Below are 230686 nucleotides of genomic sequence, written 5' to 3' on the forward strand. Positions count from 1 at the left end.
CTACATCAATCATTAGCTTTGGTGGAGTAATGAGCATCGTATCTTCCTCTTTAAACGTACCATCAAAGCTTGGTAACTGTATAGCTTCTGTCATATCTTCTAAATCAAAGTCCCTTGTACGCTGATCTTTTCTAGATAAACAAAAAACCTCCAACTGTAAAAGTTAGAGGTTTTTAAAATAGCGAACGCTTACTTCGCTTTTTCTGCAACACCCAATACATCATTCTCTTCAAGGAACTTCGTATTGAATTGCGCTGATTTGAACACGTCATTGTTCATGAGTGCTTGGTGGAATGGAATGGTTGTATTGATTCCAGGACCAGATACTTCAAATTCACTTAGCGCGCGATTCATTTTCGCAATCGCCTCTTCACGTGTATTAGCATGAACAATCAGTTTTGCCACCATTGAATCATAGTATGGTGGAATTGTATAACCCGCATAGACAGCAGAATCAATACGTACACCATAGCCACCTGGCGTTACATACGTATCAACAGTTCCTGCTGAAGGCATGAAGTTTTTATAGGCATTTTCTGCATTAATACGGCATTCAATAGCCCAACCATTTAATTGAATATCATCTTGAGTGAAAGGTAGTTTTTCACCAGATGCAATTTTTAATTGTTGTTGTACAAGATCTACACCAGAAATCATTTCTGTTACTGGGTGCTCTACTTGAATACGAGTATTCATTTCCATAAAGTAGAACTTGTCCTCTTGATAGTCATAAATGAACTCAATTGTTCCAGCACCTTCATAGTCACAGGCTTGGGCTGCTTTTACGGCAGCTGCACCCATTTCAGCACGGCGTTCAGAAGAAAGAGCTGGAGATGGAGCTTCCTCTACTAACTTCTGCATACGACGTTGAACAGTACAGTCACGCTCGCCTAAATGCACGACGTTACCATAGCCATCCGCTAAAATTTGGATTTCACAGTGACGGAAGTACTCGATGAATTTCTCTAAATACACGCCAGGGTTACCGAATGCAGCAGCAGCCTCTTTTTGCGTAATATCAATACCTTTGACAAGATCTTCTTCTGTACGTGCTACACGAATGCCTTTACCGCCACCACCAGCAGTTGCTTTGATGATCACAGGATAGCCAATTTTAGCAGCCCATTCTTTACCTGTTTCGATATCTGGCACAATACCAGTACCAGGAACAAGCGGAACTCCTGCTGCTTCCATTGTTGTACGTGCTACGTCCTTGATACCCATAATTTTAATGGAATCAGATGATGGACCGATAAATTTAATGCCAGCGTTTTCACAAGCTTCTGCAAAATCAGCGTTTTCCGACACAAAGCCATAGCCTGGGTGAATACCGTCAGCACCTGTTTTTTCAGCTACACTAAGTAGAGCTGGGAAGCTAAGATAAGAATCTTTCGATAGCTTCGGTCCAATACAGTAGGCTTCGTCTGCTAATTTCACATGTAATGCGTCTGCATCTGCTTCAGAGTACACAGCAACTGACTGTATGCCTAACTCTTTACAAGCACGAATGATACGCACAGCGATTTCGCCGCGGTTTGCAATTAAAACTTTTTTCATGGATTTGCACTCCTTACTCAGCTTTTACAAGGAATAATGGTTGGCCGTATTCTACTAATTCGCCATCTTTCACAAGTACTTCAACGATTTCCCCTTGCACTTCTGCTTCAATTTCGTTGAATAATTTCATTGCTTCTACGATACATACAATTGTTTCGTTCCCTACTTTGTCGCCTGCTTTTACGTAAGCTGGTGAATCTGGGTTTGGTGATTGATAGAAAGTACCGACCATTGGAGATACAATTTTATGTAGCGATGGGTCGTTAATCGCTGGTGCCGCTGTAGCTGGTGCTTCTTCCACTTTAGCTGACGCTGCTACTGGAGCTTCTGCTGGTGCAGATTGTTGTACAACAGGTGCTACTACTTCTTTTTTAGGTGCTACAGTTTCTGTAACAACAATATTATTCTTTTTTAACTTAACTTTTGCGCCATCTACCTCATACACAAACTCGTCAATTGAAGAAGAATCTACTAATTTAATAATTTCGCGAATTTCTTGAATTTTGAACATTTCTAACTCTCCTTATGAAATAAAATCTACTACAATAACTATTTTATATTTTTTCGAATCAATTTGAAACAGTTAAATGAAAATTAAGTAAATATGAACAAAATAAAAGGCTTTCCTTTACTAAGCGAAAGCCTTTTCATAACGCTGATATATAACAACGCTCTATAAATAAACTAAAAATTTATTATTTTCTATACTTTTAATAATTATTCGCGCTGAACTTTACTTGTACATCATTTGCGCCTTCCATCTCTGTTCTTACTAAGTATATAATTTCATTTGCTTGGGACTTTGATAATTCTTCAGCCATGACTGTAACAGACACTTTTTCTCCTTCAGCACGAACAAATGCATCAGAATAACCTAATGATTTAATGAGCATTTCAAGCATCGCTTCTGCTGATTCTCGTTTAATAAGACCATCCATTTCATTGAATGCCTCATTTTTTTCGTCAGCGGAAGATTCTTCTGAAGCAATTTTTTGTGTTAACTGCTCACGAAGTTGACTTCTCTCATCACTAACTTGCATACGCATTTCTTCAAATAAATGACTCGGTGAAGAAACTTCTTGTGTCACATCATTCGTTGCTTTTTGATCTGTAACACCACTTACAGCTGTTTGTTGTAATGTATCATCTGTAAAAATAGTAAGTCCATTGAACTGTTTTGCTGGATCAACCAAATAATACACTGAAATGACTGCTACTAAACTTAATAATGTCATAAACCAAACTGTTCTTCTACGTACGCGCATTTACTTTTCCTCCTTATTTTCCATTGGAACAATAATAATTCGATGAATCGGCAACTGCATCACTTGACTGACGACTGCACGAATTTCATTTTTCACAAAGATATCGGATGCACCTTCTGAAACAACTAGCATTCCTGTTACGTTTTTCGCGCCTTGCTCAGTCCCTCGAAAATATTGGCTGAATAGTTTATTGGCATCTTGATCATCTGTCATCTCTCCATAATAAAAATAGACTTTAACCTCCCCAACACCTTGCATTGCTTTCAGTGTTTGCTCAAGTTTTTCTTCATTAGTGAGCGGTGAACCTTTGTCGTTCGGTGAATTCGTTTGATACATAGGCAAAATGATGAAAATACCAACGGAGGCAGCTACCAGTATTAAAACCATTAATGACGTTGTTTTTTTTCGTGTCTTTTCCACATCACTTGTACATTGCCTCCTTTCATCTTCTCTTTTTCAAGTGTATGTACGCTTGTTTCTTCCTATGAATTGATAAATGGAATCTTTAATAGCAATTGCAAAAATACTAACGTGATGACCAATTTTGTAAGTGAAATTATTTCCTTATCATCCGTTAGAAACACAAATATCTGACAAACAAAGAGCAATGCCAATAAAAGAATCAATCTATCTCCCCCCTGCCATAACTTGTACGAACACAATGAGGAAAAAACAAGAGAACATAAATGAAAAGGCAATCAAAAATGATACAGCACATAAGGTAAATAGGGATTTACTTATTTGATCTAGTAGTCTACAAATATCATCAAAGGCAATTGGTTCTAAAATAGCAGCAAGCATTTTTAAAGAATAGGCACTGACAACAAGTTGAACTGTTGGAATAAACGATACGGTAATAACAGCAATGAAGGCACTAATACTAGTAAGGGAGGATGTGAATTGTGTCATATGCTGAAACATCGAAAAGCTATCAACTATAAACGAACCAACCACCGGAATATTTTCTTCGATTAATTTTTTGACTGGCTCAGCTACAGCTGCATTAACGCTAAACGCTGCCACTCCTCCTGCAGTCATCAATAGGACGTAGCAAATAACAGAGGCAGAAACGATACTCATAATGGTAAAGCGAATCAAATCCGCGATCCGTGTAAAAGATATTTCCTTGACAATCACACTACATACATCAAAAACAATGGCTAACAAAACACCTGGAATAAGCCACTTACTACTAATAATTGTGAGAACTTGTACAAAAAACAGTAAAAAAGGTTGCCAGGATGCAATGGCTGTAATACTACTAGATAACATAAAGCTTGAAGTCAAAATAGGATAAAACGCCGTAAATAAATGGGCTAGTCCTTGTGCAATTTCATCAATTAATGTAAAAGATTTAACAACAACTGGTCCTATCGTAGCTAACACAATTAGAAAAAAAAGGATTCTTGTCCCTTTTTCAAATTCTGGTAATATCATGTTGATGATTAAAATAATGATGACATAACTACAAAGCAACAGTGTCATCTTGAGCAAGAGAAAGAATGGGTCGATTAAAAACGATAGTATTTGCTCCTGCAATGGCTTCGCTCCTTAGTTTAGCCTTTGTAAAATGGCCGACACCTCCTGTAAAACAGCCAAAAATTCTTTGAACCAATACAATAAAATAACAATCTTTACTGCTGCAAAAACAATGTTCCCGAGCACTTTATAGTTATGTTCTACAAGCAGCAATGACACCCATTGCCCAACATAGAACATACTTGCACTAATTAAAATAGCCTTTGCATAAGGCAAAAACGCAAGCGTTTCTAAAAGTTGCTTGACGAAGGGCAATAAAAGTGTCGAGAACAGCATGCCAAAAAGCAAAAACGAAAACATCACACTTATTAGCGCGTGGAGTGGCTGTATGACTTCTTTTATCAGCAATAATAAAAGCAGCATGACAACAGCAACGATAACAATTTCCATTTACCCTACCCGGATGATGTCAGCCATTGAAAGAATGTGAGTATTTCGTTAAAAAATAGACGTAAAAATCGGAGTAATTCTGCTGTCATATATAAGTAGGCAATGAAAAATAGGAAAAATGAAAATTCCTTCTTCCCTGTTTGATCGAAGAAAACATGAAGAAGCGCAACTACTAGTCCCACTCCAGCAACTCTTAATACGTCTTGTAATTCCATTCCTACGCCCCCTCGTGTACAGCAATATATGTCGCTCTACAAAAAAAAAGACCTCTATACAGCTGTATAGAGATCTTCTATCTAAAAATTTTATAGCCATTTATCTACAATACTTTTGACCGTACCAGTGTGCTGTACAAGATGGCTATTTTCACCCATCCACATCGATAAATACTCCGCATTGCCCTGTTCAGCACTTTCCTTACGAATGGTTGTCGTTAAATAATTTTGCAACGGATAAGGTGCAACTGTCGCATCCTTCATACGGTTAGTAAAATCATTTGCTAAGCCCCTAGCAGGTTTACCCGTAAATGCGAGCGTAATGGTCGTTTCCTGTTCTTTTGATGCCAATACCGCATTTTTATAAAGCGGAGAAATTTCGCATTCTTCTGCCACCAGTAAAACCGTCCCCACTTGCACTGCCTGTGCACCGCTCTTTAAAGCCTTCTGAATATCCTCCTTCGTTACGAGGCCACCCGCTGCGATAATAGGAATAGCTATGTTCCCCGCTACCTGCTGCAGTAGGTCATATAAAGGGATTAATTGGAGTGGTGCTGTAAAGGAACCTCGATGACCACCAGCTTCTCCACCTTGTAGGACCACCGCGTCCATGCCAGCCTGCTCAACTAACTGAGCTTCCTCTAATGTAGTAGCTGTACCAATTGTATATACCCCGTGTTCCTTTAACTGTTGGAGCACCTCCGCTGAAGGAATACCGAATGTAAAGGAGCAGATCTTCACATTCTCCTCAATAACCGCTTGTACTTGTCCTGCAAAAACTTCCTTGGATACAACGCTTTGTACAGGCGATAGTCCAAGCTCATCATAAAAAGGTTGGAGTGCCATGCGGGCCTTTTGTAAAACCTCGATATCAATTTGCGGCTCCTCTTGTACGAAAAGATTGACCGCAAAAGGTTTTGTCGTTAGCTTCTTCACTTCCTGAATAAATTGCTTTGTCTGTTCACCATCTAAGTAACCTGCACCTATAGAGCCTAATAATCCTGCCTCTGTACAAGCTGCCACGAATTTAGGTGATGTTACACCTGCCATGGGTGCTTGAATGATTGGATGTTGACTATCTAGTATTGTTTGTAGCATAACTCTCACTCCTTACGATTATTGTAGACATTTCTCCCAATAATGACCATCTATCTGATGATAGAAACTTGGAGGGAGACAAGAAAAAAAGAGCCTGTTTCTCTATCCATTATCACAATGTCCCGATTGTTTCACAAGAAATGTATAAGAAAAAAATAAAAACCTACTCTTTCAATAAAAAAGAGTAGGTTGATTATCATTAATAATTAAGCACGAGAAACGTAAGAGCCTTCTTCAGTGTTAATGATTAGTACATCACCTTGGTTTACGAAGAAAGGTACTTGTACAATAAGACCTGTTTGAAGAGTAGCAGGTTTAGTACCACCTGAAGCTGTGTCGCCTTTAATGCCTGGTTCTGTTTCAGTTACTTCTAATTGAACAGTGTTTGGTAATTCAACACCTAGCATTTCACCTTGGTAAGATTGAATATGAACTTCCATGTTTTCTTTTAGGAATTTTAATTCATACTCGATTGCTGCTGAAGCTAGTTCAGTTTGCTCGTATGATTCTAGGTCCATGAATACATGGTCGTCACCTTGTGCATATAGATATTGCATTTTACGGTTATCGATTTGTGCTTTTTCTACTTTTTCACCAGCACGGAATGTTTTTTCATTTACTGAGCCGTTACGTAGGTTACGTAATTTAGAACGTACGAAAGCAGCACCTTTACCTGGTTTAACGTGTTGGAAATCTAACACGCGATATAATTGGCCATCAACAACAATTGTTAGACCTGTACGGAAATCGTTTACTGAAATCATTTGTGTTCCTCCAAAGTTTATAAAATAATGAGTTCTTTTGACGAATGTGTGAGTAATTCATTCCCTGTCTCAGTGATTAAAATATCATCCTCAATACGGACACCACCGATACCTGGTAAATAAACACCTGGTTCAATCGTCACGGCCATACCTGGCTCTAGCACTGCATCAGAACGCATCGATAAGCCAGGGCCTTCATGTACTTCAAGACCGATACCATGTCCTAAAGAATGACCGAATGCTTCGCCATATCCTTTTTCTTTTAAGTAGTCACGTGCAATAGCATCCGCTTGAATACCTGTTAATCCAGGACCCACTTTTTCAAGTGCTAACAGCTGAGAAGCAAGGACTGCATTGTACATATCTACTAATTTTTCAGATGGTTCTCCAACAGCCACAGTACGTGTAATATCCGAAATATAGCCATTGTATAGCGCACCAAAGTCTAATGTAACAAAGTCGCCTTTTTCAATCACTTTATCCGTTGCAACGCCGTGTGGTAATGCTGAACGAAGACCAGACGCAACAATTATGTCAAACGAAGACTGAGTCGCTCCTTGTTTACGCATGAAAAATTCTAATTCATTCGAAACCTCAAGCTCTGTTTTACCAGGCTTGATGAAGCCTAAAATATGTGTAAATGCGTGATCTGCAATTTCACACGCAGCCTTAATAATATTAATCTCTTGTTCCGTCTTAATCAAGCGAATTTTTTCAATTAGCCCAGAAATCGGCACTAAATCAGCTTGAATGTTCGATTTATACAGTTCATATGTGCCATAGCTTACAGTATCTCTCTCAAAGCCCAGTAATTTGATGCCCATATTCTTTACTTGTGTAGCAATTTCTTCAATAATCGTTGCTTCATGCTTAACAATTCGGAAGTCCTGAATTTGTGCGGCAGCTTGTTCTGTATATCGGAAATCTGTAATAAACACAGCATCATTTTGGGACACAATTGCTACGCCCGCTGTCCCTGTAAAACCAGTCATATAGCGGCGGTTATACCCATTCGTAACTAAAATACCATCGATGTTTTGTTCTTGAAGTGCTTTACGTAGCTTTTGTAATTTCAACATAATCAATTCTCCCTCTCGATAAATGTACGTAGTGCCAGTTCATAGCCTTTCGTACCTAGTCCACAAATTTGACCAAGGCAGGCCGGAGCAAGATAGGAATGATGACGGAAAGCCTCACGTTTATGGATATTGGAAATATGTACTTCGATTACTGGCACCGTAATCCCTGCAATGGCATCATGTAACGCGATGCTTGTATGGGTATATGCACCAGGATTAAAGATAATGCCATCATACTTTTCGTCTTCTGCTTCATGCACCCAGTCCACAAGTACCCCTTCGTGATTGGATTGACGAAATTCAACTGTGGCACCTAAAGAAGCCGCAAGATTTTGAACATTTTCTTTAACATCATCCAATGTTTCATGTCCATAAATATGTGGCTCTCTTTTTCCAAGTCGGTTTAAGTTAGGTCCATTCAAACATAATAACTTCACGCTTCTATTCGCCTCTTTCTATGTACTTGCCATTTATTTTATCATACACGGCGCATACAGCAACTAATTTCCTTTTTGCGCCGTATGCTCCCTCTGATGAAAATTGGCTGTTTCTAACAAGAAGCGTAAAAGGCAAACCACGACAACTATGAATGGAATCGAAAGTTTTTTAAAGGAAGAAAGTTGTAATGGTAAATCTAATGCAATCCACTCTAATAAAATCGTCACAAAAAGCCCTAGCAGTAGCGAAGAAAAGACCGCTGGAATGACATAGACATAGCGCATAGTCATATATACAAACAATCCGATGATGAATAGAAGAAATATAAAGAAGGTCCAGTGAAATAAATTAGAGCTTTCTTCAAACCATCCCCATTTTTTATAAAACCCAATTGGATGCCATTTAATAAGATTAAAATAATGCAAACCTTTTAAGCACAAGGCTAAAACAAGAGCATTTACAAGTGATGTTATTGTCCCTATTTTCACAATATTTCCTCCTTTGCCCACTAATCATTTCCTAAAATGTACGATTAGTGTAGCCATATAGAAAATTTACTATGCGTAACTGTAGAGGTTTTTGACTAAATTTAGTACAATGGTACAGTTGAAATATATAAAGAGAGTGGTGTTAGCCTTGAGCAATTCACCTGTATACGGGGGACAAGCACAATTAGAAGGTGTGATGTTCGGAGGAAAGGATCATACAGTTACAGCCATTCGTCGTAACGATGATTCCATTGATTATTATCATTTTAAAAAAGTACAAAAGCCTATTTTACAAAAGCTTAAAAAAATCCCATTTGTTCGTGGCGTTGTCGCGCTGATTGAATCAGCAGGCTTAGGTTCTCGTCATATGCAATTTGCAGGGGATCGTTATGACGTAGTACCTGGTGAAGAAGAAGATAATAAAGAAGAAGGATCCAAACTTCAAATGATACTTGGCGTTGCTGTAGTAGGTATTCTTTCCTTTTTATTTGGAAAATTTGCCTTTACACTAATTCCAGTTTTTATAGCTGATTTTTTCTCTAAATGGATTGAAGGAAAAACAGGCCAAATTTTACTAGAAAGCGGTATTAAACTACTATTACTGCTCACATATTTATATTTTATCTCGTTAACGCCTCTAATCAAACGAGTATTTCAGTACCATGGAGCGGAGCATAAAGTCATCAACTGCTATGAAGCTGGTTTAGACATTACAGTTGAGAACGTCCAAGCACAATCACGTCTACACTATCGTTGTGGTAGTAGCTTTATTCTTTTCACAGTCTTTGTCGGCATGTTCTTATATTTCTTTGTGCCAACTGACCCGCTGTGGCTACGTATTTTAGATCGTATTTTATTAATTCCAGTAGTACTAGGAATATCATTTGAAGTATTACAGGCGACAAATGCTTGCCGTAATATCCCTGTATTACGATTCCTTGGCTATCCTGGTCTATGGCTTCAATTGCTAACAACTCGCGAACCTAAGGATGATCAAGTGGAAGTTGCCATTGCATCCTTTAATATGCTACTTCAAGTAGAGCAACAACCAGAAATTGCAGCAACATTAAATCATGATTAAGTAAAAGGCAGTCCCAACGTATGTTGTTGGACCTGCCTTTTTTTATATAGATGCTAGCCTTGCATTTTTCTTTTAAATGTTATAATCGTAGCTAGATAAACCTATCCAAAGGGGTGAAACGTACAACTTAACTTACTTAAAATCTTTCCTATTGACTGTAAGTGCAGTAAATATACCCATCATACTAGGTAAAATACTGAATAATAAAAACAGCCAATTATTTGTTATGATCGAGATAATGGTAAAAATAAGTATAGATGCGACATTGATGCTTATACCTAACTTCACATAAGAAGGCTTAAAAGGTATTGGACTGTACATGTTAATAGTCAAAATGAGCCCAATGATCGCCCAGCTCCCTAAGTGTACAAATAAAAGTACAGCTAAAACCATGGCAGTGCTTAATTTAATCCCAAACACTACTAAAGAAAAGAAAATATAAATTGCTGCTAACGTCAAATACCATGAATAAGATTTCGCCTTTTGCCAAATATGGTCGTGTACTTCATCTAAGCCTCTATTTTTCTTCGCTTTCTTCCTTCCGAACCACCAGCCAAGGATGCCAAAAATCATCCCGCCGTACAGTCCCAAAATACCCCCTATAGAAAATTCCATTACGCCATTCCCTCCTCTTCGAAAATAAAAACTTCCTCAATCGTGCAGTTGAACGCTTTTGAAATATTGTAGGCAAGCTCTAATGATGGATTGAATTTTCCCGATTCAATTGCAATGATAGATTGTCGTGAGACACCAACTACCTTAGACAAATCCTCCTGCGTAATCTTTTTCGATTTCCGCAATTCACGAATTCTATTTTTCATAATGCCTCCTCATTAAATGTAAAGTAAACTGTACATTTAGTAATAAGTAAAGTTTACTTTACATCTTTTGGTATGTCAAGCTAGCTTTACAATTTAATTTTCGTTTAAACAATGGAGATGTGAGGGGTTTAGAGTAAAAATCAGTCTATTATAACAGTAAATAAAAAAAGCGTGTTTTGAAAAATCAAAACACACTTGGAATCTCCACACTCTATCTCAACACTTTACTATGAATAATGTTTATAATTTTCTGTTGAGCGTCTAGTGCTTCGGGGATGGGCATGACAACAAACACATGGTTCATTTTAGGATAAACAAAGGTTGTAATATCAATCCCTTGCTCGCTTAGTTGTTCATCAAACTTTACTGCATCTGGATATAAACTTTCATGGGTACCAATAAAATGAGTAATACTCGCTAGACCCTGAAAATCACCATAAATTGGACTAATCAATGGGTCTTTTAAATCCTTATCAGCTGCCCATATGTTTGTGATGACTCCCATTCCTTCACTAGCAAGCATAGGGTCCTTTTCTTCATATTCAGGGATAAGAGGATTTTCTAGACTTAGGTCAACACAAGCTGAGAGTAAAATAATATCTTGCGGCTGCGGCAAATGGTTTTGCTTTAAAAGCTGGGCCAAACCAAGTGCTATATTGCCTCCTGCAGAATCTCCTATAATAGTTAATTGACTGGAGCTTTCAACCGTCTCTAAAATTCTATTATATAGATGAAGCATTTTTTGGTACGTATCCTTATGGTTAAAATGAGGTACTTTTGGATAAATCGGAGCAATAACTTTTGCCTGTAATGCTTGCGCCATTTTATCCATGAACAGCCAGTGTAAATTTAACGGTTGATTCGTCCAAGCGCCACCATGAATATAGAGAATCACTTTTTGTTTCGAGGACTTTTGATCATTTAATGTAAAAACTTGCATATCCTCAAAAGTTTGTTCGTCCCTAACACTTAAAAATTGAACATCTTCTCCAATGACATAAGGCTGATTATTCACAGTTGCTCTTTGTTCGATGAACTGTTTAGCATTTTCAACACTAGAAAAACTCATTTTATTACTCTGGGAAAATAACAACTTTTCAAATTGAACACTTTCTTCAGAACGCACTCCATTAAAAATTACTACACTCATTTCTTTCTCCCCTTTCAACATTTTTTCACCTAGGTGGATGTATGAGAACCCTTAACAAACAAGCCTTAAAATGAACAAGTCATTAGCAAGTACTTTACAAAATAGGTCTTGTCGTCAAACTTTATTACAATAGATCGGACATTATTTTAATTCCACATATTGGCGTATACTCCTTCAAATTTGCATGTTAAATAACATATCTATCCTCTTCTTTGAAGAAATAATGCTGAGTACAATGAATGTTGATTATTAATATCCCTTAATTATACGTATTTAAAAATCTGTCATTTTAAAGAAGATTGATCAAAATGACAGCTTTTTTCTATTTTTACTAACTGTATTAAAGATAGATTGATTATTTTATTAGTTAACAAAGAAATGGTCCTAATTTACATATAGATACAAAACATTTTCGTGTTTCTGATACATTCCCTTGATTACTCCTATTCCATCAATTGTAAGTGAATCGGCATTTTTAATAGGATTATTCTTTAGGATCAGATGTAATTTAATGATATTTTGAAGCTGATCTTTACAATAGGCAATTACAGGTTGCTGTACAAGATATTCTTCATTGTTAATTCTTACTTTTAGAAAATTTTTATGTAAAAATTTATATTCGAATGAGACGATATTCATCGGGTCAAAAGATTTAGCATCTATTTTACCTTCAATAAATAAATGAATTCCTTTTTGTTGTTCAAAGCTTTCAAATGTAGTTTTTCTACATTCTATAGCAAAATTAATTACTTCTTCTGTTTCAGAACTTATTTCTACCTGATTTATTTTTACCAAATTATCCGAAAGTTGTTTAATTATATCGTATAATGTTTCCTCTTCCCCCCAAAAACTTTCTTTCCAACCTGGTGAAAACTCATCTAGTAACAAACACATAAACAAACCTGAACTATAACAACTCTTCCGTATATTAGATGTGGACTCATATTTGTCCTTTAGGTTTTGCCCATATTTTTTTAAAACGGATTCGTAAGCTATCGGAGTTTTTTCTGCGAAAGCCTTGAGTTCAACATACCACGCGGGTCCTTCAATTGTTTCAATTAAGCTTTCATATAATAAATTATTAGGGAACTTATTAGCCCTTTTTTCTCTAAGAGCAATGAACGTATTAAGATATAGTTTCTTTTTAATAATATTGTTTTCTAGCACAGCACTAAAAAGGTTGATTCTTTCCTGATTTCGTAATTCCACATTTTCTTTTGATAACGGATATGTAATTCCCAAAATTTCATCTGCAAACCGCGTTTCACCTTTCACATACTGAAAACCGTGGAACAGTTCATGGACAAGAAGAGAATATAAACTTTCATAATTCTCACACAAATCCATATTTACAATTGCTGTTGGATAATCATTATAGAGAATAAGTGTACAACCTATAAATCGCTCATCCCAATTAAAAATCTGATAATGATTTTGTTCACTTCTTTTCATTCTAGGATGGTTAAATAAATAAACATAATTTTTATCATATAGTGCGTAAGCAACCGATTGAAATCCTGACCAATAGTGATTCAAATTTGAATTTATTAAGTCTTGAGAAATTCTGTTAAGATAGTTATTCATTTTTTATCCCCCATCTATTAATTCAATATATATATTCTATTTGAAATGAAAAATTTCCTTTTACTATTGATATTCAATATCGGACTACAAACTTTATTGATTTGCCAATGCCAGCATTACAACCAAAGTTCGTTAAGACATAAAAACACCCCTTTGGATTAAAATAATCTAAGGGGTGTTTCATCATGGCTTTATTTAAAGCTACAAGATAGCATTTTCTACGATTTTACAGGCCGCATTTTAACTGTGCGCCACAGTTTGTACATGTATTACAGCCGCCCATTTCTTCGACTGTTCCTTTACGACATACTGGACATGTATTTCCTACGTCCGAGCCAATTACCGTCGTGGACTCTAGTGCTTGAATCGTATCAACTAATACGACTGGACGTTTTGTATGTTCTTCTACTAATTCTTCTTCAAATGATAATTGATCCATATCATTTTCTTCAGCTTTTAGCGTAAGTACCTGTGAATCACGGCTACCATCCACATAGACCGTACCACCTTTAGCGCCACCTTTATATAGTCGCTCGTATACTTTTTCAACTTGTTGTACAGTATAGCCTTTTGGTGCATTTACTGTTTTAGAGATCGATGAATCAATCCACTTTTGAATAATACATTGTACATCAGCATGTGCCTCTGGTTTTAGCTCCATTGCCGTTACAAACCATTCTGGAAGCTCTTGCTCATTAGCCTCTGGATGACGATCTAAATATTCTTTTACAATTTCAGCTTTTACTTCAATAAACTTACCTAGACGACCAGAACGATAGTAAGTGAAGGAGAAGTATGGCTCAAGACCTGTTGCTACGCCTACCATTGTTCCTGTTGAACCAGTTGGGGCAACCGTTAATAAATGCGAGTTACGGATACCTGTTTCTAAAATTTGCTCCTTGATGTGAGCAGGCATTTTTTGCATAAAGCCTGTTTCTGTAAAAGCTTTACGTAAACGAGCTGTTTCTTCGTCCGTAGCACCTACTAAGAATGGGAAGCTTCCACGCTCTTTAGCAAGCTCTGTAGACGCCTCATACGCTGTTTCAGCAATTGTTTTAAAGATTTCATCGACTAAAGCATTACCTGCTTCAGAACCGTATTCTTTCTCACAATAAATGAGTAAATCAGCTAAGCCCATTACGCCTAAACCAACACGACGCTCACCTAGTGCTTGTACACGGTTTTCTTCTAAGAAATATGGTGTTGCATCAATAACATTATCCTGCATACGAACGCCTACACGAACCGTTTCACGTAGTGCTTCGTAATCTACAGTTTGGTTGTCTTTATTTGCAAATTGTGCAAGGTTTACTGCTGCCAAGTTACACACTGAGTATGGCGCAAGTGGCTGTTCCCCACATGGATTAGTTGCTACAACGCTTTGACCATATGCCTTTGCATTCGTCATATCATTCGCATTGTCGATAAAGAAAATTCCTGGCTCTGCAGAGTATGTTGCACATACGTTAATTAAATTCCACAATTCTTTCGCTTTGATCGTGCGATATGTGCGGATTTTATAACCCATTTTCTCCCATTCGCGAACGTCACCTACATTATGCCATTCTGTGTTGTAAGCGTGCATTTCTTCTTTCGAGTATTCTTCAACCGCTGGGAAACGCAGTTCGAAATCAGCATCGTTTTCAACAGCTTCCATAAATTCTTTTGTTAATGTTACGGAGATGTTTGCACCCGTTAAGAACTCTGAGTTATGAACAGTATATGTGCCACCATCACGTAATTTATTTTCAGCCTCACGAATAATTGCTGTATCAAATCCACCTAAACCTTCAATGCTTTTATAGTTTACAATGCCTTGATACATAGCTTCTTCCTGCATAGAAAGTGGCTTGAAGTTTAATTTTTCTTTAGCTAGACGAATGATTGTTTCATCCGTTGTATTTTCAATTAGGTAACGCAGAATACGTGGGTTTTGCATTTTCGAAATAATAAACTCCACAATATCTGGATGCCAATCGGCAAGCATAATCATTTGTGCTCCACGACGTGAGCCACCTTGCTCTACAAGATGTGTTAATTTAGCAATATCATCTAACCAAGAAACAGAACCAGATGATTTACCGTTTACACCACGTGCCAGTGTGTTGCGTGGACGTAATGTGGAACCATTTGTTCCTACTCCACCACCACGGCTCATAATTTCCATTACTTGCTTACGGTGATCACTAATACCTTCACGTGAATCAGCGACAAAAGGCATTACGTAACAGTTAAAGAATGTTACATCTGTTTCAGATCCTGCTCCGTATATTACTCGTCCTGCTGGAATGAACTTTAAGGACACTAATTGCTCATAAAATTTTTCAAACCATTCTTGGCGTTTTTCTGGCGTTTTTTCAACAACCGCCAGTCCTGTTGCATTTCGTTTAGCGATTTGTTCATAAAAAATCTCAAGAGGCTTCTCTAGCACGTCAATTGAACGCGTAATCACACCCGTTTCTTGCTCTTTTGGATCGTCTAAAGCACTACGATAATCTTCCTCAATCAAAATATCTGCTGTTTTTGTAGTCATGTCCAGCTTTTGAATTGTCCCTAAACCACGTGCAGGGAATTTTGGATCAGCTTTTACCGTTAAAACAACAAAGTCACCGGCTTTCAGTGTTTTCTTTTCTGTGTCTTTAAACGAGTAGCGATCGATCATGACAAGTCTTGATACACCTTTGTGCGTGATATGCATATCAGGCGTTACAGGGTGTACCTGCGGGAATTGTTCGATATCTTTGTTTAACTGTTCAAATTGATTGTTTACATCGGGTTGATGATTTGTGAGTACCATCGTTTTGCCTCCCTTACAAAATAAATACACAATATCATGTGTTGTTAAACACTACATATTGTGTATATGTCTTTTAAAAAGATACTATATATAGATTTTCAATTCAACTCTTGCTTTTTTCAATAGAATCAGAACTACTTGTAATAGCAAGGATTGAACGCTAAAAAATATTTTTTTATACCATTTTTTACTTTTTGAAGTTCCACTCATCAGATGCATATTTTTTTTCTTCTAATGCACGGACATATTCTAACTGCTCCTCAGAAAGTGTAAATGGTTTTAATTCAATTTGCAACGATTTTGCAAAACCATCTCGAAAAGCAGTGACACATTGTTCAACTGTCACAGGTTCTTCCACAAGACTGTTAATCGCTACTGCTTTTTCTGGTAATTTTCTGCGCATACGATCCTTCGCTTCTTCACTCGAAAAATTAAAGACCGATAATAACTTCTCCTGATCTAAATCTAATAAAATGGCACCATGCTGCAATATAACACCTTTTTGACGTGTTTGCGCACTTCCCGCTATTTTTTTCCCTTCGACTACTAGCTCATACCAGCTTGGAGCATCAAAGCATACAGCACTTTTCGGACTCTTTAAGTCTGCTCTTTTCTCCTCTGTATCAGGGACACTAAAATAGGCATCCATCCCTAGGTTATGGAAACCTTGCAAGATTCCCTCACTTAGCACACGGTACGCCTCTGTCACTGACTCTGGCATATTTGGATAGCTTTCTGTTACGATGACACTATATGTAAGCTCATGCTCATGCAATACAGCTCGTCCACCAGTTGGTCGACGTACAAAACCTAAGCCTTGCTCACGTACAGCATCTAAATTTATATCTTTTTTGGCCTGCTGAAAATAACCGATTGATAATGTTGCTGGTTCCCACTCATAAAAACGAATGACTGGTGGAATTAACCCCTCACTATGCCAATCAAGTAATGCTTCATCTAGTGCCATATTAAAAGAAGGACTACATTTCCCTGAATTTAAAAAATACCAAGTTGTCATATGTTCATCTCCTACAATTTATAAAAATACCTCAGGCCCCACCTGCGGTTCAACCTTAACGAAGATTACGTTACAGTTCAAGTTGTTGCTTTTGAAACGATATCGACGAATTCGCCACAATCTAGTTAATTTTATCAAACTCATTGGACTATCGCTAGCGCATCTTTTATAATAATAAAGAAGATAGAAAGGGGTAAGAAAATCTTGGACATACTTATCACAATCGGTGTCGTTTTAGTAGTCATAATTGCATACATCGGTATTAATGCACTAAGACTCAAAAAAGCTGTAACCAACTTAACACAAGAACAATTTATTGAAGGCTATCGTAAAGCACAACTAATCGATGTTCGTGAACAAAAAGAATTTGATGCTGGTCACATTCTTGGAGCACGAAACGTTCCTTCCACAACATTACGTCAACGTTATAAAGAAATTCGCCCAGATTTACCAGTATATTTATACTGTCAAAATACAGGCCGTAGCTCACGTGCTGCACTATTTCTTAAAAAACGTGGGTACAACCAAATTTACCAACTTCAAGGTGGATTCAAAACTTGGACAGGTAAAATAAAAGCCAAAAAATATTAATATTTCCCTAAAAAAGTCGTCTCAAAGAACTAGGAGACGGCTTCTTTTTATACAAAAAATTCAGAGTTTCTACTATATTATATCTATTGCAAAATTTTAAGTGGCTATTTATTGCATTTTACATATAATAAATGATCCGCTTCCTCTTCCCAGCACTCGTCCCATCATCATTTAGAGATTACTTTGATGGCCTTCACCCACATAAGCCTTTCGTATTTACCCATTTCCTCAAACTAGTGAAATCTTTGTATGTCCAAAAATACTAATTTTCGTTAGTAATTTTTATTTATGCACTACATTCTTCTATTTTTCTGAAAATAATATAAATTTATAGTTGAATAATTGTAAAAGCACTGCTAGGATATATAATATCTTAAAATAATATATAATTATAAAATTAATAAGCTATGAATGCTATGGATCAAACTATAGCAGGAGCAGTTCTGGAGAGAGCGCAATTTGCGTCGCCGAAGGGTTCACTATCTCAGGCAAAAGGACAGAGGAGTAATAACAGCTTTTTTAAGCGATGCCATACGAAGGTTAAGATGATTTGATGAAACATCCGTGATCAAATGGTATTTGTTATTCTGACGTTTTTCCGAGACTAGTGTCACAACTAGTCTCTTTTTTATTTTTCCAGTCATCATTTTTTATGCATCTTTGGGGGGATTAACGTGGAACAGCAACAATTAAAACGTGAATTAAAAAATCGCCATGTGCAGCTTATTGCCATTGGTGGGACAATAGGAACTGGTTTATTTCTAGGCTCTGGGAAAGCCATTGCGTTAGCAGGGCCTTCGATCATCCTTGCCTATTTAATAGTCGGAACGGCACTCTTTTTTGTTATGCGTGCATTGGGCGAACTATTATTATCGAATTCAGGGTATACATCATTTACAGATTTTGCCTCCGAATACATAGGGCCATGGGCAGGATATGTAACAGGCTGGACCTACTGGTTCTGTTGGATCATGACGGCGATGGCAGATATTATCGCTGTGGGGGTTTATACACAATATTGGTTTGATATCCCTCAATGGGTTCCAGCTATTGGTTGTTTAGTATTATTACTACTGCTGAATTTATTGACGGTCAAACTATTTGGGGAGTTAGAATTTTGGTTTGCTATCATTAAAGTGATTACCATTGTGGCGCTCATTATCCTGGGTCTTATTATGTTAGTGACAGGCTTTCAAACAAGCTCTGGGACGGTTTCAGTAGATAATCTTTGGGTCCACGGAGGCCTGTTTCCAAATGGAGTATATGGCTTTTTAATGGCCTTCCAGATGGTTGTTTTTGCTTTCGTCGGTGTGGAATTAGTAGGAGTATCTGCAGCCGAGACTGCAGACCCACAAAAAAACATCCCTTCTGCTATTAATAAAATACCATTTCGAATTTTACTCTTTTATGTAGGGGCACTGTTTGTCATCCTATGTATCAATCCATGGTATGAAATGTCTGCCGCAAGCAGTCCATTTGTCCAAGTATTTACGTTAGCGGGTATTCCAATTGCTGCAGGTATTATTAATTTTGTCGTGCTAACTTCAGCCGCTTCTGCTGGTAATAGTGGTCTATTCTCAACAAGTCGCATGCTCTTTAATCTTGGTAAAAATAAACAAGCATCACCGGCTTTTGCTAAGCTCAATAAAAATAGTGTTCCAAGTAACGCACTAGTCATTTCTGCAATTGTTGTATCTGCAGGGGCACTGTTAAGTAAGTTAATGCCAGAGAATGCCTTTAGTATCGTGACAACTATTAGTGCGATTTGCTTCATATGGGTGTGGAGTATTATCATCATTTCTCACATCATCTATAAACGGAAAAATCGTGCCCTACATGAGGCCTCAAGCTTCAAAGCACCATTGACACCTTTTATCAACTACGTAGTGCTTGCTTTTTTTGCTTTTCTATTAATTGTGATGTTTATTTCTGAGGCAACACGTACAGCACTTCTACTTACACCTATTTGGTTTATTGCCTTATTCATTCTATATAAAATGAAAAAAAGATGACTTCAGAGCTCACTCTGAAGTCATCTTCTACTCGTTAAAAAATGGTCATATCCCATTCTGTCGCTAAATGTTTCAGTAATTGGACACCTGCGACACTATTCCCGATAGGATCGATGGCTGGTCCATAAATACCTATTCCACAGCCAGCAGGGAATGGTGAATCTAATCCTGCATGGCCTGGGACAGCAGTAAGAATGGCACCAGAAACACCACTTTTAGCAGGAAGTCCAATAAATGCCGCAAATTTTCCTGAAGCATTGTACATACCGCATGTTACCATTAAAGCCTTTGCTAATTTTGCCACTTGTTTAGGAAATAATTGTTTCTTTAATAGTGGATGATGGCCATCATTAGCGATAACTAAACCAATCATCGCTAAATCGGATACATTAACTTCAATCGCACATTGCTTTAGGTACACCTCAAGAGCCGCCTCTACTGGGCAGTCCAAGAAACCAGAATCCATTAAATAGTAGGCTAGTGCTCGATTACGGTTAGCTGTTTGCCACTCTGATTGAAACACTTCCTCATTGATACTTAATTGCTTACCTATGATTTGCTCTAAAAATTGCAGGATTTTGTCAATCTTCTCTTGTGGTGAATGGCCAATCATCATAGAGGATACAGTAATCGCCCCAGCATTAATCATTGGATTAAAAGGCTTTCCTGGTTGATGACTTTCTAAGCGAATAATGGAGTTGAATGTATCCCCTGTCGGCTCCACATCCACCCGTTCTAATACATATGGCAATCCTCGATCCATACAGGCCAATATAAAGGTGATTACTTTGGAAACACTTTGAAGCGTAAATAATTCCGTCGTATCACCGGCTTTAATTTCATGCCCTTCAGTGCCAATAATAGCTATAGCTAATTGATTCGGGTCTTTTTTAGCTAATGCAGGGATATAGTTTGCGCACTGTCCTTCATTGGCGGCAGAGCGAAACTGAGTTACCCATTGTGCCACAAGCTGATCGTGACTTGGTTGTGTAGACATTACTGTGGACTCCTTTCAAAATGTGCAAAAACAGAGTCTTCATAGTTCTCCTATGAAGACTCTATCCATATTTTTGCTATCCTTTTATAGCTTTGGAGGCAATGTCCCCTCCGGAATTAACGATTCATACGTCTCCCCATCAAGACGTTCTTGCCATTCCTTTTTAGCTTCCTCAATCAGTACTGGATTAGCCAATAACTCAATCGCTGTACACGCCATAATTTTAGCAGCTTGTAGCATACCTTTATGGGCGATTGGCGTGACGCCTTGAGAAACAACTTGCCATGTATGCAGTGGCGTTCCTAATGCCATACATACTGTCGTACATTGAACAGTTGGCACATTCCAGCTAACATCTCCCACATCAGTAGAGCCACCCATGGTAAATTCAGGGAGCATACGAGGAATATGATCAGCAATAACTTTTCCTTGTAATTGTTGAACATCGCCTTTATGTAGACCAATTAATGAAGAGGCTTGTACGTCAGGAGAAAACGTATTGAAAATAGCCTGAGCATACTGTTCATCTTCTATTGTATAGTCTGGCATGCCAATTTCAAGTATTTGTTGATACATGACATCATAAAGCGTCTTATTCGTTATTAAATTTGAAGCTGCACCTTCAAAATCGATTTCTAGGGAAGTGCCTGTCATGAGCGTTGCACCCTTCGCAATATTTTCAACGCGCTGATAGATTTCTTGCACTTGTTGCTTTTTAGGTGCTCGCACTAAATAGGTAACCTCAGCATATGGTTGAACAACATTCGGAGATGTTCCACCAGAGTTTGTAATAGCGTAATGCACTCGTGCTTCTGGTATGATATGCTCTCGTAAATAGTTTACCCCAACGTTCATAAGCTCAACAGCATCTAATGCACTTCTTCCAAGATGAGGAGCAGCTGCAGCATGTGCACTTTTACCTGTAAACTTAAATGTAACAGCATAGTTTGCTAGAGAACTACAAGTCATCACAGTTGAAAAAGTACCAGGATGCCAAGAAATGGCGATATCTACATCATCGAATAAGCCAGCTTTCGCCATATAAGCTTTACCAGATCCATTTTCTTCTGCAGGGCAACCGTAAAAACGGATGGTTGCAGATTGTGGATGTTGCTCTAAATAATCTTTTACTGCAACAGCTGCTGCAAATGCGCCAGTTCCTAATAAATTATGGCCACAGCCATGACCACTTCCCCCATTTTCTAGAGGCTCATGAGTGGTAACACCACCTTTTTGGCTCAAGCCTGGTAGTGCATCATATTCCCCTAAAAAGGCAATGACTGGCTTTCCTGAGCCAAAAGTTCCAACAAGCGCAGTATCAAGACCCGCTACGCCAACCTCAGTTTGAAAACCCTCTTTTTCGAGTGCCTCTTTCATATATTGCATCGATTGTCTTTCTTGAAAATGAAGCTCCGGTACAGCCCAAATCGCATCGCTTAAGGCCACACTTGCTCTCTTCTTTGCCTCAATTAAAGTAGAAATTTTTTCTTGAAAACTCATTATTGTCCCTCCAATTTATTCATTCTGCTTTCAATAATGCTCCTTTTTGGTCGTTTAGCGTTACAAGCGACACAATACAAATGAGCGCGAATCCAATTAACATCCAAAAGGCTGCATCAAAGGAACCATTAAAGGCATCTACCATAAAACCAATAGCCATAGGCGTAACAAATCCCGCTAGCTGTCCGCCTGTATTTGCAATCCCCATAGCTGAGCCTGTTATAGACGAAGGCAATTTCTTTAGAACAATTACCGGTAGTAGCGTAATGACAAATGCAATAAATATAGAAACAACTGTTTGATAGCCAATAAATAATGTCACCGTTTTCGCAGTAAACATTAAATACAATAAAAGACCGATGACTGCACAGGAAATAGAGCCTAACACCTTTTCCATTCCTTTTGGAAGCTTATCGATGATATATCCACTACCATACACCCCAATAATCGTTGTAATGGCAGGGATCGTTTGTGCCCAACCTATGGACATTAAATCTAGTCCGCGATTTTTTTGAAGGTATGTTGGAATCCACGATACTAATCCCCAGTTCACCGCATAAATACAGAAATAAGCAATAATCAAATTCCACATGAGGGGTGTTTTCAATAGCTCTTTAAAGCTTACCTTAACTGCCGGACTACCTGTCTCAGCAGCATCTGCTGTTTCAGCTTTCGGGAGCTCAATGTATTTCCAATATAAATAAGCAATAATCGCTCCAATAGCCCCGATAATGATAAACATCATACGCCAGCCAATCGTTCCTAATAGATAAGCGGCTAACAGCGGTACAATTAGTGAAACAATCCCACCAGAAGTCAGCATGATCGACATCGCTCTTCCTCTTTCTTCTTTTGGGAAAATCGTGGCAATAATCTTAGAGCTTGATGGCTGGAATCCACCCTCCCCAATGCCGAATAAGAAACGAATAACAATCATCGCTGTTAAAGACCAGGCAATAGCCGTTAATCCGGTAAAAATGGACCACATGATGACAGCCATCAGCAAGATTCGTTTTGCGCCAAATTTATCAGCTAACCAGCCTCCTGGTATTTGCATAATGGCATAGCCTAAAAAGAAAGCGCTTAAAATGATACCCGTCGAAGATGCATCCAATTGCAAATCTCCTGTAATGGAAACGACCGCGTAGTTCATAATATAGCGATCTAAATTTCCTAAAGACCAGCCTAAAAATAATAGCGCAAGGATTACATTTCTAGATTTTTTCGTTACGTCATTTGTTGTCATTTATATCCCTCCCATGATCAAAAACCTTCTCTTTATGACAGTGACTGCATCACCGCTACTACAATCGTTCGTTACGATCCTTGCCCCCTTGCAAATCTAGTAAAATTAAAAACCCCTTTTATATACCGACATTTTCGTTATATATTCGTATAATAATCAAAGTACTCAAAAAAAACAATATTTTTTTGAAAATTTCTAATAGATAATCGTTTCTCCAGCTAGAATGACTTCCTCAAAAAAGCTCATAACTTGTGGGCTGATCTTTGTTTTATCGATCCAAAAATTTTAGAAAAAAAAATGTCCCAAACCATACATTGGTTTGGAACATTTTGTTAGATTCTAGACAAGCTGATACATTTTTATTGGTCTACCACGCGTATGCTGTAATTCTTCGCCACAAATTCTTGCTAAATCTACACTACATAAATCAGCAACAATACGCTGTGCATTTCTTTCACTCATTTGAAGCTGTGTCGCTAAATCCTTTGTCGTAAAATGCTTCCAGCGCATTTTCTGCACAAGCGCATGGATTTTCATATATGTTTTAATACTAATATTACCTTTTTTTAGCTTTTCTAAAATATCAGGATCTTCCGCTCGGTAAGAATAAGACAGCTCTTCCATATTTCCGACCGACTCAATAATCGTACCATCATCCTGAATCATAACGATATCGATGGCCTCATTTTCCTTAGTCTGCCTTAGCCCACGATGAGCATGTAGCTCTGCATTGAATACGGTCTGTGCAAACCCAATACCTGCAGTTACTTTTGCTTCCATTTCTATTGATAATTGAATCATTTTTTCCTGTAGAAATTTAATTTGTCCTTCAATGGCTCCTCTAGTACTAAAAATCGTATATTTTCCATTCCCCTCCTCAATGAGGGAACCGTCAATTTGTTCACAAAGTTGAAGTAGATTTTCCTTAGTCCGTAGCTCTAAATATTGGAGGCGATACCCTTGCTTCATACGCTCCTTTAAGGAATCAAAATCCTTGATTTCAAGCATTACTGCACCAATTTGAGTTTCTTTATAGTAGGACGTTTTAATTTTTTCGGTAAACAGCTGAACCGTATGGTAAATTTCTGTTTTTGTAGGAGATACCCAATAGGAGGGAACCCCTCGATCTTTCAGCTCCTCATCAACGGAAGGATAGCAAGTGATAGCAAAATCGATCTTTCCCTCCTGCCAAAGAGTATAGTGGAAATCAAACAACTCTTTTGGATCAATCGCCACATCAAATTCCTTTAAATACATGTTATTCACATTTTTTTGGATCTCCGCTAGACCCTCTGAAGCCATTTGTGAGGGAGAAGGTATAATATCGATGCTAACATTTTCAATAAACTTCTTTTGCCGATAGGATTGCTCTAAAAATCCTCTATAAATAGCCGCCTCCGAAAAAATGATATGAGCCAATTTATCCTGCGAAACCTTTGTTTGGCTCGCTATCTTATAGGGGATATAGCCAGAAAACAGCCAGAAATCCACATCTTGATCATAGGTCTCCACAAGATGCTTTGTCTCTGTCGCTATCGCATAAATATACGGAATAAATTCCATATCCTGTTCAATCTCTCTTGCTAAAGCAATAATTCTTTTGACGGATTTAACGGGTCCTACAACACCTATTTTATACATCTTTTGTTCCTACCTTCTTTGTGAAACTACAATAGTTATGTAAAAAATTTCTTTACTCTTCTGTTCATAGTATAGCGGACAACCAATTTACTAGACAAATAAAAAAATCAATACAGAAAAACCCCGAATTTCTCGGGGCTTATCTCATTTTATATCCTGTGGATACATGTTTTTATAAAGTAATTCCAATTTTTTGGAAAGTTTCCCATAAGCGGATTGCCAGGCTTTGATAGCCGCCTCATCGCCATCTGCTTTGTATAATGCATGGACGTCAGCAACCTTCTTCAAATCACTTTCGGCTTGTGTAAGCTTCGAGTAGTTTTTGACAATCTTTTTATCGTTAGCGCTCAAGGCATCATACTTAGTACGAATATCTTTTACTTTACCCTCTAGATCAGCTATATACTCACCATTGACGAGGAGAGAATTAATCGATTCAATTAAAGTCAAAGCATGTTCATTCGTTTGTTGTTGACCTTGTTGCTTTTCGCTAATCAATTTTCGAATATCAGAATGGATAAGGCTCACTTGCTTAGATGTAAGTTTTTCAAATGCCTTGATGACAGTGCTTGGATTAGGGCTAAATGATTTTTCATAGGTCTTCATAAAGGATTCTACTTTTTTTACATCCGCGATTGCCGCTTTTAAAATATCATAATTCGTTATCAGCTTTTTATCACTTGAGCTTAGACTACTGTATTGCTTAGAAAGTGTATTAATCTTATCGATAGACACTAGATATTGATCATTTGACACAATGGTAGCTATTTCATCATTCAATTGCTTTATATTCGGTGCATTTCCATCAATAATTTGATTCTTTAATAGTGCATCGTATTGCTCTTTTGCTAATTGTTGTTGATTAGCAGGTAATTTAGCATATGCTTTTTGCACAGACTCTATTTTTTTAGCTTGTTTAGCAGCATCCGTTTCTTCTTTAGCAGTTTGAATTTTTTTATAGAAGGATTTGACACCTGAAATGTCCTTCTGTGCAGCTGTTAGTAAATAGTAATTAGTTACGTATTTTCTTGCCGCCGAAGACAATTTTTTATAGGATTGTGCTGAAGCATCAACAGCCTTTTCTAATTGATCAAATGTAAATTTAGTGACATCCGCATATTTAGCAATATCACCCTTCAGTGCCTCAGCCGCAGCCTTATCATCAGGTACTTTCCCATCAACAGAACCTTTTGGGGTATTCAGTAAAAAATCGTCTGCATTGTAAACAAGCGATTGCTGTAAAGTCGTAAGCTTGTTAAAAGCTTTTAAAGTATTCGTATAGCTTGAATTCAATTTGCTTTCAGTAACACCTGTTGTGCCAGATAGCTTTTGATAAGCATCCATATCTTTAATCACTTTTTCAGCCGTTTTTAAATCCTTTTGTAAAGTAACAAGGCTGTCATACCCCTCTATTTGGGCTGCCGATGCTTTTGTTAAACTCTTATATTCTTTTACCATACGTGCCACATTGTTGACATGACTTTGCCAAGAACTAGCAGATGGATTTATTGGATAAATATCATCCCCAATATAGCTATCGATATCATTGTTTAATGTAGCAATTTGACTTTCTTCCGCACTTTCAGCTGTCGTTAAAAGCTGTACATACTTGTCTGGTACTAATTTTAATTGTTTATACGTTAATTTTTCATAGGTAGAACGAATAGACTTTGCAACCGTTACCTGCTTATTTGGCGTATTATTGGTTGATAATTTATCAAATGATTTAATAAATTGCTCCACTTTTTTAATATCCGCTTTGGCCTCATTTAGAATCGTTAGGTTTTGAACAGCCCCACGATAATTTTGGGATAATTTTGCGATATCTGCCTCAATCGTATTCACGACCCCTTGTAAGGAATCCTTATCAGAAGGAACATACTGTGAAATGCCATTCGAATAAGAGAGTAAATTAACGATTGCCTGATTAAGTCTTCTAACTTCTTTTATTTCCTCAAGATCATTTGGCTCATTTAAAAGGTTTTTAATGCTAGTATATAAAGCATCATTGACATCTAAGCTACGTTGTAATAAATCGAACTTATCGTATGCCGTTTCAATCTCTTTAATATATTTAGGCAAATCTTTGTCGTTAACTCCCTCTACCTTGTCCACTTTTTCATTTAATTTATTGATAAGGTCCACATCTTCAAGTGCTCGTTTAAGGACAGCATAATTCGATACATTCCCTTTAGCCGGGGCTGACAAAGCTTGATACTTACTTTCTAAAGCCTTTACTTTCTCCTCAAACGACTTTAAATCAGAAACATTATATTTGTTATCATTTACTAATAGATTACTAATGTCCTTTGTTAATGTATCTGTTGGTTCTTTTGATATAGAAATCACTTCAGAACGTGGAGATTCCACAAAAGAAGCGCCTACCTGAGCTTTGACTTTTACAATAATATCTTTGATTCCCTTATCTATCGCATCTTTCGGTATGGTATATGTGCTACCTGAAGCTCCCTCAATAATAGTGAAGGAATTTTCACCCTCGCCTAGGTGATAAAACCATTGATAACTATATGTAATTTGACCACTTGTTAATTTCGCTCCTGCCTTATCGGTTACAGTAACACCCGCTACTTTCACCGTTTCACCAGGTGCAACAAAATCTGAAGTCGAAAAGCCCTCTAACGTTGGCGTTGTAATCACAAGATCCAATTGATTAATGGTTCTTGGCTCACTTTGATATTTTTTTCCCTCAGTTGTAGTGGCTTCCACAAAAATGGTTTTACCCGCTGCTTCTACTGGCACCTTTAACGAAGCAGAAGTAGCACCTGCAATAGGTTTATTCGTGGACGTTTTTGAACCATCTTCACTAGCTACCTTTTCTAGATAATACCATTGGTAGGCATTGACTATGGCATTATTGGGTAATTGATGAACGGTTAATGTTTCATTCACAATATTCTGCCCCGTGACCGTGACCGTTTCCTCTGCACTTGCAACAGTTGGTACAATAAGTGCTACGGGTATTACTGCTGCTGTTAAAAATAATTTTTTATTCAAATCAGTTGACCTCCTCAATCCTTCTATTGAATTATATCGGCCACATCTCCCTGATTTCCTTTATTCAGGGGAAAGAATTCAAAAAAGTGTATATTCTCCTGTATTCTTATCTCTACAATAACAATATTTTGATATTATTTAGGCTCCCATGTTGTAGAAAAAAACAAAAGCCTTCTAATCCACACTCATAAAAATTATGAAGAGATTAAAAGGTGAAAATGTATGCATCTAGCGCTTTCTGCTTCATCTGATTATCCTCGAATCATATAAGTGGGTCGGTTCAGCGTACTATACACATAAGGATACGGATGTTGAGTTTCACTTACGCATATACGAATCATCATCCCTTCCCCTACTTTGCTGTTTAATGTGAATTTCCCATTAAACGCCTGAACCCTCTCTTGCATACCTTGAATGCCCATGGATTCGGCCAGTATAATGTCATCTAAATTACACCCTACCCCATCATCACTATACAAAACTTCAAAGCCTTCTTCCGTGCTTAGTAAATAGATGGTAACTGTATTGGCATAGGAATGTTTTAATGCATTGTTTAATAATTCTTGAAACAGTCGATAAATCATTAAATTTAAACGCTCGTCCTCTAAGTAAAGTCGATCAATAGTATATAACAATATAAAATTTGCCCGTTTTTGAATTTTTTGAATCAGCTTCTCAAGTGCAGCATTTAAGCCTAATGTATCTAATAAAGGAGGCTTTAAATTTTCACAGTATCCTCGTAAATCATTCAAGGAGGTAATCATATGCTCATGGAGCTTCCTAAGTTTAGTTGGTATATTTTCTGAATCCTTCATGTGCATCAGGACATCCATTTCTCTTGCAATATGAAGCTGCTCTTGTAAAATCGTATCATGAAGCTCTTGGGCTAACTGATACTTCTCCTCCTCAAAACGAAGCCAAAGTAATTTATTGAGCCAGGGTAGCTGACGATTATCTGCCTCTTTCATATGCTTTAACTGATCTAAGAGTTCCTCGACCATTTTAGTATTTTCAATAAAGTTATTTAAATATAACAGCAACAATTCCAGCCATAGCAATTCCTCATCCTTCAAATAAATAGATTTATTATGATCCACCACAAGGATACGTTTATAATTTGCATCTTGATGAATAAAGGCTATATAGAAATGATCTGTTTTTTTAATATCCCCTAATACTAATCGCTCAAGCAAAACTTCATCAATTTGATGTTGATTGTATTCTTTGGATTTGTTCGTTAACGTAACTTGGTGTGTTTGAAAATCATAGGTGAGAACATAAACGCTCTCCATCTCAAGTTGGAGCACAACTTCCTGGACAAACTTCTCCAATAAGTCCTCAATCTTCACAACTCTCCCTATACTATCGACGGTAGTATATAAGCGATGGATATAGTCACCTTTTGTAGAAAACAAAATCTTTCGCTTACGATAATCAACCCGCTCCTTAATGTAAAACAATGCCATTAAGGAGAGAAACGTAAAAAAGAACAGCTCCGTCATACGTGTAATCGATAAATCCGTCAATAAATACAAACCTCCCAAAAGCCAAATGGTAAAAGCAAATGAGAAATTAAAGTAATAGCGTATTCGTGATATAAAGTACTCCATATCAAATATACGTTCTGTGAGTTGTGTGAATAAGAAACTTAAAGGAATGAGCATTAGAAATAAAGAACATATATCAGCTTCTAATAATTGTTTATGAAATAGTATTTCAGGTAGTGCATAAAGAAATAAAAACGGCAAAAATGGAATGATAATACTACTTAACAATATTTTTAACTGTGGCGTTTTATATTTGATGTATCCTAGTATTATTATTCCTAGAATCACCAGCAATAAAAAGAAAAAAAGGCTTAAAACAATGAACGAATTTTCAAAATGAGTAGATGGATACAGATTGCTAAAGACACTTAGTACCACACCTGCGATTGGAATAGTATAAAACAAATTAATTTTTTTAGTAAACAACCATTTTAAATCCATAAACTTAAAATATATTTTCAAAAAGTGTAATAGTATAACTAAACAAAGTAGCATGCTACTTCGATTGATTATTATTCCTAATAGATTTAACCTAGCAGATGCCCCACTACTAACATAAGCTAAGGAAACAGTTAAGATAAAAAGAATCAATAAATTTAAGAGAATTGTATTTTTTTGTTTATAATATAAATATAAAGTGATAAATAATGTAAGAAGGAAGTAACAAAAAGGAACTATTAAAACATAAAAAAATTGTTCAGGTATATCATATAACTTAATATTTATGTTTATAACAGCCCCATTATCTTTCATTATTTTCAATTCTCTAGCTGCACGAATTACAGGTTCGTACTTTAAATCATGAAGACTATCAATCTGTTTTCCATCAACTTCTAAAATAATATCGCCTTTTTTTATTTTATGTTTTTCAGCCCATTCCTTATAATACGGCTCTATTAAAATCCATTGTCCATCCTCATTCTGAACATCCATACTTAAAACAGGCTTGCTGTATGTAACATTTAGTAAATAAAACCCAATTACCAAATATGTACTTACAGCAAGCCAAAACCACTTTTTATAATTAAAATTTAATACCAAATTGTACTTTCTAAACATACATCTTCATCAAACGAATCCAAAATTGCCATTTGTTCAAGTTCTGTTACACCAACAAGAGAAGCTTTCTTTTCTTTTAACAATGTTACCAACGACGGATTTTGCTCTAAATATTGAACCATGTTAATCATAAAATCGCTCCATTTCATTAGTTTTTTAGTTACTATTATTATCCAATAAAACCTCTGCGCAAAGGAATTATTAACCATATTTGTAACTATAAATTGATTATACCACCATTCACCTATAATTCAACATAATTTTCTAAAAAATACAATAATACAATAGAATATGTAATGAAATTCCTTAGTTTTCCATAGATTGACATAGAAAAAGCTTGCTCCTATTAGTAGGAACAAGCTTCTACACTTTTTACTTTTTCAATCAATATTAACCCTCTTGTAGCCACCTGTTTAAATGGGAAGAGACCAATATAGCATGTTGCGGATTCATATCGCCAACATCTACAACAAAAACCTGATAAGCTTCTTTCTCTAACGCCATTAAAAAGACCATTCCGCCTCCATCATCCCCTATGGCAACATAGCCTTTTGCATATTCATTCACTTCCCAAGTCTCATTTCTTTCCATTATTTCCTCGGTACCATATAGTAAAACACCATTCATAAGTGAAAAACCATTGGACTCTTTCAGGACGTTTTTATATTCCTGTGGAAGATGAATAGCCATGGTCTGTTCTATTAGCAGAATATCATGCTCACTAGCGGGAGGATTGGCAGTAAAAATATTATGTAAAGGAGACATTTTGTCACCTCCTCTTTGAAGATTTTTCATATCTATGCAAAACAAAACTTATAAAAAGCTTCGATTAAATCATCAATCTCTTGTTTTTTTACAATTGCGTTCAACCAATCAGTTGGAATTCCCTCCATTTGATGACACATACCTGCTAAAGCTCCCGTTATTGCCGCTATTGTATCAGTATCTTCTCCTAAATTGACTGCCTTTAAAATAGCTTCTTTGAAGGTAGATGCATGACCAACACTCCATATGGCTGCCTCCAGTGAATGAACAATATAACCGCTTGAATTAATTTCGTCTTCAGAGATACGTAAAAAGTTCTCTTCAAAAATTCTACTGTAGGCATTTAACTCTGTATGTAATTCATCCTGTAAATTATTTTGCAACAAGTTATATACCTCATTTAATGCAAGCTGAAGTGAATTATTTTTATATAAACTTAACAATAACTCAATATAAATGATAGACCCAACTATTGAACGTGGATGACTATGCGTGATCATGGTATATTGCTGGATCAACGCTTTTCTTTTCTTAAAATCATCTTCATTAATTAATACAAATACTAAAGGTGCAATCCTCATCAGCGTTCCGTTACCATTATCAAACTCGCCCGTTTTTCCACATTGCTCAGGCGCAACTCCCTTTTTATAACTTGACACAGCTTCAGCAGTAGTGATGCCAATATCAAACATTTCCCCAAAAGGTGTTAGATAGCCTTGCTCCATATATCGTACAAACTTATCCATTAAGCTTCGTGTATCGCCTTTTTCAATTATGTTTTCGACTAAACATAGCGTTAAAGAAGTATCATCTGACCATGTTCCCGGTGGTTGATTGTAAGTACCATACCCCATCACATCCTCTACATGAAAAGTCCCCCGCTTCTTAAACTCGACAGGTACGCCCATCAAATCACCAACTATCCCACCATATAAAGTGGCAAACAATCGTTCCTTCATCTTTGCATCTATCATAGGATTACATGCCTCCCTCCTCTAACTAACATACTATAAAGTAGACTATAATTGCAGATGCGAATTTCCCCCATCTTCTGTCCTAACTTGATAGCATTATGTTCGTTCTTGTGGTTTTGCTTAAATTCTTTCCAATCTATGACCACCGCCACAAAATATTGATTCTGTATGTATTATTTAATAGATTATTTGTTGGTAAACTTAATTCAGATGATGTTGTTTGCATTTGAATCCCCTCCTTCCACAAACCATCTAAGGGAAATTATAGAAAAAAATTCATATAAAAACCGCCCACTAAGAAAGTGAACGGTTTGTCAATTTTAAGCTTTTTGATAACGTAGTACAGGTGTACGAGCAGCACGTGTTTCGTCTAGGCGGGATACAACTGTAGTATGTGGTGCTTCTTGAACGATGGATGGATTTTCTTCTGCTTCTTTCGCAATTTGAATCATCACATCGCAGAATGCGTCTAATGTTTCTTTAGATTCTGTTTCTGTTGGCTCAATCATCAACGCCTCTTCCACATTTAATGGGAAGTACGTTGTTGGTGGATGGTAGCCAAAGTCTAACAGACGTTTTGCGATATCTAGTGTACGAACGCCCAATTTCTTTTGGCGATGACCAGATAAAACAAATTCATGTTTACAGTGACGGTTATATGGAAGATCGTAGAATGGCTCTAAACGACGCATCATATAGTTGGCGTTTAATACAGCATATTCTGTAACAGCTTTTAGGCCATCTGGACCCATTGTACGGATATACGTATATGCACGTACATTGATACCAAAGTTACCATAGTATGGTTTTACACGTCCGATAGATTGTGGACGGTTGTAATCGAAATGGTATGCGCCTTCTTCTGTTCTTACAAGTACTGGTTTTGGTAGGTACGGGATTAAATCTGCTTTTACACCTACTGGACCTGAACCTGGACCACCACCACCGTGTGGACCTGTAAATGTTTTATGCAGATTCAAATGCACACAGTCAAAGCCCATATCGCCAGGACGTGCTTTACTCATAACGGCATTTAAGTTTGCACCATCATAGTACACTTTACCGCCAACAGAGTGGATAAGCTCTGCCATTTCGATGATGTTTTCTTCAAATAAACCAAGTGTATTCGGGTTTGTTAACATTAAGGCAGCAGTGTCAGGACCTACTACTTTGCGAAGGTCTTCAATATCAACTAAGCCAGTTTCATCTGATTTAACTGTAATTGTTTCAAAGCCTGCTACTGTTGCTGAAGCTGGGTTAGTTCCGTGAGCAGAGTCAGGAACGATAACTTTGTTACGGTGACCTTCTCCATTTGCTTCATGGAAAGCACGGATCATCATTAATGCTGTCCACTCTCCATGTGCCCCTGCTGCTGGCTGTAATGTCACTTCATCCATACCAGTAATTTCTACTAATGACGTTTGTAGATCATAAAGAAGTTCCATGGCACCTTGTGCTGTTGACTCATCTTGTAGTGGGTGCACATTGGCAAAGCCAGAAAGACGAGCAACCGCTTCATTAATTTTCGGATTATATTTCATCGTACAAGAACCAAGTGGGTAGAAGCCAGAGTCTACACCATGATTTCTACGAGAAAGTGCTGTGTAGTGACGCATGATATCAAGCTCAGATACTTCAGGTAATTCTGCGGCCTCTGTACGTACTAGATTAGCAGGTAATATATCTGTTAGATCTACTTCAGGTACATCAAGCGCTTCTAAGCTATAGCCAACGCGACCTTCTTTTGAAATTTCAAAAATGAGTGTTTGATTTTCGTTATGCATGAAGAGCCCCCATTTCTGCAACTAGTGCATCAATTTCTTCTTTTGTGCGTAATTCAGTTACGGCAATTAGCACATGATTTTTAAGAGAGTCATAATTTTGACCTAAAGGATATCCACCGATAATACCTTTTTCAATTAAGCCTTTATTGATTTCCTTCACACATTTATTTGTTTTCACTACGATTTCATTAAAATGTGCACCTTGGAATGCTACTGTAAAGCCTGCTGCTTCAAAGGCATTTTTTGCATAACGTGTTTTCGCAATATTTTGTGTAGCCATATCGCGAATACCTTGTTTCCCTAGAGCTGTCATTGCTACAGAAGCTGCAAGTGCAAGAAGCGCTTGGTTCGAACAGATGTTAGAAGTTGCTTTATCGCGACGGATATGTTGTTCACGCGCTTGTAGTGTTAATACATAACCACGACGTCCTTCACCATCTACTGTTTCACCAACAAGACGTCCTGGCACCTTACGCATTAATTTAGTTGTCACTGCAAAGAAACCACAGTGTGGACCACCAAATGCTTCAGAGATACCGAAAACTTGTGCATCACCTACACAAATATCAGCACCTAGTTTGCCTGGAGGAGTTAAAATACCTAGGGCAAGTGGGTTAGACGATACTACGAATAAGCTTTTTGCTTCATGCGCAATATCACCAATTACTTGAATATCCTCAACTTGGCCAAAGAAGTTTGGATACTGAGCAATAACTGCTGCTGTATTGTCGTCAATTAGCTCTTTTAAAGCTGCAATATCAGTCACACCATCTTTATGTGGAATTGTAATGATATCAATAGATTGACCATAGGCATATGTAGCCACAACATCACGATATTCTGGGTGTACCGTTTCAGAAACTAAAATTTTCTTACGACGTGTATGTCCAGCAGCCAACATTCCCGCTTCGGCCAATGCTGTACCACCGTCATACATAGAAGAGTTGGCAAGATCCATACCAGTAAGCTCTGCAATCATAGTTTGGAATTCAAAAATAGCTTGAAGCTCACCTTGTGAAATTTCAGGTTGATATGGTGTATAAGCTGTATAAAACTCTGAGCGAGAAATAACATGGTCCACGATCACTGGCTTGTAGTGGTTATAAACGCCAGCACCTAAAAACGATACATTCGCATTTGTATCTTTATTTTTAGCAGCAAGTGCCGTTAACTCTTTTAATAAAGCAGATTCCGATTTTGCTGCCTTGATGTCATAAAGGCCTTTAAAACGTACTTTCTCTGGAATATCCTCGAATAATTCATCAACTGAGGATACACCGATTACGTCTAACATTTCTTTTTGATCTTGCTCCGTCATTGGTAAATAACGATGTTTCATAAATGTAGGTCCCTCTTTTCAACTATTATTTTGAACGCTTGTAAAACGGTGTTTCAACTGTAATTACTTTTAGTTGCTTACCACGGATTTCAATTTCTAATTCATTTCCGATTGTTGCGAATTGACTGTCAATTAACGCGTGACCAACATTACGTTTTGAGGAAGGAAGCTGTGTTCCTGTTGTAACTTCACCAATTTCCTTACCATCTTTAAACACTTTATAGCCATGGCGTGGAATCCCTTTATCGATCATTTCAATTCCGACTAGTTTGCGTGGAAGACCATTTTCCTTCTGAGCTACTAATGCATCATGACCAATAAAATCTTCTTTATTTAATTTCACAGCAAAGCCGATACCTGCTTCAAGAGGAGAAATGGTTGCTGATAATTCTTGACCGTAAAGTGGCAGACCTGCTTCAAAACGTAGAGTATCACGACATCCTAGACCTGCAGGAACAACACCTTTGTCTTGACCAGCATCTAAAATTTTACCCCATAGCGCTTTAATATCTTCTGGTGCTCCATATAATTCGAAGCCATCTTCTCCTGTGTATCCACTACGAGAAACTAATACTTTATGTCCTGCGACTTCTACATTTTCTTGGAATCGGAAAAATTTAATTGCACTTACATCAGTGGAAGTTAGGGATTGAAGAACTTCCTCTGCTAAAGGTCCTTGTAGGGCAATTTGTGCATAGGCTTCAGATTGATTTTCAATGGTCACATTATATTGATGTTGATTTTCCAGCATCCAATCATAGTCTTTTTCGATATTTGCTGCATTCACGCATAATAAATAATGTTCATCAGCTAACTTATATGTTAATAAATCATCGACAACACCGCCGTCCTCATAGCACATTGCTGTATATTGTGCCTGGCCAGTAGCTATTCTTGAAACATCATTGGATAAAAGATTTTGTAAAAAATTTAATGCATCGGGACCTGTTACTAAAATTTCACCCATATGGGATACATCAAATAATCCCGCACGATTACGTACTGCATCATGTTCATCTTTAATAGAAGAGAATTGAACTGGTAATTCCCATCCACCGAAGTCAACCGTCTTGGCACCGTATTTCGCATATTCTTCAAATAGAGGTGTACGTTTTAATTCATTCGTCATTCTTTTTTGCCCCCTTATTGTTAGTTACATTTTTACTGGTAGTAGTTCGTCTGCTTTTTGTATGGGTACAGTCATGACTTAGCAAAGTAGACGCTTCACGGAGTACCTAAAGACATAAAAAAAGACAGACGAACCCCTTTTCGGGATTCTCTGTCCTTGCACCTGAAAGTTACACCAGACTAACTCGCATGGTTGATAATGCCAATCAGTCGGCTTTCCCCTTTGGTGGCTGCTATTGTTATACTACAGCTCTCTCCAGAGTTGCGTCTTATACGAGTCCTTTTACCTGAGAGATTCATAGCCATTGCTACTTGCTCCTTCGGTGGCGTTTAATTACGCTCTCTCCCCGTACAATCATCCGCCCAAGATACATCTTGGTACTATTTAGTATTCAATGAACATTTAGTTACTTATTTGTCTATATCCTAACATTAAATGCATTGAAAAGGCAATCATTTTTTAAAAGATAATAAAACACGAACATTAATAAGTCGTATATCTTTCATCGTTCGTTTTTAAGCCTTTTTACTTGGAACACTAAATACTCTAAAATTTGACGAATGGTTCTGCCCTCTGTCAAGACCTGAATATGCCCTGCATCACGATAAAACTTCCTCCTGTAATGATACAGACTTTCTAGCTCCTCTTTTGTCGAGCTTTGTACGATTGGTCTGTTAGGATCATGCTGAACTCGTTTATAAATATCCTCAAACGAAGCATCTAAAAAAAACACTAAGCCACTGCGCCTCATAATTTTTCGATTTTCAGCATTAATCGCAACTCCACCGCCCGTAGAAATAATACAAGCCTCATCGCGGAAACTTTTCAAAAATTCTGTTTCTATTTTTCGAAAATGGGCCTCTCCGTACTTTTCAAAAATCTGCGGGATGGACATTCCTTGCTGTCTCACTATTTCATGATCCATATCATAATATGGCATCTTTAATAAAAAGCTTAAACGTCTTCCTAAAGCACTCTTTCCACTACCCATAAAACCAACTAAATATATTTTTCGCAATTCGAATCACCTTCTTATAACTACGATTCTACACTGTCTGACAAAATTTGTCCCAATAAATTTATCGTAGCTTGAACATTCAATTTTTCGAGCCCATCATATGTTTGAAATTGCATTTCATATGACATACAATACGCAAGAAGAAAAGTAGTTACAAGAAATAATAATGCAATTGCGATTAAAAAAATAGCCCCACTGTCATTTTTCAATAATTGGCACATAGAAGGTTCGCTCCTTTTGCATACCACTAGGCATTTCCACCGCTACCGTCAGCATATTTTCGCTATAGGTAAAGTGACATTTATTAATGCCAATTAGCATGGGAACATGTCCTCCATTTACTTGTTCACGAATGATGTTACGATAGCAATCAATATAATGGACAGATTCCGTGGTCTGGAAAGTGATTCTATTGTGATTATCCCGCACGGAGAACGTTAAAATATCCTTTAGCCCTTTATTTAAATCATACACAAACAGCTCCCATCTCGACTGTTCATCCGTTTGCATAGTTGAGGTCATTTCAGCATACCACAGCATAATTAGGACAAAAAGGTGAGAAATAAGCACAAACACAATTAATTGAAACATTGCTTCTAGTAAGGTATAGCCCTTTTCATTATTCATTGACATTACCTGTAAGGGAAATACATTTTTGGCGTTGCTTGAGTATATTGTGAAAACGAACACAAATCTCTCCACCATGAAACCCCCATTGATACTCAACCTGTTCAATAATTCTTGTGCCTTCAGTTTGTTGTATAGCTTGAAATAGTTTCAAGCCCTCGTACGCTGTTTCAGCTGCAATCATTTCCATTTTTTTATTCGTAAGGTTCGTTTTCATCGTATAGGTAATGGGCAATAAGGAGCTGCAAAGTAACATCAAGATGCCCATAGCCAAAATCGTTTCAACAAAAGAATAACCAGACTCATTCAATTCTCGCTCTCCCTCGCCCTAATGTAATGATTACCTTTTTCTTTCCGTGTGGCGTTTGAAACGTTAGGGTGCCAGCTGACCTGACATTGCCATTAACATTATAAACAATAGTATAAATAGAGCTCTCATCAGGCGAAAATTCGACTCCTTTAGGGAATGGCCGTTCATATAGATTGGAAAAAACATCTTTTTGAATAACGTAGCGCCTTGTAGAGCTTTCAAATTTCATCGCGATATATTGTCGCTTGTTCATGCTATAGGTTTGAATATACTGAATATCTAGTTGAATTTGAGTAAAAAAACGCTCTAATTCCTTTGACTCCGCTAATTTTAAAGTGAATTTGCTAACAATAGCTGTTAGACTCATAACAAGAAATAAAACAATCAGCATTTCGAGGATCGTAAAGCCCAACTCATTTTGTCGCTCTCTCATTAGCCATTCGTACCTGCACCTACATTTGCTAAGCGTACCTCTCCCTCAGTCGTAATAACTATTTCTTCTTTATTAGGACAAGTTGTTTCATTTTCTTTTAAATATCCTTCTTTCACTAAATCCTCCAGATTTGGATATGCCATAAGATCCACTCTATAGGCTTCTACTTGCCCCTGTACCATATTAATATACGCAGCACAGCCCTTCTCATCAATCGTAGCAAAGTGCTTCGTAACATTTGGAATTGTGATTAAAATAAGAATTGAAATGATTAACAAAACAATGAGCATTTCGATTAAAGTAAAGCCATTTTGTTGTTTGATTTGTTTCATCTTGCTCCTCCTAAACTAAATCAATCATATGATAAATTGGTAATAGTAAACTGACATAGGCCGCTAAAATACATATAGCAATAATAATAAAGAAACTTGGTTGGATGAAGGCGAGCACCTTCTGCAATAGTTGCTCCTGTTTTTCCATTAATAATTCGCTATACAATGTAAGTTCCTTCCCTAAATAGCCACTCTGTTCTCCATGTTCTACAAAACTAGCAAAATCCTTGTGAAAAATAGACATAATTTGTACTGCTTGCGTCAATGACTCTCCAAAGATTACCCTTTCTTTAATTCGACGTGACAGATGCTGTAGAAAAGGTTGAAAGGATTGTTCCTCTAGAATTTGAAGACTAGCCTGCAATGAAAACCCACTCTGCAGTAAACTACCTAAATAAGCAGCAAATTGTCTTGTCCATGATAGTCGGATATAGATTTGAAAAAGTGGGATTTTTAATAATATTGATAGTCGCAAAGGAATGGGTTGGCGTTTAAGATAGAAGTGTAAAATCAATAAACTGACTATTACAATCGAAGCTGTTACCATCATGAAATCGGGGACATGCAGTAAGATTTTAGATAGCGCCACGCTTGTCTTCCCACCTTCAATCGAGCGACTTGATACCATTTGCTTAATATTAGGTAAGAAAATTGTTCGGAATATAAAGAATAGCAACAATAAAAATAAAATTAGTATGACAGGATAAACAAGCAATTTAATTAACTTTTTCTTCGTCTTCTCACTGACAATCATTTGCTTTGCCATACCTTTTAATCCTTCAAGCATATGTCCGTTGTTTTCTGCCACTTTGATCGCTACTAAATGATGTTTAGCCAGCTGCAATGTTTCCAAAATACTTGTTACGCCTTCTCCTTGTCTAAGTTTTTCATCAATTTGTTGCTGAATTTCCTCATGACCATCTATATGATGAGGTAGTAGCATGGAGATAGCCTGTGGAAATAAGTAGCCCTCCTGCATTAATACAGATAAACGTTGAATAAATTGCGCTTGCTCCTTTACACGCCATTTGGTAGCTCTGTTGTAATATAATTGGAATTTATCGATGTATGTTTGTAACTGCATAATGGCTCTCCACTAATTCTTTTTGTCCCTTTAAGGTTAATTCGTATGGTAGATGAAAATTCCCCTTATCTAAAATAGCGGTAATAGCCTGATTTAGATGAACATCCGATAAAATTTCATACAACGCACGTCGATCACCCTGTAAGGCTGATGAATGAAAAAGGACTTGGGCAACAATACCAATGACAGTTTGCCGAAGCTCATCTATCGACACCCCTAAGTCCATTAAACGGTAAAGACAGCTAAGAGAATCCTTCGCATGAATAGTTGAAACAACTAAATGACCAGTCAAGCTCGCCTCTATGGCAATTTTCGCCGTTTCTTTATCTCGAATTTCTCCTATCATGATTACATCCGGTGAATGTCGCAAAATAGCTTTTAACCCCGTAGCGTATGTAACGCCTGCTCGTTCATTCACCTGAATTTGAAGTAAATTTGCTTGTTTATTTTCTACTGGGTCTTCCAAGGAAATTACATGCCTATTTAATTCGGTAGAACAGTAGTGGATTAAAGAATAGAGTGAAGTGGACTTACCAGATCCTGTCGCCCCTGTAAAAAACAAAAGGCCTTGTCGATTCTGTACAAGTTCCATTAATTTGTAGGCTGAGCTTTTAAAAAAACATAAGGAAGTTAGTGGAAAAGAATGATTTTGGAGAAGTAAGCGGATAATGAGGCTTTCTTTTAAAAATACGGAAGGCAGTGTAGATACTCGAAAAGCATATGGCTGTTGTTCCATTGCCTTTTGGAATGAGCCGCTTTGAGGTTTACGACGCTCACTTATGTCTAATTGTGCCAGAAACTTATAATAGGAAATCATCCGTTCCGCAAGATCGTTTGGTAGTTCACCTGCATGAAGAAGTTTGTCATATTTCCGAAAATAGATCCGATAATTTATATTGCTTGGCACCAATAATAAATCAGTTGCACCAAAATGATAGGCTTTTAGTAAAAGTTGCTCACATTTTTGTTCAACAACTATTTCAAAATTCTGCATATATGCACCCCTCTTCTAGTTCATTCGAATATGACCGCGTATTCGTTATTTCCTAGTATAAATAGGATCTTCTTACGAAGAAAGCCCTTTTCTGAAAATAAAAATTTGTTATAAAATTTCCTATCATTCATGTTTTTTGCTATAAAAATGTGGATAAAGTGCAATTTCCCACTAAAATAGAAGATCAATACATGAAAAAATTAATATTTATGCCGAAATGAACTGTATCTTTTTCAATAATGGAATATAATAGAATGAACATGATTATTTTCCTAACACTTGGTAGACGAACATAATTTTATAAAAAACTAATGAGGTGAAGCATATGATCCATCCATTGAAAATTACCAGCACTTTAGCTGATGAAACAAGATACTCTATTTATGAGTACATATTGAAAGAGAAAAAAACAGTGACCGTCCAACATATTGCTGATCAGTTTGGCATCCATCCAAATGTCGCTCGACTTCATTTAACAAAGCTTTCAGAAATTAATATTATTTCCGCAGACTATGTGAAAACGGGTAAAGGTGGTCGACCTGGACGCGTGTATAAGGCTTCTGAGAAAGGCGTATCATTAACTTTTCCTAGACGTGACGAAGAGCGTTTACTGAAATGGACAATTCAATTAGTGGAAGAGCTTGGACCATCTGTCTTAGAAAAATGTCAGGAAATTAGCTATCAAGATGGCTATCAGCAAATGAAACAAAATATAAACGCTGAATTGACAATCAATAATTCCCTTTCCTTCGACGAGAAGCTTCAACTATTAACTGACAATGCCGCATTAATCGGCTATGTTCCACAAATTCAACAAACAGAGCGTGGCAAAAAGGTTATATTCTCCATTTTTAATTGTCCATTCCAAGAGCAACTTACAACACATTCGGATATTGTCTGCTCATTACATGAATCCTATTTAAAAGGGCAGCTAGATGCGTTATATTCAAACAATGAATTTGTGCAAATTGAGAGTATGATACATAATTGCGATTTATGTAAATATGAAATAAACGTGACAGAAATCGATAGCTAGTTAAAAAATCCATTTGTTTGTCACAAAGACTGAGAAGTTCCAGTTTACAGACACCTTTCCTATCATTTATAATGAGTAAGAGATTATTGTGTCGTGGGCAAAAGGAGGGGAAATTTCATGGATAATATGTATAAAGTTATGGCATTCTGGACAGGTATTTTTGCCGTTATGTTCTACCTTGGTGGTATGAACGAGGTATCGCTATTATTCTTAGGTAATACAGGTTTATTCTTATTATTAGGCTTCTTAAACCTTTCAGAACGTATGTACATGTACATTTTCGGAGCATATTTAACTGTATTCTTCGCTGGCTTCACGTACTATACAACATTCATTCACGTACCTGGTGGCGGTCATTAATACAACTAAAAAAGCGTATCTCATTAACGAGATACGCTTTTTTTAACGCATGGTATTTTAAAATCCATTTAAAAACGGGTTTGTTTCCATTTCTGCACTGACAGTTGTATAATTTCCATGACCCGGATATATGATTGTATCCTCAGGTAATGATAATAATTTGTCATGAATAGATGCTAATAATATTTTGGAGGACCCACCAATTAAATCTGTCCGTCCTACACCCTGTTCAAATAATGTGTCTCCCACAATCGCAAAGCCGTCATTTTCAAATACATAAGAAATGCTACCAGGTGAATGTCCTGGTGTAAATACAGCTTGAAACACAAAGTTGCTCATTTCAAATTGTTGCTCTTTTTTAATGATAGTGTTTTGATCTGGTGTAGCTACCCTATAATCTGGTAATGCAGCATATTTACTAGAGCCATTCTTTTCTGGATCTCCTAGCCAGCTAACCTCTTTTTCATGGATCCACACAGGTACATTAAATGTTTCCCTTACGGCATCCACCGCACCAATATGGTCAAAATGTGCATGCGTTAAAAAAATGGCTAACGGTTTTAAACCATTGCTTCGAATTGTTTTAATAAGACGCTCCGCTTCTTCACCTGGATCAAATACGATACATTCCTTGTCTTTATTCGATACGATATAGCAATTCGTTTGGACTGGACCAAGAGAAAAACTACGTACGTTCATCATAGATATCACCTCATTTTTCTATTATACAGGCTTTGCCACAATTTGACGATAAATGTTCATAGTTTGCGCTATAATAGTTCTCGACAAAAACAGGTAGAACGATTACAATTAAGGAGGAATATTGTTTACGACATTCATTTTCTGATGTCGAAAGGAGTGTCTATTTTTAATGAACTTATTAATGGTTATTTTTGGTCTAGTAGCGATTTTAGCTGTAGTTGGTACATTCCAAGCAATTAAAGAAAAGAACCTTTTAAGCGTTGTTTTCAACTTATTAAGTGCTGTCGTTTTTGGATGGTTTGTCATCATGACAATCGTTCATAGCGGGTATCCACCAAAATTACACTAAAATTTAGACAGAAAAAAGAGCAGTCTCTATTAGAGATTGCTCTTTTTTTCTTGGACATCCTCCCATTTTACTTATTTAATTTTAGAAATCTCTTCTTACCAATTTGCAGGACATCCTCATTCATTAATACTTGAGATAGATCATCCACAGCAATTTTTTCTCCATTCAATGAAACCCCATTTTGTTTAATTAGCCTTAAAAAATCACTTTTACTCTGAATAAATTGGATAGAAATTAATTGTGGAATGATATCCGCTATTCTTTCTTTATCAATTTCAAGTAGCAATACAGGAATATTATCAGGAATAACTTTCTTTTGGAAAGCAGCTTCAAAATAAGATTTTGCATCCATCGTAGCAGCATGACCATGATATAAAGCTGTCACTATTTCTGCTAATTGTAATTTTAAATCACGTGGGTTCTCTCCATTTTGCAGCCTTTCTTGAATGGCTTGCACTTGAAGTGGATGCTCATCTGTCGCTAATTCAAAATATTTAATAATGAGCGAATCTGGTATTTCCATAATTTTTTTAAACATAACTTCAGGTGCTTCATTGACACCAATATAATTCCCCAAGCTTTTACTCATTTTTTCAATGCCATCTAATCCTTCAAGTAATGGCATAAAAATAGCAATTTGTTTTTCTAGCCCTCGATGCCTTTGTAAGGTGCGTCCCATGAGAATATTAAACGTTTGATCGGTCCCCCCTAATTCGATGTCAGCTTTTAATTCTACAGAATCATACGCCTGCATGAGGGGGTAGAAAAATTCATGTACGCCAATTGGAATTTGGTGGTGGTACCGCTTTTGGAAGTCTTCACGCTCCAAAATACGGGCAACAGATGTAGTGGCTGCCAGCTGGATGACTTCTTCAAACGTTAATTTTGCTAACCACTCACTATTGAAACGGACAATCGTTTTCTCTTCATCTAACACTTTAAAAATTTGCTCACAATACGTTTTGGCATTTTCCTTCACCATTTCATCACTTAACGCTACACGTCCCTTAGACTTTCCGGTAGGATCACCAATACGACCCGTAAAATCGCCAATGACAATGACTGCATGATGCCCTAAATCTTGCAGCTGTTTAATTTTTCGCAACACGACTGCATGCCCTAAATGAATATCTGGTGCGGATGGATCGAGCCCCAATTTAATTGTTAAAGGCTTTTGCTCTTGAAATGAGTGCTCCAATTTTTTTAGTAACTCGGGTTCATCAACAATTTTGTCTGCACCCTTTTTAATAATAGCTAACTGCTCCTTTGGTGTTAAAAACATACAAAACATCTCCTTGTAATATTAAAAAGTTAATATTGCAAGATCTATAAGAGTTTCTGACAGGACTGCTGTCGCCCCTAATTTGGCAATAAGAACGTCCAGATGCAAAAAACGCCCTTAGGATTAAATCCTAAGGACGTTCATGAACGTGGTACCACCTTTTTTCGAGAGCTACTCAAATAGCACTCCTCCATTAGTACAGCCGCAGCGATACTATTGCAATGATTACGGATGCAAACCCGTCGTAGCCTACTAAAATTTCGGTACGCAGCTCCAAGATGTATTCACTTTAATATCCCTTGCGCCTCTCAGCTACCGGCTACTCTCTGTCAGTTTTATTAAAGCTACTTGTTCTTTTCCATGCCTTTAACTCTTATACTCCGAAATGTGAAAAACAAATCTTCGTTATGCAGATATTTACACTAATTATAATCACTTCAACAAATTTGTCAATTGTGCAAAGTAAAAGAGAGATCTCATGGCGAGATCTCTCTTTGTTTACTTAACGGATTCTTGTTTTAAATTACCTGTCTTTTCATCATAGAAACGAAGAAGGTCTCCATTGATGATGGCGTCAGAATTTTCAAGTTCCATAGTTGCACGATCAGCGTATGGCTGACATGGCTCCACTTCTATTTCTTCACCTGTTGATTTATCATAGCAAGCTTCTCCCGCATACACATATTTATCTGTGATAAAGCGTCCGTCACGGAACACTACAAAGTTTTCATGTTCTGGAGAGAATAAATCCGCACCCATTTGCATATCTTTTGACGTTTCAATACCAAGCAGGTGTAAAATTGTTGGACGTAAATCCATTTGTCCAGCCATTTCAGTCATCTCTTTACCATCGTCAGATCCTGGAATATGGATGAATAAAGGTACTTCCTGTAACAATGCATTATCAAATGGTGTTATTTGTTCTTTTCCTAAATATTGTGCCATTGCTTTATTATGGTTTTCTGATATACCGTAGTGGTCACCATACATAACGATAATAGAATTATCATAAACACCTTGATCTTTCAATTGTTGGAAGAAATCTTTTAAGGCTTCATCCATATAGCGTACTGTTTGGAAGTAGCGATTTAATGTTCCTGAGTTTGAGTCATATTCAGGAATCATAATATCTTCCGGATCCAATGTAAATGGATAGTGGTTCGTTAACGTAATAAGTCTTGAGTAGAATGGTTGTGGCATATCTTTCATTAATGCTGCAGATTGCTCTAAGAATGGAGTATCTTTCATTCCCCAGTTCACAGCTTGCCCTTCTTCTACTGTATAAGAATCGATATCGTAGAACTTATTAATTTTTAAAGATTGATACATGATGTCACGGTTCCAGAACGATTTATTATTTGGGTGCATGACATTTGTAAAGTATCCATTTTCCCCAAGGCGTTCTGCCATTGAGTTATACGTATTTCCACCATGCGTGAAGAATACTGCTCCACGTCCTAAACCAAACAATGAATTTTCTACGATAAACTCAGAGTCAGATGTTTTTCCTAAACCTGTTTGGTGATAGAAGTTACTGAAATAATACGTATCTTTATCTTTTGTTAAAGAGTTTAAGAATGGCGTAACTTCATGACCATTCATGTCATTGTTAATGACAAAGTTTTGTAAAGACTCCATAGACACAACAATTAAGTTGCGACCTTTATATTTTCCAAACATTTCTGGGTTAACTGCTGCCTGATTAGAGCGAACATAGTTGTTTACTTCAACTAATTCACTACCGTCCGCTAACGCACGTTGGGCAGATGATTTTGTTTGAATATAAATATCATACAAATGGTAATTGTACGTACCAATGTTTTTTACAAGTAATTCACGGTCAAAACTACGTGTTAATAATTGTGGACGCTCTGTTTCAGCTAAACCTAAGTTTAAGAATGACATAGCGATTGCCAGCACAAAAAATGCACGGCGGAATTCCACATTAACTTTAAACGAATTTTTCATTTTTGGTATAAATTTATTCGCTAAGATTAAAATAAGTACATCAACAAAATACAAGACATCCCATGGCTCTATTATTGCTGCTACTGATGTTCCTAAGTCACTAAAATTACTTGTTTGGAATAATACTGGTAGGGTAATAAAGTCATTATAGAAACGATAGAACGCTACATTTCCATATAGGACTATTGATAAAATAATGCTGACTGTAATTAAATAACGATTTCTAGCTTTTGCTGATTTAAAGAAAAGTGCTAAACCATACGTAAATAGCAAGAAACTTAATGGGTTAATAAACAAAATAAATTGTTGCATTGCATTTTCAATTTTCATCTCAAAGCTCGTGTGGTAAACAATGACCGTTTTGATCCAAGTTGCTATAATTGCTAGTATCATAAATGAATGTTTAGGCCACTTTATTGATCTCATTCCTAACATCCTCCCTACTTCCTTACAAAAAAATAATAATTTTTTACATTTTGTTACGGAAACAAAATATATCTTAATCCATTTTTTACAGATAATCAACACATATCTTTTGGAAATTTTACTCTCCTCGCTCGTATATGCACCAGATATCTATATATACGTTTTACATTGTAAAAAGTTTCGTAAAAACATAAAAACAGCGGAAACCCACTGTTTTTAAGAATATTACATACATGTTACATTAAGTTTACAATACCCCATTACATTATATTTCAAACATTACTTTTTATTCTCTTCCATACGAAGTCTTGTTGTTTCTTGTCGAATTAGTAATAATGCCATTTGGTAATCTTTTATGTCTAGTACATTCGCTTTATAGAGCTCTTTTATTTCATCCTCCATTAACATCAAATCGCCAATAGGGTCCCGTGTATAAATATAAGTACCATAAGTTTTCAAGAGTTCATAAATATCTAACATTTTATCCATTTTCGTTCGCTCCTCGATGTGCTAGACAGTCAATACGTTCTGTCGGTGTCACTATGATGTCTACAGGGCAATCATGTTCTTCAGTAGGAACACGATTAACGATCTGCTCGTCAAAAAGTAATGACATCAATTTACCCTTTTTATAGTTTAATATATAGCGATCATAATAACCACCGCCATACCCTATTCGATAGCCTAACCGATCAAAAACAACCCCAGGTACTAAGATGATATCCATCTCATTTGCGTCAACTAACTCACATCTTTCGGGAATAGGCTCACGCAAATGCATATATACTGTTTCAAGCTGAGCAAATGATTCAATGGCGTAAAATGTCATTTCTCTTGTTTTGGGGTGGCACTTTGGCACAGCGACCTTTTTCCCAAGCTGCCATAGTTCTTCAATTAAAAGAATTGTGTCGACTTCTGGCTGATTCGAAATGGTAATGCCGATAGTATTTGCTTCTATTATATATGGTTCCTGTTGCACCCTTTGCACTACAGCTTTAGATTGTCTGATATAAACTTCTTCATTCATTATCGCAAGTGTTTCTCGTACCTTGTTTCGTAATGTTGTTTTATCCATCAGGCTACCTCCTATATAGTAAAACCTTAATCATTCATAAAATGTAGAAAGCCAAAACCACTTGTGGTTTTGGCTTAATGAGCGATTACTTAGTTTCACGGTGAAGAGTGTATTTCTTCTCGCGAGAGCAATATTTTTTAAGTTCAAGACGCTCTGGATTGTTACGCTTGTTCTTTTTAGAAATGTAGTTACGTTCGCCGCAATCTGTGCAAGCTAAAGTAATGTTTACGCGCATCATTAACCCTCCCACTCTATATCAAGAATTTAAATTTGAGCATGATTTATACGACTAACCTATTATAACACAAACTGAAAAAAAATCTACCTTCATTTCATATTAAGTTTGCATATGGTAAAATATCTTATAATTACATACTACAACGAGGTGAAACTATTGGATTTATCCATCATACTAATGAGTTTCGGGATTCTTTTGATTATAGTATCGTTCTTTTTCAAAAATAGCTCGAAAAAAGTCGAGAAAGATGTCGAAGAATTATCTATCTCCATATTCCAAGAAACGAATAATTTAAAGCGCCGTTTAAAAATTGTAGAGGAAGAGCTACTATTAGAACCAGAGTTTCAAGTAAAATCAAAAACAACACCTAATCCTAGCGTACAAAATCCTAAAGTTCAACAAGTCATGCAAGCTGTCCAACAAGCAGCACAAGCTTCAAAAATAGCGCCTAATCCATCACAAGCAAAGCCGATTCATCAAATTATCGTAAGTCAGGTGCTCGAATTGAATAAACAAGGACTTTCTGTAGGAGATATTAGTATCCGCTCAAATTTAACAGAAGAACAAGTTCGTCAAGTGATTGCAAACGGGGGTCGTTAATTTATGAACAAGTCTTCCATCCGCTCATTTGGTCTAGCCATTTTCCTAGTCGGGGCCATACTTGCTCTTGCAAGCCGCTTCGATGTGAACATTGGCCTGCCTGAAAAAGATTCTTCCCATAAGGTTGAAGAATTGCAAAATAAGCTCAATCAGGCCAATCAAGAAATTGCTGCGTTAAAAAAACCAGTCAAACAAGTACATACTACTGAAGAGACTACTACTGATTCTTCAGAACCGTCTGTTAAAGAAGATAACAATGCGGATGATACGACAATGATATTACAAATATATAGTGGGATTACACCATATATTGTGGCCCAAAAGCTAGAAGATGGTGGCATTATTTCTAACAGCATAGAAATGGAATTACTACTCGCAAACGCAAAATATGCACGAAGCTTACAGATTGGGTCCTATGAAGTCAATTCTTCCATGTCTTTAGAGGAAATTGCGAAGTTAATTACAGGTAAAAAACAATAAAGAAAAGCTGTCGCCAGAATCCAAATTAAGGAGGCGACAGCTTTTTTATTCAAGCAATACTTTCAAAGAAGGCTTGCATCATCCTACTTCCTTCTTTCGTGCCGATTGATTCAGGATGAAATTGTAGACCGTAAAGAGGATATTTTTTGTGCTGGATAGCCATAATCTCCCCGTCATCACACGCTGTTGCGAAAATGTTAAAATCACTGTGCAATGTAGGCTCTTCAATAACTAGGGAATGATAGCGCATTACTTGAATATCCCCATCTAATTGTGCAAATAAACCTTTTTGTTCATATTGTAGATGTGACAGCTTGCCATGCATGATAGTTTGAGCCTGTATGATGTTCGCCCCAAATGCGTATCCAATGGATTGATGCCCAAGGCAAATCCCTAATATAGGAAATTTTTGATATAGCTCCTTAATAATACTAACCGTGATACCTGCTTCGGCTGGTGTTCCAGGTCCGGGAGATAAAATAATAGCTTCTGGTGACATTTTTTGAATTTCTTCTATTGTAATAGCATCATTTCTCACGACTTTAACGTTTTTCCCAAGCATGCTTATTTGTTGAAATAGATTGTAGGTAAAGGAATCATAATTATCAATTAATAAAATCATTTTTTTACCTCCAATAGTGCTCGAGCTTTATTAAGTGTTTCCTCATATTCAGATAATGGGACCGAATCGTGAACAATACCCGCTCCTGCCTGTACATGGGCCTTCTCATCTTTAATGATCATGGTACGAATAGCAAGGGCTAAATCCATATCGCCTGTCGTAGATATATAACCAACAGCTCCCGCATACACGCCACGCTTTACAGGCTCTAATTCATTTATAAGCTGCATCGCACGAATCTTTGGTGCTCCTGACACTGTGCCCGCTGGTAAACAAGCACGAAGAACATCCAAAACATGAAGATCGTCTCGTAGGTCCGCTAATACCTCCGACACAATATGCATGACATATTTATAGCGTTCAATATTCATGAATTTCTTCAGCTTTACAGAACCAACATTTGCAATTCTGCCAAGATCATTGCGACCTAAATCCACTAGCATACGATGTTCCGCTACTTCTTTTTCATCTTCCAATAAGGCATTTGCAATGGCTTCATCCTGCTCCATTGTCTCACCACGAGGCTTAGTGCCTGCGATTGGATTTGTCGTCACCTGCCGATTTTTAACCTTTACAAGGCTTTCTGGAGATGTTCCTAAAATAATATAGGATCCATAATCCATGTAGAACATATATGGAGAGGGATTGGATGTGCGTAATTGGCGATATAGCGCAAATGGCGAGCCTGTAAACGAGGCTGAGAAGCGTTGTGATAGCACTATTTGGAAAATATCCCCTTTTAAAATGTGCTGCTTTGCACGCTCCACTAATGAGACAAATCGCTCCTTTGAAATCATTGGCTTAAAATCAAGACTATCTACTTTCATGGCATCAAATGTTGTCCCCTTATAAAGCTGCTGCTCCATCGTTGAGATAGCTGCTTCCATTTCCTCTAAGGAACGCCCTTCTCTAAATAAATCTATTGAAGCCAATGTAATTTCCTGTGTCACATGATCCAATACAATAAATGTATCATAGAAAAAAACATGGACATCAGGCATGGCTAATTCATCTTGTAAATATTCTCCGATTTTTTCTGCATAAAAAGCTGTTTCATATCCAAAGAATCCAATGACGCCTCCAAAAAAGTGGAATGGATAAGTTTCTTCATGGAATGGCATCACTTTCTTTAAATAATCGAGCACATTCCCATTCGATTTTTCCTTTTCCTGCCCTTTAAGAAAGGTATACGCATCATTAGTTCCTTTTAATTCAGCCACTGGATCAACTGCAATAAAAGAATAACGTCCACTTTCCTCATGCTTGGCTGACGATTCGAACAACATTTTATGCTGTCCTCTCAATGATTGATAGACAGAAATAGGGGTCATCATATCTCCCTGTAATACTTTCATGGCATACTTTCTAAGCTCAACTGTCATGCTCTTCTCTCCTTCTCTAAGCTCTGCTCTTCTACTCCAAATACATATAAAAAGGCCTTTCCATCACAAAAGGACGGAAAAGCCGTGGTGCCACCTTCATTGGTCTACTAAGAAGACCCTCTCTAAGCCTTATAACGTAGGCATACGCTAATCCATACTGTCATTCAGGATTAGAGCTCCGAAGTCCATTCACCATTTATTTGTACTAGTTTCCACCAACCACTAGCTCTCTTTGACAAATACTAATAGCTACTACTCTTCATCAACGCTGATTGCTAGATTATATTGTAATGCAAACTATCTTACAATTCAATTTATTTTTTCCTTCTCGGTCCTTCATCCTCATCAGGGGATGCTAAAGTAATGGAAAGCTCTTCCACGATTTGGCGTATGGCAAAGAAGATTTCCTGACGTACTTCTAGCATGACGGCTGTATCATTTGTAGCGACGTAGAAACGAATAAGCACACGATAACTATCATGATGAAATTCATCGATAAAAACATGGATCATGTCTTTCTCTGTTTTAGCATGTAAATAAATTTCCTTATGAATAGCCGATAGGGCACTGCGTAATGTGTCTTCTTCATTGGTAGCAGCTACATATAAAAATTGTTCGCACTTGCGCTTTTCTCGTCTCGATAAGTTGTAAATGGGACGATTAACCAAATAAGAGTTCGGCACATAGACAAGCCCTTTATCCCCTGTTTGAATTAAGGTACTGCGAAGATTAATATCCTCAATGGTTCCTTCAATTTTTTGATCTTCGGTCGCAATCCAATCACCAATTTGAAATGGATTATCAAGCGCCACGGACATACCACCAAACACATGGGCTAATGTATCTCGAATCCCAAAAGCAATTGCTACTCCCGTTAAGCCAATTCCTGTTAAAAAGCCATTCAGATTAAAGTTCCAAAATGAGGCGATTGTGAACATGGCAAAAATCATAATGAGTACTTTACCAATTCGTAGGAAAAAAGGTAGTAGTACATTTTGGTCCTCTTCACTGGTTAATTGAAGTGGCTGCTTTGTATAGAAATTTAATACGTCATATACGCCCTTAAAAGCAAAAAACACCATAATTGACAGTACAAAATTTTTCGTTGATTTATGCGTAAATAAAGGAACTTCTATTAAATAAGATAAGCTTAGCACAATGACTGCTGTCATAAATGCATAGCCAATGGCTTTACTAAATTGAGCAAGCACATTTGCTTGGAAATTTCGATGACGATTTTTTAAAAAGATCACTAGACGATTAATTATTTTTTTTATGATGAATCGTTGAATCAGCCAACCAACTATACAAATAATGATTGCTATTAAGACGTCCATCCAAGTGGGGACTGTAAATTTAGGTAAAATCCATTGTAATGAATCCATGTATATCTCCTTTAGTACCTATGTATCTCCAATAAAAAGGAGCTGACCTTACGTAAAGGTTAGCCCCTTTCTGTTATTGTATTGCATCATCTGCAAAAAAAGCCTTATTGGCAAACCAAAATTGTTGTTTATTAAAATTATCTTCATGCATCGCAATAACAGAAAACTCAGCAAGGTATTTTCGTTTCATTTCCTCCAGCATCGCTTTTGCTTGCTTACTAACGAGATGCTGTCCATCTATAGGGGTGCCCTCTGTAAATATAATAACTTCCGCTTCGGAGCCTAGTTGATTTTCATGCAGTAATGATCTGACAAACTGTAGAACTGGCAAAAGTTCAGCTTCGCCTTTAGCTTTATATTCAATAAAGTTCTTAAAATCCGCTAAATTTAAATGACCATTTTCAAAGCGATAATGAACATCGATTTGCCGATCATAAGGGATAATATATAAATCGCGTTTTTCGCGATGGGCATTCATAAATAACGGTAATATCATGCTTTTACACAGCTCAGAATAAGCTTCCATCCCAGTCGTCTGCTCTAAACAAATAATCATGGGTCCAGGATCCTGTTTATAGTCATGAAAAGGTACATAAAAAACATTGCCATTCTTTGTTGTTTGCTGTTTGAGCTTTTGACGTCTCAGCTCTGACCATTTCCGTTCGTAATACAAACGCTGCTCCTTACCATTTGCCAGTCTCTCAGCCTTCTCAATAGCAGGAATGTTTTCCCTAATTTCATGCAGAATGTCTGCCAATTCCAGTGCAAATGCTGCCATATTTCGTAATGGTTCACTCTTGAAGAAATAGTCGATAAAATAGTGTTGTTCCCTGTTGCTTAATTCCTCAAGATGTAAGTTTTCATAGAGAAAACGTAAATAATTACGTTGTTCTAGTGACAAATCTTGATCAAACTTTTCTATGAGTGATTCTATCGGATTTTTCACAAGCAGCACCTCCTAAGCACCACATTTTTTTGGATATTGTCTATAGTATAACCAAAAAAAAATTTTGACAATACAAAACACTCGTTATATAGACGCCACATAAAAACACAATGTTGCTGCTTATAATCGTTTTTTCAAAAGAAAAGAAGAGCTAGCAAGTAGCTCTTCTGCCTTAATTATTTAATTCATAATGCTTGCCTTTTACTAAGTAAAAAAGGTGTTCAGCGATATTAGTAGCATGATCTGCAGAACGCTCTAAATATCGGCAAATAAATGTTAAATGAGTAATTTGAGAAATATGTGCTGGGTCTTCAACGCCTGCACGTAGCAAAAGTGTAACCGTAGCTCCATATAAATCATCCACATAATCATCTAGCTCAGCGATTTCTTTAGCACGAACAGTATCTTCCTCTGTAAAGGCCTTCATGATGCTCTCTAGCATTTCTACAGTTTTATTGCACATCGTTTGTAGGTTTGTCATAGGGAACACAATCGGTTCTTTTCCAATTCGAATCGCTTCTTTGGCGATATTCACCGCATAATCGCCCACTCTTTCCATATCTGCTGCTGCTTTCACAAGGACCATGAGACGACGTAAATCTGTGGCTACAGGCTGTTGCTTAGCAATCATAAGGATCACATGGTCGTTTATTTCTTCTTCAAGCCGGTTTATGATTAAATCATCTTCAAGTATTTTCAAAGCTTTTTCTAAATTCTGTTCGACTAATGCCTCAAAAGCCGTTTTTAATGCGAAAATACTGCTATTGGCAAGTGCAATAAATTGCCCCTGAACTTCTTTTAACTCCTGTTCAAAACGTTCACGTACTACCATCGATTGCTCCTCCTTAGCCGAAACGTCCTGAAATATAATCTTCCGTACGTTGATCTGATGGTGTTTGGAAGATGATATCTGTTTTATCGTATTCTACAACTTCTCCGCTCAGGAAGAACGCTGTACGATCAGAGATACGGGCAGCTTGCTGCATATTATGGGTCACAATGATAATGGAATAGTCTTTTTTCAACTCTTGCACAAGCTCTTCCACTTTTAGTGTAGAAATTGGGTCTAATGCAGATGTTGGCTCATCCATTAAAATGACATCTGGCTCAATCGCTAAGCATCTTGCAATACAAATACGCTGTTGCTGACCACCAGATAAACCATAGGCATTTTGATTTAAACGATCTTTGACCTCATCCCAAATGGCTGCCCCTCTCAGAGACTTTTCAACTATTTCATCTAAAATCTTTTTATTTTTAATACCATGGATTCTTGGTCCGTAGGCAATATTATCATAAATAGATTTTGGGAATGGGTTTGGCTTTTGGAACACCATTCCTACGCGTGTTCTTAATTCCTCAACCGTATAGTTTTTATTTAAAATATTACGCTCACGGTATAAAATTTCACCAGATGTACGAACGCTAGGAACAAGCTCTACCATTCTGTTTAATGTTTTTAAATACGTAGATTTACCACAGCCAGAAGGACCGATAATCGCCGTTACTTCATTTTCATAAATACTTAAATTAATATCCTTTAGGCCTTGATGATCACCGTACCATAAATTCAAGTTACGTGTATCATAAACAATATTTTTCGCTATATCAGCGGAAGATTTCGTCGTCGATTGATTCAATTTGACAATTGTTTTTTCCTCTTTTAAATCTAGTACCATAAGGTCACCTCATTAATAACGTTTTTGGAATTTATTTCGAATAAAGATGGCAATAGAGTTCATCAATAGAAGAACAGTCATAAGCACTAAAATACCAGCTGCGGCCACATACTGAAATGCTTCTTGCGGACGTTTTGCCCAATCATAGATTTGCATCGGTAAAGCTGTGAATTGACTTAATAAACCATTCGGTAAAAATTGTAGAATGACTGGAATTCCGATTACGACAAGTGGCGCTGTCTCCCCTATGGCACGGGACATAGCCAAAATACTTCCTGTCAAAATACCTGGAATAGCGGCTGGAAGCACCACTCGTAAAATCGTTTGCCATTTTGTTGCGCCCATCCCATATGAAGCTTCACGTTGCTCATTCGGTACTGCACGAATGGCCTCTTGTGCCGCAACAATAATGACCGGTAAAATTAATAAACTCATAGTTAGGCCAGCAGCTAAAACGCTTTTGCCTAGTCCCATCATACGTACAAAAATAGTTAAACCTAGTAATCCAAAAACGATGGAAGGTACACCCGCTAGATTTGAGATATTCATACGAATAAAGTCGTTGATTCTATTTTTCTTGGCATATTCCTCTAAATATATTGCCGTACCTACTCCTAAAATAATGGATACTGGCGCTACAACTGCCATTAACCAAAGTGAACCTATTAGGGCAGCTTTGACACCTGCTTTATCTGCAAAACGTGATGCAAAATTAATTAAGAAATCAATATTTAAATAATCAATTCCTTGTGTCACAATGCGGTAAAGCAAAATAGCTAAGGTAACAAGCGCAAACGTAGTAGCTAAGAAAAATAAGGTTTTCCAAACTTTATTGAATGTAATACGCTTTGTCATTCGTTTCATGACGACTGTGTCATCCATATAGCGCATCTAGTAAACCTCCCTGAAGCGTTTCGAAATATAGTGAGCAAGTAAATTCATTACTAGCGTAAAGATAAATAGTGTAAATCCAACAGAATAGATTGAGTAGTAAATAGTTGTTCCATAACCTGCATCACCAGTTGAAACTTGTACGATGTATGCTGTCATTGTTTGGATAGAATCCGTAACATTAAGATCAAATTTCGGTGTCGATCCACCTGCAAGCGAAACAATCATCGTTTCCCCAATTGCCCGGGAAATAGCTAATACTATAGATGCGATAATGCCGGATAGTGCTGCCGGTAGTACTACCTTAATAGCTACCTCAAATTTTGTTGCACCTAGAGCTAAAGCCCCTTCACGCATACTATTTGGTACCGATGACATGGCATCCTCAGATAGAGAAGTGATCATTGGTAAAATCATAATCCCTACAACTATCCCTGGGCTAAGTGCATTGAATAATTTAAGTCCAGGCACAATTTCTTGTAATAAAGGTGTGACAAACGTTAAAGCAAAGAATCCGTAAACGATAGTCGGTACACCTGCTAAAACTTCTAAAATAGGTTTCACGATACGTCTTGTTTTTTCACTTGCATATTCACTTAAATAGATAGCTGAAGCAATTCCAAATGGTACGGCTACTACAACTGCAATAAGTGTCACTTTTAATGTACCAGCGATTAACGGCAAAATCCCAAACAACGGTTCATTCCCTGAAAACGGTAACCACTTCGTCCCAAAAAGGAAATCCGTTATCGACACACGTTTAAAGAATTCAAACGTTTCAAAAATAAGGGTGAAAACAATGCCAAATGTCGTTAAAATAGAGATAATTGCTGCAGAAAATAATAGAGCTGGCATTGCTTTTTCCACTATTTTCTTAGTTTTATGATTGCGCGAATTTGCAATTAATTGCTGCACAGATGATGTCTTATTTTCCTTTTGAGAAACCATTGGGAGCTCCTTTCAAATAAGGGAGGGAAAGAGCATACATCTCTTTCCCTCTATGCATGTCTACTTATTTTAAGCCTTCTAAAGTTTTTAAGCCTTCAGTATATTTTTCTTCAGGTAAACGAACATAGCCAACAGCTTCAGCCATATCACCTGCGTTTTCTAATGTAAATTTAATGAAATCATATGCCGCTTCATTATCTTTCATGGCACTATTTTTCACATATGTGAATAGTGGACGTGAAAGCGGCGTATATTCTCCTGCTTCAATTGTTTCATTATTTGGCTCTACACCATTTACTTTGACAATATTTAATTTATCTTTATTTTCTAGATAGTAAGCATAACCAAAGAATCCGATAGCGTTTTTGTCACCTGATACACCTTGAACTAGCATATTATCATCCTCTGATAATGTTGCTGAGCTTACTAGATCCGCTCCATCTAAAATGATTTCATCAAAGTAATCGTATGTGCCTGAATCAGTACCTGGTGAATAGTAAACGATTTTCTCATCTGGCCAAGATGGATCAATGTCAGACCATTTCTTATCTTTTCCATCTTCAATCCAGATCTTTTGTAATTGTTCTACTGTTAAATCTTTCGCCCAATCATTTTCTGGATTCACGACTACTGATAAACCATCATATGCTAGAGCTAGCTCTGTATAATCAATACCAGCTTCTCCTAGTTTAGCTTTCTCTTCATCTTTTATATTACGAGATGCATTTGAAAAGTCTGTTTCACCTGCGATGAATTTTTCAAAACCACCACCTGTACCAGAAACCCCTACTGATACTTTGACATCTGGTTGTGCGCCTGCATACTCTTCAACAACTGCCTCAATAATTGGTGCAACTGTTGATGAGCCATCTCCAGCTACAGAGCCTTGTAGCTTTTCATCGGCAGCTTCTTGTCCTGAACTTGCTGGTGCGTTCGTTTCAGCATTGTTTCCATTTTGTGCAGAATCGCTACCACATGCACCTAGCATTAATGCAGAACCCATTACTGCTGTCATCGTTAAGTACTTCCACTTTTTCATCTCATTTGCCTCCGTCATGAACTGTTTTATAGTTATTTGTCTTACAATCTTTACTATAATGACTGATTGTTGAAGTCGTATAAACGGTTCGTAAAAGAGATGTAAATGAATGTAATGCTTTGTAAACGATTGTAAAGACGCATTTACAATTAATTTTCTCTTTGCTATGACTGTGCCCAGATTTTGAACTTTCCCCTGCTTAAATCTGTACCATTTTCTCATCATGCAATTGAAGATTCGATATTCAACGAAAGATACCAATCCATATGTATTTCACTCTTCTATAAAGAGGTTAGAATTTGATTCCTATTTGAAAGATGCTATAATAGTCAATTGTGTCAGGAAATACTTTATCTTGATTCAGTAAATGTTTTTGTACCAACATATAAGCTAGGTACAACCCCTTTCTACAGAAAGGAAAGATAAAGCCTTCAGAGGATGTCACAGATTTTCAACTAGAAGATGTGGTCATTATATTGGTAAGGCGTAATGAATGAGGAGTTTGACCTTTGTCATGAAACATGCAAACGTACAAAATGCCGATTATTTTAAAACCTATCTATCACTAATAATGGAACATCGAGAATTTACACTTCAAGAGGCGATTGATTTTATGGTAGCTTCTTATTTCTATCATAATTTAGAACTGTATGGCGTAAAACCAAGAGAGCAATTTGAATTAGCCATCCGCCTGTTATCTGCATGAAGCCTATTTTCGTCCATAAAAAAATAACCGCTAGGCATCCCAGTGCCTAGCGGTTTTCTTATTCTTGCTCATCCTCGCCAATTTTTTCCTCTGTAATAGCTGGTAAAATTGGCTGATTCACTTTACTATCTGTTACTTTTTCAGCTTGATATTTTGCTTTTAATTCAAAGTACTTATCTAGAGAACGTCTAGCAATAAGGTTGTTATTGACTAAATGTTGATTCATATTAGTTGTTGCCCAAGGAATAACAACTGCATAAGCAATTTCAGGGTTTTCATATGGCGCAAAGCCAACATGTGTTAAGTTAATCGTGTTTGTACCAAAGTGTTCACGTAAAGGACCATAATAAACTACCTCTGCAGTACCTGTTTTCCCTGCTGCCGTATAAGGTGCATCACCAAATTGTCTTGTAGCCGTACCATATGATCCAGTATATACACGACGTAGCCCTTGTTTAACATAGTCAATCTCTTCTTTAGGATTATCTATTTGATTAAGAATAGTTGGTCCAATTTCAGTCACTAATTGCCCTAACTGCTTGCCATCCTGAGATGGATCACGAACTTCTTTCACAACATGTGGCTGAATACGGTAGCCACCATTAGCTATTGTTGAAATATATTGTGCTAATTGTAGAGGTGTATACGTGTCATACTGACCAATCGCTAAGTCGAGTGTTTTACCACCCGTTGTAGGACCTGATGGACCACGTACCCCACTAAATTCATTTGGTAAGTCAATGCCTGTTTTCACACCTAAGCCAAATTGAGCAAAGTTATTACGCATTTTGGGGAATGTATCATCCTTTAAGCGTAAAGGCATGCCATAGCTGTATGGTGTTCCATTAATTAACAGAGCAATCTTAAACATATAAGAGTTGGAAGAACGTTCTAATGCCAACAGATCATTCATTGGTACATAGCCATATCGATTAAAAATAGACGCTTTAGGTTCTGTGCTAGCTAATTTAATCGGTTCATCACCCATTGAAGTGCCCATCGAGATAACGTCTTGATTGTACCCTGTAAGAACTGTTGCTCCCTTAACAGATGAGCCTGCCTCATAAGCTGTCGTAAATGTTCCATATCCATAATCAACAATTTCAGTTTTCCCTGTCTCAGGATTCTTTTCTATTTTCTTACCAACCATAGATAGGACATCCCCTGTATTAGGGTCCATCATAATTAAAAAGGCACGATCTAATAAATACGATCCAGGAAGAGCTTTTAAATTAAGCAGTTCTTCTTCTACAATTTTCTCGGTTTCAGCCTGTAGCTCACTATCCAGTGATAAAATTAAATCTTTACCAGGCTCACCTTCATAAGTTGTAATAGTATCGACTACCTGCCCTTTTTTATTGGTAATATTTTTGACAACTGTTTTTTGACCTTGTAGTAGCTCTTCATATTGCGCCTCAATATAACTTTCCCCTACTCGATCATTTCGTGAATAATCACGGGCTAAATAATAATTCAGCTTCTCTTTTGGTATCCCTTTTGTTGGGACAGTTGTACGACCAAGAATCGATAGAGAAGATAATTTTACGCGTTTCCAATCTGTCGTTGTGTTAACTCCTGGCAGTTCCGTTAAACGCTCGGAGACACGTGCAAATTCTTCTGCTGAGACATCTTCACTTTTTATAATTTGAGGTGATAAATTATAGCCAGAAGTCATCTCTCTAAAGATTGCTAATACTTCTAAATCTTTCTCTGACAATTGCAAAAGTTCTTCATTCGTAATGCGTTCACGTACTAGTTTATCAATTTCTGCATTGATTTGACTTGTCGTAATATTTTCTTTTGCTCGAATTTTAGCTTCTTCTGCCTTTGTCACTTTTTCGTAGGCTGCATCATGATTTTTGATAATCCAAAAATCTTGTTTATCACGCAATGTGACGCGTTTCGTTGGTTGTTCAATTAATTGTGCCAGCTTTTCAGCTATATTTAGCATTTCATCTGTTGTAGTCGTTTGCATTTTCGTATACGTAATCGCATTTTCCGGGTGATTATCTACTAAAATACGACCGTAACGATCATACATTCTACCCCTAGGCACACTCGTATTGACAGGAACTTCTTCTGTACTCTCTAAAAGTCGTACATACTCTTCCCCTTTCACGATTTGCATATAACCCAGTCTAAAAATCAACATTGAAAATACGATAAATATTGCAAAGAAAAGGATATTCATACGAAATGTTAAATTAGAGTGATGTTTTGCTTTAACACTCGCTGCGCGATTTTTCCCTGGTGCTTTGCGCATATGTATTCCCCTCCTTATATTTTTTCATTTCAATACACGATACTTAGTATACCATTCGTAGGTTTGACAGGAAAGCATGCACTTGACAATTATTACGGAAAACATCATTTATTTGACGGCATCTAAAGTGGAAAGGTTGCCCTATTTGTTCTATCCATTTCTTTTGTACTTTTATCCAATAAAAAAAGGCTATGCCTTAGTGATTTCTCACCTTAGCATAGCCATCTCTATTCAATCATTATTTAGCAGCTTGGAATTTAGCTTCAACTACATCCCAGTTTACTACGTTCCAGAATGCACCGATATAATCTGGACGACGGTTTTGGTAGTTTAAGTAGTATGCGTGCTCCCAAACATCTAAGCCTAGAATTGGTTTTTTACCTTCCATTACTGGAGAGTCTTGGTTTGGAGTAGAAGTAACAGCAACTGAGTCACCATCCACGATTAACCATGCCCAACCTGAACCGAAGCGAGTTGTAGCAGCTTTTGCAAATTCTTCTTTGAAAGCATCGAAAGAACCGAATTTCGCATCAATTGCTTTTGCTACTTCGCCAACTGGAGTATTAGAACCGCCTGGAGCGATTACTTCCCAGAATAGTGTATGGTTAGCATGTCCGCCACCGTTGTTACGTACAGCAGTTTGTTTGTCAGCTGGAAGAGCATCAAGGTTTGCGATTAAGTCGTTAATGTCTTTTTCTGCAAATTCAGTACCTTCTACTGCTGCGTTTAAGTTTGTTACATAAGTATTGTGGTGTTTAGAATGGTGAATTTCCATTGTTTTTGCATCGATATGTGGTTCTAATGCGTCGTAAGCGTAAGTTAATTGTGGTAATTCGTAAGCCATTGTTAAGTTCCTCCCTAAAATAAGAAATATTTAGTACATCAATAGATTATCAAAATTGGTCAAACCATTCAATGAAAAATACTTCATTTAGAAGATTTCAGCCTTTTGACTGAAAAACCAATACGTATACTATCTTACCCGGTAGTCCCATACATTAAACCTCGCACGTAAACATTATATCGCGATAAAAAAAACAATGATCATTACGATTTGAATTACAGCCTTTACAATAGTAGAAGTTAAAAAGCCTACTAATGAGCCAATACCACTTTTCACAGCCTCACTAAATGTTCGCTTCTCTACAATTAATTCAGCGATAACTGCCCCTAAAAATGGGCCAATTAAAATCCCAGCCACAGGGATGACGAATGGGCCAAATAATAATCCAATGGTACTTCCCCACATTCCAGCATTGGAGCCGCCAAACTTTTTAATGCCAAATGCATTTGCCAATGTGTCCGCACCAAATAACAGCACTACAAATAATATTTCAATAATCCAGAACCACCAGCTTAACTCAGAGAAGGAGAAAAATAAACCATATAGCAGGAATCCTCCGACTAAAAATAAGACACCTGGTATAATCGGATAGACTAAACCAACAAATGAAATAATAAAGCAGGCTACTACTAAAATCCAGCCAACAACTTCCATAGAATTTCTCTCCTTTTTCGTACGTTGTCTTTCATACGGACAAACAAAGTGAAAAGTTTCACTTTGTTAATGGCGAATACCTAAAATTGAATCTGCAATATTAACCGCATGGTCACCAATACGTTCCAGATTACTTACAATGTCCATATAGACAATCCCTGCCGCTCCACTGCATTCATTCGTATTCAAACGTGCAATATGTTTCTGACGAAGCTTATCTTCCATATCGTCTATCAAGCTTTCAAGCTCCGTCACCTCTTGAGCTAAACTTAAGCTCGCTGTATCCAACGCCTCTATGCTTTTACGGACAGCCTCGATGGCTAAACTAAACATGCCAATTAAATCTTGTCTTGCCGATTTACTTAAGCTCACTTCATGATGATCCTTGTATTGTAAAAGCTCTAATATATTCTCAAAGTGATCACCAATTCGTTCGAAGTCTCGCACATTTGTTAATAATGTATGATGTCTTACTGAGTCTGCACGAGAAAGGGGCTGCTTAGACACCATTACTAAATAATCGGTAATTTCATTATCTAGATGATTAAGGCCTGCCTCTAATTGTAAAACTGTAGGAATATGTTCAGCTTCCCCTGACTTCATATATAGAAACGTTTCTTCTAAGCCTCGTAAAGCATGTTCACCCATTCGTAATACTTCCTCTTTGGCTTGGCCAAGGGCTATCGCTGGGGAGGAATCAATAAAAGAAGGATCTAAATGCTTAGTTGTGACATTGATATGCCCATCATGTCCTGGTATCAATTTCGTTACTAATGCTGCCAATCCTGCAATAAATGGAAGTTGAATCATCATATTAAATACATTAAATGAGCCGTGAGCAATTGCAATTTGCATACGAGGCTCTAAATGAAATAATCCACTGACCCATTGAACATATTGCATAAATGGGGTAAAAAAAATCATGAAAATAATTGTACCGATCACATTAAAGAGTACATGTGCAGCGGCTGCCCGTTTTGCATAAATAGAAGCGCCCAGTGACGCTAATACCGCCGTAATCGTCGTACCAATATTTTCCCCAAATAAAATCGGTAAGGCACTGTTCAACCCGATCAAATGCTCAGCATATAAGCCTTGTAGCACACCAACCGTGGCCGTAGAGCTTTGTACAAGTAAGGTAAAAACAGTGCCTAATAATATACCTAAAATGGGTTGATTACTTAAATGAAGCGTTAGCGATGCAAAATCTGCCAGTTGATGTAGTGACTGCATACTTGCACTCATTAACTCTAACCCTAAAAATAAGCCACCAAAGCCAAATAAAATTTGACCAATATGTTGGTATGTTGCTTTTTTTAAGAAAAATAAACAGCCTGCCCCGATTGCTAACAAGGGATAAAAATAGATACCAATATTAATACCAATAATAAATGCTGTAATGGTTGTACCAATATTTGCTCCCATAATTACGCCGATTGCTTGACGTAACGTTAAAAATCCGGCACTCACTAACCCTACAGTAATGACTGTCGTTGCAGAACTTGACTGAATGCAAATTGTTACAAATATGCCTACTAAAACTCCCATGATGGGGTTAGTTGTAAAGCGATTTAACCATTCTCGTAATCGATCATCCGCTGATTTCTGAAGCCCATCACCCATAAATTTAATGGAAAATAAGAAGACTCCTAACCCACCTAAAAATTGAAAGAGTATGCTTTGCCAATCTATTGTCAATTGTTTTCGCTCCAATTCCTACGTCTCTACTACTCTATTTCTAATCTTTAATTGATTACAAACAAAAAGTAAAGAAATCCTTTAACTTCTTTACATAATGTTAACATTTTATCATCAAGTCTCCCTTCATTAATACTTCTTTCATACCCTATGCTCTTTGAACATGTTAATATATTGATTGGAGGAGATATAGTATGAAACACTCACAGCTATTTATCGATAGTCTCATTCATCCTAAAAAACTAGCAGCCTATCGTTTACTACCTATCGGAAAAGTTATTCAGTATACTTTTCTACTCATTACCCTTGTAACTGTTTTCTCTTTAGGTAGATTTGCAGCGGGTATGTCTGTTGATACGATTGATATGAACAGTTTAAATGGTTTAACTGAATACATAGATGGCATTAAATGGCTCTTATATCCGTTCACGTTCTTAATGCTTTTTGTCTTTACAACCATGCTGATTTTTGCGCAAATTGCTCTCTATGCCTTAGCCGGTTTATTTATCTTAAAAGTCATGAAACGTCGTGGTGAATACCGGCATATTTGGCGGACAACAACGTTTGCCATTACGTGGGCAACATTATTGTCGATGTTAGCAGAATATTTACCGATTAACAGTACGATTATCTCTGTTTTTTCTTTATTACTGACTATCGTTCTATTAATTGTGGCCTTTACAAAATATCCAAAACAACCAATATCAAAATAATGTGCATGAATCCCCCCTCTTCTAAATATAGTGTAGAAAAGGAGGGGTTTTTTTGCGAGCATTCATCTTAACAGCTATCATTATTATCATCGCTTTTGTCGTGAAAGTAGATTTAACTGAGGGATCGATACCCCTTGCTGCTTTACAAACAAAAAGTATTAATGGCCAATGTGAACAGCAACGTGAGCCAAATTATATCACCGTACAAACTATTGAAGGAGATACTATTCATAGTTTATTTGCCTTACACCCTGCAAAAGTTCCCATGACATTCCCAGAACGCTTACAATTATTTTACAACTTAAACCCACACTTACAATTACAGGAATTAATTCCTGGTGAAAATATTAAGCTTCCTCTTACGTTTGAATTCGAAAACAAATGCGGAAAATGAAAAGTTAGCGTTTCTTCCTTGTCCTTATTTTCTTACACTGCTAAAATAAATGACAGTGACGGCTGAAAATAGTGGCCCGAAAAGGAGAGAAAGTTAATGAGTGAAATTTGTCACCGTTCAAATACACGTCCTGTACGTGTCGGTAACTTAACAATTGGTGGTAGTAATGAATTATTCATTCAAAGTATGTGTACAACAAAAACACATGATGTAGATGCAACAGTGGCAGAAATTCTTCGACTTGAAGAAGCAGGCTGTCAAATAGTTCGTGTTGCAGTTCCAGATGAGCGTGCTGCAGATGCAATTGCCGAAATCAAAAAACGTATCCATATTCCATTAGTAGCTGATATTCATTTTGACTATAGATTAGCATTAAAAGCCATTGAAAATGGTATCGATAAAGTACGTATTAACCCAGGTAATATTGGTCGTAAAGAAAAAGTGGAGGCTGTCGTAAATGCAGCTAAAGCAAAGGGTATTCCAATTCGTATTGGTGTAAATGCTGGTTCATTAGAGCGTCATATTTTAGAAAAATACGGTTATCCAACTGCTGATGGTATGGTTGAGTCTGCTCTTCACCATATTAAAATTTTAGAAGACTTGGACTTCCACGATATTATTGTATCGATGAAGGCATCTGACGTAAATCTTGCCATTGAAGCCTATGAAAAAGCGGCTAAGGCTTTTAATTATCCGCTACATTTAGGTATTACAGAATCAGGTACACTATTTGCTGGTACTGTAAAATCAGCGGCTGGACTTGGAGCCATCCTATCAAAAGGAATTGGTAACACATTACGTATTTCACTTTCAGCAGACCCTGTTGAGGAAATAAAAGTAGCACGTGAACTATTAAAATCCTTTGGTCTAGCTTCTAATATGGCAACACTGATCTCTTGTCCAACATGTGGGCGCATTGAGATTGATTTAATTTCCATTGCTAATGAAGTAGAAGAATATATTTCTAAATTGAAGGTACCTTTAAAAGTAGCAGTATTAGGCTGTGCGGTAAACGGTCCTGGTGAAGCACGTGAAGCAGATATCGGTATTGCTGGTGCGCGTGGTGAGGGCTTGTTATTCATGAAAGGGAAAACAGTTCGTAAAGTCCCTGAAGAAACAATGGTTGAAGAGTTGAAAAAAGAAATTGATAAATTAGCGGCAGAGATGGAAGAAAAACGTGCAGCAGAAGAAGCACAAAAAGCGAATGCCTAAGGAGGTACTAGCATGAAAAAGCCCCGCTTCGGTATTGATATTGATGGGACTGTAACATGTCCAAGTACGCTCATCCCACATATTAATAAACAATACAACGTAAATATTACGCTTGATGATGTTTGTGAGTATGATTTTTTATCAGCCTTTCCACACCCTGTTGATCGAAGTGCCTTTAACACATGGTTTAAAGAAAACGAGCCTTATATGTATGAAGTGTCGGAAGTGGCAGAAGATGCGAAAAATATTCTAACTGCTTGGCAAAATTCTTATGAGCTCTACTATATTTCAGCACGAGGCGAAAATGTAGCAGACATTACGATGAATTGGTTTAAAACTCAGGCTATCCCTTATGACCATATCGAACTTTTAGGAAGCCACGATAAATTAGCAGTTGCTAAAAAGCATCATGTAGAAGCTTTCTTTGAGGATAAGCACGATAATGCGGTTATGCTGGCTGAGGAGCTAAAAATACCTGTAGTGTTATTTGATACGCCTTATAACCGTCTTGCTGTTCCTGACAATGTTGTAAGGGTGTATAACTGGCAAGAAGCCAATCAATTTATCACAAATCATTTCAAATAATATAAAGGAGAGTCGTGTTCAGATATAGAACACGACTCTTTTTTTGGCCACCTGCGAATGACAAAGTTTTGAGCAGAAGCCGTTCAAACAAGCTCGTTTGACATTGACCTGCTTAATTGCCACTATACTTCCAGAATTCCTCGTATCCAACGCTCCACAAAGTTTTCAAAGGTAATGCCATAATTATCGTAGACGGCATGATAAACAAAATAAGTTCCTAAACGATCAAGAATTTCATCATTAATTTTCATCACAAACCGCTCCTTTTCTACTTGTTTTTCACCAAATCTTCATACTTCTATGCTTCCCAAATGACGAACAATCGAGTGGAGGTCGCATCGTTGCAAAACCGTCACAATCTACCGCTTTCATGCCCTTTCTTCGTATTTTTCTTTTCGATAAGATAGTAGTAACAACTTGCTAGACTGGAGGGACTACTTGTGAAATGGATGGCAAAATTAGCTTGTATGACTTGCATCTGCGCACTACTGACAGGCTGTGGTGATCGATTATCAGAAATTAAAGATGCAGCTTCTGGCATCAACACAGCGGCAAACTCCGCGGCTAGTGCAGTTAGTCGAGATGTACATGCTATACGCGCTATAGACATTAACTATAAAGATACATCTTTCACGGTTAATGACCTATTTAAAACTATTTTACGTGACATACGCTGGGATTATGACCCGGAAAAAAATGAGCTACATGTGAGAGGCACTTGGCAACCCCCACTATTTTCTGATCAGCCGTGGAATGATGAGTTGAAAGAAAAGCTTGCTGAGTCAGGCATTGTTGACGTTACATGCAAAATAATTGATGATAAAATTGATAGCTCTCAAACTACAACGACCGTTATTTTTAATAATGAAAATCTCTTACAAAAAAATGGAGAAGAAGCACTCCATCACCTATATGATACCTATTTACTGTCAACACACTAATAACGTTTCTGCCATGATAACTGGCAGAAACGTTTTTTATAATAAGTCTTACAATTTTGAAATATTAGGTGCTTTTATTTGAATAAAATAAAACCATCACGTTATAATCAAAGTACAACGTGATGGTTTGGAGGTGTTTGCATTGGGACAGAGAAATTAAAAATTGGCGAGCTTGCTGAAAAAACTGGCATTACAAAACGAACAATCGATTATTATACAAACATAGGTTTGTTGGTTGCAGAACGTTCTGCAACAAATTATCGCTACTATGATCCCTTCATGATTGAACGACTTCAATACATTGAACAGCGCAAACAACAAGGGCTTTCACTCGTTGAAATCCAACATGAATTAAACATCACACCCTATGAAGAAATTGATGTACAAATGCTTCGTTTAAAAATGCAAGATTTAGAGCATGATGTAGCTTCTCTACTAGAACAAATGAACCAGCAAGATGATAAAAAAATTGAAACCATTAAAAAAAATGTTTCACCTGAAAGCATTGCATTAATGCAATCTTTACTTTTACTTATTCATAATTAGGAGGTGACGTTCTGTTTTTACAGAACGACTATTTGGATACCATAATAAACTTATCGATTTTTACCATTTTATTAGCTTTAACAGGTTTTTTCGTGGCAACAGAGTTTGCTATTGTAAAGGTTCGTTCCTCAAGACTTGATCAGCTTATTGCAGAGGGAAACACAAAAGCCATTGCTGCCAAGCAAGTGGTCAATCATTTAGATGAATATTTATCTGCCTGTCAATTAGGGATTACAGTAACAGCTCTTGGTATCGGTATGGTTGGTGAAAAAACGTTTGAATTTATGCTGCACCCACTATTCGAAATGATCGGTATTTCAGATAAATATATGACGATCTTTACCATTGGTACAGCCTTTGCCATCGCTACATTTTTACATGTTGTTGTCGGCGAACTAGCACCGAAAACAGCAGCTATTCAAAAAGCGGAAACGATTACTCTACTTTTCGCAAAGCCGATTATGTTCTTCTACAAAATCATGTACCCATTTATTTGGTTCTTGAACGGCTCTGCGCGCATTTTGATTGGTTTTTTCGGTATGAAGCCTGCAAGTGAGCATGAGCTTTCTCATACGGAGGAAGAACTACGACTATTACTGTCTGAAAGCTTTAAAAGTGGTGAAATCAATAAATCAGAGCTTAAATATGTAAATAACGTCTTTGAGTTTGACGAACGTATTGCTCGTGAAATCATGGTTCCTCGAACAGAAATTGTTGGGATTGAACGAAATGACTCTTTTACAACTATCATCCATCATTTTGCCGCTGAAAAATATACGCGTTATCCTATTTATGATGGCGACCGAGACAATATTTTAGGGTTTATCAATGCTAAGGAATTGTTTACACACGGTTTACTTGAAAAGCTTACAGACGAGACATTAGTCATCGAAGATTTCATTAATCCAGTTATTCGCGTTATTGAAACTATCCCTGTTCAAGAATTACTTGTACGAATGCAAAAAGAACGTATTCATATGGCCATTTTAATGGATGAATATGGTGGGACATCAGGTCTCGTAACCGTTGAAGATATTTTAGAAGAAATTGTTGGTGAAATTCGTGATGAATTTGACGGTGATGAAATTGCAGATATTCGAAAAATCACAGAAAACCATTATATATTAAATGCAAAAATGCTTGTTGAAGATGTAGAAAATTTATTAAATATAACATTAGAAGCTGAGGAAGTTGAAACATTAGGTGGTTGGTTCTTATCCGTGAATAATGGGATAAAAGCATCCGCAAATATTGAGCTTGCCTCCTATGTCTTCAGTATTTATGAACAACAAGGACATCAGATACATTATATCGAGGTTCGACCTCTACGAATTAGTGCACCGGCGTCCTTCATTACAAAGGTACAGCCCTAACCTTATTATTTTGAAACCATTTTCGTTATTCCATTATTAGCCATTTCAAGCTATAATGAAAGTAGGAATATGATTCTAGTTTCAGGGGGCTATACACATGACATTATTTAAACTATATCATTCAGATGGTATACACATTATTACAGATGTAAAAAAACATAAAACAAATATTGAATTAAAAACAATTACAGGCGAAGTATTATATATTATCGTGGTAACAGATGAAAACTACACAGTGTACGACGATCGTTTTGCAGGTGCCTCTAAGCAGTTAAATTCTGTAGAAGCATTTGATATAGATGGCAGTTTCCGTAGCCTAGATTTCGATAATATGCGCTCTTTATTTAAAGAAGCCTTTACAAAGTTATTACAGCAAATCGCTGAGTGCGTTCAAAGTAAAGATGAGCTAGTCGATATTGACACACTCCGTCATAAAGTAAGTGCCCAAATAAAAGGCATCCATTTCCGTGTCATTTCTGATACGAAAAAATATGAAATTTAACCTCTCACAGACTGTTCATTTTGGACAGTCTGTTTTCTTTTCACCTCCCTTTCCAGCTGAAACAAAAACAAGCTTCTTGACTTTCATGTATAATGGGACTTAATAATCTGAAAAAAAGGGGTGTTCAGAATGAATCGTGAACAATTAATCACACTCATTTCAGAAAAACTGAAATTAATCCGTACTGAAAAAGCTTTTACCCAGGATCAAATGAGTGATTTACTTGGACTATCTAAAAAGACACTTGTCCAAATTGAAAAAGGGCGTATTCTGGCGGGATGGACAACTACTGTTGCCGTATGTACTTTGTGTCGTGACAGTACTATTTTGCAACACGAGCTAGGCGGTGAACCATTAGAGGTGGTGGATTTGATTGCGAATAATGGAACATTGCAGCCTAAAGATAAAACAATGGGTGGATACATATGGTGGAAAAATATACATGAGCATGGAGGGTTCCGACTACAGCAAAATATTATTAGCCTTCATTTCCGCATTTTAGACAACAACAATTTTCGTCTAATCTCAACATTTGATGAACAAGTAGCTAAACAAGCATGGGAAAAGCTACAGATGTAACTCTCCTCCATCTACTAAACTCCTTCCTAACAGTAGAAGCAGCATCCTTGCTTCTACTGTTGTTAGTTGTTTGCCCTCCTTCCCCCACTTATATCAATCACTATAGACAAATATATAAAGAAAAGAAATGACTTGTCATATGATAAAGAGAATGGATTCTGTAAAATTTCTATAAAAGATAGATAGTTGAAGCTAGGAAAGTCGAAATTTGCAGAAATATTTTCTATACTTAATAGTAACCGCTGTGAAATTGGAAAGGATGCGCATAAATGAATCGAATTCTAGCAATAAGTGATATACACGGAGAATTAGCGCTTTTTGAAGAGCTATTACTAAAAGCAAACTATAATCCAGATGAAGATCAACTTTTTTTACTCGGTGATTACATTGACAGAGGTCCAGCTTCAAGTGGCGTGTTAAATTTAGTGAGCGAATTACAAGGAAAAGGAGCACGAGTTCTCCTAGGCAACCATGAAGCCATCATGCTCAATGCATGCCGTTCTGGCCTTGCTAAACCATGGAACCATTGGGTAGGACTTTGTGGGGGGGATGCAACATTAGCAAGCTACGGCTACCAGCTGAGCGATTTCGAGGATGCTATTGCAAGCCATACATTGCCTAGCTTTATTAAAACGCTGCCAAAGCTAGAAGAGCATTTACAATTAATTGAAAACTTCGAAACATACATTGAATTAGAGGATGCTATATTTGTACATGGTGGAGTTGTACCAGGCGTTGCGATGGCAGAAACAGACCCCATGCAATTACTGTGGATCCGAGAAGAATTTCATGCAGGCTATCAAGGAGATAAAACCATTATCTTTGGACATACACCTACGTATAGACTTCACCATAACCCAACTGATTACAGTGTCTACTTTGGTGAAAACAATATTATCGGTATTGATGGTGGTGCTGTATTTGGTGGACAATTACACGCATTCGAATGGCCAAGTCGTCAAATATTCTCAGTCGAACATAAAAAACCAACAAGTAATGATTAACTTGTTGGTTTTTTTCCATTAATATAACTTGAAGATAACACCTACTAAAGAGTACACAATAACGGTTGTGAATAATATGGTCATATGGAGTAGTGAGAAAACAAACATTTTGGTAGCCCACTTCACTTGATCTTTATTACTATGATAGCCATATATACTCATTACTAGCCATGCAATACTTAATAGTAATGCAACGAGCATAATTCCCACACTTAAGGAGCCAAATAAAAAGCTTGATAGAATTAATAAAATTAAATAGAAATTTGTTTGATAATACGTACGGCGCATACCTTTAACAACAGGAAGCATCGGCACACTTGCCGCTTCATAATCTACACGTTTGCGGATTGCAATGGCATAAAAATGCGGCATTTGCCAAATAACCATAACAAAAAATAAACCAAGTATTGCAGGGTGTGTAATATCTGTCGATACGGCAGACCAGCCAATTAACGGCGGCACAGCACCACTAATACTACCAATTTCTGTATTATAAATTGTACGACGTTTTGTCCACATTGTATAAGGGACTACATATAAAAATACTCCTAGTAAACCGAATGCCGCTGCTAATGGTGACGCAAGCGCCAAGACAGCTAATCCGATGATTAACATAGCTATCGCTAATGATAGAGTCGATTTTGCTGACATTTCCCCAGTGACGGTCGGTCTGCTTTGTGTACGAGGCATGATCGCATCGATATCACGGTCATACACATTATTAAAGGCCCCTGCTGCTCCAATGACAAGGGCAGAACCAACTGTTGAGAAAATCATTTCTGGTATATTATCTATGAACGTCATTTTATTTTTGTACATCCCTAGCGTTAAACCAGCCCACATTGGTATTAAATTAGATTTGATAATTCCTGTTTTGACTGTTTGCGCTAAAATAGTAGAGCGGGACGATTTCTCTCGTGTTGTTCCGGAGGATTGCGGTTTATGCTCCGAGTTCAGATTTTGTTCCATTCATCTTAATTCCTTTTCTCCATAATTTCTGCACGCCACAATCGATAGAAAGCGACAAAATTTGCATCTAGCACATCAAATTATTATTTTACCCCTTTTAGTTCTGTTCTGTCTCTAAGTTCACATAAAGTACATGTTTTTATCTAGTAAAGCACGCTCATTCACAACATCTTCTATGATACCACCGACTGGCATGAATTTGAACCTTCTTGCTCGATTCTTATCATTACTATTCGAGAAAAATAAAAAGCCGAGGCAGAATTTTGCCTCGGCTTCTATTATTGAAGATCTCCTTGAAGTTGCTGGGCCAAAAATGCCACTAGATCACGCATATTATCTGGTGTTACCCCATGTCCATCTGGATACTGCTTAAATGTCACAGTAGCGCCGAATTGTTCGAAAGCCTCTTTGCTTTCCATTCCCCATTGTGATGGAATAACATAATCATAATCACCATGGGAAATAAAGGCTTGTAAATGTTCAACTGAGCGAATAGAATATTCCTCTGTTACAAATTTAGGTGTATAGCCACTTAATGCGACAATCCCCGTCACTAAATTCCCCATCACAAAGGCTAATGATTGTGCTAGTACGGCTCCCTGGCTAAAGCCTAATAAAAATACTTTATGAGGATCAACTTGATATTCGTCGATTGCCTCTAATATAAATCGTTGTAAAGCCACTAATACTTTATCGAAGATGGCACGATCTGGTTGCCCTACCTCTTGAATAGTGAAAAAAGCATAACCAGGTTTTTGTGTAATGGGTCCACGCAAACTAAATATATGACATTGTTCTTGAAAGTCCTGTACTAATTGCGGTAGGTCGTCTTCATTACTCCCCATACCATGCAATAAAAAAATAGCAGGGTATTTTTTTGTAGTGTCCATATTTGTAGGTGGTGTATGCTTAAAAGTAAATGGTGTATTCATGTCTTCAAATTCCTTTCACAGTAAATCTTTGTAACAAAACTATAGTAATTTTGTTTTATTGATTAATCCATCTGTATGGTAAGCAATATATCCATTGACAACACGAATGGTCTCTACTGGATCTGCGTCAAAAAGTACTTGTGATTGCTCGGGTGTGGACACCAAAACCGTTAATAAATCCATACGCATAGAATGCCCCGCAGAGCTATATGCATAGTCGTAGATGATCGCTTCCTCTGTCATGCCTTCTGTCTCATATTGTTGATGGAACAATTCCTTTACAGTATCCATCTGCTCTGCTACTTGTTGACGGATACGCATCTGATGCATCAATAATTCCTCTTCTAAAGTTGAGGGCTTTAACCATTTTTTAGCCTTTAGCATATTCAGAAATTCTTGTTCCCACGCCTGTTCATTCTCAGTAAAGTAGAGCATATTGATCATTAGCATGTCCCAGAAATCAACGGCCGTAGTTGCTGAATTCCGTTGCATTGCTATAGTTTCTTTAAATTGTTCTTCTACCTTAGTAATATTCATATTGCGAACTAAATGATTACATACGTTTTCAATAAACTTATTTGCCACTTCTTGTGCCATAAAAAATCCGTCCTTTATATCTACAAATCATTTTTTTCTATCTTATCATACCATGATTGTGAAATATGGCAACGAAGCCCTCTCTATAGACATTTCTCAAAAGGATGTCTACCTTTGTAAAGGAAGACATCCTGAATAAATTACGAGAAAACATAGCTATCCATAGTATCGATAGTATTTTGAATAGCATCTTTCAATGATCGTTGATGTTCACCACAGGAAGCTACTGCCTCTTCCAAAGCGATTGCAGCATTCGCCATAAACGGTGCCATTTGCAAATCCTTGGCCAACTGAATAAGAACTAATGCCTTATTCCATTTCCAACGAGGGTTTGTTGGATCTAAATTGATCGCCTGCTCCAAATAACCAAGCGCATCAAAAGGCATCCAGCCAAAGCGGTGCATTGTTTGGCCCGTCATTCCCCAATAGATGGCCTTATTTGGATTTTCCTTGACGGCTTGTTGAAAGCAATGGACACTTTCATTGTATTGATGGGCGAATAAAAACAGCTCTCCTTGAGTAAAGAAGGATTGAGCTTTTTCATCACCTGATCCTGTCTTAGCTACTTCTTCTAATTGCTTTATATTCATTGCAAACGCTTCTTCATCTTTGATCGCACGTATTGCTACAACCGCATCGGATTCTGGATAGCTTTCGTCCGCACGTTCTGCATGTTGTAATTCTCCATAAAGAGTCGGCTTTGGATAATGTGCGAAATCATACTCTTCTAATAAAATTATATATTTTTGCGCAAGTACTCGTTCCTCTTCATTTATCACCGTTTTTGCAGCTTCATAGCATTTCATTAGTTCGCCATTGTAAAAATAATCATCCATTGACATTTAAAAATCCCTCCAGTGTATAACTATTCAGTATTTTTAGTATACACTACAACATAAAAAGAGACTGATCAAAATTTTGATACAGTCTCCTTTAGTACTATTTCTTTAACACTACAGTATTTAAGAAGTTGCGTAAATCCTCTTCTTTTAGTGCCCCTACAAAACGGTTTACTTCTTTTCCATCTTCAAAACGGATAAACGTTGGCGTTGCTTCAATATGATATTTTTCCCATAGATCTTCATATTCATAGACATTCAATTGAGCAATGTCTACACCCAGTTCATCTGCAATTGGCATTAACTCAGGTGTAAATGCTTGACAGTGTACACAAATCGGGCTGAAGAAATACGCATTCACAGGTTCACCTGCTTTAATTTTTGCCTCTAATTCGTCTGGTAACATAATGTTTTGATAGTTTTTGTCATCTAATTGATCAATTGTTTCTTGTTTCAGCTTTTTATCGCCATAAGGGTTGTTTGCGCTTTCTAGTTTACTTTTGTTTGAGACATTGGTAAGCACAATGATTGCTGCAAATAATACAACAATAACGGAACCAATAATTAATAATTTTTTCACTAGAATAGTGACCTCCTTTTTTACACTAAAATCCTAATTTTAGTGTATCCGGATTGATTATAAATTGTTTTGAAAACCTAGTAAACTAATTCGCCTTTTAAAAAAGATATTTCACATTTATAACATAATTTTAAGTATATTTGGGAACATACATATTGAGAGTTCCTGCAAAATTTGAACGTGGGGTGATTATATGAAAAACTCGTTTCAGCATGTATTTCAAATTTATACAAAGGATATCCGGAACATTGTCACAAACTGGGTAGTAGCTATCATTGTGGGCGGATTGATTATTCTTCCTTCACTTTACGCCTGGCTTAATATCTATGCCTCCATGGACCCATACGCCCACACATCCAATATGAAAATCGCTATTGTCAACGAGGATACAGGAACCACCGTTCGAAATGAAGCGATTAATGTTGGAAATGAAGTAATCGAGAATTTAAAAACGAATGAAAGCTTTACGTGGGAACTTGAAAACGAAAAGCAAGCCATGGAGCATTTGAAAAATGGAGATTATTTTGCCATGATCGTTATTCCCAATGACTTTTCACAAAAGCTCACCTCCATTCTGACAGAACAACCAACTAAAGCGCATATTGATTATTATGTAAATGAAAAAAAGAATCCGATTGCCCCTAAAATAACAAGTAAAGGAGCAAGTGTCCTTACTCAGCAGGTTTCTAGTGAATTTGTATCAACGGTCAACGGGACACTATTCTCCATTTTTAATACCATTGGTCTTGAAATGGAACGTGAAATTCCAGACTTCCGAAAATTTGAAAACTATATCTTTACCATAGAGCAGCATTTACCTGATATCAATTCATTTTTAGCACAGGCTTCCAGCCAAGGAAAGGATGCCGACCAATTACTCAATCGTGCGATCACACAAATTCCACAAGTGGAACAATTAACAACAAATGGTTTAACTACCATTCAAAAAGGTCTAACTCTTGTGAATGAAGCAGATGCTCTGTTTAATGAGCTATCTCCCCTTATCAAAAAGGATGTACAAACTGTTCAAAATATTGCGCAGCACTTCACTGATATTATTAATAAACTCAACAGTATTGATCTTGATTCAGCTTCTATCACTCAAACAAAAGAAACATTAAAAAATCAATTGTCGACGTCCAAAGAAAACATAACGCATAGTATTCAAACACTTGAGGCGCTACAGAAGTTGATTCAAGCAGATACTTTAACCCGAAATCAATTGCAGGATTCCTTAGATCGTATCATCGCATCTTTACAGCAAAGTAATGCCAAAGATAATCAGCAAATTATTGAACAGCTTACAGTTATTCGTGATGCCTTGCAAAATAATCCGAGCTTTACCGATTCAACTTTAAATGCCCTTAAAGATTTGCAACAGCTAAATACGTTACATGCGGATATCCTAGCAAAAATTGAACAATTACAGCCCATCGATAAAAACGTCATTCAACAAGACATTACAGCGATTCAAAACATTGCTCAAAATGCCACGGCTAATTTACAAAAATTTTTGGTCTACTATAACGATAATCTGGAGCCACAAATTCGCTCAACATTGTCTAGTGCTAAAAGTACATTAACAAGTGCTTCTGCCATGTTGACGGATGTAAAACAATTCCTACCTCAGGCAACAGATAAATTGACACAGGCTAAAAATACGTTAGGAACAGCTAATAGTGCTCTCCAGAAAATACAAGGCGAGTTCCCTACTCTAAGTACAAAAATCAAAGACTTAGCCAATAAACTTCGAACTTTAGAAAATGAAGCTGATATTTCAGAGATTGTGCAATTATTAAAGAATGATGTTAATGCCGAGCGTGACTTCTTTGAAGAGCCCATTAAACTAAAGGAGCATCGGATATTCCCTATTGCCAACTACGGAACAGCAATGACACCATTTTACACAGTTCTGTCCATTTGGGTAGGCTGTTTATTATTAATTTCACTATTATCCGTTAATCTTCATGGAAATTCACCTTATAGTATCCGTGAAATCTATTTTGGCCGCTTACTAACATTTGCAACTTTTTCTATTATACAAACCCTTATCATTACGATCGGTGATACTTTTTTAGTAGACGGCTCTATTCAGGCGCCCGCTTACTTTATCTTGTTTGGACTTTTGATTAGCATAGTATTTGTAACCGTTGTGTATACGTTAGTCTCGGTCTTTGGAAATGTTGGAAAAGCTTTAGCGATTGTGATGCTGGTTTTACAAATTGCGGGCTCTGGTGGAACTTATCCTGTTGAATTATTGCCAAAGTTTTTCCAAATCATTAACCCATTTTTGCCTTTTACGTATGCCATTGAAATGATGCGTGAGGCGGTAGGAGGCATTATCTGGACAACTGTATGGGTGGATCTCCTCTTCTTAACTGGTTTCTGGTTCATCTTTATCCTATTCGGCTTTTTCTTAAAAAAGTTACTGAGCGAGAAAATAGAACATTTTATGAACAAAACACGCGGGTTAGATATATTTCATTGATTTTCAACTAGGCTCCATGTAAATGTTTTTAAGAACGATGGTATAATGGAAGTACTGTAAACATGTAGGAGGCGCTATTGTTGAAGAAAACGATTTCTATTTTTATTGTTTTGGCGTTAATGTTATTAAGTGCTTGTGGAGAGAATAAGAAAAATGTTGAAAATGATCATGTAGCTACAGAAGGTGAAACTTCCCATGAAGGGGATAGTCATGCTTCAGGTGATATTCAGGAAGAAACAGCTTCAGCAAATGTTCTTCCAACATTTTTAGAGGATCAACAAGAAAATATTCGTTTAGTTTATCAAGTCGCTGGACAATCTACAGAAATTCTTGAATGGATGCCATGTTATTGTGGATGTGGAGAATCTGCTGGCCATAAAAGTAATTTAAACTGCTTTATTCAGGAAAAACGCGAGGATGGATCTATCGTCTGGGATGATCACGGCACTCGTTGTTTAGTCTGCTTAGAAATTGCTGTACAATCGGCTAAAATGCATCAGGATGGCAAGAGTCTAAAAGAAATTCGCCAAGTAATTGATGAGACTTATAAAGAAGGCTATGCAAAACCAACACCAACTGATATGCCGGCATAAAAAAGCAAAGTCCATCGAGAAGTTCACTCTCGATGGATTTTGTCATTTTTCTTCCTCTTTCATTTTCAATATTTGGTAAATTACTGTCGATCTCAATATACTGTTCGAACATAGTTGCTCTCTTAAGCTACTTCCCTATAAAAAAAGATGCCCAAATAAGGTCTATAGACCCATCAGGCATCCCGGATTTATTCTATAAAAACTACATTTTTTGTAATTTCCTATTTTAAGCAAAAATTGTTATTACTATTTTTCTTGACATGGACCAATGGTTTCAATTATAGCTATTACTTCACAAGCTGTAAGATTGTTTTAAAATGTTCATGGTCTGCTCGTTGCAAAAGCTCATATAAAATCATCTCCATACTTGTTGGATAAATACCAAGGGCACTCATCTTAGCTAATCCGATTTCCTTATTGGCTTTTGTTCGAGAAGAAACAGCATCTACCACTACCTCAACTTCAAATCCTTGTTCCTTCAATTGTCTAGCTGTTTGGTAAACACAAATATGCGTTTCAATGCCAGTGACAATAAATTGAGAACGTCCACTTTCCTTCATCGCTTTCACAAATTCCTCTTCCTCACATGCACTAAAAGCCATTTTAGCAATAGCTTGTCCTTGAAGATGTTGTGCTATATCGAGCGCTGTACCGCCTAAACGACTGGGATTTTGTTCTAGCCATAAAATAGGTATTTGCAGTGCCTGCATCGCTTGTATCATCTTAGCAATATTTGCAATCGTTGCTTCACCATCATCAACAATCGTTGCAAGCTTTCCTTGCACGTCAACGACTACTAAACAAGCTTCTTCTACTGTAAACATCGTGAACACCCCTTTTCTATTCTTTATTTATTATACAAAAACTCACTATAAAATGGGTTTATTTAAAATCTTATCGTACATTTTAATTCATCATCTGTATAATTAAACGTTATATTTTATATTCTAGCCGTTCCATATCTCCACGAGCATGCAATTATCCGCAGCTTTAAAATCCGAACATTAAATGGATTACAACGGATGAAATTTATTTTAATTACGAAAATTCCAACTTCAATACCGTTAAAATTGTACTTTTCGTTCGTATTTGAATTAAAAATTCCTGCTAATTGTGTACATTTTGTTGCGAGGTTGTCGCTATTCTGCTCAAATATTAAGAATTTTATTTTTTCTCTTGAAAATTAAGTTATAATCCAGTAAAGTTCTGTTATCCCGCTTTAATGGTCCTATAGCTAATGATGTCTCTTAGACGATTAAAGCTCGATCAGGACAATGTATATTCAGCAGTTCATAGCCACTGGATAAAAATTCACTTATTAACCAAACAAGGAGTGTACCCACTTTGACACAACGTGCATACAATTTCAACGCAGGTCCATCTGCACTGCCCCAAGAAGTATTAGAACTAGCTCAACAACAATTAGTAGACTTCCGTGACTCAGGAATGTCGATTATGGAAATGAGCCATCGTAGTGCCATTTTTGACGAAGTACATAACGAAGCTATCGCCTTATTGAAAAAGCTATATGCGATACCAGAAAATTACGAGGTCCTATTTTTACAAGGGGGGGCTAGCCTGCAATTTACAATGGTGCCAATGAACTTCCTATCTACTGACCAAAAAGCAAGTTATGTATTATCTGGCTCTTGGTCTGAGAAGGCATTCAAGGAAGCAAAGTTTTTCGGTACACCTGTGGAAGCTGCTAGCACAAAAGAGAACCAATACCGCAGTATTCCTGCACTTGCAGACATTCAATTTAATGAAAATGATGCCTATGTGCACATCACTTCTAATAATACTATTTACGGTACACAGTGGAAGGATTATCCAAATACAGGAAATGTACCTTTAGTTGCCGATATGTCTAGTGATATTCTTTCAAAACCAATTGATATTCAAAAATTCGGACTCATCTATGCAGGTGCTCAAAAAAACCTAGGTCCTTCAGGTGTAACAGTTGTCATTATTCGTAAAGATCTTCTTGAAAAAGCGAATGAAAATATCCCTACAATGCTTAAATATACAACACATGCTGATAGTAATTCTTTATATAATACACCCCCTACATTTGGTATCTATATGCTAGGTGAAGTGTTGAAATGGGTAGAATCTAATGGTGGAGTAGCTGCAGTTGAGAAGCACAATGAATTAAAGGCTAAAGTTATTTATAATGCAATTGATAATAGCAATGGCTTCTATAAAGGTCATGCAACCCCAGAAAGCCGTTCACTTATGAACATTACATTCCGCGTTGCCGATGAGGAACTTGAAAAACTATTCCTAGTGGAAGCAAAAGCAGCTGGCTTTGTAGGGCTAAATGGCCATCGTTCTGTAGGCGGCTGTCGTGCGTCAACATATAATGCTGTGCCATTAGAGGCTTGTGAAGCTTTAAGAGACTTTATGGTCGATTTCCAACAAAAACATCAATAATCTTATAAAAAATGACGATGATTTACGTTTCTGTAATGATTCGTCTTTTTTTGTTTGTCGACGATAATCTATCCCCACACAAATATCATTATTAGATTTTTATAGTAAATTTTTCATTTAGGGCTTTGCACATAGCCAATTCTTTTGAGAAAAATATAGATTTTTAAGTAGACTATCGGACAGATTACCAGCCTCTATCTATTTACCAAACATAGATTATTACTGTAAGGATACCCTTACGAAAATAGAGGAAGGGAGGTCTGGACGATGGAGGATAGACGATATACAACACAAATGAACTGGCAAGGTTGTAAATGTCCAAAAAAGGACGAGAAATGTTGTCCACGTAAAGAAGAAAAATGCCCTTGTCAAAAAGAAGAAAAATGCACACCAAAAATGAGCAGTAACTGTAGAGGCTGTATTTGCCAGCAATTAAGAAAATTAGAGCTTGCGACTAGACTAGATATCTTTTTATCTGGAGGTATTAGCTTCTTAGGTGTGACTTTCATTTCTTTGGATCCACGCAATTGCTGTGCTTACTTCCTTGAGGCAGGTGCGGCTGCTACTTCTCCTTTAATTGTAGACTGTAATAAAATTGTTGCGATTCGTAGAGTAGCAGTAGCTTAATAAAAATAGAGAGGGTACATCCTATTAGGAACTTCCCTCTCTTTTTACATAAAAAAACTCTGTCCATTTTTTAATGTGACAGAGTTTCAAGCTTACAATCCGGGCATTTCCCATATATTTCAAACTTATGATTTTCAATTTCATAGTCAGGAAGTTTTTCTCCTAGCATTTCCATCGGACAAAGGTTAAGCTCTTTAACATTCCCGCAATCCATACAAATAAAATGATGGTGATGATGTGCGGATTCACAATGCATTCGGAAATTACGTTCTCCCGATAGCTCTGTTTCCTCTAAAATCCCTAGCTTTACAAATGTAGCAAGGTTACGATAAATGGTATCAAAACTCATTCCCGGAAAGTCTTTTTTTAAAACATCCAATAAATCACGGGCTGTTAGATATTTATCTGTTGCAGCAAACATATCTAATATTAACTCCCGCTTATCCGTTTTTTTATAACCATTTTCTTTTAAAATTTCCCACGCTCTTGAAACATTCATTGTGCTACCTCCCCTTGCTTCGCAGCCATTTTAAATGCTACTTTCTTTCCAAGGATCACAAGTAGCAATATCAAAATCGAAGTGACAACAATCGTACCTCCTGGCGCTAAATCTAAATAAAACGCACTAATCAGGCCGATTAATACTGCCGTTTCTCCAAAAACAATCGCATAAAAGATAGTTTGCTTAAAGCCTTTTGCTAATCGCATTGCTGCTGCAACAGGTAACGTCATTAATGATGATACAAGTAAAATACCGACAATGCGCATACTTGCAGCAATGACAAGAGCGGTCACAATCATAAACAACAGATGCACCCAACGTGCTGGAAGGCCACTTGCTTTTGCATATTCTTCATCAAAGGATAAGACGAATAATTCCTTAAAAAATAAAAACAAAAAGAGAATAACTACTGCAGCAATTCCAATCACCACCCATAGGTCTTGGCGTGATACGGCTGATACTGAGCCAAACAGATAACTCATTAAATCTGTGCTAAAGCCGCTCGCAAGCGATATAAAGATAGCGCTTATGCCTATGCCGCCTGACATAATGATTGGTATAGCTAGCTCCTCATAGTGCTTATATAAACGTCTTAGACGCTCAATTAATATAGAACCACTAACAGATGCTAAAATTCCTAGATAAATAGGGTTGAGCAAAGCTAGGGCGGTCACTGATTGGCTAATATATAAGCTCCCTGCTATTCCAGCAAGTGTGACATGTGACAAAGCATCCGCAATAAGCGATAACCTTCTTACTACAATAAACACGCCTAATAGAGGGGCGAGTATGCCTATTAATAATCCAGAGAAAAAGGCATTTTGTAAAAATTCATAATGTAAAATTGCTTCAATCATTGTGCCTTCTCCTTCTAATGAATCTTTCTCACAGAATGGCCATACCAAGCATCTAGCGCACCCTGGGAAATATTATCAAATTCATTTTTGTAGCCATGGAAGTGAATGGTTTGATTTAAACAAGCCACATGACTAATGCGATTAGATACGGTATCGACATCATGTGTGACAAGAATCATTGTAATTCCCTGTTCCCGATTTAATTTCGCCAGCATATCATAAAATGACTGCACGTTCTCGTGATCAATACCAACAGTCGGTTCATCTAAAATAAGTAATTTGGGATCACTGACTAAAGCTCTCGCAATAAAAACTCGTTGTTGTTGTCCACCTGATAATTCACCAATATTACGATGTTCAAATGCTTCCATACCAACTGCCCTTAATGCTTCTTGAACCTTTCCTTTAGCTTCTCGTCCAGGTCTTTTAAAAAGCCCTAATTTTTTCGTTAATCCACTTTTCACGACCTCTTGCACGGTTGCTGGAAATCCTGAATTAAAGGCATTGGATTTTTGCGAAACATACCCGATCCATTCTCGATGTTTAAAAGTTGCACTTGGTTCACCAAAAAGCTTTATTTCTCCCGATAGAGGCTTCAATAAACCTAAAAGAATTTTTAATAATGTTGATTTACCCGAACCGTTTGGGCCGAGTAGCGCTAAAAAATCGCCGTCTTCTACACGAAAGGAAATATTTTTTAAAACTTGTGTATAGTCATATTGAAATGACACATTTTCAATGTCAATTAATGTTTTTTTCATGCATGATCGCTTCTTTCTAATTCAAAATCATTACGATTTACAAGTTGTAAGTATATAGGAAAGTGCAGTTTTTGTAAAGAAAAGAAGTTAGCTACTTTTTGAATGAGAAAAATGGCGACCGATTAAATCATTTGATAAACCCTATTATAAAGGAGGATTGACTTTGAGTATTCAATTTTTACAGCAATTGGCACAAAGCACGGATAAGGAAATTGTCGCGATTGCTCGTGAAGAGGGGTTTGACATTACAACTTCTGAAGTAAAAAAACTTCGGCCTTATTTGGAGCAATTCTCATTTTCCTGGCTTTTTTTAGGCATCCCAAAAGATATTTTAGTTGAAGTGGAGGCCGTTTTGGGAAGAAAGCGTTCTCGTCAGTTAATCGCACTTTTTACAAAATAACGTAATAAAGCCCAACATCAGCACTGTGGCCGAATGTTGGGCTTCTTTGTTAGCCTTTTAAAGCCTCGATAAGCTCAGGCTTAAATGTACTGCTTCGCAACATATCAATTTCTGCTTTGTATGGTGCTGATTTTGATTTGGCATCACTAGCCAATGGCACGAATGGTGTTTCTAAAATTTTAGGAATCGCCATCAATTGTGGATGGTGGACCACATAGTTCAGGGCATCAAAACCAATGTGACCAAAGCCAATATTTTCATGACGGTCTTTAGCAGCGCCTCGTACATTTTTTGAATCATTTATGTGCAAAACTTTGATACGATCAACACCTATTAATTTATCAAATTCGTTTAAAACACCATCGAAATCCTCCACAATGTTATAGCCAGCATCATGTGTATGACAAGTATCAAAGCAAACAGAAAGACGTTCGTTATGAGTGACACCATCTATAATTTTAGCTAGCTCTTCAAAGGAACGACCACATTCCGTTCCTTTCCCTGCCATTGTTTCTAAAGCAATTTGGACGGGATAATCTTGGGACAATACTTCATTTAAGCCTTCAATAATTTTGGCAATCCCTGCATCTGCCCCAGCACCCACATGTGCACCAGGATGCAAGACAATTTGTGTTGCCTCTAATGCTGCTGTACGTTCAATTTCCGACTGTAAAAAATCTACCCCAAGACGAAAAGTTTCTGGTTTTTCCGTATTGCCAATATTGATGATATAGGGAGCATGAACGACAATATTAGTCATGCCATGCTCTTTCATATGGAGAAGTCCATTCATTATGTTCAGATCAGCAATCGCTTTCCGACGTGTGTTTTGCGGCGCTCCTGTATAGATCATAAATGTATTAGCTCCGTACGATAATGCCTCTTTACTAGAGCCAAGTAACATTTCTTTCCCACTCATCGAAACATGTGAGCCAAGTAGCATGTAAAAAGCCCCCCTATTTTTTTCCTCTCGCTTTTAAGCGACGTTCACGTTTTTTAATTTTTTCCATTTCCCATTTCATATTACGCTTATAGCCTGGTTTCACCTTTTTAGGTTTACGTACCAACGCCTTCGCTTTCACATCTATTTCATTCTCTTGTTTAACACGATTTTTACGGGCATGACGCTCTTTTAACTCAGACCATTCTCCATCTTTAACGTCCATTTGCACAAATGGAATACCCATTTTTTCCACACGTACTACTGCATCCTCTTCAGATGGCTCAAATAATGTAATCGCTGTTCCTTTATTACCTGCACGAGCTGTACGTCCAACACGGTGAATAAAGAATTCTAAGTCCTCAGGAATTTCATAGTTGATGACATGAGAAATTCCTTGAATATCAATTCCACGTGCCGCCAAATCTGTCGCAACAATATATTGATATTCAAGATCACGGATTTGCTTCATCATTTTCTTACGATCACGCGGGCTTAAATCACCATGGATTTGTCCACAACGGATACCATGCTCATTTAAATAACCAGCAACATGCTCAGCCGTTTTGCGAGTGTTAGTAAAAATAACAGCCAAAAATGGATTGATGCCTTCGATGACTTCTAATAAACGTTTATTACGTGATTTAGAACGAACTGGTACAAGCATAAAATCAATGCCCTCTGCAACTGGTCGTTTATCGTTCATGTGAACATGGACAGGTGCGTCCATATATTTTTTTAAGAAAGGCTGAAGCTTTTCTGGGATTGTTGCTGAGAATACGAACATTTCAAGTTTCTCTGGCATTTGGGAAGCAAATCCATCAATTTCCTCAATAAAGCCCATATCGAAAGCTAAATCCGCTTCATCAACAACTAGAATTGGTGCCGTATGCACAAATAACGCTTGTGCTGAAACAAGATCACGAATACGTCCAGGTGTTCCAACAACAATTTGAGGTTGCGTTTTTAACTTATCAATAGAGCGTTGTTTGTCCGTACCCCCAATAAAAAGTTTTGCCTGTATAGCTGTTCCTTCTATTAATTGATTCAATGCATCAAAAATTTGCTGTGCAAGCTCACGTGTAGGAGAAGTAATAACGGCCTGTACTTCCTGTTTCTCTACATCAATACGTTGAACAATCGGAATTAAAAAACTATGTGTTTTCCCTGTTCCTGTATGTGCCTGTCCAATGGCACTCTTCCCTTTTAATATTAATGGAATAATTTCTTTTTGAATTGGTGTCGGTTCTGTAAAGCCAAGTTCTGCAATGGCGTCCTGCAAAAATGGCTGAAAATTATAATCAGTATATTTTGACATCATTCGTTCCTCCTAACATCTTTTTTCATTGTACCATGATTCGAACTTTAAGGTATATTTACATCCTATTCTTACAAGCATAAACATAATTTTATCGTTTTATGATCACCGTAACAAAGCCCTTATCAAAGGTACTTGAAATATGAAGAATATGCAATCAAAAAAGCGCTGTATCAATACTCGAAAAAGCTGGGTATATGTAAATTTTATGTCAATTTATAGGGAGCTAATGATTAGCATTATTCCCACATGTTATGATAGGGCTGTAAGATATTATAGGAGGTTGATTGAAGATGAAAGCAGCAAGATGGTATAAAGCAAAAGACATCCGTTTAGAAAATATTGAAGAACCAGTCATTGCACCTGGAAAAGTAAAAATTAAAGTACATTGGACAGGAATTTGTGGTAGTGATTTACATGAATACGCAGCTGGTCCAATCTTTATTCCAGTAGAGCAACCTCACTATGTAAGTAAAGATATCGCACCAATTGTGATGGGACATGAATTCTCAGGCGAAGTAGTTGAAATTGGTGATGCTGTTACATCCGTAAAAGTGGGAGATCCTGTCGTAGTTGAACCGATTCTATCTTGTGGCGAATGTGCTGCCTGTAAAAAAGGTAAATATAATATTTGTAAACATTTAGGTTTCCACGGTCTTTCAGGCGGTGGCGGAGGATTCTCTGAATATACAATGGTGGACGAAAAATTGGTTCACAAAATGCCAGAAGGACTTTCCTACGAGCAAGGCGCATTGGTCGAACCAGCAGCGGTAGCCCTTCATGCAGTACGCCAAAGCAAATTAAAAGCAGGCGATAAGGCAGCTGTCTTTGGAACAGGTCCAATCGGGCTCCTTGTCATTGAAGCGTTACGTGCAGCAGGCGCGTCCGAAATATATGCAGTAGAGCTTTCAGCAGAGCGTGCCGCTAAAGCATTAGAACTTGGTGCTACAGCAGTTATTAATCCTAAAAATGAGGATGCAGTAGCTCGTCTACATGAATTAACGAATGGTGGCGTTGATGTAGCATTTGAAGTAACAGGTGTTCCAGTCGTATTACAGCAAGCGATAGATTCCACAACATTTGAAGGTGAAACAATTATTGTTTCTATTTGGGAAACTGACGCCTCTATTCTGCCAAACAATATCGTACTAACAGAGCGTTCTGTTAAAGGAATTATTGCTTATCGTGATATTTTCCCAGCGGTAATGGAATTAATGAAACAAGGCTACTTCCCTGCTGATAAACTAGTGACGAAACGAATTGCTCTTGAGGAAGTCGTAACAGAGGGCTTCGAGGCATTAATGAAAGAGCGAAATCATATTAAAATCCTTGTAAATTCACAAGCTTAATATATAGAGTGACAGGTAGAGAGAGAAGCCCTCTACCTGTCTTTTAATCCTTATCTATACCCATCTTTTCCCTTATTTCCAGATTTGCCATAAGAACGTTCACCTTATCTTCTCCAAATACTCCTAATGTCCGTTTTTCTATATTTGCCTCTATGATTTTATTAATTTCTTCCTTTGAAAGCCCGCTTGCTTGGGCAATTCGATCCACCTGTATTTGGGCCGCCTTCACACTAATATGTGGGTCCAATCCTGAACCTGAGGCAGTCATTAAATCAGAAGGTATATCTTGTCGTTGTACGGATGGATTTGCAAGTAAAAACTTCTCGATATCTGCTTCTATCCGTTTCTGCAATTCTGGATTGGTTGGTGCATAGTTAAATGTACCTGAGCTAACACCACTGTAGTTCACTTGGCCCTTGTCATCTGGTAGCGTATCCTCTTTCGTGTAAACATTATAGTTAACGGATGAAACACGCCCCCAAAAATATTCTGGAGCAGTAAAATTTTGACCGATTAATTTAGCACCAACCACTTGGCCGTCCATTTCTATTAAACTACCATTTGCTTGTTGATGAAATACCCCTTGGGCTAAGGCTGTCACGGCGAAAGGGTATATTAAACCACATACAATGAACATGGCTATTGTCATAAGTAATGCCTGCTTAGAGCTATCAAAAATTTTTCGCATATAGCTTCCTCCCTATAATCCAACTATACGAAATAGTGGTCCTACTAGTAGATCAATGATTTTAATACCAATAAACGGAGCTAGTATTCCTCCAACACCATATACAAGTAAGTTTTTATTTAATAATTTTGCGGCACTCATCGGCTTATACTTAACGCCTCTCATGGCGATTGGAATTAGCAATGGAATAACGATCGCATTAAATATTAAGGCAGAGATAATGGCACTAGTAGGTGAATTAAGATTCATAATATTTAATGATTTCATCTCAGGTACAGCAACCATTAGCATAGCTGGAATAATAGCAAAATATTTTGCGATATCGTTTGCAATACTAAATGTGGTTAAAGCACCGCGAGTCATTAACAATTGCTTGCCAATCTCGACAACTTCAATAATTTTAGTTGGATTTGAATCTAAATCAACCATATTCGCAGCTTCCTTTGCTGCATTTGTTCCTGAATTCATGGCAAGCCCTACATTCGCCTGTGCCAGTGCTGGTGCATCATTCGTACCATCACCAGTCATCGCTACAACTTTACCTTGTGCCTGCTCATCTTTAATCACTTGAATTTTATCTTCTGGTTTACTTTCTGCAATAAAGCTATCTACTCCCGCTTCCTTTGCGATTGCTGCTGCAGTAAGTGGATTATCTCCCGTACACATAATCGTTTTAATGCCCATTGCACGAAGCTGATCAAAGCGTTCCTTCAGTCCAGCCTTGACGATATCCTTTAAATAAATGACCCCTAAAATTTTATCGTTTAATGCTACTAACAGTGGTGTTCCCCCAACAGAGGACACTTGTTGAACCAATTGATCCAAATTGCTAGGAATGCTATGGCCTGCTTTCATACATTCTTTTTTGATCGTATCAGAGGCTCCCTTTCGAACTTTAGTGCCATCGACTGAATCTAAACCACTCATTCGTGTCTGTGCGGTAAATGGAATATGCTCACTTGACTTAATAATTGTTTCTTCACCGTCCGTATTTACCCCTAATTCGCAGGCCAATGATAAAATAGATTTTCCCTCTGGTGTATCATCTGTTAGAGAACTAAGCCATGCCGCTCGAATTAAATCCTTACTTTCCACCCCTTTTACTGGTAAAAACTCAGCCGCCATGCGATTTCCATACGTGATCGTTCCAGTTTTATCTAAGATTAATGTATCCACATCTCCACATGCCTCTACCGCTCTACCAGACATCGCTATAACATTAAATTGCGTGACTCTATCCATTCCTGCAATACCGATCGCTGACAATAAACCACCAATCGTCGTTGGTATTAAACAAACTGTCAGGGCAATTAATGTAGCGATAGAAATCGGCACATTTAAATATATTGTCATTGGATAGAGTGACACTACAACTAATAGGAAGATAATCGTTAAACTTACGAGAAGCGTATTGAGCGCTATTTCATTTGGAGTTTTCCTTCGGCTAGCTCCTTCAATAAGCGTTATCATTTTATCGAGAAATGATTCACCAGGCATGGACGTAATTTCAATTATCAGCCAATCACTTGTAACCGTCGTCCCTCCAGTAACTGACGAAAAATCTCCCCCCCGTTCTTTCACTACAGGAGCAGACTCACCTGTAATTGCCGATTCATCTACAGTAGCAATTCCGTCAATGACTTCACCATCATTAGGAATGATCTCTCCAGCTTGAACTAACACAATATCGCCTTTTTTTAATTCATGTGCCAGTTTAAAGATTTCAGAGCCATCATTAAGCAAAACACGTGCCTGTGTCACTGTCTTTGTTTTTTTTAAAGTTTGAACCTGTGCTTTCCCTCGTCCTTCTGCAATCGACTCTGCAAAATTTGCAAATAGAATCGTAACAAACAGTATAATCGCTACAATCCCATTATATAATCGTGCATGTTCTCCACCGTCGTTACCAAACAAATTTGGAAAAAGAACTAATAGTAACACAAACAAAAATCCTACCTCTACGACAAACATAACAGGATTTTTCAGCATATATATCGGGCTAAATTTCTTAATAGCATCCATTAATGCTCTTTTTAGTATGACACCAGTCATAAAACTTTTTCTTGCTGTTTCCATATGTGTCTCTCCTCATTAAGAATAAAGTTGTAGATGCTCTGTAATCGGACCAAGTGCTAAAGCTGGTAAAAATGTCAGCGCACCAATCATCAAAACGATAGCAACGAGTAAAAAAGTAAAAGTAGTCGTATCCGTTTTTAATGTTCCTACTGAATCGCTATGTCTTACTTTATTAGCGAGTAAAGAGGCAATAGCTAATTGAATGATGATGGTTACATAACGACCAAAGAACATAGCCAGCCCTGTTGATACATTCCAAAAAGTTGAATTATCCGCTAACCCTTCGAAGCCAGAGCCATTGTTAGCAGAGGCAGAGGCGAATTCATATAGAACTTGTGATAATCCATGTGCCCCTGGATTCGTTATTCCGGCTATTCCAGACGGTGTTGCAACCGCAAGTGCTGAAAATAGCAAAATAATAGCAGGATGAATTAGAATACAAAGAGCAATTAATTTCATTTCTTTTTCTTCAATTTTTTTACCTAAAAACTGTGGTGATCGACCAATCATTAAACAGGCAATGAAAATGGTCAGCAGAACATACATCATCATGTTCATCAGGCCAACTCCTTTACCTCCAAACACAACATTGAGCATCATATTAAACATAGGTACGAGACCACCAAGTGGCGTTAATGTATCATGCATATTGTTAATTGACCCTGTAGTAAATGCGGTTGTAACAGTCGTAAATAATGCTGATTGTGCTACGCCAAAGCGCATTTCTTTTCCTTCCATACTTCCAAGCTCCTGTGTAATGCCGAGTTCACTAATGAATGGATTACCTGTCTTCTCTGCTATGTACACAGTCACTAATCCTACGAGGAACAATATACTCATCGCTGTAAAAATAGCCAGCCCCTGTTTTCCAAAAATAGTTTTCTTTTTTCTGGAGGCAACCATCAGACTAAACGCGACGACACATGCCCCTGGCAATAACATCATAGATAACATCTCTACAATATTTGAAAGAACGGTTGGATTTTCAAAAGGTGTTGTTGAATTCGCTCCGTTAAAACCGCCACCATTTGTCCCTATATGTTTAATAGATTCAAGTGAAGCAATAGGTCCAAGTGCAATATCTTGTAATTTGCCCTCAATAGTCTGTACTGTTTGATTGCCCTTTAAGGTTTGTGGTGATCCTTGTGAGACTAAAATAAGAGCCACAACAATGGAAAAGGGCATTAAAATACGAGTAATAACACGAACAAAATCGACAAAAAAATTCCCTATCGTATCTGTTTTAGCCACTACCCTACGACAGAAAGCCATACAAGCTGCATAGCCAGTAGCTGCTGATGTAAACATCATAAAAGTAATGACTAGCATCTGTGATAAATAACTGAGTCCGGATTCACCACTATAATGTTGGAGATTTGTATTCGTTATAAATGAAATAATCGTGTTAAACGAAAGGGTAGCTTCCATATTATTGATATTATTTGGATTTAAAAATAGTAATGCTTGAATGCGTAGTATGATATATCCCACAAACACCATCATGGCATTTGAAACAATTAATGAAAGTACATATTCTTTGCCCGTCATATCAACTCGTTTAATGCCGCAAACTTTAAAAATTACTGCGTCGACTTTATCTAATAAAGGATCGAGCCAAGTTTTTTGTTGTAATGTTACTCGATATAAATAATGTCCCGTTAAAATAACGAGCGGTAAATAAATTATGAATACGATGGCTATTTGCCACATAGTGTGTCCCCCCTGCCCTTAATAATTTTCCGGATAAAGTAATGCATGCCCTAAATAACCGAACAGAAATACTAGTACTACTCCCATAAAAATCCACAAATTGACTTCCTCCTCGTTACTCTTCTACTAGTTTGTAGCACCATACTGTTAACGCCAAAACACAAGCAAAGCTTATGATTAGTAAGCCCATCATAAAAAAATCCATCAATCGTAACACCCCTTCTCCTTAAGGATGCTCTCATCATACTGACTTTCAAATTAATGTAGTGTTAGGAAATCTTTTTTTCTATTAAGAAAGGATAAAGAAGTAAAATCTTTACACTTTCTTAATGGAAGTTAACGCTATAATACAAATGAGGTGAAAGAGGATGGAAAATATACGTCCAACTCCAGAGATGTTTCTTGCGAGGCTTCAACAGGAGGAACAATCTATAGGGAAATTAAAAATCTTTCTCGGCTATGCTGCAGGCGTAGGTAAAACTTATGCCATGTTAGATGCGGCACATCAGGCACAAAAACTCGGTAAAGATGTAGTGGTTGGCTATGTGGAACCGCATCCTCGTCCAGAAACGTTAGCATTACTAAAAGGACTTGAGCAAATTCCTACAAAGAAAATAACCTATAAGGGAAAAATATTTCAGGAATTAGATATAGATGCCATATTGCAGCGCAAACCAGAAATTGTCCTAATCGATGAATTGGCCCATTCTAATGTGCCAACCATGCGGCATAAGAAACGTTTTGGAGATGTTGAAGAACTACTTGCTAAAGGGATTCATGTTTTTACAACTGTAAATATTCAACATATTGAAAGTCTTCATGATTTAGTGGAAGAAATCACTGAGATTAAAGTGAGAGAGCGTATTCCTGATTATTTAATTGATCAAGCCGCGCAAATAAAAGTTGTTGATATTGAACCAGACGAATTAATTCAACGTCTGCAAGATGGGAAGGTATATGTCAAACAACAGGCAGAGAAAGCTTTGCATTCTTTTTTCCGTAAGCAAAATTTAGTATCGCTACGGGAAATCGCATTACGGCGAACAGCCGATACCATCAACTATCAACAATTAAACAGTAACGAATCTGTCAGAAATTATGTACAAATCGAAGAACACTTACTTGTAGGTATCAGTAGTTCTCCTACAAATGCAAAAGTGATTCGGACTACTGCAAGACTTGCTCAAGCATTGCATGGCAAATTTACCGCTCTATATGTTCAAAACATGCAGGCGCATGAAAGAAATCACGCTGATTCAGAACGCTTACAACAGCATATCAAGCTTGTTGAACAGCTTGGCGGTCATGTTGTCATTGTTCAAGAAGATGACGTAGCTGCAGCCCTTGCCAACTATGCTCAAATTAGTGGTGTCACTAAGCTTGTCATTGGTCGAACAAGTATGAGAAAAAAGTGGTGGCAGCCAAACACGAAAATTAGTGATCGCCTGAACGAATATGTGCCGAATTTATCTATACACATCGTGCCCGATCAAGAAAATGAACAATTCTACTTTCCTAATATCAAAAATAAACTAGCATTTGAATGGCTGGATCTATTTAAAATGTTTATCGTATTTAGCGTAATATCCATAGTCGGCCTATATTTGTATTCAATTGATATTAGCGAGCCTAATATTATAACCATTTATATTCTAGGTGTTCTCATTCTTGCTATTTGGTCATCAGGGTGGATAATGAGCATCATTAGTTCCATCATTGCTGTTTTACTTTTTAATTATTTTTTTACAGAGCCACGATTTTCATTTGATGCCTATCATCGTGACTATCCTATGACTTTTTTTATCATGTTTCTCTCTGGAGTAATTACCAGTAGCTTAACGAAAAAGATCAAGGCTCAAACGATTATAGCTATACGGAAATCTTATCGAATGGAAGTGCTGCTTGAAACGAATCGTAGACTGCAGCACGCAAAATCTATTGAGGAAATTATTACAGAAGGCATGACTCAAATTGTCAAATTAGTAGAAAAGCCTGTGCAATTTTTTGAAATAGACAATCAGCTAATTCGGGAATCTACTTTTTTTCGTACGGAGAAAATTTCTACAATTGAAAATCAAAAAATAGCTACGCTTTTTAATAACCCAAACGAGCATGGCGTTGTGAGCTGGGTGACGAATAATAAGCATGTAGCTGGTGTATCCACAGATATATTTCCTGAGGTGAATGCTTACTATATACCCGTTATTTCTAATGGAAATGTTAAAGGGGTTATTGGTATTGCACTGTCTAAACGATTGCCATTACCTGCATTTGAACGCAATATTTTGCATGCCATTATTAATGATTTTTCATTCGCAATGGATAAATGGTATTTACAGAAGCTCCACGAAGAAGTAGCGCGAGAAGCTGAAATGGAACAGATGCGAGCTAACCTTTTACGGGCTATATCCCATGACCTTCGAACACCGCTCACTGCTATTTCTGGAAATGCGGATATCTTACTGAACAATGCACCATTAATACCCGATATTGAAAAAAATAAATTGTATGAAGATATTTTTAACAATTCGAAATGGCTTGTACAAATGGTTGAAAACCTACTAGCTGTTTCTAAGCTAGAGGATGGGCAATTTGCTTTAGAAATGCAATTGGAATTAGTAGAAGATATTATTCAAGAGGCTCTTTCCCATGTTGTTCACCAAAATAGCTCGCATAAAATATCCTATCAAATAGAACCAGAATTTTTATTAAGCCTAATGGATGCTAGATTGATCGTACAGGTTTTCATCAATATCATCGATAATGCATTGACCTACACCCCCCCAGGTAGTGACATTACTATTTTGGTGAAGGAGTGTGATGGCTTAGTAAAGTTCAGTATTTCAGATAATGGGCCAGGAATTGATGATTCCTTAAAAAGTAACTTGTTTGAGCCGTTTACGACTGGCAAGGTACAACGCAGTGATAGTAGACGAGGGCTCGGTTTAGGCTTAGCCCTGTGTCAAACAATTTTAAAATTACATGGTAGTCACATCACTGTTACAGATAATAAACCTCAAGGAACAATTTTTAACTTTTCACTGAAAAAGGAGTAAAAATTTGATGAATAAACGAATTCTAGTAGTAGAAGATGATGTGGCCATCGCCAATTTAATTAAAATGACATTAGCTACCCAGCATTATGAATTCGACATTGCCCAAGATGGGAATAGTGCACTTCAAAAGGCTATTACCATGAAACCAGATGTCTATATTTTGGATTTAGGACTACCGGACATAGACGGTGTAGAGCTTATTACAAAAATTAGAAGTTGGACTCAAACGCCCATTATTGTCGTTAGTGCGCGCGGGGAAGAATATGATAAAATTAACGCCCTGGATGCAGGTGCAGATGATTATGTCACGAAGCCATTCAGTGTGGAAGAATTATTAGCAAGAATTCGTGTTGCTTTAAGGAGAGCAGCCTATGAACATCCACTAGAACAGGAGAATTCAACTTTTACCAATGGTTATCTTCAAATTAATTATGTAGATCATACGGTATTAGTAAATGGCAAGGAAATACATGTCACGCCTATTGAATATAAACTTTTAGTTGTTTTATCCAAGCATGTTGGTAAAGTGCTAACGCATAATTTTATTTTAAAGGAAATCTGGCACAATGCTCTGCAATCAGATATTCCAAGTTTACGAGTGTTTATGGCGACACTTCGAAAAAAAATAGAAGATGATCCAGCACAGCCTAAATTGATACAGACACATGTGCGGGTCGGCTATCGAATGCTTCGCTATCATGAAGATGAATAAGATAAAAGAATTGTAGCAGAAGGCTTATTTGCACTTCTGCTCTTTCATGATTGAATTAGCCTTATAAATTATCGCACCCTCCCATTAGCCTCTGCATATCATAGCTATAATCAGGTATGTCATCAATGAAAAACAAGTAGAAAGGAGATCATTATGGTATTTCGACCACCTTATCCATACCCTATGTATCCCGGTGGCATGAGAATGCCCATGCCAACACCACCACAGATGTCACCGCAGTCCTTTTTCCCGCCTGGAGGCTTCCCTGCTCAACCACGAATTCCAGGCGGCTTTCCAATGGCAAATGGAATAGGTTCCTTTGGAGGACAAATGCCGATGCCACCTGTGCAAGAACCATCTAAAATTGGTTCATTCTTACAGCAAGCAAACAGTTTATTTAATTCCGCTAAAACTTATACCCCTTATATCCAACAAGCGATGCCAATGGTTAAAAATATACCATCCTTATTAAAATTATATAAAGGATTCCAAGGACTACCTTCGGCGGGAGGCGGAGCGGCTGGCGCTGATCGTGCAGGCAGTGAAAGCAAGGCTGCTACAGGAAATAAGCGATCAGCAAGGCAAAGTACATCAGCATCATTTTCGCCTCCTGAACCAATTCCATCTAAACCACGTATTTTCCAGCCACCAATGTAAATGAACGTTTCTTTGTATTCGCCGCCCCTGTCCGTTATAATGTAGATAGGTAAAGCTTGAAAGGAGTCACAACCATGCAAGTATTAAAAATTAATCCACGTGGCTATTGCTACGGTGTTGTTGATGCGATGGTCATCGCACGAAACGCCGCACTTGATAAAACATTACCAAGACCTATCTACATTTTAGGGATGATTGTCCATAATAAACATGTCACAGACGCGTTCGAAGAAGATGGTATCATCACTTTAGACGGCGATAATCGCTTAGAAATTATCGAACAAGTTGAATCTGGTACTGTGATTTTCACAGCACATGGTGTTTCACCTGAAATTCGTGAAATTGCGAAGCGTAAAGGCCTAGTGTCCATTGATGCTACATGTCCTGATGTAACAGTTACTCACGATTTAATTCGTGAAAAATCTGCAGAAGGCTATGATATTATTTATATTGGGAAAAAAGGACATCCGGAACCTGAGGGTGCCATTGGCGTTGCACCTGATCATGTCCATTTAGTTCAATCTTCCAATGATATTGATGTGTTAAACTTAACGAATGATAAATTGCTTGTCACTAATCAAACGACAATGAGCCAATGGGATGTCGCCCATTTGATGGATAGTTTAAAAGAAAAATTCCCTCATATTGAGGTACACAAAGAGATTTGTTTAGCTACTCAAGTTCGTCAAGAAGCTGTCGCTCAGCAGGCAGGCGAAGCAGATCTATTGATTGTTGTAGGCGACCCTAAATCGAATAATTCCAATCGTTTAACGCAAGTTTCTGTTGAAATCGCTGGGACACCTTCCTATCGTATCGCGGACGTTTCAGAGCTAAAAATAGATTGGTTAAAAGGGATTAATAGAGTTGCTGTGACAGCAGGTGCTTCAACACCAACGCCTATTGTCAAAGAGGTCATTTCCTTCTTGGATCAATTTGATGAAAATGATCCATCCACACACGTTATCAAACGTACAGTAACATTAGATAAAATTCTACCGAAGATTAAAACACCTACACCAGTCGAGAAAATTATGCCCAATTGATTACTATAAAATAAATCCTGGTTGTCATGATGACAATCAGGATTTTTTTCTTTATTTACTAAAATAATAGTTTATCGGACGACCAATTCCACCATAATGGACATCCATCGTAATTTTCTCTTGTTTCTCTAAATAATCTAAATATCTTCTAGCCGTCACCCGGGCAATACCAACGCCACTTGCAACCTCTTCTGCCGATGCACCATCTACCGATTGCAAAAAGTGTACCACCTTTTCAAGCGTTGTACGGTTAAAACCTTTCGGAAGATTTTTTTCTGTTTGTAATAAGGAAGACTGTTCCAAAGGGCTGTGTCCATCACGATAATGGAATAATTGATCCAATTCGCCTTGTGTAAGCTCGCGTTCCGTTAGCGTTTGTTTTTTAAAGCGTAAATAATTTTCAAGTGTCCCTTTAACACGTTCAAACGAAAAAGGCTTCATAATATAATCAAAAACACCTAGATGCAATACTTGTTTCACCGTGTCCATATCATTCGCAGCCGTTACAGTGATGACATCTACTGGTAAGTCCAGCTCGCGAATTTTACGTAAACTAGTGATGCCATCTTGCTCCGGCATAAAAATATCCATAAATACTAAGTCAGGCTGATGTTGACGAATTTGCGTCACTCCATCTAAACCATTGGATGCTTGTCCAATTACCTGAAATTGATCGACCTTTTCAATAAACTGTCGATTTACTTCACGCACCATTGGATCATCCTCAATTAATAATACTTTGATTTGTACCACTATCAGCCCTCCATTCCCACGTTAATGCTTACGCATAGTAAAATGTTAGTAAAAAACTAGTCCCTTTATTTGGTTCACTGATGACTTCAATATCACCCTGTCCTTTTTCAACAATCTCTTTAATTAAAAACAGCCCTATTCCCCTGTAATTTTTCTCTTTTGTAGAATAGCCATTGTCAAAAATATGGCTCTTGATCTCATCTGTCATGCCAACACCGTTATCCGTGACAAGAATGGCTAAGACATCCTCGTCTTCATCGACAGAAACATGGATAACCTTTTCCTTCACCTGCATATCCCTTAATGCATCAAAGGCATTTTCTATTAAATTTCCAAATAGAATGACGAAATCATGATGATCTAAATTAGGTGGAAAAGATGTTAAGCGACTTTCACGGTCAATTTCCAGTCGGATTCCTTGTTCTTTAGCATAGGAAATTTTACTAAGTAATAGCCCTGAAATATTTTCATTCTTAATACGTTCATTTAAAAAGTTAGTAATTTCATCGTGTTCTTCCTTTACCTGCGTTAGGTAGGATAAAGCCTGATCATGATGTCCAAGTTGTAAAAGTCCGGCTATCGTATGCAGTTTATTTTTATGCTCATGTGTTTGAACACGAAGCGCTTGGACAAATGCTCGTACTCCAGTCAGTTCTTCAGCAAGCTTTTTAACTTCTGTACGATCTTTAAACATGGCCACTGCTCCAACAGTTTCTCCATTAACCTGTATAGGAATACGATTACTCATAATACTATGATCATTTATATATAACTCTCGGTTAAATAGCGGCTGATCAAGTTCCAAAATTTCAGGTAGTCTTGTATCCGGTAAGACATGAAAAATTTTCTGACCAATCAAATTAGGTGGTTTTTCGTCAACCCCAAGTATTTCGCAAGCTTTCTCATTAAAAATGGTAATGGTCAAATCATTATCGATAGCAATAATACCCTCATGCATCGCATTAAAGGTTTCCGTTCGTTCTACATACATTTTGGCAATTTCATGGGGCTCTAATCCAAACATTTGCTTTTTCATATGAAGCCCTAATGTTCGTGCACCCCATACGCTAAAGATTAAAGATAGTAGTAAAGTAATGATCAGCTCAGTTTGCATGGATTGCAGTAATTCCGCCACCGTCAAAACACTATATCCAACGACCGTAACACCTATTTGTTGTCCTTGATTGTTCATGATTGGTACAAACGCACGAACCATGTTACCATGCTCCCCATGCGCGATTGACGTATAGTAATGTTCAGAAAAAGCAGCGTTTAAATCAGCAGATTGCGAAATGCTACCCAGTTCCTTTCTATTTGGGTGAGAATACTTCCGTCTTTTCATATCCAAAACCACTATATATTGAGCCCCATTTATATCTCGGATTTCTTCTACCACAGGGTTAATATGTTGTACGGCTATTTCTATGTTTTCATGGGCAATATAGGTTTTGATTTCGGGAAGCTGCGAGACTGTTTTGGCTACAAGTAACGCTTGGTCACTAAGCTTGCTCTTTTGTTCATTCATCACATATCCCAACAAAAAAGTACCACCAATGCTAAAGGAAAGCATAAGAATAAAAAAAGTCAGCGACATAATTTTTCTTTGCATCGATAACTTCTGAAATTTCAAGATTATCGCCTCCCCCCTACTATATTTTAGCTCACTCCATATGTTAGAATAACAAAAACAATAGAAAATACGAATAAATTGGGTGTATTCAATGAAAAAATTTATTATTGGAACGATTGTAACTGTCTTGTTTTTAGTGATCACCATTAGTGTTCAACAAGGTTTACTTTTCGCGAACCCGCTTCCCTATGATGATGAGCAAAAGGGGTTAGACACACAAATTACCATCCATTTAAGTCATGTAGTAGCGGAAAATACGCCAAAAGGACAGGCTGCCAATAAATTTGCTGAATTAGTAGAAGAAAAGACAAAAGGCAAAGTCAAAGTGCATGTTTACTCCAACTCCTCTTTATTTAATGATGAAAATGAGTTTCAGGCTTTGCAAAAGGGAGAAGTCGAAATGATTATCCCAACCTTTTCTAAAATGACAACCTATGTACCGAATTGGCAAGTTCTTGATTTACCCTTCCTGTTTAATACAAATGAAGAGGTACAAGAAGTGCTGACAGGAACAATAGGTGATCAATTATTAAACGAGCTAGAACCTATTCATATAAAAGGACTGGGCTTTTGGTACAACGGCTTTAAGCATCTAACCTCTGTGGATCACCCTATTCATACATTTGAAGATTTACAGGGTTTACGCATTCGCACAATGCCTAGTAAAACATTGGAAAAACAATTTGAAGTTTTGAAAGCAACGCCTATTCCGATTTCATTTAGTGAGGTTTATACAGACCTAGAGAAACACGCCATTGATGCACAGGAAAATACAGCCTCTAATATTTACTCAAAAGGTTTCTACAAGGTTCAAAAACATATGACCATCACACAGCATGGTATTTTAGGCTATGCGGTATTAATGAATGAAAGCTTTTGGGATTCCTTACCAGCGAAAATTCAACATCAATTGGTGGAGGCTATGAAGGAAACAACGGATTGGCAGTTTGAACAGGCTGCCCGTATGAATGAAGAAGATATGTTAAAGCTTAAACAGCAAGATAATTTTGATGTTTCTACAATGAGTCTTAAGGAACGACAGCGCTTTAAGGAGCAGCTCGCCCCTGTCTATGATTTTTATAAGACCCAAACACAAAATGATGAGATCCTAGCTGAGATAAAAAAAATTGTTGCACCATAATACTTTTGGTCATTAATGATAGATCCATACATACAGTAGGGATCTTTTCTTTTGTATTATAATAGATTATCAAAATTCAAAACTACTATAAAACAGCTTAAAACCATTGCTATTACTGTATTTATCATCCCTCTCATTGAAAAATGAACAAAATGAACAATAGAAACATTACGGTCATAAAAACTATTGTCGGAAAATTTCAGCTATGATAACGACATGAAAGCGTTCACACAATCTTCATAGATATTGTAGGGGGAGAACTATATGCGTATAAATTTTAAAAACTTAACAGTACAAGTATTGATCGCTATCGTCCTAGGGATTATAGTAGGTGCAACGTTCCCAGAGTTTGGAGCTAAGCTAAAAATATTAGCGGATATATTTATAAAACTAATCAAAATGTTAATTGCACCCATTATCTTCTTAACGGTTGTAATTGGTATTGGTAGTATGGGTGATGTCAAAAAGGTTGGAAAAATCGGGGGAAAAGCTTTAATCTATTTTGAAATTGTTTCAACATTTGCCTTAGCAATTGGTCTTATAGTTGTCAATATTGTACAACCAGGTAAAGGTTTTAATACAGAAGCTGCCAAAGGAGCGGATGTCTCTCAATATACAGATGCAGCAGCGGCGGAACATGGTTTGGGTGCATTTATTATGCAAATTATCCCTGATAATGTTATGGGTGCTCTCGCAAATGGTGAATTACTACCTGTCTTATTCTCTGCTGTATTATTTGGATTAGCGGCGGCGGCGATTGGTGAACCAGCTAAACCAGTTATTAAATTTTTTGAACAAGTTGCGGATATCTTCTTTAAAATCGTTAATATGGTAATGAAAATTTCTCCTATTGGCGCATTTGGTGCCATGAGTTATACAATCGGCAACTTTGGGCTTAAATCTCTTGGCAACTTAGGATTTTTAATGTTATCCGTCTATATCACAATGTTTATTTTTATCGTTGTCATCATCGGATTCATTACACGTTACTTCGGTTTTAGTATTTTTAAATTTATTAAATACATTAAAGATGAGATTTTCATCGTTATTGGTACATCTTCATCTGAATCAGCGCTGCCTTCCATGATGCGTAAATTAGAAAACTACGGCTGTTCTAAGCAAGTTGTGGGGCTAGTTATACCAACAGGTTATTCCTTTAACTTAGATGGAACATCCATATACTTATCGATGGCAGCTATATTTATTGCCCAAGCTTACGGTGTTGATTTAGATATTTGGCATCAAATCACATTACTAGCCATTCTAATGCTTACATCTAAGGGGGCTGCGGGCGTAACAGGCTCTGGGTTTATTACACTTGCTGCCACATTAGCAGCATTCCCGATGATTCCCGTAGAAGGAATTGCATTACTAATCGGGGTTGACCGCTTCATGTCCGAAGCTCGAGCTGTTACAAATCTTATTGGTAATGGTGTGGCGACAGTAGTTGTTTCAAAAATGGAGAAGGAATTTGATACAGAGCAGGAAAAACGTGCTCTCTCAGGTCAAATCGCACAACCTTAAATAGTTAAAAAGGCTACTGAAAGCGAGATACTTGTCTCTCTTTAGTAGCCTTTTATATAGTCCATTTTTAGAAATTCATAGACACCACCATTTGTTGCTTGCATATAAGTATGAGCATCTTTAAATCCTACCTTGCGATATAGCTTGATTGCTCTTAGATTAAATGTGGCGACCGATAAGGTGATCATTTCACATGGATAGTTTGCCAAGACAAAATCAATAGCATTTTTTAAAAAATCAAAGCCTAGGCCTTTTCCTGTAAGACTAGGTTTCATGCCTAAGCCAATCTCCATCGTTTGGTCTCCAACCGTCATAATGCTAAAATAAGCAACTAGTTCTTGTTTTTTTAAGACCGCAAAAATAGAATTTCCTCTTGTATACGGATTGAGAAAAGCACGTAAATCCTCCTGATCAGCCTCCATATCATAAAAAGAATAGTCACCCTCATAATGCCAGTTATAGGCGATATCTTCTGCTTGTTCTTGTGAAATTGGTTGAAAACAATAGCTCAAAACTTTCCCCTCCTGTAATTTTGTGAAACCTCCTGGATGACATACTCGTATACATAATGAATGGAGGTTTCTTTATGGCAACATTTACACTTAACTATCCAAAGGCCTTTAAAAGCTTTTCTGATATTCCTATTACGAATGAAAACAACGAAACAGTGTGTGTGCTTCAAAAAGTAGAGCGTTCTTCTACTGGTAAAGTTTTAAATGCCGTATTATTAGTTGCGACACAGCAAACTTTACCCTATCGTTATGAAACACGAACAACATTAGGTGCCCCCCTTTTTCAAGTACAATCTACTCTGTTAACAAAAGGGGTTAGTCATCAGCTCATTATGCCAGATGGTAGCACCATACCGATTGTCCGAAAAACAGTTCAATTATTAGAATCCTCGTACACCTTTACAATGGACAATTTGGCATTTCGTTTTGAGAAGGATTTTACTGCTACCGCCTATTTATATTGTAATGAAGAGAAAATTGCCAGCGCAAGCCCGATAGAGACCGAGCTCATACGGACCGGACTAATGTTTAAACTTTTCCAATCTGACGACATGCACTTTGTTGCACTCCTCGCAACACTCTATCAAGCTTTATTTGCCATGAGTAAGTAAATGCGTTATTAATTAAGTTTCACATTAAGAAATTACATAGCAAAAAAGAAGGCATCAAGATTTAAAGTCTCGATGCTTTTTCAATTTATTTTTTCTCGCTCCCCATTTAATATATGAATGACATAGGCATCACTTTGATTCACATTCATTTGGACAATTTTTTTTACTGCGCCTTCCATCTTAGTCGCTAGTTGAAGTGCCTCCGCATTGTCACCTTTTATAGTTGTTTGAATCGTAATGGTTGTTCGATTCTCCAGTATTAAGTATTCGTATACATCAAAAGATTGTAACCCTTTAATTAAATCTTCAATTAATAGATTAATATCATTACCCATCGCTTTATTACCATCGAGCAATGATGTAAATTCCCATCTTTCAAAAACAATCGGATAATCCTTTAAGGCAGAAGTTTTTATAGCACTTTTAGCAATAGCTTCCATGTCTGTTTTAACCGACTGAACATACTCTTCTCCCCCTACAATTTGGATGACCAATTTCTTTTCCGCAGTTGTTTTAACATCAATACCGACGTATTTCTCAAGGAGCTTATCTTTCAATAGTGATAAACTCAACTCTTCTTTCGTAATTATTGGCCCTTTCTCGATAGTGGCTTCTAAAGGCTTACCATCTACATATTTATTAAACAGGATGATGATTGCGATAATGACCAGCATTAATCCTGTAACGACTCCTATCCGTTTCACAATGAAATCCCCCCTGTTAGGAAGGTATGAGCTCTGCAAATACAATATTCACCGTTTTCTATCACTGTTTTATCGCTACTATGAAATAGACCATTACTGGCATTGCTTAATTTCCCTCACATATTCCGGAACACGAAATAAATTTGCTATGTTTTGTCCTTTCTGTGTCATGATTTTTAAAAAGGAGTACACTAAAGAGGTAGTAATTCTATATTTTTGGAGGGTTTTAAATGGATGCAAACGCAGCAGAAATTAAAAATATTATGACCTTGGATCTACTCGTACAAATTCTAAAAGAGCGTGGAATTTTGACGGATAAGGAATTAAAGGAACGACTTTCAAATACGGTCAAACTATCCTCTATGGATGCAGATTTGAAAGAAAAAGTTATTGAAGAAATCGAACATTAATGGGAATGATTCCAACAAAAAACAACCGCTTCCATGCTGTTAATATAGCTGAAAGCGGCTGTCTATATGTTTGCTTTTAATAAAGACCATAAGCGCATTTAATGTGCCTATTGCCACAAAATTAAGATCGAATTGTTTTTAAAGCTGTTGACCAAGGAATAAGCTGATCTAACATTTGATGAACTGAATCTGCCTGCACTTCTTTTGGCTTAAAGACCGAGCCGTTTTCAAAATCAGTAAATAATGATAAAGCTGGATGAACTCGAACATCGGCAACTAGTAATTCTCCAAGAATCCCTCGTAAATGCTCCGCAGCACGTGCTCCTCCAACTGAACCATAGGAAACGATACCCGCAGCTTTATTGTTCCATTCTACTCGTAAAAAGTCTAATGCATTTTTTAGTGCACCTGTGATTGAATGGTTATACTCTGCTACAATAAAGACAAAGCCGTCACATGCAGCTACTTTCTCTGACCATGTCGCTACTCCAGAAGTATCTCCTCCTGGTTCTCCAAGAAACGGTAATTTAAAATCAGCGATATCAATTATTTCATATTCCGCATCACGGCGTTTTTCTGCAACTTCCTTTACCCACGCTCCAACTTGTGGGCTAACCCGACCTTCTCGCGTACTTCCTAAAATAATACCGATTTTTAACATATGACCCTCCTCGTTTTCCCATTCATTTTGTGAAATCATTGTCATTCCATGTACGCGAACAACACTCATACCATTTTGGTCAGATACAAACAGCTTTATTCATGGCCTCTATGTAGTCGCTTTGAATATTTCGAATTAAACAATCTTTAATTCAAGATTAAATTACCATATTTATTTATTTTCTGTCAATTATTTAAATTCGAGACTTTTGAACTCATTCATTACTTTAATTTAATGGGCTGTTCCAACGCCTCTAATTCCTCTTCCATGGAGCTAAACTGTCTTTCCACTACATATTTTGCGTCTGAAACTGCTGCATTATAAATATATGGGGCGATATTTTCCTTGATAAAATCTAACACACGCTCTGCTTCAAATTCACTAATGTCTTCATCACGATGCGTGTAGAAAAATCGCTGAATATCAGCTACTATCATTTCTTGCTGTTCTTTAGTTAAACGAATAAACAAGTTATATCTCTCCATTTCTGCTAATAGATTTCATGCTCATTTTATCATTATCCTACATTCTTGGCATACAAAAAGGATGAACACTACCTAGTAATGTTCATCCTTTTATTATTGTTTACATTCAAATGAATAACTCGTGGAAAGGAAGTTTTTTTCCTTTGATATGATGGCTTGACCGCCATCTTCTTCACATTGTACGGTCATGGCATCAATTTTCTTTTCATTCATCATATTCGTCATAACCGTCATCCCTATACCAAAAACAGCGATGAATAAACCGATTATAATCCACAGTTTACCAGCCTTATTGCCAGTAGGTCTTTCATTAGCCACATCTATTCCCCTCGCTTAAACAAATAAAAATGGTTCTGTATGGATAGTTGATTGTACAAATTCAACTACATATTTTTTATCCGCACATAGCTTCGTCATTTTCTCCGCCACCCCTGCAATCATCACTTTTTCTACATGATGACCTGGGTCTACAATTTGCAGATCCATCGCTTGAGCATCCTGTGCTGTATGGAAGTACATATCACCCGTTAAAAAAACATCTGCTCCTGCACGTTTCGCTGCATAAATATACTTATTACCATCTCCACCCACAAGCGCAACCTTTTTAATCATAGACTGTAAATCACCTACGACACGAACCGCTGGAACCTGTAACTGCTCCTTCACGAACTCTGCGAATTGTTGTAAGGTCATTTCCTTTGCTAAGTGACCTACACGCCCTAATCCCATTCTGTTCGTTTGCTGTTCAAGACGAATTACATCATAGGCTGGCTCTTCATACGGATGACTAGTAAACATTGCCTTTAAAACACGGGTTTTCATGGATTCAGGAAATACGACTTCTACCTTTACTTCTTCTTCAACATGTAATTCACCAATAGAGCCAACAAATGGATTTGCACCTGCTAACGCGCGGAACCGTCCTTCTCCAGCAGTTGTATAACTACATGCTTCATATTCTCCAATGCGCCCTGCTCCAGCCTTGGCTAGCATCTCGCGTAAATCTTCAGCATTTGCAGAAGGGATAAAAACAGCAAGCTTTAAAAGATGTTCTGAGTAAGTTTCTTCTAGTATCGTACGGTCCTGTAGCTGAAGCGCATCTGCTAGTAAATCATTGACTCCACCTTCAGCTACATCTAAATTTGTATGCGCCGCATAAACAGCGATATCATGTTTAATGAGTTTTTCATATAATCGCCCTGCTGGATGGTCTGTACGAATATTCGCTAGACGTCTAAAAATAGGAGGATGATGTGCAATGATCAGCTCACATCCTTTTTCAATGGCCTCATTCGCAACAGCTTCATTGACATCTAAAGTGACTAATACTTTGCTAACAGGTTTATTGAGTGTACCAATCGCTAAACCGATTGGATCATTCTCCATGCAAGCCAGTTTTTTAGGCGACCATGATTCGAATACTTGAATAATTTCTTGACCATTTACCGTCTTCATTTTACAAAACTCCTTCTACTAATTGAATAAGAGCCAATAACTCTGCACGTTTTTCTTCAATTTCAGGTGTTTGTTCTGCATCTTTTATGGATTGTAACACACGTTGCCAATTTTCTTTTTCACGCGTCCATTTTTTTATAAATGCTGGTGCTTTACGTGTGCTTAATTTAGGACCAAATAAAATCTCTGCTGGCGAAAGCTCCATTTGTGCTCTTTGCAACACAAGAATTTCATAGATTTTATCATCTTCCTCTAAAATTTCTTCATCGAGAATAGCCCAATTATGTGCTAAAGCCCACTCACGGATTACCTTGGCATGAATATTAGGTTGTAAAATGAGACGTGTGACACCTTGCAGCTTTTCAGGATGCTTCTCTAAAATAGAGACAATTAATGGACCGCCCATTCCAGCGATCGTTACTGTATCGACATGGTCAGTTAATTCTATTGCTGCTAATCCATCTGCTAGACGTACCGTAATTTCTTTGTTTAATCCTTCTTTTTGTACTTGTCCCACTGCTGATTCATAGGGGCCTGCTACTACTTCCCCTGCTATCGCTGAAGAAGCTACTCCTTGATGAATTAAATAGCAAGGCAGATAGGCATGGTCACTACCTATATCCGCTACTACCGCTCCTGTGGGAACAAATTTTGCTACTGTTTCTAATCGCTTTGAAAGTTTTTGTGCGTTCATTTTATACCGCCTACCTTAAATAGAGTCCATTACTAGTATGGATGATGTCGTGAAAAAAAACAAATGGAGTTGTCTCACAGTATTCATGTGGACAACCCCATTTCATGATTCTTTACATTTAAAAAGTAGCTGTACTATTTCAGTACAGCTACTTGTCAGTCATACTATTCTAAAGTAGAAATGTATTCAGCAATAGCTTTTGCTTCTGCTTCAGTTTTCATGTTTGGTTGCATTGGAGTACCTTCGATACCCTTTGTTAAAACTTCAACGATATGGGCTTCATCTAAGCCATGTAGGTTTGGACCCATACTACCAGTTAAATCACCACCGTGACAACCGATACAAGATTGTACTAGTGCTGCACCATCATCATTTGCGTCTGTAGTTTCAGTAGTTTCGCCACCGCCCTCATGTTCAGCAGCAATTTCTTTCTTGTTATCTGCACCTTGTAAAGACATGAAGAAAATAAGACCAATACCAAATGCCAGAATTAAGATGTAAGGAACGACTGGATTGTTTTTCATAAGTTTCCCCTCCTCATTTTAAGTCTACTTCTATTATAATATAGAATCAGTCAACATCTAATATTGTACTTCATTAACAAAGAAACGAAAAGCCCTATTCGCTAAGTTTTCCTTTGTTTGTAACAAATTCGACATTTCTGTATCTATTGGATAGAATATGTCTTGCCAAACCAAATTTTGGTCAATTTCACAACTTTTTTTCATACTGTTATCATACCCTTTGCATACATTCATATACCAAAAAAATAAAAAAATCCGCACACATGAAATAAAGTGTGCAGATCATTGATAAGGGTCAAAAAATTACAATAAGTTTATGATATAATAGCCAATCAGTGCTAGTAATCCTAAAACACCAGAGACTGTGAAATAGAGTAGCTTCATTTTAATACCTGACCAAAGCCAAATAAGACAATTGGCTGCAATCAAGCAAAACAAAACGATATTATCTCCACTAAAATATGTAGTGCACACACGGATAGATATACTAAATAATAGGATGGCGGCAAGTAAATGAAATATAGGAGCTAATAGATGTTTTTTTTGAGCCATTTGAAACGCAGCGATAAATAATATGCATGCACCTATACCTACGACAACGGTTAAAATCAGTGTTAATGATTTTATTGTAAAATAGATAGCCAAAACAGCTATTATAGCGATACATAGACTTGCTACCAAAAGTAGCATCTTTCTTTTTTCAGATGGCAAGATTGCTTGTTTAGGATCTTGAACCGGTTCTAACTCCTCTATATCAGCCCCCTCTGTATAAAGAGCTGCTAAAAAGTCACAATAGTGCTCTGGTAATAGCTTATTTTGCTTCCAAAACAAAATTTCATTTAGAATAATTTTTTTCCGGGGATTCGTCATAATGTTAACTCCAAACATTGCTTAATAATGGTTGCATTACAATTTTATCTCACACCTTTCGGAAATACATCTGTATAAAGTCGCAAATCTCCCATTCCCTTCATTCTAATTATCTATTATTAGCGGAAACAAGATTGGGGAATAACGGGGCTATTTACCTTTTCAATGGTATAAAAAAGGAGCTATCCAACTAGGTAATTTCACACTAGTAGGATAGCTCCATCTATTTACATTATTCTAAGAAGTCTTTTAGACGTTTACTACGAGAAGGGTGGCGTAATTTTCTTAGAGCCTTCGCTTCAATTTGACGAATACGTTCACGGGTTACGCCAAAAACCTTGCCTACCTCTTCTAAAGTTCTTGTACGACCATCATCTAAACCAAAACGTAAACGAAGTACGTTTTCTTCACGGTCTGTTAATGTATCAAGGACATCTTCTAGCTGTTCTTTTAACAATTCATAAGCTGCATGGTCAGATGGAGATTGTGCTTCAGAATCCTCGATAAAGTCTCCTAAATGGGAATCATCTTCTTCTCCTATCGGTGTTTCAAGAGATACTGGTTCTTGTGCAATTTTTAAAATTTCGCGTACTTTTTCTGGCGTTAAATCCATTTCTTCGCCAATTTCTTCTGGAGAAGGTTCTCGGCCAAGATCTTGTAAAAGTTGACGTTGTACACGTATTAATTTATTAATGGTTTCGACCATATGAACCGGAATACGAATTGTACGTGCTTGGTCTGCAATGGCACGCGTAATAGCCTGACGAATCCACCATGTAGCGTACGTAGAGAATTTAAACCCTTTACGGTAATCAAATTTCTCAACGGCCTTAATAAGACCCATGTTCCCCTCTTGAATTAAATCAAGGAATAGCATTCCACGACCTACATAACGTTTAGCGATAGATACTACCAGACGTAAGTTTGCTTCTGCAAGACGCTTACGTGCTTCTTCATCACCTTGCTCAATACGCTCAGCTAGTGCGATTTCTTGCTCTGCAGATAGTAAATCAACTCGACCGATTTCCTTTAAATACATACGTACAGGGTCATTGATTTTAACACCTGGTGGTACACTCAAATCATTTAAGTCGAAAGTCTCTTCGTTCGCTTCTTCTTTCATTAGACTTTCTTCTTCAAATTCTTCTTTTCCAATAATTTGAATGTCTTTATGCTTTTCAAGATCCTCAGCAAAATGGAAAATTTCTTCATTTTCCAATTCATAAGGTGTTAGTTTCTCTGAAATTTCTTTCATAGAAATTTCACCCTCTGTTTTTGCTTTTTCTTGTAGGAATTTTTTTGCATCATCTAATGTAATTTCTACTTCTATCTCTTTTGAACGTTCTGACTTGTCCGCCATAAACCTTCCTCCTTCTAAACAACCGAATCGGGTTAAATCGCCGATAACGATTTTCTTAAATGAATAATCTGTTGGGCGATTTCAAGTGCACGTGCATACTCATGCATCTTCTCCGCTTCCTTTGACTCATGCATCTTTTGATAAATTTCTTGCTCAATTCTATATTTTTGAAGCTGACGGATTGAGTCCACAACCTCTGCCTCTGCTTGATCAGGATCTCGCTCGACTAAAGCCGCTTCCATAACAATTTTCCGTAATTCAGCGTCATCCAAAATCTCCATAAAACGTTGATAATCAGGATGACCATATTCCTCATAAAATCCTACTAAGCGAACAAAAACAGCCATATAAGCATCTCGTACAAATGGCTCTTTTAGCTCACTCCGTAATACCCTGTCCACTACATCTATATTATGAAGCATATGAGCCAGTAATAAACGTTCGGCACGTTCAGCTGCATCCATAGGCTTTTGTTGTTGCGTGACTGGCATTGAAGGCGTTTGTGTCGGCATTTCTGTTTTTGCAGAACGTACCTGATTCGCCTCCAGTTTTCGGAATTGGGCATAAATGGCTTCTTCCGAGATATTTGTTTCATTTGATAGCTGTCGTATATACAAATCTCGTTCAACTGGCGACGATCTACCTATGAGCTGTTCAAGGACTTCTTGTATATATTGAAGCGTATCATTTTCAAATTGAAAGTTCTTATTTCGTCTAGCATGCATCATCATAAAAGCAATATACGCATGAGGGTTTTCCAAAATTTGTTCCTTAAATGCTTGTCCGCCTAACGTGCGAATATATTCATCAGGGTCCAATTTTTCTGGTAACACAGCAATATCTACTTTCATGCGCTCCGTATGCAAAAGCTGCGCCGCTCTTTTCGCTGCATCAAATCCAGCATTATCACCATCATAGCAAATCGTAATTTGCTCTACTAAGCGCTTAAGCTTTGTGATATGCTGATTTGTTAGCGAGGTACCCATTGTTGCTACGGCATTCATAACACCTACAGAGTTAGCTGCTAACACATCCATAAAACCTTCCATCAATACTACTTGACGATTTTTTCTGATAGAAGTTCGTGCTTTATCTAGGTTATAGAGCACTTCACTTTTCTGAAATATTGGTGATTCTGGACTATTTAAATATTTCGCTTCCTCACCCGTTGATGAAAGTATTCGTCCTGAGAAGGCAATAATTTTACCATTCTCATCTCGAATCGGGAACATGATCCTTCCTCTAAAACGATCAAAATAACGTTCTTCTCCCTCTCGCTTAATAATTAACCCACTTTCCGCCATCTCTTGTAAGTTATAACCTTTTCTTTCAAGCAATATTGTTAGTGCGTCAAAGCTTGGGAGAGACCAACCGATGTTATTAGATTCTATAAGCTCCCTTGTAAATCCTCTTTCTAGCAAATAATTTAAAGGTTCTTCGCCATCTTCTGTATTTAACAGTAGATGGTGGAAAAAATCTGCTGTAAAAGCGTGTGCTTCTTTCATCCTTTCTTCCGCTTTAGAAATCTTTTTTGCTCCCCCAGGAAAACTTGGCTCAACATTTAAATGTATGCCAGCTCGTTCTCCAAGTTTCACAACTGCATCAGGAAAAGATATGCCTTCAATGTCCATTACAAAAGTAATGGCATTTCCCCCTGCACCACATCCAAAGCAATGGAATATTTGCTTGTCCGTTGATACAGAGAAAGACGGTGTTTGTTCTCCATGAAAAGGACAGAGGCCAAACCAATTTCGCCCACGCTTGGTCAGCTGCATGTATTCACTAATAACATCAACGATATCCGATTGTGTACGAATCTGTTCAATTACTTCCTCTGGAATCTTCCCTGCCAAATCCATCATCACCATCTTTAATAATTACGTTCTAGAAACACAATTCGCTATTCGTTTTAAAATTCCTTTATTTCTCGACAAAAAATTAGGATTTTTCTCTTATAAATATTTTTACCACAATTTTATTATTATAAAACAAAAATTAGTTTTTATCTATACTAATTTCAAAATCCACTCAAAAAAACCGCCTCTATCACCGAGGTGGTTTATTTTTGTATAATTTATTTGCAAGTCAAAATATGTTCTATGATAGTATTTGCTGTCTCTTCCACAGCTTTATTGGTCACATCTATTACTCGACAGCCTATTTTGCCGACAATTTTTTCAAAATGTTGAATCTCTTCTAAAATACGATTATGTTGCGCATAAATGGCATCATCATTTAATCCGAGAGACATTAATCTTTCCTTCCTTATAGAATTTAACTTCTCAGGAGAGATGATTAAGCCAAAACATTTTTTAGGGTCTAACTGTAATAGCTCTTCAGGTGGTTCTACTTCAGGAACTAAAGGGACATTCGCCACCTTATACTTTTTATGTGCTAAATATTGTGAAAGGGGTGTTTTAGACGTTCGGGATACGCCTACCAACACGATATCAGCTTGTAATAATCCACGGGGATCACGACCATCATCATATTTAACTGCAAATTCAATGGCTTCAATTTTTTTAAAATAATCATCGTCAAGCATATGAACAATTCCAGGTGTCTCCAATGGATTTTCTTCCATAAAGGTTGCCATTGATTGTAATGCAGGACCTATTATATCGACTGCATGTATCTTTTCCTGTTCACATAAATCACGTAATAACTTTCGCATTTCTTGACGAACAAGTGTGTAAACAATAAATGCTTGTTGTTGTGCTGCAAGGAAAACAATCTTACGAATAAGCTCCTCCGATTGAATATGTGGAAATCGTCGGATAACAGTATTCTCTAGACCGGGTCGAAACTGGCTAATTACTGCTTTCGCAACTTGGTCGCCAGTTTCCCCAACAGAGTCAGATACAACAAATACGCGTAGTCTTTTCATGCAGCTCTCCTTCAAATTTAGTCATTTTGCGCAAGAGATAAGAAAGCTCGTGTAATCGTTGTTTTTGTAAGACGGCCTATAATTGTCAAACCACCCTCTTGTGGTTCGACTACTGGTAGCGAATCAACTTCTCGTTCAATGAGCTTGTTCGCAGCAACAACCAAAGAATCTGATCTTTCACAGTACGAAATATTAGGCATACGTGTCATAATTATATGTACAGGAATTTTATTTAAATCCTGCGTGCCAATACTTGTACGCAGTAAATCTTTGCGAGATAGTACGCCTGTCAAAAACTCATTCTTATCTACGACAAAGAGTGTACCAACATCTTCTGAAAACATAAAGCAAATTGCATCATAAACCGTCATTGTTTCTGGGACAACTACAGGGCCTGAATGAAAATCCTTTACTTTTAAATTGTGAATACTATCCATCAATGTAACGGATGCCTTTTTCCCTGAATAGAAATAACCAACTCGTGGTCTTGCATCTAAAAATCCCGCCATCGTAAGGATCGCTAAATCTGGTCTTAAAGTCGCTCTAGTCAGATTGAGACGTTCTGCAATATGTTCCCCAGTGATAGGGCCGTTTTCTTTCACAATTTGTAAAATGTTTTCCTGACGTTTATTGAGTTCGATTGGACTCACCGCCTCAAATCTAATAGTGTTATACTTATGCTCAATTATTATATACTATAGAATGATAGGTATGCAAAGTATTACACTAATTCTATACAAAAGGTGTTATAATAATGCTTTGCATAATTAAAGCAGTATTTCAATTATACAACATACTGCATAAAATAGCAGTAATCTGTGATCAGTTATGCGGATATGTGTAGTGCATTTTAGATTAAGGGTAATTTGTCATGAAGGCTACACGATTTGTTGAAATCAAATCGCTTATAAACGTGCAGCATTGACCATGATATTAAAAACATTCGTATTTCCAGAGAAGTTCCAAAACTAATTTTCAAAAAGCTTTAAGGCCTGTAGTCGGTTGTTGTTTACTACGGCTCTCATGCAAGCTTTCTTGTTGAGAAGTTGTAGTATTTTTTTGTTCTCCATAATAGTTCATATGGGTATTATCGCTACTTTGGCAAGAGTTCATTGGAGCTACATTATACAAAATTAAAAATACTTGTAAAAAACTTAAGGCCGTATTTTGAACGAATAAATTAAACCCATTGAAAAAAGTCTCCTCCACTTTGCATCTAAGCTGATATGAAAGCAAACCCTTCCGAAATTCACATTGTCGATTGTAACATTTTTTCACTTGTTCATACTCTGTTCATACTATCGTCACCGACAGTACATCTCCGTTGTATAAGCTTTCCTTAAGGCCCGATAAAAGGCCCCATTAACAGCTAATGAAAGGAGAAGATTCAAATGAGAAAGGCAATGAAAATGAAGATAGTCACTTGCACAGGTAGAAAAAGAACGTCAATCTTTTTAATCCTCATGTTAACAATACTAGCCCCCATGTCTACAATGGCCACAACTGCCATCAACAACAGCGATAGTCTTACATTTGATGCGACCAGAGAAGTAGGCATAGAAAAAGCTAAGCTGCTAACCGAAACGTACGGCGCTACAAGTTTGCAATACGCACTCATTGATGGTGGAGAAATTGTCATTTCAGGGCATGCTGGCAAAAACGATTTAAATGGCAATAGACCGCTTACTGCAAATACAATGTACGGTATAGGTTCTACAAGCAAAATGGTGCTCACAGCGGCTGTTATGAAGCTTGTCGATGAAGGTAAGGTAGATTTGGATTTGCCTGTGGTGAACTATATACCTGATTTTAAGATGAAAGACGACCGTTACAAACAAATTACGCCTCGTATGCTTCTGAATCATTCCTCCGGCCTGCTAGGAACTTCGTCGCTAAATACATTTTTATATGACGATAACGATGCGTATGCCCATGATATTTTGCTAAAGCATTTAGCCACTCAAAACTTAAAGGTTGACCCGGGAGCTTTTTCGGTTTACTGTAACGATGGTTTTACGTTAGCTGAGATTCTGATAGAGCGAGTGAGTGGCATGAGCTTCACCGCATTTATCAACAAGTATTTTACAGAGCCTCTAGAAATGAACCATACGAAAACACCGCAGAACCTTGTGGATTCTTTGAAACTAGCTGGTATCTACTCCCCTACCTATAACGGACAACTACCGCCAGAAAATACAAACATTATTGGAACTGGCGGCATTTACTCCACAGCTGAAGATCTCGTTAAATTCTCACAAATATTCACAGGACAGGTCGAGGATATTCTTTCTAGTAAATCGGTAGTAGCTATGGCACAAGATGAGTATAAAAGAGGCATGTGGCCTGAGGAAGCCGATCCGTCTTTCGTTGCTTACGGGCTAGGTTGGGATAGTGTTCGCTTGTTCCCATTCAGTGAATATGGTATCAAGGCACTTACAAAAGGTGGAGATACATTATCTTATCATTCTTCATTAGTTGTACTCCCGGAATACAACATGGCTGCGGCTGTTGTCTCTTCAGGAGGTCAAAGCTTAATAGATCAATTGTTAGCTAATGAACTTCTGCTTAGTTCACTTCTGGAAAAAGGTATTATTCATGAACTGAAGCCGAAAAAGTCTCATGGCGTGCCTATTAAGGCAGAAATGCCACAGGAATTATCGCAGCATGTAGGTATTTATGGTGGTATTTCAGGTGCGTTAATGAAGGTAGAAATTAATTCTCTTGGTGAATTGTCTGTATCTACGCTATCGGTCCCTAATAACCCTGTCCAAACGTATTCGTATACAGCAGATGGTTCATTTGTGAACAATGAAGGTACAGAAAAGATAAAGTTCATAGAGGAGAAAAATGGACACACCTATTTATGGTCCAGCTTGTATTTAAATGTACCCAGTCTTCCCCAAACAGCCGTTTCAGAGTATAAAGCTGAAAAGCTCGAAGGTAATATCTTAACGAAAGACGTAGCTGCCGTATGGGAGAAACGTGAAGGGAAAAAATATTATTTGATGAATGAGAAATTTTCATCGATGCTCTACACTAATTCTGCACCAACTGTAACAATAGATACGATTAAAGATGTTCCAGGCTATTTGTTAACTAATAAAATTATTGGAGCAAACCAAGCAGTTAACCAGCTGCAAATCCCTAGCATGGCTGGTCGAGATACTATGGAAATCGAATTCTTTAAGAAAAATGGAGTTGAATATTTCACAGTAGCAGGGGGTTTATATGGTCATGAGGAGCTTGTAAAACCGCTCTACCCTGGCAAACAATCTGTGACAACGATCCAAGCAGACGGCCTTGCCAAATGGTTTTCAGTCCCAATGAATGCAAAAGAAAAAATCATGACCGTTAAAATGCCATCCAAGGGCTCCTTTGCTGTATACGATCAAGCAGGTAATTGCGTGAACTACACTGTGGTGAGTGGTATGAACGAAGTTTTATTACCAGAAAACGGTATAGTAGTATTTGCAGGAGAAGTAGATTCCAAATTTGAGATTTCATTAAAAAAATAAGTGTTGGCTAATCTAAAAAGCTGTTCCTTTGGTCATTATTGACTTATGGGGCAGCTTTTTTGTATGACTAGAAAAAAGCCCGAAACAATATTTACCGTCCCCTCATGTGACGAGGTTGTTGGCCGTTAAAACTTGTTTATGGCCATCTGAACATCATATGTTTTCTATACAGTTTAATAATGATTGCGAATCAAAGAACTACGTGCTACAATGTTGACACATACGCTAGCTCTATTTATATTTTCGAGCAAATTGCGTTATACAGGCGATGATAGGAAAAAAGTATCTGTTCCATTCAAGAGCGAGTAGAAGATGGTGAAAGTCTACATAGTAACAGAGAAAAGGCACTCCTTGAGCTAACTTTTTGAAAAGAGGTTTTAAACGTTTTGTTTAAAACAATCAGGGTGGAACCGCGGGTATTAGCACTCGTCCCTGGGCATACATTGTGCCCGGAGACGGGTGCTATTTTCATTTAGTCTACACTGAATGAAAAGCTTTAGCGTTTTACCGCTAAAAAAGGTGAAAAATTTTGAAGGAGGCTATTTTATGGCTAACAAATCAATGGAAACAATTGTATCATTAGCAAAACACCGAGGCTTTGTCTTCCCAGGCTCAGAAATCTACGGTGGTCTAGCAAACACTTGGGATTACGGTCCTCTTGGTGTTGAATTAAAAAACAATATTAAAAAAGCTTGGTGGCAAAAATTCGTTCAGGAATCAGAGCACAATGTTGGTATCGATGCTGCCATCTTAATGAACCCAAAAGCTTGGGTCGCTTCTGGTCACGTTGGGAACTTTAATGATCCAATGATCGACTGTAAATCATGTAAGGCTCGCCATCGCGCTGATAAAATCATTGAAGACGCAGCGTTAGCAAAAGGTGATGAAATCATTGTTGATGGTATGACATTCGACCAAATGAAAGAAACAATGATTAAATACGATGTAGTGTGCCCTGATTGTGGTAAAGCTGATTTCACAGATATTCGCCAATTCAACCTAATGTTTAAAACATTCCAGGGTGTAACGGAGTCTTCTACGAACGAGATTTTCTTACGTCCAGAAACAGCACAAGGTATTTTCGTAAACTTTAAAAATGTTCAACGCTCTATGCGTAAACGTACACCATTTGGTATTGCACAAGTTGGTAAATCTTTCCGAAATGAAATTACACCAGGTAACTTTACTTTCCGTACACGTGAATTCGAACAAATGGAACTTGAATTCTTCTGTAAGCCAGGCGAGGATCTTGAATGGCACTCTTATTGGAAAGAATTCTGTAAAAATTGGTTATTAAACTTAGGCATGAAAGAAGAGTCTATGCGTCTTCGCGATCACGAGGATGATGAGCTGTCTCACTATTCTAACGCAACAACAGATATCGAATTTAAATTCCCATTTGGCTGGGGAGAGCTTTGGGGTATCGCTGATCGTACAGATTATGATTTGAAACAACATATGGAACATTCAGGTGAAGATTTCACTTATATCGATCCTATTTCAAATGAACGTTATATTCCTTATTGTATCGAACCATCTTTAGGGGCTGACCGTGTGACATTAGCATTCCTATGCGATGCATATGATGAAGAGGAGCTGGAAGGTGACGATAAACGTACTGTTTTACGTTTCCACCCAGCAATTGCGCCCTTTAAAGCTGCTGTTCTACCTCTTTCTAAAAAATTATCTGATGAAGCTACGGACGTTTGGGCAGAACTTCGCAAAGCGTTCCCTGTTGATTTTGATGAATCCCAATCAATCGGTAAACGTTACCGTCGCCAAGATGAAATCGGTACACCATTCTGTATCACATACGATTTTGACTCAAAAGAAGATGGCCAAGTGACAGTACGTCACCGCGATTCTATGACACAAGTTCGTATGCCAATTTCAGAAGTTAAAGCCTATATTGAAAAACATCTTCAATTTTAATAGTAAAAATAGTAAAGAGGGGGTCGCCATTGTTGGCAACTCCCTCTTCTTATGCTTTGTAAGTTGAAAATAAACGCTCTTGCATTTTTTCCTCAAATGAAAACTTTTTCACACTCATACCGATTAAACTAACAAGTAATTCCTCTATATCAGCTAATGAATAATAGAGAAAGGCTCCTTCTCGCATTGGACGTACTCGCTTTTCAACGGTTTGTTCATCCTCAATAAAATAAGCGACATTGACATCACAATGCCCCATTAGCTGTGTAATACGTTGATCATCACCTGGGTTTATGAAGAAAGGCACAATTTTATCAATATACAGAATACTTTGTACAAGCTTAATGAAGAAGTTTTCACGAAGGGTTGTTTCCACAACTAGAATGGTCGTTTTTTCATGCTGATAGTCCATATACAAAACGTTTAATTGTTCTTCTAATAACTTCTTTAAAATAGTAATAGAATTTCTATATTTCGTCATATCCGTTTGTATTTCTCTCGTTAACAGACGTAAAATGCGAAAAGCTGGTAAGAATATTTTTAGGACAATTTCTTTAGGGTGTAAATGATCAATTAATTTACTAAAATGCATTCTTAGACCATTTTCGTCACATCTGATTAATTGCTCTACGAATAGGTTAAAAATCTCTTCAAAGCTATTTGCACGATAATCAATCATTTTGGCTATTTTAACACTATAATTCAAGGGCAGGTTCATTGATGTTTGCTCATCTAGTAATTTTACCTTGGGCAATGTAGGAAATAAATCATAAACAAGCTCGACTTGTGCACTACGATTATCTGATAGCATCACAACAGAGTTAACGGGGTAGATGCCTAAACATTCTACAAATTTATGCATAAATTTTTCGTTATATAAATGTCGGTCCTTGTATAAAACAGCTAACGCATCCGTTGCTCCATAACCATCGTGATAGACTCGCTTAGACGTCATCGCAGAATACACATCAATAATTTGTAGCAACTGTACCCCTTCACTCATATCATCCGCACAAAGCTGATTGGGATAGCCTTTCCCAGCAAAGCGTTCATGATGATCTCGCGCTAAATAGGCGATATCTTTCTCGTTATTTTCGAGAAGAAGCTCATAACCCTTTGTTGTATGTGTTTTAACAATTTCAAACTCATCTTCTGAGAGTTTACGCTTTAAATTTAATATTTCTTGGGGGATAAAGACCTTCCCAATATCATGGAACAAATAACCTCTTGCTAATGTTTCGATATCTGTTAACCCCAAATAACGAGCAAAAATGGTTCCTAATACAAATACATCAAATGAATGAACAAAAGAATACTCATCCCATTCCTTTAAACGCATAAGTAACTCATAGCGATGTTTTTCTTCTAAAGTTTTTTCAAAAACACCGCGAACATAAGCGGTATCTTGTATGCTTTTTAAAATTTGACCATAACGCAATTCATGGACAACATTCTCTAGTGTTGTCATAAAAAGTTGATGAACGGTTTCTTTATAGTCATCGATTGGATCTTTTTCCTCCATTAGTGGTGAAAATAAATCTTCGTATTCTCTCGTTCGCTGAGCACTTAAATCATGGACAATCCGTACCGAATCCGATGGCAGATAGACAGATAATTCATCCACTTTTCGAAGTTTAAGTAAAGCAATAATTCGTTCCGTTAAAACTAAATCCTTTTTAGCTAATAAACGATAATCCGAAAAGATATCTTCCGCTAAAATATCATCTGCTTCAACTTCACGAATACTTAAGGTTACTTTTCGTAGCATATTTTCTGCCACATACGCAATGTACTAAGCACTATGTGACTCCCTCCTTCTTCCATAGGACTGCGTTATTCTGATAAACGTATAAAAATACGCTTTGCTGATAGAGGCTTGTTTTCTATTTCATAGGCATGTCAGATCTATATTAAGTACATTTATTTCGACAGGGGATTAAACGACTAAATTATATTAAAAAAACATAAATAAGAATATCTATATCAATTACAATATCATAGGTTAAAATACCTTTTCAACTAGTATATGGGACTCGAGTGATTAGTTTCTACTATTTATATATTGAAAACTACACAAAAACACAAGACTATTCTCACAGTAACTTATTCTTATATAAACGTTAAAGCGAAACATTGAGTTATATAGACTCATAAACTTAGTTTATAAATTTAAAAATTATTAAAAAAAACTAAATTTATGTAAAAAAATTAGTTTGTAAAAATTGAAATTTTATTCATTTACAGCACAACTTAATAGGAACCCCTGGTTCAATATTTTGATGATTTATGACCAATTACATAATTTAAAGGTTATAACTCCCTCTATTCGTGGTACCAAAATTTTAGTATAAATTAGGTGTTATAATTCGTATTAGCTATTAAATAACGAATCATTGAGAGTACTATAAAATTTTTCATACTACTATTCTCGGAGTATATGGTTGAAGTCTCAGCGTTTATTTCAACTAGGAATGGCATCAGCGCAGCAACATTTTGTTTTTGCAAGTCAATTTAAACAGGAATATACGATGGCCGTTTATGGTCATATTCCTGCAGAGGATTTACTCATATAGGATGGAGATGAGGTTATGTCGGAGGCTATCACAATTAATCCCCTAACTGAAGAAGGAGGAGGTAAATTAGTGATAACTGGATTTTCAGATAATTAAGAGGACTTTATAAATATCTTTTATTTAATATATGTAAGAAATTTAAATGGGAAGTTGTAGATCCTATAAAAAGCCAGAGGAATGTTAAGGTTCTTCTGGCTTTTCTTCGTTCACAGTGCGTATTTGTAATTCAGGGGTTCTCTCTAGCTGCTCGATGAACTTTCTCGTCTTAAAACGAATTCCGGTTTGTTCTTCATAGATTGTAGTTATAATTTTTTTTATAAAATATTTCGTTTCCTTTTTTAATTCAATTTTCCCGATTTGATCGATGGGAACTGTATAGAACATACGAATAAGCTTAAGCTGTGTCGGCGTTAGGCGAATAATATAGGGATCATGCTGATAACAGCGGTGGCATAAAAACCCGCCCTGTGCAAATGAAAAAGCAAATTCCCCATCTACAGCACCGCATGCGGCACATGCGTGTAATATAGGTTGGACTCCTGTGTAGGGTAGCATCTTCCATTCAGCAAAGAGTGTGATGGATTCAGGATCATAGCCATCCTCTATCGCTTGAAGTGCTTGCAGCAGGACATCAAAGGCGAAAGGCTCTGGTTTTCCTTCTTCTACGACCCTCTCCACAAGTTCCATAATATAGCTAGCATAGGCAGTGGCCATAATATCCTCACGAATATGACGCATTGAATTCAAATGCTCCCCTTGTTGTAATGTCCCCATACCAGTATGGTGTTGTACCATAAACATGCCATATGTAAAAGGTTGTGTGACCGACGCTAATCTACTAGAAGGCTTTTTAGCACCTCTTGCCATGGTTGCTACCTTCCCTGCCTCTCGTGTAAGCAACGTAACAATTTTATTCGATTCGCCATAAGCACGTACTTTTAAAACAATTCCTTCCCATTTATGAAGCATAGTCCCCCTCCTTTCCTATAAACTGTCCATGAAAATAGAGCTCTCCAAAATATTTTGGACAGCTCAAAGTAAAACTATATGACAGAGGGCATTCACACCGCCAATGCTGTAGACCTTAGTTTTTTGACGGTGTTACCCTAGCCAGAAAAGCATATTAATACTCATCATCTCGGAAACCGAAATCACGTAAATGTGTTGATTTATTACGCCAATCTTTTTGGACTTTTACCCATAGTTCTAAATAGACTTTAGAACCTAATAGCATTTCGATATCCTTTCGTGCACGTGTCCCTACTTCTTTTAATAGGGCACCACGTTTACCAATGACAATACCTTTTTGTGAATCACGTTCAACCATTATAGTGGCTGAGACATGAATTTTATCATTGTTTTCCTCATCTCTACGGATTTTATCAATAACAACCGCAATGGAATGTGGAATTTCTTCGCGTGTTAAATGTAACACTTTTTCACGAATAAGCTCAGAAATGATGAAACGCTCTGGATGATCCGTTACTTGGTCGGCTGGGTAATATTGTGGCCCCTCTGGTAAATACTTCGACAATGTGTCCAGTAAGCTTTCTACGTTATTGCCTTGTAACGCTGAAATAGGAATAATTTCAGCAAATTCATAGCGCTCCTTATAGCTCTCTATAATTCCAAGTAACTCATCTGGATGAATCTGATCAATTTTATTAATAACAAGGAATACTGGCGTCGAATTTCCCGCCAACATTTCTAGAATAAACTCATCGCCTTTGCCAAGCTTCTGCTCAGCATTAACCATGAACAAAATCACATCCACTTCACGCAATGTATTTTTGGCAACTTTTAACATAAAATCACCAAGTTTATGTTTTGGCTTATGGATACCTGGCGTATCAATAAAAATCATTTGGCTATCAGTTGATGTCAGTACACCTTGTACTTTATTTCTTGTTGTTTGCGGTTTATCACTCATGATCGCAATTTTCTGGCCAATGACACGATTCAAAAATGTCGATTTGCCAACATTAGGGCGACCAATAATAGAGATAAAGCCTGACTTATAGCCACTTCTAGTTTCCAGCATTCTCTAAATCCTCCGTTGTAAATGCAAACGGTAATAATTCGCCCACTGTCGTTACCGTAACATCACCTTTTAAATTCGTTAAATAAACAGGCATCGTCGGTGCACAAAATTCCATCATCACCTGACGACATGCTCCACATGGGGCGCATGGGCCTTCTGTATCCGCAACAATGGCAATAGCCTCGAATTCATAAGTACCTTCTGACACAGCCTTAAAAAATGCTGTACGCTCAGCACAATTCGTCATACTATAGCCTGCATTTTCAATATTACAACCGTGAATAACTTCTCCGGCCTTCGTTAAAAGAGCTGCTCCTACTTTAAATTTTGAGTATGGAACATATGCTTTTTCACGCGCTTTTTTAGATTCCTCTAGTAATGCATGCATATCAATTGTCATCTATAATATTTCTCCCTCACGTTAGTATAATACAGTTTATTTTTCATATCAGATACTCACTTCGATTACAACCATTTTGGTAGGAAGATAAGTAATCCGATTATAGCACTGAATAGCGCAAATACAAGCACAGCACCTGCTGCGATATCTTTTGCCTGCTTGGCGAGTGGGTGGAAGTTCGGTGAAGCCAAATCCACTACTCTCTCAATAGCTGTATTGATCATTTCCAATGCAAACATAAGTGCTATTAATAGTAGCACAATATACCATTCCGTTCGAGACAAACCTGTAAAATAACCAGCCAGTATGACAATGACTGCACTCACAATATGTGATTTTAAATTTTGTTCTTTACTTGCAGTTATAATGCCTTCAAACGCATAGCCAAATGATCGCAAGTATTTACGCAAATCCATTTAATCTCGTCCTAAACCAAAAGTTTGTAATATTTCATCTTGTTTTGTAAACATCACTTTTTCCTCTTCAGGCTCCATATGGTCATAACCGAGTAAATGTAAAAAGCCATGGACAGCTAAAAAACCTAATTCTCTTTCAAAGGAGTGATTGTATTCCTCTGCCTGCTCTTTTGCACGATCTGTAGAAATAATAATATCGCCTAATACACGGGGCATTCCTTCAAAAGTTACAGCTATTTCACCTTCACCTAGTTCCTCCAATGCAAAGGAAATGACATCGGTTGGTTGATCTTTCCCACGATACTCGCGGTTTATATCTTGAATCGTATCATTTGTGACAAACGTGACAGAAACCTCTGTTTCTGGCTCGATGTTTTCTACACTCGCTGCATGTTGCAAAAGCTTTTCTACAAGCTCTGTATGCTGTGCTGCAACTTCATTTGTTTCATCAGTAAAATCAATTGTTAAAATCATAGATCCTCCTACTTATCTGCCTTAGGATACTCAATACGTGAATGGAAAATTCCGTTCAATGTTTCGCAAAGTACTCTCTCTATACATTTTAACTCTTTTATTGAAATATCGCATTCATCAAACTGGTTATCTTGTACTCGATCGTCAATGATAGCTCTTACTAGCTTATGAATTTTCTCAGAATTCGGCTCTTTCATTGAACGTACTGCCGCCTCTACACTATCCGCCACACTTATTATGGCAGCTTCCTTTGTTTGCGGTTTAGGACCAGGATATCTGAATGTAGCTTCATCAATGGATTTCCCTTGTTCTTTCGCTTTATACAAGAAAAACTTTAACAGACTCGTCCCATGATGCTGTAATGCAATATCAATAATTTCCTGAGGCATTTTATAGCGTCTTAACATGTCAGCACCGTCAGTTGTATGAGCAATGATAATTTCTGCACTTGTTTCAGGAGGCAATGAATCGTGCGGATTAATTCCTGACATCTGATTTTCTATGAAAAAAGCTGGTCTCTTTGTTTTTCCGATATCATGATAGTAGCACCCTACACGTGCTAGTAACCCATCTGCTCCTATTTCTTCGCAGGCAGCTTCAGCTAAGTTTGCGACCATCACACTATGATGATATGTTCCCGGTGCTTCCATTAGTAATTTTTTTAATAATGGATGATTGGGATTGGATAGCTCAATTAAACGCAATGACGATAATAAACTAAATGCTGACTCAAAGAATGGTAAAAGACCCATTGTCAACGCTCCAGAAAGCAATGCAGATAACATTGCTGCAACAAAGTAAAACACTAATTCTGGTAAACCATAGGATGATTGTGTCATTAATAAATAGAAGGCGATAAAAGCCATATTTACAAGAGAGATAACCGCAACTGCCTGTAAAATATGTGACCGCTTCTCCACACTACGCAAAAAGAATAAACTTGCAAACCCTCCAAAAATGATATAAAGCGTAATTTCCATTTGCATAACGGATGAATAACCTTCTTGAAAAATAACGCCAGCCGAAGCAGCAGTCATAACTGTAACGAGGACTGCTGCTTTATCATCTGCCAATAGGCGCACAAGCATCGTAGCCAATGCCGTTGGGAAAAGGAAGGCAATGGTCACATCAAACCCGCCAGAAACTAAGCTAATAAATTTCATTAGCAAAATGGACAAACTATAAACAATCACTGTTACCAATAATGCATTTCGTTTTTTTCGTTCGTTAGCCTCCCAACGCTCGAATAAAATATACATAAACACCATTTGGAGCAGTGTTAAAATTATGAGTCCTGCAATTGGTTTTAAGGAAGCTTGATTACTGATCATCCCTAAAAGCTCTAATTGTCGAAATGCCTCTTTATCAATAATCTGGCCTTCCTGCACAATAATTTGACCTTGTAAAATTCTTGTAGGTTCTACACTTTCCTTCGCTTGTTCTTTTCTTATTTTCGTTTGCTCTTCGTTAACGGTTTCATTTTCAATAATGCTTGTACGGCCAATTAAAACAACCGTGTTGAATATTTTATCTGGATACCCTCTTTGTCCTCGAATTTTCGTCTCAAAGTCATTTTGAGCAACAAAGACATTTTCAGGTCGAATGGATTTTTGTAAGTATTCCTCTACCGTTTTGGATAATTGGATACTTGTTCTATTTAAATCCTCATCGCTCTGCACTAAAAGTCCTTCTAGCTGTGAATCCGTAAAGATGAGTGGCATTTGATCTTCATCGAGCGATTCAAATTTTTTGCGAAGCTGCCCTACTTGATCGGCAATTGCAATAGGTTCCTTACTATTTGCCACATCCTTTTTTACCTCAAGTACATAATCAAATAACGATGTGACAATCGCTGCTCTTTGCTTGGCGACATCCTCCGAAAATTGATAGACTGGGCCTACTGCAGTTGCGGCTTTTTCCCGCTCTTGCTGTGTCTTGTAGGTATCTTCTATTGTTTTAGTAGATCGTACGGTTTCAGGCGCTAGCTGTAAAGGTTTGAAATCATATGTAACTCCTTTAACATTGCCATACATCAAGCCAAATTGTAGGCATCCTGTTAAAATGAGAATGATGATAATAAAATAGCGAAAACCGATAAGCTCTGTAAACTTTCGAAGTTGTTTCTCCATCTGGCACCTCCTCTATCTACCTACTATCATACCAATTCAACATACATTTTTCTCGAAAAATGTATAAGAAAGCAAAAAACAGCTATACAAATTTGTATAGCTGTCACATTTTTTTCCATTTTTTGACCATTTTTTTAATTCTCATTCACAGGGCGGACTTTTTTAAACCCTGTTGCCCCTGTCGCTTTGCTTTCGGAGCAGAAATTCTAAAGTTGCTGTTCTTCGTAGGCTTGAATGATTTTGGCTACTATTGGGTGACGGACAACATCACCCTGTTCTAACACTTGGAAATGGATCGATTTTACATATTTTAATGTGCGTTCTGCTACGATCAAGCCAGACTCCGTATTTTTAGGCAAATCAATTTGTGTTTTATCACCTGTAATTACCATTTTCGAACCGAAGCCTAGTCGTGTTAAAAACATTTTCATCTGTTGATGAGTTGTATTTTGTGCTTCATCTAAAATAACGAAAGCATCATCTAATGTACGGCCACGCATATAAGCCAATGGTGCAATTTCAATAGTTCCACGTTCAATCAACCGTTGCGTCTGTTCAGCACCGTAGATGTCGTTTAAGGCGTCATAGAGAGGTCTTAAATAAGGATCTACCTTTTCCTTTAAATCACCAGGAAGGAAGCCTAGAGACTCACCTGCTTCAACAGCTGGACGAGTTAAAATAATGCGCTTGACATGCCCATTTTTAAGTGCCTGCGTTGCCATGACTACCGCTAAATACGTTTTCCCAGTACCGGCTGGACCAATACCAAAAACAACGTCTTTATGACGGATTGCTTGTATGTATTCTCTTTGACCAATTGTTTTTGCACGAATCGGTTTACCTTTTGTCGTGCGTGCTATTTCTTCATCATAAAGTTCTGCAAAATATTCAATGGTACCTTTTTGAGTCATTTCAATAGCTGTAGATACATCACGCTGATCAATATTAATACCTTTGCGAATGACCTTCAATAATGCATGCAGCAGAAATGTTGCCTGTTCCTTAGCACTTTCTTCACCCGCAAGTTGAATTTGTTCACCACGGGTAATGATATGAACATTAAGTGCTTCCTCAACCAGCTTCATATTTGCATCGGAAATTCCGAGTAGCATAACCGCTTCGTTTGGATTATCCACTTGTAATACAGTTAACTGTTCTGACATAATCATTCTCCTTGTAGGCCATGTATTGGACTTGCAATGTTTTCATTGACTAAAAATAGAACTTTCCCTTCAACTGTACCATTACCCCACTTTGCCTGTAAAAGGTTTTCTTTTTTGATGATGGATTTTGCAGGTAACGAACGTATTACTTTTTCATGCAGGAGTGGGATGAGTAAAGACTCGATTTTCGATTCATCAAGCTCCACCTGCATAGTTTTCGTTTGCTGTTCCTCCACAATTGAAACATAAGGGTCTAGCCAATTCGGTAAATCCTTTTTTTGCACATAATCAACTTTTTCTTGATGAATACCTTTCACCAATACTCGCCATTGCTTTTGTTGCAAGGTTTCCATTGTAATCTTTGTAGGAATTTTAAATGTACATTCTAGCCAATAGTCTGCAAAAACCTCACCCTTTGCGCCAACAAAGACATGATTTGTTCCACTTTCAATCACTCCACTAACAAGGACATCCCCCTCATAGGCCGTATCATTAACTGAAATTTTCCGCTCCCCATTTTGGATATCAAAGTGAGTAATAATACCGCTTTTAGTTGCTACTAATTGCGATGCCAATTTTTCATTTGTCTGCTTCGTTTGTTTAGGCGATTCCTGTGGTCTTAGTACCACGCGTCCTCCATTTTTTTCAATATGCACCCATGAGAGCTCTCGATGCTGTTCTAATAGCTTTTGGCGTATAACAGTATTAGAAGGTAAATTTTTTTTAGAAAGTGGTGTTTCTAATTGAAAGGTATCATGAAAGGTTTTACCTAAGCGCTGCTCCAATTCAGGTGTCGCTGCATCTATGTCTACTTTCCAAATCACTTGCGCACCAAGTATTGGGATGGCAATCATCAAAGCCAAACCAAGCAAAGTCCAAACCTGAGCTCGGAAAACTTGCAGCTCATCCGCATAAAAAACAGCCATTTTCAAGCGAAAACCTCTTCTTATACGGCGAATTTTTGGCAAATGATGCATCGTTGTTTCAAATGAAACCTCTTGTTCTCTAAAGACAACACGCTTTAACGGAACATGTTGTGCGTGCAATGCTCGAATAAAAGGATGAACATTTTCATGACGCTTTATACGTATAATGATTGGCCGATTATTCCACATTTTTGCTCACACCCATATTCTTTGTCATTTTCATATGAATCTCTTGTAAGTTTTCAACAGAGAGATGAAGCATTTCTTCTTTTAGTGCATGAATCTTCACCAAATCCGCAGTAACAGTAATATGATAATCTGCATAAGCAAACGAACATGTCGTTGCATCTGCATGAATAAAACGGTAAGGTCCAATGATTTTTAATGATTCATATTCGGACAATTCAAGTAGTGGCGTTAATTGAAATAATTTTTTCATAAAAAAAATGCCTCCTTCTTCGGCAATATATGCATCGAAAAAGGAGGACATGCTAGTTATTTTCTTTTTGCTTTTGGAGGACCTAATATTTCAGCCATTACCACAGCCTGCATGAGAGCATTTTTAGATTGCGGAACTCGGAAAGGAGAATGAGTCCCAGTTGCTTTCACTTCTTCTTTCCCAGCTGCTAAGCGTCCTTTTTGCTCGCGGATAGACGAGCGGTGTGGCACATCAGCTGGAATGACAGGTGGCGCAACATAGCTTGGGACTTCCTTCTTCACTTGTTCCTCAACATATTTTTTAGTCTTTTGAACCTTTTCATTTTCTGGAATCCAATCCCCAATAAATTCTCGAGCAAAATCTTCAAAACTTTGAGGTCTTTGATGACGTTGCGGAGTTTCTTCCTGAATAGGTGACTCTACACGTGTATCCTTATTATTAAAAGGAGGCATCGGTTTTTGTGGTTTTTTATTTTTTGATTTTCCGAAAATAGAGCTGACTATGGCAATTATTGCAAAAATAATTAATTGTTCCATATGTTAGTTCCGCTCCTTTCCGTTATTAAACATTTGGTTCATTTGTTTCTGGTTTATCGTTGCTTACTTTTGAAATGGAATCACGCATAGCCGTATCAGCTTGAATGTTACGATAGTTCATGTAATCCATAATACCAAGATTACCTGAGCGTAATGCTTCCGCCATCGCTTGAGGTACTTCTGCTTCAGCTTCTACTACTTTCGCTTTCATCTCTTGAACACGAGCAATCATTTCTTGCTCATTCGCTACAGCCATTGCACGACGCTCTTCGGCCTTTGCTTGGGCAATGTTTTTATCTGCTTGCGCTTGTTCAATTTGTAATTCTGCCCCAATATTTTTACCGATATCTACATCAGCAATATCAATGGATAAGATTTCAAAGGCTGTTCCTGAATCTAAACCTTTTGATAAAACTGTTTGTGAAATCATATCTGGATTTTCAAGAACTGTCGTATGACTAGAAGCGCTACCAATTGTAGAAACGATCCCTTCCCCTACACGAGCAATAACCGTTTCTTCACCAGCACCACCGACTAAACGTTCAATGTTTGCGCGCACTGTAATACGTGCCTTCGCTTTTACTTCAATCCCGTTCATAGCAACACCTGCAATAAATGGTGTTTCAATGACTTTTGGGTTAACAGACATTTGTACAGCTTCTAATACATCACGCCCCGCTAAATCAATTGCCGCACAACGTTCAAATGTTAACTCGATATTTGCACGATGGGCTGCGATTAACGCATTGACAACACGGTCTACATTACCACCCGCTAAATAGTGACTCTCAAGCTGATTAATCGTTACAGGTAAACCTGCTTTATGTGCTTTAATCAACGGATTTACAATTCGAGACGGAATTACACGACGTAAACGCATCCCAATTAGTGTGAAAATGCTAACACGGACACCTGCAGCCAGTGCAGAAATCCATAGCGCTACTGGTACAAAGGTAAAGAATACCGCTAGTACAATGAATAAAATAACCAATCCAGCTATAGGACCAATTAATGCTAAATCAAAACCCATTTTCTATTCCTCCATCTCTTTTTCTGTTTGTCTCACGACAATACGTGAGCCTTCAACTTTAATAATTTCTACATGTTTATTTGCATCGACATAGCCGCCCTCTGATACAACATCAATGCGTTCACTGCCAAGAACCATTGTACCCGATGGACGTAATGGAGTAAGTGTAGTCCCTACTTTTCCTAACAATTCTGTGCGATTGACGTTGGATACATAGCCCTCTTCTGTCGTAGTTGCATCCATTAACACCAGCCTGTTTAAGACATGCAGTTTTTTCCCGAAAAATTTCATCAGAATCACCATTCCTATAATCGCTATTACAAGCGCAATGAGAATTGCTACTATCATTTGCATAATATTTGCACCTGCCAGTAATAAACTTAGTATTATGAGCACACCACCTAAAATACCGACAATTCCACCAGGAACAAAAAACTCTGCAACTACAAGTGCTAAACCAATAATAAATAACAATAAGGATTCATAGCCAGCAAAGCCCGCAACCATGTGTCCAAAGAAAAATAATCCAAGTGCTGATAATCCCATTGTACCTGGAACTCCAAATCCTGGCGAATAGAGTTCCATAACAAGACCTAGACTTGCAATGGATAATAAAATTGGAACAATGATTGGATTTGTAATAAAACGAGCCAATTTCTCAGAGAATGTTGGTTCGATTGGAACGACATCACTCTCTTGTAAGTCTATTTTCTCTAAAAGTTCCTGAAAATTTTTCACGGTACCCTCTGAGTATTCGACTTTTAATGCCTCCGATGCTGAAAGCGTTAATAGATTTTTTCCTTCCGCACGGTACTCCGGCAATTCATAACTCGAATCAGCCATTGCTAAAGCATACTTAGGATCTCGACCTGATGTTTCCGCTGCTGCCGACATTTGAGCAAGCCATGCACTATTTGCTTTCAAATCAGCTGCATTACCAGCTGAATCAATGACAGCTGCTGCACCAATTGTTCCATTGGGCACCATGTAGATTTCATCTGCATGTAAGGCTAAAAAAGCACCTGCTGAATGGGCATCCTTATTAATAAAAGCAATCGTCCGTATATCCGTTGCATCCATAAGCATGGCGATATCACTTGCTGCATTCACAAATCCGCCAGGCGTATGTATATCTAAAATAATCGCTTTCGCATTGTTTTCTTTAGCCTCATTAAAAGCTCGTTCTAAAAATGCGTGAAGCCCTCGCTCTACTTCATTATGAATAGGAACGTGGTAAACCTTACTGCTTGCAAAAGCCGAAGTTAATGGAAACGCTAACAAAAAAGTCATCCATATCACTAGAAAGTAACTAAGGATTCTCCGTTTTCGCACCTTTTTCCCTCCCTTCTAACATGCCTCTCCTCTGTATATACGGTCGAACATGTAAAAAGTTTCACAAATCTAAAAAATTATTTCGACTATAAGTGCATGTTGCTTATATTACTTAGTATTACACAAAAAAGCCGAATGAATCTACATGATATCCATCCGGCTTTCTCATATGTACGTAAAATGAGCAATGTAAAATACCTGAAATTAATTACAGCTGTAATTAATTTCAGGTATATCTTTGTCTGCTCAGTGAATCATACGATTGCGTGTTATGAACGTAGGGATTTTTAATGGGAAATTAAATTACCACTTACGTTTACGTGCAGCTTCTGATTTCTTTTTACGTTTTACGCTAGGTTTTTCGTAGAACTCGCGCTTTCTAACTTCTTGAATTGTACCACTTTTTGATACAGTACGTTTGAAGCGGCGAAGAGCATCTTCAAGCGATTCGTTTTTGCGAACGACAGTTTTTGACATCTCTCTTTCCCTCCCTCCGAACACACGTCAATACACAATTAGGCAAACCACCTTCTGTTGTGTACTAAAAAATTATATCGTATTGTCTAATAATGGTCAATAGAAAGTGTACGAAAATATCAAGTGAATTTTTGGTTTTATTTCTAATTGGAATTAGATGATCAAATTTTGCTCACAATAAAAAAATAATTGCATTTTTCACATTCAATTTAATACTGGCCAAATCTCAAACATTGAGAACGGAGGACCCAATATATTGGGGTTAATTCTGCAAATGCAGAAAGGATGAAAACTCTTCCGCCATCCTACCCGTCAGCTAACTTCGTCGGCTAAAGCGAAGGAGGTCCTATTCGACCACCATTATAGCATATTTTCTCCTATCCTTTTACATGCTTTTTTAGTTGGTCTTTTTTTATGCATTTTTAAAATCAAGTTATTTTACATCTATAGAGGAGAACAAGATGAACACTTTTAGAAACACATTAAATCCTCCAAAAATTCTTGTACTTGGCTTTGCACTTATTATTATCATCGGAACTTTTCTTTTAACGATACCTCTTTCAACAGAAGATGGAAAAGGACTTTCGTTTTTAAATGCATTATTCACCGCTACATCAGCAACTTGTGTAACGGGATTAATTGTTGTCGATACAGGTGATACATTTTCAGTTTTCGGAGAAGTAGTCATTTTATTCTTAATCCAAATTGGTGGTTTAGGATTCATGACATTTGCAACATTGTTATTTTTATTACTTGGGAAAAAAATATCTTTAAAAGAAAGACTTTTGCTTAAGGAAACATTTAATAATATTTCCATTGCTGGCCTTGTTAAATTAGTAAAGAGAATACTGCTCTTTACAGCATTGATTGAAATGATTGGTGGTCTTATTTTATCTATTCGTTTTTCTTTTGATATGCCTATAGGAAAAGCTGTTTATTTTGGCTTTTTCCATGCAATTTCTAATTTCAATAACGCAGGTTTTGATTTAATGGGCGGATTTAACGGAATGACAGCTTATGTAGATGACCCATTCGTTGTTTTAACAATTTGCGCTCTCATTACACTTGGAGGCTTGGGATTTATTGTCATGAATGAACTATATGAATATCGAGTTACTAAAAGACTTTCCGTCCATACAAAAATTGTTTTAGCGTCTACATTTATTTTAACGGTTAGCGCTACCATTTTGATATTTATGTTTGAATTTGGAAATGATGAAACACTCGGTCCTTTAACTGAATGGGGCAAAGTATTAGGCTCTTTTTACCAAGCTGTTACACCAAGAACAGCAGGTTCCAATACACTGGCTATTGGTGACTTAACACATTCTACATTATTTTTAATAATTCTCTTAATGTTTATTGGAGCTGGATCTGGTTCCACTGCTGGTGGTATAAAAATAACAACTTTCGCAGTATTAGTTGCTACGATGTGGTCACAAATCAGGGGGAAAGAAGATGTTGTTTTATTTAAACGTAGAATTGTCACTGAGACTATCTTAAAGGCTTTGACTGTCACAATGTGTGGAGTACTTATCGTTGTTGTTGTGACAATCATTCTAAGCATTACTGAACAACGCCATAGTTTCATGATGTATTTATTTGAAGCAACCTCTGCATTTGGTACTGTCGGTCTTTCGATGGGGTTGACACCTGAGTTATCCCCCACTGGTAGACTTCTCATTATTTTAACAATGTTTGCCGGAAGACTAGGTCCATTAACCATTGCTTTCGCTATTACAAAACGTCGAAAAACAGAAGCCTTTCGACATCCTAAAGGCAATATTATGATTGGATAACAAAATTAGAGGAGTGTGTTATAGCTATGGCGATTAAACAATATGCTGTTATTGGCCTAGGAAGATTCGGAACAAGTGTTGCTCGTAGACTACATGAAGCTGGACAAGAAATTTTAGGAATTGATATTAACGAAGAAAGAGTGGAGGATGCAGAGCCCTATGTTACCCACGCTGTAGTAGCTGATACAACTGAAGAAAAAGCCTTAACCTCTATTGGTATTGGTAATTTTGATTGCGTTATAGTGGCTATAGGTAACGATATGCAGTCAAGTATTTTAACGGTATCTTTATTAAAAGAACTAGGGATAAAAAAAGTTATTGCTAAGGCCCTCGGTAAAAGACATGGTCAAGTTTTGGATAAAGTAGGAGCTGATTGGATTATTTATCCTGAGCGAGATATGGGAGAGCGCGTGGCAAATCAGCTATTGTCTCCGAATATGCTGAATTATATCGAATTGTCTAAGGAATATAGTATAGAAGAAATTATGATCCCTTCAAAAATGGCTGGGCAAAATCTGCGAGATTTAGATTTGCGTGCGAAATATAACGTTAGTGTTATTGCCATTGTTCGAGAAGGAGAAATCATTATTTCCCCTTCCCCTGAGCAAAACATGGAACAGGAAGATATTTTAGTGATGATTGGCCATCGAAAAGAACTCGCTTTTTTTTCAAACATACAATAACAACAAAAAGGCTGTTTCAAGACCCCTTGATACAGCCAGCCACTTTTTCTTAGAAGATCTTCTGTTGATCTCTATCGTCTTTTAAAATTTCTACCGCCTCTCTAAAACGTTGAGAATGGACAATTTCACGTTCACGTAAAAACTTCAAACTGTCATTTAAATCGGTATCATCAGATAAATCAATAATCCATTGATAGGTGGCACGTGCTTTTTCCTCTGCCGCAATATCTTCATATAAATCGGCTATTGGGTCCCCTTTTGCCTGAATATAAGTTGCTGTAAATGGCACACCAGAAGCATTTTGATAAAATAAAGCTCTATCATGATTTACGTAATGGTCCCCTAATCCCGCTTCTTTTAGCATTTCTGGCGTAGCATCTTTTGTAAGCTTGTAAATCATCGTAGCAATCATTTCTAAATGTGAAAATTCCTCTGTCGCTATATCTGTTAATAAACCAACCACTTTGTCTGGAATCGTATAGCGTTGATTCATATAACGAAGTGCTGCTGCTAATTCCCCATCAGCACCCCCATATTGCTCAATTAAAAATTTAGCAAGCATAGGGTTACAAGTACTAACCTTTACTGGGTATTGAAGTTTTTTTTCATAATACCACAAGAATAAATTCCTCCTAATTATATGTTATACTTGCCACGGCCATGGGGTATCAACCCAATTAAAAGGATAATCTGAATAACTTCTTCCAAAATTCATTAATGGACCAAATTTTTGTTCAAAGTTTACTTTAAGCTTCATACTTTTTTCAGTGTTTTCATTAAATTGTTGAATGGCAGCATAATCATGTGGATGTGTGTCTAAATAGAGATTTAACTCAACGATGACGAAATCAATTGCCTGTATTTCTTCAAGTAAGGTATAAAATTCGGGCGGCATCTTTTTAGTCATGCATCATCCCTCCTTTTAATCGGAAATGGATAGGGACTAAATAATTGTGGCCATAGTGTTCCCGCCATAAGTGCCTCTCTTGGGGTTTGGAATTGGGGAAGTCCAGGTGGCTGAAAACCCATATATAATTGTGGTGGCGTAGCATAATACTTTACTTCGATGGGCTTACAGGGATCAAAGGGACTAATATAGGGCTTCCAATACTTATACTGTGTAAACATGACATCCTCCTTTCTGTATTCAAAATCATCAGTGGAGTATATGTGATGGTAGAAGGTATTATTCTAAATACAAAAAAGCCAAAAGCTTCTCACAGAGCTAGTGGCTTATATATACTAAAAGAAATGATTATTAATTAGAATCTGTAGTTTTGCTTCATTGCAAACTTAATAGATAATGGGTTGTAATCCCTTTATTTTAAAGCTTTATACCTTCTTTATGTATTTTTTAACAATGCAAAGTAAAGCATAAAATTGTATTGCTTTGGGGCTAAGTGGGGCTAATAAAAAATTGGCGAGCATGTGTACAGGAATGGGTGAGATTCAATTCAAAATTAAAGCTACCTCCTTAAGGTAGCTTTATAATATATTTTCAGTTCAACTATTTGTTTGATTGACTTTTCCCAGTTGGTTTGTTTCCACTTCTAGTAGCGTTCTCATGAAGCGGTCTTGGTCTTAATCTTGAAGGCGGTGGTGGTGTGCCACGGTTTTCATTATTCGACATAATCTATTCCTTACTTTTTATTTTTAATTTAATCCATTCATCGCTTTTAAAATCAGAACCATTAATTATTTCAACTTTATTTATTGGCTCTTCACCTTTTAAAAAGTCTGAAAGCATAAAACTAAAACTTAACAATAGTAAAATAGCTGCTATTAACTATCGATTGAGTAGATTTAACTAATTTAGTAACAGTTATATCGTTGGCTTTAGTAATAAGTGTTGAACATTCATTAAATATTTCCATCATCCGTTTTTCAAACTCTTTTTCTATTTCACCCTGATATTCTGGGTAACCTGCATAATGCGTTTCAGGTTCTCGGGTCCTCTTTCTATACTTTTAGGATTCGGTAAATAATCTATTGTTTTGCCCCACAAACAAAAGCCTATGTATAAAGTTGATCTAATCATAGCTAGTAAAGAAAAAAATATTAATATTAAAAAAATATATTTTCATATCAGAAGGTATTTTATGAATATTGTTTAAACTAAACAGTATTCCACCCATTACTATTAACCAAAAACTTATTATCCATTGTAACATTGCTGATATTTGTTCTTTACGCTCTAATTCTTTAAAATATAGTTCTTTATACAATTCTAACCTACTCATCAATCCGCCTGCTTTGAATTATTTATGATTCCAAATAAAATTATAAGCTATTGCTAAAAGGGATTAAATATGATCTTAAGTAGAAATGATCTCTCACAAGAATTTAGCTATTTGTGCCTTTATTTATTATTTAGTTGATAAAAACTTGTAGATTAAAATGATAATATTAGGATAATTAGATTGTTGATAAGGTGAAAAATCAATTGATGGATTTATTGAAAATTTCTCATTTTCAATATTTAGTGCCAGTTCCCCTTCACGTTTTGATAACCCCGAATTCATACTAAATGAATACTTCACATCTACATATTCAATTGGTCTTACTTCAACATTCTCTTCATCAAAAGTTACTTTGATTAGCTTTTTTTCACTAAAAATCAAAAATAACCTCCCGTTCTCATACTTTGCATTTGGAATATCTTACATCGTACTCATCTACATTACAACGACCGAAAAAATTTACTTCGACTAGTTGTTGAAGATAATGCGCATTTTCTAAAATCTCTAGAATATCCGTTAGTGCATCAACTGTGTTTATTAAGCCTAATTTTTTCACCTCTACTTTTTCCATATTCGATCTCTCCTAACTGTTGTGTTTTATAGTGTGATTAATAATAGTCATTGTTCACTGTTAAATGATTCGGTACCTTAGCGATGACATGGCACACCACTTAAAAGCCGTTTCGCATAGTCAAAATAGTTTTACATGAGAAATCGCTGCCCTACACACTAGGAAAGGGCGCTCATTAAATTAATAAGGTTAATAAAGTTAACGTCCACTAAATTGGTTCGCTAGATGTGTGTTTCAAACTATCGTGAAATTCAAGACGATCCTTATATGCTAGACAACTTAGGAGTTGCAAATTAGCAATGACCTTTAAAAGGGGGGCAAAGTTTCGTCTTCCTCTAATTTAGCTTTGTAATAAAGTTTGATTAAAGATATGAAATCAAATATATAAAGCATGTTTTAATCAATCTTTTTTCAAAACATGCTCATATATCCTTGTTGCACTAAAGCCCTCTGTTAGCCATCCATGTAGTGCAAAAACAGCGCTTCACCACAGAGAATGAAAGATTATTACGTTCTTTCATGAACTGTTCCGTGAATAATTCAGGTTTGAAGATATTTTTCTAATAAAGTTAAAAAGTGCTCGATATCATCTTTGCTAATATCACCAATGTTGGCTACCCTAAAAGAATTTAATTGATTAAGTTTTCCAGGATATATCGTTAATCCGTTAGCATAAAAAAAATCATGCATTTCTTTAAAATTATACTTCTCACTTTCGGGCTCTACTATTGCTGTAATAATTTTTGAATGGTGCTCGACGGGGACAAGATATCTTAAACCAAGTCTAGAGATGCCTTCTATTAAGGTTGCCCAACATTTAGAATATCGTTCATATCTTTCTTTCATTCCTTCTGCTTTTAATTCTACAATCGCCTGTTTTAGCGCATAGATAGTTTGTACGGGCGGAGTAAAACGCATCTGACCTGTCTCGATGAAATGGTAATATTGAGAATAAAGATTCAAGTAATAATTTGTCGGCTTTTTTGTTTTTCCTTTTTCTAGTTCACTTTTTTTAGCTATAACAAAAGAGACTCCTGCCATTCCTTGAAGGTTTTTATTGGAACTAGCTGCCAAATAACTTATATTCATTTTACTCATATTAATAGGAATAGCTGCAAACGAACTCATTGCATCTACCATCATATTAATCTCATTTTCTGCACAAATGGAGCCAATCGATTCTATATCGTTTAATAATCCCGTTGTTGTTTCATTATGCACAACAGCTAGATAAGAAACTTTTCGTGGAATTTTTTGAATGAATGAATGTAACTGATCTAATTTAATAGGTTGATCGGGTGGACTTAAAAACTCAATCCAATCCAGCTGATAAGCTTCTGCAATTTCGCACATTCTCTTTCCATAGGCTCCGTTATTAATGATTACTAAAACTCCATCAATCATTACTGAACTCAAGATTGATTCTACAGCAGCAGTACCTGAACCACCGAATAAAACGGTTGTATATTGATTCTCTTCTGAAACTAAACTAGTAATTTCAGATGTAACAAATTGCAATAATTGGCTGAAGTCATCTTCACGAGGGCAAATATCAGGGACCACTTGTGCGTATTTAACCGTATCTGTTGTAGTAGCAGGTCCGGGATTCAGTAATATATTTCTTTTAATTTTCTTCACGGTACTCCTCCCTTTAATTTTATTACATTTTTATACGCGGTTCGAATTATCTCTGTAAAGAGGTTCTTATAGGCAAGATCAACCTGCTAATATTTATTTTCAGAACAATTATTTAAGAAATTTCTGTAGACGAGTTTTAACTTCACTTGGAGTAACTTTTGGACGTCCTAGATTTGGTTTAGATCCCTTTGAGATTTTCAAATAAATAAAAGTCAGCCCTTTTGTCATTTTCCATTCTTGAATACACTTTTCAAGTTCATGTAAACTGTGGATATAGCATGACTTTTCATAACCGCAAGCTGCAGCAATATTGACAAGATCAATATTGTGAGAAACGGTATTTTGCCCTCCAGTTGAATCGTGAACATGATTATCTAGAAGAATGTGGAGCATATTTTCAGGTTGATAGTAGCCATTTGTAGATAAGCTTCCCATTCGCATAAGGAGGGAACCATCTCCATCAATAACAATTACATCTATATCTTTTCGCGTATAGGCTAAGCCTAAGCCTAAAGAACCGACACAACCCATGGAGCCAACCATATATAGATTATTAACAGAATCCTCGACCTCATATAGTTCTCTTCCTGTTTTACCAGTTGTGGCCATTAGTACTGTTTTCTTATCTTTGAGTCCATTTATCACTTTTAAAGTGTCAAAACGACTTGGCAGTTCATCTAAGTCAGTTTGTTCACTTTTTTCCTTATTTTTATGATTAAGACGTTGCTCTATCTTCAATTTCTCACTTTTAAAAGTTTCTTTTCTCACTACAAAAAAGAATGGTCGATTTGCTTCAATCCACTTGTTAGCTTCTTCAAGTTGTCTCTTTGCCTCACTATCATCAAAAGATAAAAATTGCCATTTTATTTGCATGAGATCTAGTAGTTGTGTAGTAATTTGCCCCATTAATTCATGCTGGGGCTCATCATTCAACCCGGGTTCTCCACGGAGACTAACAAACCCAAGTATAGGTATTTGAAAGGGGTAGTTTAAGGAAGTCAATGGAGAAATACAATTGGTTAGACCAGAGTTTTGCATTAAAACAACTGATTTCCTTCCCCCAAGGTATGCTCCTGAAGCAATAGCTACTGCATCACCTTCGTTGGCTGCAGCAATATATTCACACTCATTTATGGAATAGTTAATAAGATTCTTTAAAAATGAACATGGGACCCCACTGTAAAAGTTAAAACCAAGTTTTTTAAGCTCATTTCCAAATTCACTTGTATTTAACATACCATCACTCCGTTTCCGGTTTTGATTGATTATTAGTTGATGGTAAATATTTCTTCTCCGCTTTTTGAAGCTCCTCAGCATTTTGGAGTCTAAAAATCTCTTGTACACTTACGATTGATTTCTCTACTTGAATGAGACTCTCATCTTTTAGGATTTGTTTTGAGATGTTCTGCATAGCAGTGATCGATGCTCTTAAGTTATGGTTAGCCCAGATCGCAGTGCTTATTCCTACTTTTCTGAAATCATTTGTTGGAGTTGTATAATATTTTGTAGGCACAATAACCACTGGATGCCTTCTACCCCATTCCTTCATAAATGCTTCAATTTCTTTAAAATCTGATCTTTTACTATGCACAAGAATCGCATCGGCGCCTGCCTTTCTGTAGGCTTCCGCACGTTTAAGGGCTTCATCTAATCCCAAGCCTGCAATAAAAGCCTCGACTCTAGCTACAACCATAAAGTCTTCATCATCTTGCGTATCTTTCATTGCTTTTATTTTCCCGCAAAATTCTTCAATCGATGCGAGAAGCTGTAATTCTCCATTAATAAATGAGTTCGTTTTCGGAAAAATTTTATCCTCGATACAGACTCCAGCAATATTCAATTGTTCTAGTTTTCTAACCAACCTCCGAGCATTATTAAAATTTCCATATCCTGTATCACCATCTAATAGGATGGGTATTGTTGTCGAATCACTCATAAATTCAAGTATATCTAATACCTGCGTCCATGATGCTTCATTATTATCTCTTACACCCAATGATCCTGAAATCGATAGACCACTCGCCCAGACCCCTTTAAAACCGGCCTCCTCTACAACTTTTGCGGAAAGACCGTTATGGGCTTCCATTAAAAATTCGAGTTTATCTGAATATATTAATTCTTTTAATTTTTTAGTCTTTTTCAATATCTGCCATCTCCTTACTCGACATATCGTATTATCATATGACTAAAAGTAAAGATTAGCAGGGCAGATACATTAGAAACTAACGATTTTGAAATCAAAAAAATGAAGCATAGATAACAATCAAAATGCTATTTTCTGTGTAATATATGTGACTCTAACAGAAAAATGGGAAAGATTAATTGCGTTACTAAGTCACACCCACCCATGGAAGACAAATCTATTTACATACAATACAGTACCTTCATAAGAGGAGAGGACTACACTCTTAATACAAAAAAATAAAATATCTTACTAAATGAGGTGCGTTTATTGAAAAATGGACTTGGGAAATGGGAACAATTCCTACTATTAAATAAAAATCCTTTAACAACTAACTGCATTCCAGAATCAACACTTTACAGTCTAGAAAACCTCATCTATTTATTAGATAGGTATGAGTATGTTTTTGTGAAACATACTAGCACCGGACAAGGAAGAGCAATTTATAAAGTCTACAAAAGAAAAGATGGACACTATTGTTTTAATGGATTTACCATGCAAGGTAAAGAAATAAACAAGTGTGTGGCAGAAATTGAGGATTTCCATAAAATTCTACACCCATATGAGAAACACGATAGATTAAGCGGAAATTATATAATACAGGAGGGGGTCAAGAGTCTAACCCCTAATGAGGATTCTATTTCTATTCGTGTTCATGTTCAAAATCTAAAAGGAAAATGGATAATCGGTGGTATTTACGGAAGAATTGCATATGAAGATCATGGGATTGTGAATTCAAATCGTGGTTCTCAAGTAATACCGATTGATGAATTATTATCAGATTATATGATGATGGATAATACAAAGAAAAATAAAACAATAGCATCTCTAAAAAAAATTTCAATTTTAGCCTCTGAAGTAATAGCATCCCACTTTCCTTGTAGAGAATATGGCATTGATTTTGGAATAAATCCAAAAGGAAAACCAATTTTATTTGAAGTAAATACAACGCCAAGCATAAGTAGTTTTGCCAAAATTGATAAGACGATCTGGAAGAAAATTGTTGAGATTAGGAAAATGCAAAATGAAGGTTAAGTTTGAAATGTAGTTATTTTTCATGTTAGTCACCAGCATATTTCTATTCAGAATAGGCATACATCAAAAAATAACTTTCCCTCGGTTGAGTAACTACTACCGCCACCGCTTCCACTATATTACTTTTCGTAGTTACATTCGAATGCTTCCTGATTCGTCTTCTAGAACAGTCTGCTGTTTCTTCAAACTAAATTGAAGTTTTGATTTCTGAGACACAGAAAGATACTCATAAAGCTGTTGAATCAATGAAGTTAGTAACAGATGAAGTTAAAGAAGGGATTAAAACAACAGACAATACACGTACAACTTTCGCTTCAATTCAAAGTGCCATTCAAAGTGTTATGACACAAGTAGAAGAAGTATCAGAAGCAGTTGAGTAAATGGCAGCAGGAACTGAAGAAATTGTTGGTAGTATGAATACAATCCACTCGATAAGTAAATCTACCACTGCTGGTACAGAGAGTATTTCTGCTACGTCCGAAGAACAAATGGCATCAATGGAAGAAATATCATCCTCTGCTTATGCATTTGCAAACTTGGCAGCACAATTCCGAGTTTAATATGATTAGCACAGCACCACTTTTTTAACATTTAAATATGACATTACACACTCTCCAAGGAATAACAACATCATCATTCATATAAAAAAGAAGCGGCTAGATCATTTTTTTGATCTAAACCGCTTCTTCTCTTTTTAGCCCCCACTGTTCCTTTAAATTCGTTAAAAACTTCATCTTGCTACCATCGTCACCGTATGCACATCCGGATGAAACTTCTTTGATGCCATTCTGTAGATTTCATGCAACATCTTCTTTTCGTCATCTGTGTAGTTAATTTGTGAAGTTGTATAGTAACTACTATCATCACCCGAAAAGTTACTGTAGTTACGTTTGAAACTTTCCTCGTAACTACGTCTTGTATATTCGTCACCTATTTTTTTGTCAGCAATTACTTTTTCTAAGTATTTAGGATTCCTCAATTCACCAAACACGTCATAGCAATATCTATATGTGTCACTGACTGACAAATCAGTATTGAATTACTTTCTGATGTGTTTAAAAAGTTTGAATATTATTTGTAAAAACAATCAATAAAATCTCTCACCTATTCCTGTACACACGCTCGCCAAGCATGAAAGGAATGGACAAGGTGAAGTTATATAAATCAGCAAAAGAACCTGAAATTTATCACTATTTCAATGCGAATAAAGAAAAACTATGGATGTTTCGACATAAGTATTATGATGCTTCCCGGAAGCGGAGAGAAGAAGAAAAGTGGCTTTTAAAACAGAAAAAGCAGCATTGAAAGCCCTACTAGAAGTGAAGGCCGCAACGCTGCGCGGTGAAACTAAACATATTGAAAATGAAAATTTAACTATTAATAATTATGTAGATCTATTGTTTGAGAAGAACTGTAAAAAGAAAAAATGGAGCGCTAATTCAGTTCTAAAGCTATATGTCTTCATTTTAAGCCTCTGCTAGGACGCTATAAGCTCCAAAACCTTGATGATGTTATTTATCAAGAAAACTTTATAGACGTGTTAGCGAAGCAGTACAAGCCTAGTACAGTACATCAAGCTCACAATGTCTTTAAAACGATTATTAATGCGGCCATTAAAGAAAGAATATTGCTTCATAATCCACTTGTTGATATTGTGCTACCAGCTAATACAAAGCGAGATGAGACGGGTAAGAAACATGAAAATTACCTCACTCCAGTCGAACTAGTAACTTTTTTGAATGAAGCTAAAAAAAATGAAAACATCACAAACTACACTTTTTTACTCTAAATTGCATATACGGGAATGCGTTGCGGTGAAGCATGTGGATTACAGTGGAAAAATATTAATTTTAAAGAAAATACAATTACAATTGAACGGTCTAGGGATTATGGTGGCACCCATAAGCCTAAAACACTTAACAGCTACTATTCTAGTGGAAAAAGCTGTTATGAGGCAATTAGAAACTTATAAAAAATGGTGTAAGCAAAAATTGTTATCGTATGGACTAAAACTGATGGATGATGATGAATACGAGAATGATGATACATTTGTTTTTATCTAATATTTGTCAGGGGAGCCTATCGCACCAAACAACACAGCTAAAATCATGTATAAGGTTATTCAAAGAACCAGGCTTCCAAAAATAACTTTACATGGTTTACGACACACGCATTGTACTATTTTATTGAATCGTGGGCTGAATGTGAAGGTCATAGCAGAACGTTTAGGAAACACTCCTAAAATAATTTACGAAATATATGGTCATGTTCTTAAGGAAATGGAAGAGGCATCAGTAGTGGCCTTTTGTCAAAGTTTAAATGAAATTGGGGCTAAAAGTGGGGCTAGTTCATAACGAACAGCCCCGTAACACTTACTATATAAGGATTTTCATTACTATTAATAATTAGAATCTGCGATTAAACCATTCATGATGGCAACGCCAGAGCTTGCACCAATACGAGTTGCTCCTGCTTCCACCATGCTTTTCATATCCTCTAAGCTACGAACACCGCCTGAGGCTTTAACACCAAGATTAGGACCTACTGTTTTACGCATTAGGGCAATATCTGCTGCAGTTGCGCCACCAGTTGAAAAACCAGTAGATGTTTTGACATAATCAGCACCAGCTGCCACAGCAAGCTCACATGCTTTTACTTTTTCTTCATCTGTTAATAAACATGATTCAATAATGACTTTTACAAGTGCGCTACCTTTAGCTGCTTCCACAACTGCAGCAATGTCTGCTTGTACAAGGTCATAATGTTTATCTTTCAATGCACCAATATTAATGACCATATCTACCTCATTTGCACCGTTCGCAATTGCATCCTTTACTTCATATGCTTTCACAGCTGGTGTATTTGCACCAAGAGGGAATCCAATAACCGTACAAACCAACACCTCTGAACCTTGTAATAATTCGCTACTCTGTTTTACCCAAGTAGGATTTACACATACAGAGGCAAAATTAAATTGCTTCGCTTCTGCACATAGTTTTTCAATTTGTTCCTTTGTTGCCTCAGCCTTTAATAATGTATGATCAATCATACGCGCAAAATTTTGTTCCATTTTTTAACGCTCCTTCTTCAATCAAGATGTACGTACCTCTTCGAATCATATCATTTTTTCACGTTGGCGTCTAATTTCTTTCTATTGAAATGATTGTTGGCGTTGTTCTTGTGAAATTAGCTTTTTGTTAATTGATACATGAAGTTCAATTCAAGTAATGGTGTCCTTGAACAACTTTCATTTCCGTATAGTTTACCCACTAGGAAAACAATTAGTCCCCTAAAAAAGAGGACAAAAACATTCACAAAAAAATCTTTAAAGTATTGATTTTAAAAGGATTATGTTATCATAAATCACGTATCTAAAATAAGTACACTACAAAGTAATTTAAATGTGAAGAAACACAAGGTAATGTGAAGTTGAAAGGATGATATAAATTATGAGTAACGAGCGATCAAAAATCGTGAGTTTCCATACTCTAGGTTGTAAAGTTAACCACTACGAAACAGAAGCCATTTGGCAACTATTTAAAGATGAAGGCTATGATCGCACTGAATTTGATCAACAAGCGGACGTTTATGTCATTAATACATGTACAGTTACTAATACTGGAGATAAGAAGTCACGTCAGGTGATTCGTCGAGCAATTCGTCAAAACCCAGATGCAGTTATATGTGTAACAGGTTGCTACGCACAAACTTCGCCAGCAGAAATTATGGCGATTCCTGGGGTCGATATTGTTGTTGGTACGCAGGACCGCACAAAATTACTTGGTTATATTGACCAATATCGTGCTGAGCGTCAGCCAATTAATGCTGTACGTAATATTATGAAAAATCGTGTGTATGAGGAATTAGATGTACCAGCTTTTACAGACCGCACACGTGCTTCCTTAAAGATACAGGAGGGCTGTAATAACTTCTGTACGTTTTGTATAATTCCATGGGCACGCGGATTAATGCGTTCTCGTGATCCACAAGAAGTATTACATCAAGCACAACAATTAGTAGATGCAGGCTATCTTGAAATAGTTTTGACAGGTATTCACACTGGTGGCTATGGTCAGGATTTAAAGGATTATAATCTTGCCCAATTATTACGTGATTTAGAAGCCAATGTAAAAGGACTAAAACGTCTCCGCATTTCGTCCATTGAGGCTAGCCAATTGACTGATGAAGTAATTGACGTATTACGTGAATCTAAAATTGTCGTGAATCACTTACACATTCCAATTCAATCTGGATCGGATACTGTGTTAAAACGTATGCGTCGTAAATATACAATGGAATTTTTCGGCGAACGTTTAACGAAATTACATGAAGCTTTACCTGATTTAGCTGTTACATCAGATGTAATTGTCGGTTTCCCTGGTGAGACAGAAGAAGAATTTATGGATACGTACAATTTTATTCGCGATCATAAGTTCTCTGAACTACATGTTTTCCCATTCTCTCCACGTACAGGAACTCCTGCTGCACGTATGGAAGATCAAATTGATGAAGACATTAAAAATGAGCGTGTACACCGACTCATCTCCCTAAATGATCAACTAGCAAAAGAATATGCTTCTCGCTTTGAAGATCAGGTGTTAGAAGTTATTCCTGAAGAGTTTGTACATGATGGCAGTGAAGAGGAAGGCCTTTTAACGGGCTATACAGATAATTACTTAAAAGTAGTGTTTGAGGGTCCTGAAAGTCTCATCGGACAGCTTGTAAAGGTGAAAATTACACAAGCAGGCTACCCACATTCACAAGGACAATTTGTACGTGTTTTAGAGACAGTTAAATAATAAAAAATAAATGGGTTGCCTGGTAATATAGGCAACCCCTTTTATTGGTTGATTTGAATTTTTAAGTTAACTAGAAATTATTAAGGACTAGTAGGAGGCGTGAGCCCGAAAAGTACTGGTGTTATAACACTACTTCCAACGCCTAAACGGATTTGTTGAACTTGCAATACTTTTACAGTTAAATCTAATACAATTTTTTCACGTAATGTGCTAAATGTCCCTTCAGGTGCTGCCATCCTTGGTGAAAAATCAAGTTCAAAGAAGTTTGCTGCTACTAATTCACCATATGGTTGCTCATTGTATTTAACGAGATTTTGGAAGAATGCCTTATCTAGGCGAGCATCCATTTGGGTAACTTCATTAAGGAAGTTCGCTTCCGCAAACTCAGAAATTCCTAAGATTGGTGTAGAGCCTCCAATCGTTTGTGGGAAAGTAAGATCTGTAAATCCAGAAAACGGAACATCAGCAATTCTATCTCGAAGTGCCCCATTACATGCGGATGAAGCATATTCGATATTTTTACGAATATGTCCTGCAACAAACAATTTAGCTCTTGTTACTCTAAAGAAGTCAGTGCCAGCAATTCGTGCAAAGCTAACTGGTACCAGTTTCACTTGATTTAGGAAGACATGCTTTTTCACTCTTTTGATTTCTGTTGCTGCAGGAGTAAGCGTAATATCTGACTCCACAACGATTTGAAGTGTTGGTTCTGCAAGTACAACTGGTACTTTTATAGTTGGTGTCGTAACCGGTGTAGTGATTACTGGCGTAATCTCACTACTCAATGGGATTTGTTCAGTTGATGCTACTGGACAAGGTACGATTTGATTTTCTAATTGATCACTCAAAAAAATTCCCTCTTTTCATTTTTTTATTATTTGAGAGCTCTCCTATCGCTAGAATATGTAGCAATTAAATCTATGCATGGACGTATATATTAGTTTTTTATTGATTTTAAATAGGAATTTTTGAGCTGTGCGAAAAGAGTTCAATTATCTTCCAGAGCATGGGCTGCCATATAGGACTCGAATTTTTTGTACTTGTAGCATATGGATAATCAATTCTAATACTATATTCTGACACAAATGATTGGAGTAAATTACTGATTCATTTGACGTATCAGGAAACGTATACTCAATATTTTGCTGTATATAGCCTTCTATAAATAAATTTCCCTTTAATGCTGTACATGTTCCATTTCCCAATGATTTGGATAAATGAATAGGTATAAATCTACAATCGGTAAGCACTACCTTATTTGAGATCTCTTTCACCTCTATAATCCCTTTATCAAATTCAAGAAACTCTTCAAGACATATTTCAATTTTATATTCCCCGACTACAACGGGAACTCGAATATGTAAAAAGTGATCAATAGAGGATGAATTGATTTCTCCTTTTTCAATTGATTGCGGGTTATGTAAAGGAAATACCACTGATTTAAACGGATGATGCTGCAGATTATTTTTATCATTAGTATCCATCTTCATTAAAGAAATCATTTGATTAATGTTTGAGTGAACCAAACGACAATCAGGATACTCAGGATAATCCGTTATCGTATGGAAAAGCTTAGTCTCAAATTGAGGAGTTAAGTTATCGTTTAAATCAAGAAATTCAAATGTAGTATTTTGAGTATTTTCACCACAAATAGGAGCATGGAGAAAATCTTTGATCTCTACATAAGTAGAAAACGGACTTTTTTTGGTAATGGAGCATACTTCTCCTTGTACTGACTTTGGAATAGAATTATTTTTATCCAAATCCGCAGTATCATCAAGATGCATTTTATTTTCAACTTCGGATTCAGCATTACTGAAAAATTTACGATTACTGTCTGATTGAACTGCTAAATCTTGTTCTTCCACATGAGTCTCATCACTATCAGAGGAAAGTTCGATTTCGTCCTCAACAGTCGTTTCTATAAGTACGGGTAGATGCTCTGTTAAAGAAGATTCCTCTGCGGAGTTCTCATCGATAACTGAGAGTTTTTCGGTTTCTTCTTCATCATTCGTTTTGGCTGATACGGGGTGGTTCGTTGTTAAAGGGGATTCCTCTACAATGATCTCATCACTGTCTAGGGAATGTTCAATCACTTCTTCAACATTCGCTTCTGTAGGTACTGGTAAGTCTTGTTTAGAAGCTAATTGAGCTGCTAAAATTGTTTCATCTGTATATCTTGTTTCATCTTCTTTTATACCAAGTAGATGATTGCTTTCATCTCCATCACATGGAGGTTCTAATGGAACTTCGTCATCTATGTTAGTTTGATACGTCCAATCCATGTATTTATTTTGTTTAGAGGAGACTTCCCTCATCTCTCTAAAGTTAATCCATGGAGTTTTCATTCGTTCACTCCCTTAATATATTTTGACAAATAACGTACAACATAAAATTTCATTTCTTTTTTAATCGGTTATTAGCTATATCTTCTGTTTCGAATATGTTAGGTACTCACATGATGAACGACGTTATTTAATCGAAAGATTGCCATACTACTTACCATTCATATTATGCATTTTTTTTACTTTTGTCACAGTCCTCCTACATGGACACGGCCGATGTCTTTTAACATGCAAAAAAGCAGTTAAAAGTTCGAATAAATCGAACTTTCAACTGCTAGCTTAAATATTGATATTATATCAGAGCCTTCTTATTACCATCTTTGTTCCTCTAAATATACAAGGTTAACAAGATTCAGTAGGTGGAGGCGTAATAACTACAGGAGTGGCTGGTGGAGTAAGCCCTGGAAGAACAGGCGTTACTACACTACTGCCAGCGCCCAAACGGATTTGTTGAACTTGCAATACTTTTACTGTAAGCTCTAATACTATTTTTTCACGTAATGTGCTAAATGTCCCTTCAGGTGTTGCCATCCTTGGTGAAAAATCAAGTTCAAAGAAGTTTGCTGCTACTAATTCACCATATGGTTGCTCATTGTATTTAACGAGATTTTGGAAGAATGCCTTATCTAGGCGAGCATCCATTTGAGTAACTTCATTAAGGAAGTTCGCTTCCGCAAACTCAGAAATTCCTAAAATTGGTGTAGGGCCTCCTATCGTTTGTGGGAAAAATAGTTCCGTGAAGCCTGAAAATGGAACGTCAGCTATTCTATCCTGAAGTGCCCCATTACATGCGGATGAAGCATATTCGATATTTTTACGAATATGTCCTGCAACAAATAATTTAGCTCTTGTTACTCTAAAGTAGTCAGTACCAGCAATTCGTGCAAAGCGAACTGGTACCAGTTTCACTTGATTTAGGAAGACATGCTTTTTCACTCTTTTGATTTCTGTTGCTGCAGGACTTAACGTAATATCCGACTCTACAACGATTTGTAATGTTGGTTCTGCCAGTGCAACTGGTATTTTAATAGTTGGCGCCGTAACTGGTGTAGTAACTAGTGGCGTAAAATCATTTGTTAATGGAATTTGTTCCGTTGATGTTACTGGACAAGGTTGAATTTGACTATCAAATTGTTCACTCAAAAAAATTACCCCTTTTCAATTTATAGTTTTAGTGAGCTCTCTATCGCTAGAATATGTAGCAATAAAAACTATATATGGACATTGAACTTGTTCTCTTACATATTTTATTTGGAATTTTTGAGCCTGAATCTTCGAATAAATAAGACTGAATCCTTTTACCATAGAAAAGAGAGCATGAAAAAACCACCTAATTAATCTTAGGTGGCCTTACTCATCTTAAAAGATTGTACATAACAGCACAGCATTTATTCAAATTCATATGAGATGGCAGACAACGCATACAGTGGCGCTGTTTCTGCACGTAAAATTCTTGGTCCCAACGACATGGTTTGAGCACCTGCTTGTAACAAGGCCTCAGACTCTTTACGAGAAATGCCACCCTCTGGGCCAAATATAATAAGCATTGATGTTGATTTTTGATTATTCACAAGTCTAAGCTTGTCCGCAAATCTTGTGCGTTTCTCAGCTTTTGCATCCTCTTCGTCAGCGATAAAAACGGCATCAAATTGGTCTATATCTTGTAACAATTGTTTAAATGTAACAGGTTCATACACTGCTGGAATATGTGTACGATGGGCTTGTTCCGCCGCCTCTTTTGCAATTTTTTGCAATCTTTCTTGCTTTTTAGCCCCTTTTTTCTTGTCCCATTTCACAATAGAGCGTTCAGCTTCAAATGGCAGTAAGGCAAACATGCCAAGCTCTGTCGCTTTTTGTGTAATCAGCTCTAGCTTATCGCCCTTTGGTAAGCCACAAGCTACTGTTATTTGAATAGGTAGCTCCGATGAAGGAATAGTTTCGCCAGTAGCTTCAATCACTACCTCATCACCTTCAAATCCTATAATCGTACAAATATGAGCAATATTTTGTGCCACAACAACGATTTGATCGCCTTGTTTCATGCGCATCACTCGTTCAATATGCCGTGCATCTTCTCCACTAATACGTGCACTTTCTATGGCTGTCTCAATAAAATAACGTTGCATGCTCCACAGTCCTTTCTAGCAAGAAATGAAAGCGCCAAATCGCCAGCATATGGCCTACGATTTGGCGCTTCCTTCGTCAGGTTATAGTGGTCGACGGGCAATGATTGCTACCCAATCTTCCATTAATAATACTTCTTCAATTATAAAGCCTGAAGCTTCCAGAGCTACTTTAACATCATCGCGTTTGGCACCGATAATGCCTGAAGTGACATATAATCCACCTGGTTTCACAATTGTAAATGCATCGTCAGTGAAGGACATAATAATTTCTGCCAAAATATTTGCGACAACTACATCTGCGGGTTCTTTAACAGTATCTAATAGGTTACCGTGGAAAACAGCTACTTTGTCCTCGACTTTATTTAAGGCAACATTTTCTTGCGCTGAGCGAACTGCTACCTCATCTAAATCAAGGGCATGCACATTTTTAGCCCCAAGTAGTGCCGCTCCGATAGACAATACGCCTGACCCTGTCCCAATATCAACAACCGTATCGCCTTCTTTGATGACCTTTTCGAGGCCTTGTAGACACATCACTGTAGTTGGATGTGTTCCTGTACCAAATGCCATACCTGGATCTAATTCAATAATTAATTCATCCGTTGAGACAGGTGTATATTGCTCCCATGTAGGGACAATGGTAAAGCGTTCAGAAATTTTGACAGGATGGTAGTATTGCTTCCACGCGGTTGCCCAATCTTCCTCATTGACCTCAACAATGGATACTACATTTTCACCAATATCAATGTTAAAGTTCGTTAGATTTGTAATGGCTGCTTTAATTTCCTCGACCGTTTCATTTAAGAAACTAGACTCCGATAAATAGGCTTTAACAATGACGCCATCCTTCGGGAAATCCTCTTCATTTAGCGCATAAATTTCACCAAATTGATCTTCACGTGGCTTCGCAAATTCTGCAGAATCTTCAATAACAACACCACTTGCTCCTGCTTCATGCAAAATATTCGAAATTGCTTCTACCGCTTCATTTTTTGTATGAATGGATAATTCTGACCACTTCACGTAGCTCTTCAGCTCCTCTAATTATTCACCTTGGAATTTTTTCTTAATTTTATCGAATAATGAACTTCCTTGTTCTTCAGGGATATCGCCACTAATTTCTGCAAATTCTCGTAATAATTGCTTTTGTTTTTCCGTTAATTTCTCTGGGGTCATCACCTTCACGGTTACATACTGGTTCCCCATGCCATAGCCATGAACATTTTTTACACCTTTATCTTTTAAACGGAATTGAGCACCTGACTGTGTTCCAGCTGGAATGCGTAGTTTTACTTTGCCGTGAACAGTTGGTACTTCAATTTCATCTCCAAGTGCTGCTTGTGGGAATGTCAATTTCAACTCGAAATAAATATCATCCCCATCACGTTCGAAATCATTATGACCTTGAACACGGAACATAATATATAAATCCCCTGCTGGACCACCGTTTATACCTGGCTCACCTTGACCAGATACTCGAATTTGTTGACCATCATCGACACCAGCCGGAATTGACACTTTAATTTTCTTGCGTTTTTGAACTTTTCCTTCTCCACGACAAGTTGAACATTTTTCTTTAATGATCTTCCCTGTTCCATGACAAGTTGTACAAGAACGACGGTTCATCATACGACCAAATGGTGTATCCACTGCTTGGTTGATTTGGCCAGCACCATTACATGTCGAACATGTTTCAGGCTGCGTACCAGGCTTTGCTCCTGAGCCATGACAAGTTTCACAAGTTTCATCTTTAGGAATTTCAATTTCTGTTTCTTTCCCAAAAATAGCTTCTTCAAATTTAATATTCATGCGATATTGCAGGTCGTCACCTTTGCGTGGCGCATTTGGGTCCTGACGACGTCCACCACCGCCAAAGAATGAACTGAAAATATCCTCGAAGCCACCAAAGCCGCCGCCTCCAAAGCCACCACCAAAGCCAGCATTTGGGTCCTCATGACCAAATTGGTCGTAGCGTGATTTTTTCTGATCATCACTTAATACTTCATATGCTTCAGCGATTTCTTTGAATTTTTCATCTGCACCCGGCTCTTTATTAAGGTCAGGGTGATATTGCTTTGATAGTTTACGGTATGCTTTTTTGATTTCGTCTTTTGTTGCCGATTTTGTTAGGCCAAGCACCTCGTAATAATCGCGTTTTTCCATGATTCACACTCCGCTCTGTTTGCATAAAATCTATTGTAACATGCAGTCGATAAAACTGCCTTATTTTTTCGAGTAATCGCTCTATAAATTTGAGGTTTTTACTTCCTAGCAGTGTTAACGTATGCAAGTATTCCTTAATTGGTACCTTTACTAGTTCGATAACCTTACTTCATGACAAAAGCCAAAGCCGCAAGCGGTCTTTGGCTTTTTCACTTTACTGTGCTTTTAATTCTTATTTATCGTCTTTTACTTCTTCGAAATCAGCGTCTACAACACCATCATCTTTTTTACCAGCACCAGCGTCTGCTTCTCCGCCTTGTGCTGCTTGAGCAGCTGCTGCCGCTTGTTCATAAACTTTCATAACTAATGGCTGTAAAACACCTTCTAATTTTTCTTTAGCTGCTTTAATTCCTTCTAATTCGCCAGCTTCAAGTGCTTTTTTCAATTCATCACGAGCATCTTCTACAGATTTTTTCTCATCTTCTGTAATTTGCTCACCTAGATCAGTAATTGTTTTATCCACTTGGAATACTAATTGGTCAGCTTCGTTGCGAAGATCTGCCTCTTCTTTACGTTTAGCATCTGCGTCAGCATTAGCCTCTGCGTCTTTTACCATGCGTTCAATTTCTGCCTCTGATAAACCTGAATCAGATTGGATAACAATTGTTTGCTCTTTATTAGTACCAAGGTCTTTCGCTTTTACCGATACGATACCATTTTTATCAATATCGAAAGTTACTTCGATTTGAGGTACACCACGTGGTGCTGGTGGAATATCTGCTAATTGGAAGCGACCTAATGTTTTGTTGTCTGCAGCCATTGAGCGTTCACCTTGTAATACGTGAATATCTACTGCTGGTTGGTTGTCAGCTGCTGTAGAGAATACTTGTGATTTAGATGTTGGGATTGTAGTGTTACGGTCAATTAATTTCGTGAACACGCCACCCATTGTTTCGATACCAAGTGAAAGTGGTGTTACGTCAAGTAATACAACGTCTTTCACATCACCTGTTAAAACGCCACCTTGAACTGCAGCACCCATTGCTACAACTTCGTCTGGGTTTACACCACGGTGAGGTTCTTTGTTAGTTTCTTTACGTACTGCTTCTTGTACAGCAGGAATACGAGTAGAACCACCAACTAGAATAACTTGGTCAAGTTCAGAAGTTGAAAGACCTGCATCAGATAATGCTTGGCGTACTGGGCCTACTGTACGATTTACTAATGGCAATGTAATTTCATCGAATTTCGCACGTGTTAAAGAAATTTCTAAGTGTAATGGACCTGCTTCACCAGCTGTAATGAATGGTAAAGAGATTTGTGTTGATGTTACACCAGATAAGTCTTTTTTCGCTTTTTCAGCAGCATCTTTTAAACGTTGCATTGCCATTTTATCTTTTGATAAATCAATGCCATTTTCTTTTTTGAATTCAGCCACTAGATATTCGATGATTGCGTCATCGAAGTCATCCCCACCTAGTTTGTTATCACCAGCTGTTGCTAATACTTCAAAGACACCATCACCTAACTCAAGGATCGATACGTCAAATGTACCACCACCAAGGTCAAATACTAAAACTTTTTGATCTTGATCTTGTTTATCTAAGCCATAAGCTAATGCTGCAGCTGTCGGTTCATTGATGATACGCTCAACTTCAAGACCAGCGATTTTACCAGCATCTTTTGTTGCTTGGCGTTGTGCATCATTAAAGTAAGCAGGAACTGTAATTACTGCTTTCGTAACTTTTTCACCTAGGTAATCTTCTGCATAACCTTTTAAGTATTGAAGAATCATAGCAGATACTTCTTGTGGAGTGTAATCATTGTCTTCCACCGTTACTTTTTCAGCTGTACCCATTTTTGATTTAATAGAGATGATTGTGTTTGGGTTTGTTACTGATTGACGTTTTGCTACTTCACCAACTTGGCGTTCGCCATTTTTAAATGCAACAACAGATGGTGTTGTACGATTACCTTCTGGATTTGGAATTACTTTTGGTTCGCCACCTTCAAGTACAGAAACGCAAGAGTTTGTTGTTCCTAAGTCAATACCAATAATTTTGCTCATTAAAATTTCCTCCTATTAATTCGACGCAAAGGATGCGTTTTTTCACTAATTTTAATTGACTAAATAGTGCTAAGACTATTCGTTCACAGATACCATTGTTGGGCGTAAAACACGATCTTTTAAGATATATCCTTTTTGTAGCTCGCGTAAGACTACACCCGTTTCTTTTTCACTATCCTGTTCCTGCATTACAGCTTGGTGGATATTTGGATCAAATTGCTCACCTTCTGCTTTAATCACTTGCAGGCCTTCTTTTTCTGTTGCTTCTAGCAATGAGCGATACACCATTTCAATCCCTTTAATAATAGATGCAGTCTCTTCAGAAGATGTCTCCACCTGTAATGCACGCTCAAAATTATCAAGGACTGGCAATAAATCAGATAATAAGCTTTGCGCTCGGTACTTTTCAGCAGCCTCACGATCTAGTTGTTGACGACGACGCATATTATCGAAATCTGCACGTAGGCGTAGGTGTCGGTTTTCCTCGTCATCTAGCTTTGCTTGTAATTCAGCAAGTTTCGCCTCATATTGTTCTTCCACTGATAATTCAACTTCTTCTTGAACCTCTGTGCCCTCTACTTCTTCTGCTGTCGTTTCAGCTTGTACATCCTCTTGTACTAAATCTTTGTTTTCAGTTGTTTCCGTCACTTGAATCCTCCTCATTATCACTCACTACGATTCTTCGTAAATGCTTGTGTTAAGTCCAAGCGTATTACGTCTAATAATGCCACCACACGCTTATAATCCATGCGTGTTGGGCCAATAATAGCAATGGCTCCCTGTTGATCATCACCTATAGAATAAGTAGTGGTAATGACACTGCAATTTTCCATTTCTAGCTGTTTATTTTCAGAGCCTATTCGAATATGAATTCCTGATTCATTTGGATGGAATAATGACTGCACTTGGCTGGTCGTTTCCATTAAGTCCAATATCATACGGACTTTATTTAAATCATGAAACTCAGGTTGATTAAACATATTCGTTTTACCACCATAGAAAATCTTACTTTCTGTATTTTGCATTGTCGCTGTTACGAGTGCATGAATAAAATCATCCGCTGATCGAACATGTTGCTGTAAAACTGCCAACACTTCAGCTTCAAGGCTTTTATGGAGCTCTTCTAATGACACACCTATTAAGCGATCATTCAAGATATTAACCATTTTTTCTAAATCCGAAGCGGTAAAATCAGGTGGTAAATTAAATAAGCGATTTTCAACATGTCCATTATTTGTCACGATAATCGCTACTGCTGTATCACTAGACAGTGGTACAATGGAAAATCTTTTGACACGATGTCTTTGAACATCAGGTCCTAATAGTATGGAAGTATAAGATGTCAGCTCTGATAGAATATTGGCTGACTTTCGGATAATATGCTCTACTTCTACAAGTCGATCATTGAAAATCGATTGAATCTGTTGAATGTCTCTCGAGTTAATGCCTTGAGGACTCAACAAATGATCTACATAAAATCTGTAACCCTTTTCCGAAGGCACTCGACCAGAGGAAGTATGCGTTTTTTCTAAATAGCCTAATTCCTCTAAATCCGCCATTTCATTTCGAATTGTGGCTGGACTAAATGTAATCCCTTGTTTTTTGGAGATTTGGCGAGAACCTACCGGCTGTGCAGATAAAATAAAGTCATCTATAATTACTTGCAAAATCTGTAACTGCCGATTTGTTAGCATGATTATCACCTCTGTTAGCACTCAACTAAGAGGAGTGCTAATACTATTATTAAATTATCAAATCCCACAATTTATGTCAACGATATCGCTCATTCTTCTAGCAAAAATTGTTGAAACACCTCATTACCCACAAAACGCCCTTTTCTTGTAAGGCGAACACCCACATCATCATGTTCTAAAAGTCCTTTTGATACTAGCTCTTTCAGAACAGAATCATAATGGGCTACGATTGGTGTTTTCAACTTCTCTTCATATATTTTGTGCTTAACTCCCTCAGTTTTACGCAGTCCTAAAAACATTTGTTCTTCTCTTTTTTCAGCCTGTGATACTCCATGCTCATGGACAATTGGGATCTCCCCTGCCAAAACAGTTTCCATATATTTTTTTAATGGTCCATGATTGGAATAGCGTATTCCTGCTAGATATCCATGGGCACCAGCACCAAAGCCAGCATATTCGTCGTTATCCCAGTAGATCTTGTTATGTTCTGAGTGATAACCAGCCTTCGCAAAATTACTAATTTCGTATTGTTGAAGACCATGTAATTCCATTTGCTGCATTAAAACATCGTACATATCTGCTTCCAAATCCTCTGTTGGTAAAAGGAGCTTTCCTTTTGCGTACTGATTATAAAAAATCGTTTTTGGCTCCACAATAAGGGAATAAGCAGAGAAATGAGGTAAATCAAGGGCCAATGCTTTTTCTAATGAGTCCTTCCATTGGACCATTGATTGACCTGGCAATCCATACATTAGATCAATACTAATATTTTGGAAGCCGATTTTTTTAGCCAAGTTAATTGTTTCATACACATGCTCGTTACTATGTGTCCGTCCGATTTTTTGTAACAATCCTTGATCGAAGGATTGCACGCCCATACTTAGTCGATTGACACCGCCATCAAACAAAACTTGCAATTTCTCGGAAGACAATTCATCTGGATTCGCCTCTGATGTAAATTCTGTCACACTATTCATTGGAATATACGTATGAATTAATGTAAGTAGTTTGTCCAATTGCTGTGGCGATAATGCTGTTGGTGTCCCTCCACCTAAGAAAATTGTTTCGATATGACGAAAGCTTTCGGGATTTTTTTGCGTTGCAAGCGCCATTTCTTTCCCAAGTGCTTCTATATATTCATCCACTGGTTGATTTTTAAAATAAAATTTATTGAAATCACAATAATTACAGATTTGATGACAGAAAGGAATATGAATGTAAACACCTCGTGCCATAGCAATCCCTTCTTTCTCGTTAAGTCTTTTCCATTTCTACATTATAACGAATCAATAGAAGGAACGCTATGAAACCCTCTAGTGGGTTTACACATATTTTTTCCCCAATTATTTTTCTACAAACTAAAAACTAGTAAGCCAAAGAAATTCCTCTAGCCTACTAGTTAAATTCATGTATAACAAACAATACCGACCACTATACCTAAAAGCACCAATAAGTAAGGCGGCATCTTCCAGCGCATTAAACACCATAAAAAGACAGCGACAAAGACAATATCTAATCCGTTTTGAATAGTTTGTGTCACAATCGGATGGATAAAGGCAGCGACCAAAATTCCGACGACTGCCGCATTGGCTCCTGCCATTGCCCCCTTTAGTCGGGCATTACGGCTTAGGCTGAACCAAAAAGGGAGGGCTCCTATCACTAACAAAAATGCTGGCAGAAAAATTGCCAAAGTAGCTATAATTGCACCTGGTACACCAGCAATAGCCATGCCGATATAAGCTGCAAATGTAAATAATGGCCCTGGTACTGCCTGTGTCATACCATAGCCTGCTAAAAAGTCTGCAGTACTCATTTGTCCACTTTGAACAAACTGTGCCTCCAATAAGGGTAAGACTACATGGCCACCACCAAATACCAGTGCGCCTGCTAGATAAAACTTCTCAAGCATCGTTACCCATTCATGATTCCACAAAGTACTTATCATCGGTAAACCAAAGAGCAATATCAAGAAAAGGGTTAATAAAGCAATACCAGTGGATTTAGAAATAGGCATATGAATTGCTATTGGCACTTTGCCATCGTTACATTTTTTTATTTGTTGAAAACCAACACAAGCAGCTAGTAAAATCGCTGTTATTTGTGCCAACGGATGGACCCATACTAACACGATGATGAGCGCTATTATAGCGATCAACCAATGTAATTTTGTAGATAGTAATTTTCTACTCATATCAAATATTGCTTGTGCCACAATTGCCACAGCTACTAACTTTAAACCATGAATCCAATCCATTTTTAACTCTGTATACATGGAAAAATAGGCAAATACCATCAATAACAACACAGAGGGTAGCGTAAAGCCCAGGAACGAAAGGACACTCCCTAATAAACCACCCCTTAATAAGCCAATCCCCATTCCCACCTGACTAGATGCAGGTCCCGGTAAAAATTGGCTCAATATGACAAGTTGACTATAATCTTGGGCAGATAGCCATTTACGCTTTTGCACATATTCTTGTTGAAAATAACCTAAATGAGCTGTTGGTCCCCCAAATGACGTACACCCTAATTTTAATGAAACATAAAAAATCTCCCATAGCGTTCGCAAACTCTCAACTACTTTCCATATCTTTTTTTTAATCTTACATGGAAAGGTGATTCTTTCAGATTAAGAGTTTGTAAATTTTCATTCATCGCTAATCTTTTTTTATTTTAATGGTGGAATCAAGTTTACTCCCATCCTTATCGACAGGAACTAACGTATAATTTTTCTCAGATAAGTATAGTCCATCCACACGGCTTCCCCACTTTGTTCCTTCTTTATTTAAAGGATAGGGTGTTTCAAAAGTCCATGATTGCCCACCTTTAGACTGAATTTTAAAGTGTAAAGCATCATTAACGATACTTTTCTCCGTATGAAAATAAATGGTAGTTGAAATAGGGGTGGAAACTACACGATCAATCATTAACTCTTGCTGATCAATATGTTTGACTTTTTTTTCGATTGAAAAAATATGTCGATCTTCTTGTAATTGCTCTTGTGACGCCTCTACTTGAAATTCCCATGGCTTTTCAATGCGTGTTTCTACATTCCAATCTTTATACCGAATGTCCAATTCTAAAATTTCATCTGTCGGGAAATCATCCATTTTGATGCTATTGTAAATGGTATAAACATTTGCAGATTTTGCAATAGACTGACCTCCATTACGAACCATATAATCTTTACCGTTAACAAGTATTTGAGGAAAGAAAAACACCTGATGGTCTGGCTTAAACTCTTTAGCTGGCTCGAAGGTTGCATTCAGTAAAATTTGATTATCATCCATAATCACTTCATTTAACGTTAAACGCCCTAGACTATTGTTAGCTGTTTCCCCTACCTCTGTTTTATAAGCCTCAAAATCCACTTCTCTATCCCACAGCCAATACAGCAAAGAGGAACTACTAATTACTAAGACTAACAAGAATACAACAACAATTCCCCACTTTTTGCGTCCTCGATTTTCCTTATTTAAATCTACAACTCGAAAGATATCATCGGACAACAAGTACACCTCTTTTTTATAAATAGTTATGATTTATTGTAGTTAGTAAAGAGGCATTATATAACCTGAAAAGAAGGTTGAACAAAATCAATATGTATAAAAGGAATTATTCACTCCCTTTATTTTAGATGACGAACCTTATTTACTTCTTGCATTAAATAGTCCACGAATAAATCATCTCTTACTAGCCAAGCCCGATAATATCGCTTTACGTACCATTCGGCATCCTTAAAGCTCATAAAGGTTTGCTCAAGTGGAGTTTTATTTATTTCAATGATCCAATCCATTTCATTATTTGAATAGAGCATAAATAATTCATCATCGTGATTTTTATAGAAGGTTCCAAAGGTCGCGCCCTTAAGGTTATAGCGATTTTTTTTTGCGTCCTCAGGAATGGGCTCTAAGTGGAATGTTTCTAACACAAATTGCTTGTATGCCTCCACTGTCAATGAGCACCCAGCTGCTTTTTGATGCCCTCCTCCCCCAAACAAGGCTGCAATGGACGCCACATTAATATGATCATGTATCGTACGGAAGGAAACTCTTTTACTCCCCATGTTAATCATGGCAATATAATCAAGATGTACGTTTTCTTTTCCTAATTCATTGCCAAGCTCAGAATGATAAGATTCTGCATAAACAACCCCACCATAGAAGTCACCTAAATTTGTTTGAATAAGCTCACGTTTTTTTCGGCGAATATAACGTTCTATTTTCTCCTCTTCCATGCTTAAAATTTTCTTTTCGAATTCATCAAAGTCGAAATGAGGCTGACTTTTTAAACGATCCAGCATTTTCTCTTCGAATTCTTCTATAGACACTAAAAAAAAGAGTGCATTCAATCGTTGAGCCTGATAATTTCCGTTCTTTTCCCGTTCCCATGTATCATACTGTCTCACTAACTCAACAAACTCTGAAAGAACATCTGTTTTTTCTAATAGTCCATGCATGACAAGGTATTGATAAAATAATGATGTGGCAGACGTTAAAAGGCCTTGCTCATCTTCTATTACAACCTTACCCCACTCGTACTGATTGAGGTGGAGGGCTGTTTGATGATGGTCTAAAAGTTGCACATTCCCAGTAGCCTGAAAGTAATCATCAATCCTTTTTTCGTTCCCCTCATTCGGAGAAAGATCTGTAATAAATAAAAAAGTTTTGGACTGTTCATTTTCCAAAAAAAACTCGATCTCGCGGTCAAGTGCTGTAACAGAGTTATATCGTATTTTCACCTGATCGTTAAACGCTAGCTTGGCTAGAATCCCACAACCTACACCATCTAAATCGTTATGTGATAGTAATTTATACATGTCATCACCTCCGATATAGTATGGTTACTTTTTTGTTATTCAAACAAAAAAATGTCGTTGAAAAAGAATACGTGATCACATACATTTAAAACAATTACTTCAGCTACACAAATTCATATTAGAAGGAGAAATATAAATGAAACGTAAGCTCGCCTATAGTGGAATTGTCATTGTAGTAATACTTTTAATATTTTCAGCCTATAAACTAATGAATGCCCGCAATTATCAATTATTTGGAAACATAACCTCTCATGTTGAGACAAATGACAAAGTTGTTGCGTTGACATTTGATGATGGACCAACTAAAAATACTGATGCGATTTTATCGTTACTAGACGATTTTCAAGTGAAAGCAACGTTTTTTTTAATCGGAAAGGATATCAAAGAACATCCTGAGGAGGCGAGAAAAATTGCTGCGGCTGGTCATCAAATTGGTAATCATACGTATTCACACAAGCGTATGGTATTAAAAAGCCCTGCCTTTATCAAACATGAAATCGAAAAAAACGATGACTTAATAGCCGAAATTGGCTATACGAAATCAATCGTAGTAAGACCTCCATACGGCAAAAAACTAATTGGATTTCCGTATTACTTATATAAACACCAGCGAGAGACAATTACATGGAACTTAGAACCTGATACGTTTTTCACACAGGCTGATGAAAAAGTGAGGTATGTAAAGGAAAACATTCGACCAGGTTCCATTATTTTAATGCATCCTATGTATGATTCTATGGAGAATGAATTACAGGCCATAGAGGAGATTTTACAGACATTGTTGGACGAAGGTTACACATTTGTAACGATTGATGAACTTTTAACCATCAAAAATGATTAATAAAAAAACACTTAGGAATCTGTGCCTACTATAGGACAGATTCCTTAGTCAGTAATAGTCATGAAGCAGCAATATCATGTTCATTCACTATAATATTAACATTATAGTATTTTATATTATTTACTCTCCTACCATCGTACCTTCACAAAATTTACACAGCCTTTATCCCCTTATTACAAAGTTAAACAACGAAATTTCTCAATGTTAGATTTTTCAGAAATGTTAATATATATTTTTTCAGTAAAATATAATCACCATCTCTGCTAAAATATGCTATTATACTTTTAGTATAAGGACCTATTTTCACTTAATTGAAAATAGAGGAAATATGAACTACAAAGGATGATGATGATGCAAAATATCCAACAATTATTCCAGAGCGAAGATGGAAATATTCAACAAAGAGAGAATTTTATATCCTTATTAGAGAAAATTGTTTCTTCATTAGATAAGTTAAAGGATCCAAATAAAACGACACTAGGTCCAATGAAAGAACGCTCTGCTAATTTTTATCAAGAGCTAATGCAGGACCATCAAGTACCAACAACTGGTGTTGGGCTCGATCAAGTGGTAGAAGAATTAACAGAATTAATGCAAGGGCATCCTTATCATACGCGTAACTTTGTCACAAATGTTTTGCCAATGGCCAGCATTCCTGGCATATTAGGCCAGTTTACAAATGCTCTGTTGAATGGCAATAACTTATGGGATGTTTATGGACCTGCTGCTGCTGAGTGTGAGGTAAAGGTAGTGGCCATGATGTCTAAATTAGTAGGCTATGATTACACGAAAAGCTTTGGCTATACTACATGGGGCGGTCAAGGGGCTGTTTTCAGCGGATTACGTCTGGCTATTGCAAAGCAATTCCCACACGCTAAAGAAGATGGTATTCCTAATAATTTATATTGTTTTGCTTCAGAAAATGCACATTATAGCCTCTTAAAATCTATTGAAGCAGTAGGAATTGGCAGTAAACATTTAGTACGTGTAAAAGCAGGCAAAGATCACTCCATGGATGTGGAAGACTTACGTGCACGCATGACTGAGGTCATCGAAAAAGGTGGTATTCCTGTCTATGTCGTAGCAACAACAGGGGCAACAGATCAATTTGGCATTGATGATGTAAAGGCTGTAAAAGAAGTTACAACTAGCCTAGAGCAAAAGTACAACCTACAACCAGTACATATTCATGCTGACTCTGCATTAGGTGGTTTTTATGCATTTTTCAATGATTATGATTTCAAAAAAAACCCACTTCAATTCGAAGAGAATGTATTACAAGGACTGTCACAAATCCATGAACGTATGCAGCATCTAGCAATTGCAGATAGCCTTTGCTTTGATTTCCAAAAGCTTGGACAAACACCTTATTTAACAAGCTTATTCTTAATTAAAGACGGTAAAAGCTTACAGCTATTAGATATTGAGGACTTTGATACACCTTATGTTGGTAATCGTGGCTACGGCTCCTATCATACAGGTTACACGTTAGAATGTTCCCGTATGGGTAGCTCTATTGCAATTTTGGCTGCTTTGCAAGCATTCGGTAAGGAAGGCTATCAACAAATACTTGCCAATTATGTACGTGTGAATTTAGCATTCCGTGCACAATTAGCTACAAAAATACCAAGCTTACAGGTTGTCAATGAAATGAATATTGGGCCAGTCACTGCCTTTCGTTTATACCCAGATGGCTTGAACTGGCAAGCAGAACAGGCTGGTCACTATTCACAAGATCAAATTGAACGTATTAATGCCATCAATGCTTCTTTATTTGAGATTATCGGAGAAGGTCGAGACGAAGTATTCTTTGGTGATACAACTCGAGTTTGCACAGTACATACAAATGATACAACACAACTTGTACCAGTGGCTGCGGCAAAGTTCTTCTCCATTTCACCTTATACGGAGACTGAGCATATCCCTAATATGATTCAATTCTTACAGAAAAAGCTTCAAGTATTGGAGGCGTCTCAAATTGCGTATCGTCAATAAATTTAAGAGTTCATTACTTTATAAATATATTGCTAGCTTTACTATTCCGATAGCCATTATTTCGTTGATATTTAGCATTGTATTGTTTGCAGTTTCATATCGTATTATCGACAATTTTGTTATTAAACAATTTGAATCGACATTAGAAATAACATCGAGCACTATATTTGAAAATATCGATAAAAATGATGTAAAGGCTGCGGATAATGGTAGTCCTGATAAATATAAAAAATTATTAGATCAATTGAATGCAACAATTAAAAAATACGATATTGAAAATGCCTATGTGCTTTCTAATGCAAATGGGAAAGAGCATATCGTCGCTTTAAGTGATACGGACAATCATCAACAAGATTATGAATTTAGTGTAGAAATGCGTGAAGCTATAAACACTGGAACAATTCAAACAAGTGATATTTATAAAGATGAGTATGGTATCCATAAATCTATATTCATCCCATTTAAAGATACAGATATTATTTTTGGTTTAGATATGGACGCTTCCTTTATCTCTAAACTTCAAACAGAAACACTTTGGATTTGTATTATTATGACGGTTATTTTTGTGATTTTAGGCATTATCGTTGCTTACTTCATTAGCGTAGGTATTACGAGACCAATCAAAAAAATGACTCAATATGTAGGACAAGTTGCGCAGGGCGAATTAGCAGTTGAACCGCTTTATATAAAGGGCTCTAATGAGATTGCTCAACTTTCATCTGGCATTGAAAATATGACAGAGGATCTACGTATATTGATTCAGCAAATTGCTCAAAATGCTGAGCAAGTGGCAGCGATGTCTGAGGAATTAACAGCAAGCTCTGAGCAAACAAGTGCTTCCATTCAGCAAATTACTTCTTCCATGCAAGAGGTCGCAGCCGGCTCAGAAAAACAAACCTATTCGATTGAGGAAGTCGAAAGTCATATTACATCCATCTCGGGCAAAATGTCTGAGGTTGTAACAAGCGTTACGGATGTGACTGAAAAGGCATTCAATGCGTCAGCTATTTCAGAAAAAGGCAATACTACGATTAAAGATGCCACTGAAAAAATGGCCGTTACATCTCAAGCTATTCAAGAATCTGCAACTGTTGTGGAGCGCTTAAGTACGTACACAAATGAAATTGGAGATATTGTAACATTAATTACACAGATTACTGATCAAACCAATTTACTTGCTTTAAATGCTTCGATTGAGGCAGCTCGTGCAGGTGAACATGGGAAGGGCTTTGCGGTCGTTGCAGAGGAAGTACGTAAACTAGCAGACCAATCATTAGATGCAACAAATAGTATTCGTACACGTATTGAAACGATTAAAGAGGAATCTGCCCAAGCCGTAAAATCAATGGCGATTAGCAGTAGCAATCTCGCTGAAAGCTCTACAACCTTCAATGCCTCAGGTGAAGCATTTGCTGATATTTATGCCCACATCACAGACCTGACGAAGGAAATGGATCATGTGAATAGCATTATGTCCAATATCAACGAAGGAGTTAGCAGTATTGCTGTTTCTGTTGAGCAAGTGGGAGTAGTAGCTGTACAATCATCAGGCAATATTCAAAACGTAGCAGCAGCATCCGAGGAGCAATCTGCAAGTATTGAAGAAATTACTGCATCCTCAAATAACTTAGCTGAGATGGCACAGGAACTTCGCCATATCATCCAGAAATTTAAATTATAAATAAACATAACCGCTATGCCTGACAAGGTGTAGCGGTTTTTTAGTAGAACAAAAAAATCTTCTACCAAGAAGGTAGAAGATTAAGCAATAATACTTTTCACAACTTTTGAAATCACTGCACCCTCAGCTTGACCAGAAAGTAATGGTTTAGCAATTTTCATAGCCTCTCCCATATTCATTCCTTTTTCAACACCAGCGGCTACTAATTTTCCAGCAATCTCCTCTTCCGATAATTGCTTTGGTAAGAATGATTTCAAGAGTACTAATTTGGCTTCTTCTTTCTCAATTAAATCTGATCGCTCAGCCTTTTGAGCACCCTCTAAAGCCTGATTTGTTTGTTTGACCTCTCGATTTACAATGGCCATTTCTTCATCAGCAGTTAAAGCCTCTCCCTTTTCTTTTTCAGCCATATCTAAAGCCGATTTTAAAAGAGATAATACACCCTTTGCCAAAATATCTTTTTCTTTCATTGCCGTTTTTAATTGATCAAATACCTCTGTTTTTAACAATACCCTCACTCCTTCAAGCCTTTATATTCCAAAAAATTATACCACAAAACTAGCCTGAAGACTTTTAATCAGATAACTTCACTTGATAATGGAGCATTCCCTTTAATTCCCCTGATAAGAAAAGAGCCCCTATTGAGCAATTTCCTCGCGCAATAAATCTTCTCCAATCTAGTCTAAAATTCAGGATGTTTGCCTAGTGATGTTAATGCGTTCTCCTTTTATTAGATTGTTAAAAAAACCTTCCCTATATTAGTATTGCTAGATTCAACAGTGTCTATGGCCTTGTGAATGTCCAATAATGGAAAGTAGGTATTTCCGTTCATCATTGTTAATGACCCATTATGTACGAGGTTTATTAAATATTGCATAAACTGTTGCCATTTTTCTGTTGTTGACTGATGTTGCCAATGTCGTAAATGAAACATCCTAGCCCGGACCTTTGTTTCCTTCACAATGTTTGCCCAATCCACCTGTACTCCTGATAAAAGACCAATGGCTAAAAAATTTCCACCAGGTTGCACACAAAATGCGAGTTGATTGCCAGCATCTCCTCCTATGGAATCAATGGCAGCATCTGCACCTCTTCCATTTGTTAATGCCATCACAGTATCATACAGGGGCATATAGGATGTATCAATGACATAGTTGGCACCAAGTTGCTGTAATACCTCTGTATGCTGACCATTTCTTGTAACCGCAATTAGCTGGAAACCTAATAATTTCGCAAATTGAGCATAAATATGTCCGATAGCTGAGCCACAAGCGTTCACTATTAAAACATCACTTGATCGTAATTTTAGAACCTCTGTACAAGTTACTAAAGCTGTAAGGGGATTAATATACATTTGTGCTGCAGTAAAATTATCCATGCCAGTTGGGATAGCTACAGCAAATTCTGCTTGGGTTTTCACCATTTCTTGCCAAGTCCCCTCTCCCCGTAGAGGTAGCACTCGCTGACCAAGAAGCTTGGACGAAACAAGCGATCCGACAGCCTCAACAATCCCAACGCCCTCATAGCCAGGTACTGTTGGTAAAGTGATTCGATGAGCATATTTCCCCCATATGGGTATAAGATCAGAAGGATTGATTGGTCTTGCTAGCATACGCACAAGAATTTCCTGTTGAGTAGGAGGTATTATGGTTTTATTTTCAACCCTTATTACCTCTTTAGGATTTCCATATTCATATATTTTAAGAGATTTTACTTTCACTATTCTTTCTAGCTCCTTTATGGATTAACTATTAAACAGAATCATTCCAAGGGCATCTGCATCACGTTCCTTAAACCCAAGCTTCTGATAAAATGATTACTTCTCTTTAGCGCAAAATAATTGAACCCACATAATATTTTCCTGCTGAAAATGCTCTAACAAGGTCTCCATCACCATTGTCCCGTCCTTTTCGCTGAAAATCCGGATGCACCATCACATCACAAATAAAGCTTTGATAGATGCCATCAGAAATAATACGCCCAAACCATTTAGACTCTCACTATCATAAATAGATGTACTGTAACAACTATTACATATTGCCTTGTATAACTGTTCATACGCTTTCATCGTTGGATTCGATTCACTTATTACATACCCTTCTTAGCATTTGAATAAATATACATTTTTTAATTATTTATTCTACTATCCATTTTAAGGTACTATCATTGTACAGTTAGATGACCTTTTTCATCCATTATTAATTGGAGAGAACCATTTATTTCTATACATATAGGGCTGACCTGCGCAATCTTATCAGAAAAATACCACGGACGGTCACTAGGTCCTACTAAAATATTGGCTCCATCTTCATAGTTGCCTAGAAAATTCAGGGACTCTTGTTGAATATTATTATTATTAATAGGCTTTATACCATATTCATTTAACTCTCTTGCTACTGCTAAAATATCATCTGTTGTTAAATTAATTTCACCAACATGTAACACTTGATCGATTGAAAAAGTGGTTGTATGGAGTTTTTGATTCACTTCCTGTCTAGAAATAAACTCCACTATATTTCCCTCTGGATCATAAAAATAACATGAATAGGCCTTTAAAAATTGAAAATAAACTTCATCCTGACCTTCTGAAAAAAGTAGGCCGACTCGTTCATTCGCCCAGTCCTTTGCTTGTTGAAATAAATTACATGGAATGTTTAAAGCAAAATGATATTGTTTTTGGATATGAGAAGAAACCTTTTCGAAGGTCATCTCACTCTCACCAACAGCTATTGTAAAATAATCCTCTGTACCTTTTACCAATACAAATCCCATTTGCTCGCAATAAAAATGCTGCATCTTTTGTACATCATGAACAACTAGTTTAACCCTCGTAATTTTCATTTAAATCCACCCCTTGCGTGTAATTAACCCTACTATACTAGGCAGGAAAGGCATTTACTTCGTGCAAAAGAATGAAGTTTTATCTAGATAACTTACAAATGCTCTCGATCTCCTTTACTAGTTGGCTGAGAAATAATCAGAAATTCTACATCCTCTTGCAAATCATTTCGCATCTGGTATGGCTGATTTGGTGGTATTTTCATGCTTCATTAATTCAATTCCTCTTTGTCAAATCTCTCATGTTAAAAACTCTGCTAAGCTTATTTTCTTTTTTTGATAATCTGCGCCAATCTGTTGCAGTTCTTTTTCTAATTGAACTGCACCCGCTTCGACGCCTCTATAAATTAATAACGGCGTCTGCTCTAAAGATTTTTTGGCTGTTGAATAATCACAGGACAATCTCTTTTTAAGCAGTAATAAAGTTTTAAGCTTATCCTTCCCATTGCCGGTAATATACATTTCATAGTAATTGTAAGAATGGTCTTCCAGCTGCTCTTCCTCTAAATTAGATGGTACAAGAACACTCTGAAGAAACGCTATGAGATTATCATAGGCCATTTCAAAATCCCAACTACCTGCACCATGATAGGCAGTGAAAATAGCCGTATCCCCTCTCGATAAATCTATACAATATGGATCTCCCTCATCGGTAGCGATGACTACATAATGTTGTGGCCAATCTGAAATGACTTCTTCTGTGACCGGATTATAATTGTAACCTTCCTGTCCTCGCACTAAATCCGTAGCCCCGAATATTTGTAGGTTTATATAGTCACCTGTATTCCATGTAATTCCTTCCACGACATAATGTTTCAAAAAGTAGATATATTCATCCGGTAATTGCCAAAGGCTGCCCATCAATCGACTACCATCATCTTCTAGTGGCTGGTGAAAAACCATCGGATATACGGCATAAAATGAAGGATCTTGTTTTTGAATCTCTAAAATAAAACTACGCATGTTCTCTATTACATCATCTATTTCCTTAAATACTTCATTCATAGGTAGTTTCCTCCTAACTGCTTTGCATTTTATCATACCCCATCATTACTCAATAAAGGAGAACATGTTATAATTTTAAAGTGCTCATCTATAATTATTTCGTACATTCGTCTGTATTCTTATGATTTTTATCTAAGCCGTCACCATACTAAAAACATAAACCAGATCTATTAAAAACAGTAAAAGGAGAAATCTCTTTTGAGAAAAATAATCATTAGACGCCCTGAGCCAGCAGATACTCCTGTACTACATAAATTCTTTTTACATGTCATTCAGGATACTTTCGCTAAAGAAGGTCTTGCCGAGCTGGTGGACGATCAACAACAGGAATGGACAACGAAAAAACAATACTTAGCTGCTGACTTTGAAAGTCAGGGCCAAAAAAGGTTTTTCTGGCTGGCTGAGGATGCCGAAACAAAAGAAATCATTGGCACCATCGAGAATGGTGAGTCAAATGAATTCATTCAAAAAACAATTACGGAAGACCTGTCAAATTGTCCAGAAATCGGGACCGTTTATGTTCATCCAAACTACCAAGGTTGTGGGATTGGAACGAGGCTTGTGAAGAAAATGCTAACAACGTTAGAAATGAAAAACATCCCTAGCTTTTGTTTAGACAGTGGCTATAAACAAGCACAACTGGTTTGGCAGAAAAAATTCGGACAGCCAAACTATGTGCTTGAACATTTTTGGGGAACAAATAATCATCATATGATTTGGAAACGCGATTTACCATTTCAACTAAAGGAGTAAAAGATGTCCTTACAAATCACACAACAATTAGATGCAAAAAACAAATCCTATGTTAATCACATGCTTTATGAATATAATGTAGAACACTTTCCAAAAGACCTACAAGGGCGCTATAAGGAAATTAATTTATTTCTAACAGATCAAGACAATCAAATTTTCGGTGGCATATTAGGGGAGGTTTGCTGGAACTGGTTAGAAATACACACATTAATGGTCGATGAAAAATTTCGTGGTCAAGGATATGGTTCAAAATTGTTAGCAGCCATTGAGGAAATTGCTTTAGAGAATAAGTGCGATTTCATTAAGGTTGACACCTTAAGCTTTCAAGCGTTAACATTTTATGAAAATCATGATTATGAAATTTATGGGACCCTCGATCAAGTAGGAAGAGATTTTAAACATTACTATTTAAAAAAGACTTTACAATATGATTTGGATGATGCTAGCCAAGATTAAATCTTTGATGATGATGAGTGAAGTTCAAAATCATTGACCATCCATCGATGTGAGCAGTCCTAAATATTTGTTATACTTTTCGATGAATGTTAGTATTGTTTATACAGATTTAGTTTTAAATAGTGAGATCGTTAAAAATATGTAAGTTTTAATAGTTTCAACAGTGACGTTGAGGCTTTTCTCTTTTCGAAATTTGTAAGTGCCTATACTTATTATGTTTGGAGGGAAATGAAATGTTAAAATTCATTGATGATTTAGCCGGTGCGGTTTTCGATGTATTTATGCTATTTTGTTATTTCTTGGCAGGCGTAATAATTGTAGGGGTCCCTATCTTTTTATTAGCTAAATTCTTTTTATTGTTTCAGTAAATATTGCAGACAAAATCAAAATGCTAAAAGGAATCGCCCGCTTTACGGTGATTCCTTTTTTTTCTTATTCATCTATGTTTATTGCTCAGCAAGCCCTTTAAACAATTCGACTCCTGTTACGATCAGGTCATCTTTAAAATCATATTCAAAGGTATGGATGTTTGGATAATCCTCTCCATTACCTATATAACAGTAAGAGCCCTTTGTCAGTTTTGTATAATGACCAAAATCCTCTGAAGCACGGAAAGCCTCCTTTAACTCGAGCATTGGTATATTTTTCTCTGCACAAACCTGACGTATTTTATTGGAGCTCTCTACGTGATTAGCCGTTTCAGGGAATTCATCCTGATATTCAAAACGAATTTTCAGCCCATATTTTTCTGCTTCTGCTTGTGCTAGATTTTCCAATTTATGCTGAAGTTTATCCATCTCTTCCTCATATAGAGCTCGGATAGTCAATCGTAATGTGCCCTTACTTGCATTGACACCAAATGCTTTCTCTCCGATATCTACTTGGACGACGGTACATAATACATTACCTTTATTCGCTGTTGAATCAATAAAGCTTGGAATGCTATCAATAATTTTTGCTATGGCAAAAGCAGGGTTTATGCCATTCTCGGGTTCACTTGCATGAGAAGGTACCCCCTCCATATAGATAGACATTCCTTTTGATGCATACTGAGCTGTTCCATTGATAACATAAACCGTATTTTCTTTGATGCCACTCATATTATGCCAGCCAAAAATCTCATCAATTTTCTTTTCTTCTATTAAGACGGCACATTCTACAGCACCATCACCAGTTTCCTCGGCATGTTGGAATAAAAAGAATATATTATTGTCAGAGCCCTTCTGATCGATTTCAAGGGCAAAGCCGCAAAGAGTTGCGGAATGTCCATCATGACCACATTTATGAGAAACACCAGGAAACTTCGAACCGTAAGAAAGTTCAATCGTCTCCTCAATCGGGAGGGCATCAAAATCAGCCCGAAAAGCAATATTTCTTTTGCCTACTTTTGAGTGATAAACGGCATAAAACCAACGCCCCTTATCTACGACTTCAAGATTTGTATGGGTTTTAAGAAACTCTATTAAATGCTGTTTCGTCCATGCTTCTTGATTTGATAATTCTGGATGCGCATGTAACTCATGTCGTAATTGTATAGCCAGCTGTAAATTATTCTTTTCCATTATTCTGTATCTCCTTTAACTCATCACAAATCTCTTAACATTCTGATTGTTTACTAGAAAAATGGATGCAACCAACGATCATGTCATTGATTATTTTATTTCTTTATCATGTATATGTGCTTCTAAAAATGGCTTATAGCTAGGATCATGGATTTTCCCTTTTTTATACAAATAAGTGCCCGCAATAAAGTACAGTATTAGCATAGGAACACCAATATAGAATGAGAATCTTGTTTCAGGACTATAAGCTGTATAAATGGCAATGGCTATTAAAGCCGCTAAACAAAGTAGCGTTGGAATTGGATAAGTACGCATTTTGAATTTTAGCTTATCGACAGACCCACCATTTTTCACTAACCACTTTCTAAATTTATAGTGGGAAAGATAGCTACCAAACCAGCCAAGTAGTGTATTAAAGCCTGCAATAGATGTTAACCAAATAAATACTTTATCTGGTGAAATAAAGTTCGTAATCAACGAAACCTGTCCAAGGAATAATGTCAAAATTACCGCATTCATTGGAATGCCTCGTTTATTGACCTTCCCTAATGCTTTTGGTGCTTTCCCTTCTTTTGATAGTGCAATCAGTGTTCTACTTAGGAAATAAACGATCGAGTTAGCTGCAGAAACCAAAGATGTTAGAATAATAATATTCATGATTGTTGCAGCTCCAGGAATGCCAGCTAAACCTAAAAGACCAGCATATCCATTACTTAGAACGCTTACATTTTGATAGGGTACAACTAAACCAATGATGGTAATAGATCCAACATAGAAAATTAAAATACGAAGGAAAATTGTATTAATGGCCCTTGGAACATTTTTCTGCGGGTTTTCTGCTTCACCTGCCGCAGAAACAACTGTCTCAACACCTAGATAGGACCAAACTACACCAGTCATCATAATAATGACCGCTGTCAGACCATTTGGAAACATTGATTCACTGTTCCAATTTGAAAATCCTATAAATCCTTGTTCTCCAATAACACCGAAAATCATTAGGACCCCAATGATAAGAAATACAATGATGGCAAGTACTTTAATACCGGCAAACCAATATTCTGCTTCCCCATAGGATTTCACATCAATTAAGTTCAAAAACAAAATAATAGCTGAAATACAAAGACAAAATATAAAGGTAGACGTACTTGGGAAAAATTGATTAAGAATCATCCCTCCCCCAACAATCTCAGCACCGAGCCCGAGGAATCCATTAATATATAAATTCCAGCCAACCATAAAACCTAGCACAGGGTGAACAAATAAACCTGAATAGGTAGTATATGCTCCTGGTATAGGCATGAAGGTTGACATTTCTCCAAGACCCTTCATTAACACAAATACTAAAATACCAATCACTAAAAATGCTATAGGACCTCCAAGAGCTCCAGCATTTGAAACAACATTTCCAGATGCAAGAAATAACCCTGTCCCAATGGTTCCACCAATTGAGATCATTGTAAGATGTCTGCGTTTTAACCCACGTTGTAAATCGTACTCTTTATTCTCCACTGTAAATCCCCCTAAATCTTTCAAATCATAGCCTTTCTACACCATTCATTACGTCTCCACATATGCCTCCGGTGTTTTTCAAGCTCACTTGAAAAGCTTCTCTAAAAACCGTCAGCATGATATTGCACAAGCACCTGCCGTAGAAAGGTTTTTTCCCCTTATTAAAGAGAGAGAAGTTTGTTGAAACAAAATAATCCCCTTTCTCCTTTGTTAAAAGACAATATATAATATTCAGTCTTTAATTCTATATATTATATATTTTATTTTATATGTCAATAAAAAAAGAATCTGTCTCATTCGAAACAGATTCTTAGTTTTTCCAATTTTTCTAGCAATTATAGCAATACTTTCTCCGCTCTTTCCATATTCCAGTGAACTTCTTTGAGGAATCTTTCTAAATCAATGGCATCTCCATTCTTGAAAAAATCAAGAATTTCCCGATGTTCATTGTTGAGCTGCGTTAACATTTCCTTTACTCGATCAGTAGAGTCATTTTCCCCTAAGTTTTTCATAAATTTTTTCTCTAATTGCAGTAAAAGTTCGATCAAACTTTTATTCGGGCATAGCTTATGATAAACACCATGAAAAGCCTCTTGCATTTTATCGTACATCCTGTAATTTTCTGTATTAATAGCTAAATCAATACTTTGAATATAAAACTCCATCTCTTTCATATCTTTTTCCGTTAAAAACGGCAATGCCAATGAAGCAGCTAATCCATCCAATGCCCCAATAATAAAATAAGTCTCTTTCGCTTCTTCCTTCGTTAAACTTTTGATGACAAATCCTTTACGTGGGATATTTTCTAGTAAACCTTCTGATGTCAGCTGAATGAGAGCTTCCCTTACTGGTGTTCTACTTACATTGAGGCTTTCACTAATATGGTTTTCATTCACCTTTTTTCCAGCCAGCAAGCTCCCATTATTAATTTGTTCCACAATATAATTATAAACATGGTCTTTTAGCGATAAATATTCCATTATGAATTCTCCAATACGTTATTTAATACAATATATTGTATGTATAAATTGATTTTAATATATACCCTATTTTTTCTCAATTAATTCTTTTCTTATCAATGGAAAAAGTACTAATTAACACAGAACATCCTAATAGAGGTAAAAAGAAAAAGACCACCCTTTAGGGTAGTGATCCTTTAAGATTGGAACTATTTATATTGTTTTTCAGTCAGCATTTTCACCACTTCTTTAATTTGCAGTTCTAATGTGATTGGGTCATTGCCCCAGAACAACTCTGGGTCAAGCTTGAACACTCGGTCATTCTTCACAGCGTCAAGTGATTTCCAAAGTCCTTGGCTCTCCCCCATACCTCTGAGATTAAATCACCTTGATCGATGAAAATATAGACGCCGGCATATTCAGGAATGACTTCATACGAAACTTGACGATAAGCCGCCTCTTTCCCTATCATTTCTTTCGCCTGTTTCGCAGGTGGCTTTAGTTGAAGATGCTTATAAATAGCTTCTCCGCCTCTATAGCCTCCGTCACTATAAAACCCTTTATCTACTACAAAAACGCCCATCAGCGTAAAAGTATCATCGGGTTTAATTATATTTGCAAGCTGTGCGCGTGCTTCCTCAGCTGTGTGATCTAATTTGCTTAATCCATTTTTCCCCTTCATCCTTTTTGTCCAAAGCATCGCCCAATAGACGCATAGTTTCATAAATATCTCCTGTTGAGCTATAAGGAATTGCAAGAGTTGGTGCAATCTTCTCATATTGCTGAAGGATTGCTTCATCACTCACCCAAGTAATGATTAAATCTGGTTTCAGTTGTACGATGGTCTCTAATGATCTCTCTCCAGTTGTTTCAATTCCATCAACCTGATCCTGGATTACTTTGTTCTCCAAATCCCATTGTGTAGAACCGATCGGCTTGACACCTAGTACAAGTAACTCTGGTAAATAACCGTCTGTCACAAGACGCTTTGGATGACTTGGCATTTCCAAATACCCACGTTATGTTTTAATAATCTTTGTTGCTGATTCCGACGTTTCGGCTGTAGAAGATCCTGATTTGTATTGGATTTAGTGCTGTCATTGGCATTGCCACATGCCGTAAGTATGGTGATTAAAGCAAGAAATAATATCGATATTAACAACTTAAGTAAGTACAAGATTGCACCTCCTTATTTGATAATGATAATCATTCGTGATGATATATTCATTATAGAGACAGTCTTGTACAAGAACAATGCCTTTAAATTGGATGTTTTATAGGGGAAATTGTTGGATTTAGTTTTATTTAATTAACAATTTTACCATTACATCCAGCTGAAGCTCCATTGAGAAACCATCATCAAACCAAAATTCATTGAGCTTCAGTAGATGTAATTGGCAGCCTTGCTCATACACTAATTGTTGCCAAATGGAACGCTGCATAAGCTGAGCACGGAAAGATTCCGTATCATCCGTTAGCACAATCAAAAACATATGACTAGCCGCATATACAGGCAAATCCTGCTCTGTCACTTTAAGATGCCTACCAGTTTGAAGTATCTCCTGTTCAATGGTTTGAGGAGCTCGTAGCCCTAATAATTCAAATAGAGTGTAGGCGGAGCACACTGATAGAAAAGGGATTAGCCATAAATTATCATGACTTAATTCAAAGATTCCAGCTGTTGTATCTGACTCTAAAAATGGTTGAATGACTTTTCTTGCTTCTTGAGCGGACTGTTGTAGTTTTGCAATCCACTCCTCAGCCTGTTGTGTACGCCCTAGTAGTGTTCCAAGCAGTCTTACCTCTTCTAGCTTGTCCAACTGCCCCCAAGGGATTGTTAAAACAGGGGCAAATTGTTCGAGTGTTTTTATTATATCAGGATAATTATAAAAATGAGTTGGTGCCACAATTAACTCTGGTTCGAGCTGGCGTATCTCTTCGAGTTGATCAAAGGACTCTATTTCCACAATGGTCGGCAATCGTTTATGCAATAGCTTAGAAGATTGAAGCAGCTCTCGTGTAGTAGCGAGGGGTTGAATGCCCAATGCTACTAATGCCCCAAGAAATTGTATACTAACTATACGATGAGAATGCCTCCTCTTACGGAAACTGCTAGGTGAAATATGAACATATTTAGTAAAGGTTTTCCCCAAATATGAACCGTCTGCGAATCCTGTTTTCAACGCAATATCCTGCAATTTGTCATTTGTCCCCAGTAGCAGAAGCTTTGCTTGGTCTACCCGAATTTGATTCACATACTCAGCAAAGCTCCACCCTGTTTCCTTCTTAAACAGCGAGGAGAAATAGCTTTCGTTAAAACCAGCATATCAGCCATAAAAGAACAGCCTGTTGAATCGCTTGATCGTTCGTCACAAAACTGTTATCAATACTCTTTCTTTCAAAAATGGTATCGAGTAATTCGTGCAGAAGCAAATGGAGCTTAGGGGTTGTATTCAGGTTTTGCGTTCGCTGGAACTGTTCCAGCAAATTTTTAAGCAAACCTTCTGCATACCGAGGAAATTCCATGATCTGCCCATGTGCAGGCAAATGCGTTAAATCAATCACATATAATAGCTCATCCTTCTCCCGTTTTGCCAACCGGTAACTATTAAATGAGATGCTGTAAACAGGTGCAAAGTCCTCCCTATCGCTTGGAACTAGATAGATATCCTGCTCTTGGTGTAAAAGCAAGACAAATTGCCCTTTACCTATTCGATAAATACCTTTCTCTGCTCGAATAGATACGGGCTGTGTCGGAATGATAGCCATAGGAAATGGACCTGCCAGCACAACAGGGCTAATCGTTCCCTCGTCTGCTAGAAGCATTGTGTCCAAAAGCTCATATGTCAGCATTTCATTAGATTCCCCCATCTTATTTTTCAAAACAATCTTCTATATGAAATATGTACAGTGTTGTCAGACAGCAAGTGTGACCCAATCAATGAGGCCAAACCAACTAAACTGTAATCTACCATAAATAAAACAAATCCAAAAGGGGTACAAAGCCAATTAAATGGGCTCATTTACAGTTTCTCGCCCATATATTTTAATTGATCTTGCTATTCATTTTATAAGAAGAAAATTGCGTTAGCTTATAAAAGCTTTGCTTCAATAATCACCTCAAAAAAGCCCAAGTTCCGTCCTAAAATGATCTATCTTTTATGATGGCCATTCATTTTCACTTCCATTACTAGTAATAAAATTTGAGGCAATCACTCCAGCGTCAGGATTCCTCCTTTTTGAATGTTCTACATAAAGAAAATGAATATTTTATCTTTGTATAAGTGTACTTGTCCATGGATTTTTCGACCTTCTGCGACCTCCTGAAAAGAAGTGTTCATATTCATTTACTATACATGAAGTTCACACGCTAGAATTATCTAATTTCTACACATACACAAAAACAACAGAATAAATTAATATGGCAGGAATTACGTAAGAGGAAATTCCCATTAAACTCCATTTGTCTTCATCAAGTGACCAAAGAAAAATAAATAAAGTTATCATAGTAATCCCAAAAGCGCTCATAATAATATTTAATAAACCAATAATCCCCATCCTCTTTTCTATCCTTTACATTACATCTAGTATATTCTTTAACCATTTAGACCATGCTAACCGCCTTCCATCATATTTGAAGCATCATTTACAATAGCGTTCCAGCCAATTTTGACAAGTGTCTCTTGCCAATTAATGAATAATGTCAGTGCTTCAATGGATATACATACCCATTCACTCAACTTCGTGCTACTATCTATTTTTATAACAAAAAAGTATTTGTCCTTTAAGGCAATATTAATACAAAAGAATAACTGCCTATCACGATGCAGCCTATAATAAACATACTATTTTCCGAGTGAGTCTATTTTTTTTAGAGTGTAAGTAATACTTGCTAAATAAATGACGTTCAATTCAATATTATAAAACGCTTGTTGAAAAAATTTGAAATAAACGAGGGATATTTAATTGAATACGTTAAATAATATCTTTAGGAGGTGTCAAAATGAAAAGAGATAAAAAAAATACAGAATTTGCAACAGATGAGCCAACAAAACAATCATTTTCTAAGGGAGCAGATCCAAGCAATATTAAAGAATCTAATGGGCGTAAGGGATATACTGAACTCCCTCACCCAGATAAAGAAGACCTTATTATTGATGAAAAAAAAGGTAAGTCCACTTCATTATAATTTAAGACTATTTAACGTTTTATCTATTCAGACCGCTCATTTGAAGTGGTCTTTTTTTACATTCGTTTATAGTTTTATTAATCTCAAAGGAACCTAATAATAACAACAGACATTGACATAGAAAGCGCCATAACAGATTGCTTTACACCTGTCTTCGTTCAAACCTTCCTTACTTCTTAACTCTGAGCATACGTTTATCAATTAGGTAGTCAGTTTTTTGCATTTAATTAGTCAATCAGCCTTAAGACTGAGACATATAACAGCCTACCGTACGTTTCCACTTATATGTAAAATTGATATAGTTAATCCACTAAAGAAAACTACAAGAATAAAGAGGGTGTTTATTTTGAAAATGAAAATATGGTGGGCTGCAAATAGTGTATGGATATTAGTTTTTGGCGCTCTTGCATTTTTTGTTGGCGCAAGAAATATTGATGGGGCTGGTGTAGTACAAACACCTGAAATTAAAATGGTAACCTACGCCATTTTGGGCATTGCATTTATAGTTGTGGTACTAGTTCAATTAATTTTTCTTTATTTTGTTAGAAAAACTAACAATTAAAATTCAATTGTAAGGCCATCTTGATTCAACTTTGATCTTTGTTATTTTTGTAAGCCACTTAAATTCAGCAGATGATATTCTTAAAGCATTCAAGATGCTGGTTTAAGTACAACTGAACCGCGAGACAATAGCCATAATTGCGTTAAACTTGAATGTACTAAATTAATTACTACAGAAGATTTTAGTATTTATGAATGGCCAAGTGTTGAGAAAGCCCAAGAAGTTAGTGCTAAGAAATTCGGAGATGCTCAGGTTGGTTCAATTATTATAAGAATGAATAATGAAGAACTTGATATACAAAAATATATAGATGCAATGAATAAGGTGGTAAATAAATAGTTTTTGGTCACTCAAACGAGTGGCTTTTTATTATTAATTAGAAATCTACAAACAAAATTTTGTTTACATCAACAAATATATAGTTTATATTAAAGGCAGTTACGTTGAAGATATTTAAAAATCGATTTGGAGATGATTATATGTATACGTTAAAAGATGTAATGAGTGTTCAAGAAGCCGCTGAAAGATGGAGTATAAGTATCGATACTATACATAGTAGAATCCGTACTATTACCAAGGATAATACGAAATTTGAAGGTGCAGTTGAGGCAGGATTAATCAAAAAATCATGCAGAACATGGATATTAACTACCCCATTAATGAAAATGTGGTTTGGTGCTGAAAAAGATATGAATAACATTGAATAAATGAAAAATAACCAGGTACTCAATTGAGCGCCTGGTCTTTATCTGTTTTTGTACAAGACATTTACAGAATAACACTTCATCCTATACAACTTCTGAACAAGAGTCCTTCACCTGTACAAACCGCGCGGAGCGATTTTTTCCTTGATTTAATATTATATTTATATTAGTAGCCATATGGACGGTAGTATGGTTGGCGGTAGTATGGTTGGCGGTAGTATGGTGGATAGAACGGAAAGAATGGAAAGAATGGGTAATATGGGTATTGATAACGGGGACGTCTTCTACGACGTCTTCCATAACTGTCATAATCATATTCGTAGTCATCATCGTATCTGTCTCTGTCATATTGATCATAATAATCGCGCATATTTTTTCCTCCTATCGATTTCGCTATAGGTTATGCTAAATTAGAATTGAAGACTATATATTTGCCTATATTTAACATTATCCATCTTGATCAGCCCTTTTAACAAGTTGTTCTTTCATCATCCAACACCTCTCAACAGGAACATTCGTTTGTATTATTTCAAATGAACGTTTGCATTTTGACAAGTATTAATTTGTGGAAATAAAAAAACAGGTACTCAATAAATAATGAGCACCTGTTAAGTGTTTGAATAAACCAGCAAAATTCAATAAATATTATTTATAATTATCAACTGTAAAACTAACAATTTTGTCATACATAAAATACTCTGTTCTTGAAACAATATTTCCAGTCGTTACATTTAATTTAAATTTATAATATGGTTTCCCTTGTCCGACTTCACGACCATCTCACCAATTCATAAACTGATCAATTTCTGATAAAGATAAATCATACTCATGAATATCTTTATTAGTCACAGTAAGTCTTAAAATTGCTCTAGTACCAATTTCTCCAGTTTCTGTTTCTTTTACTGTAACCTCAGCTGTTGCTGTTAAGTTACTTCCATCAGTAGTCTCTACAGTAATTGTTACTTTACCAGCTTTCTTCCCTATTACATTGCCATTATCATCCACTGAAGCAATCTCTGAATCGCTGCTTGTCCATATAACGTTTTTGTTTATTGCATTCTCTGGTTCAATTGTTGCTACTAAAGTTTCACTAGAACCTATTGTTAGTTCAAGTGTTTCTTTGTTTAGTTTTAATGATTCAACAATTCCTTCTGTATCTGGGTGAATAAGTATACCATTAGCATCAATGTCTATTGCATCTAAATTTATACCTTTCGTATAACCTTCTGCTATACGGATTATTACCTTATGTCTTTTATTTTCTAAACCTGTTACTTCAGCTATTAACGTCTGATTTTGTGTTGGCCCATGTATATTCTACTTTTTCAGCGTAATAATTACTTGTGTTCCATTTACGCACGATAATTCGAACTTTATCTCCTGTGAAATCAAATAATACAGGTTTATCATTTGCGGATGTATAAGAATAGCTACCGTTATACGGAGCACCATCTTTTGTGGTTTCGTATCCTTTTTTTATAATAGCTTGATGAGAATCGTCGTATCTTTTCCAACCAATCTCCGGTTCCTTTAATTGTTCTCCGGACCAACAGCAATACCCCAAGCTAGTCGTGACTTATGGTTACTGTCTAGTGTCCAAGTAACAATCTGCCCTGGTCTATTTCTCCCCTGTGCATAAAGGTACTTCTGTCGTTCTTGAGAGCGATATGTTTCAGTAATAAAGACGTTCTTAATACCTGCTTTAAAGCACTCTTGGAATAACAATCGACAGGCTGCTTGTGCAGTTGGTAATAGTTCAGAAATCTCTCGGCAGGTTGTTGTAATGCTTGTCATTTCACATCACCCTTTGGCTTGTCATAATTCAATGCTTGCTCGCTGTCTGAAGTACCTTTGGTAGTCGGGTCGATAAATAATACCAAGCAAGCCTAAAATGCTTAATACAGTCTCTGAAATGGCTGTAATTTGTGCATTGTAAATCGTAATATCGACATTAAAAATCCCCGCTGTTTGATTAGCGAGCACTAGTAGTAATGCGATTAATGGCACCCAAAATTGTTTATGTTGTATACGTACTTTCCAGTTAATTTTCATCTTACATCAATCCTCCTTTAATAATAAAAGCCACCATTGCACCAACTAGACCACCAATTAGTAATCTCAATATCCATGTTGTATTATCTTTTATGCCACCAATGTCTTCTCGAATTTCCTTAATATTCGATTCAGCTACAGCTAGACGCGTTTTTACATCGGTCATATCAGTTTCTAATCTTTCAATTCGTTGATCCATGTCAACACCTTACAAATAAAAATAACACTGCTCGGTACAGTGCATAGCTTAGTTCTTGTTGTATAAAAATAGCCCTCCACAGTATAGTGGAAGGTGAAATACTGTTATTAAAACATTCATCAATTATTAAAAGATTCTTATTTTGAATACTCGACCAACCATTTGAAAGCCAGTCCGTAATTATCGAAAAATTCAACAGACTCTTTTGTGTTGGATTGCTTTAAGTGGTTCATTATCTCTCCTTCTTCAAGGAGAAACGCAATTGCTTTGCTGTGTTTTAGAATGGTATTATTAAAAAACTTATCTTTCCATTCTTTCTGGACAGAAAAATGGTCTGGAAAATATCCTTTTCTATCAACCAACAATTTGTACTTTCGACCTTCAGAAATAAATTGCTGACACACCTTTTCAAAACCTTTAAACCAATCATCAACATCTTCAATTTTTATGTGACCTATTAGGTGAGTAACTATTATATCTCCTGAAACTTCGGTGTTGACGTTTTTTTCTATCAACTTAGAATCATCTCCCTTAGTTTCTATTATCCGTTAAAGCTCTATAAAATCAAATACTTACCATCTAATATTTAGACAATAAAAATAACGCTAAGCTTCTGCTTGCGTTTACTGTTCATTCATTACAGTTAGTAACCCTGTATATTCTGTATTTAATAATGTTTGTGCCTGCATTTCTTCAACTGTTGGTGTTGATTCAATTGATGTTGGTTCAGGTGGTGTAAATTCACCTGCGTCTCTATTGTAAATAATATCCAGTTCAACATCTAAATCATTAATTAAAATCATATGGTCAGCGATTACCTCACCGCTTAAAGAACTTATACTCATTACAACACTTTCGTCATTTATTTGTGCATATCTAAACATTTACCCACCACCTTAATAAAATTCAATAACTTGCCAAGAGTATTGACCATCGGTACCACCATACATTGTCATCTGATTAGCTGTTAATGCTGTCATTCTATTTATACCAGATTGATATGCTGGACTATCAATGAGAACCATACATTTACTAGGATTCACCATTGCAATCGTTATATAATATACCGATCCACTATCACCGTATGCTTCATCTCTTTGAACGCTCTTTACCACTCTCCCAGTAATTAACGTATTTAAGTTTGCAAGTAACCAATTTAACTTTGCATGAACTACTCCGCTTAAATTATCACTCGTTGGGGTAGCTGGTACTCCTAAATTCGCTGTAGTGATTACACTTAAATCTTGAAACACCTTTTCAATCTGTTCGTAAGTAGATAAATTTATTGGTGGCAGCATTACACATCCTCCTCATAAATGAATGATACACAGTTCAAAACTGGATACCGTTGTAATCCATAACTATAAATCTTATTGGCGGAACTATCCAGATACTTGTGAGGCATACTAGCATTCTTATAATCCTTTATCATGATAAATAAGTTCCCTGCTGCATCTTCACTCAATTTTCCTTTTACCGTTTCAAACCATGCATCAAAGCCGTTTTTACGTCCTTCCAACCTGTGTAATAAAGCTGTTCTTCTGCTTGTCTCCATGCTAGAAAATCTTGCTCCTGTGCATCAATCCAGTTCTCTAGTGCTGTTGTTACTTCTGTTTGCCATGTTAAAAATTCAGCAGCCTTTGTAACTGAATAATCAGTAAACCACTGTTGATATTGATTAAAAACAGTTGTTGTATCGACTTGATAAATCGGATCTATGCATATAACCCCATGTTAATCCTTACTTTGATTGGGTCCATTGTTCATCCCTTCACTTTTTTGGGGAATTTCTATTTGATTATTTACATACAATGGATTCGGAATAGCAAACTCTGACCTCGCCCATCGTTTTTTTTCTAGTTGCTATCCCTCATTTTAAACATAATAAAAAGCTATACCCTATTGTTGGATACAACTTAGTTAGTCCGTTAATTTTGTTCTTGATGATGACAGTTATCGCAACTCCTTTTGAAAATCATACATATAATAAAATTATAGAAAGGAGGTACATTATTATGTCCCAAAACTATGGCAATAACGGTGGTTACGGTAATGGTTCAGGATTTGCACTCATTGTTGTACTATTCATTCTTTTAATAATTGTTGGAGCTGCTTTCCTGTATAATTCATATTAATTTATAATGAATCAAAGATATTGATCCGTACCGTAAAAACAAAATCCTCCAATGCTGATTTTTAACTAATCCTTACACCTCTATTCTTTAGGGTCACTTCCCCAAGGTGATCCTTTTAATAATTCCCTCCACAATTCATAGTTCTACTTGCAAAGTCCATCTGATACATCCATCGGACTTCATGGCATAATAAAAAGCCACATCCATTAGGACATGACTTAAAATCTATATTTTATTTATAAAACTTCAATAGCACTTTTACACATAGGACATACATGAACTATGTGTTTTATTCAGGTGTTGATTGTCTCGATGGTTTCACCGTTATCACAAATAAGAAGCTTAGCTTTAAACTCTATACTTGTTGATAGTTTCTGCAACTTACTTAATTCGATAGCCAACTTTTCTATTTCAACCAATCCTTCACTTTGCAATTCAGTAATGTCCAGCTCAAGTTGTTTTAATGACTGTTGAATTAATTCTATATTCTCCTTATATTTTCCTAAAACATTTTCAGTATCCAATATCTCACCCTGATTGTTTGAGTTTTTAATCATTTGATCGACTCTTCCTTTCTCTCTATAAAGTCATCTTTACGGTGTGGTCTTTGACACACGAGATATTAATAAAAATCTTAGGAAGTGGTATGAAACCATCTCATAAATCGTATTTAATTAGCACTATTATAAAGTGGTTTAACTTATTTAACAATTTAATTTTATTCATAGTTAATTGCATAATAAAAAGTCATGCATAAACTGCACAACTTTAATAATTTGTAAATAGGTTCTATAATTTAATTACAACTTAACATTACATTAAGTTAGGTTTAGAATAGTATATTCATATTTTGCAGTAACTAACTTTCCAATCCCTTTTCTATAAGGCTCCTTAAAACCTCCGATTGGCTTGATCCATTTTCAATTAAATTTCCTATTTCACTCCAAACATCTTCAGAAAGAGTTAATGAAACTTTTTTAGTTATCCCAAACGCTTTGCGCCCAGCACCTTTTCTTTTACCACCACGTTGATTTTGGTTACTCTTTTCAATGGTAGTTTGAATCGAGTTACCTTTTTCTTTTATAACAACTTCGTTTTGATTTTGGTTACCTTTTTAGAGACTTATTCCCATTTCAAAAATAATAGAAGCATATAAATTACACATAGTAAATCGCTACGAACTTGCAGACTTCCTCAATGTTACAGAGGAGTTTTTAGATGCTGCCTTGGAATGGTACAAGAGTAAATACGGATTATGTGTATCTATCGATATTTTCACAGTTTGCTTTGAACCCTTGGGCGTCATCGAAATGTTTGAATGGCTTGATACACCAATTTCAATTTATGGCTCATGAATTAACATTATATATTTTTTACCCCGAAACAGAACATACTTACTTAAAAGGTGGTGATTACTATGTGAGATTAACTAAAAAACCACTAAATACGAGAGGAGATTGTATTATGAAAGGCGGAGTTCGTAAGCGTGGTAATAGGTGGTATTACTATTTTGATTTAGGTATGGTTGATGGCAAACGAAAAAAGATAGAACGTCCAGCTGAAGGTGCTCAAACTAAAGCTGAAGCAGAATCTGTATTAAGAAGAAAAACATTAGAGTATGAAAATACAGGTACTGTATTTAAACCATCAGAAATGACCTTACATGATTTTCTTATGTTCTGGCAAATCGAATATGTACAATTACGTTTAAAACCAAATACACAGGAAAACTATCGTATTACGATTAAAAATCATATTTTACCACACATTGGTAAATATAAATTGAAATCTCTTACACCACATGTTTTACAAAAATTCATGAATTTAAAAGTACGGGAGGGGCTTGCTAGACAAACAATCAGTATTATACAAGGAATACTCAACAAATCATTGAAGCAAGCTGTTTATCCTTATAAGTATATAAACGAAAATCTAATGCACTATGTTGAGTTATTAAAAGAAAAGGACCGTAAGTCAACTAAAGATGATTTAAAAATACAATCAAAAGAAAATTTAAGACTCTTGAATGAAAAAGTAAATGAGGATCATCCATTCTATTTACCATTTCATATAGGATTTCATTGTGGAGTTCGAGTCGGAGAATTATGTGGACTTGAATGGAAGCATATAAACTCCATGAAATGACAGTAGGAATTGAACAGCAATTAATTAATAAAAAGATTACAGATGAAAATGGAAAAGAATATTTTAAATGGGTTGTCGCTACACCAAAATCTAAATCCGGATATCGTACTATTCCAGTTGGGAGAACTTTAATGGAGATATTAAAGAAAACGAAAAAGAAACAAATTGAAAATCGATTAAAGTATGGAGAATTTTATCTTCAAGACCCTGATCATGATTTTATTTGTAAAAAAGAAAATGGAGAACATTACACCCCTGCCGTTATAAAGTATCAAACAAGAGAATTAATAAGAAAAAAATTAGGCATCGATTTCAATTACCATTCTTTACGTCATACTCATGCAACGATGTTAATTGAAAGTGGACAGCCAATAAAAACCGTCCAAAAAAGATTAGGACATAGCAGATCAGCAATTACTGAAGACCGCTATGTCCATTTAACACAGAAGATGGCAAGAGATGCCGCGGATATTTTCGATTCCATCGCTAAAGACTTATAAATTGCTGGCACAATTTTAATGCGGTGGAAAATCGGTGGCAATCTCCACCCAACTGATAAAAAATTATTTAATTAAAACCTTATAAACGCTGCTATTTCAACCTTACTTCGTATCATCCATCTTCAGTACAGCCATGAATGCCTCTTGTGGGACTTCGACTGAACCTACTTGTTTCATACGTTTTTTACCTTCTTTTTGTTTATCAAGAAGCTTTCGTTTACGTGAGATATCCCCACCGTAACATTTCGCTAAAACGTTTTTACGGATAGCTTTTATTGTTGAACGAGCCACAATTTTTTGGCCAACTGCTGCTTGAATTGGAACTTCAAATTGTTGACGTGGGATTAATTCTTTTAATTTTTCAACGATAATTTTACCGCGATCATAGGCAAAGTCACGGTGTACGATAAAGCTTAGTGCATCGACTTGCTCACCATTTAGTAAAATATCCATTTTCACTAATTTTGATTGCTGGTAACCGATTAATTCATAGTCAAATGATGCATAGCCTTTTGTATTTGATTTCAAATAATCAAAGAAATCATATACAATTTCTGATAAAGGCATTTCATAAATAATACTTACACGAGTTGTATCAATATAATCCATTGTCATGAAATTACCGCGCTTCATTTGACATAGCTCCATGACCGCTCCTACATAATCATTTGGTACCATAATTGTAGCTTTCACATATGGCTCCTCTACACGATCAATTTTTTGTGGATCTGGCATAAAGGAAGGATTGTCTACTTTGATGGAAGAGCCATCTGTCATATGGACTTCGTAAATTACCGAAGGCGCTGTTGTAATTAGGTCAATATTAAATTCACGTTCAATTCGCTCCTGAATAATCTCCATATGTAGTAATCCTAAGAATCCACAACGGAAACCAAAACCAAGTGCTTGAGATGTCTCAGGCTCATACTGTAGAGCCGAGTCATTCAACTCTAATTTTTCTAAAGCCTCACGTAAATCATTGTATTTGGCTGTATCGATAGGGTATAAACCACAGTATACCATTGGGTTTAAACGACGGTATCCTGCTAGTGGTTCAGTAGCAGGACGGTTTGCATAGGTTACTGTATCCCCTACGCGTGTGTCCCCTACATTTTTAATAGATGCCGTTAAATAGCCTACATCCCCAACCGTTAATTCAGTTTGTGGCACAACTTTTGGTGTATGTACCCCAACTTCAATGACTTCAAATTCCGCTCCTGTTGCCATCATGCGGATTTTATCTCCAGGCTTTACAGTCCCGTTAATAACACGAATTGAGATGATAACACCTTTATAGGCATCATAAATTGAGTCAAAGATTAAGGCTTGTAGAGGTGCATCTGGGTCACCTGTTGGTGCTGGTACCTTTTCAACGATTTGCTCTAAAATATCCTCAATCCCAATTCCTGCCTTAGCAGAAGCTAATACTGCTTCAGATGCATCTAACCCGATGACATCCTCCACTTCTTGACGTACGCGTTCAGGATCTGCTGCTGGTAAATCAATTTTATTAATAACAGGTAAAATTTCTAGATCATTATCAAGAGCTAAATAAACATTTGCAAGTGTTTGCGCTTCAATACCTTGGGCAGCATCCACTACTAAAATGGCGCCCTCACAAGCAGCTAAACTACGGGAAACCTCATATGTGAAATCGACATGTCCTGGTGTGTCGATTAAATGAAATGTATATACTTCACCGTTTTTTGCTTCGTACTTTAATTGAACTGCATTTAATTTAATCGTAATGCCTCGCTCACGCTCTAAATCCATTGAGTCGAGGAGCTGTGCTTTCATTTCACGGGATGTTAATGATTTTGTTTGCTCTAAAATACGGTCAGCAAGCGTTGATTTCCCGTGGTCAATATGTGCAATAATAGAGAAATTTCGTATATTCTCTTGTCGTTTTAAACGTGCTTCTCGGTTCATCTTTTCCACTCCTAATTAAACTATAATGAATTATACTATGAACGCTACTCAAAGTACAACAGCAACTAGACTAGAAACCCTATAATATCAATACTTTCAATGTTTACTACCGTTATTAAAATTCATAGTTTTAAGTAAATAAATACAGTGGGATTGGACTCCTCAATAAGTATTGATGGAAAAAATTATTTTATTCTGTGAAATAAAAAAAGTCAGCTACACAGACAAAAGCTGTGTATACTGACTTTTTTCATTAGTTTATTGGTTGATAGATTGTTGAATAAGATATGTTAAAACTTCTACACCTTTTCTCTCTAAATGAACACCATCTGGAGCGAAGTATTCTGGATGATTAAGGGCTGCCGCATGCCAGTCAATGAGTGTAATATTTTCATGTTCCTCTGACTTTTCGAGTAAAGCTGTATTCACTTTCCCTTCCCATGAACGAGGCACACGTGTATTCACTAAATAAATATCCGCATGAGCAAATGCAGCAAGAAGTGTATCTATTTGGTCATTCGTAAAATAGCCATTTGTCCCTAATTGGATAATTATCGCATTATTAGATTGATTAAAACTCGCATAATTTGGTGCTAGTTTGACAGCTTGTGAAACTTGACGACCTATCTTCCCATCAATTGTAATGTTTGGAAAAACCTTATGTAAGCTCGTTGCTATATCGATCATAACAGAATCACCAATTGCTAGTATGTTTTGATAAGCATCATCTTTCTGGGGCGCAACATTTGTTTCGTTTTCTTCTGGCTTTGGTGTTTCTATATCTGGAACATCAACTACTTCTTCCTTACTAGGTGAAGGATTGTCAGTTGTTTTGTCCGGTTCTTTTATTGGATTAGCCGTAGGTCCATCACCATTAATTTTAATGGCAGTTGGATACGAATCCTTTGAACTTTGCTGCCCTTCTCCCACGACTCCTGTAATCCCTGTGAAAAATACAAGAAGGAAAAGTGGAACCATGACAGTAGATACTTTTCTTGAAAATGTGAGGCTTGCCCATTTCTTTTTATTGAATACGAAATATTTACGATAATATGCCCAGAACCCTTCTTTACGAATCGGCATTTCAATAAAGCGATAGGAACATTCTGCAATCGTCACGATGAGTACTATCTGAAGCGCAATTCGCCAATAGGAGGGGTTTCCAATCTCATGTATAGGTGTGCCTAATACCATAACGGGGTAGTGCCAAAGATAAATTCCGTAGGATCGTGATCCAATCCAACATAGTGGTTTCCACGCAAGTATTCTTCCCAAAATACTAACTGGGTGACAAACACAAGCAATTAATACGGCTGCATTCAAGCAAAATAGGAACATTCCGCCTCTGTAAAGGAATGTTTGAAATTCATCCACATACATAATGCTAACAAGGAAAATAGTAAATGAAATAAAGCTAATAGCATTTAATTTCTTCATATGGCTTGTTGATAATTTTTGTGATGATAGTCTTTTCATTGGCCAAACAAGCGCTAACCAACAGCCAATTAATAATTCAAAACAGCGTGTGTCCGTTCCATAATATACACGACTCGGATCAGCACCTGGCTGGTAAAGTATCGCCATTAATAAGGCCGAGCAAATAGCTCCAATAAAAACAACCTTTGCTAGTTTACTTTGTTTTTTTACAACAAACAGTCCTATCATTAAAAGCAACGGCCAAATTACATAAAATTGTTCTTCAATGGCTAATGACCATAAATTCTTTAAGGGTGATGGAGAACCGAAACTATCAAAATAAGAAAGTTTATGAAAGATGAACCACCAATTACTTGAATAGAAAATAGAAGACAGTGCATCTCCACGTAATGTATGAAGGAGCTCTTTATGAAAGAGCATTGCCCAAACAAATGATGTAATAATCATAACGTAGGCAGCCGGTAGTAACCGTCTAAATCGTCCAATCCAAAATTTCTTTAGACTGACTGTTAATTGGTTGCCCTTTAAAGGTAAAATGGTAGAGGTGATTAAATAGCCTGATAGTACAAAAAAGATATCAACTCCTAAAAAGCCACCTCTAGCCCAACTGAAGTTAAAATGATAAGCAATAACTGCTAATACGGCTAATGCTCGAATCCCGTCTAGTCCAGGAATGTAACGATGATTTAATGACTTGCCTGACATACTATTCCTTCCTTCAATAATCTATAAAACCTATTATCAAGTAATGAGAAACCTTGATTGAAAATCATCCCCCCTCAAATGATTAGTTTGTTCACTTATATGTTTGACGTTTGAGAAACGATAAAAGTTTTAGAGAAATATTGAATGTCATTACTTTTCTAGTCTCTTATAAAATTCATTCTCTACATATGTATTTCTAAAAAGACATTACCATAAATGGTAGATACTACAAAAGCTCTTTCGCCCTGTTAGCATATGCCTTCATTCATTATAAAATCGTGAGCCAACTTGAAAATTATAAGGCAAGAATAGAGCAATGGAAAGCCTAATAATTAGATTTTTTTCTGGAAATTTTTATTATAATAAAATATCAAAAAGCGAGCCTAAATGAGACTCACTTTTTGACTACTATGTTTATTTTTTTGAATCATTAACAAATGCCTTTGATATGGCTTTCCCGATTACCGCGATCGTTCGATTTACCTCTTCTTCTGTATTGCCAATCCCACCGATTTCAATAATCATCATTTGCTTTGCTAAATCTTGATTATATCTCCCATCGACACCATCTCCACTTTTGGAAATAACACCTTTTGATATTTTCGGAACGATGGCATTTAATGTGGATGATAAACTTTCTGCATAGGCTGTGTTCCAGCGGTAATTAGCATGCTCTGCCCCAACGACGATAGCGATTTTCGCATAGTTTTCTCCATTATATGAGATCGTTGTAAGATCATGTTTTAATGAATCACGATGCAAATCTAGTATTAGATCATAATTATTGGTTTCTAAATGTTTACTAAGAAAAGGTCTTATCACATCATAGGATTGATGATAGCCCTTCCCCTGTGCTTGTAATTCCTTCATAGTATCTACATCAAGAACATCAGTCTTTAAACCATTTACATTAAAATGATTCACAATCTTATCCTTCAAACTCATAATGTTGACCGTTTCATGAGAAGTCGCTACCTTACCACTCACAGCTTTTACCATCGGTTCGTATGCTTCATGCGTATGCGTAAATAATACTAACACCTTAAACGGATCTAAATCTGGTTCGGGCTCTTTCGTTTGTTCAAGTACATTCTGTTCCTCTAGATTAGTAGCGGCAAACACGACTTGTTTATCTTCAGGTTGTTTAATCGGAGTCGATGCTTGCTTGTTGAACGGAAGTTGCCCAGCAATGACAGGTAATACGAAAAAGAACAATAATATACCAAATGACCATTGTAGTTTTTTTAGCAAAGTCACACCCTCCTCCCCATATCGTATGGAGGGGGGGTGTCATTTAGAACGTAAAAATTTTTCTTGATTTATGCATAAAACTAGCTAATTTTTATAAATCACTTGCCCAATTCATCAGCATTGAAGCGACTAAATTTGCGTAGCGATCAATCCAGTAATCCGCTTCTTTAGGCGTTACCATCAATTGTCTATGTGAGGCTGCAAAGGTTTCTTCAAACAACTGCTGACGTTCCTCTCTCGTCCATGTTGCCCATTCCCCGAAAATAGGTTCAACCAACGACATATCAAGCTCTTTGTCGATATTTGGCTGCCATGAGGATAGAGATAGCTTCGATGAAGGATTACTACGTTCAGCTACGCGAGCCGCTATTGATCGCAGCATAACTTCAACCGCATCAGCAATTAAAACAGGCGCATCTACCACTGTCGGTATACCAATGGCTGTTACAGGAATGCCAAGCATTTCATAGGAGATTTCTTGCCTTTGATTCCCTACACCTGAGCCTGGATGTATACCTGTATTCGTTAATTGAATGGTTTTACAAAGTCGATTACTAGCTCTTGTTGCAAGCGCATCGACGACAATGACTAATTTTGGCTTGAGCCGCTCAGCAATAGCTGCTACAAACTCTCCCGTTTCATAGCCCGTTTGTCCAGTGACACCTGGGGCATACATGACAAATTTATCATCAATTACATCTAAACTATGCAAATGATCAATCAGATACGGACCAATCGCATCAGGTGTAATAGTGCGATTACCCAATCCGATAATTAAAATTTTATCGTCTTCTTGCCAGGAGAGTGATTCATGTAATTTTTTAAAATTCTCTAGCAATTCTTGCTCGAGCTGTACAAATCCGTCATGGTCTTCTAATGTCAGTGTCGGAACAGAAAGGGTAATATATTGGCCTTCTTTTTTGCCAATTTGCTTCTCACCTTCTTCATCCACTAGGACATCCGTAATTTTCACTCGACCGGCTGTTCGATCTTCAATTTGAACGCCACTCGATTGTTTAAGCTTTTCTTTTTGCTCTTTCGTCTGATGGACAACTACCTCTTCAGATTCATCGATTAAATCTGTCCGATACCAGTTAAAATTTTGCATACAGATCACCTCAAGCAGTAGTTTGTTCAAACTGTCAAGTAAATATTCTTTGCATTTATCTATTGCAATTTAGCCAAGCGTTTGTTAAAATGATTTTTGTTGTATTGACACAAGAAATCAATGAGAAGATATCATCTCGTACCTAATTTAGGAGGTGAAATATATGCCAAACATTAAATCTGCGATTAAACGCGTAAAAGTTAACGAAAAAGCTAACATTGCTAATTCTCAAGCTAAATCTGCTATGCGTACTACAGTGAAAAAAGCTGAAAACGCTGTTGCTGAAAATGCTGAAAACAAACAAGATCTTTTACAAGCAGCTTTCAAATCATTAGATAAAGCAGCTTCAAAAGGACTTATCCACAAAAACGCGGCGGCTCGTAAAAAGTCTCGTCTTGCTAAAAAAGCGTAAGCGTAATTGTTTAAAGGATCAGCCACTCTATTAAGAGTAGCTGGTCTTTTTAATTTTTATAGAAAACATAAAAGCTGCCCAATAGCGGACAGCTTTTATATTAAAGTTGACGAAGTAAAAAGAGCTCCAAATACCTTTCACGATTTCCACCTGTTGACTTTAACTGTAAATCGACCTCCGCCAGTTGATATAATGCTCTCAATAAACTTTCTTCTGATGGACGATTATGTTGCTCAGTCATTAATTTGACACGGTACGGATGAATTTTTAAGTTTTTGGCGATTTGCTGCGGATGGTACCCTTTTTTCAACAAATAAAAAACATTCGACATCGTACGAACATTGGATGCCAATAGTCCAACAAGCATAATCGGTTCTTGCTTTTGTCGCAATAAATCATGATAAATCGACAAAGCGCTGACTGAATCATTGGCCAAATAAGCGTTGAGCATTTTAAAGGCGTCCTGTTCCAATGTTTTTGCCACTAATTCCTCCACTAGTGATACCGTAATTTCTCCGCCTTCACCAAGATAAAGAGTAAGCTTGTCTATTTCCATTTGTAATTGAAGCATGTTCGCCCCAACCATCGTCACAAGAAGCTCAATAGCATCCTGTGTAATGCTATTGCCCTGTGCCTTAACATTACTTTGAATCCAAACAGCTAAATCCTGCTCTTTAGGTGTTTCTACTTCGACCAGTAATGCATGCTCTTTCATCATTTTTGTCACTTTTTTACGCTCATCTAACTTTTCATATGGGGCAATAAAAACGGTTACGGAAAAATCAGAAGGGTTGGACAACCATGCCTCCAGTCGCTTCACATCATGGTCAATCTTTTCTTTCCCTTTCTCTGTTGCCTTTAAAAACGAAGCATTTTTGGCAATAATGAGCTTTTGTTCAGAGAAAAAGGGAATGGTATCCGCTTCATCCATAACAGCATCAACAGGCACTTCATCTAAATCAAAAGTGTTCATTTCCAGCTCATCTTCTGGTCCCATTGCTTCTTTTATACGCTTAATCGTCTCATCTATAAAATAGCTTTCTTCACCAACTAGTAGATATACTGGTGCCAGCTCACCTTTTTTTATTGTTTTCCAAACCGTTGAAATCATAATTTCCCCTCCATCTAGCAATACTATAAGTATACATGATTTTATCTGGATTGAGCAGGCTACAACCTTGTAGATACCATACTTATATGGCGTTCATTTGGTAGGCCAATCCAAGATTTAATTTCTGTCGAGCAATAACCAAGCCCTCTTAGGTGGTCCTGTAGTGGGTTTGACCGAATTGTGTCGATTCCTTGCCAGACGGGGAATTCTCCTTTTCGATATAGCTTTTATGTACATGTTGTCTTATAATAAATAACAGAATTGGAGGGATAACAATGAATCCATTTGAAGGAAAAAACATACAATGTCGACGTAACGATGCAATCGATTCAGGTGTTGGTTTCGGTGTATCATTTGGCGTTTTCACACTAATGTTTATTATCGCGACAATAGTAGAGTTCGTATCACAGTAATCAGACTTAAATACGAAGGAAAAAGACCTTGATCATTGGACAAGGTCTTTTTCTTTTGCTTTAACTGTCAAACGATTGCTCTGAATACGTACTTCGATTGTGCCATCCACCCCAGTTGTCCAAGTAGCTAAATTCCGATTGGTAAATCGCTCAACTACCTCTTCATGTGGATGACCATAACGATTTTGAAACCCAGCACTGAAAACGGTGACTCGGGGTCGTACGAGCTCTACAAATGATTCGATACTAGAAGTTTTACTGCCATGATGCCCAGCCTTCAGAAGGGTTAGATTAGCTATTAGAGGTCCATAATACATCATTAGCTGTTGTTCGCCATATTTCTCTAAATCACCTGTAAATAACGCTGTAAACGCCTTCTGACGCATGTATAAAACAAGGGAGTCATCATTACCTTCGTAATAGGTATCATGAGGCCATAAATAAGAAAAGCTAGTCTCGCCTTTCTGCCATGAAGTGCCCTTCATCTTTTCTTTTATAGGAACGTTTTGCTTTTGGGCTTCCCTTAACAAATCCCTCATAATAGGCTGTCCCAACGAACCAGGTGTAACGTGAATTTCTTTCATCCCAATCTCTTGTAAAATTTCCTCGGCTCCTTCCACATGATCAGCGTCTGCATGCGAAACAATAAAAATATCAATGGTTCGTATTCCTTTCCCTTTCAGAAATGGGACTACCACTTGTTTCCCCACCTCGTAAACTTTATTTGGCTTCTTCCATTGCTCTTGTTCAAAGCGCAAAAGGCCACCAGCATCAATGACATATACAGCCTTCCTAAACGGCAATTCAATCACAATGCAATCACCCTGCCCTACATTTAAAAACGTTATCTTTGTGTCACTATACAGCATTGGGTAAAAATGAATCCAGATCGCTGGAATGACTAAAACAATAATCGCATGCCCAAAACGTTTTGTTTCTAAGAAATAAAAACACGCGAGAACGCTTAGCATTGCTAAGGAACAAAGCCAAACGGATGGTTTACCTGGTGACCATAATTGAAAAGGCAGGGCTTGTATTGAAAAAATGACATTCGTTAGCCCATTTCGCAGAGGCTCATAGCCTGCAAATAAAAGGTTTGCTAATGGTAAGGAAATATAAGTAAGAACAAATGCCATAATATTAAAAGGTAAAATAACGAATGAAAACAATGGAACGAAGATAATATTGACAAAAAACGAGGAAATGGAAAGTTCATAAAAATGATGAAGTAATAAAGGATAGACGAGTAGCTGACAGACGAATGTGACGAAAAAAGAACGGGATATCCAATTGCTAGTCTGTGTAAAAATAAAACTAGAATAAATAAGACTAGCCGCTGCTAAATAGGACAGTTGGAAACCAATTTGAAAGATTACTCCTGGTTCAAGTAAAACAAACCCTGCAAAGCTGATAGCAAGTGCATCATCGATTGACAGCATCCATTTTAAATAACGGAGCAACATCATTAATTCCACCACTGAAACTGCTCGCCATACAGACGGTGCACCCCCTGCAATGACTCCGTAGATCGGTAGTAAAATGAGCAAGGCCATAGTGGCCACCTCTTTGCGAATACCTATGCGTAGTAAGCCTTCAAAAAATAACCATGATATCAGTGCTACATGTAAACCAGAGATTGCAAATAAATGAGTGATCCCTAGTTTTTGATAGGCTCGTTGTAGCTCATCATCCATTAGATCCTGCTCTCCAATGAGAAGTGCTTGAGCCTCTGCTATTAGTGTTTGGGGAAATGTCATTTCTATATGCCTTTTCATCTGTTGTCTATGTTTAGCGAGAAATATGGTGGGGGAATTGCGCTTCTCCATAAAGGTCCAACTAGTGATTTCAACTATACCAGTTGCACCCTTACTCGTTAAATAATTTGGCATAGAAAAGGCATAATCATGAGCTGATGGAGAAGGAGTCACAAGCTCACCTTTCGCTAGAAACGTCATTCCCGCTATAGATGTATGTCCATAATTAACTTTTTCTTGTTCAGAGGAAAATGTATATACTACATATAACTTTTGACCGTTTGTAGTTGTAGCAAAACCACGGAGCTTTTGACCGCTTATTTTATAGTCGTTTGACCAAGTTAAAGGGAAAGTGGATGGCAGTGGGGAAGGTTCTATTAATTGAATTTTAGAAAAAAAAATATGCGATAATAAGCCACTTATTAACACAATGATTGCTAAGAAACGTGACTCACCCTTTAAGATGAGCCACAGGGCTAAAAGAAGTACTAAAACGAGTAGCCATGCCGACTTGTGCGCTGCTAAGGAAGCGACAAGTACAGCGAGGGCTACATAAATCCATTTATGCCTTAAAGCTTTATACCAAATAGTGCACTCACCTTCTGTTCATACGGAAGCAATTTTTCGGCTGACAATCCGTTCTCGCGAAGCTCATGAAGCATCTCTGTATACAAGGCTAGTTTTTCATCTCGTAAAAAATCGATTTTCCGTTCATCAAATGGTACATGAACAACTGTCACACCTGCTTTTTCAAATAATTCCTGAGCATATGGATTATTTTTATAATCAGTTGCATAATAAACACGCTCAATGCCTGCTTGAATAATAGATTTTGTGCAAGGGAGACATGGGAAATGGGTTACATATAAATCTGCACCTTTTGTTGGTGTGCCGTATTTAGCACATTGTAGTAACGCATTCATTTCAGCATGCACCGTACGCACACAATGGTTGTCCACTACATAGCAGCCTTTTTCGATACAATGCTCATCACCTGTAATAGACCCATTATATCCCCCTGCTATGATCCTCTTATCACGGACAACAGTCGCTCCTACCGCTAGTCTTGTACATGTACTACGTAATGCGAGTAAATGGCTTTGTGCCATAAAAAATTGATCCCAAGTAATTCGCTCCATATGACTACCTCCAAAATTTTGCCTTACAAGTTTTGCGATCTTGTTGCTTTTCTACTATAGTGTAGCCCTTTTGGAAAAGGGGCGTCAATATCTCATATGCTATTAGCTTTACTTAACTGTAATAGAATCCTTTATTTTCTCAAATGTTTTTTCACCAATACCACTAATATTTTTTAAGTCATCAATGGTTTGAAAGCGTCCGTTTTCCTCCCGATAACTAAGAATACTTTGAGCTTTTGAGGGACCGATTCCTGGTAATGTGGCAAGTGTTTCCGTATCAGCAATATTAATATTAATTTTTTGATCCTTATTCTTGCTTTCCATAGGTGAAATGAACAGATTTGTAGATGCATCTTCAAGATGTTCACCCTTGATGGGAATATAAATGACCATTTCGTCCTGAACTTTTTGCGCATGATTAACAAGTTGCGTATCTGCATTTTCAATATAACCACCTGCAAGCTGAATGGCATCGATAATACGATTGTCTGGCTGAAGTTCATAGACGCCTGGATACATAACAGCACCCTTTATATCAACAAATATCTGCTGTTGGACCGCTACTTCAGCAGTAGATTCCACTTGATTTATTTCTTCAATAGGTTGGATGGTTTCGATGAGCTCTTCTTGGGGAAGTGAAGAGTCAGAACTCGAAAAATAGAAGTAAAAAAATAGTCCACTGATTACTAGTACGCCAGGGATTAGCATACCTTTTTTGTACTTTTGCCATAATGATTGCAACATAGTACCGTCCTTTCAACGCAAAAGGTCATCATATGGAGGTACCCTCATCATACACTAACAAACCTGGATTGCAAACCTGAAAGAGAGAAAGAAAAGCTCTCATTTGATCGTTGGATCGGCGATTTTTGTGGTTCCATCCGTCACTTTGCAACTCTATCCGTCACTCTCTCCCTCCATCCACCAGCTCTACAAAAAAAATCCACACTACCAATCGGCAGTGTGGTACTTTTCCTTATTTATTTTACCGCGCGGATAAAAATGCGTTCACTTTCATATTCTGGCGCTTCGTCAGTAAAATCTGATGTTACTTCCACATCACTAAAGCCAATATCACGAAGCCAAGTCATATATTGTTCGATAGGAAACGTACGTTGAATATGTTCCTCATCGAAGCGTTCATATAAATCACTTGTAGCTTCACGCACATAAAAGGTCATTTGATGGATAATAGAATGCTCAAAGTCTCCAGGCTCTGTATGCCATACATAACTAATGTCTCCATCGTCATACGTAAATGGACCATCTAAAAAGATTTCCGACATTTTAAATATTGAATGGACATCAAAAAATAGCTGACCCCCATCTCGTAATGCCTGATAGATCCGTTCTAATGTCGTATAGACTGCTTGCTCCTCTACAACATAATTCAGAGAATCAATGGCAATTGTGACCACATCTACTCCCTCAAAGCCATCGAGTTCGTCCATGGACATACAATAAAACGGACCCTCGTATCCTGCATCAGTAAAACGTTCAGTCGCAACAGAAAGCATTTCTTCTGATAAATCAACGCCGCTGACTTTGTAGCCAGCCTGTGCAAATAGCAAGCTAAGCACACCAGTTCCACAACCAATATCTAATAGCTTTTTATATTGGCCGCTAGGTGCATGCTGTACAACCCAATCTACATAAAGATTGTAAGGAATATCGGTTTGTAGCTCATCATAGACATGGGCGAAGCGTTCGTAACTACTCACTTAGGCCTCTGGCATGTCTAATTGTGGTGCATCGCCCCATAGACGCTCTAAATTATAATAAGCACGCTCATCTTTATGGAATACGTGTGCTACTACATCTCCTAAGTCTACAAGAACCCAACGAGCTCCATCAAAACCTTCTACACGGCGAATTTCATAGCCATCTTTTTCTGCTACATCCTGTAATTCACGTGCAATTGCTTGTACCTGACGATCTGAGTTACCATGGGCAATAATAAAGTAATCTGCTAAAAGAGAAATTCCTTGCATATTTAAAACGACAATATCCTCACCATGTTTGTCGTCGATCGCTTTGTAAGCTGCTTGTAATAAAGTTGAAGTCATCCTTCACTATCCTCTCTGTTCATCATATCGTTATAACATTCTATTGATAACGGATAAATAGGCTGCTTTGTGTCGATTAAAAATGCCAATGTATGACGGACACATGCACTCATGGCCTTATCCAAATTTTTTTGCGCTTTTTTGCGCAGACGATCCACACCATCAAATTGGCGATTCGGTTCAATCATATCTGCGACAAAAATAATTTTTTCTAAACGACTCATATTAGGTCGCCCTGTCGTATGGAAACGAATAGCATTCAACAGCTCATAATCTTTGATGCCGAATTCACTTTCTGCAATATATGCACCAACTGGGCCATGAAGTAGCTCACTGCCCCAGCCAATGAGGCGTGCATCTAACTTTTCCGTTCGGACGATTTGCTCCATCCACTCTATCTCTTCATATTTAGCAATATCATGAAGGATTGCCGCTGTTTCAGCCTTTTTCTCATCCTCGCCGTACTTTCTTGCTAGTTCGATGGCCGTTTCCATGACACCGATTGTATGAATATAACGTTTTTCCGGCATTCTGGGCTTAATCGCCGCTAAATACTGTTCGCGTTCCATAAAGACCTTCCTCTCGTATGAACGTCTCTACCGCTTCTGGTAGTAAAAATGTCACCGTTCCTCCAGTCGCCAGGCGTTCACGAATCAGTGTGGACGATAAATCGATTTGTGGCACCTCCACCATGCATATAGGGTACTCTGTAATGGCGGCCGATCCTGGACGCTTGACACCAACAAATTGGACAAGTTCTACTAAGTCATCTATACAATGCCATGTATGTAGCGAATCAATCATATCGCCACCGATAATAAAGTAGAATTTTACAGAAGGTTCCTTTCTACATAATGCCGAAAGTGTCTCATAGGAATAGGATACGCCACCCTTGTCTACCTCATACGACTCTACCGAAAAATAAGGAAATGGGCGAATTGCACGCTCAACCATTTCAAGTCGTTCCACATTACTGGCATCATAACGTGCATGCTTATGTGGCGGTATGGCATTCGGCATAAAACGTATTTCATCGAGTTGCAACGCATGAAATACCTCATTTGCCATTAATAAATGCCCCATATGTGGAGGATTAAACGTACCTCCTAGTAAACCGACCCTTTTCATCGTCTCACCTTATTTCGTTGCTTTTGGTAATACAATCTTTTTTTGATTGCGTGATTCTTTATATAAAACAACTGTAAGGCCGATTAATTGAACAAGCTCTGCATGTGCACCTTTTGCAAGTGCTTCTGCCACTTCATGTTTATCCTCTTCACAATTATCTAAAATACGCACTTTAATTAGCTCACGTACTTCCAATGCCTCACGAATTTGCTTAGTCATTTCATCATTTACGCCACCTTTTCCCACTTGGAAAATTGGTGATAAATGGTGTGCTTCTGCACGTAAAAAACGTTTTTGTTTACCTGTTAACATAAAAATTAGTTTCCTCCTAATTGCGCCTTTAGCTGCGCAATCATTGAATTTGTATTTGGATAGTTGCCTAACCAGTGCTCAAAAGAAATGGCTCCTTGATGCACAAACATCCCTAAACCTGTCACAATTGTTGCCCCTTTTTCTTCAGCCGCTTGTAAAAAAGGCGTCATTAATGGATTATACACAATATCCGCGACAATTGCTCCTTTCTCAAGACCATTTAAGGAAAATGGCATTGAAAAATTGCCCGTAGCAAGGCCTGCCGAAGTCATTTGCACAATGATGCTGAATTCAGCCAATGTTTCTTCCGCTTCCTTTAATGAAATGGCACGGCCATTACCCATTTCATCCACAATAGCTTGGGCATTAGCTACAGTACGATTAGTAATGGTCAAATCATTATAACCTTGCTGCTGCATAGCAAAGGCTATACCTCGGGCAGCGCCACCTGCACCAACAAGTAACACAGGCTTGTCTTTATGAGACGAACCTACTGCTTCTTCTAGTGAACGCACAAAGCCAACACCATCTGTATTATAGCCTTTCAGCTTTCCTTCTGTTGTTCGTACAACCGTATTCACTGCTCCCATTTTATGCGCCAACTCATCTAGCTCATCTAAATAGGGAATGATTGCTGTTTTATGAGGAATTGTTACATTCCAGCCACTTGTCCCTAAAGTTTTCAAGCCAGCAACTGCTGACTCTAATAGCTCAGAAGATACATGTAGTGGAATATATGTCGCATCTATGGACATTTCCTCAAACCAAGCATTGTGCATGGCTGGTGATTTTGAATGTTCAATCGGATCACCAATAACTGCAAACCACTTCTTCATTTCCTAGTCCCTCTTCTCTCCTTCATCCTTCACCTTCTATATAAGTGATGGACGTATTGAAACTTGTACACCTTTTGGCGCGTATGCTGCTACTACAACATTGGCGTGCTGTACAGTAATCCAGCCTAGTCCAGAAAATACAACATCTGTTTTAGCTTCTTTGATGGAGAACTCATGACGAACTAAAGGCGGAAGTTGGTCAATAAACTCCGCAGTTGGTGGTGCCAAAAGTTCTCCCTTATGTTCTGCATACAGCATATCTGCCTTCTCAAGCTTTGTTCGGTGAATCGGTAAGTCATTTGCCACATGGATTGTAAAGGCTGAACGGTCTCCTTGAATAAAATCAAATCTCGCCAAAGCCCCAATAAATAAGGTTTGTCCCGCATTTTGTTGGTAGACTTTCGGTTTGATTTCTTTTTTTGGCATAATATATTTTAATTCACTTGAATCAATATGATGGGCCATTTGGTGATGATTAATAATACCAGGCGTATCATATAATGCACTTCCATCATCCAATGGAATTTCAATCATATCTAATGTAGTACCTGGGAAATGGGATGTGGTAATAACCTCCCCTTCTCCTGTTGCCTGCTTAATAATGCGGTTAATGAATGTGGATTTTCCGACATTGGTACAGCCCACAACATAAACATTTTGTCCTCGTCGATATTCATCAATGGCTTCCATTGCTTCGGCCATTCCCTTGCCTTTATGGGCACTTACTAACAACACATCAACAGGCTGAAGCCCTAATGCTTTTGCTTCGCGTTTTAACCAATTGATAACTTTTTTCGGTTTAACCGATTTCGGTAATAAATCAGCTTTATTCGCAATCAAAAGTACAGGATTCTTCCCTACAAAACGGTGTAGGCCAGGTAGCCAGCTTCCATTAAAATCAAAAATATCAACTATTTTTACGATTAAGCCTTGCTGTGTACCAAGGCCATTTAAAATGCGTAAAAAATCGTCATCTGTTAATGACACTGGTTGAATTTCATTATAATTTTTCAAACGGAAGCAACGTTGGCAAATGACCACATCCTTTTCTAGTGATGATGGGGGTGCATACCCAACTGCTGTTTTATCTTCTGTTTGAATTGTTGTACCACAGCCAATACAATTTGGCATTTCAATCATTCTTGTTCCTCCCAAGTTATAATTCCTTTTCGTTTTAAATCATTAAACACTCGACGTTCAATGAATCGATTCAGTTTTGTTACAAGTCCATCAGACTGTGCAACAGGTTTTACAAGCACTGTATGCAAGCCTAATCGATTCGCACCCATTACATCTGTAAGAAGCTGATCTCCTACCATTACTACTTCATTAGGACGCAAGCCTAATTGAATAAGGGCATTATAAAAAGCATTTCGCAATGGTTTTTTTGCCTTATGAATATATGGAATACCTAAAGGCTCTGCGAAGCGTTTAACACGTGCCTCATTGTTATTAGACGCAATAATGACACGAATACCAGATTCCTTCATGATGCGCAGCCAGATGATCAGTTCTTCTGTTGCATCCTCACGATCCCATTCCACAAGTGTATTATCTAGATCTGTAATGATCCCTCTTATACCTAATTCTTGTAATTTTTCAGGTGTAATTTCGAAAATATTCGTCACAAATTCGTTCGGTAATAAAAAATTATACAAAATAGCGACCCCTAATCTTAACGTATTATTCGACCATTATAGCATATTTGCAAAGGCTTCACCCATTCGAATTGGGTTGCCCTGTACAACATTTTCCGTAAACTCAATCGAATCCTTTTCAAACAGCATAACAACTGTCGAACCAAATGAGAAATAACCGACTTCCTGCCCTTTATACCAGTTTGTTGTTCTGTTCGTGAGCACAATTGAATTCACGAAGGTCGCCCCCACTTTTATAAACGCTACTTGCTGATTATGTGAAGTTTTTAACTCTGTCACTAAACGGTAATTGTGGGAAATTGGCTTTTTACCGTATGTAAGACCTATTTGATTCACAGGATAAGATTTCTGACCAAGCGTATACTGTCTTAGTACTTCCCCATCAATCGGGCTGTGAATACGATGATAATCAGCAGGGCTTAAATAAAAGACAATAAAATGGCCGTCTGCATAGTTAGCCGCTCGCTCCGAATTACCAAGTAAATCCTCAAGTGAATATGGCTTACCTTTCACCAGAAAAGTCATATCCCATTCAATTCTTCCAAAGGATTCTACCTTGGCATCTACAGGACTTACATACACCATCGGATTTTTTTCAATCGGTCGTGCATCTTCTAAAAGCTCTCTTGTAAAAAATTCATGTAAACATGAAAATTGTTGTTGTTTTTTTGAAACTTCTTCAAGGTTTATATCGTATAACTTCATGTAGCTTGGAATTATACGTTTACTCCACTTAGCTTTCGCAATAGCTTGCAAAAGATTGGAGGATTGCTTACCATTCGTTAGTTCTATCAAGCGTTGATATAGTTTTTCTTTCATTAGTAAAACCCCTATCCATTAATTTAGACTGTCAATTTTTTCGCATTCGAAGTATAATGGTACAATATCTTAAGTGCAAAGGAGTGATCCCCCTTGTTTTTTTATCACAAGTTGGTGGATACCACGGTTAAGAAAATGAAATCGCACGCAGCTAACTTCATTACAATTAGTAATATGTCCTTTGGAGGCGCGGCTATTATGGCCACTTTACATGAATACTATAGCTATAGTGTCTTGTTTATCTTTATTGCAGCTCTACTTGACCGCTATGATGGTAAGGTAGCTAGAGCACTCGGACAAGTGTCTGAGTTAGGTAAACAATTAGATTCTATGAGTGATATTATATCATTTGGCGTGGCGCCTGCCTTATTAATGTACGAAGTTGTTCTAGTTGATTTTGGTTTTGTCGGCATGATGATGGCCGTCCTGTTTATCGTTTGTGGTGCGATGCGATTAGCCCGCTTTAATATTAGTGAAGCAAATGGCTATTTCACAGGTTTACCTATTACAGCTGCTGGTACGTTCTTAACTTTAACGTATTTTGTAGCGACTACGTTCCATCCGGCCTTTTATCTTTTCCTTTTCCCAATTTTAGCTTTACTCATGATTAGTACATTTACGTTAAAAAAAGTGTAACAGCACAATTGCTGTTGCACTTTTTTCATTTCCCACAGCTTTGAAACATATACTGTCGAAAAATGGGGAAAGGATGAAATCATTCAATGAGCGGAATTTTTACATCAATGTTGCAGTTATGGCTTGAGATCCCAGCGTTACTTGGCTATTTAAAGGGGCAAACATTCCATAAACCCTTTTCAAAAGAAGAGGAAGCTGCTTGTATTGAACGATTTTTAGGTGGCGACGAGCAAGCACGCCTGGACCTAATTGAACGCAATATGAGGCTCGTCGCGCACGTCGTAAAAAAATTCCATCCAAAACATGAACAACTCGATGATTATATTTCCATCGGGACAATCGGGCTAATGAAAGCAGTAGAAAGCTATACCCCGGACAAAAAAACAAGACTTGCCACATATGCAGCTCGATGTATTGAAAATGAAATTTTGATGCATCTACGCACACAGAAAAAAGTGCAAAAAGACGTGTCTTTATTTGAGCCAATCGGAACAGATAAAGATGGCAATGCGCTTCAAATTCGAGATTTACTCCAATGTGATGAAGAAAGTGCAACCGAGAAAATCGAACATAAAGAACATGTGGCACAGCTATATCATTACTTGCATATGCTTGATGAACGAGAACTAGAAATTGTGACACTTCGCTATGGATTAAATCAACAAGATGCCCTCACGCAAAAGGAAATTGCAGCTCGGCTAAATATTTCTCGAAGCTATGTATCTCGAATTGAAAAACGGGCACTCATTAAACTCTATCAATTATACAAACGCGACCAAAAGTCAATTGAGTAATATATTGTAAAATGTTCACTAAGAAAATTCAATGCATCTTTGGCGGAGAATGTGCCGATTCTATGGCATAAAAAAAAAGCCCTTTGCGACATTGCTATGTCGCAAAGGAACTTTTTACATTTTATGAATGTGCTGTTTCTGATAGTTCTGCCGTAATCAATGTACCTATTAAAGTAGTGATAATCACTACACCTACTGTTAATAATAGCATCATGAATGCCTCCCATTCTAATATGAAGAGATTTATTACAGCTAGTGTAGCATTTATACTATTCATTCACTGTGATTTTTCTCACATTAGAAACAACACATTTTGACCGTTTTGTGTATTATAGCGAGGCAATCGCTTGTAAGACAACTTGTGTCGAGTGTTTTGCAGCAACTGGTAAAAACTCATCAAAGCTAATATTTGACTCTTTACCTGCAATATCTGATAAAGCACGAATTACTACAAAAGGTGTAGCAAATTGATAACAAACTTGTGCAACCGCAGCCGCTTCCATTTCAACCGCCTTCATTTGAGGGAAATGATGACGAACAGCTTCTACACGCACAGGATCATTCATAAATGCATCCCCAGAACAAATTAAACCAATGCCATATTGATGCTCTCCAACTGCCTTAACAGCTTCCTCAGCTACTTTCATTAATCGTTCATCTGATTTATAAGCTGCTGGCATACCAGCCATTTGTCCAATTTCATAACCAAAAATTGTGACATCCACATCATGGTGACGGACTTCATCTGAAATGACTACAGCTCCCACCTCAAGGGCTTCATCATAACCACCAGCAGAGCCTGTATTAATAACAACATCAGGCTTAAACTCATGCAAAAGAATGGTAGTGGACATAGCCGCATTGACTTTACCAATACCACTTTTTAATAACACGACTTCCTTGCCTTCATATGTTCCTGTTGTATACTCACTACCTGCTATCGTTGTACTTTGTGCATTGCTTAAAGATGCTCGTAGTAATTCTACTTCCTGTTCCATTGCCCCAATTACTGCAATTTTCATGTAATGTTACTTCCCTTCTTTATCAACTCTATTAAAAATAATCAAAAGAGTGATTTTCGTCAATAGGCGCCTTCCAATGTATTCAGTTGCTCAAGCTTTACAGGCAACCATCCTTCATTATCCACCCATTCCATACTGACACGGTACATCTGTGATTTATCTTTTGTTGAAACTGTGGCAATTGAAGAATTAGGACCACCATTATTTTGCATACGCCAAATAATCATATTATCTTGACTAATACCGGTTACACCTGTAACAGTTGCTACTTTTTCAGACCAGTCTACGGATGAAGAATCGTAGGAAGACACATGTTGTCCCGTTTGAGTTGTAGGTGTTGGCTGCCAATTTTTATTTGTTATCACTTTTTCTACGTTTGGATTATCTGAAGTTGATTCTTCTGGCGCACCTTGTTCCTGCTGATTTTCTTCAGGCTGAGATTCATCCTCTTCCTCTGAAGCTTGATCTTCTTCTACAGCCAGATCCTTTTCATCCTCTTTCACAGGCTCTTTATCCACTTCTTTGTTGTCGTCTTTTTCCTCTTGAGCCGGTTCATCTTTCACTGTTTGTTCTGCATCATCTTGCCATTTAAACACATAAGTTGCTGTGATAATAATTAGTACAACCACTACACCAATTAAAACATTCAATAGTTTATCTAGCTTTTTATTACGAGATGGCTGCAAATGACGACTACTACGAGTTTGTCGTTCACTCATATTTCCTCCCCCTCTCTAGCAAATATTCTATCAAGTTCGACAGCACTTGCAAAACAATTATACTCATTAATTTACTTCGTGGCATTTTAGCCTGAAATATAAAAGCAGCTAGCCTCTCTAAATTAGAAAGACCAACTGCTTGTCCATTTACATATTATTTAATCGAAACAATCTTAACTTTCATTTCGCCACCAGGTGTTTGAACAGCTACTTCTTCACCTTCAGCACGGCCAAGTAAGCCTTTTGCAATTGGTGATTCGTTTGAAATACGGAACTCCATCGGGTCTGCTTCAGCCGAACCTACAATTGTATAAGATTCTTCATCAGTTGATGGTTTACCATTAATAATTTCTACAAATGTAACCGTTTTCCCAAGTGATACCACGCTGTTATCTGTTTCATCCTCAGAAATAATCACTGCATTGCGAATCATTGATTTTAAAGTTGAAATACGTCCTTCTAAAAAGGCTTGTTCTTCTTTTGCTGAATCATACTCAGCATTCTCAGAAAGATCACCAAAATCACGAGCTATTTTTATACGTTCAACGATTTCTTTACGTGTTTCAGTTTCTAATTTCACTAATTCTTCTTCTAATTTACGTTTTCCCTCAGCTGTCATAGGGTACTGTTTTTCATTTGCCAAAGTCCTTCACTCCTTGTTTCTTCAATATAAAAACATAAAACTCGACTAAATGCTAGTAAGGTGCATTTAATCGAATTTTATTATTTTTAAACGTTTTTCAAATTACGCTTTGACCTAATAGTATGCATGCTTTTTTTAAATATGCATGTAAATATTGTCAATACCACTCTATCTTATTACAATACGTTGTCGGTTTCAAGAATAGTTTTAATTTTCGTTACCATTAAATCAATTGCTACCTCATTATCCCCACCTTCAGGAATAATAATATCAGCATAACGTTTTGTAGGTTCAATAAATAAATTATGCATTGGTCGAACCGCCGATAAGTACTGATCAATAACTGAATCTGTTGTACGTCCACGTTCTTTAATATCACGCATGATACGACGAATAATTCGTAAATCAGAATCGGTATCTACAAATAATTTAATATCCATTAAATCACGTAGATCAGCATCTTCTAGCACAAGAATTCCTTCTAGAATAATAACATCTACCGGCTCAACATGGATCACTTCTGCTGCTCTAGTATGCTGCACGTAATCGTAAACTGGCTTCTCGATCGGTTGACGCACTAAAAGTTTCTTGATGTGCTGTATTAATAAATCATTATCGAATGCTAACGGATGATCGTAGTTTGTTCCTAATCGCTCTTCAAATGTTAAATGACTTTGATCTTTATAATAAAAGTCTTGTTCAATAACAACAACTGAATGCTCTCGGAAAACATCATAAATGGCGCGCGTCACACTCGTTTTACCTGAGCATGAGCCACCAGCGATACCGATAACAACAGGACGCTTCACTTCCATTAGTTATTCTCCTTTCGCATCATGTTATGCGGCATTAATGGTGTGTCACATTTGAATTTAACAATTTGTAATGGATGACGTGCTGCATCTAGGCTATTGCCATCTTCATCCCAAATTTCTCCCATTGTTAGACGGAAATTCTCGATTTCTGGGCCAAAGAACTCTACTTCGTCACCAGGTTTAAAATAATTTCGTTGCTGCATCGTAACCATTTTTGTTTCTGGATCATGTTCTAAAATTAAACCAGCAAATTCATATGTTGTTTTTCGGCCATGAATACCAAACATTTGCTCCTCTGATCCAGGTGCATCATGGAAGAATGCTTCAGCCGTATCACGATTTGCACATTTATCTAGCTCCTCTAGCCATTCACGTTTAATTTTAAAATTATCAGGATCAGCACAGTACGCATCGATAACTTTGCGGTATACGGATACAACTGTTGCCACATAGTGAATCGATTTCATACGCCCTTCCACTTTTAAAGAATCGATACCAAGCTCGATCATATGTGGAATGGCTTCAATTAATTTTAAATCTTTAGGACTCATAGCAAAAGATGCGTGATTATCATCAAACAGTGCTTTTTCTTCCCCATCTTCTAATTCATATAAATCGTAATCCCAACGGCATGATTGGCAACAACCGCCACGGTTAGAGTCACGAGCAGTCATATGGTTAGATAGAACGCAACGGCCAGAATAAGCAATACACATTGCTCCATGAACGAAGGCTTCGATTTCAATATCGACTTTTTCCTTCATCAATTTCATTTCTTCTCCGCCTACCTCACGTGCTAATACAACACGATGTAAGCCTTCTTCCTTCCAGTACTGCACTGCCTTCCAGTTGGACAATGACTGCTGTGTAGAAAGATGAATTTCAAGTTTAGGGGCAGATGTACGACATGTTTCAATAATTAGTGGGTCTGCAACGATGATACCTGTCACACCTGCCGACTCAATATCTTTTAAATATCGCTCCAAGCCTGCCATATTTTCATTATGTGCAAATATATTTGTCGTTACATAAATTTTCGCACCATATTGATTAGCAAACTCTACACCTTCACGCATTTCATCTATAGAGAAGTTATCTGCATTGGAACGTAGACCAAACTCTTGTCCCCCAATAAATACAGCATCCGCTCCGTAATGCACGGCTACTTTTAATTTTTCTAAGCTACCCGCTGGGGCAAGTAGCTCTGGTTTTTTTGTAATGACACGTTTACCGTCGACAATGTCACGGATTTTGTCATTTTGTTCTAACGCTAATGCCATGTTATTGCCCCCTCTTAGTAAACAGTTTCCTTGAAGATAAAGCCTGTATCTAATGGTCTAATGGCTGGTTGAATATCTTCAATTTTTGCTAATAATTCATCTTTTATGTCATCATATGCTTCTTCAGATTCGTCAAAATATGCATCAATGGCCTTACGATACGCCTCCGTCACAGTTACCACATATTCTGGAGTTTGTAGCACACCCTCAATTTTCAGGGCATCAATGCCACCTTCAAATAATTCGCCAAGCTCATCAATAACACACATGTCATTAGGACTAAAAATATGCGTACCGTTTACATCTTCGTAAATTGGATATTTATTGTTGCGCTCATCATCATGTAGGAACATGTTACGATTATCTTTACGATTTTCAATTTCCATCACTTTATCTTGATATAAGAAATAATGGCCAAGAAGCGGGCGTTTTGATTGGAACATACATGTCATACCATGTACTTGTACTTCAATTTCTAATTCCGCACTTTCTTTAATTTCTAATACCTCATCAAGAGAAAGCTCACGTGCTAACACTGCACGAGTCGCACCGCGTTTTCCCCAGTAATTAGCCGTAAACCAGTTTGTTGCAGTCGTCTCAGGATTCCAATGCAATGGAATTGTTACGCCTTGCTCACGACGAATAATTAATACTGCTGGGTCGCCATAAATTAAACGATCCACACCGATGCGTTGCATTTCTTTTAAATAGTCGGCAAGTGCCTCCAGTTTTTCATTATGGAAAAGGGCATTCACTGCAACATAAACTTTTTTACCCGCTGCGTGAATGAGCTTCGTTGCCTCTTCCACCTCATCTACTGAGAATTCTCCTGCTAGACGTAGACCAAATTGTTGTTCACCAATAACAAAAGCATCTGCTCCAGCTTCTAAAAGTGCTTTAATATGTTCTAATGATTGTGGTGTCACAAGCAATTCTGGTTTTTTCATAGTAGTCACCTCTTCAAACATAGTAATAAACCGTCACCTACTGGCAAAAAAGCACTAGTATAATCCGGGTGCTGCATTATCCATTCTGTGAAGTTTTTTAAATTGCGGATCATTGTACGTTTTCGACGTGGGACATCCTTCAAATCTAGATCTGACAAGCCATGCATATACATATTGTCGATATACAAGACTCCTCCTGATTTTACGAGGGGAGCGTACTTTTCAAAGAAGCGCTGATATTGTCCCTTTGCGGCATCGATAAATACTGCATCGAACTCTGTGTCAATGGCCTTATCGTCTACCTCTAAAGCGTCGCCTTCAATGACCTTAATTCGATCAGATACGGTTGACCGTTTAATATAGGCTTTAGCTTTTGTCACACGCTCTATATCGCGTTCAATCGTAACGATATGGACATTTGGTAAAGCTTCTGCCATTCGAATAGCAGAATAACCAATTGCTGTGCCAATTTCTAAAATTTTTTGCGGATTTTGAATGCGCAACAATTGATTTAAAGCATCAATACCTGCTAGTTGCATAATCGGTACATGATTCTCCTCCGCATATGCTTCCATTTCTAAAAGCAATTCATTACGTGGCTGTATAAATGATTGTATATATGCATCTGATAATTCCATTGTTTCACCCTCAATTAAAAGGCAACGTGCATGTAGCCGTTGTCCGTACTTCATCATTTATCAACAAAAAGAAAAAGACCAAACGTGATGTCTTGGTACTTTGCCATACAAAAATGAGCAATTGTTTTTGACATGCTCAAACAATTGCCACCACGCATATTTGTCCCGAATAAACGGATTGATCAAAAATCACACTTTATAATAGCATGAAAATAGAAGGAAAGCTATTTTTCTTTCCTTCTACTCTCTATGTTTGCTCTATGCCATTTACTCTTTTCTAACACTTATTCTTCTTTTCGTAAATATTTTGCTACTTTCTGTAAATGTTCATCATATGTTTTCGAGAAGTGGTTCACACCCTCTTTATCTGCTAAGAAATAGAAATAGTCTGTTTGACTAGGATTCAATGTCGCCTCAATAGAAGTTTTTCCAGCACCCGCAATTGGACCTGGTGGTAAGCCTTTATTTTTGTAAGTATTATACGCATTATCCACTTCTAAATCTTCATACAGCACACGATCTTTATGATCACCAAGCGCATATAAAACAGTTGGGTCTGTTTGTAGTGGCATCCCTTCATCTATACGATTATAGAAGACACTTGCTATTGTCTCTCGATCTGTTTGAGCCGTAGCTTCTTCTTCCAATAATGATGCAAATGTTAACAGTTGGTGAACGGACATTTGTTTTTCCACTAAAACATCACTATAATTTTTTACCACGTTGTTCATAGCCCCTATCATTTCTTCAACAATCGCTTCTAGAGATGGCTTTTCCTCATAGTACGAGTAAGTAGCCGGATATAAATAGCCTTCTAAATCATAGCGAATATTGTCAGCTAACACTGCATCCGTTACTAGCTCAGGATAGTTGGCCATCATTTGTTGAACAAATGTGTCACTCGTTACTAAATCCATAAATTCCTTTTGTGTATATGGTGTTTTCTTTTCAATAACTTTCCCAATTTGCTCAATTGTTAAGCCTTCTGGAATCGTCATCGTAAAGACAGGTTTTCGGTACACCTTCCCTGTTTTTAAGCTTTCAATGAGTTCATCAAATGTCATCGCTTGCGTTAAATCGTAATTTCCTGCTTGGAATTGAGATTCGTTTTTAAATTTTGCATAGTATTTAAAAACACGCGCATCTTTAATAACACCTTTTTTCTCTAATAATGTAGAAATAGAACTCAAGCTAGAACCGATTGGTACTTCTACTGCAATTGCTTTTGTTGCGTCAGGATCCAGTGGTTTTAAAGCACCCTTTACATAATTGTACCCAAATAAACCGACAATCCCTATAACGAGGACAAAAACAATTGCCACAATGGCAACGATTTTTCTCACGATTTTTACCTCTGATTTTTTTTCTTGCATTTTTGAAAACATTTCTTGTTTTTTAGTACCGTTATCCACGGGTTTCCCCCCTATCACTATCCAATATCATACTAGAAATCAACTATCACGACAAACAGAAATCGACAATTCAGGAGAATTTACATATATAAAAAAATCCGCAGGCTATTTTTGCCAGCAGATTGTTTTGCTAAAAGCTTTGTGAAATAGCTTTAATACAGTCCCTTTACAATAATAAAAGACTGTAATAATTGCTCCTCTAAGATGTTCGATTATAGTAATTCATGTGATTAAACTCTTGATAGAAAAATTCTATTACTAAAACAAAAAAACTCTGAGTGGCTCCTAACCACTCAGAGTTTTTATAGTTCGTTTAATATATCTTCAACGTACACCCATTCTTCATCTGTTTCTATTGGTAATAGCTCTTCGATAGAGCCGTCATTTCCAGCCAGATATTGAGATGCGAAAATTTCACGCTCATCCATTGGCTCATCTGTCGCAGGCACATATAATACATACGATTTACCAAATTGCTCGGATGCAAAAGTATGAATTACCTCACAAACTTGATCCGCTCCATCTTCATTTGTCACGGTAATAAGCTGTGGCTCTTCTTCAAATTCATCTAGAAGTGTTAATACCACCTCATTAATCATTTCCCATTCAGCATCTGTTTCGACAGGCTGTAGATTGGTCATCTCGCCATTGTTATCGTCATAATCGAAAGTCATCGCTGATAGATCTCCTGGAATTTCTTCACCATTGGCATCCAACAAAGAAAATAGCACATAGGATTTATCCTCTGCATCAAATGTAAAGACCACATGGCAACGTTGTTCCTTCCCATTTTCATCGATTATCATAAATTCTTGTGTTTCTTCATTCATTCGATTATCTCCTTCTGACAGTTTAATGTCATTTACTAAGTAGTTACTTCTACACGTACTAAATATCTTCGAGCAAATTCTCACCATTATTCGGATATTTACTAACAAACTAAATATACTTTCAATAAAAAAGGAACAAGGACTGCAAGCTGCGATCCTTGTTCCAAGCTTTAAGAAAGAAGATTAGTCTTCGTCTTCATCTTCTAAAGCGTTTAATACGTCTTCTACCATATCCCATTCTGCTTCAGTTTCGATAGGTGTTAGTTCACCATCTTCACCGTTATCAGACGGTACGAATGAAGAAACAAAAATTTCAACTGATCCATCTTCATCTTCTTCTGCGCCTACCATTGAGTAAAATACGTATGATTTTCCAAACTCTGGAGATTCATGTACGTGAATCACTTCACAAAGCTGTTCATTTCCGTTTTCATCAATCACTGTAATGTGTTGAACGTGTAATTCTTCTTCATGGTTATGCTCGTTTGCCATGTATAGTCACCTCATCAATTAATTTTTGCTATCTAAATAGCCTTGTAAAATCATCACAGCTGCCATTTTATCAATGACTTGCTTGCGCTTTTTGCGACTCACATCTGCTTCGATTAGCATACGTTCCGCTGCCATCGTTGTTAAACGTTCATCCCATAATTTAACTGGTAGTGAGAACGTTTCTTCCAATAACTTTTTATAGTTTTCAGAAGCCTCTCCACGCGGTCCAACCGTATTATTCATGTTTTTCGGGAAGCCTACAACAAATTCTGTTATTGCGTATTCCTTTACTAGCTCAGCGATACGATCGATACCGAACTCGCCATTAGCCTCATCAATTTTTACGGTTTCAATACCTTGGGCAGTCCAACCAAGTGCGTCACTCACAGCAACGCCAACGGTTTTCGACCCAACGTCTAATCCCATAATTCTCATTTCTAGTCCTCGTTATTCTTTTTGATATAAAATTTAACAAGCTCTTCTAGAATTTCGTCACGCTCAAGCTTGCGAATTAAATTACGAGCATCCTGATGGCGAGGAATATACGCCGGATCACCAGAAAGTAAGTAACCAACAATCTGATTGATAGGGTTATATCCCTTTTCCTCTAATGAAGAATGAACTTTCAACATTACCTGCTTGACTTCCTGTTCCATTGATTCTTCTGGAAAATTAAATTTCATCGTTTGATCAAATGAACTCATGACCAGCACCTCGCTTTCAGAAATAAGGAGATGTGCGAACAAGCTCATCTCCAATTTCTCTTTATTATAACATGTTTTGGTGAATTAATTAAATGGATTTAACATAATCATACACAGAAAGTAGTGCTTCATCAAGTTTTGAAGCTTCTTTTGCTCCTGCCATCGCCATATCAGGACGACCGCCACCTTTACCACCACAAGCTTCTGCAACCATTTTCACGATATTTCCAGCATGGTAATTGCCACCAACTAATTCTTTTGATACTCCAGCACACAGCATAACCTTATCGCCATCCACTGCTCCAAGAACGATAACAGCCTTTGGCATTTTCGCCTTCAAATCATCCATCATCTGACGCAGTTGGTTATTGTCTTTTGCTTCTACCTTTGTAGAAAGAACTGTAACATCTCCAATTGTTTGTGCTGCATCAACAATTGCCCCAGCCTGAGCATTGGCAATTTTTTGAGATAATGCTTCATTGTCACGTTGTAATTCTTTGTAGTCACCTTGTAAGGCTTGTACTTTTGTGACGATATCTTTAGGATTTGCTTTTAACAATGCTGCCGCATCATTTAAAAGTGCTTCTTCTTCTTTGACTACTTCATAAGCCACTTTACCTGTAACAGCTTCAATACGACGAGTACCCGCACCAATTCCACCTTCTGAAACAATTTTAAAGAAACCAATTTCAGAAGAACGTTTTACATGGATACCACCGCATAGCTCGATGGAATAGTCTCCGATTGAAACGACACGTACAACATCGCCATATTTTTCGCCGAATAAAGCCATTGCACCCATTGCTTTCGCTTTATCGATGGCCATTTCTTCAATAACGACCTCTATATCATCCCACACTTTTTCATTTACAATACGTTCAATTTGCTGTAATTCCTCTTTAGTCACTTGACCAAAGTGAGAAAAGTCAAAGCGTAAACGATCAGGGCCTACATATGATCCAGCTTGGTTGACATGATCACCTAATACATCTTTTAACGCACGTTGCATAATATGTGTCGCTGTATGGTTTTTAATAATTAAATTGCGATCATCACGATTAACAATTGCTTGGACAGCATCTTCGACATGCATTTCACCTGATTCAACAACTACTGTGTGGAGCGGCTGACCATTTGGTGCCTTTTGAACATCCTTTACTACAGCGGTGAAGCTATCATTAGAAATGATACCGCTATCGGCAATTTGACCACCCATTTCAGCATAGAATGGTGTTTGAGCTAAAATAACTAAAGCTTCTTGGCCTTCAGATGCTACTTTTTCTACTTGACCATTCACAATCATTGCAGCAATTTCAGTATTAGCTACTAATGTGTCAAAGCCAACAAATTCGCTGGCAACCGTTAAGTTTGCTAATACTTCATTTTGTACTTGCATAGAGTCAACATCTTGACGAGCCGCACGCGCACGTTCACGTTGTTCCTCCATCGCCGTTTCGAAGCCTTCATGATCGACTTTCATTCCTACTTCTTCTGCATATTCTTCCGTTAACTCGATTGGGAAACCGTAAGTATCATATAAACGGAAAGCATCTGCTCCTGGGATAAAATCATGACCAGCCGCTTTTTGTGATTCTACAACTTCATTAAAGATTGCAAGACCACCATCTAATGTTTCATGGAAACGAATTTCTTCATTCTTAATAACGCGTTGAATAAATTCACATTTTTCCGTTACCTCTGGATAGAAGTCTTCCATGATTTTGCCCACTGTTGGGACCAATTCAAACATAAATGGTTTCTCAATTCCAATTTGTTTTGCATAACGTACGGCACGACGTAGTAAGCGGCGTAATACATAGCCACGGCCTTCGTTTGAAGGAAGGGCACCGTCACCTATAGCAAACGCTACAGTACGAATGTGGTCTGCAATAACTTTAAATGGCGTATTAATATCTTCTTCAGAGCCAAAAATTTCATTTAAATCTACTTCACTTGGGCGTTTGTATTTACGGTTGGCAAATTCCTCAATTTTTTCAATGATAGGCATGAATAAATCCGTATCAAAATTCGTTGGTACATTTTGAACCACGGAGACAATACGTTCTAGTCCCATACCAGTATCAATATTTTGCTTTGGTAGTGGTGTATACGAACCATCAGGATTATGGTTGAATTGAGAGAACACTAGGTTCCAAATTTCTAGATAACGTTCATTTTCTCCACCTGGGTACATTTCAGGGTCATTTTCGTCTGAGCCATATTCTACGCCGCGGTCATAGAAAATCTCTGAGTTTGGACCAGAAGGACCTTCACCAATATCCCAAAAGTTCCCTTCCAAACGAATTAAACGTTCTTCCGGAATACCAATTTCTTGATGCCAAACATCATATGCTTCCTGATCTTCAGGATGGATTGTGATAGATAGTAATTCGGGATCAAAGCCCATCCACTTTTTATCCGTTAAAAATTCCCAAGCATAATGAATAGCTTCTTTTTTAAAGTAATCCCCTATAGAAAAGTTCCCTAACATTTCAAAGAAAGTATGGTGACGCGCTGTTTTTCCTACGTTCTCAATATCGTTGGTACGAATTGATTTCTGTGCATTTGTAATTCGAGGGTTGTCAGGAATAACACGACCATCAAAATACGGCTTAAGTGTAGCAACACCTGAGTTAATCCAAAGTAAGGATGGATCATTGATTGGCACTAGAGGCGCAGACGGTTCATGGTGATGCCCCTTTTCTTTAAAAAATTCCAAATACATTTGTCGAATGTTAACTGCTTTCATTGGATAAATTCCTCCTATTTTATAATGTAAAATCACGATAAGAATTAGATCTTGACGACCCAACTATTCCCTGCCAGCAAGCTTTGGTACCAACCACTATAATTGGTTTTTTTTACTAAATGAAAATAAAAAAGCCCTCATCCCCAAAAAGGGACGAGGACTTATCTTCAGTCTCGCGGTACCACCCTAGTTGTAAGTAAAAATTCTTACTTACCTCTTTAGCACTTGTAACGTCAGTGAACGGCAGAGATTAACTGCACTCCGGAGTAGCTTTCAGCATTTGCACTGTGAGGATTTTTTCAGCCAAGAAATCCCTTTCTTCTACACGTGCAATTACGTACTTTTTCCATCGTCGTGTTTACTTTTTCTAACGAAAATTATAAGAAAAATCTATTCACCTGTCAATTAGCACTAGTATGACAAATTATAACTAAGCAATCATTCTTCTGAAGTATGCCCACATTCCCCATGTAAATAACACTAAAAAGGCAGTAAGTGCAATCGTTGTAATGGGTGAATCTTGATAAGGTAATGGTACATTCATGCCAAAGAAGCTAGTAATGACAGTTAAAGGCAACATAATTGTAGAAATAACGGTTAATAAGTTCAGCTTTTCAATAGACTTGCCACTAATAATCGAGTAATACGTATCTAATGTGCTGTTGACTAAGTCTCGATACGTTTCAGTGGAGTCGACAATGCGTTCAAGATGATCATTTAAATCCTTATAAAAAGGGATATTTTCCTCTTGTATATCAAATTTCCATTGTCCATTAATTGTAGAAAAGATTCTTCGTTGCGGCATAATGGCCTGACGAATTAAAATAATTGTTCGTTTTAATGAAAGGAATTCTTCTGTTACTACTTTCGGTTGATAATCATAAACTTCTTCTTCAAGCTCATCAATCCGTGCTCGAATTCGCTCTAACACAGGGAAATACTCGTCTGTAATTCCATCGATGATCGTGTGCAATAAAAAATCAGTGCCCTTTTCCAAATATCTCGCACTATTTAAACAAACTTTTTCTATATGGCCTAGCCACTGTAATTTTTGTTTATGGACCGTAACAATATAATTTGGTCCCATAAAAATATTCAACTCGACCGTTGTAATTTCATTGTTACTTTTTTCATTGTAGATAGGTGCATGGAAAACGAAAAATTTATAATCCCCATAACTATCCATTTTGGGGCGTGAGCCTTCATGTAAGCAATCTTCCACTGCTAGTGGATGAAAGCCAAATAAATCTGCTATATTATTTAATTCATTTTGACTATACGCATATAAATCCACCCATAATAAATCCTCGCTATGAATGGGAAGTCGTAAATCATTCATATTGAAATCGTGTTGAACTGTTTTGCTATTGTGATTGAAATAGTGAATTTTAATCATGATACTTCACCTCGTGTTTTATTATAAAAAGTAACAAAAGGTTAATTTTAAAACCTTCTGTCCGTGCCGGCGATAAGAAACGACGGCTGTCTCCATAAATTCTGACTACCTACCTCATGCTGATTCGGTTCAGGACTACTATCCATTTCTCATCACCTTCCTTTCATAACAAAAACACGCCTTCTACGAATGAAGGCGTGTTGAATACACATATCAAAAAATAGCAAAAAAACTTTGCATATTTGTTACCTTCAAACGTTGAGTTTTAGCACTATGCGGCATAGGAAATTTTCCAGCTACGTTAAAAAACACCTTATTTCGATGATTTCTGTTGACCCATTGGCGTCTCTCGACATTTTTGGGTAGTAGCGTATCTCCACATAGGAGCCTCACCTAACGAAGGGAGTCTTATTTTTTTATTCCTGTAAATAATAACGGATAGTTTCACAACTGTCAAACTTTTTATCAATCATTTTTCAAAAAGTCTTCTACTCTTTTCACTAAATGATCGCGCTTATACGATTGATAGAGTAGGCTTGACAGACGAACAGGATCTCCAAAGAAAAATCTTTCATATAGCGTTTGCCTTGTGCCAAAATTACTCATCGTTAAATCCCAAGCTAAACGGAACTTTTTAACTCGTTCTTCTCCTTTGTCTTGACATGATTGCAGATAATGATCAAGATCCCCATCATCCGTTGCAAAAGCTTTTGCACTCGGTATGGACATTAATCCACTTGCTCCCAGTAGCTGGATGATATCTGTAAAGGTAGGATATACTTTCGGGAAAATATGAATAGCGACCTGTAATGTCGATACGTCTGGTCGTATAAAGCCAAAGGAATCCCTTTGTGCCTCAATTTCTGATTTTAATTGCAATGCTTTTATCGTTTCTAATGCTACGATGACATCTACCACTTTTTGATGGACATGTTGGTAATCCCCAATATTTATGGAATCCACAATCGTTTGTACAACCCCTAGGATGAATTCTGTCTTAGCAATTTGACGTGACAGTACATGATGCAAAGTATACGCTTGGAAGCCACTAACATTCATAAATTGATTGGCTACTTCAACATTCTCATAATAAAATACCCGCTCCCACGGAACAACTACATCATCAAAAACAACAATCGCATCCATTTCTTCAAAACGTGCACTTAAAGGATGATCAAACCTAGAATCTCCTCCGACAAAGGATTGCCGACATAAAAACTTTAAGCCCTTTGTGTTACTCGGTATAGAAAAGCCAAAACCTTTTCCTTCATCATAGCCATTTGTTGATAGAACAAGAAGTTCATCCGTTATTCCTCCCTGTGTGGCTAGTAATCTAGCTCCTTTAATGACTAAGCCTTCGCCCGTTTTTGCAACAATTTTGGCAGCTATTGTTACTTCTTCATCCTCATAGTAATAACGCTTGCGGTTTACTTGCGGTTCTATAAAGGTATGTGTCATGGAAATATCATTCTCACGGGCATATTCATAAAACTTCAGCAAATGGTCTGGAAAACAATTTGGCTTATCTTTCAAAAAGTTCGATGCTGATGCTAAAGCCATCAATGTCGTATTCATGTAATCAGGACTTCTTCCCATCAAACCGTTTGTTTGTAAAGCCCATTCTCTTGCGGCCAAACGTCTTTTTACTAAATCCTCAGGACTCATGACTTGAAGGAAAGACATGCCGACTCTCTCTTTGCTAGTTGGCGATTCATATGTCATTTTTTCAAGATATGCTTCTTGATGTTGTAAATCAAATAGCTTTGCCTGACTTTGCATGATTCCCTTAAATGCAGGATGTTCTGACACCTTGCCCGTCACAACTTCCCCATCAATTGAAATATAGGTATTTAAAGCATCGATACGTTCCATATACTGCTGTCCGGTCATTATTGGCATGTTGTCACTCCTAAACATTTCCTATGTTTTTGTACTTATGTAGTATATGAAATGTCAAAATATTAGGTGACGATACAGCACATTAGAAAAACCCGATTAGCGAGAATCTAATCGGGTACAAACTTTACTTTTCCAAAAAATCATAGGGGGAGACATCATTCATACCAATCATGGGATGAATATAAGGGGCTGTTTCTACTGTTAATTTATGGTCCTTGATAGCTGTTTCTTGCACAACCTCTTGTTTTACTGGAACTGCCTCTACTTCAACAATCACTTCGTCGACATCCATTGGATTTAAACGAGCACGCAACGAAGTAAAACGCTGTAAATCATCTGTCCGCTGCAAGCCATCTGCCAGGACATCCGGTTCCCCACATAAAATCAAAAAGTTTTTCGCTCTTGTAATCCCTGTGTATAAAAGATTACGACGCAGCATTTTTGAATACCCTTTGACAACAGGCATAATGACGGTTTGAAACTCTGAACCTTGAGATTTATGAATGGAGCAACAATAAGCTAGTGTCAATTGATTGAGGTCACTTCGTTGATAGGTCACTTCAATGCCATCAAAAGATACGATCAGTAAATCTTGTTTTTCTACTGTCTCTTTTGCCTTAATAATACTAATGACTTCTCCCATATCACCATTAAAAACATTACTTTCAGGTTGATTGACTAGCTGCAGGACTTTATCCTTTATTCGATACGTTACGTCCCCAAAGACAAGTTCCTTTCTTGTCCCCGTTTCATTAGGATTAATAAGCTCTTGAATCATTTTATTTAAATTATCAATGCCAGCAGGACCTTTATACATCGGAGCTAACACTTGAATATTACGAATTTCCTGCCCCTTAGCGACAGCACTTTTTACTACCTGTGTCACAACATTTCCAACCTGATCGACGGAAGATTTAATAAACGAGCGATCAGTAGTTTTCGATGTTAAATCTTTCGGAATGGTTCCTTTTTTGATTTGATGGGCTAGTTCAATAATTGTAGAGCCCTCTGCTTGTCGATAAACATCTGTCAATTCCACCGTTGGGAGTTGCTTGGATGCTAATAAATCCTTTAATACCTGTCCAGGTCCTACAGGCGGTAATTGGTCTTGGTCCCCTACAAAGACAACCTGTACATCCTCATGTAAAGCTTTTAATAATTGATGAGCAAGCCAAGTATCCACCATTGACATTTCATCTACAATAATAAGCTTACCTGTTACCTCTCGTTCAGTCTCTTCTTCTTTTTCTTGACCTGTAAAGCCGAGTAAACGATGAATAGTCATAGCTGGTAGTTCAGTCGATTCAGCTAAGCGCTTAGCAGCTCGCCCAGTGGGTGCACAAAGGATAATGGGAAAAGGCTCCTCTTTTTGAGCATATTCTTTTGGATTTAATGATAAGCCATGAAGCTTCGCATAAACTTCAACAACCCCACGTACAACAGTCGTTTTACCCGTACCAGGTCCACCTGTTAAAATCATTACGGCTGAATTTAAAGCCTGTTCAATGGCATTTGCTTGTGTTTCAGCATAAGTCACATGGAGTAGTTCCTCAGTTTCGCCAATCGCTTTACGAATCTCATCTTTGCTAAAATGTTCAGCCTTACTATTTCGTTCAACAAGCGTCAATATTTTGGAGGCAATTCCTACCTCAGAAAAATAAAGAGAAGGTAAATATAATCTTGTTTCTTCCCCACAAATTTTTCCATCTTCTCGTAACTCGATACATGCTTTTGAGATGTCTTCAAACGGAATTTCCTGACGTTGACTTTGTTCAAGCATTTCTTTCACAAGTGGTAGAACATGCTCCGCGTCTAGATAAACATGCCCGTCAGATAATGCAGCCGTATTTAAAATATGTAAAATAGCTGCTTTAACACGGTCAGGATGTTTTCCGGTAATCCCTAATTTTGCACCAAGCTCATCTGCTCGAAAGAACCCTACCCCTTCCACATCTTCTATCAAGCGGTATGGGTTTTCTGTTAGTAATTCAATGGCTTCTGTTCGATAGGTTTGATATATTTTCATTCCAAGCTGTGGACCAAAACCCCATTCATTCAGCTGGATCATTACCCGTTCTAAACCAAGGTTTTGCTCAATCGTACGATGAATCACTTCTTTTTTTTCAGATGATAAACGTGGAACAGCATCCAGTGCACTCGGATCTTCTAAAATAAGACGTAATGCATTAGCACCTAGTTTTTCAACAATGGTTTCAGCTGTTTTTTTCCCGATTCCCACAAATAAGTCACTGGATAAATAATGAATAATTCCTTGTTCAGTAGCGGGTACCTCTTTTGTAAATGTCTCGATTTGGAATTGTGCACCATATTTAGGATGCTGTTTTAATATACCTGTAAAGCGGTATTGCTCATCCATTTGTAACGGTGGAAAATAGCCAACAACAATAATTTCTTTATCTTCATATTGTAAGTTTGTCTCTTGAATTTTCACTCGTATAATGGAATACATATTTTGTGTGTTATGAAAAATAGAGACGATCGGACGTCCGAGAATAAAAAATTTATTGAGTTCAAATAAATCGAGATGATCTGACATATTCGGTCCGCCCTTTCTAATTGTTTTCAATCTTTTTATTTTACCATAGACCTCTCGAAATATCGTTGATAAAAATTTTCCCCTTTATTATTTTTACATTATTTCGACAAATGACAATTCTCAGCTTTTATCCTTATTTCCATGCTATGATAAATAAGAATTAGTGGCACGGAAGGATCGTGAAGTTATTGGAATTTAGACCTTGCATCGATTTACATGAAGGCAAAGTAAAACAAATTGTCGGGAGTACTTTAGGTACTACCAATCAAACAGTCGTTGAGAATTTTATTTCTAGTTTTGATTCTAGCTACTATGCACAAATGTTTGCACAGGATCACTTAACAGGCGGACACGTCATCATGCTTGGTCAGGGAAATGAAGATGCTGCTCTAGCTGCTTTAGCTGCATTTCCACAAGGGTTACAAGTTGGTGGTGGCATTACTGCTGCAAATGCCCAAAAATATATTGATGCTGGTGCCTCCCATGTGATTGTCACTTCCTATATCTTTCATGATGGCAAGCTGGATTTAGAACGTTTACAACATTTAAACAAATTAATCGGTAAAGAACATCTTGTCATTGATCTCAGCTGCAAAATGCGAGATGGTAAATGGTTTGTCATGACGGATAAATGGAGAAAATTTAGTCACTTCGAAGTCAATGCAGCCTCAATTCAAGATATTGAGAATTATTGTGATGAACTGTTAATTCACGCAGTCGATGTGGAAGGAAAAAAAGGTGGGATGCAGGAAAGCTTGGTACGAGATCTTGCAGCCTGGACCTCAATCCCGACCACTTATGCAGGTGGCATTCGTTCAATAGAAGACTTAGAAAAGTTTAACCAATTAGTCAATGGAAAGCTTCATATCACAATCGGGAGTGCTCTCTCTATTTTTGGAGGAGAGCTGCCCTATACAGATGTCGTGAAATATTGTAAAAAAGGCGGGATTTTGTGAACCTCATTTATAAGGATTATGTTTTTCCAATTCAAGAAACAAATTTAGAACGTATCATTGATGGCAAGTATTTCAAAGTAAATAAAAAAGATCATTCTCTTGCAATCCATGTTCAACTTGATAATGAACAAATGCTACTAGAGTTTTCTAAATCATTAAAGGCAACTTGTGGTTTCCTACGCGATCAAGAAACAGAGCCCTATATAGGAACATATATTGACTTACAAATATTTGTGGATGAGTTTAATAAACGTTATAACTTAAATGCTGAAATTATTAGTTAACACAAAGGGGTAGTTTTCTCCCCTTTTTTTGCAACAACTCCTCCCTCTCCTTCACCTTTTACAATCCATTTTAGCCTTTTTGAAACCTTTTACCTCTTATGTGAGTTATATATGATGTAGAAAGGTTTTATCCTTATGAAAAACTATCCTAACATTTAAACCTTGTCAAACATTGGCTGCTATTTTATTGAGATGAAGGACTATTCTACATAGAATGAGAAGTGGAACATAAATAAGTGTCCACAGACATAAGGGAAAGGATTTTTTAAATATGAAAACCGAACTCGAAGTAAACTCTTTAAAATCATTTCAAACTGAGTTAACACGCTTCTTTCTAGCTTATAAATTTGCTTTACAGGAAGTGGAAACGAAAATTAATATTTTGCAAGAAGAATTTAAGCTTATTCATGAATATAATCCCATTGAGCATATTTCAACACGTGTAAAGTCGCCGAAAAGTATATTAACAAAGATGTTAAAAAAGGAACTTCCTCCAACGATGGAAGACGTACGCGAAAACATTCGTGATATTGCAGGTGCTCGCATTACTTGTTCATTTGTCGAGGATATTTATAAAGTAAGTGCCATGTTACAGGCACAGCATGACATTGAGGTTGTAGAGGTAAAGGACTATATTGCTAGTCCTAAAGACAATGGCTATCAAAGTTTACACCTTATAATAAAAATCCCTATTTTCATGTCTGACCATATGGAGAAGGTCTATACAGAGATTCAAATCAGGACCATTGCG

243 protein-coding genes, 1 pseudogene, 4 riboswitches and 3 other annotated features (1 of these 251 cut by a window edge) are annotated in these 230686 nt (G+C 37.1%); of the genes and pseudogenes, 64 read left to right on the forward strand and 180 right to left on the reverse strand.

Going from position 1 to position 230686, the window contains the following annotated elements:
• Positions 1-189 precede the first annotated feature (189 nt).
• The 12 genes from accC to MKY88_RS15225 all read right to left on the reverse strand — a co-directional run bounded on the left by accC (position 190) and on the right by MKY88_RS15225 (position 8833).
• Positions 190-1557: an acetyl-CoA carboxylase biotin carboxylase subunit gene (gene accC, locus MKY88_RS15170; protein ID WP_328200323.1), complete on the reverse strand. Its 1368-nt coding sequence runs from the start codon at positions 1555-1557 to the stop codon at positions 190-192.
• Positions 1558-1570: 13 nt separating this feature from the next.
• Positions 1571-2068, reverse strand: a complete 498-nt coding sequence (gene accB / locus MKY88_RS15175; RefSeq protein WP_193832536.1) for an acetyl-CoA carboxylase biotin carboxyl carrier protein — start codon at positions 2066-2068, stop codon at positions 1571-1573.
• A gap of 199 nt (positions 2069-2267) precedes the next feature.
• A complete protein-coding gene (locus MKY88_RS15180; RefSeq protein ID WP_008179871.1) occupies positions 2268-2822 on the reverse strand; it encodes a SpoIIIAH-like family protein in 555 nt (184 codons plus the stop codon).
• Positions 2823-3242: a hypothetical protein gene (locus MKY88_RS15185; RefSeq protein WP_069481930.1), complete on the reverse strand. Its 420-nt coding sequence runs from the start codon at positions 3240-3242 to the stop codon at positions 2823-2825.
• Between the two features lie 207 nt (positions 3243-3449).
• Positions 3450-4361, reverse strand: a complete 912-nt coding sequence (locus tag MKY88_RS15190) for a stage III sporulation protein AE (protein WP_025116078.1) — start codon at positions 4359-4361, stop codon at positions 3450-3452.
• A gap of 12 nt (positions 4362-4373) precedes the next feature.
• Positions 4374-4751: a hypothetical protein gene (locus MKY88_RS15195; RefSeq protein WP_054612968.1), complete on the reverse strand. Its 378-nt coding sequence runs from the start codon at positions 4749-4751 to the stop codon at positions 4374-4376.
• A 5-nt stretch (positions 4752-4756) separates the two neighbouring features.
• Positions 4757-4966, reverse strand: a complete 210-nt coding sequence (locus MKY88_RS15200) for a hypothetical protein (RefSeq protein ID WP_012295089.1) — start codon at positions 4964-4966, stop codon at positions 4757-4759.
• 90 nt (positions 4967-5056) lie between these two features.
• Positions 5057-6064 (reverse strand): NAD(P)H-dependent flavin oxidoreductase, encoded by a 1008-nt coding sequence (locus MKY88_RS15205; protein WP_340814051.1) that lies wholly within the window; start codon positions 6062-6064, stop codon positions 5057-5059.
• Between the two features lie 206 nt (positions 6065-6270).
• Entirely contained in the window at positions 6271-6828 is a 558-nt protein-coding gene (gene efp / locus MKY88_RS15210; RefSeq protein ID WP_008179859.1) for an elongation factor P, read from the reverse strand.
• A gap of 17 nt (positions 6829-6845) precedes the next feature.
• Positions 6846-7907, reverse strand: a complete 1062-nt coding sequence (locus tag MKY88_RS15215; protein WP_008179857.1) for a M24 family metallopeptidase — start codon at positions 7905-7907, stop codon at positions 6846-6848.
• A gap of 2 nt (positions 7908-7909) precedes the next feature.
• Positions 7910-8344: a type II 3-dehydroquinate dehydratase gene (aroQ, locus tag MKY88_RS15220; RefSeq protein ID WP_031417397.1), complete on the reverse strand. Its 435-nt coding sequence runs from the start codon at positions 8342-8344 to the stop codon at positions 7910-7912.
• A gap of 63 nt (positions 8345-8407) precedes the next feature.
• Positions 8408-8833 carry a hypothetical protein gene (locus MKY88_RS15225; protein ID WP_328200313.1) on the reverse strand — a complete coding sequence of 142 codons (426 nt, stop codon included), beginning with the start codon at positions 8831-8833 and terminating at the stop codon, positions 8408-8410.
• 109 nt (positions 8834-8942) lie between these two features.
• On the opposite strand from MKY88_RS15225, the gene MKY88_RS15230 reads away from it, so the two are divergent.
• Complete coding sequence (locus tag MKY88_RS15230; RefSeq protein WP_069481935.1) at positions 8943-9914, forward strand: DUF1385 domain-containing protein; 972 nt, start codon at positions 8943-8945, stop codon at positions 9912-9914.
• 132 nt (positions 9915-10046) lie between these two features.
• On the opposite strand, the gene MKY88_RS15235 is transcribed toward MKY88_RS15230, so the two are convergent.
• The 6 genes from MKY88_RS15235 to MKY88_RS15260 form a co-directional block, all read right to left on the reverse strand.
• Complete coding sequence (locus MKY88_RS15235; protein WP_340814052.1) at positions 10047-10529, reverse strand: hypothetical protein; 483 nt, start codon at positions 10527-10529, stop codon at positions 10047-10049.
• Complete coding sequence (locus MKY88_RS15240) at positions 10529-10735, reverse strand: helix-turn-helix transcriptional regulator (RefSeq protein ID WP_008181842.1); 207 nt, start codon at positions 10733-10735, stop codon at positions 10529-10531. Before MKY88_RS15240 ends, MKY88_RS15235 begins: the two co-directional genes overlap by 1 nt.
• 211 nt (positions 10736-10946) lie before the next feature.
• Positions 10947-11885: an alpha/beta hydrolase gene (locus MKY88_RS15245; RefSeq protein ID WP_340814053.1), complete on the reverse strand. Its 939-nt coding sequence runs from the start codon at positions 11883-11885 to the stop codon at positions 10947-10949.
• A 384-nt stretch (positions 11886-12269) separates the two neighbouring features.
• Positions 12270-13469: a hypothetical protein gene (locus MKY88_RS15250; RefSeq protein ID WP_340814054.1), complete on the reverse strand. Its 1200-nt coding sequence runs from the start codon at positions 13467-13469 to the stop codon at positions 12270-12272.
• Between the two features lie 226 nt (positions 13470-13695).
• Positions 13696-16266 (reverse strand): vitamin B12-dependent ribonucleotide reductase, encoded by a 2571-nt coding sequence (locus MKY88_RS15255; RefSeq protein WP_069481938.1) that lies wholly within the window; start codon positions 16264-16266, stop codon positions 13696-13698.
• Between the two features lie 187 nt (positions 16267-16453).
• Positions 16454-17284 (reverse strand): lipoate--protein ligase family protein, encoded by an 831-nt coding sequence (locus MKY88_RS15260; RefSeq protein WP_193832541.1) that lies wholly within the window; start codon positions 17282-17284, stop codon positions 16454-16456.
• Positions 17285-17488: 204 nt separating this feature from the next.
• Between MKY88_RS15260 and MKY88_RS15265 the strand changes: the two genes are divergently transcribed.
• Together MKY88_RS15265 and MKY88_RS15270 are read left to right on the forward strand one after the other, a co-directional pair.
• Complete coding sequence (locus MKY88_RS15265; RefSeq protein WP_036122960.1) at positions 17489-17875, forward strand: rhodanese-like domain-containing protein; 387 nt, start codon at positions 17489-17491, stop codon at positions 17873-17875.
• Positions 17876-18308: 433 nt separating this feature from the next.
• A riboswitch (glycine riboswitch) is annotated at positions 18309-18385 on the forward strand.
• A 164-nt stretch (positions 18386-18549) separates the two neighbouring features.
• Positions 18550-19887 (forward strand): amino acid permease, encoded by a 1338-nt coding sequence (locus tag MKY88_RS15270; RefSeq protein ID WP_193832542.1) that lies wholly within the window; start codon positions 18550-18552, stop codon positions 19885-19887.
• Between the two features lie 34 nt (positions 19888-19921).
• Here the strand turns inward: MKY88_RS15270 and MKY88_RS15275 are convergent, their stop codons facing one another.
• The 19 genes from MKY88_RS15275 to comGA form a co-directional block, all read right to left on the reverse strand.
• The gene (locus MKY88_RS15275) at positions 19922-20884 is read right to left on the reverse strand and encodes a glutaminase (RefSeq protein ID WP_193832543.1); all 963 of its coding nucleotides are present in this window, start codon (positions 20882-20884) and stop codon (positions 19922-19924) included.
• Between the two features lie 84 nt (positions 20885-20968).
• A complete protein-coding gene (locus tag MKY88_RS15280) occupies positions 20969-22384 on the reverse strand; it encodes a M20 family metallopeptidase (RefSeq protein ID WP_193832544.1) in 1416 nt (471 codons plus the stop codon).
• A gap of 19 nt (positions 22385-22403) precedes the next feature.
• Positions 22404-23630 (reverse strand): MFS transporter, encoded by a 1227-nt coding sequence (locus MKY88_RS15285; protein WP_193832545.1) that lies wholly within the window; start codon positions 23628-23630, stop codon positions 22404-22406.
• Between the two features lie 339 nt (positions 23631-23969).
• Positions 23970-25271, reverse strand: coding sequence for a hypothetical protein (locus MKY88_RS15290; RefSeq protein ID WP_340814055.1), 1302 nt, complete (start codon positions 25269-25271; stop codon positions 23970-23972).
• Positions 25272-25415: 144 nt separating this feature from the next.
• A complete protein-coding gene (locus tag MKY88_RS15295; protein WP_340814057.1) occupies positions 25416-28286 on the reverse strand; it encodes a hypothetical protein in 2871 nt (956 codons plus the stop codon).
• A gap of 251 nt (positions 28287-28537) precedes the next feature.
• Positions 28538-30874 (reverse strand): ATP-binding protein, encoded by a 2337-nt coding sequence (locus MKY88_RS15300; protein ID WP_340814058.1) that lies wholly within the window; start codon positions 30872-30874, stop codon positions 28538-28540.
• Positions 30865-31023: a competence pheromone ComX gene (gene comX / locus MKY88_RS15305; protein WP_193832549.1), complete on the reverse strand. Its 159-nt coding sequence runs from the start codon at positions 31021-31023 to the stop codon at positions 30865-30867. The genes MKY88_RS15300 and comX overlap by 10 nt, the downstream gene beginning before the upstream one ends.
• 259 nt (positions 31024-31282) lie before the next feature.
• The gene (locus MKY88_RS15310) at positions 31283-31657 is read right to left on the reverse strand and encodes an SMI1/KNR4 family protein (protein ID WP_340814059.1); all 375 of its coding nucleotides are present in this window, start codon (positions 31655-31657) and stop codon (positions 31283-31285) included.
• A gap of 32 nt (positions 31658-31689) precedes the next feature.
• Positions 31690-32631: an ADP-ribosylglycohydrolase family protein gene (locus MKY88_RS15315; protein ID WP_193832551.1), complete on the reverse strand. Its 942-nt coding sequence runs from the start codon at positions 32629-32631 to the stop codon at positions 31690-31692.
• Between the two features lie 320 nt (positions 32632-32951).
• Positions 32952-34415 carry an aminomethyl-transferring glycine dehydrogenase subunit GcvPB gene (gene gcvPB / locus MKY88_RS15320; RefSeq protein ID WP_036221527.1) on the reverse strand — a complete coding sequence of 488 codons (1464 nt, stop codon included), beginning with the start codon at positions 34413-34415 and terminating at the stop codon, positions 32952-32954.
• Positions 34408-35754 carry an aminomethyl-transferring glycine dehydrogenase subunit GcvPA gene (gene gcvPA, locus MKY88_RS15325; RefSeq protein WP_069481949.1) on the reverse strand — a complete coding sequence of 449 codons (1347 nt, stop codon included), beginning with the start codon at positions 35752-35754 and terminating at the stop codon, positions 34408-34410. The genes gcvPB and gcvPA overlap by 8 nt, the downstream gene beginning before the upstream one ends.
• 25 nt (positions 35755-35779) lie before the next feature.
• Positions 35780-36883, reverse strand: a complete 1104-nt coding sequence (gene gcvT / locus MKY88_RS15330) for a glycine cleavage system aminomethyltransferase GcvT (protein WP_193832552.1) — start codon at positions 36881-36883, stop codon at positions 35780-35782.
• Positions 36884-37147: 264 nt separating this feature from the next.
• Positions 37148-37241, reverse strand: a riboswitch (glycine riboswitch).
• A gap of 144 nt (positions 37242-37385) precedes the next feature.
• A complete protein-coding gene (locus MKY88_RS15335; RefSeq protein ID WP_069481951.1) occupies positions 37386-37901 on the reverse strand; it encodes a shikimate kinase in 516 nt (171 codons plus the stop codon).
• Positions 37902-38099: 198 nt separating this feature from the next.
• Positions 38100-38528 carry a competence type IV pilus minor pilin ComGF gene (gene comGF, locus MKY88_RS15340; RefSeq protein WP_193832553.1) on the reverse strand — a complete coding sequence of 143 codons (429 nt, stop codon included), beginning with the start codon at positions 38526-38528 and terminating at the stop codon, positions 38100-38102.
• Positions 38521-38838: a hypothetical protein gene (locus MKY88_RS15345; protein ID WP_340814062.1), complete on the reverse strand. Its 318-nt coding sequence runs from the start codon at positions 38836-38838 to the stop codon at positions 38521-38523. The genes comGF and MKY88_RS15345 overlap by 8 nt, the downstream gene beginning before the upstream one ends.
• Positions 38831-39271 carry a competence type IV pilus minor pilin ComGD gene (comGD, locus tag MKY88_RS15350; protein WP_069481954.1) on the reverse strand — a complete coding sequence of 147 codons (441 nt, stop codon included), beginning with the start codon at positions 39269-39271 and terminating at the stop codon, positions 38831-38833. Before comGD ends, MKY88_RS15345 begins: the two co-directional genes overlap by 8 nt.
• Positions 39271-39603, reverse strand: a complete 333-nt coding sequence (gene comGC, locus MKY88_RS15355; RefSeq protein ID WP_193832555.1) for a competence type IV pilus major pilin ComGC — start codon at positions 39601-39603, stop codon at positions 39271-39273. Before comGC ends, comGD begins: the two co-directional genes overlap by 1 nt.
• Before the next feature lie 10 nt (positions 39604-39613).
• A complete protein-coding gene (gene comGB, locus MKY88_RS15360; RefSeq protein ID WP_193832556.1) occupies positions 39614-40687 on the reverse strand; it encodes a competence type IV pilus assembly protein ComGB in 1074 nt (357 codons plus the stop codon).
• Positions 40662-41681, reverse strand: coding sequence for a competence type IV pilus ATPase ComGA (gene comGA / locus MKY88_RS15365; protein WP_193832557.1), 1020 nt, complete (start codon positions 41679-41681; stop codon positions 40662-40664). The genes comGB and comGA overlap by 26 nt, the downstream gene beginning before the upstream one ends.
• A gap of 325 nt (positions 41682-42006) precedes the next feature.
• On the opposite strand from comGA, the gene MKY88_RS15370 reads away from it, so the two are divergent.
• Complete coding sequence (locus tag MKY88_RS15370; protein ID WP_069481958.1) at positions 42007-42717, forward strand: helix-turn-helix transcriptional regulator; 711 nt, start codon at positions 42007-42009, stop codon at positions 42715-42717.
• A gap of 117 nt (positions 42718-42834) precedes the next feature.
• Positions 42835-43077 carry a DUF2626 family protein gene (locus MKY88_RS15375; protein WP_004231035.1) on the forward strand — a complete coding sequence of 81 codons (243 nt, stop codon included), beginning with the start codon at positions 42835-42837 and terminating at the stop codon, positions 43075-43077.
• Positions 43078-43134: 57 nt separating this feature from the next.
• Here MKY88_RS15375 and MKY88_RS15380 read toward each other — a convergent pair whose 3' ends face one another.
• Positions 43135-43779, reverse strand: a complete 645-nt coding sequence (locus MKY88_RS15380) for an MBL fold metallo-hydrolase (RefSeq protein WP_193832558.1) — start codon at positions 43777-43779, stop codon at positions 43135-43137.
• Between the two features lie 169 nt (positions 43780-43948).
• On the opposite strand from MKY88_RS15380, the gene MKY88_RS15385 reads away from it, so the two are divergent.
• Positions 43949-44128 carry a DUF2759 domain-containing protein gene (locus MKY88_RS15385; protein WP_031416957.1) on the forward strand — a complete coding sequence of 60 codons (180 nt, stop codon included), beginning with the start codon at positions 43949-43951 and terminating at the stop codon, positions 44126-44128.
• A 67-nt stretch (positions 44129-44195) separates the two neighbouring features.
• Here MKY88_RS15385 and tyrS read toward each other — a convergent pair whose 3' ends face one another.
• The 5 genes from tyrS to rpmG form a co-directional block, all read right to left on the reverse strand.
• Entirely contained in the window at positions 44196-45410 is a 1215-nt protein-coding gene (gene tyrS, locus MKY88_RS15390; RefSeq protein ID WP_193832559.1) for a tyrosine--tRNA ligase, read from the reverse strand.
• Between the two features lie 129 nt (positions 45411-45539).
• Positions 45540-45780, reverse strand: a binding site (T-box leader).
• Between the two features lie 128 nt (positions 45781-45908).
• Positions 45909-47804, reverse strand: a complete 1896-nt coding sequence (locus MKY88_RS15395; RefSeq protein ID WP_193832560.1) for an LTA synthase family protein — start codon at positions 47802-47804, stop codon at positions 45909-45911.
• Between the two features lie 279 nt (positions 47805-48083).
• Positions 48084-48293, reverse strand: coding sequence for a YqgQ family protein (locus tag MKY88_RS15400; protein WP_036162123.1), 210 nt, complete (start codon positions 48291-48293; stop codon positions 48084-48086).
• The gene (locus tag MKY88_RS15405) at positions 48286-48879 is read right to left on the reverse strand and encodes a 5-formyltetrahydrofolate cyclo-ligase (RefSeq protein WP_069481962.1); all 594 of its coding nucleotides are present in this window, start codon (positions 48877-48879) and stop codon (positions 48286-48288) included. Before MKY88_RS15405 ends, MKY88_RS15400 begins: the two co-directional genes overlap by 8 nt.
• Positions 48880-48964: 85 nt before the next feature.
• Complete coding sequence (gene rpmG, locus MKY88_RS15410) at positions 48965-49114, reverse strand: 50S ribosomal protein L33 (protein WP_008408521.1); 150 nt, start codon at positions 49112-49114, stop codon at positions 48965-48967.
• Between the two features lie 150 nt (positions 49115-49264).
• On the opposite strand from rpmG, the gene MKY88_RS15415 reads away from it, so the two are divergent.
• Together MKY88_RS15415 and MKY88_RS15420 are read left to right on the forward strand one after the other, a co-directional pair.
• Complete coding sequence (locus tag MKY88_RS15415; protein WP_328201006.1) at positions 49265-49717, forward strand: hypothetical protein; 453 nt, start codon at positions 49265-49267, stop codon at positions 49715-49717.
• A 3-nt stretch (positions 49718-49720) separates the two neighbouring features.
• Positions 49721-50197, forward strand: a complete 477-nt coding sequence (locus tag MKY88_RS15420; protein WP_193832562.1) for a hypothetical protein — start codon at positions 49721-49723, stop codon at positions 50195-50197.
• Between the two features lie 49 nt (positions 50198-50246).
• On the opposite strand, the gene MKY88_RS15425 is transcribed toward MKY88_RS15420, so the two are convergent.
• The 9 genes from MKY88_RS15425 to MKY88_RS15465 all read right to left on the reverse strand — a co-directional run bounded on the left by MKY88_RS15425 (position 50247) and on the right by MKY88_RS15465 (position 59089).
• Positions 50247-50819 (reverse strand): anthranilate synthase component II, encoded by a 573-nt coding sequence (locus tag MKY88_RS15425; RefSeq protein WP_340814067.1) that lies wholly within the window; start codon positions 50817-50819, stop codon positions 50247-50249.
• The gene (gene trpE / locus MKY88_RS15430; RefSeq protein ID WP_340814068.1) at positions 50816-52201 is read right to left on the reverse strand and encodes an anthranilate synthase component I; all 1386 of its coding nucleotides are present in this window, start codon (positions 52199-52201) and stop codon (positions 50816-50818) included. Before trpE ends, MKY88_RS15425 begins: the two co-directional genes overlap by 4 nt.
• A gap of 66 nt (positions 52202-52267) precedes the next feature.
• Positions 52268-52476: a binding site (T-box leader), on the reverse strand.
• A 39-nt stretch (positions 52477-52515) separates the two neighbouring features.
• A complete protein-coding gene (locus tag MKY88_RS15435) occupies positions 52516-53586 on the reverse strand; it encodes a mechanosensitive ion channel family protein (RefSeq protein ID WP_328200270.1) in 1071 nt (356 codons plus the stop codon).
• A 73-nt stretch (positions 53587-53659) separates the two neighbouring features.
• Positions 53660-54532 carry a hypothetical protein gene (locus MKY88_RS15440; protein ID WP_328200269.1) on the reverse strand — a complete coding sequence of 291 codons (873 nt, stop codon included), beginning with the start codon at positions 54530-54532 and terminating at the stop codon, positions 53660-53662.
• Positions 54533-54704: 172 nt separating this feature from the next.
• Positions 54705-55364: a phosphate signaling complex protein PhoU gene (phoU, locus tag MKY88_RS15445; RefSeq protein ID WP_069481968.1), complete on the reverse strand. Its 660-nt coding sequence runs from the start codon at positions 55362-55364 to the stop codon at positions 54705-54707.
• Between the two features lie 13 nt (positions 55365-55377).
• A complete protein-coding gene (gene pstB, locus MKY88_RS15450; protein ID WP_069481969.1) occupies positions 55378-56211 on the reverse strand; it encodes a phosphate ABC transporter ATP-binding protein PstB in 834 nt (277 codons plus the stop codon).
• 12 nt (positions 56212-56223) lie between these two features.
• A complete protein-coding gene (gene pstA, locus MKY88_RS15455; protein WP_340814070.1) occupies positions 56224-57102 on the reverse strand; it encodes a phosphate ABC transporter permease PstA in 879 nt (292 codons plus the stop codon).
• On the reverse strand, positions 57103-58050 hold the full coding sequence (gene pstC, locus MKY88_RS15460; RefSeq protein ID WP_025116033.1) for a phosphate ABC transporter permease subunit PstC: 948 nt from the start codon (positions 58048-58050) through the stop codon (positions 57103-57105).
• 64 nt (positions 58051-58114) lie between these two features.
• Positions 58115-59089, reverse strand: coding sequence for a PstS family phosphate ABC transporter substrate-binding protein (locus MKY88_RS15465; RefSeq protein WP_069481970.1), 975 nt, complete (start codon positions 59087-59089; stop codon positions 58115-58117).
• A gap of 514 nt (positions 59090-59603) precedes the next feature.
• On the opposite strand from MKY88_RS15465, the gene MKY88_RS15470 reads away from it, so the two are divergent.
• A complete protein-coding gene (locus MKY88_RS15470) occupies positions 59604-59795 on the forward strand; it encodes a hypothetical protein (protein ID WP_193832568.1) in 192 nt (63 codons plus the stop codon).
• A 58-nt stretch (positions 59796-59853) separates the two neighbouring features.
• Here MKY88_RS15470 and MKY88_RS15475 read toward each other — a convergent pair whose 3' ends face one another.
• From MKY88_RS15475 to MKY88_RS15490, 4 genes are all read right to left on the reverse strand, one after another.
• Positions 59854-62058: a peptidoglycan D,D-transpeptidase FtsI family protein gene (locus MKY88_RS15475; protein WP_193832569.1), complete on the reverse strand. Its 2205-nt coding sequence runs from the start codon at positions 62056-62058 to the stop codon at positions 59854-59856.
• Between the two features lie 238 nt (positions 62059-62296).
• A complete protein-coding gene (locus MKY88_RS15480) occupies positions 62297-62902 on the reverse strand; it encodes a superoxide dismutase (RefSeq protein WP_012295184.1) in 606 nt (201 codons plus the stop codon).
• Positions 62903-63076: 174 nt separating this feature from the next.
• Positions 63077-63556, reverse strand: coding sequence for a DUF456 domain-containing protein (locus MKY88_RS15485; protein ID WP_069481973.1), 480 nt, complete (start codon positions 63554-63556; stop codon positions 63077-63079).
• A 66-nt stretch (positions 63557-63622) separates the two neighbouring features.
• Positions 63623-65254, reverse strand: a complete 1632-nt coding sequence (locus MKY88_RS15490) for a Na/Pi cotransporter family protein (RefSeq protein ID WP_193832570.1) — start codon at positions 65252-65254, stop codon at positions 63623-63625.
• Between the two features lie 194 nt (positions 65255-65448).
• On the opposite strand from MKY88_RS15490, the gene MKY88_RS15495 reads away from it, so the two are divergent.
• The 4 genes from MKY88_RS15495 to MKY88_RS15510 all read left to right on the forward strand — a co-directional run bounded on the left by MKY88_RS15495 (position 65449) and on the right by MKY88_RS15510 (position 68158).
• The gene (locus tag MKY88_RS15495) at positions 65449-65967 is read left to right on the forward strand and encodes a DUF1189 family protein (RefSeq protein ID WP_008178344.1); all 519 of its coding nucleotides are present in this window, start codon (positions 65449-65451) and stop codon (positions 65965-65967) included.
• Positions 65968-66019: 52 nt separating this feature from the next.
• Positions 66020-66361: a hypothetical protein gene (locus MKY88_RS15500; RefSeq protein ID WP_193832571.1), complete on the forward strand. Its 342-nt coding sequence runs from the start codon at positions 66020-66022 to the stop codon at positions 66359-66361.
• Between the two features lie 96 nt (positions 66362-66457).
• Complete coding sequence (ispG, locus tag MKY88_RS15505) at positions 66458-67573, forward strand: flavodoxin-dependent (E)-4-hydroxy-3-methylbut-2-enyl-diphosphate synthase (protein WP_069481976.1); 1116 nt, start codon at positions 66458-66460, stop codon at positions 67571-67573.
• Between the two features lie 12 nt (positions 67574-67585).
• The gene (locus tag MKY88_RS15510; protein ID WP_069481977.1) at positions 67586-68158 is read left to right on the forward strand and encodes a 5' nucleotidase, NT5C type; all 573 of its coding nucleotides are present in this window, start codon (positions 67586-67588) and stop codon (positions 68156-68158) included.
• Between the two features lie 122 nt (positions 68159-68280).
• On the opposite strand, the gene MKY88_RS15515 is transcribed toward MKY88_RS15510, so the two are convergent.
• On the reverse strand, positions 68281-68412 hold the full coding sequence (locus MKY88_RS15515) for a hypothetical protein (protein WP_269781137.1): 132 nt from the start codon (positions 68410-68412) through the stop codon (positions 68281-68283).
• A 195-nt stretch (positions 68413-68607) separates the two neighbouring features.
• Here MKY88_RS15515 and MKY88_RS15520 point away from each other — a divergent pair, with 195 nt between their 5' ends.
• From MKY88_RS15520 to MKY88_RS15545, 6 genes are all read left to right on the forward strand, one after another.
• Positions 68608-69099 (forward strand): hypothetical protein, encoded by a 492-nt coding sequence (locus tag MKY88_RS15520; RefSeq protein ID WP_340814838.1) that lies wholly within the window; start codon positions 68608-68610, stop codon positions 69097-69099.
• Between the two features lie 162 nt (positions 69100-69261).
• A complete protein-coding gene (locus MKY88_RS15525; RefSeq protein WP_193833722.1) occupies positions 69262-69645 on the forward strand; it encodes a MerR family transcriptional regulator in 384 nt (127 codons plus the stop codon).
• A 32-nt stretch (positions 69646-69677) separates the two neighbouring features.
• Entirely contained in the window at positions 69678-71018 is a 1341-nt protein-coding gene (locus MKY88_RS15530; protein ID WP_069481979.1) for a hemolysin family protein, read from the forward strand.
• Between the two features lie 97 nt (positions 71019-71115).
• Positions 71116-71520, forward strand: a complete 405-nt coding sequence (locus tag MKY88_RS15535; protein WP_069481980.1) for a hypothetical protein — start codon at positions 71116-71118, stop codon at positions 71518-71520.
• A gap of 129 nt (positions 71521-71649) precedes the next feature.
• Positions 71650-72099 carry a helix-turn-helix transcriptional regulator gene (locus MKY88_RS15540; RefSeq protein WP_025116018.1) on the forward strand — a complete coding sequence of 150 codons (450 nt, stop codon included), beginning with the start codon at positions 71650-71652 and terminating at the stop codon, positions 72097-72099.
• Between the two features lie 269 nt (positions 72100-72368).
• Positions 72369-73103 carry a metallophosphoesterase gene (locus MKY88_RS15545; protein WP_193832573.1) on the forward strand — a complete coding sequence of 245 codons (735 nt, stop codon included), beginning with the start codon at positions 72369-72371 and terminating at the stop codon, positions 73101-73103.
• An 18-nt stretch (positions 73104-73121) separates the two neighbouring features.
• Here the strand turns inward: MKY88_RS15545 and cyoE are convergent, their stop codons facing one another.
• From cyoE to MKY88_RS15570, 5 genes are all read right to left on the reverse strand, one after another.
• A complete protein-coding gene (cyoE, locus tag MKY88_RS15550; RefSeq protein ID WP_069481982.1) occupies positions 73122-74072 on the reverse strand; it encodes a heme o synthase in 951 nt (316 codons plus the stop codon).
• Between the two features lie 278 nt (positions 74073-74350).
• The gene (locus MKY88_RS15555) at positions 74351-75004 is read right to left on the reverse strand and encodes an alpha/beta hydrolase (protein ID WP_069481983.1); all 654 of its coding nucleotides are present in this window, start codon (positions 75002-75004) and stop codon (positions 74351-74353) included.
• Between the two features lie 39 nt (positions 75005-75043).
• Complete coding sequence (locus MKY88_RS15560) at positions 75044-75601, reverse strand: hypothetical protein (RefSeq protein WP_340814080.1); 558 nt, start codon at positions 75599-75601, stop codon at positions 75044-75046.
• A 140-nt stretch (positions 75602-75741) separates the two neighbouring features.
• Positions 75742-76443, reverse strand: a complete 702-nt coding sequence (locus MKY88_RS15565) for a tetratricopeptide repeat protein (protein ID WP_193832575.1) — start codon at positions 76441-76443, stop codon at positions 75742-75744.
• A gap of 97 nt (positions 76444-76540) precedes the next feature.
• Positions 76541-77020 carry a thioredoxin family protein gene (locus MKY88_RS15570; protein WP_025116012.1) on the reverse strand — a complete coding sequence of 160 codons (480 nt, stop codon included), beginning with the start codon at positions 77018-77020 and terminating at the stop codon, positions 76541-76543.
• A 193-nt stretch (positions 77021-77213) separates the two neighbouring features.
• On the opposite strand from MKY88_RS15570, the gene MKY88_RS15575 reads away from it, so the two are divergent.
• On the forward strand, positions 77214-79508 hold the full coding sequence (locus tag MKY88_RS15575) for a YhgE/Pip domain-containing protein (RefSeq protein WP_340814084.1): 2295 nt from the start codon (positions 77214-77216) through the stop codon (positions 79506-79508).
• Positions 79509-79588: 80 nt separating this feature from the next.
• Positions 79589-80101 (forward strand): PCYCGC motif-containing (lipo)protein, encoded by a 513-nt coding sequence (locus MKY88_RS15580; protein WP_193832578.1) that lies wholly within the window; start codon positions 79589-79591, stop codon positions 80099-80101.
• Between the two features lie 287 nt (positions 80102-80388).
• Here MKY88_RS15580 and MKY88_RS15585 read toward each other — a convergent pair whose 3' ends face one another.
• On the reverse strand, positions 80389-80925 hold the full coding sequence (locus tag MKY88_RS15585; protein ID WP_193832579.1) for a hydrolase: 537 nt from the start codon (positions 80923-80925) through the stop codon (positions 80389-80391).
• Positions 80926-81445: 520 nt separating this feature from the next.
• On the opposite strand from MKY88_RS15585, the gene serC reads away from it, so the two are divergent.
• Together serC and MKY88_RS15595 are read left to right on the forward strand one after the other, a co-directional pair.
• Positions 81446-82534: a 3-phosphoserine/phosphohydroxythreonine transaminase gene (gene serC / locus MKY88_RS15590; RefSeq protein ID WP_340814087.1), complete on the forward strand. Its 1089-nt coding sequence runs from the start codon at positions 81446-81448 to the stop codon at positions 82532-82534.
• 267 nt (positions 82535-82801) lie between these two features.
• Positions 82802-83161, forward strand: a complete 360-nt coding sequence (locus MKY88_RS15595; protein WP_069481995.1) for a hypothetical protein — start codon at positions 82802-82804, stop codon at positions 83159-83161.
• A gap of 70 nt (positions 83162-83231) precedes the next feature.
• On the opposite strand, the gene MKY88_RS15600 is transcribed toward MKY88_RS15595, so the two are convergent.
• Genes MKY88_RS15600 through MKY88_RS15610 form a run of 3 tightly spaced genes read right to left on the reverse strand, consistent with a single transcriptional unit; the run spans position 83232 to position 85281 of the window.
• Positions 83232-83660, reverse strand: coding sequence for a Fur family transcriptional regulator (locus MKY88_RS15600; RefSeq protein ID WP_069481996.1), 429 nt, complete (start codon positions 83658-83660; stop codon positions 83232-83234).
• Complete coding sequence (locus MKY88_RS15605; RefSeq protein ID WP_031417001.1) at positions 83657-84520, reverse strand: metal ABC transporter permease; 864 nt, start codon at positions 84518-84520, stop codon at positions 83657-83659. Before MKY88_RS15605 ends, MKY88_RS15600 begins: the two co-directional genes overlap by 4 nt.
• A gap of 14 nt (positions 84521-84534) precedes the next feature.
• A complete protein-coding gene (locus MKY88_RS15610) occupies positions 84535-85281 on the reverse strand; it encodes a metal ABC transporter ATP-binding protein (RefSeq protein WP_193832581.1) in 747 nt (248 codons plus the stop codon).
• Positions 85282-85444: 163 nt separating this feature from the next.
• Here MKY88_RS15610 and MKY88_RS15615 point away from each other — a divergent pair, with 163 nt between their 5' ends.
• Positions 85445-85681 (forward strand): Nif11 family protein, encoded by a 237-nt coding sequence (locus tag MKY88_RS15615; RefSeq protein ID WP_012295215.1) that lies wholly within the window; start codon positions 85445-85447, stop codon positions 85679-85681.
• A gap of 49 nt (positions 85682-85730) precedes the next feature.
• Here MKY88_RS15615 and MKY88_RS15620 read toward each other — a convergent pair whose 3' ends face one another.
• A complete protein-coding gene (locus MKY88_RS15620; protein ID WP_031417006.1) occupies positions 85731-86624 on the reverse strand; it encodes a deoxyribonuclease IV in 894 nt (297 codons plus the stop codon).
• Between the two features lie 13 nt (positions 86625-86637).
• Positions 86638-87939 carry a DEAD/DEAH box helicase gene (locus tag MKY88_RS15625; RefSeq protein ID WP_193832582.1) on the reverse strand — a complete coding sequence of 434 codons (1302 nt, stop codon included), beginning with the start codon at positions 87937-87939 and terminating at the stop codon, positions 86638-86640.
• A 293-nt stretch (positions 87940-88232) separates the two neighbouring features.
• Between MKY88_RS15625 and MKY88_RS15630 the strand changes: the two genes are divergently transcribed.
• Positions 88233-89288 carry a 2,3-butanediol dehydrogenase gene (locus tag MKY88_RS15630; RefSeq protein WP_340814089.1) on the forward strand — a complete coding sequence of 352 codons (1056 nt, stop codon included), beginning with the start codon at positions 88233-88235 and terminating at the stop codon, positions 89286-89288.
• A gap of 43 nt (positions 89289-89331) precedes the next feature.
• On the opposite strand, the gene kdpC is transcribed toward MKY88_RS15630, so the two are convergent.
• Genes kdpC through kdpA form a run of 3 tightly spaced genes read right to left on the reverse strand, consistent with a single transcriptional unit; the run spans position 89332 to position 93762 of the window.
• On the reverse strand, positions 89332-89976 hold the full coding sequence (kdpC, locus tag MKY88_RS15635; protein WP_340814090.1) for a potassium-transporting ATPase subunit KdpC: 645 nt from the start codon (positions 89974-89976) through the stop codon (positions 89332-89334).
• A 12-nt stretch (positions 89977-89988) separates the two neighbouring features.
• Complete coding sequence (gene kdpB / locus MKY88_RS15640; protein ID WP_340814091.1) at positions 89989-92052, reverse strand: potassium-transporting ATPase subunit KdpB; 2064 nt, start codon at positions 92050-92052, stop codon at positions 89989-89991.
• Between the two features lie 15 nt (positions 92053-92067).
• A complete protein-coding gene (gene kdpA, locus MKY88_RS15645; RefSeq protein ID WP_340814092.1) occupies positions 92068-93762 on the reverse strand; it encodes a potassium-transporting ATPase subunit KdpA in 1695 nt (564 codons plus the stop codon).
• Between the two features lie 368 nt (positions 93763-94130).
• On the opposite strand from kdpA, the gene MKY88_RS15650 reads away from it, so the two are divergent.
• The 4 genes from MKY88_RS15650 to MKY88_RS15665 all read left to right on the forward strand — a co-directional run bounded on the left by MKY88_RS15650 (position 94131) and on the right by MKY88_RS15665 (position 99230).
• Positions 94131-96818 carry a sensor histidine kinase KdpD gene (locus MKY88_RS15650; protein WP_340814094.1) on the forward strand — a complete coding sequence of 896 codons (2688 nt, stop codon included), beginning with the start codon at positions 94131-94133 and terminating at the stop codon, positions 96816-96818.
• A gap of 7 nt (positions 96819-96825) precedes the next feature.
• Entirely contained in the window at positions 96826-97530 is a 705-nt protein-coding gene (locus MKY88_RS15655; RefSeq protein WP_328200227.1) for a response regulator transcription factor, read from the forward strand.
• Positions 97531-97683: 153 nt separating this feature from the next.
• A complete protein-coding gene (gene vrrA, locus MKY88_RS15660) occupies positions 97684-98187 on the forward strand; it encodes a VrrA/YqfQ family protein (protein WP_069482004.1) in 504 nt (167 codons plus the stop codon).
• Between the two features lie 74 nt (positions 98188-98261).
• Complete coding sequence (locus tag MKY88_RS15665; RefSeq protein ID WP_069482005.1) at positions 98262-99230, forward strand: 4-hydroxy-3-methylbut-2-enyl diphosphate reductase; 969 nt, start codon at positions 98262-98264, stop codon at positions 99228-99230.
• A gap of 51 nt (positions 99231-99281) precedes the next feature.
• Here the strand turns inward: MKY88_RS15665 and MKY88_RS15670 are convergent, their stop codons facing one another.
• Complete coding sequence (locus MKY88_RS15670; protein WP_328200225.1) at positions 99282-99983, reverse strand: response regulator; 702 nt, start codon at positions 99981-99983, stop codon at positions 99282-99284.
• A gap of 28 nt (positions 99984-100011) precedes the next feature.
• Positions 100012-101592: an ATP-binding protein gene (locus MKY88_RS15675; protein ID WP_440590433.1), complete on the reverse strand. Its 1581-nt coding sequence runs from the start codon at positions 101590-101592 to the stop codon at positions 100012-100014.
• Positions 101593-101704: 112 nt separating this feature from the next.
• Between MKY88_RS15675 and MKY88_RS15680 the strand changes: the two genes are divergently transcribed.
• Together MKY88_RS15680 and MKY88_RS15685 are read left to right on the forward strand one after the other, a co-directional pair.
• A complete protein-coding gene (locus MKY88_RS15680; protein WP_340814098.1) occupies positions 101705-102754 on the forward strand; it encodes a TRAP transporter substrate-binding protein in 1050 nt (349 codons plus the stop codon).
• Positions 102755-103018: 264 nt separating this feature from the next.
• The gene (locus tag MKY88_RS15685) at positions 103019-104278 is read left to right on the forward strand and encodes a dicarboxylate/amino acid:cation symporter (RefSeq protein WP_069482007.1); all 1260 of its coding nucleotides are present in this window, start codon (positions 103019-103021) and stop codon (positions 104276-104278) included.
• Between the two features lie 41 nt (positions 104279-104319).
• On the opposite strand, the gene MKY88_RS15690 is transcribed toward MKY88_RS15685, so the two are convergent.
• Positions 104320-104790 carry a GNAT family N-acetyltransferase gene (locus tag MKY88_RS15690; RefSeq protein WP_193832591.1) on the reverse strand — a complete coding sequence of 157 codons (471 nt, stop codon included), beginning with the start codon at positions 104788-104790 and terminating at the stop codon, positions 104320-104322.
• A 74-nt stretch (positions 104791-104864) separates the two neighbouring features.
• Between MKY88_RS15690 and MKY88_RS15695 the strand changes: the two genes are divergently transcribed.
• The gene (locus MKY88_RS15695) at positions 104865-105401 is read left to right on the forward strand and encodes a tubby C-terminal domain-like protein (protein WP_069482009.1); all 537 of its coding nucleotides are present in this window, start codon (positions 104865-104867) and stop codon (positions 105399-105401) included.
• Positions 105402-105481: 80 nt separating this feature from the next.
• Here the strand turns inward: MKY88_RS15695 and MKY88_RS15700 are convergent, their stop codons facing one another.
• A complete protein-coding gene (locus tag MKY88_RS15700) occupies positions 105482-106105 on the reverse strand; it encodes a hypothetical protein (RefSeq protein ID WP_340814100.1) in 624 nt (207 codons plus the stop codon).
• 230 nt (positions 106106-106335) lie between these two features.
• Here MKY88_RS15700 and MKY88_RS15705 point away from each other — a divergent pair, with 230 nt between their 5' ends.
• Entirely contained in the window at positions 106336-106515 is a 180-nt protein-coding gene (locus tag MKY88_RS15705) for a hypothetical protein (protein WP_258268922.1), read from the forward strand.
• A 121-nt stretch (positions 106516-106636) separates the two neighbouring features.
• Here the strand turns inward: MKY88_RS15705 and MKY88_RS15710 are convergent, their stop codons facing one another.
• The 11 genes from MKY88_RS15710 to MKY88_RS15760 form a co-directional block, all read right to left on the reverse strand.
• On the reverse strand, positions 106637-107176 hold the full coding sequence (locus tag MKY88_RS15710; protein WP_085961723.1) for an NADPH-dependent FMN reductase: 540 nt from the start codon (positions 107174-107176) through the stop codon (positions 106637-106639).
• Between the two features lie 221 nt (positions 107177-107397).
• Positions 107398-107646, reverse strand: a complete 249-nt coding sequence (locus tag MKY88_RS15715; protein ID WP_025115979.1) for a DUF2164 domain-containing protein — start codon at positions 107644-107646, stop codon at positions 107398-107400.
• A gap of 108 nt (positions 107647-107754) precedes the next feature.
• Positions 107755-107979, reverse strand: coding sequence for a hypothetical protein (locus tag MKY88_RS15720; RefSeq protein ID WP_193832594.1), 225 nt, complete (start codon positions 107977-107979; stop codon positions 107755-107757).
• 15 nt (positions 107980-107994) lie between these two features.
• Positions 107995-109116 carry a Nif3-like dinuclear metal center hexameric protein gene (locus MKY88_RS15725; protein ID WP_193832595.1) on the reverse strand — a complete coding sequence of 374 codons (1122 nt, stop codon included), beginning with the start codon at positions 109114-109116 and terminating at the stop codon, positions 107995-107997.
• Between the two features lies 1 nt (position 109117).
• On the reverse strand, positions 109118-109810 hold the full coding sequence (locus MKY88_RS15730; RefSeq protein WP_193832596.1) for a tRNA (adenine(22)-N(1))-methyltransferase: 693 nt from the start codon (positions 109808-109810) through the stop codon (positions 109118-109120).
• A gap of 164 nt (positions 109811-109974) precedes the next feature.
• Complete coding sequence (cccA, locus tag MKY88_RS15735) at positions 109975-110334, reverse strand: cytochrome c550 (protein ID WP_008178451.1); 360 nt, start codon at positions 110332-110334, stop codon at positions 109975-109977.
• A gap of 303 nt (positions 110335-110637) precedes the next feature.
• On the reverse strand, positions 110638-111204 hold the full coding sequence (locus MKY88_RS15740; protein ID WP_025115975.1) for a hypothetical protein: 567 nt from the start codon (positions 111202-111204) through the stop codon (positions 110638-110640).
• A gap of 232 nt (positions 111205-111436) precedes the next feature.
• Entirely contained in the window at positions 111437-112564 is a 1128-nt protein-coding gene (rpoD, locus tag MKY88_RS15745; RefSeq protein ID WP_004227165.1) for an RNA polymerase sigma factor RpoD, read from the reverse strand.
• Positions 112565-112596: 32 nt separating this feature from the next.
• The gene (gene dnaG / locus MKY88_RS15750) at positions 112597-114423 is read right to left on the reverse strand and encodes a DNA primase (RefSeq protein WP_328201002.1); all 1827 of its coding nucleotides are present in this window, start codon (positions 114421-114423) and stop codon (positions 112597-112599) included.
• Positions 114424-114638: 215 nt separating this feature from the next.
• Positions 114639-115451 (reverse strand): pyruvate, water dikinase regulatory protein, encoded by an 813-nt coding sequence (locus MKY88_RS15755; RefSeq protein WP_008178459.1) that lies wholly within the window; start codon positions 115449-115451, stop codon positions 114639-114641.
• Between the two features lie 17 nt (positions 115452-115468).
• A complete protein-coding gene (locus MKY88_RS15760) occupies positions 115469-116101 on the reverse strand; it encodes a helix-turn-helix transcriptional regulator (RefSeq protein ID WP_008178461.1) in 633 nt (210 codons plus the stop codon).
• A 741-nt stretch (positions 116102-116842) separates the two neighbouring features.
• Between MKY88_RS15760 and MKY88_RS15765 the strand changes: the two genes are divergently transcribed.
• Complete coding sequence (locus tag MKY88_RS15765) at positions 116843-118966, forward strand: serine hydrolase domain-containing protein (protein WP_340814105.1); 2124 nt, start codon at positions 116843-116845, stop codon at positions 118964-118966.
• 546 nt (positions 118967-119512) lie between these two features.
• Positions 119513-120898: a glycine--tRNA ligase gene (locus MKY88_RS15770; RefSeq protein WP_193832599.1), complete on the forward strand. Its 1386-nt coding sequence runs from the start codon at positions 119513-119515 to the stop codon at positions 120896-120898.
• Positions 120899-120947: 49 nt separating this feature from the next.
• Here MKY88_RS15770 and MKY88_RS15775 read toward each other — a convergent pair whose 3' ends face one another.
• Positions 120948-122666: an HD-GYP domain-containing protein gene (locus MKY88_RS15775; RefSeq protein ID WP_193832600.1), complete on the reverse strand. Its 1719-nt coding sequence runs from the start codon at positions 122664-122666 to the stop codon at positions 120948-120950.
• A 673-nt stretch (positions 122667-123339) separates the two neighbouring features.
• Here MKY88_RS15775 and MKY88_RS15780 point away from each other — a divergent pair.
• Positions 123340-123471: a hypothetical protein gene (locus MKY88_RS15780; RefSeq protein WP_340814108.1), complete on the forward strand. Its 132-nt coding sequence runs from the start codon at positions 123340-123342 to the stop codon at positions 123469-123471.
• 180 nt (positions 123472-123651) lie between these two features.
• Here MKY88_RS15780 and recO read toward each other — a convergent pair whose 3' ends face one another.
• The 13 genes from recO to rpsU form a co-directional block, all read right to left on the reverse strand.
• Positions 123652-124440 carry a DNA repair protein RecO gene (recO, locus tag MKY88_RS15785; protein WP_008178475.1) on the reverse strand — a complete coding sequence of 263 codons (789 nt, stop codon included), beginning with the start codon at positions 124438-124440 and terminating at the stop codon, positions 123652-123654.
• A gap of 154 nt (positions 124441-124594) precedes the next feature.
• Positions 124595-125512: a GTPase Era gene (era, locus tag MKY88_RS15790; protein ID WP_025114286.1), complete on the reverse strand. Its 918-nt coding sequence runs from the start codon at positions 125510-125512 to the stop codon at positions 124595-124597.
• The gene (locus tag MKY88_RS15795; protein ID WP_340814110.1) at positions 125499-125912 is read right to left on the reverse strand and encodes a cytidine deaminase; all 414 of its coding nucleotides are present in this window, start codon (positions 125910-125912) and stop codon (positions 125499-125501) included. Before MKY88_RS15795 ends, era begins: the two co-directional genes overlap by 14 nt.
• Positions 125913-125977: 65 nt before the next feature.
• Positions 125978-126328, reverse strand: coding sequence for a diacylglycerol kinase family protein (locus MKY88_RS15800; RefSeq protein WP_025114288.1), 351 nt, complete (start codon positions 126326-126328; stop codon positions 125978-125980).
• A complete protein-coding gene (gene ybeY, locus MKY88_RS15805; protein WP_069482018.1) occupies positions 126329-126802 on the reverse strand; it encodes an rRNA maturation RNase YbeY in 474 nt (157 codons plus the stop codon). It abuts the gene before it with no gap.
• An 8-nt stretch (positions 126803-126810) separates the two neighbouring features.
• Positions 126811-128931, reverse strand: coding sequence for an HD family phosphohydrolase (locus tag MKY88_RS15810; protein ID WP_069482019.1), 2121 nt, complete (start codon positions 128929-128931; stop codon positions 126811-126813).
• A 206-nt stretch (positions 128932-129137) separates the two neighbouring features.
• A complete protein-coding gene (locus MKY88_RS15815; protein WP_069482020.1) occupies positions 129138-130094 on the reverse strand; it encodes a PhoH family protein in 957 nt (318 codons plus the stop codon).
• A 2-nt stretch (positions 130095-130096) separates the two neighbouring features.
• Complete coding sequence (locus MKY88_RS15820) at positions 130097-131209, reverse strand: sporulation protein YqfD (RefSeq protein WP_340814111.1); 1113 nt, start codon at positions 131207-131209, stop codon at positions 130097-130099.
• Positions 131199-131459: a hypothetical protein gene (locus tag MKY88_RS15825; RefSeq protein ID WP_069482022.1), complete on the reverse strand. Its 261-nt coding sequence runs from the start codon at positions 131457-131459 to the stop codon at positions 131199-131201. Before MKY88_RS15825 ends, MKY88_RS15820 begins: the two co-directional genes overlap by 11 nt.
• A gap of 56 nt (positions 131460-131515) precedes the next feature.
• A complete protein-coding gene (locus tag MKY88_RS15830; RefSeq protein ID WP_340814114.1) occupies positions 131516-131995 on the reverse strand; it encodes a hypothetical protein in 480 nt (159 codons plus the stop codon).
• 25 nt (positions 131996-132020) lie between these two features.
• Positions 132021-133025: a flotillin-like protein FloA gene (gene floA, locus MKY88_RS15835; RefSeq protein ID WP_069482024.1), complete on the reverse strand. Its 1005-nt coding sequence runs from the start codon at positions 133023-133025 to the stop codon at positions 132021-132023.
• A 3-nt stretch (positions 133026-133028) separates the two neighbouring features.
• A complete protein-coding gene (locus MKY88_RS15840; RefSeq protein ID WP_069482025.1) occupies positions 133029-134357 on the reverse strand; it encodes an NfeD family protein in 1329 nt (442 codons plus the stop codon).
• A gap of 303 nt (positions 134358-134660) precedes the next feature.
• On the reverse strand, positions 134661-134834 hold the full coding sequence (gene rpsU / locus MKY88_RS15845; protein ID WP_004227078.1) for a 30S ribosomal protein S21: 174 nt from the start codon (positions 134832-134834) through the stop codon (positions 134661-134663).
• A gap of 207 nt (positions 134835-135041) precedes the next feature.
• Positions 135042-135180: riboswitch (cyclic di-AMP (ydaO/yuaA leader) on the forward strand.
• A 115-nt stretch (positions 135181-135295) separates the two neighbouring features.
• On the opposite strand from rpsU, the gene MKY88_RS15850 reads away from it, so the two are divergent.
• Both MKY88_RS15850 and MKY88_RS15855 read left to right on the forward strand, forming a co-directional pair.
• Positions 135296-136633, forward strand: coding sequence for a TrkH family potassium uptake protein (locus tag MKY88_RS15850; protein ID WP_340814116.1), 1338 nt, complete (start codon positions 135296-135298; stop codon positions 136631-136633).
• 26 nt (positions 136634-136659) lie between these two features.
• A complete protein-coding gene (locus MKY88_RS15855) occupies positions 136660-137316 on the forward strand; it encodes a potassium channel family protein (RefSeq protein ID WP_291757132.1) in 657 nt (218 codons plus the stop codon).
• 49 nt (positions 137317-137365) lie between these two features.
• Here the strand turns inward: MKY88_RS15855 and MKY88_RS15860 are convergent, their stop codons facing one another.
• From MKY88_RS15860 to aepX, 9 genes are all read right to left on the reverse strand, one after another.
• The gene (locus MKY88_RS15860; protein WP_031417041.1) at positions 137366-137935 is read right to left on the reverse strand and encodes a manganese catalase family protein; all 570 of its coding nucleotides are present in this window, start codon (positions 137933-137935) and stop codon (positions 137366-137368) included.
• A gap of 24 nt (positions 137936-137959) precedes the next feature.
• Positions 137960-138223 (reverse strand): spore coat protein CotJB, encoded by a 264-nt coding sequence (locus tag MKY88_RS15865; RefSeq protein ID WP_008179462.1) that lies wholly within the window; start codon positions 138221-138223, stop codon positions 137960-137962.
• Entirely contained in the window at positions 138220-138444 is a 225-nt protein-coding gene (locus tag MKY88_RS15870; RefSeq protein ID WP_328200191.1) for a spore coat associated protein CotJA, read from the reverse strand. The genes MKY88_RS15865 and MKY88_RS15870 overlap by 4 nt, the downstream gene beginning before the upstream one ends.
• 902 nt (positions 138445-139346) lie before the next feature.
• Positions 139347-139556 carry a hypothetical protein gene (locus MKY88_RS15875; RefSeq protein WP_340814120.1) on the reverse strand — a complete coding sequence of 70 codons (210 nt, stop codon included), beginning with the start codon at positions 139554-139556 and terminating at the stop codon, positions 139347-139349.
• Between the two features lie 126 nt (positions 139557-139682).
• The gene (locus MKY88_RS15880) at positions 139683-139937 is read right to left on the reverse strand and encodes a hypothetical protein (protein ID WP_328200189.1); all 255 of its coding nucleotides are present in this window, start codon (positions 139935-139937) and stop codon (positions 139683-139685) included.
• Positions 139938-139953: 16 nt separating this feature from the next.
• Complete coding sequence (locus tag MKY88_RS15885) at positions 139954-140127, reverse strand: hypothetical protein (protein ID WP_328200186.1); 174 nt, start codon at positions 140125-140127, stop codon at positions 139954-139956.
• Positions 140128-140667: 540 nt separating this feature from the next.
• Positions 140668-141765 (reverse strand): 2-aminoethylphosphonate aminotransferase, encoded by a 1098-nt coding sequence (locus MKY88_RS15890; RefSeq protein ID WP_328200185.1) that lies wholly within the window; start codon positions 141763-141765, stop codon positions 140668-140670.
• 108 nt (positions 141766-141873) lie between these two features.
• Positions 141874-143001 carry a phosphonopyruvate decarboxylase gene (gene aepY / locus MKY88_RS15895; protein ID WP_328200182.1) on the reverse strand — a complete coding sequence of 376 codons (1128 nt, stop codon included), beginning with the start codon at positions 142999-143001 and terminating at the stop codon, positions 141874-141876.
• A 4-nt stretch (positions 143002-143005) separates the two neighbouring features.
• Positions 143006-143908, reverse strand: a complete 903-nt coding sequence (gene aepX, locus MKY88_RS15900; RefSeq protein WP_328200179.1) for a phosphoenolpyruvate mutase — start codon at positions 143906-143908, stop codon at positions 143006-143008.
• A gap of 309 nt (positions 143909-144217) precedes the next feature.
• Here aepX and MKY88_RS15905 point away from each other — a divergent pair, with 309 nt between their 5' ends.
• The 3 genes from MKY88_RS15905 (at position 144218) to MKY88_RS15915 (ending at position 145542) form a co-directional block, all read left to right on the forward strand.
• Positions 144218-144982: a YheC/YheD family protein gene (locus MKY88_RS15905; protein WP_328200177.1), complete on the forward strand. Its 765-nt coding sequence runs from the start codon at positions 144218-144220 to the stop codon at positions 144980-144982.
• A 245-nt stretch (positions 144983-145227) separates the two neighbouring features.
• Complete coding sequence (locus MKY88_RS15910; RefSeq protein WP_328200176.1) at positions 145228-145362, forward strand: hypothetical protein; 135 nt, start codon at positions 145228-145230, stop codon at positions 145360-145362.
• Complete coding sequence (locus MKY88_RS15915; protein WP_328200174.1) at positions 145363-145542, forward strand: hypothetical protein; 180 nt, start codon at positions 145363-145365, stop codon at positions 145540-145542. It abuts the gene before it with no gap.
• 170 nt (positions 145543-145712) lie between these two features.
• Here MKY88_RS15915 and MKY88_RS15920 read toward each other — a convergent pair whose 3' ends face one another.
• Positions 145713-145961 (reverse strand): hypothetical protein, encoded by a 249-nt coding sequence (locus MKY88_RS15920; RefSeq protein WP_328200173.1) that lies wholly within the window; start codon positions 145959-145961, stop codon positions 145713-145715.
• 295 nt (positions 145962-146256) lie between these two features.
• On the opposite strand from MKY88_RS15920, the gene MKY88_RS24635 reads away from it, so the two are divergent.
• The 3 genes from MKY88_RS24635 (at position 146257) to MKY88_RS24645 (ending at position 147336) form a co-directional block, all read left to right on the forward strand.
• Complete coding sequence (locus MKY88_RS24635; RefSeq protein WP_445669171.1) at positions 146257-146463, forward strand: hypothetical protein; 207 nt, start codon at positions 146257-146259, stop codon at positions 146461-146463.
• A gap of 273 nt (positions 146464-146736) precedes the next feature.
• On the forward strand, positions 146737-147045 hold the full coding sequence (locus tag MKY88_RS24640) for a hypothetical protein (RefSeq protein ID WP_445669172.1): 309 nt from the start codon (positions 146737-146739) through the stop codon (positions 147043-147045).
• A gap of 45 nt (positions 147046-147090) precedes the next feature.
• A complete protein-coding gene (locus tag MKY88_RS24645) occupies positions 147091-147336 on the forward strand; it encodes a tyrosine-type recombinase/integrase (protein WP_419182551.1) in 246 nt (81 codons plus the stop codon).
• 44 nt (positions 147337-147380) lie between these two features.
• Here the strand turns inward: MKY88_RS24645 and deoC are convergent, their stop codons facing one another.
• Positions 147381-148052 (reverse strand): deoxyribose-phosphate aldolase, encoded by a 672-nt coding sequence (gene deoC / locus MKY88_RS15930; protein ID WP_328200172.1) that lies wholly within the window; start codon positions 148050-148052, stop codon positions 147381-147383.
• Between the two features lie 379 nt (positions 148053-148431).
• Between deoC and mtaB the strand changes: the two genes are divergently transcribed.
• Complete coding sequence (mtaB, locus tag MKY88_RS15935; protein ID WP_008179468.1) at positions 148432-149781, forward strand: tRNA (N(6)-L-threonylcarbamoyladenosine(37)-C(2))-methylthiotransferase MtaB; 1350 nt, start codon at positions 148432-148434, stop codon at positions 149779-149781.
• Positions 149782-149861: 80 nt separating this feature from the next.
• Here the strand turns inward: mtaB and MKY88_RS15940 are convergent, their stop codons facing one another.
• The 13 genes from MKY88_RS15940 to MKY88_RS16000 form a co-directional block, all read right to left on the reverse strand.
• Positions 149862-150629, reverse strand: a complete 768-nt coding sequence (locus MKY88_RS15940; RefSeq protein WP_069482031.1) for a CsxC family protein — start codon at positions 150627-150629, stop codon at positions 149862-149864.
• A 144-nt stretch (positions 150630-150773) separates the two neighbouring features.
• Positions 150774-152129 (reverse strand): BC_2427 family protein, encoded by a 1356-nt coding sequence (locus MKY88_RS15945; protein ID WP_340814121.1) that lies wholly within the window; start codon positions 152127-152129, stop codon positions 150774-150776.
• 339 nt (positions 152130-152468) lie between these two features.
• Positions 152469-153269 carry a CsxC family protein gene (locus MKY88_RS15950; RefSeq protein WP_340814122.1) on the reverse strand — a complete coding sequence of 267 codons (801 nt, stop codon included), beginning with the start codon at positions 153267-153269 and terminating at the stop codon, positions 152469-152471.
• 245 nt (positions 153270-153514) lie between these two features.
• Positions 153515-154252 carry a 16S rRNA (uracil(1498)-N(3))-methyltransferase gene (locus tag MKY88_RS15955; RefSeq protein ID WP_258268910.1) on the reverse strand — a complete coding sequence of 246 codons (738 nt, stop codon included), beginning with the start codon at positions 154250-154252 and terminating at the stop codon, positions 153515-153517.
• Positions 154253-154333: 81 nt separating this feature from the next.
• Positions 154334-155275 carry a 50S ribosomal protein L11 methyltransferase gene (prmA, locus tag MKY88_RS15960; RefSeq protein ID WP_008179480.1) on the reverse strand — a complete coding sequence of 314 codons (942 nt, stop codon included), beginning with the start codon at positions 155273-155275 and terminating at the stop codon, positions 154334-154336.
• Positions 155276-155296: 21 nt separating this feature from the next.
• A complete protein-coding gene (dnaJ, locus tag MKY88_RS15965; protein ID WP_340814123.1) occupies positions 155297-156415 on the reverse strand; it encodes a molecular chaperone DnaJ in 1119 nt (372 codons plus the stop codon).
• Between the two features lie 232 nt (positions 156416-156647).
• Positions 156648-158483, reverse strand: a complete 1836-nt coding sequence (gene dnaK, locus MKY88_RS15970; RefSeq protein ID WP_069482035.1) for a molecular chaperone DnaK — start codon at positions 158481-158483, stop codon at positions 156648-156650.
• A 75-nt stretch (positions 158484-158558) separates the two neighbouring features.
• Positions 158559-159131, reverse strand: coding sequence for a nucleotide exchange factor GrpE (grpE, locus tag MKY88_RS15975; RefSeq protein WP_193832607.1), 573 nt, complete (start codon positions 159129-159131; stop codon positions 158559-158561).
• Positions 159132-159148: 17 nt separating this feature from the next.
• Positions 159149-160177, reverse strand: coding sequence for a heat-inducible transcriptional repressor HrcA (hrcA, locus tag MKY88_RS15980; protein WP_069482037.1), 1029 nt, complete (start codon positions 160175-160177; stop codon positions 159149-159151).
• Positions 160178-160266: 89 nt separating this feature from the next.
• Positions 160267-161412, reverse strand: a complete 1146-nt coding sequence (gene hemW, locus MKY88_RS15985) for a radical SAM family heme chaperone HemW (protein ID WP_340814125.1) — start codon at positions 161410-161412, stop codon at positions 160267-160269.
• A gap of 170 nt (positions 161413-161582) precedes the next feature.
• On the reverse strand, positions 161583-162746 hold the full coding sequence (chrA, locus tag MKY88_RS15990) for a chromate efflux transporter (protein ID WP_340814126.1): 1164 nt from the start codon (positions 162744-162746) through the stop codon (positions 161583-161585).
• 88 nt (positions 162747-162834) lie between these two features.
• Positions 162835-163695, reverse strand: coding sequence for a DUF4179 domain-containing protein (locus tag MKY88_RS15995; protein WP_328200152.1), 861 nt, complete (start codon positions 163693-163695; stop codon positions 162835-162837).
• Between the two features lie 110 nt (positions 163696-163805).
• A complete protein-coding gene (locus MKY88_RS16000; RefSeq protein ID WP_340814129.1) occupies positions 163806-164996 on the reverse strand; it encodes a DHH family phosphoesterase in 1191 nt (396 codons plus the stop codon).
• Positions 164997-165132: 136 nt separating this feature from the next.
• On the opposite strand from MKY88_RS16000, the gene MKY88_RS16005 reads away from it, so the two are divergent.
• The 3 genes from MKY88_RS16005 (at position 165133) to MKY88_RS16015 (ending at position 169513) form a co-directional block, all read left to right on the forward strand.
• Positions 165133-165837 (forward strand): polysaccharide deacetylase family protein, encoded by a 705-nt coding sequence (locus MKY88_RS16005; protein ID WP_328200149.1) that lies wholly within the window; start codon positions 165133-165135, stop codon positions 165835-165837.
• Positions 165838-166188: 351 nt separating this feature from the next.
• Complete coding sequence (locus MKY88_RS16010) at positions 166189-167832, forward strand: pyridoxal phosphate-dependent decarboxylase family protein (RefSeq protein WP_328200147.1); 1644 nt, start codon at positions 166189-166191, stop codon at positions 167830-167832.
• The gene (locus MKY88_RS16015; RefSeq protein WP_340814130.1) at positions 167816-169513 is read left to right on the forward strand and encodes a methyl-accepting chemotaxis protein; all 1698 of its coding nucleotides are present in this window, start codon (positions 167816-167818) and stop codon (positions 169511-169513) included. Before MKY88_RS16010 ends, MKY88_RS16015 begins: the two co-directional genes overlap by 17 nt.
• Before the next feature lie 80 nt (positions 169514-169593).
• Here the strand turns inward: MKY88_RS16015 and MKY88_RS16020 are convergent, their stop codons facing one another.
• From MKY88_RS16020 to MKY88_RS16035, 4 genes are all read right to left on the reverse strand, one after another.
• Positions 169594-170022, reverse strand: coding sequence for a GatB/YqeY domain-containing protein (locus MKY88_RS16020; protein ID WP_069482045.1), 429 nt, complete (start codon positions 170020-170022; stop codon positions 169594-169596).
• 221 nt (positions 170023-170243) lie between these two features.
• Entirely contained in the window at positions 170244-171233 is a 990-nt protein-coding gene (locus MKY88_RS16025) for a zinc-dependent alcohol dehydrogenase family protein (protein ID WP_328200141.1), read from the reverse strand.
• A gap of 443 nt (positions 171234-171676) precedes the next feature.
• Positions 171677-172354, reverse strand: a complete 678-nt coding sequence (locus MKY88_RS16030) for a VOC family protein (protein ID WP_340814131.1) — start codon at positions 172352-172354, stop codon at positions 171677-171679.
• A 237-nt stretch (positions 172355-172591) separates the two neighbouring features.
• Complete coding sequence (locus tag MKY88_RS16035; RefSeq protein WP_340814132.1) at positions 172592-173356, reverse strand: SMI1/KNR4 family protein; 765 nt, start codon at positions 173354-173356, stop codon at positions 172592-172594.
• 198 nt (positions 173357-173554) lie between these two features.
• On the opposite strand from MKY88_RS16035, the gene MKY88_RS16040 reads away from it, so the two are divergent.
• From MKY88_RS16040 to MKY88_RS16050, 3 genes are all read left to right on the forward strand, one after another.
• Positions 173555-174109: a GNAT family N-acetyltransferase gene (locus MKY88_RS16040; protein ID WP_340814134.1), complete on the forward strand. Its 555-nt coding sequence runs from the start codon at positions 173555-173557 to the stop codon at positions 174107-174109.
• A gap of 3 nt (positions 174110-174112) precedes the next feature.
• Complete coding sequence (locus tag MKY88_RS16045; protein ID WP_193832620.1) at positions 174113-174565, forward strand: GNAT family N-acetyltransferase; 453 nt, start codon at positions 174113-174115, stop codon at positions 174563-174565.
• A 233-nt stretch (positions 174566-174798) separates the two neighbouring features.
• Entirely contained in the window at positions 174799-174933 is a 135-nt protein-coding gene (locus tag MKY88_RS16050) for a hypothetical protein (RefSeq protein WP_258268898.1), read from the forward strand.
• Between the two features lie 78 nt (positions 174934-175011).
• On the opposite strand, the gene MKY88_RS16055 is transcribed toward MKY88_RS16050, so the two are convergent.
• The 8 genes from MKY88_RS16055 to MKY88_RS16090 all read right to left on the reverse strand — a co-directional run bounded on the left by MKY88_RS16055 (position 175012) and on the right by MKY88_RS16090 (position 182338).
• Positions 175012-176127 (reverse strand): M20 metallopeptidase family protein, encoded by a 1116-nt coding sequence (locus MKY88_RS16055; RefSeq protein WP_340814135.1) that lies wholly within the window; start codon positions 176125-176127, stop codon positions 175012-175014.
• Positions 176128-176217: 90 nt separating this feature from the next.
• Positions 176218-177639, reverse strand: coding sequence for an amino acid permease (locus tag MKY88_RS16060; RefSeq protein ID WP_258268896.1), 1422 nt, complete (start codon positions 177637-177639; stop codon positions 176218-176220).
• 335 nt (positions 177640-177974) lie between these two features.
• Positions 177975-178619, reverse strand: a complete 645-nt coding sequence (locus MKY88_RS16065; protein WP_340814136.1) for a GntR family transcriptional regulator — start codon at positions 178617-178619, stop codon at positions 177975-177977.
• Between the two features lie 304 nt (positions 178620-178923).
• Complete coding sequence (locus MKY88_RS16070; RefSeq protein WP_340814138.1) at positions 178924-179322, reverse strand: hypothetical protein; 399 nt, start codon at positions 179320-179322, stop codon at positions 178924-178926.
• On the reverse strand, positions 179237-179602 hold the full coding sequence (locus MKY88_RS16075) for an ABC transporter substrate-binding protein (protein WP_340814139.1): 366 nt from the start codon (positions 179600-179602) through the stop codon (positions 179237-179239). Before MKY88_RS16075 ends, MKY88_RS16070 begins: the two co-directional genes overlap by 86 nt.
• A 297-nt stretch (positions 179603-179899) precedes the next feature.
• Positions 179900-180892 carry a helix-turn-helix domain-containing protein gene (locus MKY88_RS16080; RefSeq protein WP_340814839.1) on the reverse strand — a complete coding sequence of 331 codons (993 nt, stop codon included), beginning with the start codon at positions 180890-180892 and terminating at the stop codon, positions 179900-179902.
• A gap of 19 nt (positions 180893-180911) precedes the next feature.
• Entirely contained in the window at positions 180912-181469 is a 558-nt protein-coding gene (locus tag MKY88_RS16085) for a hypothetical protein (RefSeq protein WP_340814141.1), read from the reverse strand.
• A gap of 743 nt (positions 181470-182212) precedes the next feature.
• Positions 182213-182338 carry a hypothetical protein gene (locus MKY88_RS16090; RefSeq protein WP_328204316.1) on the reverse strand — a complete coding sequence of 42 codons (126 nt, stop codon included), beginning with the start codon at positions 182336-182338 and terminating at the stop codon, positions 182213-182215.
• A gap of 263 nt (positions 182339-182601) precedes the next feature.
• On the opposite strand from MKY88_RS16090, the gene MKY88_RS16095 reads away from it, so the two are divergent.
• From MKY88_RS16095 to MKY88_RS16105, 3 genes are all read left to right on the forward strand, one after another.
• Positions 182602-182787, forward strand: a complete 186-nt coding sequence (locus tag MKY88_RS16095; protein ID WP_258268892.1) for a hypothetical protein — start codon at positions 182602-182604, stop codon at positions 182785-182787.
• 352 nt (positions 182788-183139) lie between these two features.
• Entirely contained in the window at positions 183140-183349 is a 210-nt protein-coding gene (locus MKY88_RS16100; protein WP_175423129.1) for a DUF3923 family protein, read from the forward strand.
• A 479-nt stretch (positions 183350-183828) separates the two neighbouring features.
• Positions 183829-184056, forward strand: coding sequence for a helix-turn-helix domain-containing protein (locus tag MKY88_RS16105; protein WP_328204313.1), 228 nt, complete (start codon positions 183829-183831; stop codon positions 184054-184056).
• Between the two features lie 81 nt (positions 184057-184137).
• On the opposite strand, the gene MKY88_RS16110 is transcribed toward MKY88_RS16105, so the two are convergent.
• From MKY88_RS16110 to MKY88_RS16150, 10 genes and pseudogenes are all read right to left on the reverse strand, one after another.
• On the reverse strand, positions 184138-184410 hold the full coding sequence (locus tag MKY88_RS16110; RefSeq protein ID WP_328204311.1) for a hypothetical protein: 273 nt from the start codon (positions 184408-184410) through the stop codon (positions 184138-184140).
• A gap of 423 nt (positions 184411-184833) precedes the next feature.
• Positions 184834-185367 carry an Ig-like domain-containing protein gene (locus MKY88_RS16115; RefSeq protein WP_340814840.1) on the reverse strand — a complete coding sequence of 178 codons (534 nt, stop codon included), beginning with the start codon at positions 185365-185367 and terminating at the stop codon, positions 184834-184836.
• A 216-nt stretch (positions 185368-185583) separates the two neighbouring features.
• The gene (locus tag MKY88_RS16120; protein WP_340814143.1) at positions 185584-185847 is read right to left on the reverse strand and encodes a M15 family metallopeptidase; all 264 of its coding nucleotides are present in this window, start codon (positions 185845-185847) and stop codon (positions 185584-185586) included.
• Positions 185844-185933, reverse strand: a complete 90-nt coding sequence (locus tag MKY88_RS24650) for a phage holin (RefSeq protein ID WP_372428812.1) — start codon at positions 185931-185933, stop codon at positions 185844-185846. Before MKY88_RS24650 ends, MKY88_RS16120 begins: the two co-directional genes overlap by 4 nt.
• Before the next feature lie 40 nt (positions 185934-185973).
• Positions 185974-186105, reverse strand: a pseudogene (locus MKY88_RS24655) (phage holin); the annotation flags it as partial.
• 1 nt (position 186106) lies between these two features.
• Positions 186107-186304, reverse strand: a complete 198-nt coding sequence (locus tag MKY88_RS16130) for a hemolysin XhlA family protein (RefSeq protein WP_301253904.1) — start codon at positions 186302-186304, stop codon at positions 186107-186109.
• Between the two features lie 137 nt (positions 186305-186441).
• Positions 186442-186849, reverse strand: a complete 408-nt coding sequence (locus MKY88_RS16135; RefSeq protein WP_328204334.1) for an STAS/SEC14 domain-containing protein — start codon at positions 186847-186849, stop codon at positions 186442-186444.
• A 78-nt stretch (positions 186850-186927) separates the two neighbouring features.
• Positions 186928-187188: a hypothetical protein gene (locus MKY88_RS16140; protein ID WP_340814146.1), complete on the reverse strand. Its 261-nt coding sequence runs from the start codon at positions 187186-187188 to the stop codon at positions 186928-186930.
• A 12-nt stretch (positions 187189-187200) separates the two neighbouring features.
• Positions 187201-187602: a hypothetical protein gene (locus MKY88_RS16145; protein ID WP_340814147.1), complete on the reverse strand. Its 402-nt coding sequence runs from the start codon at positions 187600-187602 to the stop codon at positions 187201-187203.
• Positions 187602-187859: a hypothetical protein gene (locus MKY88_RS16150; protein ID WP_340814148.1), complete on the reverse strand. Its 258-nt coding sequence runs from the start codon at positions 187857-187859 to the stop codon at positions 187602-187604. The genes MKY88_RS16145 and MKY88_RS16150 overlap by 1 nt, the downstream gene beginning before the upstream one ends.
• Before the next feature lie 460 nt (positions 187860-188319).
• Here MKY88_RS16150 and MKY88_RS16155 point away from each other — a divergent pair, with 460 nt between their 5' ends.
• The gene (locus MKY88_RS16155; protein WP_328204302.1) at positions 188320-188439 is read left to right on the forward strand and encodes a YjcZ family sporulation protein; all 120 of its coding nucleotides are present in this window, start codon (positions 188320-188322) and stop codon (positions 188437-188439) included.
• A 293-nt stretch (positions 188440-188732) separates the two neighbouring features.
• On the opposite strand, the gene MKY88_RS16160 is transcribed toward MKY88_RS16155, so the two are convergent.
• The gene (locus MKY88_RS16160) at positions 188733-188996 is read right to left on the reverse strand and encodes a hypothetical protein (RefSeq protein ID WP_328204300.1); all 264 of its coding nucleotides are present in this window, start codon (positions 188994-188996) and stop codon (positions 188733-188735) included.
• Positions 188997-189903: 907 nt separating this feature from the next.
• On the opposite strand from MKY88_RS16160, the gene MKY88_RS16165 reads away from it, so the two are divergent.
• Together MKY88_RS16165 and MKY88_RS16170 are read left to right on the forward strand one after the other, a co-directional pair.
• On the forward strand, positions 189904-190584 hold the full coding sequence (locus tag MKY88_RS16165; protein ID WP_340814151.1) for a site-specific integrase: 681 nt from the start codon (positions 189904-189906) through the stop codon (positions 190582-190584).
• Positions 190557-191084, forward strand: coding sequence for a tyrosine-type recombinase/integrase (locus MKY88_RS16170; protein ID WP_328204296.1), 528 nt, complete (start codon positions 190557-190559; stop codon positions 191082-191084). Before MKY88_RS16165 ends, MKY88_RS16170 begins: the two co-directional genes overlap by 28 nt.
• 102 nt (positions 191085-191186) lie before the next feature.
• Here MKY88_RS16170 and lepA read toward each other — a convergent pair whose 3' ends face one another.
• From lepA to gpr, 4 genes are all read right to left on the reverse strand, one after another.
• A complete protein-coding gene (gene lepA / locus MKY88_RS16175; RefSeq protein ID WP_069482068.1) occupies positions 191187-193013 on the reverse strand; it encodes a translation elongation factor 4 in 1827 nt (608 codons plus the stop codon).
• Positions 193014-193271: 258 nt separating this feature from the next.
• Positions 193272-195155 carry an acyltransferase family protein gene (locus MKY88_RS16180; protein WP_340814152.1) on the reverse strand — a complete coding sequence of 628 codons (1884 nt, stop codon included), beginning with the start codon at positions 195153-195155 and terminating at the stop codon, positions 193272-193274.
• Between the two features lie 414 nt (positions 195156-195569).
• The gene (gene spoIIP / locus MKY88_RS16185) at positions 195570-196412 is read right to left on the reverse strand and encodes a stage II sporulation protein P (protein ID WP_232540647.1); all 843 of its coding nucleotides are present in this window, start codon (positions 196410-196412) and stop codon (positions 195570-195572) included.
• Positions 196413-196497: 85 nt separating this feature from the next.
• A complete protein-coding gene (gpr, locus tag MKY88_RS16190; RefSeq protein ID WP_193832633.1) occupies positions 196498-197514 on the reverse strand; it encodes a GPR endopeptidase in 1017 nt (338 codons plus the stop codon).
• A gap of 163 nt (positions 197515-197677) precedes the next feature.
• Between gpr and rpsT the strand changes: the two genes are divergently transcribed.
• A complete protein-coding gene (rpsT, locus tag MKY88_RS16195) occupies positions 197678-197926 on the forward strand; it encodes a 30S ribosomal protein S20 (RefSeq protein WP_069482072.1) in 249 nt (82 codons plus the stop codon).
• Positions 197927-198026: 100 nt separating this feature from the next.
• On the opposite strand, the gene holA is transcribed toward rpsT, so the two are convergent.
• A complete protein-coding gene (holA, locus tag MKY88_RS16200) occupies positions 198027-199037 on the reverse strand; it encodes a DNA polymerase III subunit delta (protein ID WP_069482073.1) in 1011 nt (336 codons plus the stop codon).
• A gap of 275 nt (positions 199038-199312) precedes the next feature.
• Here holA and MKY88_RS16205 point away from each other — a divergent pair, with 275 nt between their 5' ends.
• Positions 199313-199450 carry a YqzM family protein gene (locus tag MKY88_RS16205; protein WP_004226902.1) on the forward strand — a complete coding sequence of 46 codons (138 nt, stop codon included), beginning with the start codon at positions 199313-199315 and terminating at the stop codon, positions 199448-199450.
• A 32-nt stretch (positions 199451-199482) separates the two neighbouring features.
• On the opposite strand, the gene MKY88_RS16210 is transcribed toward MKY88_RS16205, so the two are convergent.
• The 12 genes from MKY88_RS16210 to MKY88_RS16265 form a co-directional block, all read right to left on the reverse strand.
• The gene (locus MKY88_RS16210) at positions 199483-201633 is read right to left on the reverse strand and encodes a DNA internalization-related competence protein ComEC/Rec2 (RefSeq protein WP_340814154.1); all 2151 of its coding nucleotides are present in this window, start codon (positions 201631-201633) and stop codon (positions 199483-199485) included.
• Between the two features lie 140 nt (positions 201634-201773).
• Positions 201774-202343, reverse strand: a complete 570-nt coding sequence (locus MKY88_RS16215; RefSeq protein WP_069482075.1) for a ComE operon protein 2 — start codon at positions 202341-202343, stop codon at positions 201774-201776.
• 108 nt (positions 202344-202451) lie between these two features.
• The gene (locus MKY88_RS16220; RefSeq protein WP_193832635.1) at positions 202452-203087 is read right to left on the reverse strand and encodes a helix-hairpin-helix domain-containing protein; all 636 of its coding nucleotides are present in this window, start codon (positions 203085-203087) and stop codon (positions 202452-202454) included.
• A 236-nt stretch (positions 203088-203323) separates the two neighbouring features.
• Positions 203324-204064 carry a class I SAM-dependent DNA methyltransferase gene (locus tag MKY88_RS16225; RefSeq protein WP_328204287.1) on the reverse strand — a complete coding sequence of 247 codons (741 nt, stop codon included), beginning with the start codon at positions 204062-204064 and terminating at the stop codon, positions 203324-203326.
• Complete coding sequence (gene rsfS / locus MKY88_RS16230) at positions 204065-204409, reverse strand: ribosome silencing factor (RefSeq protein ID WP_008180916.1); 345 nt, start codon at positions 204407-204409, stop codon at positions 204065-204067.
• A complete protein-coding gene (yqeK, locus tag MKY88_RS16235) occupies positions 204406-204978 on the reverse strand; it encodes a bis(5'-nucleosyl)-tetraphosphatase (symmetrical) YqeK (RefSeq protein ID WP_340814156.1) in 573 nt (190 codons plus the stop codon). The genes rsfS and yqeK overlap by 4 nt, the downstream gene beginning before the upstream one ends.
• Positions 204947-205537 (reverse strand): nicotinate-nucleotide adenylyltransferase, encoded by a 591-nt coding sequence (locus tag MKY88_RS16240; RefSeq protein ID WP_340814158.1) that lies wholly within the window; start codon positions 205535-205537, stop codon positions 204947-204949. The genes yqeK and MKY88_RS16240 overlap by 32 nt, the downstream gene beginning before the upstream one ends.
• A 9-nt stretch (positions 205538-205546) precedes the next feature.
• Positions 205547-205849, reverse strand: a complete 303-nt coding sequence (gene yhbY / locus MKY88_RS16245) for a ribosome assembly RNA-binding protein YhbY (RefSeq protein ID WP_008180921.1) — start codon at positions 205847-205849, stop codon at positions 205547-205549.
• A 5-nt stretch (positions 205850-205854) separates the two neighbouring features.
• Positions 205855-206685 (reverse strand): shikimate dehydrogenase, encoded by an 831-nt coding sequence (aroE, locus tag MKY88_RS16250; protein ID WP_340814159.1) that lies wholly within the window; start codon positions 206683-206685, stop codon positions 205855-205857.
• 36 nt (positions 206686-206721) lie between these two features.
• Positions 206722-207825, reverse strand: a complete 1104-nt coding sequence (gene yqeH / locus MKY88_RS16255) for a ribosome biogenesis GTPase YqeH (protein WP_193832640.1) — start codon at positions 207823-207825, stop codon at positions 206722-206724.
• On the reverse strand, positions 207822-208343 hold the full coding sequence (locus MKY88_RS16260) for a YqeG family HAD IIIA-type phosphatase (protein ID WP_036127255.1): 522 nt from the start codon (positions 208341-208343) through the stop codon (positions 207822-207824). Before MKY88_RS16260 ends, yqeH begins: the two co-directional genes overlap by 4 nt.
• A gap of 36 nt (positions 208344-208379) precedes the next feature.
• On the reverse strand, positions 208380-209162 hold the full coding sequence (locus MKY88_RS16265; RefSeq protein WP_069482082.1) for a phosphatidylserine decarboxylase: 783 nt from the start codon (positions 209160-209162) through the stop codon (positions 208380-208382).
• 135 nt (positions 209163-209297) lie between these two features.
• Between MKY88_RS16265 and pssA the strand changes: the two genes are divergently transcribed.
• Together pssA and sigK are read left to right on the forward strand one after the other, a co-directional pair.
• Positions 209298-209798 (forward strand): CDP-diacylglycerol--serine O-phosphatidyltransferase, encoded by a 501-nt coding sequence (gene pssA / locus MKY88_RS16270; protein ID WP_193833732.1) that lies wholly within the window; start codon positions 209298-209300, stop codon positions 209796-209798.
• An 86-nt stretch (positions 209799-209884) separates the two neighbouring features.
• A complete protein-coding gene (sigK, locus tag MKY88_RS16275; protein WP_008180932.1) occupies positions 209885-210592 on the forward strand; it encodes an RNA polymerase sporulation sigma factor SigK in 708 nt (235 codons plus the stop codon).
• 329 nt (positions 210593-210921) lie between these two features.
• On the opposite strand, the gene mtnN is transcribed toward sigK, so the two are convergent.
• The 16 genes from mtnN to recD2 form a co-directional block, all read right to left on the reverse strand.
• Positions 210922-211614 carry a 5'-methylthioadenosine/S-adenosylhomocysteine nucleosidase gene (gene mtnN / locus MKY88_RS16280; RefSeq protein ID WP_036127262.1) on the reverse strand — a complete coding sequence of 231 codons (693 nt, stop codon included), beginning with the start codon at positions 211612-211614 and terminating at the stop codon, positions 210922-210924.
• Between the two features lie 59 nt (positions 211615-211673).
• The gene (locus tag MKY88_RS16285; RefSeq protein WP_258268877.1) at positions 211674-212333 is read right to left on the reverse strand and encodes a YrrS family protein; all 660 of its coding nucleotides are present in this window, start codon (positions 212331-212333) and stop codon (positions 211674-211676) included.
• A gap of 154 nt (positions 212334-212487) precedes the next feature.
• Positions 212488-212976 (reverse strand): transcription elongation factor GreA, encoded by a 489-nt coding sequence (greA, locus tag MKY88_RS16290; protein WP_008180941.1) that lies wholly within the window; start codon positions 212974-212976, stop codon positions 212488-212490.
• 176 nt (positions 212977-213152) lie between these two features.
• Positions 213153-213791 carry a uridine kinase gene (gene udk, locus MKY88_RS16295; protein ID WP_008180943.1) on the reverse strand — a complete coding sequence of 213 codons (639 nt, stop codon included), beginning with the start codon at positions 213789-213791 and terminating at the stop codon, positions 213153-213155.
• Entirely contained in the window at positions 213791-215071 is a 1281-nt protein-coding gene (locus MKY88_RS16300; RefSeq protein WP_340814163.1) for a peptidase U32 family protein, read from the reverse strand. The genes udk and MKY88_RS16300 overlap by 1 nt, the downstream gene beginning before the upstream one ends.
• A 14-nt stretch (positions 215072-215085) precedes the next feature.
• Positions 215086-216018, reverse strand: coding sequence for a peptidase U32 family protein (locus tag MKY88_RS16305; protein ID WP_193832643.1), 933 nt, complete (start codon positions 216016-216018; stop codon positions 215086-215088).
• Between the two features lie 5 nt (positions 216019-216023).
• The gene (locus tag MKY88_RS16310; protein WP_328204273.1) at positions 216024-216656 is read right to left on the reverse strand and encodes an O-methyltransferase; all 633 of its coding nucleotides are present in this window, start codon (positions 216654-216656) and stop codon (positions 216024-216026) included.
• A gap of 284 nt (positions 216657-216940) precedes the next feature.
• Positions 216941-218068, reverse strand: a complete 1128-nt coding sequence (mltG, locus tag MKY88_RS16315) for an endolytic transglycosylase MltG (protein ID WP_025114354.1) — start codon at positions 218066-218068, stop codon at positions 216941-216943.
• A 302-nt stretch (positions 218069-218370) separates the two neighbouring features.
• On the reverse strand, positions 218371-218898 hold the full coding sequence (locus MKY88_RS16320; RefSeq protein ID WP_193832646.1) for a DUF1292 domain-containing protein: 528 nt from the start codon (positions 218896-218898) through the stop codon (positions 218371-218373).
• Between the two features lie 183 nt (positions 218899-219081).
• Complete coding sequence (locus tag MKY88_RS16325) at positions 219082-219390, reverse strand: DUF1292 domain-containing protein (RefSeq protein ID WP_025114356.1); 309 nt, start codon at positions 219388-219390, stop codon at positions 219082-219084.
• Between the two features lie 18 nt (positions 219391-219408).
• The gene (ruvX, locus tag MKY88_RS16330) at positions 219409-219825 is read right to left on the reverse strand and encodes a Holliday junction resolvase RuvX (RefSeq protein ID WP_025114357.1); all 417 of its coding nucleotides are present in this window, start codon (positions 219823-219825) and stop codon (positions 219409-219411) included.
• A gap of 2 nt (positions 219826-219827) precedes the next feature.
• Positions 219828-220094 carry an IreB family regulatory phosphoprotein gene (locus MKY88_RS16335; protein ID WP_004226839.1) on the reverse strand — a complete coding sequence of 89 codons (267 nt, stop codon included), beginning with the start codon at positions 220092-220094 and terminating at the stop codon, positions 219828-219830.
• Between the two features lie 88 nt (positions 220095-220182).
• The gene (alaS, locus tag MKY88_RS16340) at positions 220183-222843 is read right to left on the reverse strand and encodes an alanine--tRNA ligase (protein WP_340814166.1); all 2661 of its coding nucleotides are present in this window, start codon (positions 222841-222843) and stop codon (positions 220183-220185) included.
• Positions 222844-222989: 146 nt separating this feature from the next.
• Positions 222990-223205: a binding site (T-box leader), on the reverse strand.
• 68 nt (positions 223206-223273) lie between these two features.
• Entirely contained in the window at positions 223274-224239 is a 966-nt protein-coding gene (gene corA, locus MKY88_RS16345) for a magnesium/cobalt transporter CorA (protein WP_328204266.1), read from the reverse strand.
• 243 nt (positions 224240-224482) lie between these two features.
• Positions 224483-224647: riboswitch (M-box (ykoK) riboswitch) on the reverse strand.
• Between the two features lie 57 nt (positions 224648-224704).
• Positions 224705-226138 (reverse strand): 4-hydroxyphenylacetate 3-monooxygenase, oxygenase component, encoded by a 1434-nt coding sequence (gene hpaB / locus MKY88_RS16350; RefSeq protein ID WP_069482093.1) that lies wholly within the window; start codon positions 226136-226138, stop codon positions 224705-224707.
• Positions 226139-226262: 124 nt separating this feature from the next.
• Positions 226263-228695 (reverse strand): SF1B family DNA helicase RecD2, encoded by a 2433-nt coding sequence (gene recD2, locus MKY88_RS16355; protein WP_328204263.1) that lies wholly within the window; start codon positions 228693-228695, stop codon positions 226263-226265.
• A 188-nt stretch (positions 228696-228883) separates the two neighbouring features.
• Between recD2 and hisA the strand changes: the two genes are divergently transcribed.
• The 3 genes from hisA to MKY88_RS16370 all read left to right on the forward strand — a co-directional run.
• Positions 228884-229651: a phosphoribosylformimino-5-aminoimidazole carboxamide ribotide isomerase gene (gene hisA / locus MKY88_RS16360; RefSeq protein ID WP_328204333.1), complete on the forward strand. Its 768-nt coding sequence runs from the start codon at positions 228884-228886 to the stop codon at positions 229649-229651.
• A complete protein-coding gene (locus tag MKY88_RS16365) occupies positions 229648-229935 on the forward strand; it encodes a hypothetical protein (protein WP_328204261.1) in 288 nt (95 codons plus the stop codon). Before hisA ends, MKY88_RS16365 begins: the two co-directional genes overlap by 4 nt.
• A gap of 271 nt (positions 229936-230206) precedes the next feature.
• A protein-coding gene (locus MKY88_RS16370) for a GTP pyrophosphokinase (protein WP_193832651.1) crosses the window boundary here: on the forward strand, positions 230207-230686 show its 5' portion. The gene runs 252 nt beyond the window's last position; only the first 480 of its 732 coding nucleotides appear in the window; the start codon lies at positions 230207-230209; its stop codon lies off the right edge, out of view.

The sequence above is a fragment of the Lysinibacillus sp. FSL R7-0073 genome (assembly GCF_038009065.1).
Lineage (GTDB): Bacteria > Bacillota > Bacilli > Bacillales_A > Planococcaceae > Lysinibacillus > Lysinibacillus fusiformis.

Coding starts and splice junctions, on each gene's coding strand:
- MKY88_RS15260 (WP_193832541.1), bottom strand. CDS start 17,284: ATGACAACTTGGTATTTTTTAAATTCAGGGAAATGTAGTCCTTCTTTT.
- MKY88_RS16120 (WP_340814143.1), bottom strand. CDS start 185,847: ATGACAAGCATTACAACAACCTGCCGAGAGATTTCTGAACTATTACCA.
- MKY88_RS15395 (WP_193832560.1), bottom strand. CDS start 47,804: ATGAGATCAATAAAGTGGCCTAAACATTCATTTATGATACTAGCAATT.
- MKY88_RS15650 (WP_340814094.1), top strand. CDS start 94,131: ATGGAAAATATACGTCCAACTCCAGAGATGTTTCTTGCGAGGCTTCAA.
- MKY88_RS15370 (WP_069481958.1), top strand. CDS start 42,007: ATGATCCATCCATTGAAAATTACCAGCACTTTAGCTGATGAAACAAGA.
- MKY88_RS15485 (WP_069481973.1), bottom strand. CDS start 63,556: ATGGAAGTTGTTGGCTGGATTTTAGTAGTAGCCTGCTTTATTATTTCA.
- hrcA (WP_069482037.1), bottom strand. CDS start 160,177: ATGCTAACAAATCGGCAGTTACAGATTTTGCAAGTAATTATAGATGAC.
- kdpC (WP_340814090.1), bottom strand. CDS start 89,976: ATGCGAAAAATTTTTGATAGCTCTAAGCAGGCATTACTTATGACAATA.
- holA (WP_069482073.1), bottom strand. CDS start 199,037: ATGATTTCAACGGTTTGGAAAACAATAAAAAAAGGTGAGCTGGCACCA.
- MKY88_RS15610 (WP_193832581.1), bottom strand. CDS start 85,281: ATGAAAAAAACATTAATTGACATTGAAAATGTGTCATTTCAATATGAC.
- dnaK (WP_069482035.1), bottom strand. CDS start 158,483: ATGAGCAAAATTATTGGTATTGACTTAGGAACAACAAACTCTTGCGTT.
- MKY88_RS16325 (WP_025114356.1), bottom strand. CDS start 219,390: ATGGCAAACGAGCATAACCATGAAGAAGAATTACACGTTCAACACATT.
- recO (WP_008178475.1), bottom strand. CDS start 124,440: ATGCTTCATAAATGGGAAGGAATTGTTTTAAAAGTACGTGCTTATGGC.
- tyrS (WP_193832559.1), bottom strand. CDS start 45,410: ATGTTTTTAACACCAAAGGAGCAGTTAGCTATTATTAAAAAGGGTGCA.
- MKY88_RS15810 (WP_069482019.1), bottom strand. CDS start 128,931: ATGGAGAAACAACTTCGAAAGTTTACAGAGCTTATCGGTTTTCGCTAT.
- MKY88_RS15235 (WP_340814052.1), bottom strand. CDS start 10,529: ATGGAATTTTCTATAGGGGGTATTTTGGGACTGTACGGCGGGATGATT.
- MKY88_RS15200 (WP_012295089.1), bottom strand. CDS start 4,966: ATGGAATTACAAGACGTATTAAGAGTTGCTGGAGTGGGACTAGTAGTT.
- gcvPA (WP_069481949.1), bottom strand. CDS start 35,754: ATGAAACATCGTTATTTACCAATGACGGAGCAAGATCAAAAAGAAATG.
- MKY88_RS15480 (WP_012295184.1), bottom strand. CDS start 62,902: ATGGCTTACGAATTACCACAATTAACTTACGCTTACGACGCATTAGAA.
- MKY88_RS15405 (WP_069481962.1), bottom strand. CDS start 48,879: ATGGATAAAACAACATTACGAAACAAGGTACGAGAAACACTTGCGATA.
- udk (WP_008180943.1), bottom strand. CDS start 213,791: ATGGAAGTGAAGCGTCCTGTTGTTATCGGTATCGCTGGTGGCTCATGC.
- MKY88_RS15385 (WP_031416957.1), top strand. CDS start 43,949: ATGAACTTATTAATGGTTATTTTTGGTCTAGTAGCGATTTTAGCTGTA.
- MKY88_RS16010 (WP_328200147.1), top strand. CDS start 166,189: ATGCAAAATATCCAACAATTATTCCAGAGCGAAGATGGAAATATTCAA.
- MKY88_RS15815 (WP_069482020.1), bottom strand. CDS start 130,094: ATGTCAGAACAGTTAACTGTATTACAAGTGGATAATCCAAACGAAGCG.
- aroE (WP_340814159.1), bottom strand. CDS start 206,685: ATGAAGAAGTGGTTTGCAGTTATTGGTGATCCGATTGAACATTCAAAA.
- MKY88_RS16030 (WP_340814131.1), bottom strand. CDS start 172,354: ATGAAAATTACGAGGGTTAAACTAGTTGTTCATGATGTACAAAAGATG.
- MKY88_RS16170 (WP_328204296.1), top strand. CDS start 190,557: ATGGAAGCATATAAACTCCATGAAATGACAGTAGGAATTGAACAGCAA.
- gcvPB (WP_036221527.1), bottom strand. CDS start 34,415: ATGCATAACGAAAATCAAACACTCATTTTTGAAATTTCAAAAGAAGGT.
- accB (WP_193832536.1), bottom strand. CDS start 2,068: ATGTTCAAAATTCAAGAAATTCGCGAAATTATTAAATTAGTAGATTCT.
- MKY88_RS15310 (WP_340814059.1), bottom strand. CDS start 31,657: ATGTCTCCTTTACATAATATTTTTACTGCCAATCCTCCCGCTAGTGAG.
- era (WP_025114286.1), bottom strand. CDS start 125,512: ATGCTGGAAACTAGAAGTGGCTATAAGTCAGGCTTTATCTCTATTATT.
- MKY88_RS15725 (WP_193832595.1), bottom strand. CDS start 109,116: ATGAAGACGGTAAATGGTCAAGAAATTATTCAAGTATTCGAATCATGG.
- MKY88_RS16085 (WP_340814141.1), bottom strand. CDS start 181,469: ATGGGGGAATCTAATGAAATGCTGACATATGAGCTTTTGGACACAATG.
- MKY88_RS15945 (WP_340814121.1), bottom strand. CDS start 152,129: ATGAAAACTCCATGGATTAACTTTAGAGAGATGAGGGAAGTCTCCTCT.
- MKY88_RS15470 (WP_193832568.1), top strand. CDS start 59,604: ATGAAACATGCAAACGTACAAAATGCCGATTATTTTAAAACCTATCTA.
- phoU (WP_069481968.1), bottom strand. CDS start 55,364: ATGGTAGTACGTGAACGTTTTGAACAGGAGTTAAAAGAAGTTCAGGGG.
- MKY88_RS15565 (WP_193832575.1), bottom strand. CDS start 76,443: ATGTCAATGGATGATTATTTTTACAATGGCGAACTAATGAAATGCTAT.
- MKY88_RS16215 (WP_069482075.1), bottom strand. CDS start 202,343: ATGGAGCGAATTACTTGGGATCAATTTTTTATGGCACAAAGCCATTTA.
- hemW (WP_340814125.1), bottom strand. CDS start 161,412: ATGGCACGAGGTGTTTACATTCATATTCCTTTCTGTCATCAAATCTGT.
- MKY88_RS15625 (WP_193832582.1), bottom strand. CDS start 87,939: ATGTCAAAATATACTGATTATAATTTTCAGCCATTTTTGCAGGACGCC.
- MKY88_RS15595 (WP_069481995.1), top strand. CDS start 82,802: ATGGAGGATAGACGATATACAACACAAATGAACTGGCAAGGTTGTAAA.
- mtnN (WP_036127262.1), bottom strand. CDS start 211,614: ATGAAAATTGCAGTAATTGGGGCAATGGAACAGGAAGTAGAATTACTA.
- MKY88_RS15400 (WP_036162123.1), bottom strand. CDS start 48,293: ATGGATAAAATGTTAGATATTTATGAACTCTTGAAAACTTATGGTACT.
- lepA (WP_069482068.1), bottom strand. CDS start 193,013: ATGAACCGAGAAGCACGTTTAAAACGACAAGAGAATATACGAAATTTC.
- MKY88_RS16310 (WP_328204273.1), bottom strand. CDS start 216,656: ATGGAATTATCAGATGCATATATACAATCATTTATACAGCCACGTAAT.
- MKY88_RS15855 (WP_291757132.1), top strand. CDS start 136,660: ATGGCGATTAAACAATATGCTGTTATTGGCCTAGGAAGATTCGGAACA.
- MKY88_RS15740 (WP_025115975.1), bottom strand. CDS start 111,204: ATGACGAATCCCCGGAAAAAAATTATTCTAAATGAAATTTTGTTTTGG.
- MKY88_RS15575 (WP_340814084.1), top strand. CDS start 77,214: ATGAAAAACTCGTTTCAGCATGTATTTCAAATTTATACAAAGGATATC.
- ruvX (WP_025114357.1), bottom strand. CDS start 219,825: ATGAGAATTATGGGATTAGACGTTGGGTCGAAAACCGTTGGCGTTGCT.
- MKY88_RS15915 (WP_328200174.1), top strand. CDS start 145,363: ATGGCAGCAGGAACTGAAGAAATTGTTGGTAGTATGAATACAATCCAC.
- MKY88_RS15375 (WP_004231035.1), top strand. CDS start 42,835: ATGGATAATATGTATAAAGTTATGGCATTCTGGACAGGTATTTTTGCC.
- MKY88_RS15685 (WP_069482007.1), top strand. CDS start 103,019: ATGCGTATAAATTTTAAAAACTTAACAGTACAAGTATTGATCGCTATC.
- MKY88_RS15875 (WP_340814120.1), bottom strand. CDS start 139,556: ATGAGTAGGTTAGAATTGTATAAAGAACTATATTTTAAAGAATTAGAG.
- MKY88_RS16000 (WP_340814129.1), bottom strand. CDS start 164,996: ATGTATAAATTACTATCACATAACGATTTAGATGGTGTAGGTTGTGGG.
- MKY88_RS16155 (WP_328204302.1), top strand. CDS start 188,320: ATGTCCCAAAACTATGGCAATAACGGTGGTTACGGTAATGGTTCAGGA.
- MKY88_RS16220 (WP_193832635.1), bottom strand. CDS start 203,087: ATGTTGCAATCATTATGGCAAAAGTACAAAAAAGGTATGCTAATCCCT.
- MKY88_RS16055 (WP_340814135.1), bottom strand. CDS start 176,127: ATGGAAAAGAATAATTTACAGCTGGCTATACAATTACGACATGAGTTA.
- dnaG (WP_328201002.1), bottom strand. CDS start 114,423: ATGGATTTGGCAGGGAAGATTCCAGAGGAAGTAATTGAACAGATTCGT.
- MKY88_RS15770 (WP_193832599.1), top strand. CDS start 119,513: ATGGCTAACAAATCAATGGAAACAATTGTATCATTAGCAAAACACCGA.
- cccA (WP_008178451.1), bottom strand. CDS start 110,334: ATGAAAAACAATCCAGTCGTTCCTTACATCTTAATTCTGGCATTTGGT.
- MKY88_RS15545 (WP_193832573.1), top strand. CDS start 72,369: ATGAATCGAATTCTAGCAATAAGTGATATACACGGAGAATTAGCGCTT.
- MKY88_RS15380 (WP_193832558.1), bottom strand. CDS start 43,779: ATGATGAACGTACGTAGTTTTTCTCTTGGTCCAGTCCAAACGAATTGC.
- MKY88_RS15215 (WP_008179857.1), bottom strand. CDS start 7,907: ATGTTGAAATTACAAAAGCTACGTAAAGCACTTCAAGAACAAAACATC.
- MKY88_RS15560 (WP_340814080.1), bottom strand. CDS start 75,601: ATGGCACAAGAAGTGGCAAATAAGTTTATTGAAAACGTATGTAATCAT.
- MKY88_RS16005 (WP_328200149.1), top strand. CDS start 165,133: ATGAAACGTAAGCTCGCCTATAGTGGAATTGTCATTGTAGTAATACTT.
- trpE (WP_340814068.1), bottom strand. CDS start 52,201: ATGACAGTTGAGCTTAGAAAGTATGCCATGAAAGTATTACAGGGAGAT.
- MKY88_RS16130 (WP_301253904.1), bottom strand. CDS start 186,304: ATGGATCAACGAATTGAAAGATTAGAAACTGATATGACCGATGTAAAA.
- MKY88_RS16305 (WP_193832643.1), bottom strand. CDS start 216,018: ATGAAAAAACCAGAATTGCTTGTGACACCACAATCATTAGAACATATT.
- MKY88_RS24645 (WP_419182551.1), top strand. CDS start 147,091: ATGTATAAGGTTATTCAAAGAACCAGGCTTCCAAAAATAACTTTACAT.
- pstB (WP_069481969.1), bottom strand. CDS start 56,211: ATGGTACTAGATTTAAAAGAGGAAAAAACAATTGTCAAATTGAATCAA.
- comX (WP_193832549.1), bottom strand. CDS start 31,023: ATGATTAACATGGTTCAATATTTAGAGCAAAATCCGTCGTTGGTAACA.
- MKY88_RS16065 (WP_340814136.1), bottom strand. CDS start 178,619: ATGGAATATTTATCGCTAAAAGACCATGTTTATAATTATATTGTGGAA.
- MKY88_RS15765 (WP_340814105.1), top strand. CDS start 116,843: ATGAGAAAGGCAATGAAAATGAAGATAGTCACTTGCACAGGTAGAAAA.
- MKY88_RS15435 (WP_328200270.1), bottom strand. CDS start 53,586: ATGGATTCATTACAATGGATTTTACCTAAATTTACAGTCCCCACTTGG.
- MKY88_RS15275 (WP_193832543.1), bottom strand. CDS start 20,884: ATGTCTACACAACCAAGTCACGATCAGCTTGTGGCACAATGGGTAACT.
- MKY88_RS15865 (WP_008179462.1), bottom strand. CDS start 138,223: ATGACTAAAAAGATGCCGCCCGAATTTTATACCTTACTTGAAGAAATA.
- rpoD (WP_004227165.1), bottom strand. CDS start 112,564: ATGGCGGACAAGTCAGAACGTTCAAAAGAGATAGAAGTAGAAATTACA.
- MKY88_RS15240 (WP_008181842.1), bottom strand. CDS start 10,735: ATGAAAAATAGAATTCGTGAATTGCGGAAATCGAAAAAGATTACGCAG.
- MKY88_RS16050 (WP_258268898.1), top strand. CDS start 174,799: ATGTTAAAATTCATTGATGATTTAGCCGGTGCGGTTTTCGATGTATTT.
- MKY88_RS24640 (WP_445669172.1), top strand. CDS start 146,737: ATGAAAACATCACAAACTACACTTTTTTACTCTAAATTGCATATACGG.
- gpr (WP_193832633.1), bottom strand. CDS start 197,514: ATGCAAAATTTTAACTGGTATCGGACAGATTTAATCGATGAATCTGAA.
- alaS (WP_340814166.1), bottom strand. CDS start 222,843: ATGAAAGCAGTTAACATTCGACAAATGTATTTGGAATTTTTTAAAGAA.
- yqeH (WP_193832640.1), bottom strand. CDS start 207,825: ATGATTGAAATGCCAAATTGTATTGGCTGTGGTACAACAATTCAAACA.
- MKY88_RS15285 (WP_193832545.1), bottom strand. CDS start 23,630: ATGACAACAAATGACGTAACGAAAAAATCTAGAAATGTAATCCTTGCG.
- MKY88_RS15255 (WP_069481938.1), bottom strand. CDS start 16,266: ATGGTACTCACAAATCATCAACCCGATGTAAACAATCAATTTGAACAG.
- MKY88_RS15910 (WP_328200176.1), top strand. CDS start 145,228: ATGAAGTTAGTAACAGATGAAGTTAAAGAAGGGATTAAAACAACAGAC.
- MKY88_RS15250 (WP_340814054.1), bottom strand. CDS start 13,469: ATGAATAACTATCTTAACAGAATTTCTCAAGACTTAATAAATTCAAAT.
- MKY88_RS15510 (WP_069481977.1), top strand. CDS start 67,586: ATGAAAAAGCCCCGCTTCGGTATTGATATTGATGGGACTGTAACATGT.
- comGB (WP_193832556.1), bottom strand. CDS start 40,687: ATGCAGTTACAAACATACATCGATAAATTCCAATTATATTACAACAGA.
- MKY88_RS15520 (WP_340814838.1), top strand. CDS start 68,608: ATGGCAAAATTAGCTTGTATGACTTGCATCTGCGCACTACTGACAGGC.
- hpaB (WP_069482093.1), bottom strand. CDS start 226,138: ATGCCAATAATGACCGGACAGCAGTATATGGAACGTATCGATGCTTTA.
- deoC (WP_328200172.1), bottom strand. CDS start 148,052: ATGGAACAAAATTTTGCGCGTATGATTGATCATACATTATTAAAGGCT.
- MKY88_RS16105 (WP_328204313.1), top strand. CDS start 183,829: ATGTATACGTTAAAAGATGTAATGAGTGTTCAAGAAGCCGCTGAAAGA.
- MKY88_RS15280 (WP_193832544.1), bottom strand. CDS start 22,384: ATGAGTTTTCAAGAAAAAATTTCTACTTTAATTGAGGCAAAGAAGAGA.
- MKY88_RS16205 (WP_004226902.1), top strand. CDS start 199,313: ATGAATCCATTTGAAGGAAAAAACATACAATGTCGACGTAACGATGCA.
- comGC (WP_193832555.1), bottom strand. CDS start 39,603: ATGAAACAAATCAAACAACAAAATGGCTTTACTTTAATCGAAATGCTC.
- kdpB (WP_340814091.1), bottom strand. CDS start 92,052: ATGGAAACAGCAAGAAAAAGTTTTATGACTGGTGTCATACTAAAAAGA.
- MKY88_RS15755 (WP_008178459.1), bottom strand. CDS start 115,451: ATGAAAAGACTACGCGTATTTGTTGTATCTGACTCTGTTGGGGAAACT.
- MKY88_RS16165 (WP_340814151.1), top strand. CDS start 189,904: ATGAAAGGCGGAGTTCGTAAGCGTGGTAATAGGTGGTATTACTATTTT.
- yqeK (WP_340814156.1), bottom strand. CDS start 204,978: ATGGAACGCGAACAGTATTTAGCGGCGATTAAGCCCAGAATGCCGGAA.
- aepY (WP_328200182.1), bottom strand. CDS start 143,001: ATGTTAAATACAAGTGAATTTGGAAATGAGCTTAAAAAACTTGGTTTT.
- MKY88_RS16045 (WP_193832620.1), top strand. CDS start 174,113: ATGTCCTTACAAATCACACAACAATTAGATGCAAAAAACAAATCCTAT.
- MKY88_RS15290 (WP_340814055.1), bottom strand. CDS start 25,271: ATGTATAAAATAGGTGTTGTAGGACCCGTTAAATCCGTCAAAAGAATT.
- MKY88_RS16285 (WP_258268877.1), bottom strand. CDS start 212,333: ATGAGTGAACGACAAACTCGTAGTAGTCGTCATTTGCAGCCATCTCGT.
- MKY88_RS16180 (WP_340814152.1), bottom strand. CDS start 195,155: ATGTCAGGCAAGTCATTAAATCATCGTTACATTCCTGGACTAGACGGG.
- MKY88_RS15315 (WP_193832551.1), bottom strand. CDS start 32,631: ATGATAGATGCAAAGATGAAGGAACGATTGTTTGCCACTTTATATGGT.
- rpsT (WP_069482072.1), top strand. CDS start 197,678: ATGCCAAACATTAAATCTGCGATTAAACGCGTAAAAGTTAACGAAAAA.
- gcvT (WP_193832552.1), bottom strand. CDS start 36,883: ATGACGAATGAATTAAAACGTACACCTCTATTTGAAGAATATGCGAAA.
- MKY88_RS15665 (WP_069482005.1), top strand. CDS start 98,262: ATGCAAGTATTAAAAATTAATCCACGTGGCTATTGCTACGGTGTTGTT.
- MKY88_RS15535 (WP_069481980.1), top strand. CDS start 71,116: ATGACATTATTTAAACTATATCATTCAGATGGTATACACATTATTACA.
- MKY88_RS15205 (WP_340814051.1), bottom strand. CDS start 6,064: ATGCTACAAACAATACTAGATAGTCAACATCCAATCATTCAAGCACCC.
- MKY88_RS15695 (WP_069482009.1), top strand. CDS start 104,865: ATGGCAACATTTACACTTAACTATCCAAAGGCCTTTAAAAGCTTTTCT.
- floA (WP_069482024.1), bottom strand. CDS start 133,025: ATGGGTTTTGATTTAGCATTAATTGGTCCTATAGCTGGATTGGTTATT.
- MKY88_RS16100 (WP_175423129.1), top strand. CDS start 183,140: ATGAAAATATGGTGGGCTGCAAATAGTGTATGGATATTAGTTTTTGGC.
- MKY88_RS15680 (WP_340814098.1), top strand. CDS start 101,705: ATGAAAAAATTTATTATTGGAACGATTGTAACTGTCTTGTTTTTAGTG.
- MKY88_RS15830 (WP_340814114.1), bottom strand. CDS start 131,995: ATGGAACAATTAATTATTTTTGCAATAATTGCCATAGTCAGCTCTATT.
- MKY88_RS16240 (WP_340814158.1), bottom strand. CDS start 205,537: ATGAAAAGGGTCGGTTTACTAGGAGGTACGTTTAATCCTCCACATATG.
- MKY88_RS15195 (WP_054612968.1), bottom strand. CDS start 4,751: ATGGAAATTGTTATCGTTGCTGTTGTCATGCTGCTTTTATTATTGCTG.
- dnaJ (WP_340814123.1), bottom strand. CDS start 156,415: ATGGAAAAACGCGATTATTACGAGGTGCTTGGCCTAACAAAATCGGCA.
- MKY88_RS15420 (WP_193832562.1), top strand. CDS start 49,721: ATGAACAAGTCTTCCATCCGCTCATTTGGTCTAGCCATTTTCCTAGTC.
- MKY88_RS16335 (WP_004226839.1), bottom strand. CDS start 220,094: ATGAGTTCATTTGATCAAACGATGAAATTTAATTTTCCAGAAGAATCA.
- corA (WP_328204266.1), bottom strand. CDS start 224,239: ATGATTAAAATTCACTATTTCAATCACAATAGCAAAACAGTTCAACAC.
- vrrA (WP_069482004.1), top strand. CDS start 97,684: ATGGTATTTCGACCACCTTATCCATACCCTATGTATCCCGGTGGCATG.
- MKY88_RS15795 (WP_340814110.1), bottom strand. CDS start 125,912: ATGACAATTGATATGCATGCATTACTAGAGGAATCTAAAAAAGCGCGT.
- kdpA (WP_340814092.1), bottom strand. CDS start 93,762: ATGTGGCAAATAGCCATCGTATTCATAATTTATTTACCGCTCGTTATT.
- MKY88_RS15425 (WP_340814067.1), bottom strand. CDS start 50,819: ATGATTTTATTAATTGATAATTATGATTCCTTTACCTACAATCTATTT.
- MKY88_RS15600 (WP_069481996.1), bottom strand. CDS start 83,660: ATGAATGTTTCAAGAGCGTGGGAAATTTTAAAAGAAAATGGTTATAAA.
- MKY88_RS15180 (WP_008179871.1), bottom strand. CDS start 2,822: ATGCGCGTACGTAGAAGAACAGTTTGGTTTATGACATTATTAAGTTTA.
- MKY88_RS15555 (WP_069481983.1), bottom strand. CDS start 75,004: ATGAATACACCATTTACTTTTAAGCATACACCACCTACAAATATGGAC.
- ybeY (WP_069482018.1), bottom strand. CDS start 126,802: ATGATTTTAACAATTGATTTTACTGATGAAACAAATGAAGTTGCAGCA.
- MKY88_RS15475 (WP_193832569.1), bottom strand. CDS start 62,058: ATGCGCAAAGCACCAGGGAAAAATCGCGCAGCGAGTGTTAAAGCAAAA.
- MKY88_RS16300 (WP_340814163.1), bottom strand. CDS start 215,071: ATGGCATTAGCGTTAGAACAAAATGACAAAATCCGTGACATTGTCGAC.
- sigK (WP_008180932.1), top strand. CDS start 209,885: ATGAGCGGAATTTTTACATCAATGTTGCAGTTATGGCTTGAGATCCCA.
- MKY88_RS15710 (WP_085961723.1), bottom strand. CDS start 107,176: ATGTTAAAAATCGGTATTATTTTAGGAAGTACGCGAGAAGGTCGGGTT.
- MKY88_RS16320 (WP_193832646.1), bottom strand. CDS start 218,898: ATGAATGAAGAAACACAAGAATTTATGATAATCGATGAAAATGGGAAG.
- rpsU (WP_004227078.1), bottom strand. CDS start 134,834: ATGTCAAAAACTGTCGTTCGCAAAAACGAATCGCTTGAAGATGCTCTT.
- MKY88_RS16070 (WP_340814138.1), bottom strand. CDS start 179,322: ATGAAACTATGCGTCTATTGGGCGATGCTTTGGACAAAAAGGATGAAG.
- MKY88_RS16265 (WP_069482082.1), bottom strand. CDS start 209,162: ATGAAAGAAAAACTATATCAACGCTTGATAGAACTAACGAATGGTAAG.
- pstC (WP_025116033.1), bottom strand. CDS start 58,050: ATGGTTTCTCAAAAGGAAAATAAGACATCATCTGTGCAGCAATTAATT.
- MKY88_RS15730 (WP_193832596.1), bottom strand. CDS start 109,810: ATGAACGCACAAAAACTTTCAAAGCGATTAGAAACAGTAGCAAAATTT.
- MKY88_RS15885 (WP_328200186.1), bottom strand. CDS start 140,127: ATGGAAAAAGTAGAGGTGAAAAAATTAGGCTTAATAAACACAGTTGAT.
- MKY88_RS15230 (WP_069481935.1), top strand. CDS start 8,943: ATGGTACAGTTGAAATATATAAAGAGAGTGGTGTTAGCCTTGAGCAAT.
- rpmG (WP_008408521.1), bottom strand. CDS start 49,114: ATGCGCGTAAACATTACTTTAGCTTGCACAGATTGCGGCGAACGTAAC.
- MKY88_RS15605 (WP_031417001.1), bottom strand. CDS start 84,520: ATGATTGAAGCAATTTTACATTATGAATTTTTACAAAATGCCTTTTTC.
- MKY88_RS16150 (WP_340814148.1), bottom strand. CDS start 187,859: ATGGAGACAAGCAGAAGAACAGCTTTATTACACAGGTTGGAAGGACGT.
- comGA (WP_193832557.1), bottom strand. CDS start 41,681: ATGCAGAATTTTGAAATAGTTGTTGAACAAAAATGTGAGCAACTTTTA.
- MKY88_RS15630 (WP_340814089.1), top strand. CDS start 88,233: ATGAAAGCAGCAAGATGGTATAAAGCAAAAGACATCCGTTTAGAAAAT.
- MKY88_RS16095 (WP_258268892.1), top strand. CDS start 182,602: ATGAAAAGAGATAAAAAAAATACAGAATTTGCAACAGATGAGCCAACA.
- MKY88_RS16160 (WP_328204300.1), bottom strand. CDS start 188,996: ATGATTAAAAACTCAAACAATCAGGGTGAGATATTGGATACTGAAAAT.
- MKY88_RS16145 (WP_340814147.1), bottom strand. CDS start 187,602: ATGCTGCCACCAATAAATTTATCTACTTACGAACAGATTGAAAAGGTG.
- MKY88_RS15850 (WP_340814116.1), top strand. CDS start 135,296: ATGAACACTTTTAGAAACACATTAAATCCTCCAAAAATTCTTGTACTT.
- pstA (WP_340814070.1), bottom strand. CDS start 57,102: ATGCGCTATATGGATGACACAGTCGTCATGAAACGAATGACAAAGCGT.
- yhbY (WP_008180921.1), bottom strand. CDS start 205,849: ATGTTAACAGGTAAACAAAAACGTTTTTTACGTGCAGAAGCACACCAT.
- MKY88_RS15495 (WP_008178344.1), top strand. CDS start 65,449: ATGAAACACTCACAGCTATTTATCGATAGTCTCATTCATCCTAAAAAA.
- MKY88_RS15540 (WP_025116018.1), top strand. CDS start 71,650: ATGAATCGTGAACAATTAATCACACTCATTTCAGAAAAACTGAAATTA.
- accC (WP_328200323.1), bottom strand. CDS start 1,557: ATGAAAAAAGTTTTAATTGCAAACCGCGGCGAAATCGCTGTGCGTATC.
- rsfS (WP_008180916.1), bottom strand. CDS start 204,409: ATGACTTCAACTTTATTACAAGCAGCTTACAAAGCGATCGACGACAAA.
- cyoE (WP_069481982.1), bottom strand. CDS start 74,072: ATGGAACAAAATCTGAACTCGGAGCATAAACCGCAATCCTCCGGAACA.
- MKY88_RS15675 (WP_440590433.1), bottom strand. CDS start 101,592: ATGCAAAGAAAAATTATGTCGCTGACTTTTTTTATTCTTATGCTTTCC.
- MKY88_RS15705 (WP_258268922.1), top strand. CDS start 106,336: ATGGATGCAAACGCAGCAGAAATTAAAAATATTATGACCTTGGATCTA.
- efp (WP_008179859.1), bottom strand. CDS start 6,828: ATGATTTCAGTAAACGATTTCCGTACAGGTCTAACAATTGTTGTTGAT.
- MKY88_RS15620 (WP_031417006.1), bottom strand. CDS start 86,624: ATGCTACTTGGCTCACATGTTTCGATGAGTGGGAAAGAAATGTTACTT.
- MKY88_RS15585 (WP_193832579.1), bottom strand. CDS start 80,925: ATGTTTACAGTAGAAGAAGCTTGTTTAGTAGTCGTTGACGTGCAAGGA.
- MKY88_RS16110 (WP_328204311.1), bottom strand. CDS start 184,410: ATGATCAATATGACAGAGACAGATACGATGATGACTACGAATATGATT.
- MKY88_RS15465 (WP_069481970.1), bottom strand. CDS start 59,089: ATGAAAAAGTGGAAGTACTTAACGATGACAGCAGTAATGGGTTCTGCA.
- MKY88_RS15955 (WP_258268910.1), bottom strand. CDS start 154,252: ATGCAACGTTATTTTATTGAGACAGCCATAGAAAGTGCACGTATTAGT.
- MKY88_RS15800 (WP_025114288.1), bottom strand. CDS start 126,328: ATGGATTTGCGTAAATACTTGCGATCATTTGGCTATGCGTTTGAAGGC.
- MKY88_RS15870 (WP_328200191.1), bottom strand. CDS start 138,444: ATGTTTACACAGTATAAGTATTGGAAGCCCTATATTAGTCCCTTTGAT.
- comGD (WP_069481954.1), bottom strand. CDS start 39,271: ATGAGAGAGCGACAAAATGAGTTGGGCTTTACGATCCTCGAAATGCTG.
- pssA (WP_193833732.1), top strand. CDS start 209,298: ATGAAATCGCACGCAGCTAACTTCATTACAATTAGTAATATGTCCTTT.
- MKY88_RS15820 (WP_340814111.1), bottom strand. CDS start 131,209: ATGTGGAATAATCGGCCAATCATTATACGTATAAAGCGTCATGAAAAT.
- MKY88_RS15825 (WP_069482022.1), bottom strand. CDS start 131,459: ATGAAAAAATTATTTCAATTAACGCCACTACTTGAATTGTCCGAATAT.
- mtaB (WP_008179468.1), top strand. CDS start 148,432: ATGAGTAACGAGCGATCAAAAATCGTGAGTTTCCATACTCTAGGTTGT.
- recD2 (WP_328204263.1), bottom strand. CDS start 228,695: ATGTCAGATCATCTCGATTTATTTGAACTCAATAAATTTTTTATTCTC.
- MKY88_RS16075 (WP_340814139.1), bottom strand. CDS start 179,602: ATGCCAAGTCATCCAAAGCGTCTTGTGACAGACGGTTATTTACCAGAG.
- MKY88_RS15245 (WP_340814053.1), bottom strand. CDS start 11,885: ATGAGTGTAGTAATTTTTAATGGAGTGCGTTCTGAAGAAAGTGTTCAA.
- MKY88_RS16140 (WP_340814146.1), bottom strand. CDS start 187,188: ATGTTTAGATATGCACAAATAAATGACGAAAGTGTTGTAATGAGTATA.
- MKY88_RS15775 (WP_193832600.1), bottom strand. CDS start 122,666: ATGCTACGAAAAGTAACCTTAAGTATTCGTGAAGTTGAAGCAGATGAT.
- MKY88_RS16035 (WP_340814132.1), bottom strand. CDS start 173,356: ATGAATGAAGTATTTAAGGAAATAGATGATGTAATAGAGAACATGCGT.
- MKY88_RS15655 (WP_328200227.1), top strand. CDS start 96,826: ATGAATAAACGAATTCTAGTAGTAGAAGATGATGTGGCCATCGCCAAT.
- comGF (WP_193832553.1), bottom strand. CDS start 38,528: ATGAATAATGAAAAGGGCTATACCTTACTAGAAGCAATGTTTCAATTA.
- ispG (WP_069481976.1), top strand. CDS start 66,458: ATGAGTGAAATTTGTCACCGTTCAAATACACGTCCTGTACGTGTCGGT.